The 230686-nt window shown below is 71.1% G+C and carries 184 protein-coding genes, 1 tRNA gene and 12 pseudogenes (1 of these 197 cut by a window edge); 91 read left to right on the top strand and 106 right to left on the bottom strand.

All coding sequences use genetic code 11. From position 1 onward, the window contains the following. Positions 1-329 precede the first annotated feature (329 nt). The 5 genes from xylB (at position 330) to OO67_RS24985 (ending at position 7518) form a co-directional block, all read left to right on the top strand. Positions 330-1817 (top strand): xylulokinase, encoded by a 1488-nt coding sequence (gene xylB / locus OO67_RS24965; RefSeq protein WP_033303632.1) that lies wholly within the window; start codon positions 330-332, stop codon positions 1815-1817. Between the two features lie 70 nt (positions 1818-1887). Next, complete coding sequence (locus OO67_RS24970; RefSeq protein WP_078598268.1) at positions 1888-3168, top strand: VWA domain-containing protein; 1281 nt, start codon at positions 1888-1890, stop codon at positions 3166-3168. After that, a complete protein-coding gene (locus OO67_RS24975) occupies positions 3168-4010 on the top strand; it encodes a hypothetical protein (protein ID WP_033303635.1) in 843 nt (280 codons plus the stop codon). Before OO67_RS24970 ends, OO67_RS24975 begins: the two co-directional genes overlap by 1 nt. 151 nt (positions 4011-4161) lie before the next feature. Further along, positions 4162-5529 carry a cytochrome P450 gene (locus OO67_RS24980; protein WP_033303637.1) on the top strand — a complete coding sequence of 456 codons (1368 nt, stop codon included), beginning with the start codon at positions 4162-4164 and terminating at the stop codon, positions 5527-5529. 96 nt (positions 5530-5625) lie between these two features. Further along, entirely contained in the window at positions 5626-7518 is a 1893-nt protein-coding gene (locus tag OO67_RS24985; protein ID WP_033303639.1) for an ABC transporter ATP-binding protein, read from the top strand. Positions 7519-7629: 111 nt separating this feature from the next. On the opposite strand, the gene OO67_RS24990 is transcribed toward OO67_RS24985, so the two are convergent. Further along, positions 7630-7998, bottom strand: coding sequence for a VOC family protein (locus OO67_RS24990; RefSeq protein WP_033303642.1), 369 nt, complete (start codon positions 7996-7998; stop codon positions 7630-7632). Between the two features lie 226 nt (positions 7999-8224). On the opposite strand from OO67_RS24990, the gene OO67_RS24995 reads away from it, so the two are divergent. From OO67_RS24995 to OO67_RS25005, 3 genes are all read left to right on the top strand, one after another. Next, positions 8225-8692, top strand: coding sequence for a DUF4334 domain-containing protein (locus OO67_RS24995; protein WP_033303644.1), 468 nt, complete (start codon positions 8225-8227; stop codon positions 8690-8692). 40 nt (positions 8693-8732) lie between these two features. Beyond that, positions 8733-9827 carry a zinc-binding dehydrogenase gene (locus OO67_RS25000; protein WP_033303646.1) on the top strand — a complete coding sequence of 365 codons (1095 nt, stop codon included), beginning with the start codon at positions 8733-8735 and terminating at the stop codon, positions 9825-9827. A gap of 414 nt (positions 9828-10241) precedes the next feature. Next, positions 10242-11438, top strand: coding sequence for a low temperature requirement protein A (locus OO67_RS25005; RefSeq protein ID WP_033303647.1), 1197 nt, complete (start codon positions 10242-10244; stop codon positions 11436-11438). On the opposite strand, the gene OO67_RS25010 is transcribed toward OO67_RS25005, so the two are convergent. The 11 genes from OO67_RS25010 to OO67_RS25060 form a co-directional block, all read right to left on the bottom strand. After that, the gene (locus OO67_RS25010; RefSeq protein WP_033303648.1) at positions 11431-12762 is read right to left on the bottom strand and encodes an FtsX-like permease family protein; all 1332 of its coding nucleotides are present in this window, start codon (positions 12760-12762) and stop codon (positions 11431-11433) included. The two genes, OO67_RS25005 and OO67_RS25010, sit on opposite strands and share 8 nt — an antisense overlap. Further along, on the bottom strand, positions 12752-13492 hold the full coding sequence (locus tag OO67_RS25015; protein WP_033303649.1) for an ABC transporter ATP-binding protein: 741 nt from the start codon (positions 13490-13492) through the stop codon (positions 12752-12754). Before OO67_RS25015 ends, OO67_RS25010 begins: the two co-directional genes overlap by 11 nt. Further along, positions 13489-14058 carry a PadR family transcriptional regulator gene (locus OO67_RS25020; protein ID WP_033303651.1) on the bottom strand — a complete coding sequence of 190 codons (570 nt, stop codon included), beginning with the start codon at positions 14056-14058 and terminating at the stop codon, positions 13489-13491. The genes OO67_RS25015 and OO67_RS25020 overlap by 4 nt, the downstream gene beginning before the upstream one ends. Before the next feature lie 166 nt (positions 14059-14224). Then, positions 14225-15208: an ABC transporter substrate-binding protein gene (locus tag OO67_RS25025; protein ID WP_033303653.1), complete on the bottom strand. Its 984-nt coding sequence runs from the start codon at positions 15206-15208 to the stop codon at positions 14225-14227. Position 15209: 1 nt separating this feature from the next. After that, positions 15210-17192, bottom strand: a complete 1983-nt coding sequence (locus OO67_RS25030; protein ID WP_033303654.1) for an ABC transporter permease — start codon at positions 17190-17192, stop codon at positions 15210-15212. Then, entirely contained in the window at positions 17192-18244 is a 1053-nt protein-coding gene (locus OO67_RS25035; protein ID WP_033303655.1) for a quaternary amine ABC transporter ATP-binding protein, read from the bottom strand. The genes OO67_RS25030 and OO67_RS25035 overlap by 1 nt, the downstream gene beginning before the upstream one ends. Continuing rightward, complete coding sequence (locus tag OO67_RS25040; protein WP_033303656.1) at positions 18241-19812, bottom strand: GMC family oxidoreductase; 1572 nt, start codon at positions 19810-19812, stop codon at positions 18241-18243. The genes OO67_RS25035 and OO67_RS25040 overlap by 4 nt, the downstream gene beginning before the upstream one ends. Positions 19813-19924: 112 nt before the next feature. After that, positions 19925-21472: an aldehyde dehydrogenase family protein gene (locus OO67_RS25045; protein WP_051709833.1), complete on the bottom strand. Its 1548-nt coding sequence runs from the start codon at positions 21470-21472 to the stop codon at positions 19925-19927. Between the two features lie 230 nt (positions 21473-21702). Further along, positions 21703-22149: an SEL1-like repeat protein gene (locus tag OO67_RS25050; RefSeq protein ID WP_033303657.1), complete on the bottom strand. Its 447-nt coding sequence runs from the start codon at positions 22147-22149 to the stop codon at positions 21703-21705. 165 nt (positions 22150-22314) lie between these two features. Next, on the bottom strand, positions 22315-24582 hold the full coding sequence (gene yicI, locus OO67_RS25055; protein ID WP_033303658.1) for an alpha-xylosidase: 2268 nt from the start codon (positions 24580-24582) through the stop codon (positions 22315-22317). Then, entirely contained in the window at positions 24579-27521 is a 2943-nt protein-coding gene (locus OO67_RS25060) for a glycoside hydrolase family 3 C-terminal domain-containing protein (RefSeq protein WP_033303659.1), read from the bottom strand. Before OO67_RS25060 ends, yicI begins: the two co-directional genes overlap by 4 nt. 412 nt (positions 27522-27933) lie before the next feature. On the opposite strand from OO67_RS25060, the gene OO67_RS25065 reads away from it, so the two are divergent. From OO67_RS25065 to OO67_RS25095, 7 genes are read left to right on the top strand one after another with little or no spacing between them, the layout of a single operon-like run. Continuing rightward, entirely contained in the window at positions 27934-29607 is a 1674-nt protein-coding gene (locus OO67_RS25065) for an extracellular solute-binding protein (protein WP_033303660.1), read from the top strand. Position 29608: 1 nt separating this feature from the next. Continuing rightward, positions 29609-30634 (top strand): ABC transporter permease, encoded by a 1026-nt coding sequence (locus tag OO67_RS25070; RefSeq protein ID WP_033303661.1) that lies wholly within the window; start codon positions 29609-29611, stop codon positions 30632-30634. A 17-nt stretch (positions 30635-30651) separates the two neighbouring features. After that, complete coding sequence (locus OO67_RS25075) at positions 30652-31575, top strand: carbohydrate ABC transporter permease (RefSeq protein WP_063746171.1); 924 nt, start codon at positions 30652-30654, stop codon at positions 31573-31575. A 55-nt stretch (positions 31576-31630) separates the two neighbouring features. Then, the gene (locus tag OO67_RS25080; RefSeq protein ID WP_033303664.1) at positions 31631-33865 is read left to right on the top strand and encodes a sialidase family protein; all 2235 of its coding nucleotides are present in this window, start codon (positions 31631-31633) and stop codon (positions 33863-33865) included. 15 nt (positions 33866-33880) lie between these two features. Beyond that, positions 33881-35857, top strand: coding sequence for a beta-galactosidase (locus OO67_RS25085; protein ID WP_033303665.1), 1977 nt, complete (start codon positions 33881-33883; stop codon positions 35855-35857). Further along, entirely contained in the window at positions 35854-38073 is a 2220-nt protein-coding gene (locus OO67_RS25090; RefSeq protein WP_033303667.1) for a glycosyl hydrolase family 95 catalytic domain-containing protein, read from the top strand. The genes OO67_RS25085 and OO67_RS25090 overlap by 4 nt, the downstream gene beginning before the upstream one ends. Before the next feature lie 33 nt (positions 38074-38106). Further along, entirely contained in the window at positions 38107-38814 is a 708-nt protein-coding gene (locus tag OO67_RS25095; protein WP_033303669.1) for a GH12 family glycosyl hydrolase domain-containing protein, read from the top strand. Positions 38815-38868: 54 nt separating this feature from the next. Here the strand turns inward: OO67_RS25095 and OO67_RS25100 are convergent, their stop codons facing one another. The 14 genes and pseudogenes from OO67_RS25100 to OO67_RS25165 all read right to left on the bottom strand — a co-directional run bounded on the left by OO67_RS25100 (position 38869) and on the right by OO67_RS25165 (position 58806). Beyond that, positions 38869-40650, bottom strand: coding sequence for an HEXXH motif domain-containing protein (locus OO67_RS25100; protein WP_033303671.1), 1782 nt, complete (start codon positions 40648-40650; stop codon positions 38869-38871). Between the two features lie 49 nt (positions 40651-40699). After that, on the bottom strand, positions 40700-40888 hold the full coding sequence (locus OO67_RS25105; protein ID WP_051709836.1) for a hypothetical protein: 189 nt from the start codon (positions 40886-40888) through the stop codon (positions 40700-40702). A gap of 101 nt (positions 40889-40989) precedes the next feature. After that, positions 40990-42075, bottom strand: a complete 1086-nt coding sequence (locus OO67_RS25110; RefSeq protein WP_033303675.1) for an effector-associated domain 2-containing protein — start codon at positions 42073-42075, stop codon at positions 40990-40992. Further along, positions 42072-43241, bottom strand: coding sequence for a serine/threonine-protein kinase (locus OO67_RS25115; protein WP_033303677.1), 1170 nt, complete (start codon positions 43239-43241; stop codon positions 42072-42074). Before OO67_RS25115 ends, OO67_RS25110 begins: the two co-directional genes overlap by 4 nt. 91 nt (positions 43242-43332) lie before the next feature. Beyond that, on the bottom strand, positions 43333-47661 hold the full coding sequence (gene fxsT, locus OO67_RS25120) for an FxSxx-COOH system tetratricopeptide repeat protein (protein WP_033303679.1): 4329 nt from the start codon (positions 47659-47661) through the stop codon (positions 43333-43335). After that, positions 47661-48713, bottom strand: a complete 1053-nt coding sequence (locus OO67_RS25125) for an AAA family ATPase (RefSeq protein ID WP_033303681.1) — start codon at positions 48711-48713, stop codon at positions 47661-47663. The genes fxsT and OO67_RS25125 overlap by 1 nt, the downstream gene beginning before the upstream one ends. After that, positions 48710-50191 (bottom strand): VMAP-C domain-containing protein, encoded by a 1482-nt coding sequence (locus OO67_RS25130; RefSeq protein ID WP_244300320.1) that lies wholly within the window; start codon positions 50189-50191, stop codon positions 48710-48712. The genes OO67_RS25125 and OO67_RS25130 overlap by 4 nt, the downstream gene beginning before the upstream one ends. 179 nt (positions 50192-50370) lie before the next feature. Continuing rightward, complete coding sequence (locus OO67_RS25135; RefSeq protein WP_033303683.1) at positions 50371-51378, bottom strand: LacI family DNA-binding transcriptional regulator; 1008 nt, start codon at positions 51376-51378, stop codon at positions 50371-50373. Positions 51379-51575: 197 nt separating this feature from the next. Beyond that, positions 51576-52556, bottom strand: a pseudogene (locus tag OO67_RS25140) (pectinesterase family protein); the annotation flags it as partial. 200 nt (positions 52557-52756) lie between these two features. Then, entirely contained in the window at positions 52757-53581 is an 825-nt protein-coding gene (locus tag OO67_RS25145) for an ATP-grasp domain-containing protein (RefSeq protein ID WP_033303685.1), read from the bottom strand. Positions 53582-53664: 83 nt separating this feature from the next. Next, positions 53665-55119 (bottom strand): family 43 glycosylhydrolase, encoded by a 1455-nt coding sequence (locus OO67_RS25150; protein ID WP_033303686.1) that lies wholly within the window; start codon positions 55117-55119, stop codon positions 53665-53667. Continuing rightward, complete coding sequence (locus tag OO67_RS25155; RefSeq protein WP_106972823.1) at positions 55101-56057, bottom strand: arabinan endo-1,5-alpha-L-arabinosidase; 957 nt, start codon at positions 56055-56057, stop codon at positions 55101-55103. Before OO67_RS25155 ends, OO67_RS25150 begins: the two co-directional genes overlap by 19 nt. A 239-nt stretch (positions 56058-56296) precedes the next feature. Then, positions 56297-57484, bottom strand: coding sequence for a cytochrome P450 family protein (locus tag OO67_RS25160; protein WP_244300327.1), 1188 nt, complete (start codon positions 57482-57484; stop codon positions 56297-56299). 32 nt (positions 57485-57516) lie between these two features. Beyond that, positions 57517-58806 carry a cytochrome P450 gene (locus OO67_RS25165; RefSeq protein ID WP_033303689.1) on the bottom strand — a complete coding sequence of 430 codons (1290 nt, stop codon included), beginning with the start codon at positions 58804-58806 and terminating at the stop codon, positions 57517-57519. 443 nt (positions 58807-59249) lie between these two features. On the opposite strand from OO67_RS25165, the gene OO67_RS35810 reads away from it, so the two are divergent. Next, positions 59250-61205, top strand: a complete 1956-nt coding sequence (locus OO67_RS35810) for a family 43 glycosylhydrolase (protein ID WP_157841732.1) — start codon at positions 59250-59252, stop codon at positions 61203-61205. Between the two features lie 115 nt (positions 61206-61320). Here the strand turns inward: OO67_RS35810 and OO67_RS25175 are convergent, their stop codons facing one another. After that, on the bottom strand, positions 61321-61950 hold the full coding sequence (locus OO67_RS25175; RefSeq protein WP_033303690.1) for a hypothetical protein: 630 nt from the start codon (positions 61948-61950) through the stop codon (positions 61321-61323). A 184-nt stretch (positions 61951-62134) separates the two neighbouring features. Here OO67_RS25175 and OO67_RS25180 point away from each other — a divergent pair, with 184 nt between their 5' ends. The 4 genes from OO67_RS25180 (at position 62135) to OO67_RS25195 (ending at position 66478) form a co-directional block, all read left to right on the top strand. Beyond that, positions 62135-62401 carry a hypothetical protein gene (locus OO67_RS25180; protein ID WP_033303691.1) on the top strand — a complete coding sequence of 89 codons (267 nt, stop codon included), beginning with the start codon at positions 62135-62137 and terminating at the stop codon, positions 62399-62401. 169 nt (positions 62402-62570) lie between these two features. Continuing rightward, complete coding sequence (locus tag OO67_RS25185; protein ID WP_033303693.1) at positions 62571-62987, top strand: hypothetical protein; 417 nt, start codon at positions 62571-62573, stop codon at positions 62985-62987. Further along, positions 62984-65908, top strand: coding sequence for an NACHT domain-containing protein (locus tag OO67_RS25190; RefSeq protein WP_033303694.1), 2925 nt, complete (start codon positions 62984-62986; stop codon positions 65906-65908). The genes OO67_RS25185 and OO67_RS25190 overlap by 4 nt, the downstream gene beginning before the upstream one ends. A gap of 126 nt (positions 65909-66034) precedes the next feature. After that, positions 66035-66478, top strand: a complete 444-nt coding sequence (locus OO67_RS25195; protein ID WP_157841733.1) for a HEAT repeat domain-containing protein — start codon at positions 66035-66037, stop codon at positions 66476-66478. Positions 66479-66523: 45 nt separating this feature from the next. Here OO67_RS25195 and OO67_RS25200 read toward each other — a convergent pair whose 3' ends face one another. After that, entirely contained in the window at positions 66524-66904 is a 381-nt protein-coding gene (locus OO67_RS25200; RefSeq protein ID WP_033303696.1) for a hypothetical protein, read from the bottom strand. Positions 66905-66972: 68 nt separating this feature from the next. Between OO67_RS25200 and OO67_RS40110 the strand changes: the two are divergent. From OO67_RS40110 to OO67_RS37120, 3 genes and pseudogenes are all read left to right on the top strand, one after another. After that, positions 66973-67062, top strand: a pseudogene (locus tag OO67_RS40110) (helix-turn-helix domain-containing protein); the annotation flags it as partial. Positions 67063-67177: 115 nt separating this feature from the next. Further along, a complete protein-coding gene (locus OO67_RS25205; RefSeq protein WP_244300321.1) occupies positions 67178-68434 on the top strand; it encodes an SMI1/KNR4 family protein in 1257 nt (418 codons plus the stop codon). A gap of 41 nt (positions 68435-68475) precedes the next feature. Next, positions 68476-68622, top strand: a pseudogene (locus tag OO67_RS37120) (IS5/IS1182 family transposase); the annotation flags it as partial. 150 nt (positions 68623-68772) lie between these two features. Here the strand turns inward: OO67_RS37120 and OO67_RS25210 are convergent. Beyond that, positions 68773-69543: a calcium-binding protein gene (locus OO67_RS25210; protein WP_033303697.1), complete on the bottom strand. Its 771-nt coding sequence runs from the start codon at positions 69541-69543 to the stop codon at positions 68773-68775. Between the two features lie 592 nt (positions 69544-70135). Here OO67_RS25210 and OO67_RS25215 point away from each other — a divergent pair. Next, complete coding sequence (locus OO67_RS25215) at positions 70136-70810, top strand: lytic polysaccharide monooxygenase auxiliary activity family 9 protein (protein WP_465269784.1); 675 nt, start codon at positions 70136-70138, stop codon at positions 70808-70810. A 601-nt stretch (positions 70811-71411) separates the two neighbouring features. Next, positions 71412-72323: an alpha/beta fold hydrolase gene (locus OO67_RS25220; RefSeq protein WP_051709842.1), complete on the top strand. Its 912-nt coding sequence runs from the start codon at positions 71412-71414 to the stop codon at positions 72321-72323. Positions 72324-72797: 474 nt separating this feature from the next. On the opposite strand, the gene OO67_RS25225 is transcribed toward OO67_RS25220, so the two are convergent. Beyond that, complete coding sequence (locus OO67_RS25225) at positions 72798-73361, bottom strand: hypothetical protein (protein WP_033303699.1); 564 nt, start codon at positions 73359-73361, stop codon at positions 72798-72800. A 183-nt stretch (positions 73362-73544) separates the two neighbouring features. Between OO67_RS25225 and OO67_RS25230 the strand changes: the two genes are divergently transcribed. Then, the gene (locus tag OO67_RS25230) at positions 73545-74201 is read left to right on the top strand and encodes a YceI family protein (RefSeq protein ID WP_033303700.1); all 657 of its coding nucleotides are present in this window, start codon (positions 73545-73547) and stop codon (positions 74199-74201) included. A gap of 3 nt (positions 74202-74204) precedes the next feature. Here OO67_RS25230 and OO67_RS25235 read toward each other — a convergent pair whose 3' ends face one another. Further along, complete coding sequence (locus tag OO67_RS25235; protein ID WP_033303701.1) at positions 74205-75053, bottom strand: GlxA family transcriptional regulator; 849 nt, start codon at positions 75051-75053, stop codon at positions 74205-74207. On the opposite strand from OO67_RS25235, the pseudogene OO67_RS37130 reads away from it, so the two are divergent. Further along, a pseudogene (locus tag OO67_RS37130) lies at positions 75049-75746 on the top strand (MFS transporter); the annotation flags it as partial. The gene OO67_RS25235 and the pseudogene OO67_RS37130 sit on opposite strands and share 5 nt — an antisense overlap. Before the next feature lie 262 nt (positions 75747-76008). Beyond that, entirely contained in the window at positions 76009-76809 is an 801-nt protein-coding gene (locus OO67_RS25245; protein WP_033303703.1) for an SAM-dependent methyltransferase, read from the top strand. 103 nt (positions 76810-76912) lie between these two features. Here OO67_RS25245 and OO67_RS25250 read toward each other — a convergent pair whose 3' ends face one another. Further along, positions 76913-77929, bottom strand: coding sequence for an alpha/beta fold hydrolase (locus OO67_RS25250; protein WP_033303949.1), 1017 nt, complete (start codon positions 77927-77929; stop codon positions 76913-76915). A gap of 258 nt (positions 77930-78187) precedes the next feature. Here OO67_RS25250 and OO67_RS38290 point away from each other — a divergent pair, with 258 nt between their 5' ends. Further along, complete coding sequence (locus tag OO67_RS38290) at positions 78188-79171, top strand: ankyrin repeat domain-containing protein (protein ID WP_167748676.1); 984 nt, start codon at positions 78188-78190, stop codon at positions 79169-79171. Between the two features lie 40 nt (positions 79172-79211). Here the strand turns inward: OO67_RS38290 and OO67_RS25260 are convergent, their stop codons facing one another. Then, a complete protein-coding gene (locus OO67_RS25260; RefSeq protein ID WP_033303705.1) occupies positions 79212-80039 on the bottom strand; it encodes an SAM-dependent methyltransferase in 828 nt (275 codons plus the stop codon). Between the two features lie 193 nt (positions 80040-80232). Here OO67_RS25260 and OO67_RS25265 point away from each other — a divergent pair, with 193 nt between their 5' ends. After that, positions 80233-80709 carry a hemerythrin domain-containing protein gene (locus tag OO67_RS25265; protein ID WP_033303706.1) on the top strand — a complete coding sequence of 159 codons (477 nt, stop codon included), beginning with the start codon at positions 80233-80235 and terminating at the stop codon, positions 80707-80709. 43 nt (positions 80710-80752) lie between these two features. On the opposite strand, the gene OO67_RS25270 is transcribed toward OO67_RS25265, so the two are convergent. Next, positions 80753-82243 carry a hypothetical protein gene (locus OO67_RS25270; protein ID WP_051709851.1) on the bottom strand — a complete coding sequence of 497 codons (1491 nt, stop codon included), beginning with the start codon at positions 82241-82243 and terminating at the stop codon, positions 80753-80755. Positions 82244-82489: 246 nt separating this feature from the next. Here OO67_RS25270 and OO67_RS25275 point away from each other — a divergent pair, with 246 nt between their 5' ends. Then, positions 82490-82969 carry a GtrA domain-containing protein gene (locus tag OO67_RS25275; RefSeq protein ID WP_033303707.1) on the top strand — a complete coding sequence of 160 codons (480 nt, stop codon included), beginning with the start codon at positions 82490-82492 and terminating at the stop codon, positions 82967-82969. 21 nt (positions 82970-82990) lie between these two features. Here OO67_RS25275 and OO67_RS25280 read toward each other — a convergent pair whose 3' ends face one another. Together OO67_RS25280 and OO67_RS25285 are read right to left on the bottom strand one after the other, a co-directional pair. Further along, positions 82991-83503, bottom strand: a complete 513-nt coding sequence (locus OO67_RS25280; protein WP_033303708.1) for an anthrone oxygenase family protein — start codon at positions 83501-83503, stop codon at positions 82991-82993. A 133-nt stretch (positions 83504-83636) separates the two neighbouring features. Continuing rightward, entirely contained in the window at positions 83637-87161 is a 3525-nt protein-coding gene (locus tag OO67_RS25285; RefSeq protein ID WP_033303709.1) for an AAA family ATPase, read from the bottom strand. A 415-nt stretch (positions 87162-87576) separates the two neighbouring features. Here OO67_RS25285 and OO67_RS25290 point away from each other — a divergent pair, with 415 nt between their 5' ends. Both OO67_RS25290 and OO67_RS25295 read left to right on the top strand, forming a co-directional pair. Further along, the gene (locus tag OO67_RS25290) at positions 87577-88455 is read left to right on the top strand and encodes a septum formation family protein (RefSeq protein WP_033303710.1); all 879 of its coding nucleotides are present in this window, start codon (positions 87577-87579) and stop codon (positions 88453-88455) included. A gap of 188 nt (positions 88456-88643) precedes the next feature. Then, entirely contained in the window at positions 88644-89444 is an 801-nt protein-coding gene (locus OO67_RS25295; protein WP_033303711.1) for an N-formylglutamate amidohydrolase, read from the top strand. Positions 89445-89450: 6 nt separating this feature from the next. On the opposite strand, the gene OO67_RS25300 is transcribed toward OO67_RS25295, so the two are convergent. The 6 genes from OO67_RS25300 to OO67_RS25325 form a co-directional block, all read right to left on the bottom strand. Next, the gene (locus tag OO67_RS25300) at positions 89451-89885 is read right to left on the bottom strand and encodes a VOC family protein (protein ID WP_033303713.1); all 435 of its coding nucleotides are present in this window, start codon (positions 89883-89885) and stop codon (positions 89451-89453) included. Between the two features lie 313 nt (positions 89886-90198). After that, positions 90199-90588: a D-ribose pyranase gene (rbsD, locus tag OO67_RS25305; protein ID WP_033303714.1), complete on the bottom strand. Its 390-nt coding sequence runs from the start codon at positions 90586-90588 to the stop codon at positions 90199-90201. After that, positions 90585-91514: a ribokinase gene (locus OO67_RS25310; RefSeq protein ID WP_033303953.1), complete on the bottom strand. Its 930-nt coding sequence runs from the start codon at positions 91512-91514 to the stop codon at positions 90585-90587. Before OO67_RS25310 ends, rbsD begins: the two co-directional genes overlap by 4 nt. A gap of 33 nt (positions 91515-91547) precedes the next feature. Further along, positions 91548-93512 carry an ABC transporter permease/substrate-binding protein gene (locus OO67_RS25315; RefSeq protein ID WP_033303716.1) on the bottom strand — a complete coding sequence of 655 codons (1965 nt, stop codon included), beginning with the start codon at positions 93510-93512 and terminating at the stop codon, positions 91548-91550. Further along, the gene (locus tag OO67_RS25320) at positions 93502-95076 is read right to left on the bottom strand and encodes a sugar ABC transporter ATP-binding protein (RefSeq protein ID WP_208861084.1); all 1575 of its coding nucleotides are present in this window, start codon (positions 95074-95076) and stop codon (positions 93502-93504) included. The genes OO67_RS25315 and OO67_RS25320 overlap by 11 nt, the downstream gene beginning before the upstream one ends. Further along, positions 95037-96053 (bottom strand): LacI family DNA-binding transcriptional regulator, encoded by a 1017-nt coding sequence (locus tag OO67_RS25325; RefSeq protein WP_033303718.1) that lies wholly within the window; start codon positions 96051-96053, stop codon positions 95037-95039. Before OO67_RS25325 ends, OO67_RS25320 begins: the two co-directional genes overlap by 40 nt. 725 nt (positions 96054-96778) lie before the next feature. On the opposite strand from OO67_RS25325, the gene OO67_RS25330 reads away from it, so the two are divergent. From OO67_RS25330 to OO67_RS25340, 3 genes are all read left to right on the top strand, one after another. Then, complete coding sequence (locus OO67_RS25330) at positions 96779-97219, top strand: hypothetical protein (RefSeq protein ID WP_033303719.1); 441 nt, start codon at positions 96779-96781, stop codon at positions 97217-97219. Between the two features lie 141 nt (positions 97220-97360). Continuing rightward, on the top strand, positions 97361-97951 hold the full coding sequence (locus OO67_RS25335; protein WP_033303720.1) for a carbonic anhydrase: 591 nt from the start codon (positions 97361-97363) through the stop codon (positions 97949-97951). Positions 97952-97959: 8 nt separating this feature from the next. Beyond that, complete coding sequence (locus OO67_RS25340; RefSeq protein WP_033303721.1) at positions 97960-99441, top strand: SulP family inorganic anion transporter; 1482 nt, start codon at positions 97960-97962, stop codon at positions 99439-99441. Positions 99442-99549: 108 nt separating this feature from the next. Here OO67_RS25340 and OO67_RS25345 read toward each other — a convergent pair. Next, positions 99550-99637: transfer RNA gene (locus tag OO67_RS25345), tRNA-Leu, on the bottom strand. 189 nt (positions 99638-99826) lie between these two features. On the opposite strand from OO67_RS25345, the gene OO67_RS25350 reads away from it, so the two are divergent. From OO67_RS25350 to OO67_RS37145, 10 genes and pseudogenes are all read left to right on the top strand, one after another. Then, positions 99827-101200, top strand: coding sequence for a DUF2254 domain-containing protein (locus tag OO67_RS25350; RefSeq protein ID WP_078598274.1), 1374 nt, complete (start codon positions 99827-99829; stop codon positions 101198-101200). A gap of 627 nt (positions 101201-101827) precedes the next feature. Beyond that, entirely contained in the window at positions 101828-103012 is a 1185-nt protein-coding gene (locus OO67_RS25355; RefSeq protein ID WP_033303723.1) for an ATP-binding protein, read from the top strand. Next, the gene (locus OO67_RS25360) at positions 103009-103854 is read left to right on the top strand and encodes a roadblock/LC7 domain-containing protein (protein WP_244300322.1); all 846 of its coding nucleotides are present in this window, start codon (positions 103009-103011) and stop codon (positions 103852-103854) included. Before OO67_RS25355 ends, OO67_RS25360 begins: the two co-directional genes overlap by 4 nt. Beyond that, positions 103847-104230, top strand: a complete 384-nt coding sequence (locus tag OO67_RS25365; protein WP_033303725.1) for a DUF742 domain-containing protein — start codon at positions 103847-103849, stop codon at positions 104228-104230. Before OO67_RS25360 ends, OO67_RS25365 begins: the two co-directional genes overlap by 8 nt. Before the next feature lie 3 nt (positions 104231-104233). Then, positions 104234-104794: a GTP-binding protein gene (locus tag OO67_RS25370; protein WP_033303727.1), complete on the top strand. Its 561-nt coding sequence runs from the start codon at positions 104234-104236 to the stop codon at positions 104792-104794. 12 nt (positions 104795-104806) lie between these two features. After that, positions 104807-106183 carry a cytochrome P450 family protein gene (locus OO67_RS25375; RefSeq protein WP_033303728.1) on the top strand — a complete coding sequence of 459 codons (1377 nt, stop codon included), beginning with the start codon at positions 104807-104809 and terminating at the stop codon, positions 106181-106183. Between the two features lie 92 nt (positions 106184-106275). Then, on the top strand, positions 106276-107523 hold the full coding sequence (locus OO67_RS25380) for a cytochrome P450 (protein ID WP_033303729.1): 1248 nt from the start codon (positions 106276-106278) through the stop codon (positions 107521-107523). After that, positions 107520-108293 carry an enoyl-CoA hydratase/isomerase family protein gene (locus OO67_RS25385; protein ID WP_033303730.1) on the top strand — a complete coding sequence of 258 codons (774 nt, stop codon included), beginning with the start codon at positions 107520-107522 and terminating at the stop codon, positions 108291-108293. The genes OO67_RS25380 and OO67_RS25385 overlap by 4 nt, the downstream gene beginning before the upstream one ends. Positions 108294-108487: 194 nt before the next feature. Then, a pseudogene (locus tag OO67_RS37140) lies at positions 108488-108886 on the top strand (acetate--CoA ligase family protein); the annotation flags it as partial. A 225-nt stretch (positions 108887-109111) separates the two neighbouring features. Further along, positions 109112-109296, top strand: a pseudogene (locus tag OO67_RS37145) (MFS transporter); the annotation flags it as partial. Between the two features lie 104 nt (positions 109297-109400). Here OO67_RS37145 and OO67_RS25395 read toward each other — a convergent pair. The 17 genes and pseudogenes from OO67_RS25395 to OO67_RS25470 form a co-directional block, all read right to left on the bottom strand. After that, positions 109401-110477: a sugar phosphate isomerase/epimerase family protein gene (locus OO67_RS25395; RefSeq protein ID WP_033303732.1), complete on the bottom strand. Its 1077-nt coding sequence runs from the start codon at positions 110475-110477 to the stop codon at positions 109401-109403. Between the two features lie 41 nt (positions 110478-110518). Then, positions 110519-111910, bottom strand: coding sequence for an alkaline phosphatase family protein (locus OO67_RS25400; RefSeq protein ID WP_033303733.1), 1392 nt, complete (start codon positions 111908-111910; stop codon positions 110519-110521). Further along, positions 111907-113082: a metabolite traffic protein EboE gene (gene eboE, locus OO67_RS25405; RefSeq protein ID WP_033303734.1), complete on the bottom strand. Its 1176-nt coding sequence runs from the start codon at positions 113080-113082 to the stop codon at positions 111907-111909. Before eboE ends, OO67_RS25400 begins: the two co-directional genes overlap by 4 nt. A 3-nt stretch (positions 113083-113085) precedes the next feature. After that, positions 113086-113934 (bottom strand): TatD family hydrolase, encoded by an 849-nt coding sequence (locus OO67_RS25410; RefSeq protein ID WP_033303735.1) that lies wholly within the window; start codon positions 113932-113934, stop codon positions 113086-113088. Further along, positions 113934-114563, bottom strand: coding sequence for an EboA domain-containing protein (locus OO67_RS25415; RefSeq protein WP_033303737.1), 630 nt, complete (start codon positions 114561-114563; stop codon positions 113934-113936). The genes OO67_RS25410 and OO67_RS25415 overlap by 1 nt, the downstream gene beginning before the upstream one ends. Next, complete coding sequence (locus OO67_RS25420; protein WP_033303738.1) at positions 114557-115420, bottom strand: sugar phosphate isomerase/epimerase family protein; 864 nt, start codon at positions 115418-115420, stop codon at positions 114557-114559. Before OO67_RS25420 ends, OO67_RS25415 begins: the two co-directional genes overlap by 7 nt. Continuing rightward, entirely contained in the window at positions 115417-116544 is a 1128-nt protein-coding gene (locus OO67_RS25425; protein WP_244300323.1) for an SCO3242 family prenyltransferase, read from the bottom strand. Before OO67_RS25425 ends, OO67_RS25420 begins: the two co-directional genes overlap by 4 nt. A gap of 23 nt (positions 116545-116567) precedes the next feature. Further along, the gene (locus OO67_RS40120; RefSeq protein WP_244300328.1) at positions 116568-117725 is read right to left on the bottom strand and encodes an inositol-3-phosphate synthase; all 1158 of its coding nucleotides are present in this window, start codon (positions 117723-117725) and stop codon (positions 116568-116570) included. 84 nt (positions 117726-117809) lie between these two features. Continuing rightward, a pseudogene (locus OO67_RS25430) lies at positions 117810-121355 on the bottom strand (ThuA domain-containing protein); the annotation flags it as partial. A gap of 325 nt (positions 121356-121680) precedes the next feature. After that, on the bottom strand, positions 121681-122685 hold the full coding sequence (locus OO67_RS25435) for a sugar phosphate isomerase/epimerase family protein (protein WP_033303742.1): 1005 nt from the start codon (positions 122683-122685) through the stop codon (positions 121681-121683). Positions 122686-122697: 12 nt separating this feature from the next. Continuing rightward, positions 122698-123918: a Gfo/Idh/MocA family protein gene (locus OO67_RS25440; RefSeq protein ID WP_033303744.1), complete on the bottom strand. Its 1221-nt coding sequence runs from the start codon at positions 123916-123918 to the stop codon at positions 122698-122700. A gap of 47 nt (positions 123919-123965) precedes the next feature. Continuing rightward, complete coding sequence (locus tag OO67_RS25445) at positions 123966-125003, bottom strand: substrate-binding domain-containing protein (protein ID WP_033303745.1); 1038 nt, start codon at positions 125001-125003, stop codon at positions 123966-123968. A gap of 70 nt (positions 125004-125073) precedes the next feature. Then, complete coding sequence (locus OO67_RS25450; RefSeq protein ID WP_033303747.1) at positions 125074-126126, bottom strand: ABC transporter permease; 1053 nt, start codon at positions 126124-126126, stop codon at positions 125074-125076. Further along, complete coding sequence (locus tag OO67_RS25455) at positions 126123-127646, bottom strand: sugar ABC transporter ATP-binding protein (RefSeq protein WP_078598278.1); 1524 nt, start codon at positions 127644-127646, stop codon at positions 126123-126125. Before OO67_RS25455 ends, OO67_RS25450 begins: the two co-directional genes overlap by 4 nt. A gap of 226 nt (positions 127647-127872) precedes the next feature. Beyond that, the gene (locus OO67_RS25460; protein WP_033303751.1) at positions 127873-129054 is read right to left on the bottom strand and encodes an ROK family transcriptional regulator; all 1182 of its coding nucleotides are present in this window, start codon (positions 129052-129054) and stop codon (positions 127873-127875) included. A gap of 406 nt (positions 129055-129460) precedes the next feature. Then, positions 129461-130138 carry a GntR family transcriptional regulator gene (locus tag OO67_RS25465; protein WP_078598280.1) on the bottom strand — a complete coding sequence of 226 codons (678 nt, stop codon included), beginning with the start codon at positions 130136-130138 and terminating at the stop codon, positions 129461-129463. A gap of 74 nt (positions 130139-130212) precedes the next feature. Further along, positions 130213-131163, bottom strand: a complete 951-nt coding sequence (locus OO67_RS25470; RefSeq protein WP_033303755.1) for a beta-ketoacyl-ACP synthase III — start codon at positions 131161-131163, stop codon at positions 130213-130215. 288 nt (positions 131164-131451) lie between these two features. Here OO67_RS25470 and OO67_RS37150 point away from each other — a divergent pair. Then, positions 131452-131816, top strand: a pseudogene (locus OO67_RS37150) (4Fe-4S binding protein); the annotation flags it as partial. A gap of 5 nt (positions 131817-131821) precedes the next feature. Further along, positions 131822-132670 (top strand): formate dehydrogenase accessory sulfurtransferase FdhD, encoded by an 849-nt coding sequence (fdhD, locus tag OO67_RS25480; protein WP_033303758.1) that lies wholly within the window; start codon positions 131822-131824, stop codon positions 132668-132670. A gap of 164 nt (positions 132671-132834) precedes the next feature. On the opposite strand, the gene OO67_RS25485 is transcribed toward fdhD, so the two are convergent. Continuing rightward, on the bottom strand, positions 132835-133044 hold the full coding sequence (locus OO67_RS25485; RefSeq protein WP_033303760.1) for a DUF397 domain-containing protein: 210 nt from the start codon (positions 133042-133044) through the stop codon (positions 132835-132837). Continuing rightward, complete coding sequence (locus tag OO67_RS25490; protein ID WP_033303762.1) at positions 133026-133868, bottom strand: helix-turn-helix domain-containing protein; 843 nt, start codon at positions 133866-133868, stop codon at positions 133026-133028. The genes OO67_RS25485 and OO67_RS25490 overlap by 19 nt, the downstream gene beginning before the upstream one ends. A 175-nt stretch (positions 133869-134043) precedes the next feature. On the opposite strand from OO67_RS25490, the gene OO67_RS25495 reads away from it, so the two are divergent. Beyond that, positions 134044-134352: a hypothetical protein gene (locus OO67_RS25495; RefSeq protein WP_033303764.1), complete on the top strand. Its 309-nt coding sequence runs from the start codon at positions 134044-134046 to the stop codon at positions 134350-134352. After that, positions 134349-135449, top strand: coding sequence for a DUF6461 domain-containing protein (locus OO67_RS40125; protein WP_382057018.1), 1101 nt, complete (start codon positions 134349-134351; stop codon positions 135447-135449). Before OO67_RS25495 ends, OO67_RS40125 begins: the two co-directional genes overlap by 4 nt. A 73-nt stretch (positions 135450-135522) precedes the next feature. Here the strand turns inward: OO67_RS40125 and OO67_RS25510 are convergent, their stop codons facing one another. Further along, complete coding sequence (locus OO67_RS25510; RefSeq protein WP_033303766.1) at positions 135523-136077, bottom strand: DinB family protein; 555 nt, start codon at positions 136075-136077, stop codon at positions 135523-135525. Positions 136078-136197: 120 nt separating this feature from the next. After that, positions 136198-137232, bottom strand: a complete 1035-nt coding sequence (locus OO67_RS25515; RefSeq protein WP_033303768.1) for a bile acid:sodium symporter family protein — start codon at positions 137230-137232, stop codon at positions 136198-136200. Positions 137233-137347: 115 nt separating this feature from the next. Between OO67_RS25515 and OO67_RS25520 the strand changes: the two genes are divergently transcribed. The 3 genes from OO67_RS25520 (at position 137348) to OO67_RS25530 (ending at position 141242) form a co-directional block, all read left to right on the top strand. Beyond that, a complete protein-coding gene (locus tag OO67_RS25520; protein ID WP_033303769.1) occupies positions 137348-138241 on the top strand; it encodes a LysR substrate-binding domain-containing protein in 894 nt (297 codons plus the stop codon). Between the two features lie 228 nt (positions 138242-138469). Beyond that, positions 138470-140269: an AMP-dependent synthetase/ligase gene (locus OO67_RS25525; RefSeq protein WP_033303770.1), complete on the top strand. Its 1800-nt coding sequence runs from the start codon at positions 138470-138472 to the stop codon at positions 140267-140269. Between the two features lie 136 nt (positions 140270-140405). Continuing rightward, a complete protein-coding gene (locus OO67_RS25530; RefSeq protein ID WP_033303771.1) occupies positions 140406-141242 on the top strand; it encodes an aldo/keto reductase in 837 nt (278 codons plus the stop codon). Between the two features lie 121 nt (positions 141243-141363). On the opposite strand, the gene OO67_RS25535 is transcribed toward OO67_RS25530, so the two are convergent. Next, positions 141364-142308: an AraC family transcriptional regulator gene (locus OO67_RS25535; protein ID WP_033303773.1), complete on the bottom strand. Its 945-nt coding sequence runs from the start codon at positions 142306-142308 to the stop codon at positions 141364-141366. A 142-nt stretch (positions 142309-142450) separates the two neighbouring features. On the opposite strand from OO67_RS25535, the gene OO67_RS25540 reads away from it, so the two are divergent. Beyond that, positions 142451-143317, top strand: a complete 867-nt coding sequence (locus tag OO67_RS25540; RefSeq protein WP_033303774.1) for a Rossmann-fold NAD(P)-binding domain-containing protein — start codon at positions 142451-142453, stop codon at positions 143315-143317. A 228-nt stretch (positions 143318-143545) separates the two neighbouring features. On the opposite strand, the gene OO67_RS25545 is transcribed toward OO67_RS25540, so the two are convergent. From OO67_RS25545 to ligA, 4 genes are all read right to left on the bottom strand, one after another. Next, the gene (locus OO67_RS25545) at positions 143546-143851 is read right to left on the bottom strand and encodes a 4a-hydroxytetrahydrobiopterin dehydratase (RefSeq protein ID WP_033303776.1); all 306 of its coding nucleotides are present in this window, start codon (positions 143849-143851) and stop codon (positions 143546-143548) included. 198 nt (positions 143852-144049) lie between these two features. Continuing rightward, positions 144050-146344 carry a protein translocase subunit SecD gene (secD, locus tag OO67_RS25550; protein WP_033303777.1) on the bottom strand — a complete coding sequence of 765 codons (2295 nt, stop codon included), beginning with the start codon at positions 146342-146344 and terminating at the stop codon, positions 144050-144052. 632 nt (positions 146345-146976) lie between these two features. Next, entirely contained in the window at positions 146977-147822 is an 846-nt protein-coding gene (locus OO67_RS25555) for a rod shape-determining protein (protein WP_033303779.1), read from the bottom strand. Positions 147823-147968: 146 nt separating this feature from the next. Then, entirely contained in the window at positions 147969-150065 is a 2097-nt protein-coding gene (gene ligA / locus OO67_RS25560; protein WP_033303962.1) for an NAD-dependent DNA ligase LigA, read from the bottom strand. A gap of 240 nt (positions 150066-150305) precedes the next feature. Here ligA and OO67_RS25565 point away from each other — a divergent pair, with 240 nt between their 5' ends. From OO67_RS25565 to OO67_RS25575, 3 genes are all read left to right on the top strand, one after another. Then, positions 150306-151241, top strand: a complete 936-nt coding sequence (locus tag OO67_RS25565) for a DUF1996 domain-containing protein (RefSeq protein ID WP_033303781.1) — start codon at positions 150306-150308, stop codon at positions 151239-151241. Between the two features lie 89 nt (positions 151242-151330). Next, the gene (locus OO67_RS25570) at positions 151331-151930 is read left to right on the top strand and encodes a DUF305 domain-containing protein (protein WP_033303782.1); all 600 of its coding nucleotides are present in this window, start codon (positions 151331-151333) and stop codon (positions 151928-151930) included. 28 nt (positions 151931-151958) lie between these two features. After that, positions 151959-153014, top strand: coding sequence for a LacI family DNA-binding transcriptional regulator (locus tag OO67_RS25575; RefSeq protein ID WP_033303784.1), 1056 nt, complete (start codon positions 151959-151961; stop codon positions 153012-153014). Between the two features lie 22 nt (positions 153015-153036). On the opposite strand, the gene OO67_RS25580 is transcribed toward OO67_RS25575, so the two are convergent. Both OO67_RS25580 and OO67_RS25585 read right to left on the bottom strand, forming a co-directional pair. Beyond that, on the bottom strand, positions 153037-155430 hold the full coding sequence (locus OO67_RS25580; RefSeq protein ID WP_033303786.1) for a phage holin family protein: 2394 nt from the start codon (positions 155428-155430) through the stop codon (positions 153037-153039). Between the two features lie 103 nt (positions 155431-155533). Further along, positions 155534-155950 carry a hypothetical protein gene (locus tag OO67_RS25585; protein WP_033303963.1) on the bottom strand — a complete coding sequence of 139 codons (417 nt, stop codon included), beginning with the start codon at positions 155948-155950 and terminating at the stop codon, positions 155534-155536. Between the two features lie 179 nt (positions 155951-156129). On the opposite strand from OO67_RS25585, the gene OO67_RS25590 reads away from it, so the two are divergent. Both OO67_RS25590 and OO67_RS25595 read left to right on the top strand, forming a co-directional pair. Continuing rightward, positions 156130-156906 carry an MBL fold metallo-hydrolase gene (locus OO67_RS25590; protein ID WP_033303789.1) on the top strand — a complete coding sequence of 259 codons (777 nt, stop codon included), beginning with the start codon at positions 156130-156132 and terminating at the stop codon, positions 156904-156906. Beyond that, positions 156903-157523, top strand: coding sequence for a DedA family protein (locus OO67_RS25595; protein ID WP_033303792.1), 621 nt, complete (start codon positions 156903-156905; stop codon positions 157521-157523). Before OO67_RS25590 ends, OO67_RS25595 begins: the two co-directional genes overlap by 4 nt. A 26-nt stretch (positions 157524-157549) precedes the next feature. Here the strand turns inward: OO67_RS25595 and OO67_RS25600 are convergent, their stop codons facing one another. The 4 genes from OO67_RS25600 to OO67_RS25615 form a co-directional block, all read right to left on the bottom strand. Next, the gene (locus OO67_RS25600; RefSeq protein WP_033303793.1) at positions 157550-158575 is read right to left on the bottom strand and encodes an MBL fold metallo-hydrolase; all 1026 of its coding nucleotides are present in this window, start codon (positions 158573-158575) and stop codon (positions 157550-157552) included. A 13-nt stretch (positions 158576-158588) separates the two neighbouring features. Then, a complete protein-coding gene (locus tag OO67_RS25605; protein WP_033303795.1) occupies positions 158589-159827 on the bottom strand; it encodes an aminotransferase class I/II-fold pyridoxal phosphate-dependent enzyme in 1239 nt (412 codons plus the stop codon). Positions 159828-159945: 118 nt separating this feature from the next. Beyond that, positions 159946-160794 carry an SMP-30/gluconolactonase/LRE family protein gene (locus tag OO67_RS25610; protein WP_033303796.1) on the bottom strand — a complete coding sequence of 283 codons (849 nt, stop codon included), beginning with the start codon at positions 160792-160794 and terminating at the stop codon, positions 159946-159948. Beyond that, a complete protein-coding gene (locus OO67_RS25615) occupies positions 160791-161564 on the bottom strand; it encodes an IclR family transcriptional regulator (protein WP_033303797.1) in 774 nt (257 codons plus the stop codon). Before OO67_RS25615 ends, OO67_RS25610 begins: the two co-directional genes overlap by 4 nt. A gap of 215 nt (positions 161565-161779) precedes the next feature. Between OO67_RS25615 and OO67_RS25620 the strand changes: the two genes are divergently transcribed. The 3 genes from OO67_RS25620 (at position 161780) to OO67_RS25630 (ending at position 164588) form a co-directional block, all read left to right on the top strand. Next, positions 161780-163273, top strand: a complete 1494-nt coding sequence (locus OO67_RS25620) for a bifunctional phosphatase PAP2/diacylglycerol kinase family protein (RefSeq protein WP_033303798.1) — start codon at positions 161780-161782, stop codon at positions 163271-163273. Between the two features lie 97 nt (positions 163274-163370). Beyond that, positions 163371-164180, top strand: a complete 810-nt coding sequence (locus tag OO67_RS25625) for a methyltransferase domain-containing protein (RefSeq protein ID WP_033303800.1) — start codon at positions 163371-163373, stop codon at positions 164178-164180. Positions 164181-164234: 54 nt separating this feature from the next. After that, the gene (locus OO67_RS25630; RefSeq protein WP_033303801.1) at positions 164235-164588 is read left to right on the top strand and encodes a VOC family protein; all 354 of its coding nucleotides are present in this window, start codon (positions 164235-164237) and stop codon (positions 164586-164588) included. Between the two features lie 81 nt (positions 164589-164669). Here the strand turns inward: OO67_RS25630 and OO67_RS25635 are convergent, their stop codons facing one another. From OO67_RS25635 to OO67_RS25645, 3 genes are all read right to left on the bottom strand, one after another. Beyond that, positions 164670-165587, bottom strand: a complete 918-nt coding sequence (locus OO67_RS25635) for an arginase family protein (protein WP_033303964.1) — start codon at positions 165585-165587, stop codon at positions 164670-164672. A gap of 146 nt (positions 165588-165733) precedes the next feature. After that, on the bottom strand, positions 165734-166774 hold the full coding sequence (locus OO67_RS25640) for an NAD-dependent epimerase/dehydratase family protein (protein ID WP_033303802.1): 1041 nt from the start codon (positions 166772-166774) through the stop codon (positions 165734-165736). 52 nt (positions 166775-166826) lie between these two features. Continuing rightward, on the bottom strand, positions 166827-168011 hold the full coding sequence (locus tag OO67_RS25645) for an alcohol dehydrogenase catalytic domain-containing protein (protein WP_033303803.1): 1185 nt from the start codon (positions 168009-168011) through the stop codon (positions 166827-166829). A gap of 298 nt (positions 168012-168309) precedes the next feature. Between OO67_RS25645 and OO67_RS25650 the strand changes: the two genes are divergently transcribed. Next, positions 168310-168765, top strand: a complete 456-nt coding sequence (locus tag OO67_RS25650; protein ID WP_033303805.1) for an SRPBCC family protein — start codon at positions 168310-168312, stop codon at positions 168763-168765. A 40-nt stretch (positions 168766-168805) separates the two neighbouring features. Here the strand turns inward: OO67_RS25650 and OO67_RS25655 are convergent, their stop codons facing one another. The 8 genes from OO67_RS25655 to OO67_RS25690 all read right to left on the bottom strand — a co-directional run bounded on the left by OO67_RS25655 (position 168806) and on the right by OO67_RS25690 (position 178640). Further along, the gene (locus OO67_RS25655) at positions 168806-169894 is read right to left on the bottom strand and encodes a glutamate--cysteine ligase 2 (RefSeq protein WP_033303806.1); all 1089 of its coding nucleotides are present in this window, start codon (positions 169892-169894) and stop codon (positions 168806-168808) included. A 130-nt stretch (positions 169895-170024) separates the two neighbouring features. Continuing rightward, a complete protein-coding gene (locus OO67_RS25660) occupies positions 170025-170258 on the bottom strand; it encodes a LapA family protein (protein WP_033303808.1) in 234 nt (77 codons plus the stop codon). Positions 170259-170374: 116 nt separating this feature from the next. Then, the gene (locus OO67_RS25665) at positions 170375-172150 is read right to left on the bottom strand and encodes a CocE/NonD family hydrolase (protein WP_033303809.1); all 1776 of its coding nucleotides are present in this window, start codon (positions 172148-172150) and stop codon (positions 170375-170377) included. A gap of 139 nt (positions 172151-172289) precedes the next feature. Beyond that, positions 172290-173234, bottom strand: coding sequence for a S66 peptidase family protein (locus OO67_RS25670; RefSeq protein WP_033303811.1), 945 nt, complete (start codon positions 173232-173234; stop codon positions 172290-172292). Then, positions 173231-175231, bottom strand: coding sequence for a S9 family peptidase (locus OO67_RS25675; protein ID WP_033303813.1), 2001 nt, complete (start codon positions 175229-175231; stop codon positions 173231-173233). The genes OO67_RS25670 and OO67_RS25675 overlap by 4 nt, the downstream gene beginning before the upstream one ends. A 39-nt stretch (positions 175232-175270) precedes the next feature. Beyond that, positions 175271-176611: a M20/M25/M40 family metallo-hydrolase gene (locus OO67_RS25680; protein ID WP_033303815.1), complete on the bottom strand. Its 1341-nt coding sequence runs from the start codon at positions 176609-176611 to the stop codon at positions 175271-175273. Beyond that, on the bottom strand, positions 176604-177437 hold the full coding sequence (locus OO67_RS25685; protein ID WP_033303818.1) for a M55 family metallopeptidase: 834 nt from the start codon (positions 177435-177437) through the stop codon (positions 176604-176606). The genes OO67_RS25680 and OO67_RS25685 overlap by 8 nt, the downstream gene beginning before the upstream one ends. 201 nt (positions 177438-177638) lie before the next feature. Further along, positions 177639-178640, bottom strand: a complete 1002-nt coding sequence (locus OO67_RS25690) for an aldo/keto reductase (protein ID WP_033303819.1) — start codon at positions 178638-178640, stop codon at positions 177639-177641. Positions 178641-178765: 125 nt separating this feature from the next. Between OO67_RS25690 and OO67_RS25695 the strand changes: the two genes are divergently transcribed. After that, positions 178766-179659 (top strand): LysR family transcriptional regulator, encoded by an 894-nt coding sequence (locus OO67_RS25695; RefSeq protein ID WP_033303820.1) that lies wholly within the window; start codon positions 178766-178768, stop codon positions 179657-179659. A gap of 24 nt (positions 179660-179683) precedes the next feature. On the opposite strand, the gene OO67_RS25700 is transcribed toward OO67_RS25695, so the two are convergent. Continuing rightward, positions 179684-180688, bottom strand: coding sequence for a chitinase (locus OO67_RS25700; RefSeq protein ID WP_033303821.1), 1005 nt, complete (start codon positions 180686-180688; stop codon positions 179684-179686). A 292-nt stretch (positions 180689-180980) separates the two neighbouring features. Here OO67_RS25700 and OO67_RS25705 point away from each other — a divergent pair, with 292 nt between their 5' ends. Genes OO67_RS25705 through OO67_RS25715 form a run of 3 tightly spaced genes read left to right on the top strand, consistent with a single transcriptional unit; the run spans position 180981 to position 184728 of the window. Then, the gene (locus OO67_RS25705) at positions 180981-181436 is read left to right on the top strand and encodes a hypothetical protein (RefSeq protein ID WP_033303822.1); all 456 of its coding nucleotides are present in this window, start codon (positions 180981-180983) and stop codon (positions 181434-181436) included. Beyond that, positions 181436-183655, top strand: a complete 2220-nt coding sequence (locus OO67_RS25710) for a bifunctional polysaccharide deacetylase/glycosyltransferase family 2 protein (protein ID WP_033303823.1) — start codon at positions 181436-181438, stop codon at positions 183653-183655. Before OO67_RS25705 ends, OO67_RS25710 begins: the two co-directional genes overlap by 1 nt. Then, on the top strand, positions 183655-184728 hold the full coding sequence (locus OO67_RS25715; protein ID WP_033303827.1) for an acyltransferase family protein: 1074 nt from the start codon (positions 183655-183657) through the stop codon (positions 184726-184728). The genes OO67_RS25710 and OO67_RS25715 overlap by 1 nt, the downstream gene beginning before the upstream one ends. Positions 184729-184784: 56 nt before the next feature. Here the strand turns inward: OO67_RS25715 and OO67_RS25720 are convergent, their stop codons facing one another. Together OO67_RS25720 and OO67_RS25725 are read right to left on the bottom strand one after the other, a co-directional pair. Further along, a complete protein-coding gene (locus tag OO67_RS25720) occupies positions 184785-187343 on the bottom strand; it encodes an MFS transporter (RefSeq protein ID WP_033303829.1) in 2559 nt (852 codons plus the stop codon). Positions 187344-187543: 200 nt separating this feature from the next. Continuing rightward, on the bottom strand, positions 187544-187987 hold the full coding sequence (locus OO67_RS25725) for an SRPBCC family protein (RefSeq protein ID WP_033303830.1): 444 nt from the start codon (positions 187985-187987) through the stop codon (positions 187544-187546). Between the two features lie 149 nt (positions 187988-188136). Between OO67_RS25725 and OO67_RS25730 the strand changes: the two genes are divergently transcribed. The 5 genes and pseudogenes from OO67_RS25730 to OO67_RS37175 form a co-directional block, all read left to right on the top strand. Beyond that, positions 188137-189180, top strand: a complete 1044-nt coding sequence (locus OO67_RS25730; protein ID WP_033303831.1) for an Rv2578c family radical SAM protein — start codon at positions 188137-188139, stop codon at positions 189178-189180. 126 nt (positions 189181-189306) lie between these two features. Then, positions 189307-190908 (top strand): alpha/beta hydrolase, encoded by a 1602-nt coding sequence (locus OO67_RS25735; protein WP_033303832.1) that lies wholly within the window; start codon positions 189307-189309, stop codon positions 190906-190908. A 356-nt stretch (positions 190909-191264) separates the two neighbouring features. After that, a pseudogene (locus tag OO67_RS40130) lies at positions 191265-191680 on the top strand (hypothetical protein); the annotation flags it as partial. Positions 191681-191961: 281 nt separating this feature from the next. Further along, a complete protein-coding gene (locus tag OO67_RS37170) occupies positions 191962-192174 on the top strand; it encodes a hypothetical protein (protein ID WP_078598282.1) in 213 nt (70 codons plus the stop codon). A 40-nt stretch (positions 192175-192214) separates the two neighbouring features. Next, a pseudogene (locus OO67_RS37175) lies at positions 192215-192502 on the top strand (transposase); the annotation flags it as partial. A gap of 123 nt (positions 192503-192625) precedes the next feature. Here OO67_RS37175 and sigJ read toward each other — a convergent pair. Genes sigJ through OO67_RS25750 form a run of 3 tightly spaced genes read right to left on the bottom strand, consistent with a single transcriptional unit; the run spans position 192626 to position 194797 of the window. After that, complete coding sequence (gene sigJ / locus OO67_RS25740; protein ID WP_033303833.1) at positions 192626-193558, bottom strand: RNA polymerase sigma factor SigJ; 933 nt, start codon at positions 193556-193558, stop codon at positions 192626-192628. Positions 193559-193565: 7 nt separating this feature from the next. After that, the gene (locus tag OO67_RS25745; RefSeq protein ID WP_244300324.1) at positions 193566-194375 is read right to left on the bottom strand and encodes an SDR family oxidoreductase; all 810 of its coding nucleotides are present in this window, start codon (positions 194373-194375) and stop codon (positions 193566-193568) included. Continuing rightward, positions 194372-194797 (bottom strand): hypothetical protein, encoded by a 426-nt coding sequence (locus OO67_RS25750; protein WP_033303835.1) that lies wholly within the window; start codon positions 194795-194797, stop codon positions 194372-194374. The genes OO67_RS25745 and OO67_RS25750 overlap by 4 nt, the downstream gene beginning before the upstream one ends. A 78-nt stretch (positions 194798-194875) precedes the next feature. Here OO67_RS25750 and OO67_RS40910 point away from each other — a divergent pair. After that, a pseudogene (locus OO67_RS40910) lies at positions 194876-195409 on the top strand (UvrD-helicase domain-containing protein); the annotation flags it as partial. Positions 195410-195487: 78 nt separating this feature from the next. On the opposite strand, the gene OO67_RS25760 reads toward OO67_RS40910, so the two are convergent. Then, the gene (locus OO67_RS25760; RefSeq protein ID WP_033303837.1) at positions 195488-196060 is read right to left on the bottom strand and encodes an adenylosuccinate lyase; all 573 of its coding nucleotides are present in this window, start codon (positions 196058-196060) and stop codon (positions 195488-195490) included. Between the two features lie 342 nt (positions 196061-196402). Between OO67_RS25760 and OO67_RS25765 the strand changes: the two genes are divergently transcribed. Together OO67_RS25765 and OO67_RS25770 are read left to right on the top strand one after the other, a co-directional pair. Then, complete coding sequence (locus OO67_RS25765; RefSeq protein ID WP_033303838.1) at positions 196403-198184, top strand: 3-hydroxyacyl-CoA dehydrogenase family protein; 1782 nt, start codon at positions 196403-196405, stop codon at positions 198182-198184. A gap of 121 nt (positions 198185-198305) precedes the next feature. Continuing rightward, positions 198306-199118: a TetR family transcriptional regulator gene (locus OO67_RS25770; protein WP_033303839.1), complete on the top strand. Its 813-nt coding sequence runs from the start codon at positions 198306-198308 to the stop codon at positions 199116-199118. A 19-nt stretch (positions 199119-199137) separates the two neighbouring features. Here the strand turns inward: OO67_RS25770 and OO67_RS25775 are convergent, their stop codons facing one another. Continuing rightward, complete coding sequence (locus OO67_RS25775; RefSeq protein WP_033303841.1) at positions 199138-199905, bottom strand: restriction endonuclease; 768 nt, start codon at positions 199903-199905, stop codon at positions 199138-199140. Between the two features lie 127 nt (positions 199906-200032). Here OO67_RS25775 and OO67_RS25780 point away from each other — a divergent pair, with 127 nt between their 5' ends. The 9 genes from OO67_RS25780 to OO67_RS25820 all read left to right on the top strand — a co-directional run bounded on the left by OO67_RS25780 (position 200033) and on the right by OO67_RS25820 (position 211297). Then, on the top strand, positions 200033-200824 hold the full coding sequence (locus tag OO67_RS25780; RefSeq protein ID WP_033303842.1) for a GNAT family N-acetyltransferase: 792 nt from the start codon (positions 200033-200035) through the stop codon (positions 200822-200824). 367 nt (positions 200825-201191) lie between these two features. Then, on the top strand, positions 201192-202529 hold the full coding sequence (gene ccrA, locus OO67_RS25785; RefSeq protein ID WP_033303844.1) for a crotonyl-CoA carboxylase/reductase: 1338 nt from the start codon (positions 201192-201194) through the stop codon (positions 202527-202529). An 8-nt stretch (positions 202530-202537) separates the two neighbouring features. Continuing rightward, the gene (locus OO67_RS25790) at positions 202538-204550 is read left to right on the top strand and encodes a protein meaA (protein ID WP_033303845.1); all 2013 of its coding nucleotides are present in this window, start codon (positions 202538-202540) and stop codon (positions 204548-204550) included. Continuing rightward, the gene (locus OO67_RS25795) at positions 204547-205572 is read left to right on the top strand and encodes an HpcH/HpaI aldolase/citrate lyase family protein (protein ID WP_382056983.1); all 1026 of its coding nucleotides are present in this window, start codon (positions 204547-204549) and stop codon (positions 205570-205572) included. The genes OO67_RS25790 and OO67_RS25795 overlap by 4 nt, the downstream gene beginning before the upstream one ends. A 2-nt stretch (positions 205573-205574) precedes the next feature. Further along, positions 205575-206102: a MaoC family dehydratase gene (locus OO67_RS25800; RefSeq protein ID WP_033303846.1), complete on the top strand. Its 528-nt coding sequence runs from the start codon at positions 205575-205577 to the stop codon at positions 206100-206102. A 2-nt stretch (positions 206103-206104) separates the two neighbouring features. After that, positions 206105-207310 carry an acyl-CoA dehydrogenase family protein gene (locus OO67_RS25805; RefSeq protein WP_033303847.1) on the top strand — a complete coding sequence of 402 codons (1206 nt, stop codon included), beginning with the start codon at positions 206105-206107 and terminating at the stop codon, positions 207308-207310. A 181-nt stretch (positions 207311-207491) separates the two neighbouring features. Further along, on the top strand, positions 207492-208139 hold the full coding sequence (locus OO67_RS25810) for a phosphatidylserine decarboxylase (protein ID WP_033303848.1): 648 nt from the start codon (positions 207492-207494) through the stop codon (positions 208137-208139). A gap of 22 nt (positions 208140-208161) precedes the next feature. Next, a complete protein-coding gene (pssA, locus tag OO67_RS25815; protein WP_033303850.1) occupies positions 208162-208980 on the top strand; it encodes a CDP-diacylglycerol--serine O-phosphatidyltransferase in 819 nt (272 codons plus the stop codon). A gap of 178 nt (positions 208981-209158) precedes the next feature. Then, on the top strand, positions 209159-211297 hold the full coding sequence (locus tag OO67_RS25820) for a SpoIIE family protein phosphatase (protein WP_033303852.1): 2139 nt from the start codon (positions 209159-209161) through the stop codon (positions 211295-211297). Positions 211298-211480: 183 nt separating this feature from the next. Here the strand turns inward: OO67_RS25820 and OO67_RS25825 are convergent, their stop codons facing one another. Continuing rightward, the gene (locus OO67_RS25825) at positions 211481-212839 is read right to left on the bottom strand and encodes a glycoside hydrolase family 5 protein (protein ID WP_033303854.1); all 1359 of its coding nucleotides are present in this window, start codon (positions 212837-212839) and stop codon (positions 211481-211483) included. Positions 212840-213121: 282 nt separating this feature from the next. Here OO67_RS25825 and OO67_RS25830 point away from each other — a divergent pair, with 282 nt between their 5' ends. After that, entirely contained in the window at positions 213122-215479 is a 2358-nt protein-coding gene (locus OO67_RS25830; protein WP_033303856.1) for a galactose-binding domain-containing protein, read from the top strand. Positions 215480-215534: 55 nt separating this feature from the next. Here the strand turns inward: OO67_RS25830 and OO67_RS25835 are convergent, their stop codons facing one another. Genes OO67_RS25835 through OO67_RS25855 form a run of 5 tightly spaced genes read right to left on the bottom strand, consistent with a single transcriptional unit; the run spans position 215535 to position 220359 of the window. Further along, entirely contained in the window at positions 215535-216788 is a 1254-nt protein-coding gene (locus OO67_RS25835; protein WP_033303857.1) for an ABC transporter substrate-binding protein, read from the bottom strand. Continuing rightward, positions 216785-217909, bottom strand: a complete 1125-nt coding sequence (locus tag OO67_RS25840) for a branched-chain amino acid ABC transporter permease (RefSeq protein ID WP_033303858.1) — start codon at positions 217907-217909, stop codon at positions 216785-216787. Before OO67_RS25840 ends, OO67_RS25835 begins: the two co-directional genes overlap by 4 nt. Further along, the gene (locus OO67_RS25845; RefSeq protein ID WP_033303859.1) at positions 217902-218792 is read right to left on the bottom strand and encodes a branched-chain amino acid ABC transporter permease; all 891 of its coding nucleotides are present in this window, start codon (positions 218790-218792) and stop codon (positions 217902-217904) included. Before OO67_RS25845 ends, OO67_RS25840 begins: the two co-directional genes overlap by 8 nt. Continuing rightward, a complete protein-coding gene (locus tag OO67_RS25850) occupies positions 218789-219565 on the bottom strand; it encodes an ABC transporter ATP-binding protein (RefSeq protein ID WP_078598299.1) in 777 nt (258 codons plus the stop codon). Before OO67_RS25850 ends, OO67_RS25845 begins: the two co-directional genes overlap by 4 nt. Beyond that, positions 219562-220359, bottom strand: coding sequence for an ABC transporter ATP-binding protein (locus OO67_RS25855; RefSeq protein WP_033303862.1), 798 nt, complete (start codon positions 220357-220359; stop codon positions 219562-219564). The genes OO67_RS25850 and OO67_RS25855 overlap by 4 nt, the downstream gene beginning before the upstream one ends. Positions 220360-220575: 216 nt before the next feature. On the opposite strand from OO67_RS25855, the gene OO67_RS25860 reads away from it, so the two are divergent. Continuing rightward, complete coding sequence (locus OO67_RS25860) at positions 220576-221298, top strand: helix-turn-helix domain-containing protein (RefSeq protein WP_033303864.1); 723 nt, start codon at positions 220576-220578, stop codon at positions 221296-221298. Between the two features lie 219 nt (positions 221299-221517). Here the strand turns inward: OO67_RS25860 and OO67_RS25865 are convergent, their stop codons facing one another. After that, positions 221518-222633 (bottom strand): glycerate kinase, encoded by a 1116-nt coding sequence (locus tag OO67_RS25865; protein ID WP_033303865.1) that lies wholly within the window; start codon positions 222631-222633, stop codon positions 221518-221520. Positions 222634-222764: 131 nt separating this feature from the next. Between OO67_RS25865 and OO67_RS25870 the strand changes: the two genes are divergently transcribed. Continuing rightward, positions 222765-223259: an NUDIX domain-containing protein gene (locus tag OO67_RS25870; protein ID WP_033303967.1), complete on the top strand. Its 495-nt coding sequence runs from the start codon at positions 222765-222767 to the stop codon at positions 223257-223259. 4 nt (positions 223260-223263) lie between these two features. On the opposite strand, the gene OO67_RS25875 is transcribed toward OO67_RS25870, so the two are convergent. Continuing rightward, on the bottom strand, positions 223264-223461 hold the full coding sequence (locus OO67_RS25875) for a type II toxin-antitoxin system VapB family antitoxin (protein WP_033303866.1): 198 nt from the start codon (positions 223459-223461) through the stop codon (positions 223264-223266). Positions 223462-223531: 70 nt separating this feature from the next. On the opposite strand from OO67_RS25875, the gene OO67_RS25880 reads away from it, so the two are divergent. Continuing rightward, positions 223532-224260: an SIR2 family NAD-dependent protein deacylase gene (locus OO67_RS25880; protein WP_033303868.1), complete on the top strand. Its 729-nt coding sequence runs from the start codon at positions 223532-223534 to the stop codon at positions 224258-224260. Between the two features lie 19 nt (positions 224261-224279). Here the strand turns inward: OO67_RS25880 and OO67_RS25885 are convergent, their stop codons facing one another. Together OO67_RS25885 and OO67_RS25890 are read right to left on the bottom strand one after the other, a co-directional pair. Continuing rightward, positions 224280-225170 (bottom strand): glycoside hydrolase family 16 protein, encoded by an 891-nt coding sequence (locus OO67_RS25885; protein ID WP_051709860.1) that lies wholly within the window; start codon positions 225168-225170, stop codon positions 224280-224282. Next, positions 225167-225577 carry a (2Fe-2S) ferredoxin domain-containing protein gene (locus OO67_RS25890; RefSeq protein ID WP_033303869.1) on the bottom strand — a complete coding sequence of 137 codons (411 nt, stop codon included), beginning with the start codon at positions 225575-225577 and terminating at the stop codon, positions 225167-225169. The genes OO67_RS25885 and OO67_RS25890 overlap by 4 nt, the downstream gene beginning before the upstream one ends. A gap of 317 nt (positions 225578-225894) precedes the next feature. Here OO67_RS25890 and OO67_RS25895 point away from each other — a divergent pair, with 317 nt between their 5' ends. Next, the gene (locus tag OO67_RS25895; protein ID WP_033303870.1) at positions 225895-226479 is read left to right on the top strand and encodes a TMEM165/GDT1 family protein; all 585 of its coding nucleotides are present in this window, start codon (positions 225895-225897) and stop codon (positions 226477-226479) included. 243 nt (positions 226480-226722) lie between these two features. Here OO67_RS25895 and OO67_RS25900 read toward each other — a convergent pair whose 3' ends face one another. Together OO67_RS25900 and OO67_RS25905 are read right to left on the bottom strand one after the other, a co-directional pair. Further along, positions 226723-227241, bottom strand: coding sequence for a methylated-DNA--[protein]-cysteine S-methyltransferase (locus tag OO67_RS25900; protein WP_033303871.1), 519 nt, complete (start codon positions 227239-227241; stop codon positions 226723-226725). Then, positions 227238-228731, bottom strand: coding sequence for an AlkA N-terminal domain-containing protein (locus tag OO67_RS25905; RefSeq protein ID WP_033303872.1), 1494 nt, complete (start codon positions 228729-228731; stop codon positions 227238-227240). The genes OO67_RS25900 and OO67_RS25905 overlap by 4 nt, the downstream gene beginning before the upstream one ends. A 435-nt stretch (positions 228732-229166) precedes the next feature. Here OO67_RS25905 and OO67_RS25910 point away from each other — a divergent pair, with 435 nt between their 5' ends. Continuing rightward, positions 229167-230390: a right-handed parallel beta-helix repeat-containing protein gene (locus OO67_RS25910; protein ID WP_033303873.1), complete on the top strand. Its 1224-nt coding sequence runs from the start codon at positions 229167-229169 to the stop codon at positions 230388-230390. A gap of 105 nt (positions 230391-230495) precedes the next feature. Beyond that, positions 230496-230686 (top strand): annotated as a pseudogene (locus OO67_RS25915) (ammonium transporter); its annotated part runs 423 nt beyond the window's last position; the annotation flags it as partial.

A 230686-nucleotide genomic window follows, 5' to 3' on the forward strand; every position in this document is an offset into this window, starting at 1 on the left:
CAGCGCGGGACGCGTCGCGTCACCGAACGGGTCGTTGCCACGCCAGCCCACGGTCCACAGACCGAAGGTGAACCTGTCCGCGGGAGTGGGAGTGAAGCGTTCCGTCATGGTGTGTCCGCCTTCGCCTGCCTGGGGTCCGGAGCCGTCGTCACTACCCCGGGCCTATTTGTTCACTGACCTGATTAATTATGCACGCGACACCGTGCGGACGTAACCCCCCGGAGGACGAAACGGGGGTGACCTCTGTTCCGCACGCCGTCGATCACGTAATTTGTTTGTCGCACTCCCAAAACCCGCACCACCGGAAACCGCACGAGAAGAGGTAGCCCATGCCGCCGCGTACCGTCGTCATCGGCGTGGACAGCTCCACCCAGTCCACCAAGGCTGCAGTCACCGACACCGAGACCGGTGAGCTGCTCGCCGTCGGCCGCGCCCCGCACGTCGTCACGGGCGAGGGCGGGGCACGCGAGACCGACCCCGAGGTCTGGTGGCGGGCGCTGTGCGACGCCGTCGCGGCCGGGCTCAAGGAGTCCGGGCTCTCCGCGTCCTCCGTCACCGGAATCGCCGTCGCAGGGCAGCAGCACGGCCTCGTGACCCTCGACGGGACCGGCCGCCCACTGCGCCCCGCGCTGCTGTGGAACGACACGCGCTCCGCGCCGCAGGCGGCCGCGCTCGTCGCCGAGCTGGGCGGCGCGGAGGCGTGGACCGCGCGCACCGGCACGGTGCCCGTCGCGTCCATGACCGCGACCAAGTGGCGGTGGCTGCGCGAGAACGACCCGGAGAACGCCGCGGCCACGGCCTCCGTGCGGCTGCCCCACGACTTCCTCACGGAGCGGCTCGCGGGTGTCGCGGCGACGGATCCGGGTGACGCGTCGGGGACCTGCTGGTACTCCACGGCCACGGGCGCGTACGACCCGGAGCTCCTGGACCTCCTCGGCCTGGACGTCTCCATGCTGCCGGAGGTCGCCGCCACGGGCGGGACCCGGATCGGTTCCCTGACCGAGGCCGCCGCCGAAGCGCTCGGCCTGCCGGCCGGGATCGCCGTCGCGGCCGGCACCGGGGACAACATGAGCGCCGCGGTGGGCCTCGGCCTGGGCGGCGCGGGGCTGCTGGACCACCCCGTCCTGAGCCTCGGCACCTCGGGCACGGTCTTCGCCGCTTCCCGGACCCGCCCGGCGTCCACGGCCCTCTCGGGGTTCGCCGCGGCCGACGGTACGTATCTCCCCCTGGCCTGCACCCTCAACTGCACCCTGGCCGTCGACAAGGTGGCCGGCCTGCTCGGCCTGCACCGCGACGACGCGACGCCCGGCGGCGAGGCCGTGCTCCTCCCGTACCTCGACGGCGAACGCACCCCGGATCTCCCCCGCTCCTCCGGACTTCTCACCGGGCTGCGGCACGACACCACACCGCAGCAACTGCTCGGCGCCGCGTACGAGGGGGCAGCCTTCACCGTGCTGCGGGCGCTCGACGAGCTGCTGCGGGCATGCGGCCTCGACCCGGCCGACCCCGAGGTCGCCGGCCGGCCGCTGCGGCTGATCGGTGGCGGCGCCCAGGGGCGCACCTGGGTGGAGACCGTGCGCCGGCTCTCCGGCCGTCCCCTGATCGTGCCGGGCAGCGGCGAACTGGTCGCGCTCGGCGCGGCCGCGCTGGCCGCTTCCGCGGCGGGTGGCGGCGATCCGGTCGCCATCGCGACCCGGTGGAACGCGAAGTCGGACACCACCGATGCCGAACTCCCGCCGGTGGAAAGGGACATGGAGACCTGGGAGCGGGTCGGTTCGGTGCTGGACACGGCTGCCGAGCCACTGCTCGGCGGATGAGGAAGAACCCGGGACCGCGTCCGTCGCACGCGTTTTGGGATTGACTGTGGATCTTCAATAAGATCCGGCGATGATCATAAGAAAACGGCTGACGGCCGGGGTGTGCGTCCTGCTCGCCACCCTGGCCGCCGGGCTCGGCACCGCCCTTCCGGCCGCCGCCGACGAACCCCCCACCGCCGCTTCACCCAAGGTCGAACTCGTCCTTGACGTCAGCGGTTCCATGCGTACCCGCGACATCGACGGCGAGTCCCGGATGTCAGCCGCCAAGCAGGCGTTCAACGACGTCCTGGACGCGGTGCCCGACGAGGTGGAGCTCGGCATCCGTACGCTCGGCGCCGACTATCCGGGGGACGACCGGAAGACCGGCTGCAAGGACACCGAGCAGCTCTACCCGGTCGGCCCGCTCGACCGCACCGAGGCCAAGACCGCCGTCGCCACCCTGGCGCCGACCGGCTGGACCCCGATCGGACCCGCCCTGCTCGGTGCCGCCGACGACCTCGAGGGCGGGGACGCCACCCGGCGGATCGTCCTGATCACCGACGGCGAGGACACCTGCGGCCCGCTCGACCCCTGCGAGGTCGCGCGCGACATCGCCGCCCGGGGGATCCACCTGGTCATCGACACGCTGGGCCTGGTACCGAACGCCAAGATCCGGCAGCAGCTGACCTGCATCGCCGAAGCCACCGGCGGCACGTACACGGCGGTCCAGCACACCGACGAACTCTCCGGCCGTGTCAAGCAGTTGGTCGACCGCGCCGCCGAGCCCGTCATCACCCCGGTGGCGACCGAGGGCGCGGGCAGCTGCTCCGCGGCCCCGGAGCTGAAGGCCGGGCTCTACACGGACCGGCAGGAGATCGGCAAGCACCGCTGGTACCGGGTGGATGTCCTGCCCGGGCAGGAGCTGCGCGCCTCGGTGAGCGTCTCGGCCGACCGCGCGGTGAACGACGACTACGGAGTCCTGCTGCGCGCCCTGACCACGCACGGCCGTGAGATCGTCCGGGGCTCCGAGTCCGGCACGGGGCGCACGGACGCCGTCTCCACCGGGCTGCGCTACCCAAGGTCCGGACAGGACACCCCCGACGACACCGACGTGAAGCCCGCCGCCGAGTCCGTGTGCCTCCAGCTCGCCAACTCCTTCTCGGCGCCCGCCTCCGTGAAGACGACGCCCGGCATGCCCGTCGAGCTGACCATCGACCTCGTGGACGCTCCCGACGAAGCCGCCGACGTCGCCGCGTTCGGTCTGGGCCGGGGCTGGTGGCTGCTGGGCGCGATGGTGCTGACCGGACTGGCCGCCGGCCTGCTGTCCGGCTGGATCTCACGCCGCCGCGTCGCCGTATGGAGGACCAACTGATGCGTATCACCCGCAGCAGCACCCTGAGGCGTGGATGCGTGGGCGCGCTGCTGGCAGCGGTCACGCTGCTCACGTCGGCGGGCACGGCCGTCGCCGACGACCCGTCCGCGAGCGCGAGCCCGGCGGACGGCGAGGCGGCCGGCCCGACGGAGGCGGGTACCACCTTCCGTACCGCCACGGAGATCCAGCAGGAGCAGACGGCCACCGCGGACGCGTCCACGGGTGACTACCTGTACTGGGTCTTCCCCGCCGACGCCGGACAGCGCCCCACCGTCCGCGCCAAGGTGAGCCTGCCGGAGAGCGCCACCCGGCACGGCGCCTCGACGTGGCAGGTCGACGTGTACGACGGTCTCCGCCGACGCCAGGCCTGTGTGTACGGCCACCAGACGAGGAAGGCGGCACCGGACGCGGACGCCGTCGAGCTGTCCTGCGTACTGCGCACCGTGCGCGCCTGGTCCGAGCCGTGGGCGTCGGACCCGCTGCCCGGCAGCTACTACGTACGCCTTACGGCGGTCCGTCCGGCCGAGGAGGACCTGGGTCTGCCGGTCCACGTCGAGACCGAGGTGACCTCGGCGGGCCGGGGCGGCGCCCACGACGTGGACGGCGCCCTCGCCGAACCCCTGGTACCGGGCGTGTCCGCCGTCTCGGCCCAGGACGAGGACCCGGCACAGGGAGGTACCTCGATCGGTGTCGAGCCCGAGGACGGCTGGTCCTCCGGCTGGTGGACCGACCGCTGGCTGTGGACCGTCGGTGGCGGCGTACTCGCCGCGCTCGCAGCGATGTCCGGCTACTCCCTGGCGCGCGGCAGCGGGCGTCCTTCCCGGGTGCCGCCGGGGGCCTGACGGCGTGACACCCGCACCGAGGGCCGCAGACCACCGTCTGCGGCCCCCGGGCTTGCCGGTGCCCGGCGCCGGCGACTTCCGCCCGAACCCGAACGACTGGTACTAGGCTCAGCAACTCACGTACCGCGTACGGCAGATGACGGGAGTTCCCATGTCCGCGGAAACCGGTTCGGCCCTCGACACCGAGCCGAGCGGCCACCGGCTCGTCCAGGGGCCCAGGGGCCTGCCCTTACTGGGGAGCCTGCCGCAGTTCGGCAAGGACCCCCTCGCCTTCTTCGAGCGCCTGCGCGGCTACGGGGACATGGTGCGCTGGCGCTTCGGCCGCAACGACTGCGTCTTCATCTCCGATCCCGAGCACATCGGCGAGCTGCTCACCGAGACGGAACGCACCTTCGACCAGCCGCTGCTGGGCATCGCCTTCCGTACGGTCATGGGCAACGGTGTCGTCGTCGCGCGCGGCACCGACTGGCGGCGCAAGCGGTCGCTCGTCCAGCCCTCCGTGCGACCCAGGCAGGTGAAGTCGTACGCCTCCACCATGACGGCGTGCGCGCTGGAGCTGGCGGGCACCTGGTCGGACGGCCGACGCGTGGACGTCAAGCGGGAGATGGCGGCCCTGACGCAGAAGATCGCCGTCCGCACCATCTTCGGGGTGGACACACCGGCCGACGCGGAGTCGATGGGCCGCGCCATGGACATCGCCCAGCAGGAGATCGGCAAGGAGTTCAGCGGGCTCGGCGCCGTCCTGCCCGACTGGGTGCCGACTCCCGGCCGGAGCAGGATCAGGAAGGCCGCCGCGGTGATCGACGCGGAGGTCGCACGTGTGGTGGCCCGCCATCGCGACGGGGACGGGGAGCGCCCCGACCTCCTGAGCCGGCTGCTCACCGCGGTGGACGAAACCGGGGCGCGCCTCTCCGACAAGGAGATCCGCGACGAGACGGTCACCCTCTACATCGGCGGCCACGAGACGACCAGTTCGACGCTGGTATGGGCCTGGTACCTGCTCTCCCGCACCCCGCACGCGCTGGCGGCACTCACCGAGGAGCTGGACCGGGTACTCGGCGACCGGGATCCGGGCATCGAGGACTACGCACAACTGCCCTACGCCCAGGCGGTGGTGAAGGAGACCCTCCGGCTGTACCCGACGATCTGGCTGGTCACCGGGATCGCCAAGGAGGGAGCCCGGATCGGTGGCGTCCCGATGCCGGAGGGCACACGGGTGTGGAGCAGCCAGTGGGTCACGCACCGGGACGGACGGTGGTTCACGGAACCCGAGGCGTTCCGCCCGGAACGCTGGGACGCGGAGGACGGGGACGAGATCCCCGAGTACGCCTGGTACCCGTTCGGCGGCGGCCCCCGGGTCTGTCTCGGTACGCGCTTCGCGATGGTCGAGTCGGTGCTGATCCTCGCCGTCCTGGCGCGCCGCTTCGAACTGGAGGTGGACCCGGGCACCATCAACCCCGTGCCGACGCTGACGCTGCAGCCGGACCGCGAGGTCATGGCGACCGTACGGGCGCGCTGAACGCACAAGCGGGTGACGCCGGCCGGGAACGCTTGACCTCAACGTTACTTGAGGTCCTAGCGTGCCATGCATACCGACCGACCCCGGAGGCACCGCATGGACATGGAAGTCACGGCGTGGCATTCACTGCACAGCTCGTTGAACGCACAGAAGGACCGCAGGCCGTTCTCCAGGGCCACGCTGCACCGCATCGCGGCGTTCGCCCGGCCGCACCGGGGCCGGATCGTCCGCTTCCTGCTCCTCAGTGTGGTCACCGCCCTGCTGGCGGTGGCCACACCGGTGCTGGCGGGGCGCGTGGTCGACGCGATCGTGCAGGACGAGCAGGCCGGAACGGTCACACGTCTCGCCCTGCTCATCGCCCTGATCGCCGTGGCGGAGGCGGGTCTCGGGCTCCTCGTCCGGTGGCTGTCCGCGACCCTGGGTGAGGGGCTGATCCTCGACCTGCGCACCGCCGTGTTCGACCACGTCCAGCGGATGCCTGTCGCCTTCTTCACCCGCACCAGGACCGGCGCTCTGGTCAGCAGGCTCAACAACGACGTGATCGGCGCCCAGCGGGCGTTCAGCAACACCCTCTCCGGCGTGGTCTCCAACGTCGTCACCCTGCTGCTGACCCTGGCCGTGATGCTCACGATCTCCTGGCAGATCACGCTGCTCGCCCTCGTCCTCCTGCCGGTGTTCGTCGTCCCCGCCCGCAGGATGGGCGCCCGGATGGCGGACCTCCAACGGGAGGCCGCCGGCCACAACGCCACCATGGGCACCCAGATGACCGAGCGATTCTCGGCGCCGGGCGCGACGCTCATCAAGCTCTTCGGGCGCCCGGCCGACGAGTCCGCCGAGTTCGCCGCCCGCGCGGGGCGGGTGCGTGACATCGGCATCCGTACGGCGATGCTGCAGTCCACCTTCATCACGGCGCTCACCCTGGTGTCGGCCCTGGCCCTCGCCCTGGTCTACGGGCTCGGCGGCTACTACGCGCTGCGCGGCAGCCTGGAGCCCGGGGCCGTCGTCGCCCTGGCCCTGCTGCTCACCCGGCTCTACGCACCGCTGACGGCGCTGGCGGGGGCACGGGTCGAGGTGATGAGCGCCCTGGTCAGCTTCGAACGGGTCTTCGAGATCCTCGACCTCCGGCCACTGATCGCCGAGAAGCCCGATGCCCGCCGGGTACCCGACGGTCCGGTGTCCGTGGAGTTCGACGGGGTCTCCTTCGGCTACCCCTCCGCCGAGAAGGTCTCCCTCGCCTCGCTCGAGGAGGTCGCCACGCTCGACACGGGGGGTGGCGAGCAGGTGCTGCACGATGTCTCGTTCACGGCGGAGCCCGGCAAGATGGTCGCACTGGTGGGGTCGTCCGGGGCCGGTAAGTCGACGATCGCGCAGTTGCTCCCCCGGCTGTACGACACCGATGCCGGCGCCGTGCGGCTGAACGGTGTCGACGTACGGGATCTGACGGCCGAGTCGATCCGGGAGACGCTCGGCATGGTCACACAGGACGGCCACCTCTTCCACGAGTCGGTGCGTGCCAATCTCCTGCTCGCCCGGCCGGAGGCCACCGAGGAGGAGATCTGGGACGCGCTGCGCCGCTCCCGTCTGGACGGCCTGGTGGCGTCACTGCCCGAAGGGCTGGACACGGTGGTCGGCGAGCGCGGCTACCGGCTGTCCGGCGGCGAACGCCAGCGGCTCACCATCGCACGGCTGCTGCTGGCCCGTCAGCGGGTGGTGATCCTGGACGAGGCGACCGCCCACCTCGACTCCACCTCGGAGGCCGCCGTCCAGGAAGCACTGGCCGAGGCCCTCGAGGGCCGTACGGCGGTCGTGATCGCCCACCGGCTGTCGACGGTGCGGGCCGCCGATCTGATCCTGGTGGTCGAGGCGGGCCGGGTCGTCGAACGGGGCACGCACGACGAGCTGCTGGCCGCCCGGGGGCGGTACGAGGAGCTGTACCGCACCCAGTTCGAGCGGCCGGGAGCGGAGGGGGCGGCCCGGTCCGCCCACTGAGGCCACAGCCGCCCTTGGAGGTCCCAGGCTCCCGCCCCACACCTGTGCGGGCTCCCGCCCCGACCTGTGCGGGGCGGGAGCCCGCAGCCCTGCGTCAGCCGTGGGGCCGTGTCAGGCGCCGACCGACGGCTGGTGGAGGCCGAAGGGGGGCCCCTGGTCGTCGTGGCACAGCTGGAAGCGGCCGAAGCGCGCGACCGTCTCCTCGTCGCCGCCGGCATCGCCCCCCTCGGTGACCGTGCCGCCCAGCTCGCGCACGAGCGTGACGGCCGCCTGCATGTCGTCGACCCGGAAGAAGACGTACGGCCCCGCTCCCGCATCCCCTCCATGCACTCCACCGGGGGTTTTGGACGTGCGGATCGCGTAGCCGCCGCCCTCCGACGGCCCGGGCTCGAAGGTCCAGCCGAACAGCCCCGCGTAGAAGGTCCGGGCCCGCTCGGGGTCGGCGACACCCAGCTCGAAGAACGAGACCTCTCCGGCCACGACGGCTCCCGTGTCCGTGGAAACACCGCTCCGTCCCACCCTGGGGCGGCCACCGGGCGGGGGCATCCGGTGCGGGGGCGGTGGCCGGTGCCCGGTCCGCCCGTGCGGGAGGTGTCCGGCGTCCCGGCCCACGACACCGGGCGAAGACTCCGGCCGGCCCTCTGGCCCTGAGCGCAACAGTGATACATACTACGGATGTTTGTTTCATTCGATGTGGAGGGAAACCATGGGCATCGACGAGGCACGAACCCTCTTCGCCGACCTGCGCGCCAAGGACTCCGCCGTCCCGTCCGAGGAACTCGACGCCGTCTGGGCCGCGTTGCCCGTCGTACGCGTCGAGGAGATCCTCGGGGAGTGGCGGGGCGGTGAGTTCGACACCGGGCATCCGCTCAACGGGATGCTGCAGAAGGCCGGCTGGTACGGCAAGACCTTCCTCTCGGCCGACGACGCGAAGCCGCTCATGATGCGCGGAGAGGACGGCCTGCTCTACAGCGACACCGAACTCGGCAAGGGCGAGGCGAGCCTGTGGACGGTCGAGTTCCGGGGCGAGTCGACGGCCACCATGGTCTACGACGGTCAACCGGTGTTCGACCACTTCAAGGCCGTCGACGACCGCACCCTCATGGGCATCATGAACCGCAAGGGCGTCGGCCCGGACGGACCCTTCTACTACTTCTTCCTCGACCGCGTCTGAGACAGATCGAGATGCCCGGCCGACAGGGACGGAGCTGGTCGTGAAAGCAGCAGTGGTGGACGCGGTGGGCGGCGGATTCGCCCTCCAGGACGTCGACATCGCCGAGCCCACGCGGCGCGAGGTCCTGGTGGAGGTGAGGGCGTCCGGCCTCTGCCACACCGACCTCACCCTCGCCACCCACGCCTTCGCCGGGTTCCCCCCGCCCATGGTCCTGGGCCACGAGATCGCCGGTGTCGTCGCCGCCGTAGGCCCGGACGCCCGCGCGTTCGGGGCCGGGGACCACGTCGTCGGCTGCCTCGTCCAGTGGTGCGGAAGCTGTCCGGCGTGTCTCGACGACAGGCCTTACCAGTGCGGCCGCCCGGAGACCACACTGCGCGACCCCGGGCGTGACGCGCCACGGCTCAGCCGCGCGGGACGGCCCCTCGCACAGGGCATGGGGCTGGGTGGCTTCGCCCAGCTGGCCCTCGTCCACGAGAACCAGCTGACCGCCGTCCCGCGCCGGATGCCCTTCGCCCCGGCCGCCCTGCTGGGGTGCGGCGTACTGACCGGTGCGGGATCCGTCCTCAACGGCGCGCGCGTCCGGGCGGGCGAGACCGTGGCCGTGATCGGCGCAGGGGGCGTCGGGCTGAACGCGGTCGGCGCGGCGAGGATCGCCGGGGCCTCCCGCGTCATCGCGGTCGACGTACAGGACGGCAGACTGCGGCGCGCCACCGCCTTCGGTGCGACGGATGTGGTCAACTCCGCCACCACGGACGCCGTCACGGCCGTCCGCGAGCTGACCGGCGGCGGAGTCCGGCACGCCTTCGACGTCGTCGGCGTGGCCGCGACCACCGAACAGGCACTGCGCATGACCGCCCTCGGGGGCGGCGTGTACGTCGTGGGTCTTGCGGGGAGCGGCGGAGACCTGAAGCTGTCGCTGCCCCGGCTGCTGCTGCAGCAGAAGAGCATCCAAGGGCTGATCATGGGATCGGGGAACCCACGGCGCGACATCCCCCGTTACGCGGACCTGTACCTGCGGGGGCACCTGGACCTCGACGCCCTCGTCTCCCGGAAGATCTCCCTGGGCGACATCGACACCGGTTACACCGCCCTCCGGGACCCCGATGTGGCACGGGTCGTCGTCACGTCCTTCTGAGCGTGCGTCCGGGCCCCGATGACTGTGAGGTCCGTCGGCTTCTCGTCGCGGGCGGGCGCGCTGACGGTCGATGGTTGCCGGATCGGACGCGGAGACCGGACCCGAAGGGCCCGGCACCGACCTCGCCGCCGCCCCGCTCCGGTGGAACAACGGCCGGAGCGCATGGCTCGGTGAGCGGCCTGAGGCGGCTCCAGCGTTTCGGCCTCGCCGTGCGCGCGAGACGCGGGATGTCCGCCCCGACCGTGCGGTGCGGCCTGTCCGCGTTGCGCGCCTTCGTGGGCCGCTCGTAAATTGACCCGTGTCCGTCGAGCCGACCGACCCGGCCGCGGCCTGCACAGTCGGTGTCGGCAGGCGCGGCCGCCTTCGGGACGGGCCGGGCCGGAACCCTCCTCCCACCGCTGAAACCGGGTACGCATGAGTCAGTCACAATCCGCCTTCGGCGCATGGCACCGGCCGATGGTCGCCCGTCCTGCCCATGAGCGGCACCGCACGGCGACAGCGCTCGAGCTGTTCTTCGACCTGTGCTTCGTCACCGCCGTCGCCCAGGCGTCGGCGGCCTTCGAGCACGAACTCGCCGAGGGACACATCGGGCACGGGGTCCTCGGCTACGCGATGGTGTTCTTCGCGATCTGGTGGGCCTGGATGAACTTCACCTGGTTCGCCTCCGCGTACGACACCGACGACGTCCCCTACCGGCTGCTGACGCTGGTCCAGATCGCCGGCGCGCTCGTCGTGGCCGCCGGCGCGGCCGAAGCCCTCCAGCAGGAGGACTTCACCGTCATCACCTGGGGCTACGTCATCATGAGGCTCGCCATGGTCACCCAATGGCTGCGCGCCGCCCGCTCCGACCCCGAACGCCGGCGCTCCTGTGTGCGCTACGCGGTCGGCATCCTGATCGTGCAGGTCGGCTGGGTCGCCCGGCTGGCCCTGCCGGAGGACTGGGGCCTGCCGACGTTCGCTGTCCTGGTCCTGGCCGAGATCGCCGTCCCCGCCTGGGCCGAGAGTGCCGCCATGACCACCTGGCACCCTCACCACATCGCCGAACGCTACGGCCTGTTCACCCTCATCGTGCTCGGCGAGACCATGACCGCGGCCACCGCGGCCGTCCGTACCGCCCTCGACGACGAGGCCGGGCTCGGCGACATCGCGACCCTGGTCGTCGGCGGCGTGCTGACCGTGTTCGCCCTGTGGTGGCTCTACTTCTCGCAGAACGCCCCGCAACGGCTCACCGGCCTCAAGGCGGCGCTCCTGTGGGGCTACGGCCACTACCTCGTCTTCGCCTCGGCTGCCGCGGTCGGCGCGGGACTCGCGGTCAACGTGGCCCACACCACCGGCCACGGTCACCTCTCCGACCACGCGGCCGCTGCGACGTTCACCGTCCCGGTGGCCGTCTTCATCACCCTGGTGTGGCTGCTGCACCACAGGACGGAGGAGCTGCGCAGCCGCAACGACCTGATCCACCCCGCGGCCGTCCTCGCCGTGCTGGCCGTGACGTTCACCCCGGCCCCGGTCCTCGCCACCGGTCTCCTGGCCGCCGCGCTCGTCGCCGCCACGCTCGTGGTGGCGGCGCGGGCGCGCGGCGGGACGGACCTCTCGAAGAGTTCTATGTGAACCGCAGTTCGGCCGGGTGGGCCACGCGCCGAAGAAGCGGCAGCGAGGTCGCCGCGGCCAGCAGGCAGGCCGCGTAGACCGCCACCGGGACGACCAGGGGCAGCAGGGGGACGGGTCCGCCCACGACGGTGGCGTACGCCAGGTACACCACCGTCCCTCCGGCGCCCGCGAGCAGGAGCGCGGGTGCCAGGGGGAGCGCGGTCTCCAGGAGCGCGGCCCGGGCCAGAACACGGTGCGGCACCCCGGCGGCGGCCTGCGCAGCAAGGCCCCTGCGGCGGGTCGCCAGTGACTCGGCGGTGCCGACGGCGAGGCCGCAGAGACTGATCGTCAGGGCGACGAGCACGGCGGCTCCGGCGAGGTCGATGCCGGTGGTGTAGAAGGCGAGGTCCACCGGACGGTAGCCGTTCGCCCCCAGCGCGGAGAGCAGTACGCCGCGGACCCCGAGGAAGCCCACTCCGACCACCGTGACCAGCAGCAGGGCGGCATGGGTACGGGCGGCCGCCCACGGGTCGTGCGCGAGGCGGCTCGCGGCGATGAGCACCGCCGGGCTCTTCGCATGAAGGGTGAGCCTGCGTCCGACGAACGCCGCGAACGCTCCTGCCGCCCAGATCGCGCCCGCCCCGGTGAGGAGCACCAGGCCCAGGACCAGCAGCGCGAACGGTGTGACCCCTTTGCCGCCCGGGAACAGAAGCAGCAGTCCCGCCACGGCGATCAGCGCGGCCGCGAGCACGACGCCGAGCGCTGCCCGGCGTCCCCGGTCCGGACCCGTTCTGCGGACATGGTCGAGCGGCGAAGCGACCACGTGCCGCAGTGCGAAGACGCTCACCGGCGCGGCGACCACCGGCACGGCGAGCACGACCGCCACGAAGGCCGCCCAGGCCACCGGGGGCGGGGTGTGTCCCGCCACGGCGAGGAGCACGGCGAACGCGGCGAAGCCGGCGGACGAGCCGGCCAGGCAGGCGAACGCGGACTCCACCGCGGCGAGTCTCCGCACCTGTGCGGGAGACGCCCCGGCGAGCCGCATCCCGGCCATCCGGCGATGACGGTGCACGGCGCCGATACGCGCGCACTGGCCGAGGAAGCCCAGCACCGGGACCAGCAGGAGCACGAGCGTGAGCACCACCCCCGCACGCTCGCCGGGCCGGTCGAGCAGCCCGTGGGCGTACGGGATGGAGACCTGCCCCCGCACGGCGGCGATCGTCGCCGCCGCGAGGGCGAATCCCGTGGCGAGCAGAGCGCCCAGGAGGGTGAGCGAGAATCTCCACCACTCGCGACGGTCGGAGCCCCGCGCGAGGATCCAGGCGATGCGGATGTCAGCCTTCACGGCGAGCCGCCTCCTGACCGAGGACGGCGGCCGGGCCCGAGTGGACGACGCCGTCCCGCAAGCCCACCTCGCGGTCCGCGTAGGCCGCGATCTGCGCGTCGTGGGTGATCAGCAGCACCGCCGTGCCCGCCTCCCGCGCGGTGTGCACCAGAGCGGTCATCACCTGTTCCCCGGCGAGGGTGTCCAGGGCCCCGGTCGGCTCGTCCGCGAAGACCGCCCTGGGCCCGGTGACCAAGGCGCGTGCCAGAGCGACCCGTTGGCTCTGGCCGCCGCTCATCCCACCTGGGCGCAGGTCGGCCTGCCCCCGGACACCGAAGCGCTCCAGCCACTCCCCCGCCGTCCGGTGAGCGTGACCGCGACGGGCCCCGGCGAGCAGCAGCGGCAGCGCCACGTTGTCGAGCGCGGTGAGCTCGGGGATCAACTGCCCGAACTGGAACACCACCCCGAAGTCGCGGCGCCGCAGCTCGCTGAGCCGCTGCTCGGGCAGCAGGCCGAGCTCCTCGCCCCCGTAGGTGACGGCACCCTCGTCGGGGCGGACGATGCCCGAAAGGCAGTGCAGCAGGGTGGACTTGCCGCTGCCGCTCGTACCGGTGACGGCCAGGATCTCACCCTCGTGGAGGTCCAGGGAAGCTCCCCGCAGCGCCTCCGTCCTTCCGTACGACTTCCGCAGACCGCGCGCCGAGATCAGCACGCCCGCCCCCGATAAGGGCTGTTCGGTCGGTGTGTTCATGATCCGTTGACCTCCGCGGTCAGGGTGTCGATGCGAGCGGTGGTAGTGGTCATCCACCGCACGTCGGCGTCGAGATGGGCCAGGGCGTAGTCGGCGGCGAGCACCGTGCTGAGATCGGCGCCCGGCGTGGTCTTGAGCGCGGTGAGTTCCCTCATCCGCTCCATGTGGGCGGCGCGCTGTGCCCTGAGATGCGCGGCCGCGTCCGGTTCCGGTCCGTCCTGGGCTCCGCCCGGACCCGCTGCCGCTACGAGGATCGAGACCACGACCTTGGCGAAGATCTCGTTCGTCACGAAGGGGGCGGGCGCGGTGATCTCCTGGGCCCACCGGCCCAGTTCGTGCGAACCCTCGGCCGTCGAGCGGTAGAGGGTGCGCTCCGGTCCACCGTCGGAGCCGGTGCCCTCGACCGCGGCCAGACCGTCACGCACGAGGCGTTGCAGCGTTGTGTAGACCTGCCCGTAGGCGAGCGGGCGTGCCTGCGGGAAACGTGCGTCGTACTGCCGCTTCAGTTCGTAGCCGTGGGAGGGACCGGCTGCGAGCAGGCCCAGAAGTACATGACGGGTACTCATGTGCACACTCTATACTCAGTACATGTACTGAGTGAATAGTTAGTCGCGGGTCGACCGGCTGCCGTCGCAGAGAACGCCGTCAGCCGCCGTCGCCGAGAAACGCCGTCAGCCGCCGTGGCGGGTGCCACGGCGGCTGACGGCGAGCCTGAGGGAACCTCCGGTCAGGTCACCGGGCCAGCCACTTCTTCCAGGTGTCCGGGTGCTTCTCGATCCAGCGGTCCGCCGCCTCGTCGGGGGACAGCCGTTCGGAGGCGATCAGTTCGGCGACCTCGTTCTGGTCCTTCTCCGACCACTTGAACTTCTTCAGGAAGGCCGCCGCGTCGCCGCCGCGCTTCGCGAAGTCCGCGTTGAGGTACTTCTGGAGCGGGGTCGTCGGATAGGCGCAGTCGATGTCCGCCGGGTCCTTGGCCGCGCAGGCTTCGGAGTACTCCGGGAGCTTCACCTCGACCATCGGTACCTCGTTGAACAGCCACTGCGGCTGGTACCAGTAGCTGAGGAAGGGCTTCTTCTCCTTGGCGAACTGCTGCATCTGGGTGATCTGCGCCGCCTCGGAGCCCGCGAAGACGACCTTGTAGTCCAGGTCCAGGTTCTTCACCAGCGCCTTGTCGTTGGTGACGTAGGACGGCGAACCGTCCATCAGCTGGCCCTTGTCACCGCTCTCCGGGGTACGCAGCTCGTCGGCGTACTTGTCGAGGTTCTTCCAGTCGGTGACGTCGGGGTGCTCGTCCGCCCAGTACTTGGGGACGAACCAGCCGATGTGACCCGTGACCCCGAGGTCGCCCCCCGGGACGATGGTCTTCTTGTCCTTGACGTACAGCTGCTCCTGGTCGGGGTGGCCCCAGTCTTCCAGGATGGCGTCCACCCGGCCCTGGCTGAGGGCGTCCCAGGCGGGTACCTCGTCCGTCTGGACGAGGTCGACGCGGTACCCGAGCTCGTCCGCCAGGATCTTCCGCGCGACGGCCACGTTGGCCTGCGCGCCGACCCAGGACTGGACGGAGAGGGTGACGGTCTTGATGTCGGCGGGGGCCGCGAACGGGGAGGCCTGCTTGGTCATGTCCGCCGCACCGCATCCGGTGACGGCCAGCAGCGCGCCGGCCGAGGCGACGGTCGCGGAGGCACGGAGGCGGGCGTGGGTACGGGTGCGAGCCATGTCAGCTCTCCTTCCGCTGACGACGGGCGGTGGGCTGGGTGACCCGGTCCAGCATCAGTCCGAGGCAGACGATGGCGGCACCCGCCACGAGACCGGTGGCCAGGTCGCCCTGGGCGAGGCCGAAGACGACTTCGTAGCCGAGTGCGCCGGAGCCGACGAGCCCGCCGATGATGACGACCGCGAGGACCAGGACGACGCCCTGGTTGACGGCCAGCAACAGCGCGGGCCTGGCCAGCGGGATCTGGACCTGGCGCAGTTGCTGGCCACTGGTGGCGCCGAGCGAGCGGGCGCACTCCATGGCGGCGGGGTCGACACCCCGCAGGCCCTGGGTCGTGATGCGTACGACGGCAGGCAGCGCGTAGACGACCGCTGCCGCGGCGGCGGGGGCCCGGCCCACGCCGAAGAGGGCGACGACCGGGATGAGGTAGACGAACTGCGGCATGGTCTGGAAGACGTCCAGGACGGGTCGCAGCAGCCGTTCGAGGCGACGGCTGCGCGCGGCGCCGACGGCGATGCCGAAGCCCAGGACGAGCGTGACGGCGACGGCGGCGACGACCTGGCTGAGCGTGTCCATCGACAGGTCCCAGACGCCGAGGACCCCGATGGCGGCCATGGCCAGCACGGCGGTGAGCGCGGTGCGCCAGGTCCCGATGGTCCACGCGAGGGCGGCGACGGTCAGCAGCACGGCCCACCAGGGCAGACCCTGCAGTCCGTCGCGCAGCGGGTTGAGGATCCAGCTGGTGAAGTGGGCGGCCCAGTCGGCGGTGCCTCCGATGACGGGGATGCCGGTGTAGAGGTGGTCGACCATCCAGTCCTTGGCGGTGTTGACCGGTTCCGCGATGCCCACGATGGCGTCCTCGGGCCAGATGCGGCCCCCGGTGAAGCGGCCCACGACGGCGACGGCCGCGGCGATCAGCGCGGCGAGCGCCCAGCCGCGCACCCCGCGCAGCGCGGCGGGACCGGTGGGCTCGGTGCCGGCCTTCCGGCCCGCTGCCTCGGTCGTACGGTCCAGGACGACGGCCAGCAGCACGATGGGGATGCCCGCGGCGAGCGCGGCGCCGACGTCGACGGAGGAGAGCGCCTGGTAGACGCGGTCGCCGAGACCGCCGGCGCCGATGACGGACGCGATGACGGCCATGGACAGCGCCATCATGATGGTCTGGTTGAGGCCGAGCAGCAGCTCCTTGCGGGCCAGCGGCAGCCGGGCGCTCAGCAGGCGCTGGCGGCCGGTCGCACCGAGCGAGGCGACGGCTTCCATGACGCCCGCGTCGGCTCCGCGCAGTCCGAGCGCGGTGAGCCGGGCCATCGGCGGGGCCGCGTAGACGACGGTCGCGAGGACCGCACCGGGCACCCCGATGCCGAAGACCAGCACCACGGGCAGCAGATAGGCGAAGGCGGGCAGCACCTGCATGGTGTCCAGGACGGGGCGCAGGACACGGAACGTACGGTCCGAGAGGCCGGCGGCGAGCCCGAGCAGCAGACCCAGCACCACGGAGGCGAGGACCGCGACCGTCATCAGGGCGAGGGTCTGCATGGTCGGCACCCACATGCCGAGCAGCCCGCAGACCAGGAAGGACAGTCCGGCGGTCAGGGCGAGGCGCCATCCGGCCGCCCGCCAGGCGACGAGCGCGGCGACGGCGGCGACCCCGGCCCAGCCGAGGGCGAGCAGTGCGAGGTAGACGCCACGCACCGAGAGGACGACCGCGTTGCTGATGTGGCCGAAGAAGTAGAGGAACAGCGGGTGGCTGTCGCGGTTGCCGATGATCCAGTCGTTGACCTCTCCGAGCGGCCCGCTCAGGTCGACGGTCAGGGCCCCGGGCCAGACCCCGCCGCCCCAGCGGGCCTGCGCGAAGGGCACGGCCACGGCGGCGATCACCAGCAGCAGCAGGAGCTTGCCGAGTGCGGGCCGGTCGCGCAGGGCTGCGAGCGGGCGGCTGCCCGGGGGCCCGGAGGCGGTACGGGTGGTGGCTTGGGCGGTGGCCATCAGACGGTCACCTCACGGGCTCCCGTACCCGCGACCACGTCCAGCAGGCACGCGTGGTCGACGACGCCGAGCAGCCTGCCGCCCTCCGTCACCCGGGCGACCGGCTCACCGGAGCGGGCGACGGCCTCGATGGCTTCGGAGACGGTTGCCCCCGGGCGGAGCGCCGGTCCGCTGTCGCCCTCACCGGCCGTCGGCGGACGCATGGCGGTGGCGACGGTGAGGACCTGTTCGCGCGGCACGTCGCGGACGAACTCGCGTACGTAGTCGTCGGCGGGCGAACCGACGATCTCCTCGGGGGTGCCGAGCTGGACGATGCCGCCGTCGCGCATCAGCGCGATGCGGGTGCCCAGGCGGAGCGCCTCGCTGAGGTCGTGGGTGATGAAGACCATGGTGCGGCCCTCCTCGCGGTGCAGCCGGACGACCTCGTCCTGCATCTCACGCCGGATCAGCGGGTCGAGCGCGCTGAACGGTTCGTCGAAGAGCAGGACGGACGGGTCGACGGCGAGTGCGCGGGCCAGGCCCACTCGCTGCTGCTGACCACCGGAGAGCTGGGCGGGCCGACGGTCCTCGAGGCCCGAGAGGCCGACCTTCTCCACCAGTTCGGCGGCCTTGGCGCGCCGTTCGGTCCTGCCGAGGCCCTGGATCTCCAGGCCGTAGGCGACGTTGTCGAGCACCGTGCGGTGCGGCAGCAGTCCGAAGTGCTGGAAGACCATCGCGGCGCGGTGGCGGCGCAGTTCGCGCAGCCGGGTGGTGTCCATGCCCAGCACGTCCTCGCCGTCGATGGCGAGGGTGCCGCTGGTGGGTTCGATGAGCCGGGTCAGACAGCGTACGAGTGTGGACTTGCCGGAGCCCGACAGGCCCATGACGACGAAGACCTCACCCTTCTCGACGTCGAAGGAGACGTCGCGCACGGCGGCGGTGCAGCCGGTGCGCTCGCGCAGTCCGGCGGGCGGCAGGTCGGCGAGTTCACTGCCGGGGACGCGGTCGGCCTTGGGGCCGAAGACCTTCCAGAGGTTACGGACGCTGAACACAGGGGTACCGGCTTCGCTCATCGGACATCGCCTCCGGTGGTCGGGGTCGCTCGGAGCAGCTCGGCGCACTTCTCGCCCACCATCAGGACGCCGATCATGGGGTTCACGGCGGGCATGGTCGGGAAGACGGACGCGTCGGCGATCCGGATGCCTTCGAGGCCCTGGATGCGGAGCTGGGGGTCGACGACGGCCGCCGGGTCGCCCGGGGCGCCCATCCGGCAGGTCCCTGCCGGGTGGTAGACGGTGTGCGCGACCTTGCGTGCGTACTCGCTGATGTCCTCGTCGGACGTGACCTCGGGCCCGGGACACACCTCGCGCTTGAGCCAGTGGGCCAGCGGTTCGGTCTTCGCGATCTCGCGGGCGAGCTTGATGCCGTCGACCAGCGTGCGGCCGTCGTAGTCGTCCTCGTCGGTGAAGTAGCGGAAGTCCAGGGCCGGCTTGACCTCGGGGTCGGCGCTGGTGAGGTACAACCGGCCGCGGCTGCGCGGCTTGGGGATGTTCGGGGTCATCGACACGCCGTGCTCGGGCTTCTCGTAGCCGAGGCGCTCCGGGTTGTCGGTGAAGGGGATCTGGTAGAAGTGGAACATCAGGTCGGGGCCCCGGGACCCGGGGTCCCTGCGCACGAAGAGGCCCGCGTCGGAGTCCATCGCGGAGTTCTCCGGGATGGGTCCGTCGGTCTCCCAGACGATGACCGACTCGGGGTGGTCGAGCAGGTTCTCACCCACGCCCGGTGCGTCGTGGACGACGGGGATGCCGAGTGCGGTGAGGTCCTTCGCCGGTCCGACGCCGGAGTGCATCAGCAGCCTCGGGGTGTCCACCGCGCCCGCGCAGACGATCACTTCACGGGCGGCGCGCAGGAGCGTCTCCTCGCCGTCCTTGGTGCGTACGTGCACACCGGTCGCCCGGTTGCCGTCGAACTCCAGCCGGTACGCCCATGTCTCCAGCATGATCGAGAGGTTGGGGCGGTCGCCGGCCTCGATGTGCGGGTGGAGATAGGCGACGGACGCGGAGGAACGCTTGTTGTTCTCCGGGTGGTAGGCCAGGTCGAAGAAGCCGGCGCCTTCGTGGAACGGCTTCTTGTTGAAGCTGTCCACGCGCGGAACCCCGGCCGCCGCCTGTGCGGCCTCGACGAAGTCGCGTGCGATGGCGTTCCGGTCCTTCTCGTCGACGGGCACGATGTTGTTGCGCAACCGGTCGAAGTAGGGGTCCATGGCGGTGGCGTGCCAGCCGTCGGCTCCGGCTTCGGCCCACTCGTCCCAGTCGCCGGGCAGCGGCTTGAAGCTGATCAGTGTGTTGTGCGAGGAACAGCCGCCGAGGACGCGGGCGCGGCTGTGCCGGATGTGGGAGTTGCCGCGTGGCTGTTCGGTGGTGGGGTAGTCGTAGTCGAGGTCGCCGCCGAGGAGACCGAGCCAGCGGCGGAGGGTGAGGACGTCCTCGCGGTCGATGTCGGTGGGGCCGCCCTCGATGACGGTGACGGTGACGTCGGGGTCCTCCGTGAGGCGGGAGGCGATGACCGAGCCGGCCGTACCGCCTCCGACGATCACGTAGTCGACGGGTTCGGGGCGTGCGGTGCTGGGGGACGGGGGCATCGGTTGCTCCTTCTGCAAGGTGCTGGCGTGTGCGTGGTGCTGCGAAGAGCCGGACGGGGAGGGCCGATTGCGCTCAGCCGGCGAACCGGCGGACGGGCAGGGCCGTTCGGACTCAGCCGGCGAACCAGCGCTGCGGGCGCGGGTTGAGGTTCTGGTAGATGTGCTTGGACTCGCGGTACTCGGCGAGCCCGGTGGGGCCGAGTTCGCGTCCGGTGCCGGACTTGCCGAAGCCGCCCCACTCGGCCTGCGGGAGGTAGGGGTGGTAGTCGTTGATCCAGACGGTTCCGTGGCGCAGCCGGCCGGCGACGCGCCGGGCGCGGCCGGCGTCGGTGGTCCAGACGGCGCCCGCGAGACCGTACTCCGTGTCGTTGGCCAGGGTGACGGCCTCTTCCTCGGTACGGAAGGTTTCGACGGTGAGGATCGGTCCGAAGGTCTCCTCCCGGACCACCTTCATCTCCCGGTTGCAGCCGTCCAGGACGGTGGGCCGGTAGAAGTAGCCGCCGGCGGGCCGGACGCCGGAAGGCTCGGGGCGGGCACCGCCGGAGCGGACGACCGCGCCCTCCTCGCGGGCCGACGCCACGTACGCCTCGACCTTGGCGAGCTGCTGGGCGGAGACGAGCGGGCCGCATTCGACACCCTCGACGGTGCCGCGGCCGAGCCGGATCGCATCGGCGCGGCGGGCGAGTTCGGTGACGAAACGGTCGCGGACGGACTCCTCGATGATGAGGCGGGCTCCGGCGGAGCAGACCTGGCCGCTGTGGAAGAACGCGGCGTTCAGTGCCTGGTCGACGGTGGTGTCGAAGGCTTCGTCGGTGGCGCACGCGTCGGCGAAGACGACGTTGGGGTTCTTGCCGCCGAGCTCCAGGGCGACCTTCTTGACCGTGGGCGCTGCGGCCTGGGCGACCTTGGTGCCGCTGGCGAGGCCGCCGGTGAACGAGACCAGGTCGACGTCCGGGTGTTCGGAGAGCCGTGCGCCCACGGGGTCGCCCGCACCGGTGACGAGGTTGGCGGCGCCGTCGGGCAGTCCGGCCTCGGCGAGCAGCCGTATCAGGTGGACGGTGGAGAGCGGGGTGACCTCGCTGGGCTTGAGCACGAAGGTGTTGCCCGCGGCGAGGGCCGGGGCGATCTTCCAGCTGGCCTGGAGCAGCGGGTAGTTCCACGGTGCGATGAGGGCGCAGACGCCGACCGGCTCGTGCACGACGACACTGTGGACGTCGGGGTCGCCCGCGTCGACGACCCGGCCGCCGCTCTCGTTCATGACCAGGTCCGCGAAGTAGCGGAAGGCGTTGGTGACGTCGTCGACGTCGACGCGGCCCTCCTCCAGGGTCTTTCCGGTGTCGCGGCTCTCGGTGATCGCGATCTCCTCGCGGTCCCGCTGGAGGAGCGCGGCGACCCGGCGCAGCAGTTCGGCGCGTTCGGCGACGGGCTTGTGCGGCCAGGGGCCGTCGTCGAAGGCACGGCGTGCGGCGGCCACGGCGGCGTCGGTGTCCTCGGTGCCGCCCTCGGCGACGAGGGCCAGGACGGTGGCGTCGGCGGGGTCGAGGATCTCCCGCGTGGCTCCGGAGACGGCGGGGAGCCATGTGCCGTCGATGTGGACGGTATCGAGCGCCGCCGTGGCGGGGGCCTCCGCGTGGGGAGCCGACGTAGGGGTAGCCGACATGTGGGGGTCTGCCTTCCGTGCCTGGGCTGCACCGCACCGGAGGGGCGCGGAGCACTGTTCCGTACCGGCGGACCACGGGTTCGGCACACCGGCAGCCTGGACACCTCTCCGACCCGACGGAATGTATGCCGAACGCCTCACTGCCAGTGACATGTCTCACTACGTGAAGGGCCTGGAGCGAGGAACGAGCGGAGCAGCGGGCGGGATCACCACTCAGGACACCCGGGCCGCTACAGGGGGTTACTGCCGTCCATGTTGAGTGCGTGTCCGGGGCGGAAGAACCGCTTGGCGGAGAAGTGCCCGCGCTCGGCAGCCATCCGGAACCACGGCTCCGACGCCTGGAGGCCGTCGCGATGCTCGACCAGGCGCCCCATCTCCCACATGGACTCGACGTCACCGACGTCGACACCCCTGCGCAGGAGACGTTCCGCCTCGTCGTAGTCGTCGCGGAGCTTCGCCACCATCGCCAGGCTCCGCAGGGCGCGCGCATCACCGGCCGCCGCTGCGGCCGACAGGAGCTCGGGAGTTCCGTACTTCCTGCGGTGCAGGGTCCGGCGTATGAGCAGCAGGATGCCCAACGCCCATACGAACCAGCTCAGTTCGGTGATCACTCCGCGATCGGATGCCACTCCGACGATGCTCAGCACCGCAGCCGCGAACAGCAGGAAGCCAGCCATACCGATCCCCCTCCGTGCCGGTAGGGGCAGAGTAGAGGACCGGGGGACCGCCTGCCCGAGGATTCGGACACGCGTGCAGGGGACACCCTGCGGGGCGCGCACGGAACAGCCCGCCGTGCACCCCCGGGCGGGGTGGACTGCGGGCTGCCGGACGGCGTGCGGGGCTCAGGCGACCGTGACCGTCCCCGCCCCCTCCCCCGCCGCGCCGGTGTCCTCCACGCTCACCCGGTACGGCCGGGCGGAGCCCTCGGCCGTGACCCGCACGCCGGAGCCCTCCCGGGTGATGCGGAACGTCGCCGCGACGGCCCCGGTCACATCCGGGACGGTGACGATCCGCTCGCCCGCGTGGGCGCCGAAGACGCGCAGGGTGAGGCCGTCCAGCCAGTCACCGTCCGGGCGCTGGTCGTCTTCGCCCCACGGCAGCACGGCGCCGTCCCTGACCAGCAGCGGCAGGCTGTCGAAGCCGTGCGTCTCGTGCCGCCAGGCGGGGCCGGTGACGCGCTCGCCGGTGAGCAGTGAGGTCCAGGTGCCCTCGGGGACGTAGTACTCGACCTCGCCGTCCTCGGTGAAGACCGGCGCGACCAGCAGGTCCGGGCCGAGCATGTACTGCCGGTCCAGGGTGCGGGAGGCGGGGTCGCCGGGGAACTCCGCCAGCATGGGCCGCATCATCGGGATGCCCGTACGGTGCGCCTCGGTGGCCACTCCGTAGAGGTAGGGCATGAGCCGGTGCTTGAGCAGGGTGAACTTCCGTGCCACGTCGACGGCTTCCTCGCCGAACTCCCACGGCACCCGGTAGGAGACGTTGCCGTGGAGCCGGCTGTGCGAGGACAGCAGGCCGAAGGCCAGCCAGCGCTTGAAGACCGCCGGGTCGGGGGTGCCCTCGAAGCCGCCGATGTCGTGGCTCCAGAAGCCGAAACCGGACAGGCTCAGCGACAGCCCGCCGCGCAGGGACTCGGCCATGGCGGTGAAGGAGGCGAAGCAGTCACCGCCCCAGTGCACCGGGTACTGCTGTCCGCCCGCCGTCGCCGACCGGGCGAAGAGCACCGCCTCTCCCGCCCCGCGCTCCTTCTCCAGGAGTTCGAAGACGGTGCGGTTGTAGATCTGCGCGTAGTAGTTGTGCATGCGCTCCGGGTCGGAGCCGTCGTGCCAGACGACGTCCGTGGGGATGCGCTCGCCGAAGTCCGTCTTGAAGCAGTCGACGCCCTGGTCGAGCAGGAGACGCAGCTTGTCGTCGTACCAGGCGCGGGCGGCCGGGTTGGTGAAGTCGACGAGCGCCATCCCCGGCTGCCACAGGTCCCACTGCCAGATGTCACCGTTGGGACGTCGCACCAGGTAGCCGTGTTCGGCGCCCTCCGCGAACAGGGCCGACTTCTGCGCGATGTAGGGGTTGATCCACATGCTGATGCGCAGTCCGCGCTCCTTGAGGCGGGCCAGCATCCCCTCCGGGTCGGGGAAGACCTCGGGGTCCCAGAGGAAGTCCGACCACTGGTACTCGCGCATCCAGAAGCAGTCGAAGTGGAAGACGCTGAGCGGGATTCCGCGCTCCGCCATGCCGTCGACGAAGGAGGTGACGGTCTCCTCGTCGTAGGACGTGCAGAAGGACGTGGTCAGCCAGAGGCCGAACGACCAGGCCGGCGGCAGCGCGGGTCTGCCGGTCAGGGCCGTGTAACGGGACAGGACGTCCTTCGGCGTCGGGCCTGCGACGACGTAGTACTCCAGCGACTGGTCCTCGACGCTGAACTGCACCTGGCCCACCGACTCCGATCCGACCTCGAAGGAGACCTTGCCGGGGTGGTTGACGAAGACGCCGTAGCCGCGCGAGGACAGGTAGAACGGGATGTTCTTGTAGGCCAGTTCACTGCTGGTGCCGCCGTCGGCCTGCCAGATGTCGACGGTCTGCCCGTTCTTGACGAACGGGGTGAAGCGCTCACCGAGCCCGTAGACGTTCTCGCCGACGTCCAGGCCCAGTTGGGAGATCATGTGGTGCGTGCCGTCGGGCGCGGTCGCGAACGCCGTGCCCTTCGGGTCCACCCCGGTGAGGCGCCTGCCCTCGGCATCGAGGAAGCTGATGCCCCAGGGCCCGTCGCCGTCCATACGCAACGTCAGTGGTCCACTGGTGAGTTCCGTGGCCGTACCGTCCCGGCGGGTGCGGGCCGCGGGTGCCGTGGTGTCGTCCGGCAGGAGCGTGAAGTCCGGCCCCCGCCGGGCCTTGCCCGCGTGATGGGTGGTGCGTACGCCGATGACGCCCTCGGCAGGGGAGAAGCACTCCACCGTGATCAGCGGGGTGTTGAGCGTGTCGCCGCGCGCCGCGACACGCTTCACCGCGGCGTAGGCGGTGAACCGGTCGGCATCGACGCGCAGGTCACGGATCTCGGTCGCGTACGAGGCTCGGACGCCCTCGCGCATGAGCCAGAAGCCGTCGGTGAACTTCATGCGGTCTCCTTCTTGGCGGGAACGACGTCCACACGGGCGAGGCGCACGGCCCCCTTGAGGCCGATACCCAGGTCGTGCACCCCCCGGAGGTCCAGCGCGGCCTCGAAGGTGCGGTAGGCGTACGGTCCGCCGGTCTCCGGGATCTGGAGCGCCAGGCTGTGGCCGCCCACGCTCACGGCGATGCTTCCCTCCCCCGAGGCCAGGAACGTCAGTCCGGACACACCCTCACCGAAGTCGCACGCCCTGTAGACGAGACTCCCCTCCCTGTCGGTGGACGCGGGCGCCACGGCGTCACCCTCCGTCTTCGTACGGTCGAGGATCTCCGTGTCCTTCTGCCGGTCGTAGTCGACGGCCTCCAGACCGTGTGCCGCCATCGGGCGGGGGCCCTGTGCCTCCCCGTCGACGACCGCTGTCGCGGTGAGCCGTATGTCGGCGCTCGACGCGCCCGCGAGGATCTCGTACGCGCCCGGCTCGACGGCCCACCGGCCGTGCGCCACGCTCCAGTGCCCCAACTCCTCCACGGGTACGTCGAATTCGATGCGCTCCGCCGCACCGGGCGCGAGGTGCAGTCGGCGGTGGGCGACCAGCTTGCGCCGCGGCAGGTCCAGGGGATCGCCGAGGCCCGGGAGCCGGCGCCCCAGGCCCTCGGGGGCGGGTCCGTCCGTCTCCGCGGGTCCGGCCGCGCGGACATAGAGCTGCGCCACCTCGTCGGCGGCGAGTCCGCCGTCGTTGGTGACGGTCAGCGACACGCGCAGCCGCTCGCCGTCCACCTCCGTGCGCAGGGCCGAGTACGTGAAGTCGGCGTAACCGAGGCCGTGGCCGAACGGGAAGAGGGGCGTGCCGTCGAAGTAGAGGTACGTCTGCCGGGAGCCGATGACGTCGTAGTCGAGCAGGCCGGGCAGATCGTCGTCACTCGCGTACCAGGTCTGCGGGAGCCGGCCGGCCGGGGACACGTCGCCGGCGAGGACGCGGGCGAGCGCGGTGCCCGCGGCCTGGCCCCCGTGCGCCGTCCAGAGCAGGGCCGGCAGCCCGTCCGCCGCGTCGCCGACCGCGTAGGGGTAGGCGGAGGCCAGGACGAGGACCGTACGGGGGTTGGCGGCGTGCGCGGCGCGCCACAGCCGGTCCTGCTGGGCCGGGAGGGCGAGGGTCGTACGGTCCTCGGTCTCACGGCCGTTGATGTGGGGGTCGTTGCCCGCCACGACGACGACGGTGTCGGCGGCCGCGGCGACGCGGGCCACCGCGTCGGCGCCGTGCTCGACGGTCTCCCGTTCGAAGACCGTGGCGTCGTCCCGGGAAAGCTTCTCGCCCGCTTCGGCAACCTTCGCGCCGTCGGCGGCGACAGACACGTACCCACCGGTCCCGATGTGCAGAAGGCGGTGCCCGCCGTCGTGCCCCTCCACCGCTTCCAGGCGGAACGTCTCCTGGACGACCCAGCCGCCCGGCTCGTCCGCCGACGCCCTGACGTATCCGTCGTCGGCGACGGAGAGGTACAGCCCCTCGTCGGTACGCAGGGTGAGGACGCCGTCGCCCCAGTCGACGAGGGCCAGTTCGGTCGCCTCGTCGCCGCAGATCAGCGGGGGCAGGTCGGTGCGGCCGGCGAGGAGGGCCGGGTCGAGGGCGCCTTCCGCGCCGCGCGCCTCCCCTTCCGTCACCCCGTCGGCGGCGGGTACGTGGAGCCAGCCGTCGGAGCTCTTCAGCCTGATCCGGTCCACGCCCTCCGCGAAGAGGACGTTCTCGGCGCCGTACCGTTCGCGGATTCCGTCGAGCGGTGTCGAGCGGTGCATGAGCGTGCCGCTGTACCAGTCGAGCTTGCAGGCGTCCGCCAGCAGGCCGACCACCGCGACGGTCCGGCCCTGCTTCGGCTCCAGGGGCAGCAGGCCGTCGTTGCCGAGCAGGACCACTGCCTGCTCGGCGGCCTCCAGGGCGAGGGCCCGGTGCTCCTCGGTGTCCAGGTCGTCGACACGCGCGTACGGATCGAGCTCCGGGTCGAACTCCCCCAGCGCGAATCGCATGGCGAGCAGACGGCGGACCGCCGTGTCGATGTCGCTCTCGTCGATGAGCCCCTTCGCGAGCGCGTCGCGGATGCGTCCCGTCATGACCGTGGAGTCCGTGCCGTGGTCGGTGAAGCTGTCGACACCCGCCTTCAGGGAGGCCGCGGTGGCCTCCTCGTGGGTGTCGAAGTAGTGCTCGGAGTCGACCAGGTTCGAGGGGGCGCCCGCGTCGGAGCAGACGACCAGCGGCTGGTCGGTCCAGCGGCGCAGGTGCTGCCCCAGGAGCGGGGAGACGTGGTTCGGGCGGCCGTTGACCAGGTTGTAGGCGGGCATGACGCCGGCCACCGCCCCCGCCCGCACCGCGTCGCGGAAGGCCCGCAGGTCGTACTCGTGCAGGACGCGCGGGCGGACCGAGGAGGAGGCGGTGTCGCGGTCGGTCTCGTTGTTGTGCGCGAGCCAGTGCTTGAGCACGGGAGCGGTGCGCCAGTAGTGGGGGTCGTCCCCGCGCAGTCCCCGGGTGTACGCGACGGCGATGGCGGAGGTGAGGGCCGGGTCCTCGGAGTACCCCTCCTCGCCGCGGCCCCACAGCGGGTGGCGGAGCAGGTTCACGGTCGGTGCCCAGACGTTGAGCCCGACGCGGTCGTCCTGGGCGCGCTTGGCCCGCACCTCGTTGCCGACGGCCTCGCCGATCCGGCGGACCAGGTCGTCGTTCCAGGTGGCGCCGAGGCCGACGGCCTGCGGGAAGACGGTGGCAGGCCCCATCCAGGCGACCCCGTGCAGGGCCTCCTGTCCGGTACGGAACGGGCCGAGCCCCAGACGCTCCACCGCCGGGGCGAACTGGTGCAGCATCGCGATCCGCTCGTCGAGCGTGAGCCGTCCGAGCAGATCGTCGGTGCGCCGGGAGAAGGACAGCTGCGGGTCGCGGAAGGGAAGCGGATGGTCCGTCACGTGCGGGTCCCCTTGGAGAGGTGGGAGGTTTTCCGGTCTGCGGGCGCCGAGTCGTCCTTCGGCGCGAGGAGAAGATCTTTCGAAGCGCTTCGATGCTCTGCGGCCAACCCCGCAGGTGTCAAGGGCACGACCGCCCCAAAGAGGCTCTTCCGGGCACATCGGTGCGTCATCACGCCGGGAAACGGTTCGGAAACAGGTCGGAGGAATATCGAAACGAACTCTTGTGCGGCCGACACCCTTCACTTAACCTCGCTGCAACATCGAAGCGCTTCGACGAGGCAGCCCGTTGACCGCTTCAGCTCAGCCGGTGCAGTACCGACCGGCTCGGCCGGTAACGCCCCTACCTCAGACACAGGGCCGAGCGGCAGTCGCCGCCGCGGGCCGTCCTGTTGCACCACGAAGGGTTGACGCAATGACGCCGAACTCCCCCTCCGCTCCCAGCCGGAGACGATTCCTCGCCTCCTCCGTGGTTGTCGCGGCAGCCGTGGGCGGCGGGATGCCGCTCCTCGCCGCCTGTGGCGGCGGTTCCGGTGGCTCGAAGAACGAGGGAACCACCACGGGTCAGAAGCTGAAGGACATCCTTCCGGCCTATGTGCCCTCGAAGGCCGTCACCCCTGACATCCCCAGCAAGAACGGCTCCGCCGACGGTTTCACCACGGCTCTCCCCGCCGACAAGCTGGCGGTGTCGGTGCCGAAGAAGCTGGGCAAGGGCAGCGAGATCAGCATCATGGCGCCGCTCTGGGGCACCTCGCCCGGCGAGGGCAACGCCTACTGGACCGCGATGGACACGGCCGCCGGCGTCAAGGTGAAGTGGCAGAACCAGGACGGCAACGTCTACGGGCAGAAGCTCGGCGCGGTGCTCGCCTCCAGCGCCATCCCGGACGCCGTCGTCGTCCCGGGATGGGAGCTCCAGGGCAAGATCCCCAGCGCGATCGCGAACAAGTTCGCCGACCTCGGCCCCTACCTGTCGGGTGACAAGGTCAAGGCCTACCCCAACCTGGCGGCCATTCCCACCGGCGCCTGGCAGCGCGGCATCTTCGCCGGACAGCTGCGCGGGATTCCCATGCCCGCCGAGGCCACGCCCAACATCACCCCCTTCTACCGCGCCGACATCTTCGAGGAGAAGGGGTACGAGGTCCCGACCACCACGCAGGAGTTCTACGACCTCTGCAAGGAGATCAACGCGCCCAGGAGCAAGGTGTGGGCGTGCAGCGACATGACGTGGTCGGCGTTCGTCTTCTTCGGGGTGCTGCCGGAGAAGCCCTACTACTGGCAGCTGGTCGACGGCAAGCTGGTGAACCGCTACGAGACCCAGGAGTACCTCGAGGCGCTGGAGTGGTCGCGCTCGCTGTACTCGGCCGGCTTCGTGCACCCGGACGCCAAGGCGGAGACGGGCGACATGCGCACCACCTTCTCCTCGGGCAACGTCATGATGTACAACGCGGACATCTCGGACTGGTACGCGGCGACCGCCGTACAGCGGCTGGACAAGCCGGAGTTCCGGATGGGGGCGATGGACTTCTTCGCCCACGACGGCGGTGACCCCGTCATCTACGAGGCCTCCCCCTCCAACATCTGGTGCTTCGCCAGCAAGAAGGCCGACAAGAAGGTCATCGAGGACCTCCTCGCGCTGGCCAACTTCACCGCCGCTCCGTACGGGAGCAAGGAGCAGCGTCTGCGGGCGTACGGCCTGGAGGGCACCCACCACACCCTGAAGGACGGGGTGCTCGTCAAGAACGAGAAGGGCAACAACGAGGTCTTCGCCACCTACGAGTACATCGCGACCTCCAAGCCGTACCGCGCCTACCCGGACTACCCGGACGTCGCGAAGGGCGTCATCGAGTGGCAGCAGCGCCAGGGCGCGCACCTGAGGAAGCCGCTGTTCCACGGCATGCAGATCCAGGAGCCCACCCGGTACACCGAGCTCAACGCTCAGTTCGAGGCCCTGGAGAAGGACATCGTGCGCGGCCGCAAGAAGGTCGGCGACATGCAGCAGCAGGTCTCGGACTGGAAGACCAAGGGCGGCGACAAGCTTCGCGACTGGTACAAGAAGCTGCTCGACGAGACCGGTGAGTCGGCTTCCTGACATGTCTCTGAGCACAGATGACCGGCGCGCGCAGGGCTCCCCTGCGTCGCCGCCGGCCGAGAAGGAGGGGGCGGCCCGCGGGCCGGCCCCGGTCGGTGCGAAGGTGCCCCTGCGGCACCGGCTGCGCCGTGACCGGACGCTGTTGCTGATGACCCTGCCGGCGATGCTGCTGCTGCTGGTCTTCGCCTACGTCCCCCTGGTGGGCAACGTGGTCGCCTTCCAGGACTACGACCCCTATATCGCGGACAACGCCTTCCAGGCGATTCTGCAGAGCCCCTGGGTCGGCCTCGAGTGGTTCCAGCAGATGGTGAACGACCGGCTGTTCTGGTCGGCGCTGGGCAATACGCTCACGATCTTCCTGTTGCAGCTGACGCTGTTCTTCCCGGTGCCGATCCTGCTCGCGCTGTTCATCAATAGTTTCGTGCGGCCCCGGGTCCGGGCGGTGGCGCAGGCGATCCTCTACCTGCCGCACTTCTTCTCCTGGGTCCTGGTCATCACGGTCTTCCAGCAGATGTTCGGCGGCGCGGGGCTCATCGCGCAGACGCTGCGGGAGAACGGCTACGAGGGCTTCGACCTCATGACGAACCCCGGTCTGTTCAAGTTCCTGATCACCTTCGAGATGATCTGGAAGGACGCCGGCTGGGGTGTCATCGTCTTCCTCGCCGCCCTGGCCTCGGTCAGCCCGGAGCTCTACGAGGCGAGCGCGATGGACGGTGCGAACCGCTGGCGCCGCATGTGGCACGTCACACTGCCCGCCCTCCGCCCGGTCGTGGCCCTGCTGCTGGTCCTCCAGGTGGGCAACGCGCTCACCGTGGGCTTCGAGCAGATCCTGCTCCAGCGCACGGCCGTCGGGCCGGGTGCCTCCGAGGTCCTCGATACCTACGTGTGGAACGTGGGCATCACCAACGGCGGCTTCAGCTATGCGGCGGCCGTCGGGATCGTCAAGGGAATCTTCGGTCTGCTGCTGGTCCTCGGGGCCAACAAGGTCGCCCATCTCATGGGTGAGCAGGGGGTGTACAAGAAGTGAGCGGCCTGCTCTACCGAATGACCGGCGTGGCCGGGATCAAGCCCGGCACGCGTGGCCGGCTGCGGCCGGTGTGGGAGGAGGATCCCACGAAGGCGGGGCTCGCCTCCAAGGGTGTGGTCCTGGTCCTGGCCTGTCTGGCCGTGCTCTTCCCGCTCTGGGTCGTGGTCGTCACCAGCCTCTCCTCGGTGCGGACCATCACCGACGCGGGCGGACTGGTGGTGATCCCGCGCGGCATCACGTTCGTCGCCTACCAGGAACTCCTCGGCGGCGGCCAGGTCACCCGGGCCGCGGTGATCAGCATCTGCGTGACCGTGGTCGGGACGCTCTTCAGCATGGCCGTGTCGATCATGTGCGCCTACGGCCTGTCCCGGCCGGGATCCGTGCTCCACCGTCCGCTGCTGCTGTTCATGCTCGCCACGATGTTCTTCGGGGCGGGCCTGATCCCCACCTACCTGGTGGTCCAGGGGCTCGGCCTCACCGACTCCTACCTGGCGCTGATCCTCCCGAGCGCGCTGAACGTCTTCAACATCCTGGTCCTGCGTGCCTTCTTCATGAGTACGGCCCAGGAGCTGGTCGAGAGCGCCCGCATCGACGGGGCGGGCGACTTCCGCATCCTGTGGCAGATCATCATGCCGCTGTCCCGTGCGGTCATCGCGGTGATCACGCTCTTCTACGCGGTCGGTTACTGGAGTGCCTGGTTCAACGCGTCGATCTACATCAGCGACCCGGAGATGATGCCGCTCCAGAACGTGATGAACCAGCTGGTCCTCAAGCAGGAGCGTCCCACCGGCCTGACACAGGTCATCAACACGGGCCAGCTCTCACTGCTCGCCATCCAGATGGCGGTCATGGTGCTGGCGCTGATCCCGGTCGCGTTCCTCTCGCCCTTCGTCCAGAAGCACTTCAAGGAAGGCATGCTCACCGGCGCCGTCAAGGGCTGATCACCGCCTGCCGCACCACACTCACCCGTCACACCCCCACCGGAGGGTCTTCGTCATGCGCGCTTCGTCCGTCCCGCAGCCAGAACCCGCCCCGCGTCCCCGGCGCCGGACCGTCCTGGCCGGTGCGGCCGTGGTCGCGGCCTCGGCCTCCGTGCTGCCGGCCGCGGGCACGGCCTCGGCCGCCCGGCGGCCCGCGAAGACCCAGCCGCACCACTGGCGCACCGCGGCGATCGGCGGGACGGGCTTCGTGACGGGCATCCTGTTCCATCCGGCCGTGCGGGGTCTCGCCTACGCCCGCACGGACATCGGGGGCGCCTACCGCTGGGACGACCGCAGGTCCCGGTGGACGGCACTCACCGACCACATCGGCTGGGACGACTGGAATCTGCTGGGCGTCGAGGCGATGGCCGTCGACCCGGCTCACCCGGACCGGCTGTACCTGGCTCTCGGGACGTACGCACAGGCGTGGGCGTCCCCGGGTGCGGTGCTCCGGTCCGACGACCGCGGCACGACCTGGAAGCGTTCGGATCTCACCGTCCGTCTCGGCGCCAACGAGGACGGCCGGGGCTGCGGCGAACGGCTCCTGGTCGATCCGCGCGACAGCGGGACGCTCTGGCTCGGGACGCGCCACGACGGGCTGCTGCGCTCCACGGACCGCGGGGCCACCTGGGCCGCCGACACCTCGTTCCCCGCCGCGGCATCGGCGAGCGGCCAGGGCGTCACCCTCCTGGTGGCGGCCGGACGGACGGTGTACGCGGGCTGGGGGGACGGCGGCACGGCCCTCTACCGTACGAACACCTCGGGCGGCTGGGAGGCCGTCCCCGGACAGCCGTCCGGAGCGGCGACGAAGGTTCCGGTCCGTGCGGCGTACGACGCGGGCACGCGTGCGCTCTACGTGAGTTACGCCGACGGCCCGGGCCCCAACAACCAGGCCGACGGGTCGGTGCACCGCCTCGACACGGTGACGGGGGCCTGGACCGACGTGACACCGGTGGCCCCGGGGGCCGGGGACGCGTTCGGGTACGGCGGGGTGGCCGTGGACGCGGCCCGCCCGGGGACGGTCGTCGTCTCCACGAACAACCGCTGGGGCCCGGTGGACACCCTGTTCCGCTCCACCGACGGCGGGGCGACCTGGACCTCGCTCAAGGACACGGCGGTGCTCGACGTCTCGGAGACCCCGTATCTGAAGTGGGGTGGCGAGCCGAAGTTCGGCTGGTGGATCCAGGCCGTGGCCGTGGACCCGTACGACTCGCGGCACCTCTTGTACGGCACCGGCGCGACGATCTTCGGCACGCGCGACCTGGTGCACTGGGCCCCGGAGATCCGAGGTCTCGAGGAGTCGGCGGTGCGACAGCTGATCGCCCCTCCCTCCGGGGCCCGGCTGCTCAGCGGTCTCGGGGACATCGGGGTCATGCGCCACGACTCCCTGACCGCGTCCCCGTCGCGCGGCATGGCGTCGAACCCGGTGTTCGGCACGGCGACCGGACTCGCCCTTGCCACGCTGAAGCCGTCGTACGTCGTGCGGACGGGCTGGCCGTCGGGCTCCGACTCGGCAGGCGCCTGCTCCCACGACGGCGGGGCGAGCTGGCAGCCGTTCGCGTCCCAGCCGGCGATCGCCCCTACGGCCCCCGGTCCGGTGGCGGTCTCCGCCGACGGGGCGACGCTGCTGTGGTCGTTCATCCACTGGGACGGCACGAAGTACGCGGCTCACCGTTCCACGGACGGGGGCGCGACGTGGGCGGAGGTGACCACGTTCCCGAAGGGCGGCACACCGGTCTCCGACCCGCTCGATCCGAGGCGCTTCTACGTGTACGACACGGACACGGGGGCGGTCTTCCTCTCCACGGACAAGGGCGCGACCTTCACCGAGGGCGCGACGGGGCTCCCTTCGGGGGACGTCCAGTTCCGTATAGCCGCGGCTCCCGGGCGCTCCGGAGACCTGTGGCTCTCCGCCAAGGACAACGGTCTCCTGCGCTCGAAGGACGGTGGCCTCACGTTCACGCCGGTGGCCGGCTGCCAGGCCTCGCACGCCCTCGGCTTCGGCAAGGCCGCCCCACGGAAGGGACGGCCGGGCTACCCGGCGATCTTCCAGACCGGGCGGGTCACTGCGACGTACGACGGCGTGGCCGTGCTCCGCTCGGACGACGCGGGCGCGACCTGGGTCCGTATCAATGACGACGCCCACCGGTGGGGGTGGACCGGCGAGGCCATCACCGGCGACCCCCGTGTCCACGGCCGTGTCTATCTGGGCACCAACGGCCGCGGCATCCAGTACGCAGACCCCCAGTAGAGGAACGAGACGTCCATGCCGTCCCTGCACGACGCCACCCGTGGCCGCATCCTCTTCGGCGGCGACTACAACCCCGAGCAGTGGCCCGAGGAGGTGTGGGCCGACGACGTCCGGCTGATGAGGGCGGCCGGGGTCAACTCCGTGACCGTCGGCGTCTTCTCCTGGGCGACGATCGAACCACGCCCAGGGGCACGGGAGTTCGGCTGGCTGGACCGGCTACTGGACCTCGTGCACGCCAACGGCATCGGCGTCGTCCTCGCCACCCCGACGTCCTCACCGCCCCCGTGGATGGGGGCCCTGCACCCGGAGACACTGCCGCGCACGGAGGACGGCGCCGTCGTCAACTACGGCTCCCGGCAGCACTTCTGCCCGAGCTCACCGGTGTACCGACGCTATGCGGCGGCCCTCACGGAGGACCTCGCGGCACGGTACGCCGGCCATCCCGCGCTGACCGTGTGGCACATCAACAACGAGTACTGCACGCACTGCTGGTGCGACGAGACCGGCGCCCACTTCCGACGCTGGCTGGCCTCCCGGTACACCACCCTGGAGGCGCTGAACGAGGCCTGGGGCACGGCGTTCTGGAGCCAGCGCTACGACACCTGGGCGGAGATCCTGCCGCCGCGCAAGGCGCAGTACATACGGAATCCGGCGCAGGAGCTGGACTTCAAGCGGTTCACCTCCGACGCCCTGATGGAGTGTTACACCGCCGAGCGGGACATCGTGGCCCGGCACACCCCGCACATCCCGGTGACGACCAACTTCATGCCGCTGTGGTCGGGCCAGGACGCCTGGGCCTGGGCCGAGCAGGAGGACATCGTCTCCGTCGACGTCTACCCGGACCCGACGGACCCGCGGGGCGGACAGTACAACGCGATGCTCGCCGACATGACCCGCTCGCAGGCCCGCGGGCCGTGGATGGTGATGGAACAGGCGGCCGGGTCGGTCAACTGGCGTGGCGTCAACCATCCCAAGCCGGCCGGCCTCAACCGGCTCTGGTCGCTCCAGTCGGTGGCAAGGGGCGCGGACGCACTCTGCTACTTCCAGTGGCGGCAGTCCCGGCAGGGGGCGGAGAAGTTCCACTCCGGGATGCTGAGCCACGCAGGTGAGAGCGGACGCACGTTCGGGGAGGTCAAGCGCATCGGAGCCGAACTCGCGCTGATCGGCGCCGAGGTGAGCGGCACCGGGGTCCCGGCCGAGGTCGCCGTGCTGCACGACTGGGACGCCTGGTGGTCGAGCACCCAGGAGGGCAGGCCGTCCTCCCTCGTGTCGTACACGGAACTGGTACAGGCCTGGCACCGGGGGTTGTGGGACAGCGGGATCGGCATGGAGTTCGCCCGCCCGGAGGCGGAGCTGAGCGCGTACCGGATGGTGCTCGTTCCTCAGCTCCAGCTCCTCGGCGACGCGGCGATCGACAACCTCGTCGCGTACGTGCGAGGCGGCGGCACCCTCGTGTGCGGGTTCTTCACCGGAGTCGCGGACGTCGACGACCGGATCAGGCCGGGTGGCATGGACGGCAGGCTGCGTGAGCTGTTCGGTATCCGTACGGTGCACGAGTGGTGGCCGCTGGACGCGGACGCGACGGTGGAGTGCGACGGTTTCCGGGGCACGCTGTGGTCGGAGGAGCTGGAACCCGACGGCAGCGCGGAGACGGTGGCCGCCTACCGCGAGGGCGAGCTGGACGGCCTTCCCGCGGTGCTCCGCAAGGGCGGCGCGTGGTACGTCTCGACGCTGCCCGAGCCCGAGTCGCTGCGGGACCTGCTCGGCCGGGCGGCGGCCGGGGCCGGCGTACGCCCCGTGCTGGAGGGGCTGCCCTCCGGGGTCGAGGCGGTGCGGCGCGGCGAGCTGCTCTTCCTGCTGAACCACGGCCGGGCACCGGCCGGGGTGAAACTGCCGGGCCGGCACCTCGACCTGCTCACGGGGGCCGAGGCCGACGGCGGTGTGGAGCTGGACCGCTACGGCGTCGCCGTGCTCAGAGACGTCTCGGCATGATCGACGGCACGTGGGAGCCCTGTCCGGCCACCCGCTGGGAGGACGCGTTCCTCAGCGGGAACGGCCGTCACGGGGCGATGGTGTACGGCGACCCGGCCGACGACCAGGTGATCGTCAACCACCACTCCCTGGTGCGGCCCAACGGCAGCGAGGACCTGCGCCCGCCGGAACTCGCCGACCGGCTCCACCGCCTCCAGGACGCGCTCCTCTCCGGGGACACGACGGCCGCGGAGGACTTCGGCGCCGGCCGACCGCTGGTGTGGGTGCAGCCCTTCCACCCGGCGTTCCGGACGTGCGTGCGCCGCACACGGGGGCTGCACGAGGCGGTCGCCGGATACCGGCGCGAGGTCGACTTCGCGACGGGCGAGGTGACCGCGTCGTACGAGGCCTGGAACAGCGGCGTCTTCGTGTCGCGGGCCGACGACGTGATCGTGCAGCACGTCACGGACCCCGGACTGACCGCGGACATCGTCCTGGACCCCTCGCTGCCCGGTGCCCCCGCGCGGCTGGCGGTCGGCCGCTCCACGGTCCTGACCCCGGACGGCGCGCACCTGGCTCTGCGGGTGGGCTATCCGGGCAGCGGGCTCGGGTACACGGGTGTCACCGCGGCGCGGGTGGACGGCGGACGCGTCTCGGTGGCCGGCGAGGGCATCCGGATCGAGGGGGCGCGGAGCCTCACCCTGACGACCCGGGTCGTCAGGGGGGCCGACCGCCCGGACCTCGGGGAGCTGTGGGCCGCTCTGCCGCGCGAGGACTACGCCACGCTGCTGGAGCGCCACCGGCCGCCGCACCGGACCGCGTACGGGCGTGCCTCCTTCACGCTGCGGGACGCTGCACCGGAGCGGGAGCTGTCCGGCAGCGAACTGCTGCGTACGCCGGAGTCCCCCGCGCTCCTGGAGCGGCTCTTCGCGGCGGGCCGCTACCACCTGCTGTCCTCCTCGGGGGCGCTGCCGCCCCGGCTGACCGGTCTGTGGACCGGAGACTGGGACACCGCCTGGTCCGGCGCCTTCACCACCAACGCCAACCTCAACCTCCAGATCGCCTCCGCCGCCGCGGCCGCACTCCCGGAGGTCACCGAGGCCCATGCGGCCCTGGTCCACGGGCAGTTGTCAGACTGGCAGGACAACGCCCGGGCGCTCTTCGGGGCGCGGGGCATCGTCGCCCCGTCACACACGGACGGCGCTTCGGGTCACACCCGGCACTTCCAGCGCGCCTACCCGTTGCATCTGTGGACGGCCGGGGCGGACTGGCTGCTGCAGCCGCTCCTGGAACACGCCGAGGTCACGACGGGCACCCCGGACGCCGCTCTGACCGGCGCTCTCGTCGAAGCGGCGCTGTTCTACGAGGACTTCCTCAGCCGTGAGGACCCGGACGGCAACCTTGCGGTCGTGCCCTCGTACTCCCCCGAGAACCGGCCGGCCAACGCGAGCTGGGGGACGGTGAACGCGACGATGGACATCGCCGCGGCCCGCCACGCCCTGACGACGGCTGCCGGGCACGCCCCCGGGCACCCGTCCGCCGGACTCTGGCGGTCACTCGCGGCCCGGCTCCCGGCGTACCTGGTGAACGAGGACGGTGCGCTCGCCGAGTGGGCGTGGCCGGGCCTGCGGGAGACGTACGACCACCGCCACCTGAGCCACCTCTATCCGGTGTGGCCGCTGGACGCGATCAACCCGTACGACACCCCGGAACTGGCCGCGGCCGCGCACCGCGCCCTGGAGCTGCGCGGCTCGGAGAACGACTCCGCCCACGGGCATCTGCACCACGCCCTGATCGCCGCCCGGCTGCGGGACCCCTCCAGGGTGTCGGCGGCGCTGGACGCGGTGCTGGGCGGTGACTTCTTCCACGACTCGCTGATGAGCGCGCACTACCCGTCCCGGAACGTCTACAACGCGGACGCGGCCCACACCCTGCCCGCCGCCGTGATCGAGTCGCTCGTCCAGTCGGCACCCGGCCGCCTGGTTCTGCTGCCCGCCGTCCCGGCGGCGTACCGGGCCGGTGAACTCCGCGGTGTGCGCACGCGGTTCGGAGCACACCTCGACCTGAGATGGTCGGAGGAAGGTGCCACCGCCGTGCTGCGCCCCACCCGCGACGCCCGGGTCGATCTGCGTACGGGCGACGGGCTCACCCTCACCGAGACCTCCGCCGGAAACCCCGCGGCTCCGCTGGAGCTGACGGCCGGCGTGGACCGCGTCCTCACCCTGGGGGCGCGGTAGCAGTCCTCCATCCCCACATGGAAGGAACACCCCATGGCACGATCCACCCTGACCCGGCTGCTGCTGGCCCCGGCCGCAGCCGTGGCCGCGCTGATCGGCTTCGCGGCGGCCCCCGCCCACGCCGCGATCTGGACCTCGTCGGAGCAGTGGGGCAACTACACCACGTCCGACAACTACATCCTCTACAACAACATCTGGGGCTCCGGAGCGGGCACCCAGTCCATCTGGGCCAACTCGTCGAGCAACTGGGGCGTGACGGCGAACCACCCGAACACCGGTGGGATCAAGTCCTACCCGAACGCCAAGAAGATCGTCAACAAGCCGATCACGTCGCTCTCGTCGCTGACCAGCGGCTACAACGTGACCGTCCCGTCGTCAGGCGCGTACAACACCTCGTACGACATCTGGGACACGGACTACGACTACGAGGTGATGCTCTGGGTGAACCACAACGGTGCGGTCGGCCCGCTCGGCACCTCCCAGGGAACGGTCACCCTCGGCGGGCACACCTGGGCCGTCTACAAGGGTGACAACGGCGCCAACGAGGTCTTCTCCTTCCTGCGGACCTCGGACTCGTCCGCGGGCACCGTGAACATCCTGCCGATCCTGAAGTGGATCAAGGACACCAAGGGCTGGTGGGGCGACGAGACCATCGGTGACGTCCAGTTCGGCTACGAGATCACGTCCTCCGCCGGCGGGCTGAACTTCACGACCAACGGGTTCAACGTCTCGTCGAGCTGATCCCGGCGGACGCCGGGCCGGGGGGACGCGCCGGCCCGGCGTCCGTGCGCCGTGTCAGCGGGCCTCCCCGAGCGCCGCGGGGCCGCCCGCCAGCCAGTGGGCGGTCTGCGTCCAGCGGTCGGGTGAGGTCGTCCCCAGCAGCGCCGCGAACCGTTCGGGACGGGCCAGCAGCCGCCGGTCGCCCGGGTACAGAGCCGCGTGCGCCAGCAGCCAGCCGGCCAGTGCGTGCGGGTCGCGCGCACCGGTGCCGCGCAGTTGCGCGGTGTACGCCGCACGTGCCGCTTCCGTGTCCCCCGCGACCAGCAGTTCGTCGGCCGTCGGCGGCCGGCCCGACTCGAACCCGCCGAGCCGGTAGAGCCGGGCGCGGTCGTCCTGCCAGTGCCCACGCCCCGGATCCGGGGCGACGAGCGGCTCACCACCCGGCACGGGGGCGGACCCGGAGCGCAACGCCTTGACGAGGGTGTCCTTGTCGCCCTCGGAGCAGCGCAGGTTGCGCAGCCGCCACTCCACCCGGTGGCTGACCGCCGACGCTCGCGCCCTGGCCACGGTCCCGGCTGCCAGCGGCTCCCTCAGCCAGCCGTCGACGGTCTCGGAAAGCCGGGTCACGAGCCGCAGTCCGGGTTCGGTGAGCCGGGCACGGGTCGCCAGGGTGCGCAGGACCAGCCGGGTCTGGAGCCGACGCAGCGCGAAGAGGAACGGCGCGCGTCCGGCCGGGTCCGCCTCGGTGTCTCCGATCCGCTCCCGCCAGAAACCGGTGACGCCGACGAAGGCGTACGCACCGTGGAGGAGCCCGGGCAGATGGCGCGGATCGGCACGCCAGGGCGCGTAGTGACGCTCGGACCGGTCGTCGTCGAGGAGCGGGAAGAGGTGGAGCAGGGCGCCGAGCTTGCTGTGCTGGAACTCGTGGACCAGGGTCTCCGCGAGAGCGAGGCCGTCCGGGGGCCGGGCGATCACCATGGAGGCGAAGGCGTCGCCGGTGGAGGCGCTGAGCCCCTCGGCCGGTACGGGGAGCCCTGTGGCGCTGTCCCTGGCGTGCCAGGGCACGATGCGGCTGATCTCCCCGGGCCGCAGGCTGCCGGGACCGGTACCCCCTCGGCGCAGGATGGCCACGGCGTCGTCGAACAGCGACTGCCAGGCCCGTACTTCTCCGGGGGCGAGGCGGGCCGGGGCTATCGGCTCGTCCAGGTCGCGGTAGGGGTCGAGGTCGTCGAGCTGAACGGCGGGTGCGCCGGGACCGGTGTCGAGCCTGTGCACCGGCAGCCACTGCCCGGACTCCGGCTCGGTGAGCGGGCGTACGACGATGTCGGGCCCGCGCCCGGTGCGGACGGTGAGGGTTCCGTCGGCCACCACGACGGACACGGGGAGGTGGTCGTCCTCGTCCTGGCCGGGCAACCGGACCAGCCCCAGCGCGGGCAGGCTGACGGTCCCTCCCCGGGCGGGCAGGAGGAGTTCGGCGGCCGTCCCCGCGTGGACGGCCGCCGCCGCGGCCACGGCGGCGATCTGTCCGGCGTCGGCCCACAGCGGCGGCCCGGAGGCCGTCCCGTGCAGCCTCCGAAGTGTGTGGGCGAGCCAGCTGCCGACCTGAGGGGTCAGCAGCAGCGCCTCGACCGGCTCCGGGGCCCGGGCGGCGGCCGCCTCCAGCGTGGGCCAGACCGTCCGGGCGTCCAGAGGGCCGAGGATGCCGGGGTCCGCGTCGAGGAGGTCGAAGAGCTCGCGCAGGAGCAGGAGGCGGCGCGTGCGTTCACCCCGGACCAGGAACGCGACGGCTTCGGGCGAACCGCCGCCCGCGGCGATCTCGTCGAACAGCGGTCCTGACATGCGGATCGGTGCGAACACATCGCTCCCTGTCGTGGACGGATCCATCGCGGTGGCCTGTGGGGCCTCACTACTCGGCCCGCCCGGGCTCACCGTTTCCCATCGCGTTGGTGCGCGCGCGCCGCAGCTCGTCGAGCAGCCGCGCCGCCCCTCTCGGGGCGGGCAGACGCCTCAGGTCGGCAACGCCAACGGAGGTCAGGTCCATCAGGTCGGACTCGATGTGATCGGGTGTGTTGTCGGCGGGCACCGGCTGGTACAAGGCGCGCTCCCCCTTCGCGAGCGGTGGCACAGGATGCCACCGTTTACTCCATCATGACGACTGAGACCCCTTCCCGAAACCCGTGTGATCACGCCAGCCGATCACATTCCGGGCCGGGACTCCGCCATGAAGTCCTGTACCGAGGACTTGAGTTCGGAGCCTCGGTCGGCGTCGTCGTCGAGCAGTGTCACCGCGGCGTACAGCTTCCACAGCCCGTCCGGCCGCGCCCTGAGGGTGCGTACGATCCCGATCACATCCGTGCGCGGCATGGGGTGCCTCGGCATCCGTGCGACGACGGCGGAGGGGAGTTCGTTGACCAGGGTCTGCCGTTCGTCGCGGTCGTTCATCAGCGGATACGCCATCAGGGCCTCGATGAGCCGGCCCAGCGGCGGCACGGCGGGAGGCGGTGGGTCCGACTGCTCGACGTGCGCGTGTCCTGGCCGCTCCAGCCGGAAGTCGAAGGTCTGCCGGACGTGGCCGGCTGCCCTGAGCGCGTCCATCCGCGCCCGCACGGCCTCGAAGAGGGGCGGGGGGTCCGGTACCGGCTCGTCGGGGAGAACGCTCAGCACGATGTCCGAGAACACGCCGAGCCTGCGGTCCGGATCGTTGGCCGCCCGCTGCCCACGGCCTGCGGCGAACATCAGGATCTGCTCGTGCGCGGCGATCCGTCCCCCGGCGGGCAGACGCTCCGTGGGCGGCGGCTGCGGGAAGCGGTGCATCTCGTCGAAGGTGCGGCACGCGTCGACCATCCACATCTGCACGCCCAGGCCGGGAGTCACGTCGCTCCTGAGGCGGGCGAGTGCGGATTCGACATGGATGTTGCGCCGGTCGCTCAGGGTGGCGTCGGCCGTGTAGAGCCGGGTGTTGTCGTCCGTGTCCAGCACGCCGTGGCCGCCCCACCACACCCACAGCGCTTCCTCCCTCCGGTCAGGGAGGTCGGTGATGAAGGCGCGCCTCAGCGATTCGTGGTCGGCCGGGCGGAACGGGACGTCGGGAAGGCTGCCGGGCAGCGGTGCGAGGTGGAGCTGGATGTGGGTGTCGGGCACTCCACGGGCCAGCAGCCAGTCGCGGAAGCGGAGGGCGTCCCGGGCCGGGCCCGGCAGGTCCCAGCCCGGCCCGGCCACGTACTGCTCGATGCCGACGACGAGGGCGAAGACACGGTCCGGAGGGACGGGGCGGCGGGTCACGGCAGCCGCTCCCCGATCGCGCGGTAGACGGCGGGATCGGTCCAGTAGGCGCTGTGCGCCACGGGGAAGGGCTGCCGGCTGTCGGTGACGACGTCCTGGGCCCGGCCGGGGAAGAGCGGTTCGGCGGCGTACCCGAGGAGGTCGCGGCGATCGTAGAGATTCAGCCACGGCGGTACGTGGTCAGGCAGCGGGCCCGGGTGCGCGAGCATGGGCAGCGCGCCCGTCTCGTAAAGGAAGGGGCCCTGCGAGCCGACGGTTATGAGGAGCTCGGCTCCCGGCACCGGGGCGGTGATGAGGGTGTCGAGCGAGATGATGCCGCCGAGGCTGTGTCCGAGCAGCACGACGGGGGGCTCCAGCGTCGCCACCAGCTCCCGAAGGCCGTCTCTCATGTCCTCGCCCCTGGCAAGGTATTTGAGGATGTCGCCGGCGGCCGGGTGCGCGGCATCCGTGAGCGCGCGGCGGCGCCGTACGGCGTAGTGGGAGCCGAGGCGTACGAGCGGCCGTCCCGCCATCCGGAGCAGGGGGCCACGGCCGGTGCCCGCCGGGGCGCCACCCAGGCGTTCCGCCAGCGCGGCGACGGCCGCGTCCCTGCCGTCGCCCCCGATCTGCACGGGGCTGTCAGCCGCGATGTCCGCAGCGACGACCGTCGCGGTCAGGGCCCTGGCCAGCACCGCCGCAAGAGTTTCCGGGTCCAGGGCTTCGGCGGCGGGGCCGAGGAGGGGACTGCGCGCGAGCTCGGCCGCCGCCTCCCGAATCCTCGGGGCGAGCGGGCCCGCTGCTCCGGTCACGCCCCGGGCCGCGATGTCCAGGAGGACCGCCCTGGGGCGTTCGTCCGGGAAGGCCGCTCCGGGCGGCGTCGCGCGCCCGGCCACTCCGGCCGCCGCCGTCGCCAGCTCGGCCGAGGGATCGCGGTACAGCCGGGCCCACTCCTCCGCGTCGTCGCCCTCGACCGGGTCTCCGGCGCTTCTGCCGGTTCCGGCGCCAGGTGCGGCCGGGATGCTGGCACCGTCGGCGGCGAGCCTCGCCCCGTACGGCCCGCCCCAGTCGTACGCGACGAGGCGCGCGCCCGGAGCGGTCTCGGCCAGCCCCGACGTGATCCGCGCGACGAGCCCGCCCAGGTGCGGTTCACGCACACCTGTGCCGTGAGTGAAGACCACCGTGGTCATGCGTCCGCCCCCCGTTGCCTCTTCGCCGCGGTCCCGCCCGCCGCCAGGGGTGGGGCGGGCGAGGCCGGCGGTCTGCCGGTCGTCGTCGGCGTCACATCGGCAGCGGCGTGATGTCGCATTCGATGCGCTGGTGGAGCCTGGCCGAGGTGTGCCAGGGGTGATTCGCCCCGAGCAGCCGCGAAAGCCCTTGCACGGCCACGTGGTTGAGCCGGTCGGCCTCCTCCGACTCGCCGAGGCCGCGCCGGTCGAGCGCCAGATTGGCCGTGCAGGCGAGTGTCAGTGGGTGCTCGGCCCCGGCGGTGTCGGTGAGCTTGGGGAGCAGGTCCGAGTCGACCGCCATGGCACGGGCGAAGTCCAGCCGGGCGTAATGGTCGTTGGCCCGGCACATCGCTGCGGTCAGCGTGCTGATGTGCTTCGCCCCGAGGGCGTTCTCCAGCTTCTCGAGCGCCTGGACGTCCAGCGTCTCCGCCCGGTCCGTGTCGCCCTGGGCCCGCAGTGTGGCGGCGAGGTTCACCTTGGCGAACTGGGTGTAGGGATGGTGGTCGCCGAGCACCTTGCGGTAGGCGGACAGCGTCTGCTCTCCCAGTTCCCGGGAGCCGACGAGGTCGCCGTCGAGACGGCGTTCGACCATGGCGTGGTTCGCCGCACAGAGCGCATCGGCGTTGTTCAGCCCGTAGCGGCTGGTGAAGCGCTCCAGGGTCTGCTCGGCGAGGGAGGACGCTCCCTCGACCACACCGGCCCTGCGTCGGCACACCGCGAGATTCAGGGCTGCGCGAATGGTCGCCGCATTCGTCTCACCGAAATGGGCGACGTAGGGCAGGTAATTGGACTCCTGAAGCGCGCGCGCACCCAGGTAGTCGCCGGCCTCACGCAGATCGATGGCCAGCCCGTTCAGCGTGTTGAGCGTCAGCCCGTTCACCGGCCCGTAGAGCAGTTCCCGCTGGCGCGCGGTCTCCTCGTCGATCTCCCGCGCGAGGTCGAAATCGCCGTTCAGCCGCAGAGTCACACCGTAGTCGTGCGCGGCACTAAGCGTCGTGGGGTCCTCCGGTCCGAACAGATCGCTCGCCCGGGTGAACGCCTCCTCGGCCAGTTCACGCGCCTTCCCGAACTCGCCCTGGTGCCGCAGCGCCCCCGCCATCTGCCACATGGAGTCGACGAGTTCCTCGTCCGGGATGTCCGCGCCGCGCGAGATCGCCAGCGCGCGCTCGTTGTGCACGACGCCCTCCGCGGGGCGCCCGAGCAGCCGCAGGTAGAAGCCGAGGAGCTTGGTGATCCTGATGACGTGCAGGTCCTCGTCACCGGACTGTTCACGCCATGCGGTCCATGCCAGCCGGGCCTGGGCGGCGCCCGATTCGTGTGCTCCCCAGTAGTAGAGGAAGAAGACCATGTCGTAGACGAGGTCGCGGACCCATCCGTCGGAGCTCTTCACCGCACCGGACGCGATCACATGCGGGAGGATGGCCTGGTAGGCGGGCCACTGGTCCGGGGACGCGGGTGCTCCCGGCTTCGCCGTCGTCAGCAGCAGGTGGGCCGCCCGCGTCATCCGGTCGCGTTCCTCGGGATCCATCCTGGCCACGATCACGTTCTGCATGAGCCGGTGCATCTGCAGGGTGGCGGTCTTGTGGTCCAGCCTCACCAGCGACAGCTTGCTGAGGTCCCGGGTGGCACGGGCGAGGAGCAGCGGGTCGCGCAGGACCGGGTCGAGCTCGGGTGTGACCTCGATGTTGCGGCCGCCCCTGAAGAGGTTGAGCGGGATGGGTTCCGGCGCCATGCAGGCGCAGATCTCCAGGAGTTGGCGCGCTGCCGGGTTGTCGTGCGAGAGGCGCCCGAGGGAGATGTCCCAGACGGCCGCGACCGGCAGCGGATAGTCGGGCGAAGGGTCGAGCTCGAGGATCTCGGGCCGGCGTTCGTCCAGCAGGGCGAGGTATTCGTTCACCGGCATCCCGGTGGCGGCGTGCCAGGCACCCGCCTGCTCGACCGCGAGGGGCAGGTCGCCCAGGGCGGCGGCGAGCCGGTCCGCGTCCCCGGAGGTGAGGCCGCGGGCGCGGCGCTGCAGGAGTGCGATGCTCTCCTCCCGGTCGAACACGTCGACGCTGAGGGGGGTGGCGACCCGTTCCCACTCACGGTTGCGCGAGGTGACGATGATCTTCCCGGGCCCGCCGTTGGGGAAGTAGGAGCGTACGGCCTCGATGTCCTCGGCGTTGTCGAAGACCAGCAGCCAGTTGTCGAACGGCTTGCCCGTACGGAGGGCCTCACGCACGGCGGGCACCGCGGCGTTGGCCTGCGGACCCACCTCCAGGCCGAGGCTGCGGGCGAGGTCGGCGAGAGCGCCGAGGATCAGGTTCTCCTGCTCGGCGGGGATCCACCAGATGACGTTGAACTCGCCGCTGTGGCGGTACACGTACTCCACGGCGATCTGGGACTTCCCGACACCGCCCATGCCGTGCAGCGCGTGCGGGAGGACGGCTGCTGTCTCGTCCTCACGCAACTGCTGTTCCACCGCCGCCAGAAGACTTTCCCGCCCGGTGAAGTTCGGGTTCTTCGGTGGCACGTTGCCCATGATCTTCGGCTGGCCGGTACGGACGAACCGGAGCTCGGACGCCGGGGCAGGCGTGCGCTCGTCGACCCGATCCTGCTCGGTGTCTACGGGTGGTGTCGTCGGCGACACAGGTCCTCCTGGTGGAACCGTCGATTGCGACGGGGAAGCGGGGCCGTTCTCATTCACATCAGATGCCTCTTTATCATCATTCGGCGCCCCCACCGACGCTCCCGCGCCGTGCAGCAGCTCGCCGTTGAGCCGCGCCGCACGCCGCCGGTACGGCATCCCTCCGAGCGCGCGGAGTACGGCCAGCTCGATGCGCAGCCACGCCGGTCCGCCCCCGCCGTCCGGAAGGGCCGCCTGCGCCGGGTCGCGCAGCGCGGCGCGCAGCCGGATGCCCTGCGCCCGGCTGGCCCGCGCCTCGGCCAGCAGGCCCACGGCACGCGCGAGTTGGGTGCGGTTACCGGTGGCCAGCAAGGCCTCCCGGATGCCGTCGGCGAAGTCGGGCCCGCCCTCGCCGTCCCGCTCCCAGTCGATGAGGCCGCCCATCATCACCTCGGCCAGGTGCTCGGGGCGGGACGCGGGGAAGGCGCGGGCGCGCAGCTCCTCGATCACGTCGAAACGCAAGGGGGCCACCGCCAGCAGGACCGCGAGGTGCCGTGCGAGCGGGCTGGCCAGCGAGAAGAACCTGCGCACGGCGTCCGCCGCCGCACGGGGCCCGTCGACCCTGGGTGCCCGCAGTCCGGGAGCGGACACCCCCTTGGCCATCGCCCCGGCCAGGACCACGGGCAGCGTCCGCCGCACACCGCGTTCGCCGGTGACCAGATCCGCCCAGGCACCGAACGAGCCGGGGCGCAGACTGAGGACCGGTACGGCCACGGATCCGTCACCCTTGTCGGGAAGGACGTGCGCGTGCTCGGGCACTCCGTGCGGTGGGTGGCAGAGGAAGTGGCGGTTCAGCGCTCCGAATCCGGCGGCGTCGAGCCGTGCCCGGAAGGGGTACACGGAGGAGCGGTGGCGCAGGTACTGCGGCAGCAGGTGGACGAGTGCCGTCGGCCCGGCCGCGGAGAGCCGCCCCATCAGTTCGTCGGCGCCGCTTCCGGCCCAGCCGGGTGCCAGTCCGTCGGTCACGACGAGGAACAGCCGTGTCCCCCTGCCGTCCAGGAGTTCGGCGGGATCGGCCCGCCGGTTGCCGGGCCAGCGCAGCTCGGGCGGTGCCGCACCGGCCAGCGAGACACCGACCGTACGGACGTCCCGGAAGGCGCCGCTGCGCACCGCCTCGTCCGTCAGCCGGCGTACGTCGCTGTCCCAGACGGGCATGGTGGGCGCCCTGTCCACGAGCAGCATCAGGTCGAAGGCGCGCTCCTGGACCGGATCGAGGTAGGGGATCCACAGTCCGTCGATCACACCGTTCTCGGCGGTGCGAGCCTCGTCGAGCCGGCTTTCGTGGCGCGACGGCACACGCCGGCCCAGACCTCGCAGGGCCTTGGCCAGAGGCAGTGGCAGAACGCGCCGCGCAGGACGTGCCGGGTCCGGCAGTGCCGTATCGGGGCGGCCGTGGCGCATGGGGAGAGCGTCGAGCAGTTCCACGTCCCGTGGATCGACATCGGGGTGGCTCGCGGCCGGCACCGTCTCCTGCGCGCCCTGCTCGAACGCCGGAGCCCCGACCTCGGGAAGGACGTCCTCCGCGTGGTCGGGTAAGGGTGCGGCGGCCGGGCCCGTCCCATCCTCCGCTTCGCGACCCGCCCGGTGCCAGGCCGCCGCGAGCCAGACCGCGTCGGCGAGGTCCTGCCAGCTCGCCTCGCCGTCGGTTTCGTGGAGGTCGCCGTCGCTCCGCGCGGGCGTCGTGTCCGGGGCGCGTTCCCGTGGCGAGCCGTTCATCAGCGGCCTTTCGAGAGGTCGCGGAGAAGCATCTCGATGAGCTTACGCCCGTCGCTGTCGGCCCGGAAACCGTGCGCCGTGGTGAGTTGCACGGCGTTCAGCAACTGATCGACGGACTGGGTCCCACCGCCGTCCAGGCGCCTGACGAAGTCGTCGACGAGGTCCTCGACGCCTTCGGGGCGCCGGCCCAGGTGACTGACGACGATGGAGACGAGGTGGTCGCGGGTGGGCGGGCGCATCTCCAGCGGCAGACAGCGGCGCCGGAAGGCGGCCGGGAACTCGCGTTCACCGTTGCTCGTGATCACGACGACGGGGAACTCCGCGCATTCGACCCGGCCCGCCTCGATGACGGCCCGGCCCTGGGGATCGTCCGTGAAGACGGATACCTCCGCCACACCGGCCCGCACCAGTTCCGGGATCTCGTAACTGCCGTTCTCCAGGACGTGGAGCAGGTCGTTGGGCAGGTCGATGTCGCTCTTGTCCAACTCGTCGACGAGCAGCACCCTGGGGCGTCCGTAGGCGAGCAGGGCCGTGCCCAGCGGGCCGAGGGTCACGAAGTCCCCCAGGGCGGGGGCGGCTCCGCCGCAGCTCTCCGCATCGGCCGTGCCGCCGGCACGCCAGGCGGCGATGGCCTGGGCCCGCCCGATGGCGTCGTACTCGTACAGCCCGCCGCGCAGTGTGGTGCGGCTGACGATGCTCCACGGCAGCACCCTTCCGAGGCCCATCTCCTGAGCGATCAGATACGCCAGGGTGGACTTGCCGACTCCGGGCGGTCCGGTGATCAGCAAGGGGCGGCGCAGCAGGAGTGCGGCGTTCACCGCGTTGATCTCCTCCTCGCGCAGCTGCGGGCCCTCCTGCACGGTGCCGAGCCGGCGCAGCGCCGACTGCGCGTCGTCGGGAGGGTCCTGCTGCAGCGGGCTTCCGGCGAACACCCGCCAGGGCGGCGGCTGCGGCAGCTCGGGCGGGCTGCCGGAGGGGGGCTGCCCCGTTGCGTGGAACACCCTCCAGGAGGGTGGCGTGACGGACTGCGCTGCCGAGACCTGCTCGGTCATGCTGTCAACTCCTCGCAGTCGACCAGGCGGTACGGGTCGTCCCAGAAGAACGCCATGTACTTACCCACGGAAAGGCTGTCACGCCTCAAGTCCTCAGCCTCCTGGCGGATCTGACTTACTTTCGACGGTAGTTGCGCCGGCGGGTGGGCGAGCAGGAGGGTCAGCACCTGGCCGGACAGATCCGGGCTGTCCGGCCGGCGGTCCCAGGCCGCCAGGCCGACGCCCTGCTCGATGGCGATGCTGAGCGCGTCCATACCGTGGCCGGGCAGGGCGGGAACATCGAGTATGACCGCGGTGAGGTTCGGGTCCCCGACAAGTCTGGCATGCCAGCGTTCCAGACGGTCGCCTTGTTGCCCGTGCCATCGATGGGCCTCCGCCACGCCGGCCTTCTTCAGCTGCGTCCACCGGGCCCGCCACCGGCCGTGCTCCCGTGTGTCACGGGCCCTCATGCGCTCGAGACTCCGCAGATGCACATGGTAGTGAAGAGCGATCGGTGTCGGGATACGGGACCGCGTACCCAGTCTGATGCCCGCCATGTCGTGATTGAGGAATTGGAGAGGGAGGACGAACTCGATCTGCACCGGAGGATCGCTCTCGCCCTCCGAGACATCCGCCCAGCGTGACGCGCCCTGACTGATCGCCCGTTCGACCGCACCGGCCAGCGTGTCGAGACTCGTGCGTTCGATGTCTCCCGCCACGGGCTCCCAGTAACCCGGCGCGGCATTGACCCAATGACGTACGTAGACATCAGCCGAACTGTCGTCGGCGGGCTCCACCATCACGACGAGACAACGTGACACATACGGGTCGGCCGGCGGCCGGGCCGCGATCGCGCGCCTCCGCTCCTCCAGCGCCCGCACGACGTCCGGGCCGGCCTCACGGGCCCACTCGTCCGACCAGTTCCTGAGCTCCTCGCGCGGCGCCGACCGGGCCAGGGACGCGGTGGCCTCGACGAACACCAGCGCCGGAGGCAGTCCGTCGGCCTGGGTGTTCACCGTGCGCAAGTGGTCGAAGAGTTCGACAGGGGTCCGGCCGTACGGTAGGTCGGGCCCGAGCTCGTGGTTCAGCAGCGTGTGCAGGCGGGCCTCGTCGACGCGCCACACCTCGCCGAGCAGTCTGTGGGCCTCCCGCACGGCGCCGGGGCCGAACTCCTCCTCGTCCGGCCGGGCGGCCTCGATGATCCACGTCAGCTGGACCACGCACTCCTGGCCCCCGAGTGCGCGCACGGCGGATTTCAGCGCTTCGAGGCCCTTCTCGTACGCCAGCAGAACCCGGAGGAAGGACAGCATGTCGGCCCGCGGGTTCTGGCGTCGGTAGACGATCTCCGCACCGACCTGCTCCGCGGCGAAGTCGATCAACTGGCCGCACTGGTCGCGGTCGGTCACGAAGTCCTGCACACACAGGAAGTCGACCAGCACGACGATGAGCCGCGCCCTGGCATCGCCCGGCTCATCCGCTCCGGACAGCCCGTTCCCCACCACCGACCACCCCCGTCGAGCCGGTACCACCTTCATGACAGATCGCGAAGCTATCACGCCGGATCTTCAGCAACCAGGCTCGTTCCAGGCCTCGTTGACCACCTGTGACACGCGTACCCGCACTCGTGGCATGTTCCGCGAAGCACTCCACCCGAACGAGTGAGTGTGCCCGTGGACACTCAGGCCGGAGCCGGTCCCGTGCTCGCGCGCACCGTCAGGACGGGCTCCAGCAGTTCCACCTCGTCGGTACCCCGGCCGGCGAGCTTGGCAACCACCTGTTCCACCGCGCGGCGCCCCATCTCCTGTGCCGGGATGGCCACGGAGGTGAGCCGCACCGAGGCCTGCGTGGCCACCTGCTCGGGGCAGACGGCGACGACGGACACGTCCTCCGGCACCGCCCGCCCCTGCTGCTGGAGCAGGTTGAGCAGAGGCTCGACCGCGGCCTCGTTCTGGACGATGAATCCGGTCGTTCCGGGCCGTTCGTCGAAGATGCGGCCCAGCGTGCCGGCCATGGCGGCGTACCCGCCCTCGCAGGGACGGTGCAGGATCCGCATCCCTGCCTCCTGCGCCTTCGCCCGTACGCCGTCCACGGTCCGTTCGGCGAAGCCGGTGTGCCGCTCGTAGACGGCGGGCGCCTCGCCGATCACCGCCACCTCGCGGTGTCCGAGACCGGCGAGGTGGTCCACGCAGAGCGCACCGGTCGCCTCGAAGTCGAGGTCCACACAGGTCAGCCCGCTGGTGTCGGCCGGCAGGCCGATCAGGACGGCTGTCCGGCCCGAGTCACGGAGCAGCGGCAGCCGCTCGTCGTGCAGTTCGACGTCCATCAGGATCATCGCGTCCGCCAGAGAACTCCCCGCGATCCGCCGGACGGCCGCCGGCCCCTCCTCGCCGGTGAGCAGGAGGACGTCGTAGCCGTGCGTACGGGCGCTCGTCGCGACGGCGATGGCGATCTCCATCATCACGGGCACGTACATGTCCGTGCGCAGGGGCACCATCAGCGCGATGATGTTGGACCTGCTGCTGGCGAGGGCACGGGCACCGGCGTTGGGGTGGTAGCCCAGCTGCTGGATACTGTGTTCGACCCGTTCCCGGGTGGAGGCGGAGATCGACCGCTTGCCGCTGAGGACGTAGCTCACCGTGCTCGCGGACACTCCGGCGTGCTGGGCGACCTCGGCAAGCGTGACCATTCGGTTTCTCCCCTACAGATGGTTACCGCAAGGGAGAGCGGGTGAAGCGCTTCGACAGCGCCTTGCTGTGCTCCCCTTCGCACTCTGACATGCACAGACACCGTGGAGCCTAGACTCGCTCACAACCACTGTCCATAGGGGAGTCGAAGCGCTTCGACCAACCGTCACCGCATCGGTTCACTGCCGCACACCGTGACTCAGGACGCCGAAGGTGTCCACCCTGCCAGCCAGTCGGCGGTCTCCTGCCCGGTGGCCTGGGTGTCGGTGAGCTGCGGCCGGCTGCTGCTCGCCGGGCCGGATCCGGGTCCCGTGTTCCTGTACTCGGCGAAGCGGTCGTCCTTCCAGGAGAAGCCGCTCATGTCCGTCCAGGGCGCGGACTTGACCGCCGCGCCGAGTGTCGTGTCGCGGAAGGTGGCCATCGGGTCGAGCGCGGCGTCACCGCCCGCGTGCCACGGCCGGCCGAGGTGGAAGGACGACGCCGACACGTCACCGTTGACGGTGGACCCGGTGATCAGGAAACCCTTGCGGTCGGCGGCCGTGCTGGGTGCGGCGATGTATCCGGCGGAGCTGCCGTCCCACCGCTTCTTCAGCGTGATGACCGATCTGTCGATCACCGCGGTGGCGCGTCCGAAGATGAAGTCGACGTTGCCGACGACGTAGGAGTTGGTCATGTAGACGCGGCCGAGCGTCGCCTTGGAGGCGGTGTCGAGCAGCAGGGTGTCCTGGTCACCGGTGACGATCACGGAGTCGAGGAAGACCTTGTCCGCGGCGGTCCGCAGGGCCACCGCCTGGAGCCCGCTCATGTTCTGGTTGGCGGCCTCGTCGAAGTCGTTGGAGATCGTGAGGTTGCGGGCCTGGAAGCCGTTCGCCTCGGCCGCGACGGTCGCACTGCCGCTGGTGCCGTAGGTGCCCGAACCGTCGGGTTTCCGGGTGCCGGAGGCGTTGTCGTAGACGATGACGGTGTCCTTGCGGCTGGGGCCGCTGCCCTGGAGGGTGACGTTCTGCTTGGTCGAGGGGATCTTCACCAGCTCGCGGTAGGTGCCGGGCTCGATGGAGACGACGACGCGTGCGGTGTTGCCCGCGGGGATCGCGTCGACCGCCGCCTGCACGGTGGTGTACTGCCCGCTGCCGTCCCTGGCGACGGTGAGGGTGGTCGCCGCCTCGGCGCCGGAAGCCGCCCCCGACGTCCAGACCGATGCGACGGCCAGGAGCGCCGCCGCGCCGGCCGTCATCGCTCTGCGGGGTCCCGGGTGGAGAGCGGTGCGCCGTCGTGGAATGGCTGCCATGGCGTGATCCGTTCGTCGGGAAGGGGTGGGGTTCCGGGCAGTAGTCGCCGCGGCCACGGCAAAGGTTGCCGGGCCCGGTGTCACACGCCCGGCTACGGCGCCGAGGTTGCCGGGCCCCGCTGCCACGCCCGCCGGAAAGGCGCGTCCCGCGCCCGGACGCCGGCACAGGGGCCCGCCGCGCGGAGCACCACGTCGAGGGCGCGGGCGGGGTCGGCGGCGTACAGGTTGCTGAACCACGCCATGTTGGCCTCGACCACCGCCCACCGCCCCTCCCCCGCGTCGCTCTCCGCGCGCATCAGCCCGACGTCGAGCACCACCCCGCTGGGCAGGGATCCCGCGCACACCTCGGCCAGACGTCCGGCGAACGCGCGTACCGCGGGCTCGTCCGCATGGCCGGCCAGCGGCGCCACGTCCAGCCGGCCGAAACAGGCGTACTGCGAGCCGGTCCGTATCTCCCCGTCCAGCAGATGGAGACGGAACTCCCGTACCCAGGTGACGACTTCGCTGATCTGTACGAGTGGGTCCTCCTGAGGGCCCGCGGGGACCCGCAGGCCGGCGCCGTCCGCGTACACGGCGGCCGGGAAGCTCTTGTCGGTAGGAGGCTTCGCGAAGAGCGGGCCCGGTGTGCTGCGGGCCTCGCTGAGCGGGACGCGGCGGACGCGACGGCCGGTGAACGCGTACGGCAGGGCGTCGAGCCAGCCGTCGTCCGGTTCGAGGAGCGCGATGCCGAGGGGTCCGGCGGCCGAGGCCCCGAAGAGCGGGCCCCCGTAGTAGTGCGCCCGGGCGCCCTCCGGCGGCCGGGCCGGCAGACCGTGGCGCGGCAGGACGGTGACGTCCATGCCGCGCTCCCGCGCCGCACCGGCGAGCAGCGTCGCCGTGGTGGAGCGGTGCGGGGCGAGGGCGAGGAGATCAGCCATGCCGCCGCAGCTTACGGGCGCCGGGCCCGCGAGCTGCGGCGGGCCTCAGGAGACCGGGACGGCCTCCCGAGGCGTGCACGACCTCAGGAGACAGGTACGAGCTTGAACTGCTGGCAGTGGTTGTTCAGCCACGACCACTGACGTACGTCGGCGCCGTCGGCCGCGGAGCAGTCCGCCACGTCGGCGACCTTCCCGGTGGCCTGGTTGACGATGCGCACCCAGCCCCCGGCCTCGGTGGTGACGAAGCGGAAGCGCTGGCAGGTGTTGTCGAGCCACGACCACTGACGGAGGTCGGCGCCGTCGGCCGTCGAGCAGTCCGCCGTGTCGAGCACCTTGCCCGTCGCGACGTTCACCAGTCTGCTCGTGTCGTCTCCCCGGTCGTCGACACGCCATCGCTGCTTCGTGCTGCCGTCGCACGTCCACTGCCGGACATCGGCCCCGTCGGCGGTCGACGCGCCGCTCACGTCGAGGCACTTCCCCGTGGCCCGGCTGACCACGGTGTACGCCGTGGGGGTCGCCGCCGTCTCACCGGAGGGCCCGGGCAGTGCCGTACCGAGGGCGACGGGCGTGCCCAGGTCGGGGGTGCCGTCGGAGTTCCAGCCGAACTTCTGCGCACGCGCCGTACGCCCGTTGTCGCAGCCGTCGGACGCCGAGTCGTTGGCGTGGTAGACGATCCAGCTCTCCGTGCCGTCGGGCGAGGTGAAGAAGCCGTTGTGCCCCGGCCCGTAGACCCCGGCGGCGTTGTTCCGCTGGAAGACCGGGGTGGACTTCTTCGTCCAGGAGGACGCGGAGAGCGGGTTGGATCCGGTCAGGGTGAGCTGCCCCAGCTTGTAGTCGGGTGTCCAGCAGCCGCTGGCGGAGTAGACGATGAACGTCTTCCCGCCCCGTTGGAGCACCTCGGCCCCCTCGTTGACCGTGCCGCCGGATTTCTCCCAGTCGTAGGTGGGCCTCGAGATCGTCGAGAACGAGCCGCTGAGCGTGTACGGGTTCGACATCGGGGCGATGACGAGGTTCTGCGTACCGCCGCCGCTCGCGCTGCCCAGCAGGTACATGGACCCGTTGACGGTGAGCACGCTCGGATCCAGCATCCAGGTGCTGCCCAGCTGGTTCTTGTACGTGTAGGGGCCCATCGGGTCCGGCCCCGCGCTCTGCAGCACGTGCACGCGCTGCGTGGGGTTGTAGTCGGTGATGTTCTGGCCGGCCACGTAGTACAGGTACCAGCGGCCGCCCGAGTAGTGCAGTTCGGGTGCCCAGATGTTGCAGCAGCGCGAGGCGGCGTCGCCCTGCCACACCTGCACGCCGGGCGCGGTGGAGAGTCCTGCCAGCGTCGGCGACTTCCGTATGGTGATGACGTCGGTCCAGCTCGTCGACACCAGGTGGTAGTTGCCGTCGTGGTAGGAGATCCAGGGGTCGGCGCCCTTCTGGGCCTTGACCGGGTTGGTGTACGGACGGCCCTCGGCCGCCGACGCGGACGTCGGCTGCCCCAGGGCCAGCGCCAGCAGCAGGGCGCTCAGCAGGGTCAGTAGGCGACGGGCCATCCGCTGCTCCAGTTCAGTAGGTTGACGCCGAGCTTCGGGGTGCCGTTGTCCTGGCCGTCGTAGTAGTGGTAGACGAGCAGGTCGCCGTCGGAGTCCGCCAGGATCGACTGGCCGCCGGGGCCGATGTAGCGGCCGTGCGACTCCATGACGGGCGTGCCGCCGTTGCTGAGCATGCTGACGCCGTTGCGGTCCTTGTACGGCCCGGTGACGCTGGTCGCCCTGCCCACCTTGATCTTGTACGTCGAGCTGGTGCCGGCGCAGCAGGTGTCGTACGAGGCGAAGAGGTAGTAGTAGCCGTTGCGCTTCACGATGGAGGGTGCCTCGACCGCCTTGGTGCCGGTGGGGCGGGAGGCGAGCGAGCGGCGGGTGGTGTCCCCGGCGTACTGCTTCCCGGTCGACGGGTCGATCCGGATCATCTTGATCCCGGTCCACCAGGAGCCGAAGGACAGCCACCACTTGCCGTCGTCGTCCACGAACAGGTTGGGGTCGATGGCGTTGTAGTCGCTCGACGTGCTCGACGTGTGGACGATGCCGTAGTCGCTCCAGCTGCCGGCCTGTCCGGTGGTGGAGGCCGCCAGGCCGATGGCCGACTTGTTCGAGCCGAAGGACGAGACGGCGTAGTACATCAGGTACTTGCCACCGCGGTACGAGATGTCCGGGGCCCAGGGGTCGGAGGCCGAGGAGTAGTTCTTCCACCAGCTGGGTTTGGTGGTGAAGGCGTTCCCGGAGCGTCCGAAGGCCGTGCGGTCGGTGGAGGTGCGGAGCTGGAGACCCTCACCGGTCGAGTAGAGCAGGTACTGGCCGGACGAGCTGCGGACCATGCTGGGGTCGTGCACGACGATGTCGCCGTTCACGACACCCGGGTTGGGGTAGGCGGACGCGCTGCCCGGCACGAGGGCCAGCAGGAACGCGGCGGGGAGTACGGCGAGGGTTCTCATCGGAGTGCGGCTCACGAGGGTCCTCCTTGAAGGTCGGGGATGGGGAGTGCATCCCGCAGTCGCCACCGGCTCCGCATCGGTTGCCGAGCGCCGCCCACTTTCACCGAAAGACCGGACGTCGTCCGGGATACCGAACGACCCTGTCTCATGAGGGAGTTACGGAAGACCGGGCACACAGGGCCTCGACGAGGATGTGTGCCCGGTCGCAGAGAGCTCCTCCGGCCCCGGGCTGCCGGTCCTCAGCCGTGGAGCAGCACGGGGAAGGCCTCCATGTCGTTCTGCGTCATGACCGGCAGCTTGCGGATCTCGTCGTCGGCGATCGCGAGTCTCAGGTCGGGGAACCGACCGAACAGCGCGGGCAGCGCGATGCCGGCCTCGACCCGGGACAGCGCGGCACCGGGGCAGATGTGGGGCCCGTGGCCGAAGGTCATGTGCCGTATCGGCGTCGGCCGGGTGACGTCGAAGGCGTCGGCGTCGTCCCCGTGCTGGGTGACATCGCGGCCGATGGCCCGGTAGGAGATCACCACGCCCTCCCCCTGGGCTATGACCTGGTCGCCGACCTGGATGTCCTCGGTGGCGAAGCGCATCAGCAGGTGCGTGGTGGGCGTGTCCCAGCGCAGGGTCTCCTCGATCACGGCCTCCCACGGGACCTCTCCGTCCAGCACCTTGCGCAGCTGGTCGGGGTGGGCGAGCAGCGCGCGTACGGCGTTGAGGATCAGCCCGATGGTGGTCTCGTGCCCCGCGGCCACCATCGCCTTCAGGTTGCCGATGACCTCCTCCTCCGTGAGCGGCTCCCCGCCCTCCTCGGCGAGGATCAGCGCACTGGTGAGGTCGTCGGTGGGGTGCGCGGTCTTCTCCCGCACCAGTTCGGCGTAGAAGACGTCCAGTTCGGCCAGCAGCGCCAGCCGGTCCTCCTGGGGGGTGAGCATCGAGAAGAAGGCCTTGTACTGCCGGGTCAGCATGGGGTGCAGCGCTTCGTCCACTCCCATCAGCAGCCCGACCACCCGCATCGGGAGGGGCTGGGCGAACACGGCCTTGAGGTCGACGACCCCGTCCTCGCCCTGTTCCGCGAGCGCGTCCAGCAGTCCCTCGGTGAACTTCTCGATCTCCGGGCGGATCGCCTCCAGCCGGCGGGGGGTGAGGGCCTGCGAGGTCTTCGTCCGCAGCCGGCGGTGCTCCTCTCCGTCCACGGTGAACATGGAACGTCCGGCGTCGATCATGCCGATGAGCGGCCAGGCGTGGGTGACCTCCCCGCTCTGCCAGAGACCCCAGGCGCCCAGGTCCTTCACCAGACGTGTGTCCAGGAGGAGTTGGCGGGCCTCGGCATGCCGGGTGACGGTCCAGGCGGGGACCCCGAGGAGATCGATGCGCGCGAGCGGGGCGGAAGCCCGCAGCTGTTCGGTCTCACCGTCGAGGTCCTGGACCATGGGGTCGATGACCACGGTCGCGTGCGGGCAGTTCACAGCAGGTCTCCTGTCGTCTGTACGGGAGCGAACCGGACGGGCAGCGCGTTCATCCCCCGCAGGAAGGCGGACGGCCGACGGACGAGGTCCCTGGCGGGGACGGCGAGCGCGAGATCGGGCAGCCGGTCGAGAATGACCTCGATCGCGGTACGGGCGATGGTCTCCGCGATCTCCTGCGCCGGGAAGGGGCAGCGGTACTCCCCGTGGCTGAACGCCAGATGGGCTCCGTTGACCGCTCGGTGCCCCGCGCCGCCGGACACCGCCCCCTGGCGTATCAGCGGGTCGGTGTTGGCCGCCCCGAGGCCGAGCAGCAGCATGTCCCCGGCGCGGACGGTCCGTCCGCCCAGCTGCGTGTCGCGGACCGCCCAGCGGCCGGCGAGGATCTGGGTCGGGCTCTCCTCCCAGAGGACCTCGTTCATCGCGTCGCCCACACTGCGGTGCCCGCCGGCGAGGGAGTCCGCGAACTGGTCCTCGGTGAGCATCAGCCGCAGGGAGTTGCTGATCCAGTCGGCGGTGGTGAGGTGCCCGGCCGCGGTGATGGCCATCAGGTCGAGGGCGTACTCCTCGTCCGTGAAGGGCTGGGGATCGGCGAGCATCCGGGAGGTGATGTCGTCACCGGGGTTCGCGCGCTTGGCCGCCACCAGCCGCTGCATGTGCTCACCGAACCTGCCGTACGCCTCCTGGGCGCCGGGTCCCCCGTCGGCCAGGTCCTTCAGGACCCGGGCGATGTCCGTCCCCTCCGCGTCGGGGAAGCCGACGAGGCGGGCCAGGACGAGCACGGGCAGCGGCTCGGCGAAGTCGGCGACGAGGTCCGCGGTCCCCCGGGCGCAGATGCCGTCGACGAGCCGGTCGGCCAGCTGCTCGCAGTGCTCCCGGATCTCGAAGGGGTCCGCGGCCTCGAGCGCGGGCACCACCAGCTCGGAGTGGCGCCTGTGTTCGGCGCCCGCGGTGAAGTAGATGGACGGCATGGGCCGTCCCACCATCGGGAGCAGCGGCCAGTCCTCGGGTATGTGCTCCCACTGGTTCCACAGCCCGACGTCCCTCGGGAAGAGCTCGCCGTCGCTGGTGACCTGGTGGAGCTCGCGGTATCCGACGACCAGCCAGGCGGGGAAGCCGCCGGGGAGCTCGACGGGCACCACGGGCCCGTAGGAGTTGCGCATGGTCCGGTACAGGGCCTGCGGATCGGTGTGGAAGTCGGGCCCGCTGAGCGGCACGGGGGTGGTCGCGCGGTGCGCGGGGCAGCCGCCGCCCGGGGCGGAGGCAGCGGATAAGAAGGGGCTCGTCATCGTACGGACTCCTGGGAAACGGCTTCGCGCGTTGCGGCCATACGATCAACGCGGCACCACTATAGGGAGGTTGGGTGAAGCTTTGGGCACTGTTCGGGCCGCGGTAGCCGCCGGCCCTTCACGGCGGACCGCCGGGCGCGGGATGTTGCCGGGGCCCCGGTCGGAGGTTTCCGCGTGGCCGCCGTACCGCGCCCCCGCCGGCTCCCGCGGAACGCCGGATGCGGTGAGAGCGGGGTGGACAGAGGGCAGCACCCGTGTTCTCATGCTGCACGTCGCAGAATTTCCAACGTCGTACAACTCCCCGCCCACCCCCCTGGGACCGCGCTGGACTCGCACGCACCGCATCGCTCCGACGGCAGCCCGCCCCTCCGGTACGTACGCGCCCCGCCTTGCCACGCACCTCGCCCGACAACGTTGTCGCATACGAGAAAGGCCCCGTCATCATGGTGCGCACCATCCGCAAGCTCTCCCTCGTCGCCCTGGCCGCCGCCCTGCTGGCAGGCGTCGCGCCCGCCCCCGCGGGAGCCGATGACCCGGCAGCCGCCCGGGCGACCGCCGTACCGGTCCAGAGCACGGCCGAGGCGGGGAACCCGCTGGTCGAGGGCTGGTACGCCGATCCGGATGTCGAGGTCTACGACGACCGCTTCTGGATCTTCCCCACGACGTCCCGCAGGTACAGCGAACAGACCTTCATGGACGCGTTCTCCTCGACGGACATGGTGACGTGGACCAAGCACTCCAAGGTGCTGGACATCGCCGACGTCTCGTGGGCCAAGTACGCGCTCTGGGCCCCCGCTCCGGTCTTCCGCGACGGCAGGTACTACCTCTACTTCGCGGCCAACGACATCCAGAGCAACTCCGAGCACGGCGGGATCGGCGTCGCCGTCGCCGACCGCCCGGAGGGCCCGTACAAGGACGCCATCGGCGGCCCGCTCATCTCCCAGTTCCACAACGGCGCCCAGCCGATCGACCAGGACGTCTTCATCGACGACGACGGCCAGGCCTACATGTACTACGGCGGATGGGGCCACGCGAACGTCGTCAAGCTCAACCCGGACATGACCAGCCTCGGCACCTTCCCCGACGGGTCGACCTACAAGGAGATCACCCCGGAGAACTACACCGAGGGCTCCTTCATGTTCAAGCGCGGGGGCACGTACTACATGATGTGGTCCAAGGGCGGCTGGACCGGCCCGGACTACTCGGTGTCGTACGCCATGTCGGACTCCCCCACCGGCCCGTTCAAGAAGATCGACAGGGTGCTGGCGCAGGACCCGGCCGTCGCCCGCGGCTCCGGGCACAACTCCGTCGTCAACGTGCCGGGCACCGACATCTGGTACATCGTCTACCACCGCCGCCCGCTGAGCGAGACCGACGGCAACCACCGGGCCCTGGCCTACGACCGGATCCACTTCAACGAGGACGGCACGATCCGGCCGGTCACCATGAAGGTCAAGGACAACTTCGACGACGGCAACGCGGTCGGCTGGCGCACGTACGGCGGCGCCGACTGGATTCCCGAGCGCGAAGCGTACTCCGCCGCATCCTCCTCCAGTGGTCTCTCGCTCCAGGACACCAACTTCTCGGACCTGATCTACGAGGCCGACGTGACCCTGCGCCACGGCCGAAGCCAATCGGGCCTCGCCTTCCGTGTCTCGCGACCGGGCACCGGTACCGAGGGCTTCCACGGTTACTACGCCGACCTCACCGCCAAGGGCCTGGTCCTCGGCAAGGCGACGGGCGACGAGCGGACACCGCTGGCGACTGCGCGGCTGGCGGGGGCGGTCGGCAAGACCCACCGGGTGAGGATCGAGGCCGTGGGGTCGTCCCTCAAGGTCTACGTCGACGACATGGCCAAGCCGAAGATCAGCACGACGGACACGGCCTTCGCTTCCGGGTCCAACGGCCTGCACGCCGCTGCGGTGCCGCCGAAGGCCGGCACCGCAGCGGTGCCGGGCAAGCCGCTCGCCCGCTTCGACAACGTCTCGATCCGCTCCAACGTGTTCGGCTTCGAGGCGTCCGACGCCCCGAACCGGTTCATCCGGCATGCGTGGAGCCGTGGCCGGGTCGACCCCGATGTCACGCCGTACGCCGACATGCAGTGGAAGGTCGTCCCCGGCCTGGCGGACCCGTCGGCCGTGTCACTGGAGTCGGTCAACTTCCCCGGAACCTTCCTGCGGCAGCGGGACGGAGAGGTGCGGATCGACACGCGGACGGATGACGCCGGCTTCCGCGCCGACGCCACATGGCGACGCGTACCCGGACTCTCCGACCGGACCCTGGCGTCGTTCGAGTCCTACAGCACACCCGGCAGCTACCTGCGGCACCGGGACGCGTTGCTGTACAGCGAGCGTGTCAGCGCTGCGGACCGGCCGGACGCGACCTTCAGGCCCTGGTGAGACGGTGACCTGAGGACCGGGTGAGCTGGTGACCGGGTGACGGTGAGCTGGTGAGACGGTCCGACCGGGCGATCCCCGGCCGGACCCACCTTCCGATGTCCGGCGCATCCGCCGGTCAGGCCGTGAGGAACCCGCGGGCCGCCGCCGCACCGGCTTCCGCGTCCCAGCCGACGGAGGGGCCGACGGCCGCCACCATTGCGGCGTCGACCTCGCCGTCGGCGTCGATCAGCGCGTCGATCTCCTCGAACGCGGGCCGGCCCCCCTCGGAGTCAGGCATACGCCGGACCGTGGCGAGGATCTTCCCCCGGGTCAGAGCTGTGGCGAGCACGGGCAGCCCCACACTCGTGAACCCGTCCTCGGTCTCGTAATCGGCGCGGTACCAGGCCTTGCCGTCGAACCCGTACACGAAGCCGAGGAAGAGCTCCGCTTCCCGGACCCTGCGGACGGGCGGCTCCCACCACTCGGGCGCGCCGGCCAGCAGGTCCGTCTCCTTCTCCTCGAAGAAGTCGGACGCCTCGGCGTAGAAGGTCTCGGAGTCGTTCCGGTCCTGCCCGAGCAACACCGCGCGTCCCTCGTCGAGGTGGTGCAGATCGGCCCAGCTGCCGTGCCCGTCGTCGTAGTGCCAGAGCGGCCAGAGCGCACGGCACCGCTCGCCGTGCCCGGAGGCGGCCTGCACGGCGGCGAGGGCCGCCCATCGCCCTCGCAACGCCATCGGATCGGGAAGGTCGAGCTGCACCAGGGCCACGGCCGGCTCCTCACGGTGGTGGAGTGACGGGTAGGCCCTTCTGGTGCCCGTAAAACGGGGTTCGTCACGCACCGTGGAGATCCCGGCAGGAAGGTGTACAGGCCATCCTCACGAAGCTTTGACCGCACCGCGGTCGGCCGGTGATTCGACGTCTCAAAGCCCACACACGGGGTACAGAGGGAGCATGGCTTTCGTGAAGCGTGTTGCTCTTGCTCCTCGTGCGGTGCGGCAGCTGCGGCGCGTCCGCTCGGTGTACGTGGCGGGGATGCTGTTGTCGGCCTTCGTCCTGCTCTCCTACGACGACTCGGCGGCGGGCGGCCGGCAGACGGTGATCGCGGGCGTCTTCCTCGCGGTGTTCGCGGCGCTCCTCACCCTGACCGCGGTGCAGTTGTGGCGGCACGGGCGGACGAAGCACTGCAGCACGGCGAAGAAGCTCACGCGGCTCGTGTGAACCACTGCCGCTCCAGGCGGACTTCGACCAATTCCCTGGTCAACGGCTCAGAAATCACCGGTCGCGCCGGCTGACCGGCCCTGACGCGGAAGAGCGTGACAGCAAGGCCCCAAGTGGGGCCGCAAACCCCTACATTGGTCCTCGGATCACTATCCGTGGGGGGTGGGGGATGGACCCGATCGTACTTGCGGCGGGAACCGCCTTGGTGAGCGCCATGGCGACGGATGCCTGGCTGCAGTCGAAGGCCGCGACGGTGGCGATGTGGCGCCGCGTGCGTCCGGATCACACGGACGACGTGGGCGCCGAGCTGGACGCCCTGCGCGGCCAGGTGCTCGCCGCACGTGATGCGGAGGACGAGGAGACCGAGCAGGCGCTGGCCGGTGTCTGGCGCATGCGCTTCCAGCAGGCCCTCGCCGACACCCCCGGACTCGCCGCCGAACTGCGGCTGTTGCTGGACGATCACCTTGGCCCCGCACTGTCCCGGACGGAACAGACCCGGGGCGCGTCGGTCGTCATGAATGCGGAAGCCCGCGACAACTCCCGCGTCTACCTGTCGGGCAGGGACCAGCACATCAACGGAGCATGAACGTCCCGGCGGGAGAGCCCATCCCCCATCAGGAAGCCCACGCTCACGACAGCTCTCAGATCCACATGGCGGGCAGGGATCAGTACATCTACCACTCCTCGGCCGGGACCCACCACGGGCAGGTGCCCGTCCCGGGGGCGGGCCGCGCTCTCGCGCGGATGCTCGCACCGTTCTGCGTGCTCGTCGCAGGCGTCACTCTGGTGTGGGTGGCATACGACGCCGACGGCTGGATCCGGGGACCGTTACTGCTCGCGGGCCTCGTGGTCGTCGTACTCACGAGCCTGCGGCTGCGGCCCGCTGTCCGGCGTTGGCGCCTGGTGCGGACCGGGCAGAACCCGGAGCTCGCACGCCTCCATGACCGACAGCTCGAAGGAGTCGCCGAACAACTCGCACGCGAACTCGAGGTGTCCTGGAATCACGAGATGAAGCTCCGCAGGCTCCAGCATCCCACGCCACTGCCGGTGCGCTGGGTCAACGCGGAGGAGTACGGGGATCACTGGACGAACATCCGCACGGACGACGGGCGGGATGCGCCGCTGGATCTCTCGGGCAGCAGCGCTCTCCACGAGGTCTATTCCAGAATCCCTTCCGGTCGGCTCCTCATTCTCGGCCCAGCCGGGGCGGGCAAATCCGTACTCGCACTGCGCTTCGCTCTCGACCGCCTCGGTGCGCGGGGGCCCGGCGGCCGGGTCCCCGTACTCCTCCCCATGGCCTCGTGGGACCCTGCGACGCAGGACCTGGAGTCCTGGGCGGCCCGGCGCCTTGCGGCCGACCACCCGGCACTCGCCGGGCGGGCGGTGTCGGGCGGGACCGTCGGCGCCGAACTCCTCAGGGCGGGTCGGCTCCTACCCGTGCTGGACGGCTTCGACGAGATGAGCACGCAGACCCGGCACCATGCACTGCGAAGACTTCGCGCCTCGCTCGGCGAGGCGGACCCCTTCCTGCTCACCAGCAGGGCCGACGAATACGAGGCCGCCGTCAGGCAGGCAGACATCGTGCTGCCCGCGACGGCGGCGGTCCGGGTGGAACCACTGAGCGTGCAGGAGTCGGTGGACTATCTGCACCGCACGACCCGGAAGCTGGTGGCCGGCGGCGCCGTGGCCACCAAGTGGGACCCTGTGTTCACCCGGCTGCGCGAGCACCCGGGTGACCCGCAGGTGCTGAGGCTGCGGGACGTGCTGGCGACCCCACTGATGACGGGTCTGGCCCGCATCACCTACAGCGAGACCTCCCGCGATCCCGCGGAGCTTCTGGACCACCGCCGCTTTCCCAGCCGAGCCGCGATCGAGGACCACCTGCTGGGACAGCTCGTCCCAGCGGTCACCGGTCATCCGGAGCGGACCTCGAGATGGTTGATGTTCCTGGCGCGGCACCTCACTTCTCTTGGGACCCAGGACCTGGAGTGGTGGCGGCTCAGCCAGGCCGGTCCGAGAGCGGCCCGGGCGGCGGGGGCCCTGCTGGCGTTGGGTGCCGCAACCGCGCTGCTCGGGTGGCGGCTCGACGCGCAGACATCCTGGTTCGGCATTGCCATGCCTGTCTGGGTCCCGTTCGGTGTGCTCTGTCTGGTATCGGTCGCCGATGTGGCCTTCAATGCCCGGGAACCCCTGCCGCAGTACGTCCCGCGCACCGAGCCGGGGCGGATGGTCCGGCCCGCGCTCGCCGTCGTGGCAGTGGTCTGTGGAGGGCTGCTCTATTCATGGCTCATGCAGTACACGCTGTTCTTGGTGATCGCCTGCGTTGCCTCCGTGTCCTTCTCCGTCGGTCACCACATCGTGCTCCGGAAGAGAGGTCGGCTCGAGGAGACCGGCCGGCCGACGGTGGAGGAGCCTCCTGGGGATCTCCGCCACAGCCCCGGCGATGCCGCCGCTCGCGGCCCGGAGCGGACGCTGCGGGAGGACCGACTGGCCACACTGGTGACGCTGGGGTTCATCAATGTGCTGAGGGGAGGTTCGGCGGTCTGGCGGGCGGCCGTGCTTCTGGTCTTCGGAGCGTTCGCACCGGATTTGAGTCTCATCGACATCCGACCGGGCACCGGGGCCGTCACCACAGTCGTCACGGTCGGTGCTGTCGTCGTGCTCGGAGCATCGTCGTCCGCGTGGTGTGGCTTCGGTGCGTCCAGAGCGTGGCTGTGGGGTGCGGGGAAGCTTCCGTGGAACGTGCTCGGCCTCCTCGGAGAGGCCCACCGCGTCGGTGTGCTGCGCCAGTCCGGCGCCGTCTACCAGTTCCGGCACTCCCGGCTCCAGGAAAGGCTGGCCGCGCAGGCCGGGGAGCCCGCCCCGGCTCGGGTGCCGGCGAGCAGTTCGCAGACCGAGGGACTCCGGCTGCTCAGGGGCATGCTTTCCAGCCTCGTTCTCACTGTCGGGTCGATCGCGATGGGCGTGGACATGTTTCTACTGAAGGCGGAGCCCGGGCCGTACGAAGCCGTCGCCCCCGTATGTGACCTGGTCGACCGCCAGACCCTGGAGAGGGTCGTGCCGGACCCCCGGGGGGAGCCGTCCGAGGAGCACGACGAGGAGCACTACTTCGGCCCCGTCAGAAAGTACTGTTCCTGGAACGCCGGCACGGCGTCTGCCGGAGACCCCGTCGTGGTGATCTTTGTGGACCTGCTCGAACCCACGCGTACGCTGACTGCAGTCGAACACGCGGACAGGTGGTTCGGCAACGGACTCCCCGTCGGACCGAAAGTCTCCCAATACACCGTAGACCTTGGCGCAGTGGGCGACGAGGCCGTCACCGCCGTGGGGTACAGCGAGGATCGGCCGACGGTCGCTACGAGCGTCCGGTTGGACAACCTGCTGGTGACCGTCACGTACGAGGTGGACTTGAATTGGGGCGATACGAAGGGCTACGCCCGCAGCACGGGGATTACGCAGGACCTGGCCCGCACCGTCGTCCGGAACATCTCCGATGCGCACCCGTGACCGAGGGTCGCACCGTACGGGGCTCGACGTCGTGGTGGACGGAGTCCCGACCCCGTCCGCGGTCGGAAGCTTCCGCGCACGACACGGGACGGGTGGGCCGTGGACGCATGTCAGAGGCTGACAGCATTGGTCGAATCGGCCTGGGTGGAGCTGGCAAGCTCCGGTGTCAGGCCCCGGGACCACTGCCTCGACGTTGTCAACGATGTCCTGGAAACGAGCCGTCTGACGCAGAACGACGCTGAGCGGGCGGTCGAACGCCTCGTCACTTTTGCGCTCTCCGATGAGGGCTACCCAGTGAGAGAGTCCGCGCTGCACGCAGTCGGCACCGCCTCCACCTACTACGAACTCCCCTACCGCGTGGTTGAGCCGCTCGCTGCTGGGGTGGACGGCTTCGAACCCTTGCTCCTCACCTACGTCCTGGCCATTCTCGGCTGCACGCACGATCAGGCGGCACTGCCGATCGTCGAACGCTTCCTCCATCACCACCATCCCGAGGTGCGCAGGGAAGCGGCGGATGCCGTGACGGAACTGAGCTGGCACCGAGAGTCCGCCCAGGACGAGACGGCTTAGCTCTGTGGGTTCAGGAACTGAGCCGTCCAAGCACCCGCACCAGCCTCAGAGACCGCCCAGCTCGGCCGCGAGGTCCGGATCGCGCATACCGGGGAAGGCGTAACCCTCGGTCTCGTCCCACGGAACGTCGAGGTCATCCATGTGAACGTGCCACTCCGCTCCCGGCAGCACACGGCGCAACTCGCTGACCGAGCCCAGCACATGGTCGAGCACCGGTAGCACCTTGCCGGGGTCGAACGGCATCTTCGTGGACCCGGCAACGACCTCGTCCGGCCGGCTGCCCTCACTGTCGTACAGGGAGAGGCTTTCCTGGTCCTCGTACGGAAAGGACGCCCTGTGGGCGGCAACGACGCGCTCGACAGCGGCCGTCTCGGCATCCGTCAGCGGCGCAGCCCGGCTCGCACAGTAGTAAAGGGAGACGCTCATACCCTGAGCGTACTGAGGGGGTGTGACAGAGCCGCCCGGCACGGCCTGCCCTGTGGTGGGATGGTGCCGTGAGCCGCACCGTGGAAGAGACCAACCGCCGCATGCTCCGGGCACGGGACGCGATGGACCGTGCGTACGCGCAACCACTGGATGTGCCCACGAACTCCTCCGGCCGCCCCCTACGCTTCAGCTGCGACGAGCACGGCCGCATCACCTCAGGACCGACACCCACGGAAACCGCTTCATGTCAGTGGCTGACTCTAGGGTCGGCCTATGACAGCAGACCTGGTCCATGCCTCATGGACTCGCATCGACGCGTGGTTGCGCGAGCACGCGCCCCGTACTTTCGCCACGCTTCGGCCGCCCGCCGGGGCCGAGGAGATCGCGGCAGCGCAAGAGGAACTGGGTGTCACCTTTCCTCCGGACCTGGTCGCTTCACTCCTCCGACACAACGGGGCGCTGGAGGGACCTGAGGCTTTCCGGTTCAGCACGGGCGACCGGCTGCTCGGAGTGAGCGGGATCCTCGGGGACACCGGGTTCATGCGTGGCTTTGACCAAGGCCTCGACGGGGAGGCCGAGGGCTACAGGCTTCGCAGCTACGTAAAGTTCGGTTCCTATGACGTGACGTCGGACGGTCTCCTGGTGGATTGCCGTACTGGGCGGGACTCCTTCGGTGCGATCGGGCGGTTCTTCGACGAGACCGGCACCAGTTTCGGACAGGCCGACTCGCTGGGTGGGTATCTGGCCGAATTGGCCGGCAAGCTTGAGCGTGGCAAGGACGGTGGTGTCGTCACGTTCAACGGCCGGCTGTTCTGGGAGGGGCCCATTGCTCCCCGGCCGGAGTGCAGTGCCGACGATCCCCTTCCCGCGCCGGATGAGGAGCTGCCGGAGCTGGACCTGTCCCACAGCCCCAACGACCTCTTCCACGCGAGCTACCTGGACGGGCACGAGGAACTCGGTGCACTGATCGCGATCCTGCCGTACGAGCAGGTGGTTGAGGCCGCGCGGAAGCAGTTGCGCAGACTGGCGGTCGAATCCGGTCTGAACAAGTACCCGGAGGTCAAGTCAGCCCTGGACGCGTGGGAGTGCGGTGGGGCTCCACCGCGGCCGGACCAGACCGGGCCGCTCGCTTTGCGACTCCGGGCGGTGCTCGTACAGGCCAACACCGGCCGAGACGTCACTCTCAGGTGGGCCGCGGAGAAGACAGCCCTCGGGATCTGGGGGTCCCCCTACAGGTCCGTGTGCGAGAGCGCGGAAATCCGCAGTCATTTCACTGTCGACTGGCGTGCGGATCTCCATGCGGACCTGGGCGATCCTCCGCTGCCGCCGATACCTGACGAGCGCTTCTGGGGGGGCTCTGCGCAACCCCGCCATCGACTCCAGTTGGTACGCAGCTCAGTACATCCAAGATCAGGACTGACCCGGGGGGCGGTTCCGCGCGAGCGCTTCATGTGGTGGGTATCGCAGATGAAGCGCTCAGTCACGGTGACGGATCGTGAAGCGCAACGAGCGAGGTCCTCGGGCTGTTGATCGAGATGTCTTAGTCTCAATCCTGCTGCTCGGAGGACTCGTTGATCGTCCATCCTGCCGCACCCGGCCTGCCGCATGCACTCGTGGAGTGGGTCACCATGCGGATCGTGCCCCGTGAGGGCAACCGCCGCTGCAAGCTCCGCCCGTCTCAACGCGCGATGGTTGCCATGGTGTACCTGCGCGAGCACCTGCGACAAGGCCGTGGAACGGCTCAGGGCGGTCGGCATTCGTGCCGTGCGACTCCGGGGCGATACACCTGACGGCCCGGACAGCGTGCGGGTCGGCACCCGCGACGCCGATCGCGCCGCGGGCCGGGACCTTCGGGCATGGAGGCGCACTTACGGGAGGACGACGTCACGGCCGGGTCCGCCTTCGAGGGTGTCCTTTCCGGTGCCACCGCAGACGAGGTCGTCGCCGCCTTCGCCGTCCAGTGTGTCGTTGCCGGGGCCGCCGAGGATGACGTCGCGGCCGTCCCCGCCCATGGCGTGGTCGTCGCCGGGGCCGGCGTGCACGGTGTCGTCACCGCCGTAGCCCTCGATCATGTCATCGCCCCGGCCTCCCCACATCTGCTGGTTGCCGCTGTCACCCATCAGGTGGTCCGTACCGTCGCCGCCGTGCAGGGCGGCGGGTCCCATGACCATGTCGTTCCCCGCGCCGCCCAGCACCATGTGTGCTGTGTGGGCGTGCAGTTCGTCGTCGCCGGGGCCGCCGCTCACGGTGCCGATTCCGGGAGTGAAGGCGGCGATCGTGTCGTTGCCGTCGCTGAGGGAGACGTCGATCCTGTCGGGCCGGGGGCTGTCGGCGGGCAGTTCGCAGACGACGGAGGTGGTGTCCTCGGCTCTGGAGTACGCACAGTGGTCGCCCGGTTCGAGCGGGACCACGTCGCTGAAGCCGATCCGCCGGATCCCGTCGCTGGTGTACATGGAGAATATGTTGAGGTTGTTGGTCTGCCCTGCGGCGGCGGCGAAGACGATCGACTGAGTTGCCCAGTCGGCTCCGACGCGGGCCTTCGCCTCGGTGGCGGTGGCGGCGACTGCCGGGCCGACGGCGAGGCCGGCGGTGAACAGGGTCACGGCGACCGCGCCGACGGCGGCTCGGTTTCGGTTCATGAGACCTCATCTCGGTGGAGTGACGTGGACCGACCTGCTTGGCGTGGTGCTGCCGCGGACCGGGCGGACCGGGCGTGAAGGCAGTCTCCCCTGCTGGTCCGGATCCGCAAGACCGCGAGTTGCCTCCATGGCCTGACCGACGGTCCACCGGGACGTGTTCCGGCACCTGGTCCGGGAGCGACCTGGAGCTGCGGCGGCCCAGGTGAGCCGGAGCGCGCCGAGGCTGATCTGCGGTGCCGGTGGCTTCCCTCGCTACGGCATCCCTGCTCCCGCACCGTCGGTTCAGATCCGAGGAGTACGCACGTTCCCGCTGCGTGCCGTCGGCCGCGTTCCAACTGGGCAGCCTCACGCCGGGGCCAGGTCCCGTTGCCATGCTGTGAACACCCCTCCCTGGCATCGCCCCGCACACCGGCCCAGGCCGCATCCTCGCGTTCCGGTCCCAGGACCGGTTCTGGCTGCCGGCTCAGGACGAATTGCCTGCTCGTCGGCGCCCTTGTAACCAACTGCGTTTGTTTCATTGACAATTCACCCAGAAGTCATACCGTTGGGAGCGCTCCCACAACAGCCTTGCCAACTGGAAGGAGTTCCCCCCATGCGCAAACAGAGCCCGTTGACCGGGCGTTCGCGGTCGCCCCTCCGTCGGCCCCTCCAGGCGCTCGTCATGCTGTTCGTCATGCTTGCCGGTGCACTGACCTGGTCGGCCCCCGCCCAGGCTCACGGCACCATCGTCGGCCCCGCCTCCCGTGCGTACCAGTGCTGGAAGACGTGGGGCAGCAACCACACGAACCCGGCCATGCAGACCGAAGACCCCATGTGCTGGCAGGCCTTCCAGGCCAACCCCGACACCATGTGGAACTGGATGAGCGCGCTCCGCGACGGCCTCGGTGGCCAGTTCCAGGCGCGGACCCCCGATGGGACTCTCTGCAGCAACAACCTCTCGAGGAACGCCAGCCTGAACAAGCCCGGGCAGTGGAAGACCACCACCATCGGTAACAACTTCTCGGTCCACCTGTACGACCAGGCGTCCCACGGTGCCGACTACTTCAAGGTCTACGTGAGCAAGCAGGGCTTCAACCCCAAGACCCAGACCCTGGGCTGGGGCAACCTCGACTTCATCACGCAGACCGGCCGCTTCGCCCCGGCGCAGGACATCACCTTCCCGGTCCAGACCTCCGGTTACACCGGACACCACACCCTGTTCGTGATCTGGCAGGCCTCGCACCTCGACCAGGCCTACATGTGGTGCAGCGACGTGAACTTCGGCTGAGCCGGGGAGCGCCGCACACAGCACCGGCCTCTGCCAGGGGCCGGTAACCCACCGCCCGACCGACCGAGCTCCGTCGGGGCAGGGGACCCATCTGGTCACCCTGCCCCGACGGGGCTTCCCGCGCTCCCAGCCCTGTGACCGGAAAACCTTGCCGGGCCACTCGTTGTGCTGGATGTCAGGACGGCGTGTGACAGGGGCGGGCATGGCGTCACCGGTGAGAGTTCGCCGGTCGACCGAGCAGGAGGGGCGGAAGCCGCAGCGGATCGCTCGGCGGGGAACACCGGTCAGGTGCGGCCCCGGCGGGCGATGACACTGCCGGCCTCATCCGGCGGCAGCCCGGTCCCGGCGACGCCTCGGGGCATCCCGGAACTCTTGCGGGCACGCCTCGCCACACCTGGACCGAGACCACCGTGCCGGCAAGGGGTGACCCCGACCGTGCCGGAGTCGACGCACCGACCGACACGCACACGCCTCGACCAGCACACCACTTCCGCCGCGAGGACCTCCCCTGCGGGCGGCGTCTACGCTAGAGTGGAAACGAGACGAACCGTCTCGCCTCGCCTTGTCACTCACTCGGCCCGTTCCTCACAGGAGAAGCACCATGTACCACTTCATCGACGCCGCACCGGGCGTGCGCCTGTGGGCGGAGGAGCGGGGCTCCGCCACCGCTCCTCCCCTGCTGCTCGTCATGGGCGCACAGACCTCCGGCCTGGGCTGGCCTGACGAGCTGGTGGACGCGCTCGCCGAGCACCACCGGGTGATCCGCTACGACCATCGAGACACCGGCCGTTCCACCTGGGCGTTCGACCAACAGCCGTACGCCGTCACCGACCTCGCCGAGGACGCGATCACCGTCCTGGACGGCCTCGGCGTCGACCGCGCCCACGTCGTGGGCATGTCCCTCGGCGGAATGCTCACCCAGCTGCTCGTCGCCGACCACCCGGACCGCCTGCTGAGCGCGACCCTCATCGGTACGTCCGCGCTCAGCACCACTCCGTACGTGCGGCCGGACGGCACGCACGTCCCGCCCGAGGAGCTCCCCGGCATCGCTCCCCACGTGCTGGAGATCTGGGCCCGGCCGGCCGAGGAGCGCGGCCCGGAGGGTGAACTCGACGCTCGCGTCGCACACTGGCGGGCACTGGCCGGCGATCAGCTCCCCTTCGACGCGGAGGGTGCACGCGCGCTGGAGCGGAAGATCATCGAGCACACCGGCCACCACGCCTCCAGCACCGCGCACGGCCGTGCCGACACCTCCGGCATGCTGCGCACCGAGGAACTGGCGAAAACCGAGGTGCCCACCCTCGTGATCTCGGCCCCGGCCGAACCGGTCTTCCCTCCCCCGCACCCGCAGCATCTCGCCCAGGTGATCCGCGGGGCGCGCACGGTCGAGATCCCCGGCATGGGGCACGCGCTCCCCCGGGAAGTCCTCGCCCCGCTGACCGCCGCGATCCTCGACCACACCAGCGTCCTTGACGCGCCGCAGGACGATGACGCAGTCCGTGGCCGTCGATGACGGCCCGACAGTGGCCACCCGACGGCACGGACCACAACGCGGCCCCACCCTCATCGCGTCACTCCGTCTTCCCGGTCCGCCCGCGTTGACCGACGAACGCGAGCAGGCCCGCGAAGCCACACCGGCAGCAGGAAATCCGGCTGCGGCAGGACCGCGCGGTAGACCCGGCAGGCGCCGGTTCGGGGGGAACGCTCGTAGCAACGAGGGCGGTGGGCTCCGTGTACGGCAGTCGATGGCCCCGAGGCCGACGCCGGCCACGCCCGCGGGCAGGCATCAGCGAACGCAGGGGTGTGCGACTGCCGATGTGGCACGACTCGTCACCGACAGCGGACCGTTCACCGGTGCAGTCGGCACCGGTGCGCGACCACACCGGCGGAACTCGCGGCCGGCAATCCCCCCTGTCGGTGACCGGGGATGCGGCTGCCCGCCTCCAGCCCTGATCAGGCGTCACCAGTGCGTACGTCCACGAGGACCTCAGTCGACCGTGAACCCCCAGAAGATGCCGACCTCAGTCGCAGAGACCGCTATGACACCGCAGTCGAACACGTGGCCGCTGAAACCCTCATAGGCACCCCCGTGATCGAACATATCGGCATGCGGGTTCTCCCTCGCCGCCGAAACATTGGTGAAGAACAGGGCATCACTTCCGAATCTACCCGACAACACTGCCGCGTGAGCGATCAGTTCGGCCTCCTGCTCGGCGAATCCCGGTATGCCTTCGAGGTGGGACCACTCGCTCTGGAGCGTGACCATGACCTGTTCGGCGCCCCTCCTCGACACGGGGAAAGCCGAGTCGAAGTCGCCCGGTGTGACGGCGATGAACGGATTCTCCGGACCGGCCCCATACCTCTGTCCTCCGGGTGCCGTGGCCGAATTCAGCCACTTGCGTGGGTCATCGGACTTCAGCTGCATCGCATCGAGAGCGTCAAGTCGCCAGTCATCGCGTCGCCGCGCGCCCACTGCCGCGACCATGCCTTCCCCGAAAAGGGCTCTCAGCGACCGGTTCCATGACGCCTGGTCAGTACCGGCCACGGCCATCACCCGACTCCTCCAGGACGCGCACCGCAGGTTCCCTCCGAGCCGTCACAGATCTCGTCCTGCCCACCCTCGGCTACCGCCCACTTCGCCAGCACGTCACTTTGTGAAGGTCCGACCATGAATGTTCGGGTTCCTTGATCAGCTCTTGCGAGTGCCACTTACCTCAGCGTAACTAACTGTTTCATGAACCTCTTCAGCCGCAACTCCTTGCTCCGTCGTCCGGAGCCCCGCACGGAGGAGCCAACCGCCGCCCCGACGGCCGACGGTGCTGCAGTTCAGCTCGATCCCCGCCTCGCGGCTCTCAGTGGGGAGTGGATGATCGACCCCGCGCACAGCAGGATCGGTTTCTCGGTGCGGCACGCCATGGTGACGACGGTGCGTGGCGCGTTCCTGGAGTACGAAAGCCGTCTCTGGTTCGACGGGCGCGACCCCGCGCGTTCCCGGGCCGAGATCTCGCTGTCCACCGCGAGCGTCGACACCGGCGTGGAGCAGCGCGACGCGCACCTGACCGGCCGCGACTTCCTGGACGCCAGGAGGCACCCGCGCATGGGCTTCGTGAGCACTGCCGTGCAGCTCATCGGCAAGGACGTCTACCGCATGACCGGCGACCTCACCATCCGGGGCATCACCCACCCCGTCGTCCTGGACCTCACGTACATCGGTTACGTCACCGACCCGTTCGGCTACGAGCGCGTGGGGTTCGACGGGACCACCACGATCAACCGTTCCGACTGGGGGCTGACGTACAACGCCCGCCTGGCCGAGGGCGGCGCGATGGTGAGCGAGCGGCTCCGCCTCCAGTTCGACATCGCGGCCATCCGCACCCCCTCCGCCGGCTGACCCTCATAGGCCGACCGGGCCGGACGAGGCGGACGAGCCGGAAGCGGCACCCCTGAACGTGCGGCGGTAGGCGCGTGGCGACACCCCCAGCGCGGCGTGGAAGTGCTGCCGCAGCGCGGTGCCGGTCCCGAAGCCGGCGTCGGTGGCGATCCGGTCCACCGGCAGATCGGTCCTCTCAAGCAACTGCCGCGCACGGTCGACACGTTGCTGGGTGAGCCACTGCATGGGCGTGAGTCCGGCTTCCTGCTGGAAACGCCGGTTGAACGTACGTACGCTCATCGACGCCCGGTCGGCCAGCTCGTCCAGTCGCAGGGGCCGTCCGAGGTGCTCCAGGGCGTACTCCCGGGCCGGCCCCGTCGAGCACTGCTCGGGTGGGGTGACCGGGCGTTCGATGTACTGGGCCTGACCGCCCTCCCGGTGTGGCGGTACGACGGTCCCGCGGGCGACCTTGTTGGCGACCTCCGCACCGTGATCCGTGCGGATCATGTGGAGGCACAGATCGATACCCGAGGCCACCCCGGCCGAGGTGAGGACCCCGGCGTCGTCGGTGTACAGCACGCCGGCGTCCACCTCGATCTCCGGGTACAGCGCCCGGAACTCCTCGCACGACTTCCAGTGCGTCGTGGCCCGCCGTCCCGTCAGCAGCCCCGCCGCCGCCAGGACGAACGAGCCCGTGCAGATGGACGCCATCCGTGCTCCCGGTCGGACACGGGCCAGCGCCCTGGCCACGTCGGCGCTGATCCGTCCGCGTTCCTGCGGTTCGTAGTCCTCCTGGGCGGCCGGCACGAAGACGGTGTCCGCGCTCTCCAGTGCCTCAGGGCCGAGGGGCACGTTGACGGTGAAGTCGGGCATGCTCGTCGGCCTGGGGCACCGGATCCGTGGCCACGGCCTTCGGTGCCACGGTCACCCAGCGCTGGTTCGTACGGCGGCGCGGTCCGGTCACCGGTGTACTCGCCTCCGGCAGCGTCTTCGGGCAGATGGTCTTCCTCCCGGCTCTCTCCTGGGTCGTGGACCGGCACGGCTGGCGCCCTTCCCTCGTCACCCTCGCGCTCGCGGCGTGCGCCACCGTGCCGTTGATGTGGCTCGTGCTGCGGGACCACCCCGCTCGTCGCGTCAGGATGGGCCACGGACCGCCACGATCCACGACGGCTGCTCGCGCTCTTCTTCGCCCTGCGCGGCCTGCTCCTGGTGTTCCTGCCCCTGCTGATGAGCGCGACGGTGCAACCGTCGATGATCGCCTTCGTCGTCGTCTTCGGCCTGCTCGATCTCGCGACCGTCCCGCCGGTCATCGCGCTGTGCCGTGAGTTCCACCCGGACGCCGGAGCCGTGGCCTTCGGCTGGGTCAGCGCCGCCCACCAGGCCGGCGCCGCCCTGGCCGCGTACGGAGGGGGAGCAGCCCGCGACGCCTTCGGCACGTACACCCCCGTCTGGATGGCGCTCGGCGCCCTGTGCGCCGGGGCGGCGCTGCTGTCGCTGCTCGTCCGGCGCACGGCACCGGCCGACCGAGCCACCGGGCCGTGCCCGACCGCCGTTGACCGCCGGTGATTCCGCGAGCGCGTCCGCGAAGTCCCGCGCGAACTTGGCGAGGGCGGTCCAGCGCAGGTCGATCCCGAGGTGTTCGGACACCGTACGCACATGAGCGCAGCGCGGCAGGCCGCCGCAGCGGGGCGGCACATCTGCCGGTCAGTCAGCAGGCGCCCCCACGCCTGACTTGCGGCGCGGCCGGTCACTCCCCTTCGTCAGGCGGGGGGTACCGTGACCGAACACGAGTCCGACCTGGCCTCTCGGCCGCACGAGGTGACGAACGATGAACGAACACGCGCTGCCCACGTCCCATCCCACGCACGCGCACCCCGCCCGGGTCTACAACGTCTGGCTGGGTGGCAAGGACCACTACCAGGTGGACCAGGAGGCAGCCGAGCTCGCCGCGGAGGCGAACCCGACCATCGTGCCGTCCGTCCGCGCCAACCGGGCCTTCCTGGGCCGCTCCGTACGTCACCTCGCGGCCTCCGGGATCCGGCAGTTCCTGGACATCGGTACGGGCATCCCCGCGGCTGAGAACACGCACGAAGTGGCCCAGCGGGCCGCTCCGGAGTCCCGTGTCGTGTACGTCGACAACGACCCGATCGTGCTCACCCACGCCCGGGCACTGCTGGTCAGTGGCCCCGAGGGGCAGACGGACTACGTACAGGCCGACGCGCGGGACGTGGACACGATTCTCGACGCGGCCTCCCGCACCCTTGATCTGAACCGGCCGGTCGGCCTGATGCTGGTCGCGATCCTCCAGTACGTCAAGGACTCCGAGGACCCGTGGGACATCACCCGCCGTCTGCTGGACCGCCTCGCTCCGGGCAGTTACCTCGTCCTGTCCCACCCGGCCGCCGACGTCACCGCTCCCGAGGTGGCCGAATCCATGCGGATCTACAACGAGCGCGCCGCCGGCCACGCCTCCGCCACCCCGCGCACCCGGAAGGATGTGGAACGCTTCTGCGAAGGCCTGGAGATCCTGGAACCGGGTGTCGTCACCCTGACCCGCTGGCGTCCCGGCCCCTCCGACACGCCGGACGACACCCTGCCCATGTGGTGCGCCGTCGCCCACAAGGCCTGACGACTGCTCTCCCGCCCCGCGTCCCCGGCTCGCACGTCCGGTGACGGCCGTCACGCGCGGGGTGGGGCCCGCTCCGCACCGGCCCAGGGGACCGCGTGCGCCCTCAGGTGGCGCTGCGCTCGCTCGCCTCCCGCAGATCGCGGTCCACCGCGCGGTCGAACGCGGGGTCCGGCGCCCCCTCCGTGCTGCCCGGGCGGCCGGCACGCATAAGTTCGCGCCAGCGTTCCTGACTCCAGTCGGCAGGGGCCGTGGTGCGCATGAAGTCCTCCACGAGGGCGTGGAAGCGGGCCGGGTCGGTGTGGAAGGGGAAGTGGCCGGCGCCCTCGAAGATCTCCAGGCGGCTCCCGGGCATGGCCGCGTGGGCGCCGTAGGCGTGGTGCACGGGTACGACGCCGTCCCGTGAGCCCCACAGCAGGAGCGTGGGCATGCCCTGGGCCAGGTAGCAGCGGTCCAGCATCGTGACGACCTGGCCGCGCCGGTCGACCACCGCTCTGAGCGTGCTGATGAAGGCACTGCGCGACGTGCTGTCGGGGAGGGCGTCCACGAGGTCGAGCAGTTCACCCGCGTCCTGCCCTAGGTCGGTGTCGAGCAGCTTGATCAGCCGGGTGAAGAGTCCGACCTGGCCGCGCATGCCGGGCAGCCGCAGCGTGGACAGCATCAGGTCGGCGCCCGGGAGGGACACCGCTCGCAGGACGGGGTTGACCTCCCGCCCCACGCCCCCCGCGCTGACCAGGATGAGCCGGTCGGTGTGTTCGGGGTACTGGTAGGCGAACTGCATGGCGACGCCCCCGCCGAGCGAGTGGCCGACCAGGGTGGCACGTTCGATGCCCAGGACGCCCAGGAGGTCCCGGACGCCGTTGGCGTAGGCGGCCACCGAGTAGTCGGCCCGGGGCTTGTCCGAGGCTCCGTGGCCGAGCAGGTCGGGTGCGATCACGGTGTGACGGCGGGCCAGCCCGGGGATCACCTCCGCCCAGGTCGCGGAGGAGTCGCCGATTCCGTGGACGAGCAGGATGGCGGGCCCCTCCCCCTCGACCCTGAACGCACGGCGGTAGCCGTGGATCACGTGATGGGACAGTCCCGCGCCGTGCTCGGCCCGTCGTCCGCGTGCTGGTCCGGCCACGGCGCCGCCTCCGTCCTGCTGCTCCGACGATTCCTGAGCGAGGGTAGGGAACTCCCGCGCCGGGCGGATTACCGGGACGTTGCAGGCGGTGCCCGGGTGCGATCCGGGGTGGCCGTGCGCTGCCTCGGCATTCGTCACACGCACGCGGCATTCGTACCGGCAGACGCGCCCTGTCCGGCACGAGTCGGCATCGCGCCGGCAAGGAGCCGCCAGGACGTTCCGGTGATGCTGTCAGTGCCGTGTGCGAGGCTCGCGGACATGGATACGAAGAGCTGGCATCTTCAGGACTGGGATGATCCGGCCGGCATCGAGGCACGGCTCGCGGGCGGCGAGTCCGCGACTGCTCCATGGGGGTCGGAGCACAGCTGGACCACGCCTTTACATCTGGCGGCCGAGCGCGGAAACGCCGGGGCGGTAGCGGTGATGCTCACCCACACGCGGCAGGTCGACGTGCCGGACTCACGAGGGCTCACACCCCTGTGGCACGCAGTCGCAGCCCTGCGCGGTGAGAGCGTGCGGCTCCTGCTCGACGCGGGAGCCGATCCGTGGCGGCCCTGCGTGGACGGGTGGACGCCCGGCCGGCTGGCGCTGACGACAGAGCTGGCGCCTCTCCTGGCCGGAACGCCGGGAGCGGAGCCGCTGACAGCGGTGGCACGGGCGGAGCAGGCACGGGCCGACCGGCTCATCGCTGTCTTCTCGGCAGAGCCGATCCGGACCGAAGGGTTGCACGTGACCTTCGCCGACGTGGTCGATGAGGACGAGGCCATCCGCCGGATCGGCGCCGATCCGGCGGCCTGCCCCGTACTGCGACAGGATCCGGACACGGACCAGCGTTCACTGTTCGACGCGGTCGGCCTGTACGCGGTGGGTGTCACGGGTACGGCGTACGGCTGCATCGTCAGCCAGCCCTTCTCGCTGGAGCTGGACCAGGACGAACTCTCCCGCAGGCTCTCCCCGGCCACCGCCTACAGCCTCAACTTCAACCCCAAGGGTGGCGTGTCCGGGACCCTCTACCGCGACGGCGATCTGATACGGCATGAGGAGATAGGCCCCGGGACGCCTTCCCCCGGTGCGCCGCCGGAGCACTGGCTCTACCGCTTCTGGCAGCAACCCGGTGCTTCCTTCTCCCACGACGCCAACCTGCTGGCGTACGCCTGCGCGATGGGAGGCATCCGTAAGGCCGGTCCACGGGACGGCTGGGCACTCAGCAGTGGACCACGCCGCATCGCGCGGTGCCGGTGAGCCGGTGAGCAGTTGATCCCGGCCCCCGGGCGCACACTCCCTACGCCTTGTAACCGGCTCCGCCGAAGGCGTCCACATCGGCGGGAACGGTCGCGCTCTCCGCGTCGGGGTGCCACTCACTGAGCCGTACGAAACCGGGCTCGACCCACTGGAGGCCGTCGAACAGCGTGGCGATCTGCTCCGGTTCACGCACGTAGTACGGCACGGCGCCGCTCTCGATGTAGGCCTTCTCGGCGGCGATCATCCCCTCGCTGGTGCGCGTGCCGTCGTACACCACCAGGTGACTGCCCGACGGCAGCCCGGCCATGAGCCGGCCCACGACGTCCCGGGCCTGGTCGAAGTCGTCGGCGTGGCCGAGGATGCCGAGGAGCATCAGGGCGACGGGCCGGTCGAAGTCGAGCGTCTTCGCAGCCTGGGCGAGTACGGTCTCGGGGCGGTAGAGGTCGGCGTGGACGTAGTCCGTCACCCCCTCGGGCGTGCTGGTGAGCAGGGCTCGCGCGTGGGCGAGGACCAGCGGGTCGTTGTCCACGTACACGATGCGTGCGTCGGGGGCGAGGCTCTGGGCCACCTGATGTGTGTTGTCCGCGGTCGGCAGTCCGGTGCCTATGTCGAGGAACTGCCGGATTCCCCGCTCCTCCACCAGATGACGCACCGAGCGCCGAAGGAACTGCCGCCCTGCCACGGCGACATCGACCAGCCCGGGGAAGAGGGTCCTGATCTGGTCCCCGATCTCCCGGTCGACCTCGTAGTTGTCCTTGCCGCCCACGAAGTAGTTCCAGAAGCGGGCGGAGTGAGGCCGGGTGGTGTCGATCCGCTCCGACACCGGGACCGCAGCCGGGCTGACGGACGGCTGCTGCTGGTCACTCATGGACGCCTCCGGGCGCGACGGGTGCCGGCGAGGGGGACCGCCGTGAAGCCAACCTACCCAACGGATCAGCGAGTTGCCGAAGGGGTGTCCCGCGTGGCCCCCGTCGTCGCTCGGCGGCAGCGGACCGGATGTCCGACTACGTCGCATTCGGCCCGTCTGCCCCATGAATCGCTGATCCGGTTACGGTGGCCGCATGTGCCACTACTGCGGCTGCCGCGAAATTCCTCTGATCAAGGAGTTCATCGCTGAGCACGAGTCCGTCACGGACACCGCGGGGGACGCCCTGCGCGCCCTGGACCACGACGATCCGGGACGTGCCGGGGAGCTCGTGGCCCGGATGAGGCGGGAGCTCCTCGCCCACTGGCAGGGCGAGGAGGACGGGCTCTTCGCCGTGATGGGCGGCGACGCGGAGTACGCCGCCTACATCGACGCCCTGGTGCGGGAGCACCGCGAACTCGCCTCGTTCCTGGATCGGGTCGATCTGCGCCGCGCCGAGGACGTCGTACAGCTGCGGGAAGCGGTCGACGAGCTGCACCGGCACATCGCCAAGGAGGAGGACGGCCTGTTCCCGGCCTCCCTCACCGCACTTTCCGGGGACGAGTGGGACCGCTCGATGGCGGCGTGGCGGGCGGCGCATCCAGGCGCGCCCGGAGAGCTCGGGCGCTCGTGATCCCGGCCTGCCTCGCAGCCGGGCGCCCCCGTCGGCCCGCGCGTCAGGAATGCAGAAGATAGGTCCGGTAGGTCCCGGGGCCCCGGCCTGCCGGCAGGGGAACCGCCCGCGAGCCGCCTGTGACCAGGGGTGGTGCGTCGCCCTCGGCCACGAGGACGGCTGTCGGCACACGGCGCGCGAGGGCGCGGAGGGCTTCGGGGGTGATACTCGCGTCGTGCCCTCGGGTCTGGCGTGAGGAGCAGCCGGCGTAGTAGGCGATCGGCACGGCATGGTCACCGCTGACGACGCACGGAGCGCGCACCCCCAGCCGGTTCAGCGCGTCCGCGACAGCGGCGAACTCCGCGCTCGTGGAGTGGCTGGTGCGGACCACATGGCTGAGCACGGAGAGCTGGACGGCGAGATGAGCCGCCAGAGCCAGCGTCAGCGCGGCACGACCCGCCCGGGCACGGGCCCGCCACGCCCGGGCGAAGAGGTGCACCACGTGTTCGGCGACCGGCACTGCGAGCAACGCGTAGGCGGGGAGCAGGAAGCGGGGCGCGGCGTACTCGACGAGGAACAGATACGGGACAGCCATCGAGACCCCGGTCGCCGTCGCCACCAGTGCCGCGTCACCTCGGCCGGCGCGTCGGGCCACCGCGATGCCGCCGGCGGTGAGGAGGGGCAGCGCCACCCACCACGCCGCGGTGACCGGGCTCTCCCAGGCGATCTCGCAGGGGCGGCACAGGGTACGGCCGGCGAGCGCCCGCACGTGGTCGTCGACGGCGAAGTTCCACCCGAGCCCGCCCTGGATCTCGCCGGCCCGGTGAAGCCGGGCACGGAGGCCCCCGTATCGGGCGTACGCCTCGGCGGCCCAGGGAAGGCAGCCCGCCACCAGTCCGCCGGCGAGCGCGGCGCAGAGGCCCGGCAGACGTCGGCCGGGCACCAGGACGACCGCGAGGGCCAGCGGCAGCGCGAGCCAGAACCCGTCGGCCGGCCGCATCAGGGCGACCAGCGCCACGGCCGTCCCCGCACCGAGCGTCTCGGCGGGACCTGTGGCACCGCGCATCGCCCTCACGACCCAGCCTGCCGCGGCCAGGGCGCCCAGGGCGCACCACAGGTTGGGCATCGCCGCCGGGCCGTAGAACAGGGTCGGCCACAGGCCGGCGAACAGCGCGCCCGCACCGACGAGGACGGGTGTGGGCAGCACCTTCCGCCAGATCCGGAGGGCCACGAGCAACGCGGCGGCGGACAGCAGGGCGAGGTAGATCCGCAGCGCGGTGGTGGACGTGGTGAGCGCCGCGGCAGGAGCGACGAGGTAGGAGATGCCGCGGGCGCGTGGGGCGCTGAAGAAGGCCGGAGGGGCGTTGCCTCCGACCTGGCTCACGTAGACCGTCTCGTCCCAGGCGAGTCCTGAACCCGGTACGACGAGAGTCAGTTGGACGGCGGCGAAGATCCCGGCGACCGCCGCCAGCCACGGCAGCTGACCTGGTGTGCCCCGGTCCGGCCGGGTGACCGGGGCCTTTTGCGCCGGACGCAGTGGCGGGCATTCGTACACGACCGATCCTCTCCTCACCGGGGCCGCGGGACAGCGGGCACGGCCCTGGTCAACGAGGAACGAACGCGAGGAGTCACGCGGGCGGGCGGGACGCCGGTACCGGTGCGTGCCGGATCCCCCAGGTCCTTCTGGGGGATGTCCCCGACAGAAGTAGGGGCCCGGCTGCTTCGCTCGGGGGACGCGCCCTCCCCGGGGCGTGGTGTGGAATCGGAGCATCGTTTCCACACACCTCCCGGAGGCTCCCCCGTGACCGCCCAAGCGCACGTGCCGACGAAGCGCACCGCCCATCCGCTCGTCGCGGCCTTCGTGCGCTTCGTCGTCTGCGGGGGTGGGGTCGGCCTGGCGGCCGGCGGTGCCCTGGTGCTGCTCGGCGAGCGGATGCCTCTCGTCCTCGCCAACGCCGTGGTCACCGTCGTCTCCACGGTGATCGCGACGGAACTGCACAGCCGCATCTCCTTCCGGAGCGAACGCAGGGGCTGGCGGATCCATCTGCAGTCCGGGCTCACGGTGGCGGTGAGCTACGCGTTCACCACCGGCGCTCTCCTCACGTTGCACGCCGTACAGTCCGCCCCCTCCGCTTGGGTCGAGCAGGCCGTGTACCTGTCGGCGTCCGCTGTGGCCGGGGTCGGACGGTTCGCCTTGCTGCGGGTGGTGGTCTTCGCCTCGCCCCCGGCGCCGTCGAAGTCCTCTGCCCTGACCAGGCCGGCGGTCGTCATCGCGGCCTGATCACAGGGCAGTGGTACTCCCCTACGAGCTCAACTCACCTGCGGCCCGGCCGTGGAGGTGGAGCGCCCAGAGCAGTGCGCCGAGGGACGCGGTGTGGAGGACGGCACGGACGGTGTTCCATCGGGCCCAGCTGTTCTCGAACGCGGCCCGCGCGTCCCGCAGTCGGTCGGGGGTCGAATCGAGCGGCACCTTGTCAAGAGCGTCGTTGAGCGGGACGTTCTGTGTTCCGGTGACGAGGAACGCCGCCCCGTAGAGCACCAGCGCCGCGATGATCCACGGCAGGGCCCCCGGGCTGTGCCCCTTCGCGGCGAGGACCGTGGCGAGCACCAGCAACGGCAGAGGCAGCAGGAACGGTGTGAGGAACCAGCCGTTGATGATGGCCCGGTTGATGTGCTGCATGCTCTGGACGAAGCCCCGGTCGTCGGCGCGGGACAGGCCCGGCATGACGGCGTACGCGAACGCGCAGAACAGCCCGGCCATCAGAGCGGCTCCCGCGGTGGAGGCGAGGAGGGTCGCGGTCTGCAGTGTTCTCATATGTGCTCCCATGCCGGCGCTGCGGCCCGGTCGGCGAACTGGACGACGACCCGACGAGGGTAGACCTCCACCGGGTGTCCGGCGGGCCCTTTTCCGCGACCGGTGCCGGAACACCCGGTCGCGGAGAAGGGGTTCACGCCTGGCCCGCGCCCAGGGCCGTCTCCGCGTCCCTGCCGGCCCAGCCGTGCCCGGTGCGCCACAGGACGTGGACGCCGAAGACGTCGTGGATGGTGGCGGCCGACCAGTCCTCGGCCGGGGGCGTCGCCAGGACGAGGCAGAGACGGTCCGCGGGCTTGGGCAGGGTGTGGTTGATCTCGTGGAGACGGGCCGCTCCCGAGCGGAGGTCGGCGTACGTGGACAGACCCGCACCGAGCACCTCGTAGAGAAGGTGCCCCTGCGCCGTGGTGCACTCGACGTCGACGACCCGGGAGGGCGGCGAAGGCTGCCGGTCGGCGCGCAGCAGAGCGGCCATGAGCTCGAACCGCACGGCCTCATGCGTCTTGCAGGTCCGCTCCTCGGCGGCCGACGCCTCGAGCATGCGGAGGAGGTCCGCGCGCGGGTCCGTCTTCTCCGGCGCGCCGGGCTCGGTGGCGTTACTGGTCACGGGTTCGGCTTCCTTCTGATCGGGCTGCTCGGACGCTTCGCGTGCGCCGGGCGGAGCGGGCGGCGTGGACGGGGCTACGGACGGTGAGAGCTCGGGGGCGGCGGGGCGGTCGTGCTCGGGCTCCGGTGCGGCACCGTCTCCGGCGCCGGTACGGCGCTCGATGGTGCGCCGCGCCTCGGCCAGGTCAGCCGCCCAGCCGCTGCGCTCCAGCGCGGCCCGGAACCGGGCCAGGTCCGGTGCGCCGGAGGCCACCGCGCGGTTGGCGTCGGCCGCCAGGTCCCGAAGGGCGCCCAGCCGGGACCGGTCCGGGGATCCGAGTACGCGCCAGACGTCCAGCCAGTCCTGCTGGTCCAGGCGCAGGCAGCGGTTGGCCATGCCCTTGAGTTCCGAGAGCCGGGCGCGGGTGTCGTCCGGGACGTGCCCGGCGGCCAGTTCCCCGACGACGCCCAGGGCCTCCGCGTACCGCCGGGCCATGGTGGACGAGATCGGCCGGCGACCGCGTTCGTCCACGGTGACGAAGCTGACGCTGGAGGCGTGGCGCAGGACCCAGGCGTTCAGTTCCGTCCCCGCGGCAGGGGGCGTCGAACCGTGGCGTACGGCCATGAGCAGCGGGCGGTCCGTGGCGGGCGAGAGCGCCTCGACCCGGTAGTTGCCGCCGGTGGTGTGGCCGATCACCCGGACCCGGATGTCGGTGCCGATCTCCGGGATGTGTCCCTCCGCGACCGGAACCGCCGCGGTGCCGTGGCCCTTCACCGGCTGCTGGGGAGCCTCGGCCGCCGGGGCGAGGACAGCCGGCGCGAGGGCAGCCGGGAGCGGCGCGGTGTGCAGGACGGTCAGGGTCTGTGTGCTGCGGGTCAGCGCGATGTAGAGCTGACGCAGACCGGAGGGGCCCCGGTCGGCGATGGTCGCGGGCTCCACGACGAGGACGTGGTCGTACTCCATGCCCTTGGCCTGGCCGGCTGCCAGGACGGAGACCGCTTCGCGTTCCTGCGCGGTGATGCCGTCGGCCTCGTCCAGATGGCGGCCGATCTCGTCGAGCCAGCCCGAGTCGTCGGGAACGATGACGGCGACGGACCGCAGGGTGCGCCCGTCGCTGCTGCCGACCAGACGGACGGCGTGCGCGACGGTGTCACCGAGCAGCTTCCACGGCTCGGTCGCGAGGGTGCGGACGGCGTCCGGGCCGGCCTCGCGCACGGCTTGCGGGTAGGGCAGCGTGGGTGCCACCGCACGGGCCAGGGGGGCGACGAACTCCATGATCTCGGCGGGGACACGGTAGCTCGTCGTGAGCTCCGCGACCCGCCAGTCCCCGTGGTCGGACAGGAGCGCGCCCAGCCGGTCCCACGCGGTGTACGGGTGCGGGCCGGTGGCCTGGGCCAGGTCGCCGAGGACGGTCATCGAGCCGCCCCGTGCGACGCGGCGGCGGAGCGCCCGCGCCTGCATGGGCGTCAGGTCCTGGGCCTCGTCGGCGACGATGTGGCCGTAGCGCAGGGGTGTCTCACCCGTGATGAGGTGGCGGAGTTCCTCGAGGCAGACACGGTCGTCCAGGGTCCAGGGGTCGTCCTCCGCCTTGTCGGCCCTGGGCCGCAGGAGTGCGGCCCGCTCGTCCTCGTCCAGGACGCCGTCCGCGCAGGCGTGCAGGAGTTCAGCCGAGTCGTAGAGGCTGCGCAGGCTCTCCCGGGCGCCGGGCGAGGGCCAGACACGGTCGAGGAGCCTCTCCACCTGGCGGTTGCGTTCCAGGCTGCGGCGGATGGTGCCGTCCGCCCCACGGCGCGGGGCGAGTGCGGCGAGTTCTCGCAGCAAACGGTCGACCAGCAGACTCCGGAAGCGGTCACGCCGCTCGCGGTACGCCCCCTCGCCTCCGCGGACGTCCTCGATGAGGGCGTGGATCTCCGAGCGGGGCACGCGCAGGGTCGTGCTGCCCGCGGCGACCGTGAACGCCGGCTCGTCGCCTGCGAAGGAGGGCGCGGCGAGGAGCCCGTCGAGGGCGGCGGGACGGCACTCCTGCTCGACGCGGTTCCGCAGGACGGCCGCCATCCGCTCGTCGGACTTCACGAGCCGGGCCCGGGGTGTGTCGCTTCCGAGGACGTCGCCGTCCCAGAGGCGTGACAGCTGGACGGCGTTGACGTCGCGGGTACCGAGGGTCGGCAGGACCTGGCCGACGTAGTCGAGGAACCGCTGGTGCGGCCCGATGACGAGGATGTCCTGGGCCTTGAAGTGGTCGTTGTTGACGAGCCAGGTCACACGGTGGAGGCCGACGGCGGACTTGCCCGTGCCCGGGCCCCCCTGCACGACGAGGATGTCGGAGGGGGAGCCCGTGACCAGGTCGATCTGGTCACGGCGGATCGTCTCGACGATGTCGCGCATGCGTCCCCTGCGGGAACGCTGCAGTTCCCGCAGCAGGAAGTCGTCGGGCTGGAGGGGATCGCGGCGCCGGAGCAGGGCGGGATCGGCGGGAGTGTACGGCCGTGGCCCCTTCCCCGGCGGGACGGACTGCGGACGGCCCGGCTCCGGACCGGCGCCGGCCGTGGCGGGCTGCGCCGTGATCGTGTCGTCGCCGGCGGGCCGGGGTTCGGGAACCGCTTCCAGGACGGGGATGCCGGGGGCGGGTGCCGCGGACGTGATCTCGTCGAAGTAGTCCTCGACGATGGACTGCGCGCAGCGCAGTCGGCGGCGCAGGACGACGTCGCCGGGCGCGTCCGGCCGCGCCTCGAACCATGTGGTGGCCAGCGGGCTGGTCCACAGCACGACGACGGTGTCGCGGGTCCGGACGTCGGAGACTGCACGCCGTCCCACGTACCAGGGCCGGGGCGCTTCGCCCGGGCCCTCAGGCACGTCGACACGGGCGATCACCAGGGACTCGTCCCCCAGACCTGCGTACGCCTCGGCTCTCCTGTCGGCGTCGAGCCGGTTGGCGATGCCGTCCTTGCCGGTCGCCGAGGCGCCGGCTGCCGCCGTCCCGGTCATCTCGGCGAGGCGCGCGGTGTAGCAGTCGTAGGCCCGGTCCACGGCCTGCTGCTCACCGGCGATGACCTGGCCGCGCGTGATGGTGTTCATGTGCTGTCCCCCTCCCTGGCGGCGTCCGGCGGAACGCCGCTCGGGGTGTACGTACGAGCCCCGCCGAATAACTATCAGAGTTTGCCCGGTCACCGTGAGTTGGGGTCCGGGGCTCCGGCCGGACCTCGCCGTCTCCCCGCCGGCCACGGGGCCGGATCACGCGTGAAGGGGCCCTCCACCCAGGAGGCCGACCCTGCCCGCCGGCCCCCGCCGCAGGCGCGTTCAAGCATCTCAGCCATTGACTGAGTTCACAAGAGAACGGCTGGCCCGGCGTCCGGATTCCGTTCGGAGGGCCGGTGTCGGCCGGTGGGCCACCGGGCTCCACCAGGTGATCACCTGCGCACAGTCCGGTCACACTTATGCCATACGATGCGCACACCTGTTCACAGCTCTTCCGTTTGAGGATGCTCTCGTCATGTTCTTCGGTGTCACATCCCGTTCAGCCCGCGGCATATCCGCCGCGGTAGCCCTCCTCGCGATCGGTGCGGTGGGCTGCGCCGACGCCATCGACAGCGCCAAGGCCGGTGCCAAGAAGGCGGTCCGCCAGCGGTCGGTCTTCTCCCTCACCCCGGGCGACTGCTACAACCCGAACAAGGCGGTGAGCGAGAGCGAGGAGTTCAGCGTCGAGGTGGTGCCGTGCGAAGAGGCGCACAAGGGCCAGGTCGTCGGCGAGTTCGCCATCGAGGGCGAGTCGGCGTACCCCGGTGACAGCGGGGCTTCGAAGATCGCCGACGAGCGGTGCCCGACGGAGTCGCAGAAGTTCATCTCCGACACCTGGGCGGTGCCCGAGGGCGTCGACCTCTTCTACTACTACCCCACCAGCGAGAGCTGGGAGACCGGCGACCGCGCGGTGAGCTGCACGTACGCCAAGGAATCGGGCACGTTCTCCGGTTCGCTCGAGGACAAGTCCCTGAACACCGACCAGACCACGTACCTGAAGGGTGCGAACGCCGTCTACGAGGCGCTGTGGAGCAGCCAGCCCGAGGCGGACCAGATCGAGGACGACCTGCCGGGCTACAAGAAGCAGGCCAAAGCCGTTGCCTCCGCGCTGAACACCCACGTGGCGGCGCTGAAGGCCGTGGAGCAGCCGGAGACCGTCAAGCTCCGCACGCAGTTGGAGGAGACCGCCGAGGCGTGGAAGGACGCCGCCTCGGCCGGTAACACGGACGATTTCTACGTCGCCTACGACCTCGCCTTCACCGGCATCGACCCGCACAAGACGGTCGCGGCCCGTAAGGAGCTGAAGCTCGCCACCACCATCCCGGCCGACGACGCCGAGGTCTGGGCGAGCTGAGCCCGTCCGCGCGGGCCGACGCGCCGACCACGGCGGGCCGGCCCGCGCTCGGTAGTGTGCGCGGCAGGCCGTCCGGCCCGACCCCCGCGAGGACGGGGCGCCCGGGCGGTCCGAGCCGCGGCCGGTCGGAGCACCGGGCCGCCGGCCGCGCTTCCCGCCCACCCCACCTCCCGTGCAAGGACCGGCCTTTGAGCTCCGCCCCTCCCCCTTTCCAGCTCGTGCCCGGTGCCGTCGGATCGCCGGTGCTGCTGCACGTCCCGCACTCCGCCCGGACCGTCCCGGAGCACGTGCGTCACGGCATCGTGCTCGACGACGAGGCGCTGGAAGCCGAACTCGACCACATCACGGACTCCCACACGGCCGATCTGGCCGCCCGGGCCTCCGAGGCGTGCGGGGTGACCCCCTGGCGCTTCGTCAACGGACTGTCACGGCTGGTCGTCGACCCCGAGCGGTTCCCCGACGACCGGGAGGAGATGCTGGCCGCGGGCATGGGCGCGGTCTACACACGTACCACCCACCGGGAGCGGCTCCGCCCGCCCGGTGCGGATGCGGAGCCGCTGCTCGACCGTTACTTCCACCCGTACGCCCGGGCGATGACCGCGGCAGTCGACGACCGGCTCACCGCCACGGGACGGGCCGTCGTCATCGACGTCCACTCCTACCCGGCCACCGCACTCCCGTACGAACTGCACGGCGCCGGTCCGCGCCCGCCGGTGTGTCTGGGCACCGACGGCTTTCACACCCCGCCCGGTCTTCTGGCCCGGGCGGAGGCGGCGTTCTCCGGGTTCGGCGGCACGGGGCTGAACAGCCCCTTCCCCGGTACGTACGTTCCGCTGAAGCACTACGGGACGGACCGCCGTGTCACAGCCCTGATGATCGAGATCCGGCGCGACCTCTACATGACCGAGCCGGGCGGCCCCGCCGGACCGGGGCTCGAAGCGCTGGCTTCGGCCCTGGCCACGCTGGTGGACGGACTCATGGACGCATGACGGCGGCTACCTGGGCCGGGCGTAGGGCCGGGTCATGATTTCCATGTTGTGACCGTCCGGGTCCTTGAAGTAGGCCCCGCGCCCGCCGAAGAGGCGGTTGATCCGCCCGGGCTCGGAGTGGTTCGGATCGGCGTAGTAGGTGACGTCCAGCATCTGGAGCCGGGCGATCATGGTGTCGAACTGCGCGTCGGGGACGAGGAAGGCGTAGTGCTGTGACTGCACCGGCTCGTCCCGGAGTTCGTAGTAGTCGAGGGTCACGCCGTTGCCCAGATCGACGGGCAGGAAAGGCCCGAACGGGGAACCGACCTCGAGGCCCAGAACCGCGGCGATGAACTCGGCCGACAGGCTGCGGTCCCTGGCGTATACGGCGTGATGGTCCAACTGGACGACGTCGACACCCTGCTGGGCTGTGTGCGGGTCCTGCTGCTGAGTGTGGGACATGTACGTGTACGTCTCCGTGTCGTGGATTCCGCTGGGTGGGGCGCCTCGTACGGGCGCGGGCGGGAGTACACGACAGGGTGGCGGGGCTCGCGCCCGCCACGCGCTCATGCAGGCGCCGGGCGCCTCTCTCGTACTTGGCCCACGGCCGACCCGGCAGTCACGGGAGCGATCCTAACAAGCCTCGCGTCCGCCCCCCCGGCCCAGAGGCGTACGCGAGGCCGCGAGCGGCGCACGCACGACGGCATCGCTCACCGGTGCGGCTGTCCCGGCCGACTGGACCACCGGCGTGGTCCGTCGGCACTCGGGGGCGGTGTCAGAAGAAGACCCCGCACCTCAGCAGCACGTTCGCGTAGGGCCGGGCCTCCCCGGTCCGCACCACGAGGCGGGCGGACGCCGTGCGCGCCTTCAGCTCTTCGTGCGGCACGTGCGTCAGGTCCGGGAGTCGGGCGGCCAGGAGGCGGGCGGCTTCCGGGTTGGCCTCCCGTATCTCCTCGGCCGCCGTCGCCCCCTCCACGACCAGCTCGTCCAGCAGGCCGTCAAGGACCTCGGCGAACGACGGGACGCCCGCCCGGAAAGCGAGGTCGACCACGCGGGGTCCCGCCGGGATGGGCATGCCCACATCGCAGATCAGGACGCCGTCGCCGTGGCCGAGTCCGGCCACGGCACCCGCGAGGTGGCGGTTGAGGATTCCTGACTTCTTCACAGTGCCGAGACCTCTTCCGCGGTCGGGAAGGACGCCTGTGCGCCCTGCTTGGTGACGGCTGCCGCACCCACCCGCACGGCGAACGCGGCTGCCTCGGTGAGTTCCTCGCCCAGGCCGAGCCGCCAGGCCAGCGCGGCGGTGAACGCGTCGCCCGCGCCCGTGGTGTCGACCGCGTCGACCTGAGGGCTCGGCACCCGTACGGGGTCGCCGGCGCGGGTGTCGGCGACCAGTGCCCCTTCCGCGCCCAGAGTGATCACCACCGAACGCGGGCCCAGGGCGGTGAGCCCCCGCGCCCAGGACTCCGGGGTGCCGCCCGCGCTCCCCCCGAGGATGTAGCGCGCCTCGTGCTCGTTGACCACCAGCGGGTCGCAGGCGGCCAGCACCTCGGCGGGGAGCGGCGCGGGCGGTGAGGGGTTGAGGACCAGACGCGCGCCCGGGCCGAGGGCGCGGGCCGTCTCCGCGACGGTGTCCAGCGGGATCTCCAGCTGCACGGAGACGACCCTGGCCGACGCGAACAGGGGGGCCGCCGCCCGGATGTCCTCGGGGGTGAGCCGGGCGTTGGCGCCCGGGGAGACGACGATGCTGTTGTCACCCGAGGGGTCGACGGTGATGAGGGCGACACCGGTGGGCGCCCCGCCGGCGAGGACTCCGCCGGTGTCGACGCCCGCCTCCTGCTGCGAGGCGCGCAGCAGCCGCCCGTGGGCGTCGTCACCGACCCGGGCCAGCAGCGCCGTCCGGGCGCCGAGGCGGGCGGCGGCGACCGCCTGGTTGGCGCCCTTCCCGCCGGGGTGGACGACGAGGTCGGAGCCGAGCACCGTCTCCCCCGGTCCGGGGCGCCGGTCCACGCCGACGACCAGGTCGGCGTTGGCGGAGCCGACGACCAGGAGGTCGTACCGGGAGGCCGCGGAGTCCTCGTTCTCGTACATCTGGGCAGTACCTTCCGTGATCAGGAGGAGCAATCAGGAGAAGTCGGCGACGTTCTGCCGGGTGACGACCTTGACCGGCACCTTCACCAGGCTGTCGACCTTCTCGCCGTCGGCCGCCCGGACCGCGTTCTGTACGGCGATCCTGCCCAGTTCCGCGGGCTGCTGGGCCACGGACGCGTACAGGGTGCCCGCCTCGACCGCCGTCAGGCCGTCGGGGGTGCCGTCGAAGCCGACGACGGAGACGGACTTCCCTGCCTTGCTGCCCAGCGCCTTCACGGCGCCGAGGGCCATCTCGTCGTTCTCGGCGAAGACACCTGTGATGCCGGGGTGGGACTGGAGCAGGTTGGTCATGACGTCCAGGCCCTTGGTCCGGTCGAAGTCGGCCGGCTGGGTGGCCACGATCTTGATGCCGGGGTACGCCTTGATGCCTTCGGCGAAGCCCGCACCTCGTTCACGGCTGGCGGAGGTGCCGGCGGTGCCCTGCAGGACGATGATGCTGCCCTTGCCGCCGAGCCGGTCGGCGAGTGTCTTCGCGGCGAGCTCTCCGCCGGCCACGTTGTCGGACGCGACGAGCGTCGCGGTCTCGGCCTTGTTGACACCGCGGTCGGCGGCGACCACCGGGATGTCCGCCTTGTTCGCGCCGCGGACGCCGGGGCCGACCGCGTCGGAGTCCACCGGGTTGACGATGACGGAGTCCACCCCGGAACTGGTGAAGTTCTCCAGTTGGTTGGCCTGCTGCGAGGCGTCGTTCTGGGCGTCGGTGACGGTGAGGTCGATCCCGGCCTTCTCCGCCTCCTCCTGCGCGCCTTCCTTCATCTGGACGAAGAACGGGTTGTTCAGGGTGGAGAGCGACATGCCGACCTTGGTGGTGGTGCCGGAGGATCCGGACTTGAAGAAGGTCACGGCGGCGATGACGGCGGCCAGGCAGACCACCGCGATGCCGACCTGCATCGCACCCTTGCGGCCCTTTCCGGGGCCTCCGGGCGCGGCGGAGGCACCGCCTGCGGACGCGGCACCGCTTCCGGCCTTGCGGCGCAGCGTGTCCAGCAGCACCGCGAGGGCGATGACGACGCCGATGACGACCTGCTGCCAGAAGGCGGACACGGACAGGAGGTTGAGGCCGTTGCGCAGCACGGCGAGGATGAGAGCGCCGATCAGGGTGCCGGATGCCTTGCCGACACCGCCCGCGAGGCTGGCGCCGCCGATGACGACCGCGGCGATCGCGTCGAGTTCGTATCCCTGTGCCGCCTGCGGCTGCGCGGAGACCAGCCGGGAGGCGAGGACGATGCCCGCGACCGCGGCGAAGAGGCCGGAGAGGGCGTAGATGACGAGCTTCTGCCTCTTGACGCGCAGTCCGGAGAGCCGGGCGGCCTCCTCGTTGCCTCCGATGGCGTACATGGAGCGGCCGATGTAGGTGCGGCCGAGCACGAGTGCCGCTATCAGGCCCATCGCGATCATCACGAGGACCGGGACGGGCAGCCAGCCGCCGAGCGTGTCACCGAGCACGGAGACGGAGTCGGGGAAGGGGATCGGCCTGCCCTGCGAGATGACGAGGGAGAGGCCGCGGGCCACCGACAGCATGGCGAGCGTCGCGATGAACGAGGGCAGCTTGCCGTACGCGACGAGCGCGCCGCTGACGAAGCCGCAGGCGATACCGGTGGCGACGGCGAGAATGACCGCGAGCCAGACCGGGACGCCTTCGGAGGTCGCCGTCCAGGCCAGCACGGTCGCGGAGAGCGCCGCGACCGACCCCACGGAGAGGTCGATGCCCGCCGAGACGATGACGAAGGTGACGCCGAACGCGAGGATCGCGGTCACCGCGGCCTGGACACCGACGTTCAGCAGGTTCTGGGTGGTGAGGAAGTCGCCGGAGAGCAGCGACATCGCCACCAGGAGGACGACCAGCGCACTGAGGGCGCCGTTGTCGAGCAGGAGGCGGCGGAGGGTGTGTCCGGCGCCGCCCGCGCCCGCCTTGCTCGGATGCGTGTCAGTGGCCACGGGGGCTCTCCTCTGCGTTCTCTGCGTTCTCTGTCACGGGGGTGGCGCTGACGGCGAGTGCCATCACGGCGTCCTGGGTGGCTTCGTGGGCGGGGAGTTCTCCGGCGATGCGGCCCTGGGCCATGACGAGGACCCGGTCGCTCATGCCGAGGACCTCCGGCAGATCACTGGAGATCATCAGGACGGCGTGTCCGGAGGCGGTCAGTTCGTTGATGAGCTGGTAGATCTCGACCTTGGCTCCGACGTCGATCCCGCGCGTCGGTTCGTCGAGGATCAGCACCCGGGTGTCGGCCAGGAGCCACTTGCCGATGACGACCTTCTGCTGGTTGCCGCCGGACAGCGTGCGGACGTGCTGGCCGAGGCCCGCCATCCGTACGCCGAGCTGTTCGGCGATGCGGGCGGCGGCGGTGCGCTGCCCCTTGACGTCGACGAGTCCGGCGCGGGTCGCCGAACGCAGGGTCACCAGGCCGAGGTTCTCCTGCACCGAGGCGTCGAGCACGAGGCCCTGGCCCTTGCGGTCCTCGGGGACCAGACCGATGCCCGCGCCCATGGCGGCGGTCACGTCGTGCTTGCCCAGCCGTTCGCCGAGTACGTCGACGGTGCCGGCGTCGTAGGGGTCGGCACCGAAGACGGCGCGGGCCACTTCCGTGCGGCCCGCTCCGACGAGCCCGGCCAGGCCGACGACCTCACCGGCCTTCACGTCGAAGCTGATGTCGTGGAACACCCCGTTGCGGGTGAGGCCGCGGACGGAGAGCAACGGCGCTCCCGTCTCCGGGCGTTCGCGCGGGTACTGCTGCTCGATGCTGCGTCCCACCATGAGCTGGACGAGTTCCGCCTCCGGGGTCGAGGCCGGTACCTGGTCGATGCTGCGGCCGTCACGCAGGACGGTGACACGGTCGCCGAGTGCCGCGATCTCGTCGAGGTGGTGGGTGATGAAGACGATGCCGACGCCGTCGGCGCGCAGCTGCCGCACGATGGCGAACAGCTTGTCGACCTCCTCGGACGTGAGGACGGCGGTCGGTTCGTCCATGATCAGGACGCGTGCGTCGAGGCTGAGCGCCTTCGCGATCTCGACCATCTGCAGTCGGGCGATGCCCAGTTCACGGACCCTGACCCTGGGTGAGACGTGCAGGCCGACACGGCGCAGGAGCACCTCCGCGTCAGCCTCCATGCGCCGCCGGTCGATCATGCCGAAGCGGCGCGGCTGGCGCCCGAGGAAGATGTTCTCGGCGACCGTCAGATCGGGTACCAGGTTGAACTCCTGGTAGATGGTGGCGATCCCGAGCTTCTCGGCGTCCTGCGCGCCGTGGATGCGCACCTCCTGGCCGCCGGCGAAGATCCGGCCGCGGTCCGGGCGGTAGGCGCCGGAGAGCATCTTGATGAGGGTGCTCTTGCCCGCGCCGTTCTCACCGAGCAGGACGTGAACCTCGCCGCTGCGGAGGTCGAAGTCGACGCTGTCCAGGGCGACGACACCGGGGAAGGTCTTGCGTACGCCTTCGATGCGCAGCAACTCGACTGATTCGCTCACTCGTTGCTCCCGGGGGTGGAGGTGCGCTCGCCGCATGAGCTGCGTACGACGAGGCCGGCGGGCAGGGTGACGGACTGCGGGGGGCGGCCCTCGACGATGTCGACCAGGGCACGCACGGCGGCGCGGCCGAGTTCGCCCGTCGGCTGGGAGATCGCCGTGATCGGCGGACCGGTGTGGACGAACCAGGGGATGTCGTCGAAGGCCGCGATACCGATGTCCTCGGGGACCCGCAGTCCGCGCGCACGGATGGCGTCCAGGGCGCCGAGTGCCATGAGGTTGTCGGCGGCGAACACGATCTCGGGCGGATCCGGGAGCGACAGGAAGTGCTCGGTGGCGCGCCGGCCGCTGTCCGCCTGGAAGTCGCCCTGTCCGATGTAGGCGTCGGGCAAGGCGAGTCCGTGTGCCCTCATCGCCTCCCGGAAGGCCTCGACACGTTCGTTGCCCGTGGTGGTGGCCGCCGGGCCGGCGATGATGGCGAGCCTGCGGTGTCCCAGCGCGTACAGATGGGCGACCAGCTCCTGGATGGCGCGGTGGCCGTCCGCCCGTACGACGGGGATGTCCACTCCGGGGATCCAGCGGTCGACGAAGACCATGGGCGTGCCGGCACGTGCGACGTCCAGCAGCAAGGGTGACTCGCCGTCGGCGGGTGAGACCAGGAGTCCGTCGATCCTGCGGTCCAGGAGCGTGCGGACGTGGTGGTCCTGCTGCTCCGGCCGCTCGTCGGCGTTGCCGATGATCACGCTGTAGCCGAGCGCGCGGGCCTCCTCCTCGACGGAACGGGCCAGTGCGGTGAAGTACGGGTTGAGTACGTCACTGATGACGAGCCCGAGCGTGCGGGTCTGGTCGGTGCGCAGCGAGCGGGCCACGGCGTTGGGCCGGTAGCCGAGGGCTTCGACGGCGGCGTGGACGCGCCTGCGTGCGTCCGGGCTGACGGAGGGATGGCTGTTGAGGACGCGGGAGACCGTGGCGACAGACACTCCTGCCTGGGCCGCGACATCCTTGATGCTCGCCATTTCCGGACCACCTCCTTGTGGTTTCCGTGCGCCTCGAAACCAGCGGAACAAGCCGTGGAATCGATTACACGAGAGATTGGAATCGATTACACGGCCGAAAACAAGCCCCCTCCCCCGGTCCGAGACCCGATCGTGACACGGACACCCTCGCGGCCGCGCCAGGAGCCGGAGCGCCCGCCCGGAACCGGGACGACGGGACTCGGGGGGCGGCCGCTCCTCCCGGGCACCCACCCATTTCCACTGTGGCCGAAAAGACAGCCCGGGGAACCGTTAATGGTGTCCGGAAATAGCCGTCCGGCTATTAGCCTTCGACGACCGGCGACCCTGGATGCACCCGAGCGGCTCACACCGCGAAGATGCGCCCCATAACGAAAACGTCCACCCCTTGGACCACTCCTCCATGACCGGCTGCATACACCTGTGCATTTCAGCCACGTCTATTCGGACAGGCCTACGGGAGAGCAGAGGTGCGACTGTGCACGCAGGCTCGCACCTCGTGTGACCTGGCCATTCTTGCGCCACTCGGACAGCCCTCCGGTGCGCCCGCCGACACGGGGCGGAAGGCGGGGCAGTGGATGCCTTTCCCGGTGAGAGTTTTTTTGCACAGATGATTTCACTCTTCCGCTCCTCGACTTTCACACTCTTCACACGAGGTTAACCTGGCAGGAATTTCCCCCTGTTAACGTCCTTTCCACGAGCAGGCGAAGTGCGGCAGGGGGTGCGAAGTGCGAGGTGTCACGGCCCGGATCGTGTTCTCGATCCTGACCGCGATCCTGTTGGCCGTGCAATTTCCGGTCTCCGCCGAGCCCTTCGCATCCGCCCCCGGTACCCAGGCGCTCTCCCCCGGCACCCAGGCGCTCTCCGCCGACTCTCCGACGACCTACGCGGCCGATCTCAGGGGCCAGGGAGCGACACAGGCCGGGCAGCTCTACAGCCCGTGCGGTCCCCCGGCACAGGAGGGGGACCCGAACGGCCTGCTGCGCACCCGCGACCGGCACCGCGCGGCGGCCCAGTCCACCCCCGAGCCCCCCTCGCGGTGCCTGATGACGGGGGACACCCCCTGCCCGGCCCCTGCCGCAGCCCTCGTCGCGCCGGCCGGCCCGCACCGCACGTCGAGACCATCGGCCTCGCACTCCCCTGCCGTACTCCAGGTGTTCCGCTGCTGAGCCGGTCCGCTGCACGTGGACCCCGCCGCACGCTCCGCACCGCCATGAACCGCGACGTGCGGTCGCGCAGCCGTGCCCGCCCACACCCCTGTTCTCGTACGTACACGCGCCCTCAGCTGCGCGCCAGGAGGAACAACTGTCATGCAACCCCTCATCGATCACGCCCGATCCTTCCGCCAGCGGTCCACGGAGCGTCCTGAGGAGTTCGCCCGTCTGGCCCAAGGCCAGTCCCCGCAGGTCCTGTTCATCACCTGCTCCGACTCCCGGGTCGTACCGGCCCTCATCACCGGGGCCCGTCCCGGTCAGCTCTTCGAACTGCGGACCGCAGGCAACATCGTCCCCCCGTACGCCTCACCGCAGCCCACGAGCGAGGCGGCCACCGTCGAGTACGCGGTGGACGTGCTCGGGGTCACGGACATCGTCGTCTGCGGCCACTCGCACTGCGGTGCCGTCGGCGCTCTGGTGCGCGGCGACGACCTGACCGCGGTGCCCGCGGTGCGCGACTGGCTCGCGCACTCGACTCCCCGCCCCGAAGGAGCGGTGGAGGACCCGTCCGTGGCCGAAGGCGTGAAGAACCACGTGCTGACCCAGTTGCTGAGGCTGCGCTCCTATCCGTGCGTGGAGAGGGGCCTGGACGAGGGGCACCTGCGCCTGCACGGCTGGTTCTACGAGGTACACACGGGAGCCGTGCTGGCGCACGACTCGTCCTCCGACACCTTCCAGACGCTGTGAGGGCCGGTATGGACCGCCGATTCCCCCACCTCCGGCAGGACTTCACCGCATCGATCGTCGTCTTCCTCGTCGCCCTGCCCCTGTGCGTGGGTGTCGCCGTGGCATCCGGAGTGCCGGCGGAGCTGGGACTGATCACCGGCATCGTGGGCGGCCTCGTCACGGGCCTCATGCGCGGCAGCAGCCTTCAGGTGTCAGGGCCGGCCGCCGGTCTGACCGTGCTGGTCTTCGAAGCCGTGCAGACCTTCGGGCTCGCCGCGCTCGGAGTGATCGTGCTGGCAGCCGGGCTGCTTCAGCTCGCCATGGGGGCCCTGAAGCTGGGGCGCTGGTTCCGGGCCATCTCGGTCTCGGTCGTCGAGGGCATGCTCGCCGGCATCGGGTTCGTACTCATCGCGGGCCAGCTCTACGCGGCGGCAGGCCTGGAAGCCCCGGCGTCCGGCCTGGACAAACTGGCCGGGCTCCCCGGCGCCCTGGCCGAGGCGGTCGTCAGCACGGAGGCGCTCACGTCGCTCGCGGTCGGCGCCGGCACCATCGTGGTGATGGTGCTCTGGAAGCACATGCCCGAGCGGGTGAGGGCGGTCCCGGGCGCTCTCGCCGCGGTCGCACTGGCCACGCTCACCTCCCTCGGGTTCAGCCTGCCGGTCGCCGAAGTCGAGGTGCAGGGCCTGCTCGACGCCGTCCAGCTGCCCGGATCCGAATCGTTCGCCGGGATCGCGGGCCTGAGTGTGGTCGGGACCATTCTGGCCTTCACCCTGATCGCGTCCGCCGAGAGCCTGTTCAGCGCGGCTGCCGTGGACCGGCTCCACGACGGGCCCCGCACGCAGTACGACAAGGAGCTGATGGCGCAGGGGACCGGAAACGCCGTGTGCGGGCTGCTGGGGGCGCTGCCGATGACCGCGGTCATCGTACGCAGCTCCGCCAACGTCCAGGCGGGAGCGAAGACCAAGGCGTCCCGGGTACTGCACGGCGTGTGGCTGCTGCTCTTCGCGGCGCTGCTTCCGTCGGCCCTCGCGCTCATCCCGCTGCCGGCCCTGGCCGGGATTCTCCTCCACGCGGGCTGGAAACTGATCCCGCTGCGCGCCATCGTGACGCTGTGGCGCGGGCACCGGGGCGAGGCGCTCATCCTGGTGGCGACGGCCGTGGCCATCGTCACGGTGAACATGTTCGAGGGCGTGCTGATCGGCCTGGCCCTCTCCGTGGTCAAGACGGCCTGGGACGCCTCGCACATCAGCCTGGACGTCATCGACAAGGGAGCGGGCCCCGTCCAGGCGTACCTGTCGGGGAACGCGACCTTCCTGAAGCTCCCGAAGATTCTCGACAGCCTGGAGGATTTGCCCCAGGACCGACCCGTCCAACTGGATCTCTCCGGTCTCCACCACCTGGACCATGCCTGCCGCACGGCGCTGGAGAACTGGGCGGCACGGCACAGCTCTCCCGGCACGGATCCCGTGCAACTGACCGAACCGGTCATGGCGAAGGCCACCTCCGGCTGACGCCGTGGAAGCCCCGGCCGCGGTCCGCCTGCGGCCGGGGCTTCCGCCGCCGGACTGCCCGACACGGCCCCGTAACGCAGAAGAACCCCACCGAAGTGGGGTTCCCGCTGGTGTCCGAGGGGGGACTTGAACCCCCACGCCCGATAAAGGGCACTAGCACCTCAAGCTAGCGCGTCTGCCATTCCGCCACCCGGACAAGGTGTCTGTCGTCCCGGGGTGTTCCCCGTGGCGACAAAGAAAACAATACCAGGGGTTCGAGGTGCCTCTCACCTGCGTTTCCGGTGGTCAGTGCGGTGCGGGCACGCTCAGGACACCGCGGGGCCGACGCGCGTACTTTCTGTGGCGTGCCCTGTACACAGCGTGCTGTCGGGCTACCTTCGCGGGCATGAGAGGCAAGAGCGGCCCGAGTGGCACCAGTGGCCCTGGTGGCATCAGCGGCCCGAGTGGCACCAGTGCGCACCCTCCCCGCCCACCCCGCGCCCTGACCTCGCTGAGGGAGCGGCTCCGCGACACCTTCTGGCTCGCGCCGGCCGCCGGCCTCGTGGGGGCCTTCGTGCTGTGGCTGGTCCTCTCCGAGCTGGACACCAGGATCGTCGCGCATCTGCAGAAGGAGGGAGCGTACGAGGAGCTCCGCGATCTCCTCACGTTCGCCGCGGACGCCCGGACGATCGTCACGACGGTCAGCGCGGCGATGATGACCTTCATCGGGGTGGTGTTCAGCATCTCGCTGGTGGCCGTGCAGATGGCGAGCGGGCAGCTCACCCCGCGCGTCGTCCGGATCTTCGTACGGAGCAGGATCAGCAAGCTGACGCTCACGGTGTTCCTCGCGACCTTCGCGTTCTCGCTCCTCGCGCTGACCTCGTACGAGGGCGGGCCGCAGCCGGATCCCCGTCGGGTGATGTCGGCGCCCTTCCTGCAGAGCCTGCTGACGCTCGGCCTGGTCGGTCTGAGCCTGCTCCTGTTCGTCGCGTACGTCTCGTCCACCCTGCGGCTCATGCAGGTCGGACCCGTCCTGGACCACATCACCCGTGAGGCACTCCGCGCCCTCGCACGGCAGCCGGCCGGGGCGGCGGACGGCCCGCCGCTCGGACCCGGCACCGCGCACGTCGTGCACCGGGAGGAGGCGGGGGTGGTGCGGGATGTGGCGGTGGCCCGGCTGGTACGGGCCGCACGACGGCGCGGCGTCGTGTTGCGGCTGGTGCCTCGGATCGGGGACTTCGTGGTACCGGGCACGCCGGTGCTCGCTGTGCACGGCGGGGCCGCGCCGACCCGGTACGCCCTGCGGCACACGGTCTCGGTCGGGGTCGAGCGGGCCCTGCACCAGGATCCGGCGTTCGGCTTGCGGCAGTTGTCGGACATCGCGCTGCGTGCCCTGTCGTCCTCCGTGAACGACCCGACCACCGCGGTGCAGTGCCTGGACCGCATCGTGCAGTTCCTCGCCGTCGCCGTACGTATGCCACTCGCGCCGCTGCACCACCGGGACCGCCGGGGCGCCGTACGGCTCGTCCAGGTGGTACCGGGGTGGACGGATCTCGTGGATCTCGCGTTCGAGGAGATCCGGTGGTGCGCGGCCGCGAGCCCGCAGGTCACCAGACGGTTGCTGGCAGGACTCGACGATCTGCTGCTGCTCGCCCCCGAGGAGAGGCGGGAACCGCTGCTCAGGCACCGTGCGCTCCTGGTGGAAGCGGTGGAGCGCACGGTGCCCGAGGCGGCCGCGCGGGCGTTCGCACTGCATCCCGACCGTCAGGGGATCGGCTGACCGGCGGGACCGGCCGGCAGCGGCGTCGGCCCCGTCAGTCAGTCCGGCGGGGTCCCGGCGGGACGACAGCCGGCGCGGGAGGAGACCCCTCCCGGGCCGGCTGACTCCGCGGCGGGCGATGGCCCGCTGCCGGCGGTCGTCGCGATCTCAGGGGGCGGACCCGACACAAGCCGCGCGTGGGTTCCCCGCCCCATGTGTCCGGTCCCGCCCGCACGGCGTTCACACCTCTGCCGTGACATGTCGGGGAACAGATCATGAACGGGAGGGCCCGGGGCCCGGCGGCTGACGACGGGGCCGTGCCGGGGTGGTGGCCATGACGTGCAGGACACCTGCCTGTTCCGGCCCGGGCAGACGACGAATCAGGCCGGGACAGGGGGAATACGTTGCTCAACACGGCTCTTTCAGGGCGGTGTTGCGACGCACACTGCCGGACTCCCCGCCTCCGGTGGGCGCGCGGCCCGGTGATAGCATCCCGGCATCTGTGATCTTGATCCACTGGATTGGGATACTGATTTGCGATCGGCGGCCTGCTCTCCACGTAACAGCGGCCTGGCAGCCCCGAGGGGCTGTGTCGCGGTCTGCGGGAGGTATGTCCGTCGCCGTCCGCCTGCGCCTGGAAGGGTTTCCATGAAGCAAGACGCACTCGTGTGGTGCATGGTTGCGGTGACGGCGATAGCCGTTGCCGCCGTCGTTGCACTTGCCGCCCGTAACAGAGCCCTGGGGGCGAAGAAACAGCAGTCCGAGGCCGAGCTCAGGCGCCAGCTGCACACATCCGACAGTCACCTCCACCTCTCCCGCGCCGAACTGCAGCGTTTCAGGAGCGAACAGGACGGGACGCTCCGGGAGGCCAAGGAAGCGGCGGAGGAGAACACCAAGGCGGTTCTCAAGGGCGCGGCCAGCTTCCTGCAGAGTCTGGCGGCGGAGCAGACGACGCTCCTGGACGGCGTCCAGCGCAAGTACGGCGGCCACGCCGTACTCAGCGATCTGCTCGAGGTGAACCACGCAAACGCGCAGATGGCCCGTAAGGCGCAGGGCATCGCGGTCATGTGCGGTGCCCCGCTCGGCCGCCGCAACAGGCCCGCCAGCGTCTACGACGTGGTGCGCAGCGCCCAGGGGCAGATCCGCAACTTCCACCGGGTCTCCGTCATGCAGCAGACCGCCCTCGCACTGAAGGCGTCCGCCGTGGCGCCCGTAGCACTCGCGGTGGCCGAACTCCTTGACAACGCTGCCAGCTTCTCCCAGCAGGACGCACCGATCGAGGTGACGTTCCAGCGGGCCCAGAACAATCTGTGCATCGTCATCGACGACGCCGGTGTCGGTATGAACGACGAGGACCGCCAGCGGGCGACCGAGCTGCTGTCCGGGGATGTCGTCCCCCGCCTCTCCCAGCTCGGCAACCAGCCCAAGTTCGGCTTCCCTGTGATCGGCCTGATCGCTCGTCAGTACGGCTTCAGGGTCGATGTCACCGGGGTCTCCCGGTACGGCGGCGTCCGGGCCGTCGTCCTGCTGCCCGAGGAGCTGTGGACCATGGAGGAGACGCCGCCCGCCCAGGAGGCGCCTGTGAGCAGCATTCTGCGTGCGGAAGGCCGGTCGCAGAGCGGGACCGCGCGCACGACGCACGGCCTGCCGAAGCGCGGAGCGCGCCAGGCGCCCGTCGCGAGCGTGCCGGGTCAGGTGGCCACGCCGCCCGAGACACCGGCGCCGGAGAGGACCGGCCGTTCCTCCGGACGCAGCCTGGGGGCTTTCCAGCGCGGCACGCTCTCAGGCCGCAATCTCGACACCACGTCGCCCGAAGGGTCCGAAGACGCATGACCACAGACCTGTCGTGGATGCTCGAGGACATCGTGCAGAACGTGCCCCGTGCACGGCACGCCGTCCTGTTGTCCGCGGACGGCCTTCCCCGTGGGTCCACGGAGGGCCTGGCCGAGAAGGAGGTGCGCACCATCTCCGCCGCCATGGCCGGGATGCAGTCGCTCAGCCGCGCCACGGCCCATTTTGCCGGACCGGAGACGGACCGGCAGTGGAGTCAGACGATCATCGAGTTCTCCCACGGATGGAGCTTTCTGATCGGAGCGGGGCAAGGTGCCTACCTCGCTGCTGCCGCCGCCCCCGACGTGGACATGCAGCAGATCTCCTTCCGCATGCACCGCCTCGTCGCCCGGCTGGGAAACAACCTCACCTCGCCCCCCAGGGTCAACACCGAGGACGACGCCGGTACGCGGAACACCGGGGCGGCCCGGCGCGGAGGCTCGGGTGATTCGGGCTTCGTGCTCGCCGATCTCGACCAGGTGATCGCCGATGTGCGCGGTGCCCGTCACGCCGTGCTGCTGGGCGCCGACGGGCTTCCCCGCGGGGCGACCAGCGGGCTGAACAGAGACATGGCGGACACGATATCCGCGGCTATGACGGGCATTCACGCCTACAGCAGGGTCACGTCGCAGTTCGCGGGCGTCCAGGAGGACGCCGCGTGGCGGCAGACGGTCATCGAGTTCCAGCACGGCTGGATCTTCCTGATATCGGCGGGTACCGGGGCCTTCCTCGCCGCCGCCGCCGAGCACGACTGTGACATCGAGGAGTTCACCACCCGCCTGCACGAAGTGATCCCGAAGCTGACGCCATCGGCAGCACGCGGAGAGGGGGTGGCGCATGCCTGACGGGCCCGATCACGAGCTGGAGCTGACGTCGCCGTTAGTCCCCCTCTTCGTCATCACCAACGGACGCGCCCTGCCCCCGGACCACGAGTACGAGCACACCACACTCGTCATGGCGGCGCAGGACGCAGCGGCCTCGGCACGCACGCTCTCGCCCGAAGCCGGCCAGGTCGTGGCCCTGGTCACCGAGGGCTTCCTGTCCGTCGCCGAGGTGGCCGGCCACACGCACCTGCCGCTGGGCATCGTGCGCATCCTCCTGGCGCAGTTGGAGGAGGACAACCTCATCCTCGTGAGGAGGCCGATACCTCGCGCCGAGCGTGTCGACAGAGAACTGGTCAGCGCCGTGCTCGAAGGCCTGAAGAATCGATTCGGAGCGTAACGCGTGTACCTGGATCCAGACGTTTCCCACGCGGTGAAGATCCTCATAGTCGGGCACTTCGGAGTCGGTAAGACCACGTGCATCGGCAGTCTCTCCGAGATCGAGCCGCTGCGGACCGAAGAGGAGATCACCGAGGCCAGTGAGGGATTCGACGACCTGTCGGGCACACCTCACAAGAAGACCACCACCGTGGCCATGGACTTCGGCCGCCTCACCCTCAGCGACTCGCTGGTCCTCTACCTCTTCGGAACGCCCGGGCAGGAACGTTTCAAGGAAATGTGGGAGGAACTGTCGCGGGGCGCTCTGGGAGCGCTGGTCCTCGTGGACCCCGAGCGCCTGCACGAGTCCTTCCCCGTCCTCGACCTGGTCGAGAGCTTCGGCCTGACGTACGCCATCGGCGTCAACCACTTCGAGGGGACGACGGAATATCCGCTCGACGAAGTCCGCGAGGCGTTGAACCTGACCGCTGACACGCCCGTCGCCAGGTGCGACGTCCGCGACGAAAGAACCTCGGCGCAGGCCCTCATCACCCTCGTCGAACATCTCATGTCCCAACTGGGCTAGGAGCACCGCACCATGCAGCAGCCGCTTGACCCGCAGGAGATACCTCCCGGGTGCCCCGCGCACCAGAACGTCCGGCTGTACGGCCCCTCGTTCGGAGCCGACCCCGACGGCCACTACGCACATCTGCGCTCGTTCGGCATGAGCGCACCCGTCGACATCGCCCCGGATGTGGAGGTCGAGCTGGTCACCAGCTACGACGCGGCCCTCTACGTCCTGCAGAACCCCGCGTCCTTCGTCCGGGACTCCCGCCGCTGGAAGGCGCTGAACGAAGGCCGCGTCCCGGCCGACAGCCCGGCCCTGCCGATGATGAGCTACCGCCCCAACGCCCTGTTCAGCGACGGTGCCGCCCATGCCCGGCTGCGCCAGGCGGTCACCGACAGCCTCGCCACGATCAACGAGCTCCAGCTCGTGAGGCAGACACAGCAGTCCGCCGACTACCTGATCAGCCGCTTCGGTTCCGAGCCCCGCGGCCACGCGGAGCTGATGGCGGAGTACGCCCAGCCGCTGCCGCTGCTGGTCTTCAGCGACCTCTTCGGCTGTCCCCCGGAGATCGGTGACCGGGTGATCGCTGGCATCAGCGGCATCTTCGAGGGGACCCCGGGCGCCGACGAGGTGCTGGGCGGCGCACTCACCGAGCTGATCGCACTCAAACGGCGCCGCCCCGCCGACGACCTGACGACACGCCTGATGGAGCACCAGGCCCAGTTGAGCGACGAGGAGGTGCTGCACCAGCTCGTTACCCTCCTCTCCGGAGGCACCGCTCCTCTCACCGCCACGATCGGCAGCAGCAGCGCGCTGTACCTGGGTGAGGAATGGCAGTCCGGGCTACCGGTCGAGGACGCGGTCGCGCAGAGCCTCTGGAACTACGCTCCGATCGCCAACTACGCGGCTCACTACCCGGTCGTTGACGTCGAACTGGGTGGCAGGGTCCTGCGGGCCGACAACCCCGTGCTGATCTCCTTCGCAGCGGCCAACACCGATCCCAAACTGACCGAGCACCGCCGGCAGCTCAGTGCCAAGGCCCATCTCGCCTTCGGTGCGGGCCCGCACGCGTGCCCCGCCAAGGACCCGGCGTTCATGATCGCGGTCACCGCGGTCGAGACCCTGCTCAACCGACTGCCGGACATCGAGATGCGCGTTCCGTTCAGGACCCTCTCCTGGGTGCCGAGTCCGTGGAGCCGCTCGCTGGTGACCCTCCCTGTCCGCTTCAGCCCGCAGGCCGCGCCGTCGGCCGCCCCCAGCCCAGCGCAGACGGGCGCCGCGTCCCAGCAGGGCGCACCCGCAGGGCAGCCCTCCGGATCTCACGGTTCCCAGCCGCAGGGCGCCGCTGCGCCGCAGCACAAGGGGGGTCTCTTCAGCCGATTCCTGGCATGGACGAGAGGGGAGTGATTTTTGTTACCCCCTGATGCCCCTGTGTTATTGGATGCTTCAACGATCTTGTGGGTATGCATGGCGGCTGGTTCTAGAAAGGAGCCACCATCATGGGAGTCACCACAACTCCGTCGTCCGACCGCAGGGCGTCCGCTTCCCTCTTCTCTCGGCTGAGGACGGCAGGGGGGCAGGCCGACCCCTTCCCGATATACGAGGAGCTGCGGTCGAGGGGCGAGGTCAGTCCGGCTCCGTGGGGTGGCTCGCTCGTGACGAGCTTCGCCGTCTGCGATCAGGTACTTCGCAGCCGCGACTGGCTGGAACCCGACAAGCGCTGGCGCGAGCGGCAGGGGTCGGGCACGCGCTGGAACGCCTCCTCCTCGCAGGAGATGAGCAACACGCTGGCCGCGCTCAACCCTCCCGACCACACGCGGGCCCGCCGGGCGGCGGGCTCGTTCGACCGGGCCGCGGTGCAACGGATCGGCCGGTCGGTGAGCCGGACGGCCGATCAGCTCCTCGACAGCCTGGCGGAGCGGTTGCGGGAGGGGGAGGCGGACTTCGCGGCGCTCGTCGGCGAGGAGTTGCCGGTCGCCGCCATCGGCGACTGGCTCGGGCTGCCCGCTGCCGACTGGACCCGTCTGCGGGAGCTGACGCACGACCAGGTCTTCACCCAGGAACTGCTTCCGTCGGCGAGCCAGCTGGCAGCGTCGGACGCGGCCACGGCCGAACTGCGTGTCTACTTCATGGACCTGGTGAAGGACCGGCGCGCCCGGCCCGGTGAGGATCCGGTGTCGCGCTGGATAGCGTCCTGGGACTCCATGGAACCCGACCGCGACAAGGCCGACGAAGCCGTCTACTTCCTGGTTCTGTTCGTCCTCCTTGCCGCCCTGGAAACCACCGCCACCCTGCTGACGACCATGACGCTCCTCCTCGTCGAGCACCCGGCGCGCTGGAACCTGGTCGCGGACAGCCCCGACATGGTCCCCGCGTTCGTGGAGGAGACACTGCGCTACGACCCGCCCACCCACGTCATCAGCAGGGTCGCCGCCGCGGACCGCGTCCTGGGCGGAATGGAGATACGCAAGGACGAGATGGTGCACCTCATGGTGGGGGCCGCCCATCGGGACCCGGCGAAACACAAGGATCCCGACGTGTTCGACCCCCTGCGCCCGCCCGCCCACCTCGCCTTCAGCGGCGGGATCCACTACTGTCTCGGGGCGCCGCTGGCCCGGCTGGAGGCCCAGACCCTCCTCCGTCAGCTCGTCCGTCGTCTACCCCGTCTCACTCTCGTACGCCGCCCGACGATGGCCCCCAGGGTCGCGTTCCGGCGCCCTCTGAACCTGGACGTCGCTCTCGCATGAACGAAACCGCCGGTACGCTCACCAGCTCCTCCCGCAAGGCGATACGCGTCGAGGAGGACGGCCCCGTACTCCATGTCCGGCTCAACCCCTGGGGCCAGGAGGACACCCTCGACAGCGCCGTCCTCGACGATCTCCGCCTCCTGCTCGACGACCTGCACGACCGCCCTGACGTCCGCATCCTGACCCTCTCGTCCATGGGCACGGACTTCTGCCTCGGAGCCGACCGCAACGAGTACCAGGCGGCGCTCACCGCGGATCCCACCGGTTCCGCGCTGCGACGCATCGCGGACAAGGCCCAGCGGCTGTGTCAGGCCCTGGAGAACACCCACGCCGTCACCATCGCCAGGCTGCACGGCCGGGTGGTCGGTGCCGGTCTGGCGCTCGCCTCGTTCTGCGACCTGCGCGTGGGCGCGGACACCTGCCGATTCCGCATGCCCGAGGTCGGCATCGGACTTCCCCCTGCCTGGGGAGGGGCGATGGGCCGCCTCGTCTCCGAGGCCGGCGCCGCCAGGATCCGCGAACTCATGCTGACCTGCGACGTGTTCGACGCCGACACCGCTCACCGGCTCGGTCTCCTCCACAGAACCGCCCCGCTCGACCGGCTGGACGAGGCTGTCAACGCCTGGACGAGACCCCTCGCCCGGCGCTCCCCCGAAGCCCTCGTACTGACCAAGCGCATGCTGGCAGGCTACGCGCGGGCGGACCGAACGGCGGACACCTCCCTGCTCGACTCCCACCTGCTGACCGCCCACGTCGACCAGCACCGATGACGGGCTCGTCCGCCCATCTCACCGCCCTGGCCCTGGCTGCCACGGGCCGTGGCGGTCACGGCGGAGGCCAGAAGGAGCGTGCGGCTACGGCATGAGGTGGTGGTGCGGGAAGTTGCCCGGCAGCCTCTCCTCCGCGGGACCGTCGGTCACGGCCCGGACGAGCGGTTCCCGCGCCAGGAAGCCCTGAAGCCTCCGAAGGACTCAGGGGGTTCATCCCGCCGTTCGGCGCGGCCGGCAACCCGATCGACATCACGGGCGGTGAGCCACCGTCGACGTACGAGGCGACGATCCGGCTCGGGATGGAGGATCCGCGGATCCACGCTCTGGTTCTGGGCTACTGGCACACGATCGTCACTCCGCCGACGGTCTTCGCGGAGCTGACCGCCCGGGTCGTGGAGGAGTTCCGGGCCCGTGGGATCGAGAAGCCCGTGGTGGCCTCGCCGGCGGGTGAGACGGAGGTCGAGGAGGCATGCGCCTACCTGTTCGAGCGGGGTGTCGTCGCCTAGCCCTGCACCACGGAGCGGCCGGTCGCGGTGCTCGGCGCGAAGTACCGGTGGGCCAGGGCCGCAGGACTGCTGGGCGGTGACCGATGACTTGATGACGACGGCTCGAACCACGGGGTCTGCGGCGGACCGCTCAGCGGCAGGCCCCGGTGCGAAGTGAGAACGGGCAGGGGGCGCCGGCCAGACTTCTTCCACGCAAGGGTTCGATCTACATGGCGACGACCGACTTCTCGACTTCCGTCCCCTACAGGGGAGGGCACGGACGAAAGCGGCCGGACCTACCGGCTTGGCGAGAACGACATCGACATCGACATCGCGGGCATGGTGTACGCCACCTGCGTCAGCAGTACCCGGAGCGCAGGGGCGGCAAGGCGGGCTTCGTCAACGGCGGTTTCGCCTACGGTTCGGTGCCGTTCGTCCTCATCTTCACCGGGTTCATGGACATCACCAACGTCACGTGGGTCATGGCCTCGGTGGGCGTCTTCCTCGCCGCCCTCTTGAAGGCGGGCCCGGCCCCGATACGGGAGACCGACTGATCGCGCACCGCGGCACACGTGTGGGGCCCGGTTCCTGGAACCGGGCCCCACGCGCGTGACCTCAGGCCTCAGTCCCCGCAGCGGCCCTGGCGGAGCGAGTGCAGGTGCTCGCTGGACTTGCGGGCGAAGGCGAGGGATTCGACCGGGTTGTCGTGCTCGGTCTGCCAGTGGTGGTAGGTGCGGCCTCGGTGCGTGCGTGCCGTGACCCGGCTCAGGAAGTTCTTGTAGTCGATGTCCCCGTCGCCGACGTCCGTCATCCGGTAGCCGTCGCGGACGGAGTCGTCACGCGTGCCGTCCTTGACGTGGAAGAGGGGGTAGCGGTCGGGCTGCTTGAGCACGTAGTCGATGGGGTTGAAGGGCGCGGGGGTGCCGTCCACCCGCTTGCCGAAGCGGAACTGGGCGCAGAACGCCCAGTAGATGTCCATCTCGAGGTAGACCAGGTCGGGGTCGGTCTCGGCGAGCAGGACGTCGTAGAGGCGCACCTTCGGCTTGTCGGTGGCGAAGGAGAACTCCTCCGCGTGGTTGTGCTGGTAGAACTTCATACCGCGCTTGCGGGCGGCTGCACCGTAGGTGTTGAAGTCCTCTGCGGCCCGCTTCCAGCCGTCCACCGTGGAGCCGTAGCGGAAGGGCCCGGAGGCCGTGCCGATGTGCTTGAGGCCGAGGGCCTCCGCCTCGTCGAGGACCTTGGTGAGGTTCTGCGCGAAGGAGTAGGCGCCGGGGTTGTTGTCGTCGTAGTAGTTGACGTGGCTGCCGATGGGGTTGAGGCCGTGGTCCTTGGCCAGCCTCTTCAGCTGGGCGAGTGTGATGGCGCCGGCCGAGCCCTGGGTGTATCCCGCGAACTCGATCTCGTCGTAACCGTACTTCTCGAGCTCGGCGAAGACCGGGGCGAACCCGAGGGTGGAGACCTTGTCGCGGAGGCTGTAGAGCTGGATGCCGAGACGGCCGGGAGGCAGCACCGCACGGCCCTTGCCGTGGCCGTGTCCGTGTCCGTGGCCGTGTCCGTGGCCGTGTCCGCTGTGCGGGCCCGCCGCCTGGGCGGTGGCGCCACTGAGGAGGGTCGCGGCGGTGGCTCCCGCGGCGACGCCCAGGACGTTACGGCGGCTGAGTCTGCGCGCGAGCTCGGGGTCCTTCGGGGTGCGGCTCATGATCACGAATCTCCCTGTGAACGTGCGGACGGGGCGGATTGTCAGTGCAGTCCTGCAAGCTGGAGCAGTAGGGACTTCACTTCGGTGGCCTGGACACGGCCGGTGAAGGCGTGGGGGGTGGAGCAGAGGATGAGCGGACCTTCGTCGTCGCTCGTGGGCAGGCGGCCATGGCTGCCGCGGATAGGTGAGGGGTCCAGGGGGACGACCGCCATGCGGTAGCGCATCCCCAGTTTCTTGCGGGCGACCGCTGAGACGGCCTTGACCCGGACATAGGGGTCCTGGGGGTCCATGAAGAGCTCCACGGGGTCGTAGCCCGGTTTGCGGTGGATCTCGACGAGCTGCGCGAAGTCGGGGGCGCGGTCGTCGTCGAGCCAGTAGTAGTACGTGAACCAGGCGTCCTTCTCCGCGACGGCGACGAGCTCGCCGGAGCGGGGATGGTCCAGGTGGTGGGCCTTCTTGCCCTCGTCGTCGAGGAGCTGCTCGATGCCGGGCAGGTCCGCGAGGACCTCCCGCGTCGCTTCGAGGTCCTCGGGCCTGCGTACGTAGACGTGGGCGAGCTGGTGGTCGGCGACCGCGAAGGCACGGGAGGCCATCGGGTCGAGGTACTCCATGCCGTCCTGGGTGTGGACCTCCAGCAGGCCCGCGCGGCGCAGGGCACGGTTGATGTCGACCGGCCGGTCGACGCGGGTGATGCCGTACTCGGAGAGGGCGACGACCGTCCGGCCGCCTGCCCTGGCGTCGTCGAGCAGGGGAGCCACGGCGCGGTCGAGATCGGCCGCGGCCCGGTGGGAGCGGGGGTCGTCGGGGCCGTAGCGCTGGAGGTCGTAGTCGAGGTGCGGGAGGTAACAGAGGGCGAGGTCGGGGGTGCGGGTGGCGAGGATGTGACGTGTGGCGTCGATGATCCACTGCGAGGAGACGAGGTCCGCGCCGGGGCCCCAGAAATGGAAGAGGGGGAAGGTGCCGAGCTTCTCGGTGAGTTCGTCGTGCAGCGCGGGGGGCCTGGTGTAGCAGTCGGGTTCCTTGCGGCCGTCGGCGTAGTACACGGGGCGGGGGGTGACGGTCCAGTCGGTGTCCGCGCCCATCGCGTACCACCAGCAGATGTTGGCGACGGTGTAGCCGGGGTGGGCGCGTCGGGCGGCGTCCCAGAGCTTGTCCCCCTCGACGAGCCCGTTGTGCTGGCGCCACAGGAGGACGTCGCCCAGCTCTCGGAAGTACCAGCCGTTGGCGACGATGCCGTGTTCGGCGGGGGTGGTGCCGGTGAGGAACGTCGACTGGGCCGCGCAGGTGACGGCGGGCAGGACGGTGGAGAGGGGTGCCTGCGCGCCGGTCCCCGCCATGGCCCGCAGGTTCGGCATGTGCTGGAGCAGCTGAGGGGTGAGGCCGACGACGTCGAGGACGAGGAGTGGGGTGGGGCGCGTGCCGGGGACGCTCAAGGGAGCTCCTTCAGTCCGAGGTCGACGAGGAGGTCACGGGCGAGGGTGAGTTCGGCGGCGATGCCGTCGGCGAGCTGGGTGCGGGTACGAGGCCGCAGCTCGGCGGGGAGCGCCTGCCAGGTGTACGTCTCGACCTCCAGGTGCCGGGTGAGGGGCGCGGGTCCGCCGACGAGCCGGGACAGTACGGACCGGAGTACCGGGAGGGTCGAGGTGAGCGGAGGCGCGGGGGGTGCGTGGAGCGGGACGTGGAAGTGGGAGCGCCAGGGTGTGCTGTCGGGGAGCACACCGCCGGACACCGCCTCGTCGAGGTCGTCCGTGCCGCGAAGCCCCGAGGCGGTGAGCGTGCGTGTCTGGTGCAGGAAGCGGGGCTCGGTGAAGGCGCCCAGCGCGGCGCGCACTTCGGGCAGGTGCGGGTGTTCGGCGTGCAGCGCCGCGGAGAGCTGGGCCTTGACGACGGGGACCCCGGCCGTGTGCAGGGCGTCGAGCGCGGTGTCCGGGTCCTCGAAGGAGGTGGCGAGGTGGCAGGTGTCGACGCAGATGCCGATGCGGTCGTGTCCCACGGCGGTGAGCGGGCCGATGGCGTCGGCGGTCGTCTCCACGGTGCAGCCCGGTTCGGGTTCCAGGCCGATCCTGATGGCCTTGCCGGTCAGCTCGGCAAGGGCGTCGAGCCGCTGCGCGAGTGTGGTGAGTGCTTTCCGCGCCGTGCCGGCTGCCGTGGGGTCCTCGGCGAACGGGGTACGCCAGGCGATGGGCAGGGTCGAGATGGTGCCGTCGGTGACGTCGTCGGGGAGCAGACCGGCGAGCAGCCGGGCCAGGTCGGTGGTGTGGGCGAGCCGCTCGGGATCGGTCCAGTCCGGTGTGTACACACGGTACTTGACCTCCTTGGCCCCGAAGCCCTCGTACGGGAAGCCGTTGAGGGTGACCACTTCCAGGCCGCGGTGGTCGAGCTCGGCGCGCAGCGAGCGCAGCGCGGCCGGGTCGTTGATCAGGGCGCCGGCGGCGTCCCTGGCGAGCCACAGACCGATGCCGAGCCGGTCCCGGCCGAGCCGTCTGCGTACGGGTTCGCAGTGGTCGCGCAGCTGGGCACGGACTCCTTCGAGGGTCTCGGCGGGGTGCACGTTCGTGCAGTACGCGAGGTGGACGGTGGAGCCGTCGGGGTGGCGGAAGCGCATCGTTCACTCCCCGCCGCGGAGGATGGAGTTGCCCTCGTGGAGGGTGCCTGGGGCCGCGATGTCGAGCTGGAGCCGTCCGCTCTGTCCGTAGAAGGCGACGGGGTTGCGCCAGAGGACCTTGTCGACGTCGTCCTCGTCGAATCCGGCCTTCAGCATCGTGTCGGCCACTTTGCGGGTCTTCAGGGGGTCGCTCTTTCCCCAGTCGGCGGCCGAGTTGACGAGGATCCTGTCGGTGCCGTAGCCCCGCAGAACCGTGATCATGCGGACCTCGTCCATCTTGGTGTCCGGGTATATGGAGAATCCGGCCCAGCAGCCGCTGTCGAGGGCGTCCTTCACGGTCGTCTCGTTGAGGTGGTCGAGCAGGACCAGCTCGGGGGCGAGGCCGGATTCGCGGACGACGTCGATGGTGCGGTGCAGACCGGCCAGCTTGTCGCGGTGCGGTGTGTGGACGAGCGCGGGAAGACCGTGCGCGGCGGCGAGTTGCAGCTGGGTGGCGAACGCGGTGTCCTCGGCGGGGGTCATCGAGTCGTAGCCGATCTCGCCGACGGCGACGACGGAGTCCTTGACGAGGTAGCGGGGCAGGGCGTCCAGGACGGGGGCGCAGCGGGGGTCGTTCGCCTCCTTGGGGTTCAGGGCGATCGTGCAGTGGTGGGCGATGCCGTACTGGGACGCGCGGAAGGGTTCCCAGCCGAGGAGGGCGTCGAAGTAGTCGAAGAAGCTGGCGGGCGAGGTCCGGGGCTGGCCGAGCCAGAAGGAGGGTTCGACGAGGGCGCGGACCCCGGCGTCGTACATCGCCTGGTAGTCGTCCGTGGTGCGGGAGCTCATGTGGATGTGGGGGTCGAAGATCCTCATCAGGACTCCTCCGTGGAGGTGGGGGCGGGGGCCGGGGCCGTGAGGTCGAGGACGGTCCGCAGACCGGCGGGCACGGCTCGCCCCGCCGCGGTGCGTTCGGCTGCGAAGTCGCTCAGCATGCGGGCGAGTTCGGCGTCGTCGCGGGCCCGTTCACCGAGTCGGTCCAGGGCCTCGACCGGGACCTCCGTGAAGAGGCACTTGAGGACGGCGTGCCGCCAGCCGTGCGCGTCGAGGTGGGCCGCGCCGTACGGGCCGACAGCCGCGGCGACCAGCCGGGTGTCGTTGGTGCGCAGGGCGTCCTCGACCAGTGGAAGTGCGGTGGCGCCGAGGTCGAGCCGGTGCAGGGTGAGAAGGACGGCGCGGCGTTCGGCGGCGGTGCCCTGCTCATAGAGCCTGGTCACGGCGGGCAGCCCCGCACGGGCTTCGACGAGCAGCAGCGCCCGTACGGAATCGGCGTTCTCGAGTCCGCAGTGCCTTCCCGCCGATGCGAAGCGCAGCTCCCAGGGCGGGTTGCCGCTGTCCGCGCCGGGGTGTGCCGCGGCGTGCGCGGCCTCGGCGAGCGCTTCGTCGAGCCAGGCCCTGGCCGCCCCCCTGAGCCGGTCGTCCAGTTCTTCGCGGCTGATCAGCACGGTGCGGCTCCGTCGGTCGTCCCGGTGGCCCGGCGCAGGAAGTCGATGGACGTGCGGGCGAGTTCGGGACCCGCGTGCGAGTGCCGGGGCAGTTCGACGACGGTGAGGCCGGCGTACCCGCTGGAGGCGAGCGCTTCGAGCACCGGCGGGAAGTCGATCTCGCCGTCACCGAACGGCAGGTGTTCGTGGATCCCGCGTCGCATGTCCTCGATCTGGACGTGCCGCAGCCAGGGGGCGGCCTCCTTCACGCAGTCGACGGGCGAGGCGGGCTCCAGGCACTGGCAGTGGCCTATGTCGAGGGTGAGGCCGAGAGGGCCCGGGTCACCGAGGAGGGTGCGCAGGTGGTGGAAGTCGGCGAGCGTGGCGAGGAGGTGGCCGGGTTCCGGTTCGACGGCGAGGGGGATGCCGGCGCGGTCGGAGGCCTCCAGTACGGGGGCGAGGGCGCCGGTGAGCCGCTGCCACGCGGTCTCCGTGGTGGTCTCCGGCGGGGTGATGCCGCTGAAGCAGTGCACGGCGTGGGCTCCGAGGTCGGCGGCCACGTCGACGGCCCGGACCAGGAGTGCGGCGCGGGCCGCGCGGGCGTCCGGGTCGGGGTCGAGGAGGGAGGGGCCGTGCTTGCGCCTCGGGTCGAGGACGTAGCGCGCGCCGGTCTCGACGGTGACGCCCAGGCCCAGTCCGGTGAGTCTGCGGGCCACCTGCCGGGTGCGGGCGGCGAGGTCGGGGGCCATCGGGTCCAGGTGCATGTGGTCGAGGGTCAGTCCGACCCCGTCGTAGCCGAGGTCGGCGAGGAGGCCGAGGGCGTCGTCCAGCCTGAGGTCGGTCAGTCCGTTGGTGCCGTAGCCGAGGCGGAGGGTCATGTGGCGCTCACCTTCCGGGCGAGCGCGCGGGCGAGGGGCACGAGCCCCATCACCGCGAGCCCGTCGACGGGGGCCCCGGCCCTGGCCGTCAGCGCGGCCTGCAGGGGGATCATCGCCCTGATACCGCCTCCGACGGCGCGCTGGGTGAGGGGCGGGGAGGGGTTGAGGGCCGCGTGGAGGAGGGGGACGGCCGAGGTGTGGAGGTAGGCGGCGGTGAACGCGGGAAGCAGCAGCCGTACGGCGGGAGCGCGGTAGGGCTCCCCCGTCCCCGGCCGGACGCGCAGGAGCGCGGCGCCGATTCCGGCGACACCGGCCAGTGCCGCCATCGGCGCGGCGGTCGACCCGCCCTGCACCTCGTGCCGGGAGACGGCGGTCACGGCGTAGGTGTGGGCACCGAGCGCGAGCGCCGCGGGGAGCGCGGCGGACGGGGCGGGCGCGGTGGCGGACCGGGCGGGCGAGGCGGACGGGGCGGGCGAGGCGGACGGGGCGGGCGCGGTGGCGGACCGGGTGGGCGCGGTGGCGGACCGGGTGGGCGAGGCCGCCCCTCCCCTGCCGGGCTGTGCCGACATCGTTGCCACCGTCGCGGTCGCGCCGAGCATCAGGTCCAAGGTGCGGGCCGTGGCCATGGCGGCCGGTCCCAGCTGGGTGTGCTTGAGGCGCAGGTCGTAGGCCCAGACGGTGGCCGCCAGTCCGGATGCCACCGCCAGCGCCGGGCGGCCCGCGCGGGAGGCCAGGGCCAGGCCCGCCCCCGTCAGGACGGCCGCTGCGGCCAGGGCGGCCCCCGGGGTGACACGGCCCGAGGGGATCGGGCGGTGCGGGCGGTCGACGGCGTCCTCCTCCCGGTCGGCCCAGTCGTTGAGTGCCATGCCCGCCTCGTAGAGGCACAGCGACGCGCCGACCGCGAGTGCCGTGCCCCGGCCGGGCCGACGGCCCGCGGCGGCCGCGCCGGCGAGCGCGTCGCCCGGCACGGTGACCAGCGCGGACACGCGCAGCAGCTCGGCCCAGGCACGGAGGCGCGCGCGGGTCGCGGGCCTGTCCGGTGCGGGCGCAGTCCCGCCCGCACCGGACAGGCTGTAGGGGGGCGCCGCCGGGCGGGCGCCGAGCAGCCGCGGGGAGCCGATCACCGCCGCGAGCAACCGCAGCGGCCTCACCGTGCGGCCCGCAGGCGCGCGGCGAAGGCCAGCAGGGCCGCGTACTGTTCGGGGAGCGCGGCGGGGCCGCCGTCCGGGTCCTTGAAGTAGAAGCCGAGTTCGGGCCGTGGTCCCGTCATGCCCCTCTCGTGGGCACGGGCCAGCAGCCTGGCCAGGTCCAGGATCAGCGGTGCGGCGAGAGCGGAGTCGCAGCCCTGCCAGATCGTCTGGAGGATCATCCGCGAGCCGAGGAATCCGTCGAAGGCTATGTGGTCCCAAGCCGTCTTCCAGTCCCCCATCGCAGGTACGTCGTCGATGTGGACCTCGCCCTCCGGGGCCGCCCCGAGCGTGTCGGCGAGTACGCGTTCCTTGCCCGCGTTCTTGGCCGCCGCCGCTGCCGGGTCGGCCAGCGCCGCCCCGTCCCCGCCGCCCAGCAGGTTCGTGCCCGACCAGGCCCGCACCGGCAGCGCGCGCTGGACGAACATCGGTGCGAGCACGGAGCGGAGCAGTGTCTGACCCGTCTTGCCGTCGCGTCCTGCGTGGGGAAGTCCGCAGGATTCGACGGTCTCCCGGAGGTGCGGGCTGTGCATCCCTGTGGAGGGGGTGAAGTTGACGTACGGACAGCCGGCGCGGAGCGCTGCCGCCGCGTAGAGGGAGCTGGCGGGCAGTCGGGAGTCGTCCTCGCCGGGGGCGGGTTCGGTGGACGCGACGTTGATGACGACCGTACGGGCCAGTCCGTGACGACGGGCGAAGCCCTCGATGTCGGCTGCGAAGGCGGCGACGAGCTCCTGATCGGTGCGGGTGTCGCCGGGGAGCGGCCCGCCGGGCCGTATCTCCGCGTCGGCTGCGGTGAGTTCCGCCTCGACGGCCGAGGGCAGCCCGTAGGGGAGCACTCCTCCCGCCGCGAGGGCCTCCGCCCGCTTGGGCAGGGGACAGTCGAGGGTGTCGTGGCCGCCGAAGACGAGGGTGGTCAGCGGCGGCAGCCCGCTGTCGGCGAAGGGTGGTGTCTCGGTGACCATGCCGGTCGGCGGGTGGAGCCCTGCCGCGATGGCCGCGCACCCCGCGGTGGCGGTGGTGGCGACGGAGCCGCGTGCTCCGATGAACCAGACTCCGGTACGAACGGCATGTGCGGTCACTGGCTGCCTCCCTGGGGGGATGAAGAGGGGGTGGTGCACGGCGGGGGGGGGGGGGGGAAGCCCCCCCCCCCCCCCCCGGGGGGGGGGGGGGGCGCCCCCCCCCCCCCCCCCCCCCCCCCCCCCCCCCTGGACCTTGATCTCGTAGCTGTTCCACTGCCCGGGCGGCCGCAGAACCCGGTCACGCGCCTTGATGTCGGCGGACTTGAAGGTGTAGACGGCGCCGGTCGTGCGGTCCGCCGCGTCGGTGGCGTCGATCTGGACCTCGTAGCCCTTGTTCACCGCGGACCACGGGTCGTCCGACTCGGGGAAGCCGACGAAGACACCTGAGTTGTCGTCACCCGCCATCTTCCAGTCGAGCTTCAGCGAGTACGCCTTCAGCTCCTTGGCCTGGTAGGTCAGCAGGCCCATGCCGCCCTCGGAGCGCAGCTCACCGTCGGCCACGGCGAACTTCCCGGGGCCGGCCTGCTTCCAGCCCTCGAGCGTCTTGCCGTTGAAGATCGACCGGTAGCCGGTGTCCGGCTTGCAGTTGGCCTTCACCTGCCCGGAGGCGTAGCGCAGACCGCCCAGCAGGTGCTGGCGGAAGGCGGGTTCGGCGTAGGACTCCTTGGTGTGGCCGAGGCCGGTGTAGAAGGAGCGTCCGCCCTGGTACGCCTGGCACCAGGCGATCGGGTGGTCGCCCTTCATGGTGCCGCCGGTGTACGTGGTCTCGTCCAGCGTGGCGAGGACCTGGGCCTTGTCCCGCGGGTTGGTGCGGTAGTTGTACCACTCGTCGGTACGGTCCCAGGCCTCGTCCAGGTGCGCGGTCGCCGGGTGGTCGTGGTTCTCCACGCGGACGGTCGCGGGCTGGATCTGCGGGTGCGAGTCGAAGTAGGCCCCGACGAGTCCGCCGTAGAACTCCCAGTCGTACTCGGTGTCGGCCGCGGCGTGCACACCCATGTAACCGCCGCCGGTGGACACGAAGTTCTCGAACGCCTTCTTCTGTTCGGCGTTCAGGATGTCGCCGGTCGTGGACAGGAAGACGACGGCGTCGTAGCGCGCCAGGTTACTGGTCGTGAACTGGCCGGCCTCCTCGGTGGAGTCGACCGTGATGTTGGTGTCCTTGCCCAGTTCCTTCAGCGCGGTGATCCCTGCGGGGATCGAGTCGTGCCGGAAGCCGCCGGTCTTGGAGAAGACGAGGACGCGCTTCGCGGTCCGGTCGACCGGGCTGTTCGAGAGCTCGAAGTCGTCCACGTCGTACAGGGCTCCCGCTCCGCCCTTGAAGACCAGGAAGAGTTCCGTGGCCTTCTTCGGGGCACCGCGCAGCGGCACGTCGATGTCCTGGAAGGTGTCCCAGCTGCCGGTCACCGGGACGGGCGCGGAGCCGAGGATCTTGCCGGTGGGCGATCCGGCCCGCACTTCGAGGAAGCCTCCCGCTCCCGCCGAGGAGGTGCGGGCGGTGAGCTTGGTGGAGCCGTCGAGGATGTAGGGGGTGAAGGAGATCCAGTCGTCGTTGTCGATGTCGCCGACGGTCCTGCCACCGTGGGCGGTGGTCTTGCTCGGCGTGGTGACGCCGGAGGAGTCGTCGAAGTGCTCGGCCTGACGGTGGCGCGGCTGGAGCTTCGCCCCGTCACGGCCGGTCAGTGCGGCCTGTCCGCCGCCGCCACCGTCGGTGTAGGACGCCGAGATCCCGCCGTAGATGTTGGCGTTCGGGTCGTGTCCGCCCTCCATGGCGGTCTTGATGGTGCCCTCGCAGCCGTGCTCGGTGGTGATGTCGTGGCCGTGGCTGTCATGGCCCAGGGTGAACTTGACCTCGACCTTGGTGCAGTCGATGGTGCCGTCCTCCGGGTCGGTGACGGTCACCTTGAACGGCACCTCGTCACCGAACTCGAACAGCTGTCCGTCGGACGGGAACTGCATGTCGACCACGGGCGCGGTGTTGCCCACGGTCACGTGCACGCTCGCCGAACCGGTGCGGCCCGTCGGGTCCTCGGCGGTCACGGTGGCGACGTAGGTGCCGTTCTTCTTGTACGTGTACGTGGGGTTGGCGGCCGTGGACGTACCGCCGTCCCCGAAGTCCCAGGCGTACGTCAGGGCGTCGCCGTCACCGTCGGCCGTCCCGGCCGAGGAGAACTTCACCTTGAGCGGGGCGACGCCGGACGTCTTGTTCGAGGAGGCCTCGGCGATGGGTGAGCGTCCGCCCGTGGCGTTCTCGATGCGGTACAGCGCCGAGTGCTCGTCGCCTCCGAACCAGGAGAGGCCGTAGTCGAGGACGTACAGCGCGCCGTCGGGCCCGAACGCCATGTCCATCACCTGGGTCCCGGTCCACGGGATGTCGTCGATGGACTGGACGGCACCGTCGGCGTCCTGCTCGACGCGCTTGATCCACTGCCGGCCGAACTCTCCGGCGAAGAAGTCGCCGTCGTACTCCTCGGGGAACTTCACCGGCGAGTCGAGATCGGCGTCGTAGCGGTAGACGGGCCCGCCCATGGGGGACTCGGAACCGGTGCCGAACTCGGGTACGGACGCACCGTCGTACGGGATCCAGGCGGCCTCGGACGGCGGCAGGTCGACCAGGCCGGTGTTGTGCCGCGACTCGTTCTTCGGGGCGGCGCAGTCGAAGGCCGGCCCGGAGGTCTTGGTCGCGAAGTCGTAGTCGCGGTACGGGTCGTTGGCCCCGGTGCAGTACGGCCAGCCGAAGTTTCCGGGCTTCGTCACCCGGGCGAACTCCACCTGTCCGGCAGGCCCGCGGTTCGGGTCCGCCGCGCCGGCGTCCGGGCCGTAGTCCCCCACGTAGAGGATGCCGGTCGCCTTGTCGACGCTGAAGCGGAACGGGTTGCGGAAGCCCATCGCGTAGATCTCGGGACGGGTCTTCTCCGTGCCGGGCTCGAAGAGGTTGCCCTCGGGCACGGTGTACGAGCCGTCGTCGGCGACCTTGATCCGCAGGACCTTGCCACGCAGGTCGTTGGTGTTGCCGGAGGTGCGGCGGGCGTCGAACGCCGGGTTCCGGTCGGGCCGGTCGTCGAGCGGGGAGAATCCGTCCGAGGAGAACGGATTGGAGTCGTCACCCGTCGAGAGGTAGAGGTTGCCGGCCGCGTCGAAGTCGATGTCTCCGCCGACGTGGCAGCACATGCCGCGCGTGGCGGGGATGTCGAGGACCTTCTTCTCGCTGGCGTTGTCGAGGGTGCCGTCCTCGTTGAGCACGAAGCGGGAGAGCCGGTTCACACCGTCGAACTTCGCGAAGTCGGCAGCGGTGCCGTTCTCCGGGGCATCGCCGGCGGGCGTGTCCAGCGGGGGCGCGTAGTAGAGGTAGATCGCCCGGTTCTCCGCGAAGCCCGGGTCGATCCCGACCCCTTGGAGGCCTTCCTCGTCGTGCGAGTAGACGGGGATGGTGCCGGAGACCCGCGTGTTGCCGGCACTGTCGGTGATCCGCAGCTCGCCGCCCCGCGAGGTGTGCAGCACGCTGCGGTCGGGGAGCACCGCCAGCGAGATGGGTTCGCCGGTCTCGGCCGCACCCTTGGCGAGGGTGACCTGCTGGAAGTCCTCGGCGGCGTCCTGGGCGGCCGTGGCTGCCTTGACGTCGGCGGTGGCGGCGGGCGAGGAGCCCAGCGTGAGGGTTGCGGCGGCGAGAAGTCCGCCGGTGAAGAGGGCGAGTGTCTTTCGGGCGCGGAGCCGTCTGCTGCTTCTGTGCACGTGCGTCCTCCGGAGTGTGCCGGTTGTTCGGGCGGGTGCGTTCTGCCGTTCCGCGCGGGGACTGCCGCGCTCGTCAACGGGGTTGTGGGGCCCCGGTGACGCGAGTCATGTCGTGTACACGTATGGGACGGTAGCTGTGTTCGTCCGGTACGGAAAGCCCTTGCGCAGGTGCTGAGTTGAACTTTTACCCATGGGTGGACAAAGGGGCGTACGGGCAGGCGGGACCGCCCCGGGGCGCCTGCCCTGCGGGGTTGTTCCCCTGTCGCCGTCCCAGGGCCGGGGGCTCCGCCCCGGGGGCGGGGCCCCCGGGGCCCGGGGGCCCTGACTAGTCGGCCCCTCCGAACGCCGCGTCGAACGACGCGCTCGGCGGGTCGAAGTCGAACCGCTTCAGCGAGGCCAGCGCCTCGGGCGCCCCGGTCAGCCGGTCCATGCCCGCGTCCTCCCACTCCACGGAGACCGGCCCCTGGTAACCGATGGACCGCAGCATCCGGAAGACGTCCTCCCACGGCACGTCTCCGTGCCCCGCCGAGACGAAGTCCCAGCCACGCCGTGGATCGCCCCACGGCAGATGGGAGCCGAGGCGTCCGTTGCGGCCGTCGAGACGTTTCCGGGCCTCCTTGCAGTCCACGTGGTAGATGCGGTCCCGGAAGTCGTACAGGAAACCGACCGGGTCGAGGTCCTGCCACACGAAGTGGCTCGGGTCGAAGTTCAGCCCGAAAGCGGGCCGGTGGCCCACGGCCTCCAGGGCCCGGTGCGTGGTCCAGTAGTCGTACGCGATCTCGCTCGGGTGGACCTCGTGGGCGAAGCGCACACCCTCGGCGTCGAAGACGTCCAGGATCGGGTTCCACCGCTCGGCGAAGTCCTCGTAGCCCCGCTCGATCATGTGCGGCGGGACCGGCGGGAACATGGCGACCAGGTGCCAGATCGACGACCCGGTGAAGCCGATGACCGTGTCGACCCCGAAGGCGGCCGCCGCGCGGGCGGTGTTCTTGATCTCCTCGGCCGCCCTCCGGCGTACGCCTTCGGGCTCCCCGTCCCCCCAGATCCGTGCGGGCAGGATGCCCTGGTGGCGCTCGTCGATCGGGCTGTCGCAGACGGCCTGGCCGACCAGGTGGTTGGAGACCGCCCAGCACTTCAGACCGTACTTGTCGAGCAGCTGACGCCGGCCGTCGAGGTAGCCGGGATCCGACAGGGCCTTGTCGACCTCGAAGTGGTCGCCCCAGCAGGCGAGTTCGAGCCCGTCGTAGCCGAAGTCCCGGGCCAGCCGGCAGACCTCCTCCAGGGGCAGGTCGGCCCACTGGCCGGTGAAGAGGGTGAAGGGACGGGGCATGCGCGTAACCTCCTAGAGGAGAACCGGGGTGTGTACGGAGTTCTTGGCGGCGCTCTCCTCGACAGCGGCGAGGACCCGCTGCACCTGGAGCCCGTCGGCGAACGAGGGGACGGGAGGGCGCCCTTCGACGATCGTGCGCACCACGTCACGGGCCTGGTGGACGAAGGTGTGCTCGTACCCCAGTCCGTGGCCCGGCGGCCACCACGCCTCCAGATAGGGGTGCTGGGGTTCGGTGACGAGGATCCGGCGGAAACCCGCGCTGGTGGCGGGTTCGGTGTGGTCGTGGAAGGAGAGTTCGTTGAGCCGTTCCAGGTCGAAGGCGATCGAGCCCAGCTCTCCGTTGATCTCCAGCCGCAGGGCGTTCTTGCGGCCCGCCGCCATCCTGGTCGCCTCGAAGGAGGCGAGCGCCCCCGATGCCAGCCGCCCGGTGAACAGGGTCGCGTCGTCGACGGTGACCACCCCCCGTGCGGTACCGTCCGCGGCACCCGAGAGTCCGGCGGCAGCTCCGGCGAGCACGGGCCTCTCGCGTACGAAGGTCTCGCTCACCGCCGACACCCCGACCAGTGGCTCCCCGGCGAGGTACTGGGCGAGGTCGACGATGTGTGCCCCGAGGTCACCCAGCGCGCCGGATCCCGCACGTTCACGCTCGAGCCGCCAGGTGAGCGGCGATTCGGGGTCGACGAGCCAGTCCTGGAGATAGGTGGCCCGCACGTGCCGCAGGGCCCCCAGCCTCCCCTCCTCGATCAGCGTGCGGGCGTAGGTGAGGGCCGGCACCTTGCGGTAGTTGAAGCCCACGATCGCCACCTGCCCGCGTGCGGCAGCCCGCTCCGCGGCCTCCACCATGGCCTCCGCCTCGGCGACCGTGTTGGCGAGCGGCTTCTCGCACAACACGTGCTTGCCCGCCTCCAGAGCGGCGATGGCGATCTCCGCATGGCTGTCGCCGGGGGTGCAGATGTCGACCAGCTGCACGTCGTCCCTGGCGATCAGGGCACGCCAGTCGGTCTCCGCCGCAGCCCACCCGTGGCGGGCCGCGGCGGCCTCGACGGCCGTACGGTCGCGTCCGCAGATCGCGGCGAGAGCGGGTCTCACCGGCAGGTCGAAGACGTGTCCCGCGGTGCGCCACCCCTGGGAGTGGGCGGCGCCCATGAACGCGTATCCGACCATGCCGACGCCGAGCGTCGCCGTCGGCGGCGGTGCCTCGGTCACCTGCTCCGTTTCTTCCCTACGGGCCATGCGGGCTTCCTCCTCGTCGGTGGTTCGGTGGCGGCGGCGGTGCTGGATCAGCTGAAGCCCGTCGGCAGGTACTGGTCGATGTTCTCCTTCGTCACCACGGCCGAGTAGAGGGTCAGCGAGGTCGGGATCTCCATCTCCGAGAGACCGGAGATGCCCTTGCTCTGGCCGAGGGCGCGCGCCAGGTCGATCGCGGAGGCGGCCATCGTGGGCGGGTAGAGCACGGTGGCCTTCAGCACGCTGTTGTCGGCCTTGATGGCATCCATGGCGGACTTGGCGCCCGCTCCGCCGACCATGATGAACTCGTCGCGGCCGGCCTGCTGGATGGCCCGCAGCGCGCCGACGCCCTGGTCGTCGTCGTGGTTCCACAGGGCGTCGAACTGCTTCTGCGCCTGGAGGAGCTGCGCCATCTTCGCCTGGCCCGACTCCACGGTGAAGTCGGCGGCCTGACGGGCCACCAGCTCGATGTTGGAGTAGTTCTTCAGCGCGTCGGCGAAGCCCTGGCTGCGCTGCTTGGTGAGTTCCAGGTTGTCGATGCCGGCGAGCTCGACGACCTTGGCGCCGGCCTTGTCCTTGAGCTGCTCACCGATGTAGTGCCCGGCGTTGAGGCCCATGCCGTAGTTGTCACCGCCGACCCAGCAGCGGTAGGCCTGCGGTGAGGCGAAGATGCGGTCCAGGTTGACGACCGGGATACCGGCCTTCATGGCTTCCAGGCCGACCTGGGTGAGCGCCTTGCCGTCGGCGGGGAGGACGACGAGCACGTCGACCTTCTTGTTGATGAGGGTCTTGACCTGGCCGATCTGGGCGGCGGTGTCGTTGGAGCCCTCGGTGATCTCCAGGGTCACCTCGGAGTACTTCTCGGCCCGCGACTTGGCCTGCACGTTGATGGCGTTGAGCCATCCGTGGTCGGCCTGGGGCCCCGCGAAGCCGATGGTGACGGGCGTGCCCGGCTTGTCGTCGGCGGCGGGCTGGTTGTTCTGCGCGGTCGCCTTCTCCTTGGGCTCGTTGCTGGTACAAGCGGTGAGGAAGGCTCCCGCGGAGACGGCCGCGGTGCCGAAGAGCAGTCCTCTGCGGCTGGTTTCTGGCATGGCTGTCGAACCCTTCATCCGATGTCGTGCATGACGGAACTGCGGGTGGGCCGGCGGTGAAGCGGAGGGGTCAGGTCTCGCCGTTGCGGAGCGTGCGGCGCTGGACCAGGACGGCGGCGACGATGATGGCGCCCTTGGCGATCTGCTGGACGTCGCTCTGCAGGTTGTTCAGCGCGAAGATGTTGGTGATCGTGGTGAAGATGAGGACCCCGAGCACGGAGCCGACGATGGTGCCCCGGCCCCCGCTCAGGAGGGTGCCTCCGATGATCGCGGCGGCGATGGCGTCGAGTTCGTACAGATTGCCGTTGGTGTTCTGGCCGGAGCCCGACAGGATGATCAGCATGAAGGCGGCGATGCCGCAGCACAGCCCGGAGAGCAGGTAGAGGTAGAGCCGCTGGCGTCGTACGTCGATGCCGGCGAGCCTGGCCGCCTCCGCGTTGCCGCCGATGGCGACCGTGCGCCGTCCGAACGTCGTCCTGTTCAGGATCAGCCAGCCGACGACGGTGACCGCGGCGAAGACCAGGACCAGGGGCGGGATGCCCAGCACGTAGGCGTCGGGCAGGCCCAGGTCGAGGACCGACTGGACGGTGACGATCTGTGTCTTGCCGTCGGTGATCTGCAGGGCCAGCCCGCGGGCCGAGGCGAGCATGGCAAGCGTGGCGATGAAGGGGACCAGACGCCCGTAGGCGATGAGGACGCCGTTGACGAGCCCGGCGGCGAGTCCGACGATCACGGCGGTGAAGAGGATGCCCGCGAAGCCGAAGTCCTGGGTGGCGAGCGTGGTCGCCCAGACCGAGGCGAGGGCCACCATCGCGCCGACCGACAGGTCGATGCCGCCGCCGATGATGACCAGGGTCACGCCGACGGTGACGACGCCGATGACGGAGGACTGCGTCAGGATCAGCTGGAGGTTCCCGGTGTCCAGGAACGCGTCGGGTTCGGTGAGGCCACCGACGAGTGCCAGCACGGCCAGTACGCCGAGCAACGACAGGTTACGGACGTCGATGCGCAGGCCGAGTGCGCGCGGGCGACCGCCCGGCTTCGAGGGCGGCGCGGGGGCGGGGCCGGACACGGTCCCCTTCTCCGGCCCGTGGTGCTGCGCCGACGGTGCGGGCTGTGTCATGACGTCGGGCTCCCTTCCATGACGAGGTCGAGGACACGGTGCTCGTCGAGCTCCCTGGCGTCGGCCGTGTGCACGACACGGCCCTCCCGGAGGACCAGCACCCGGTCGGCGAGGCCCAGCACTTCGGGCACTTCGCTGGAGACGAGCAGAACGGCGAGGCCTTCGTCGGCCAGCCGGCGGATCACGGCGTAGAGCTCGGCGCGGGCGCCGACGTCGACGCCGCGGGTGGGTTCGTCGAGCAGCAGGACCCGGCATCCCCGCAGCAGCCAGCGGGCCAGGACCGCCTTCTGCTGGTTGCCGCCGGAGAGGGTGCGGACAGCTGCGTCGGGGTTGTCGGGCCGCAGGGAGAGTTCGCGGGTCGCGGTCCTGGCGGCCTCTCGCTCGGTGCCCCGGTCGATCCAGCCGGCGCGGGCGAAGCGGGACAGGGAGGAGACCGACACGTTGCGGGTGACCGATTCCGTCAACAGCAGTGCCTGCGCCTTGCGTTCCTCCGGTGCCAGGCCGATTCCGGCGGCCACGGCGGCCCGGACGCTGCCGGGGCGCAAGGGTGTGCCGCCGACGAGGACGCGGCCCGCGGTCGGCTTGCGGGCACCGTAGACGGTCTCCAGGATCTCGGAGCGTCCCGAGCCGACGAGTCCGGCCAGGCCGACGATCTCACCGGGCCTCAGCTCCAGGTCGACGGGTTCGAACTCGCCCTTGCGGCACAGTCCTTCGACCTTCAGCACGGGTTCGGCCGCGGAGCGGCCCCCGGGGACGGGCCGCTCCGGGAAGACGTACTCGACGTTGCGGCCGGTCATCATGGCAACGATGTCGCGCGTGGGGGTGGACTTGGCGGGGAGGCCGACGGCGACGGCCCTGCCGTCCTTGAGCACGGTCACCCGGTCGCCGATGCGGCGGATCTCCTCCAGCCGGTGCGAGATGTAGACGACGGCCACCCCGTCGGCGGTGAGCCCGTCGACGATGCGGAAGAGGTTGTCGACCTCGTCGGGGTCCAGCGCCGCGGACGGCTCGTCCATGACGATGAGCCGTACGTCGTGGGAGAGCGCCCGGGCCATGGAGACGATCTGCTGGTGGGCGGCGGAGAGGTCGCCGACCAGGCGCGCCGGGTCTATCTCCGGGTGCCCGAGGCGTTTCAGGAGAGCGGCGGCCCCGGTGCGGGCCTCCCGGGTCCGGACGACGAAGCCCGCGCTGGTCGGTTCGTGTCCGAGGAAGACGTTCTCCGCGACCGACAAACCCTCCACCAGGTCGAGTTCCTGGTAGATGGTGGCGATTCCCAGGCGCATCGCCGTGATCGGCGAGGAGAGCTGGACCGGTTCGCCGCACCAGGTGATGGCGCCGCCGTCGGGCTGGTGGGCTCCGGCCAGCACCTTGATGAGGGTGGACTTGCCGGCGCCGTTCTGGCCGAGGAGGCAGTGCACTTCACCGGCGAGCACCTCCAGGTCCACGCCGTCGAGGGCGCGTACACCGGGGAACGACTTGGTGATGCCGGACATCGTGAGCAGGGGTGGTTCTGGTGCCATGACGGATCCCCTCGGCGAACGAGGTCTCCCCTGCTCGGGCGAGGCCGAGAGCTCGGGGTAGGCCGGTGAGCGGGCAGGGCGCAGTGCCGGCGGTGCCGTACTGCGGACGGAACTGCTGGGTGGTGGTGCTGTGCTCGTGCTGTGCGGTCCTGCGGGCGGAGCTCGGAACAGGCTGCTTACGGATGGAGCTGCGGTACGCGTGCCGTACGGCGCGCCGGCCCTGGCATCAGGCCGGCGAGAACAGGTGGTCGCTGATGAGCCTGGCCGCACCGGTGACTCCGGCGACGGGCCCCAGCTCACCGAGGACGATGGGGAGGTTGCCCGTGGCCAGCGGCAGGGACTGCCGGTAGACCTGGGTGCGGACGCTGGCCAGCAGGTTGTGGCCGAGCCCGGTCACCCCGCCGCCGATCACGACGAGGCCCGGGTTGAAGAAGCTGACGAGTCCGGCGATGACCTGACCGACCCTGTTACCGCCCTCGCGGATCAGGTCCAGAGCCGTGGGGTCACCGGCCGCCGCGGCGGCGGCCACATCGATGGCCGAGAGCTTCCCGGCGCCGTCCAGCCGCGCCGCCAGCTCGGCGGACCGGCCGGTGCGGGCCGCGTCCTCGGCGTCACGGGCGAGGGCCGCGCCGCTGAAGTGTGCTTCAAGGCAACCCCGGTTGCCGCAGGCGCAGGCCCGCCCGTCCGGTTCCACCTGGATGTGGCCGATGTCTCCGGCGCTGCCCGTCGTACCGCGGTAGACCTCTCCGCCCACCACGATGCCGCAGCCGATACCCGTGCCGATCTTGACGCAGAGGAAGTCGCCCACGGAACGGGCGACGCCCGCGTGCTGCTCCCCCAGCGCCATCAGGTTCACGTCGTTGTCGACCATGACGGGGCAGCCCAGTTCCTGGCTGAGCGCCTCACGGACCGGGAAACCGTCCCAGCCGGGCATGATCGGCGGCGCGACCGGTACGCCCTCGGGGAAGCGGACGGGTCCCGGCACGCCGATGCCGGCGCCGTCGAAGCCTTCGGCGAGCCCGGAGGCCCGGAGCTTGGCCGCCATCGTGAGCACCTGCTCGAAGACCGCGACGGGCCCCTCCCGCACGTCCATCGGATGGTTGAGGTGGCCGAGGACCTCCAACTCGGCGTTGGTCACGGCCACATCGATGGACGTGGCACCGATGTCGACGCCCAGGAAGCGCAGCCCGGGGGCGAGCCGGATGTTGTGGGAACGGCGGCCACCGCGGGACGCGGCGAGTCCGTCGGCCACGACGAGGCCGGTCTCCAGCAGCCGGTCCACCTCGACTGCGAGCTTCGAGCGCGAGAGGTCGACCTGATCACCCAGCTGCGCACGGGAGTTGGGCCCTCCGTCACGCAACAGCCGGAGCAGTCGTGCCTGGTGCGTGTTCGCGGGTCGTGCCGTCATGCGTCTCACGCGTCCCTCCCCGCCACATCGGCCAGTCCGTCGGGCTTTCGAGGGGAACGTAGCAGCGGTTTACCGGAGTGGGAAGAAGTTGCGCACGAATCAGCTCCAACTTTCTCCACACTCAGGACAAAGATGCGCCTCGAGGGCGGCCGCACCGGTTCAGCGGTCACCCTCCACGTCGCCCGCGAAGGCCCGTGCCGCCGCCTGGCGAGTCGCCGCCTCGCGGACGGCACCTCGCGGGCAGCACCTCGCGCAGGGTGAGGAGTCCGGGTGCCCCGGCGCGGGCGAGCGGCGGCTGTCCCGCTCCCGCACCCTCCCTTCGAGGCGCCTGACGTCAGGACGCCTTGACCAGGCGGGCACGGAAAAGGCCGGGGCGCATTCGGCCCCGGCCTTGCCCGAACGAGGATCAGGCCTGTTCGCGCCGGTGATACGTCTGTCGGGTGTGCTCGGTGTGCGCCCGCATGACCTCGGTCGCCCGCTGTTCGTCCCGGGAGGCGATCGCCGCGATCAGCTCCCGGTGCTCGATCCAGGAGCGGGTGCCGCGCTGGCGGGCCACCGGTGTGTAGTACCAGCGGACCCGGCGGTCCACCTGGGCGGCGAGCTCGGACAGGACGACGTTACCGGCCAGCTCCATGACCTTGGCGTGGAACGCGGCGTTCGTGGCGACGGCGAGGTCCACGTCGTCGGCGGCGACGGCCCGCTCACCCTGCGAACACAGCTCCTCCAGCGCCTCGATGCCCGGCCGCCCGGCGTTGGCGGCGGCCAGCCGGGCGGCCTCGGCCTCCAGCAGGGTGCGGACCGAGAGCAGCTGGTCCGCCTCCTCCTCGGTGGGTTCGTGGACGAACGCACCCTGCGCGGGGCGCAGGTCGACCCAGCCCTCGGTGTTGAGCCGCTGGAGGGCCTCACGCACCGGCTGCCGCGATACCCCCAGGTGCCCGGCCAGCTCACTCTCCACCAGGTGCTGGCCGGGACGGAGGGCGCGCGTGGTGATCAGCTCCAGGAGCGCCTCGTAGACGCGCTCGCGCAACGGCCCCGGCCTCTCCAGCTTCGGCACCGTTCCTTGCGGCAGTCCTGCGGACAACATCGCGGTCCCCCTCCGGGCGCCGGGCAATTGCTTATCGTCTACAGTCTACCGAGCACAATGCCACGCCGGGGGCCTCAGGGGCAGCGGATCACCTGACCCGCGTACGAAAGATTCCCACCGAAACCGAAGAGCAGGGCCGGCGCACCGCTCTCGACCTCGCCGCGCTCCACCAGTTTGGACAGGGCCATGGGGATCGACGCGGCCGAGGTGTTGCCGGAATCCACCACGTCCCGGGCGATGACCGCGTTGACCGCGCCGATCTTCCGGGCGACGGGCTCGATGATCCTCAGGTTGGCCTGGTGCAGCACCACCGCGGCGAGGTCCTCGGGCGCGACCCCCGCCCGTTCACAGACCTTGCGGGCGATCGGCGGCAGCTGCGTGGTGGCCCATCGGTAGACGGACTGCCCCTCCTGCGCGAACCGCGGCGGCGTGCCCTCGATCCGTACGGCGTTGCCCATCCCGGGCACGGAACCCCACAGGACGGGACCGATCCCGGGCCTGTCACCGGCGTCGGGGTCTGCGGTGACGACCGCGGCACCCGCCCCGTCGCCCATGAGGACGCAGGTGGACCGGTCCGTCCAGTCGACGATGTCACCCATCTTGTCGGCGCCGATGACGAGCACCCGCGTGGCGGCCCCCGCCCGGACGGCGTGGTCGGCGGTGGCGAGCGCGTGGGTGAATCCGGAGCACACCACGTTGATGTCCATCACGGCCGGTGAGCTCATGCCCAGTCGCGCGGCGACCCGGGCGGACATGCTCGGCGAGCGGTCGATGGCCGTGGAGGTGGCGACGAGGACCATGTCGATGTCCGCGGGCTGCAGTCCGGCCGACGCCAGCGCCTTGGCCGCGGCGTGCGCGGCCAGCTCGTCCACAGGTTCGTCGGGGCCGCCCACGTGCCGGGTCCTGATGCCGACCCGACTGGTGATCCACTCGTCGCTGGTGTCGACCATGGCCGCCAGGTCGTCGTTGGTGAGGACCTTGGCAGGCTGATAGTGGCCGAGCGCCACGACACGTGAGCCGGTCATGTACGGGTTCCCCTCGCTACGTCTGGCAGGACTGTCCAGTCTTGGTTGCTACCGATCGGTACAAGGGCACGTAACCCCACAGGAATACGGGCCCGACCTTGGAGCGTCTCGAACAGCTCCTTGGGAACTCTCGAGGCCACTCCGACGGCACCACCGGAATCGCGACGGACAAGACACCCGCTGTCACACGTATTGCCCCCGGCTCGAACGAATACTGTAGACAATATTCTGTCGGGGTGACAGCCTCGCTCGGTCCTCTCACCGAACGCGAAAGTCGCAGTGGTCGGAGAGGCGAAGCCGGAACGCTTCGGCGCGGACGCCGCCCGGATGAACGAGCAGTGGGAAATCGACCACGATCTGTACGTCCGCGAACGACAAGTGCATCCTCTGCTACAAGTGCGTCGCGGTGTGCCCGACCGGTGCGCTTTCGTTCAGCACGGAACGGCATGCGGGCGGCAGGGACGTGGGACGAGCACGCGCAGACGCAGACCACGACCGTCTGTGCCTACTGCGGCGTGGGCTGCAACGTGACCCCGCACGTGCCGGACAACGAGATCGTCAAGGTCACCTCGCCGCACGACAACCCGGTCACCCATGGCAACCTCTGTATCAAGGGCCGATTCGGCTTCCAACACGTACAGAATCGGGATTGACGGCTATGGGACGGGTCACCGAGCGTCGCCGCACCATCCGCATCCGGGACGGGGTGGTCACGACCCGCCCCGACACCCTCGTCGCGGAGGAGCCCCTGGAGATCCGGCTGAACGGCAAGCCGCTCGCCATCACGATGCGCACGCCGGGCGACGACTTCGCGCTGGCGGCGGGGTTCCTGGTGAGCGAGGGGGTGATCGGCGAGGGTTCCGAGGTGCAGTCGATCGTGTACTGCGCCGGGGCGACGGCCGACGGTGTGAACACGTACAACGTGGTGGACGTGCAGCTCGCGCCCGGCGTCGTGGTCCCCGACATCACGCTGGAGCGCAACGTCTACACCACGTCCTCCTGCGGTCTGTGCGGCAAGGCGAGCCTCGACGCGGTCCGCACCACGACCCGCCACCCCGTCGCCGACAATCCCCCGGTCCGGGTGACGCCCGCGCTGCTCTCGGCCCTCCCCGACCGGCTGCGCGAGGCACAGCGGGTGTTCGACCGGACCGGGGGCCTGCACGCGGCGGCGCTGTTCTCGCCGGAGGGTGAGCTGCTGGACATCCGTGAGGACGTCGGCCGTCACAACGCGGTCGACAAGCTCGTGGGGCGCGCCCTCACGGACGACCGGCTCCCGCTCTCGCAGGCGATCCTGCTGGTGTCGGGGCGGGCGTCCTTCGAACTGGTGCAGAAGGCGGTGATGGCGGGGATCCCGATGCTGGCGGCGGTCTCGGCCCCGTCGTCGCTGGCCGTGGACCTCGCGGCCGAGAGCGGACTGACGCTCGTCGGCTTCCTGCGGGGGCAGTCCATGAACGTGTACGCGGGTGACCACCGCATCGCCCTCGAGGCGGCGGTGGGCCAGGGCTGAGGCCCGCCCGCTGCACGGGGCAGGGGTCCGGCCGACGGGGAGCGCCCCCTGCGCCGGCCGGGCCTATGCTGCGCGCAGCCTTGTGCAGGTCCGCACGGACGGGGACGCCGGTGGCCCCGTTGACCGGTCACTGGTCAACGGGGCCACCTCATGCAACCGCTGCCTCAGGTACTCAGGACGTCGTCCTTCACGGCCGAGACGAACGACGACCAGCCGTCCGCCGCGAACGTGAGCGCGGGGCCGCGTGAGTTCTTGCTGTCACGCACCGGGACGACATCAGCGAAGTCGTCGGAAACCTCTACGCATTGGCCGCCATCAGAGTTGCTGTAACTGCTCTTTCGCCAAGCAGCCGCACTCAGGTCGATGGATCGCACGGAATTTCCTCCAACAAGCGCGAGATGTGCTTACGCGACTCACCCGGGGACAGCGCCAAGTCGCGCACCGAATCGTACATTTGCTGAAGCTCTTCAACCTGCCGAGATTCCTCGATCAGGGTGCCGTGGCTGGCACTTTCCACGTACGCCACCGTACGCCCCTGGGCGACGCGTAGGAACATCACATCGGTACTCGACAAACTGTGCGCACCAGCACTGTGAGGCAGCACCTGCACGACCGTCTGCGCCGTGTCGGCCACCTCCAGCAGATGCTTCAGTTGCTCCCGCCACGCACTCGACTCCCGAAGCGGGGTGCAGAGCACCGTCTCGGACAGGATCGAGCGGAAGTGCGCCGCCCCTTTCCCCTCAAGCAGATCGCGCCGAGTCAGGCGAGCTTTCACCTGCACATCAATCTCCTCGCCGCTGAGCCGCCCCGCTGCGAGGACTTCCCGTGCGTAGGCCTCTGTCTGCAACACCCCCGGCAGTACCCCCACCGCGAAGTGCCACAGACTCGTCGCCTCCGACTCCAGCGCCATGTACCGCCGGTAGCGCTCCTTGAACTGCGAATGGTCACTGATCGCCAGCTCCCACATGGCCAGCAGCAACCCCGGCGTCCCGTAGTACTGGTCCAGCGCCTGCACCACCTCCGGCCCGCCGACCGTCTCGCCCTTCTCCATCTTCCCGAACAACGACCAGTCCCAGCCCAGCCGTTCGCCGAGCTGTCGCAGGCTTTCGCCGCGCTCGGTACGCAGGTGCCGCAGCTCCTCCGCGAACCGTGCACGTGGTTCCCTGCTGCGGCCCGTAACCGCTCGCCTCGTCGGCATCGTGTCCTCCGTGGAACGTGTGGAACGTGCGGGACCCGCCGGAGAAGCACACCTTGCCCTCGGTGTGTCGGGCCCCTGACCGGGCCACCCTCGCAGTGACTCCCTCACGCACCGTAGCCACAGGCGTGTGGTCAGGCAGAGGAATCCGCGAAAGCACAACCGAAGGAAGACACCTATGACGCCGCCGTCGCAGAAGCCGTCCCACCCCCGCAGGACGCCCCAGGCCAACGCTCCCGCCCCTCAGGCAGAACACCCGGCCACGGCCAGGATCCAGGAGGCCGTCGACGCGCGGGACGCCCTCGCCGCCGCACTGAGCGGCGCCGGTATCCAACTGCCCATGATGGATGTGCGTACCCCGTGGCCGGACACGGAGGGCGACGACAGCGCGCGGCCTGCCCGCTACGCCCTCGTACACCTCGGCGTCTGCTCCGCTCCCGTGGCGCTCGCCCTCGCCGCAGTGATCAGGAACGGAACGGCCAGGTGACGGATGACGGTGCCCCCTGGGTGGGGACAGCCGTGTACGACGACGGGAGCGGCCGGGTGGGCCTGGTGATGGGCCACGACGGCCCGCACCTCCAGCTCCGCCCGCTCGGCGGTGGCCGCGAGTGGGACGCGGAGCCGTCCCGCCTCCGGCCGCTCGGCCCGGCCGAGTTGCTGAGCGCCCGCGTCGCCGAGGCCAACGCCCGCAGCCGGACCGGCCTCGGACTCGCCGGCATACGGGGCGCCCCGCACACCGGCGATGACGCCAGGACCTCCCGCTCGAATCAGGACCAGGTGTCAGTGGTACGTGAAAATGTTCCGGCCATGCGTCCTTCTGCTTCCGAGTACTCGTGGTTCGAGCACAACGAGCTGCGTTCCATGTACTGCATGACCTACATCAAGGGGCAGACACCGAAAGAGTTTCTGGCCCGGCTGGGCGTCACTCCGTACCCCGACCAGGAAGGGCTGAGGGGTCTGTCCTCGACGCACTGGACCGATCCCCTGGACGTGGACGACCACTGGCAGTTCATCGGCGCCACGCAGGTGCTTGGCCACGACGGCCCATGGACCCTCGCCGTCGAGCTCAACGGCTGGATCGGTGAGTCCGGCGAGTACATGGAGCCGGCCTCGAAATCGACACGAGCTCTCTCCCACTACCAGAACGCCAGCGGAAGAACATCCTTCAGCTGGTGGGAGGACGGTGAGCTCCGGACGAGGTTCGAACGGCCTCGTAAACGCCACGGCAGCACTCCGGACGACCTCGTCGAGGCCATGCGGCGTGTCGGTTTTGATCTCGGTCCTCAGGGCGAGGACCCGGGCCGGCCGGGCATGCTCGCTCTCGCCGAGGAACTCAGCGGTGTACGGGTCACGGCCGAGCTGCTGGCCGGCTCCTCCTACACCTGCGGGTATTTCGGCCAGCTGCCCGCTGTGTACCGCACGGGCGGCAAGGAGCCTTCGCCGAGGCCGGACATGAAGCTCCACCCTGTCGGCGACGGAGCCCTGGCAGACGGCGAGACACCACAGGTACGGAGGCGCAAGGGCCCGGGACGAGGGCTTGGACCTCTGCTCCGGCCGCCTACGAACACTGGTCAGGAACCGTAGGTCCGCGCTTCATCGCTTCGTTCGGATCACTGCGCGGACCAGTACACCTCGCACCGCAAGGTCCGCGCTCGCGTCAGGCGCGCCTTCGCCCGGACGAGATCTGCGACTTCGAGGCCGCCCGGATCAGCTGCAGCTGCCCGATCTCAGCGACGTTCTTCATCAGCTCGGCGTTCAGCCAGGCGATCATGTGCCCGACGGTGTTGTCCGGCGGGGTCTGCCACGGGAGTGTGGAAGCGGCGTCCAGATCGCCGTCGGTGAGTTCGTCGAGGACCGCCACCCACTGGGTGCGCAGATCCTGTAGCCAGGCGACGGCCGCCGGGCCGTTGCCCGGCCAGGTGACGTCGGTACGCTCACGGGGCGTACGTCCCTGCGCGTGATCGATGGCAGTGCTCCACCACCAGCCGACATGCCAGCTCACCCAGCCGATGGTGGGAACGGGAACGGGGTCGGGCTCGGTATCGGCCCAGTCCGGCAGCCAGTTCCCCGCGGCGTCCGGGCGCACCGTCCAGGTCAGGTCAGTGGGCTCCCACAGGAAGTCCTCGGGCGCGAGCCGCTCCAAGTGGTACGTGAACAGTGACCAGGTCATGTCGAACTGCCAGCGCAGTAGTTCACGGCGGGGATTGTCCATCGTTCGATCCTCGCATGCTGCCGGGCGGCGCACCGGACGCAAGGCGTTCGTCTCATGAACTCGCACGTGCAGAGGCCACGCAGCAGCCGCCGCTCATCGGGCCCGAGCCGCGCCGCCGGGTCAGTTCAGCGCCTCTGCCGGAGCAGGCCTGGCCGGGGCTGCCTCCGGCAGCGGGTCGCGGGAGCGGCGCTTGGCGATCACCGCGCAGACCATCAGCTGCATCTGGTGGAAGAGCATCAGGGGCAGCACCGCGAGGCCGGCGTGCGCACCGAACAGGACGCTGGCCATCGGCAGCCCGGCCGCCAGGCTCTTCTTCGACCCGGCGAACTGGATGGCGATCCGGTCCTCCCGCCCGAAGCCCAGCCGCTTGGCCCCGTACCAGCTCACCGTGAGCATGACGGCCAGCAGCACCGCCTCGGCGGCGAGCAGCGCACCGAGCCTGAGCGGGGTGACCTGGTTCCAGATCCCGGCCACCATGCCCTCGCTGAAGGCCGTGTAGACGACGAGCAGGATCGAGCCTCGGTCGACGTAGCCCAGCACCTTGCGGTGGCGTCCGATGAAACCTCCGACCCAGCGGCGCAGCAGCTGCCCCGCGAGGAAGGGGGCCAGCAGCTGGAGGCCGATCCTCAGCAGGGAGTCCGCGGAGAAGCCGCCCCCGCTCCCGCCGAGCAGCGCGGCGGCCAGCAGTGGCGTCAGCAGGATCCCGGCGATGCTGGAGAAGGAGCCGGCACAGATGGCGGCCGGCACGTTGCCGCGGGCCATCGAGGTGAAGGCGATCGACGACTGGATGGTCGAGGGCACCAGACACAGGAAGAGGAACCCGTCCTGGAGCTGCGGGGTCAGCACATGCGGGACCAGTCCGTGGCTGGCGAGCCCGAGCAGCGGGAAGACCATGAAGGTGCAGGCCAGGACGGTGAGGTGGAGTCGCCAGTGCTTCAGGCCGTCGAGTGCCTCGGCGGTCGAGAGACGCGCTCCGTAGAGGAAGAACAACAGCGCCACCGCTCCGGTCGACGCCCCGCCCGCCACCTCGGCTCCGGTCCCGGACACCGGTAGCAGCGCAGCGAGTACCACCGTGCCGATCAGCGCCAGGATGTAGGGGTCGACCGGCAGCCATGACGGCAGTGCGGGGATACGGCGGCTGGTGCGGCGGCTCATGTGCTCCGTGCTCTCTCGGCGGGGTCGGGCCCTGCCCATCGTGCCCCCGGGCACCGCGATCGGGAATCCGGTACACCGCACTGACTGTCATCACGATTCGCGATAGCCTCGTTCCATGTACGACCCGGTCCAGCTCCGCACCTTCCTGGCAGTCGCCCAGACCCTGAGCTTCACCCAGGCGGCCCGCCGGCTCGGCGTCCGGCAGTCCACGGTGAGCCAGCACGTCCGGCGGCTGGAGTCCGCGGCCGGCAGGCAGCTGTTCAGCCGGGACACGCACCGGGTCGACCTCACCCAGGACGGCGAGGCGATGCTGGGCTTCGCCCGGACGATCCTGCAGGCCAACGAGCGGGCGGCGGCGTTCTTCACGGGCACGCGGCTGCGCGGACGACTGCGCTTCGGGGCCTCCGAGGACTTCGTCCTGACCCGGCTTCCGGAGATTCTGGAGTCCTTCAGGCGGGAGCACCCGGAAGTCGAACTGGAGCTGACGGTGGAGCTTTCCGGCGCGCTGCACCGGCAGCTCGCGGCGGGCCGGCTCGACCTGGTGCTGGCGAAGCGCCGCGCCGGGGACACCCACGGCGAGCTGGTCTGGCAGGACACCCTGACGTGGATCGGCGCTCCTCAGCTGCGGATCGACCCGGAGCGCCCGCTCCCGCTGATCGCCTTCCCGCCTCCCGGCATCACCAGAGCGCGCGCCCTGGAGGTGCTGGAGGAACACGGCAGGTCATGGCGTTTCGCGTGTACGAGTGCGAGCCTGAGCGCACTCGTCGCGGCGGCCCGCGCGGGCCTGGGGGTGATGGCACACACCCGGGGGCTCATCCCGCCCGGCCTCGTGCCGGTGCCGTCGAGGGCAGGGCTGCCGGAGCTCGGGGATGTGGATTTCGTGCTCCTGCACGGGCGCCGCAGAGACACCGCGCAGGAGGCGGCGGACGCCCTCGCGGCGGCGATCCTCGCGGGCGGCGACCGTCTGCACCGCGGTCCGGTCGTGCCGTCGCACCCGGAACCCGCGTAAGTGCCGCGTACAGATTCGGTGGAGATTCCCGCTCCAGCTACTTACTCCGCGGTCAGAAGTCCGCCCGGGCATGGCCCATCTGGCCCGATTTCTACGGTCGGACCGTCCAGATGCCATGTTTTCCGGAGACTTCGGACCCTCCCGCGGCTTCGAGGGGTGAGGTAGCGTCGCGGCGCCGTGCGGAGCGCCACAAGGAGCAGGTCATTGCGCGAGTTCACTGTCCCACCCATGGCCGCTGCCCCTCAAGTCGGCGGTCTTGCCGACACCGTCTTCGACCACGCGGAGGACGACCCCCACCGGATCGCCCTCGGCCGCAAGGACGCGGAAGGGCGATGGCACGACGTGTCCGCCGCCACGTTCCGCGACGAGGTGCTCGCTCTCGCCAAGGGACTGATCGCGCACGGCATCAGGTTCGGCGACCGGGTCGCCCTGATGTCCCGTACGCGCTACGAGTGGACCCTTTTCGACTTCGCCCTCTGGACGGTGGGCGCTCAGTCCGTGCCGGTCTATCCGACGTCGTCGGCCGATCAGGTCCTGTGGATGCTGCACGACGCCGAGGTGGCGGCCGTCATGGTCGAGCACGAGGACCACGCGATGACGATCGGTTCGGTGATCGACCGGCTGCCGAATCTGCACCGGCTGTGGCAGCTGGACGCCGACGCGGTGACCGAGCTGGTCGAGGCCGGGGCCCTGATCGACGACGAGGTCGTGCACCGGCACCGTCGCGCGGTGACACCCGACTCGGTGGCGACCGTGATCTACACGTCGGGCACGACGGGGCGCCCCAAGGGCTGTGTGATCACCCACGCGAGCTTCATGTTCGAGGCCGACACCATGGTCGGCCGCTGGCATCCGGTGTTCCTCTCCAAGCCCGGCGAGGAGGCGGCGACGCTGCTCTTCCTGCCCCTCGCCCATGTCTTCGGCCGCATGGTGGAGATCGCGGCCCTGCGCGGCCGGGTCAAGCTGGGGCACCAGCCGGAGCTGTCCGCGAAGGCTCTGATGCCGGACCTGGTGACGTTCCGGCCCACCTTCATCTTGGCGGTGCCGTACATCTTCGAGAAGGTCTTCAACGGTGCGCGGCGCAAGGCGGAGGCGGAGGGCCGCCTCGGGGCGTTCGACAAGGCCGTCGATGTCGCGGTGAAGTACGCCGAGGCACTGGAGGAGCGCGCCTTCGGGACCGGCCCCGGGCCGTCCGCCGGACTGCGGATGCAGCACCAGTTCTTCGACAAGGTGGTCTACCGCAAGGTCCGGGAGGCGATGGGCGGCAGGGTGCGGCACGCCATGTCGGGCGGCTCCGGCATGGACAGGCAGCTCGGGCTCTTCTTCGCGGGTGCGGGCGTCGCGGTCTACGAGGGCTACGGCCTCACCGAGACGACCGCCGCGGCCACCGCCAATCCGCCCGAGCGCACCCGCTACGGCACCGTCGGCCAGCCGATCCCCGGATCGGCGGTGCACATCGCCCGGGACGGCGAGATCTGGGTGCACGGCGCCAACGTGTTCTCCGGATACCTGGGCGACCCCAAGGCCACGGACTCCGTACTGCACGACGGATGGCTGGCCACCGGCGACCTCGGCGCGCTCGACGAGGACGGTTACCTGACCATCACCGGGCGCAAGAAGGAGATCCTGGTGACCTCCGGGGGCAAGAGCGTGGCCCCGACCGGGCTGGAGGAGCGGGTGCGCGCGCATCCGCTGGTCGCGCAGTGCATCGTCGTCGGCAACGACCGGCCCTACATCGCGGCGCTGGTCACCGTCGACCAGGAGGCGGTGGAGCACTGGCTCGCCATGCAGGGGCGTACGCCGATGCGCGCCGCGGACCTGGTGCGCGACCCCGATCTGGAGATGGAGGTGCGCCGGGCTGTGGTGGCCGCGAACACAGCGGTCTCACAGGCGGAGTCCATCCGCACCTTCCGTATCCTGGCTCACCAGTTCACCGAGGAGCACGGTCTGCTCACCCCGTCTCTCAAGCTGAAGCGGAAGGCCATCGAGACGGCGTACGCGGCCGAGGTGGACGCCCTGTACCGGTGAGCAGCGCCGACCTGTATTGACGGTGTGTCAGTGGAACATTCTTCCGGTTCACCGGATCCGGGCAGGTGGGAATGGTTAGGCTTCCGTGTTCGTTCTCCCCGGGAGTACCAACCGACAACGTAAGGATCGACTGCTCGTGAGCCAGGTCCCCACCATCACGCTCAACAACGGCCTCGAGATGCCGCAGCTCGGCTTCGGTGTCTGGCAGGTGCCGGACGACGAGGCCACCACGGCCGTGACCACGGCCCTGGAGGCCGGGTACCGGAGCATCGACACCGCCGCGATCTACGGGAACGAGGCGGGCACGGGAAAGGCCGTCGCCGCCTCCGGTCTGGCCCGTGAGGAACTGTTCGTCACCACCAAGCTGTGGAACACCGAGCAGGGATACGACTCGACGCTCCGCGCCTTCGACGCGTCGCTGGACAAGCTGGGTCTGGACTACGTCGATCTGTATCTGATCCACTGGCCGGTGCCGGCCAAGGACGCCTACGTCGACACGTACAAGGCCTTCGAGCGGATCCTCGCCGACGGCCGCGCCAAGGCCATCGGTGTCTCCAACTTCCAGCCGGAGCACCTGGAGCGCCTGCTGGGCGAGACCTCCGTCGTCCCCGCGGTCAACCAGATCGAGCTGCACCCGCAGCTGCAGCAGGCCGAGTCCCGCGCCTTCCACGCCGAGCACGGCATCGTCACCGAAGCCTGGTCGCCGCTGGGATCGGGCAAGGGCCTCCTGGAGGTCCCGACGGTGGTCGCCGTCGCGCACAAGCACGGCCGTACCCCGGCCCAGGCGGTGCTCCGCTGGCACCTTCAGACCGGCCACGTGGTGATCCCCAAGTCCGTGACGCCGTCACGGATCGCGGAGAACATCGACGTCTTCGACTTCGAGCTGGACGCCGACGACCTGGCCGCCTTCGCCGCGCTCGACGAGGGCAAGCGCCTGGGCTCCGACCCCGCCGAATTCAACCTCGGGGCCTGACCCGTCACGCCCCACGGCGTCCCACCGCTGTACGCGGTGGGGCGCCGGTGTTGCCGCGCCGCCGTCGACACCGGGTCAGGCGATACGGGCCCGGCGCCGTCCCGGCGCGCGGTGCGCCGTTTCAGCGGGTGGGTCTCCCCCGACGGTACTCCTGCGGGCTGAGGCTCCGGACACGCTTGAAGGCCGCGCTGAAGGCGAACGTCCCCCCGTAGCCCACCTGGCGGGCGACGGCCTCCACCGTGGCGTCCGTCTCCCGGAGCAGGTCAGCGGCCAGAGCGAGACGCCATCCGGTCAGGTAGGCCATCGGCGGCTCCCCCACCAGCTCGGTGAACCTACGGGCGAGCCCTGCCCGGGACACCCCCGTGTCCGCGGCCAGCGAGGCGACCGTCCAGGGGCGGGCCGGGCTGTTCTGCAGCAGCCTGAGCGCCTTCCCCACGACCGGGTCGCCCATCGCCCGGTACCAGGCGGGCGCCTCGGCGTCCGGCCTCGCGAACCAGGCACGGAGCACCGCGATGAGGAGCAGGTCGAGCAGCCGGTCCAGGACGACGTTCTGGGCCGGCTCGTCCTGGGAGATCTCGGCGTCGAGCAGGGCCAGCAGCGGCGAGCTCCGGGCGTCCGAGGGGAGCGCGAGCACCGGCGGCAGCGCGTCCAGCAGACGCCGGCTGATCTCCCCGTCGAGCAGATAGGTCCCGACCAGCACGGTGGCGGCGCCGTCCGCCGCGTTGCCCCAGGTGCGCACCCCCAGCCGCATCGACTCGGCCAAGGGCTCCCCGTGCAGCGTGGTGCAGACCCCGTCCGGCCCGATACGCGCCTGCGCGACGGTCCCCTGCCGGTCGGCGACGGTGTACGGAGCGGGGCCTCGGACGACCGCGACGTCTCCGGGGCGCATGTGGACGGGCTCCGCCCCGTCCGGCGGCAGGATCCACGCCTCACCGCGCGTCACGGACATCAGGCAGAGCGGAGCCCTGTCCTCGATCCGGACCGACCACGGGGGTTCCATCACCATCCGCAGCAGGAAGGCACCCCTCGCCCGTGGTCCGTCCAGCAGTCCGGCCAGTGCGTCCATGCACTCAGCGTAGGCCGCCAAGGCCCCCGGCGGCCTCGTCCGTCCGGTCCCTCCGTGGCGGAGCACCCGCCGTGGACGTACGCGTATGGAGTTGAGCGTGTGGAGGATTCCACCGGCCGTGCTCTCCCGCGAGCCTTGAGGCATGACGACGAACAGGCAACAGACGAACACGGACCGTTCGGAGCGGAACACCGTGCTGGTGACGAGCGGCACGGGCAAGACCGGCCGCCGCGTGGTGGAGCGGCTCCTGGCGCTGGGGGCGGAAGTCCGGTCGGGCTCGCGCGCCGGCAGTGTCCCCTTCGACTGGGAGGACGAGTCGGGCTGGGAACCAGCACTGCGGGGTGCGGACAAGGCGTACGTCGCGTACTACCCGGATCTCGCCGCGCCCGGCGCGCCGAAGGCGATGGCCGCTTTCGGACGGATCGCGGCCGGCAGCGGGGTGCGCGGGCTGGTCCTGCTCTCCGGACGGGGCGAACCGCAGGCGGTGGTGGCCGAGGACGCCCTGCGCGAAGCGGCGGCGGGAGTCGAGCTCACGGTCCTCCGGTCGTCCTTCTTCTCGCAGAACTTCAGCGAGGGCGCACTGCTCGACGGTGTGCTCAAGGGTGAGCTGGTCTTTCCGGCAGGTTCCACCGCCGAGCCGTTCGTGGACGCGGACGACCTGGCCGACGTGGCCGTGGCCGCACTCACCGGCGATGTTCCGGCGGGGGGTGTCCACGAACTGACGGGCCCCCGGCTGCTGACCTTCGACGAGGTCGCCGCGGAGCTGACCGGTGCGACGGGGAACGAGGTCCGCTACGTGCCGGCGACCGGGCCGGAGTACGCGGCGGTGCTGGAGTCGTACGGTGTGCCGGCGTCTGAGGCGGACTTCCTGGCGGAGCTGTTCGTCATGTTGCTGGACGGGCACAACGCGGTGACGACTGACGGGGTGAAGCGCGTCCTGGGGCGGGAACCACGTGACTTCACCGCGTTCGCGAGGCGTGCGGCCGGGGACGGCGCCTGGTCCCGCTGAGAGACGGAGCCCGCATCAGGTGTGGGCAGGCCTGTCGCGCACCCGGAAGGCCACCGGCGGGGGCGGGGCGCGGGCCATGAGGGTCCGGGCAGCTCGGCGGGTTCCTCCGCCGGACGGCCCGCCCCGCTCGGCACAGGCGCGGCGGTGCGGTGCGGCGGCAGCTGAGCGAGCCGGCTTGCCGCACAACCTCGCTTCTGTCCGGCGCCGCGATCTCCTGGGCGGTCGTGGCTACTCGGCGCCGTGCCCGGCCGCGATCGCCTCGACGCGCGCGGCCAGCGTGAGGTCCTTCCGCGTGACGGCACCACCCGCGTCATGCGTGTGGACGGCGAGTGCCACGGTGTTGTATCCCAGCGTCAGATCCGAGTGGTGGTTCAGCTCCTCCTGGATCCGGGCGACGTGGACGGTCAGCCCGGCGGCGGCGAAGTGGGAAGGAAGCCGGTAGGTACGGGTGATCCGGTCGCCCTCGAGCTGCCAGCCGGGCAGCTCGCGGAGACCGGCCTCGATGTCGTGGGCGGACAGCGGTTCAGCGGGCATATCGGCGACTCCTGGGCCTTCTTTGCGGTCAGCGGTGCCCGCGACGTTACGGCCCGGGCGCGTCAGCTGTCTCGACGACACGGCCAGGGCCGCCACCGGCCGTGCCGCTTCATGCCCTGCCGGGTGGCCGGCGGTCGTTCCGGCCGTACGTGCCGGGCAGGGCCGCACGCGCCCTGCCCGGCACGTCGTGTGTCCGCGTTACACGCGGGCCCCGTTGTCGGCGGGATCCCGGCGCGTCCGCCCGGCCGCGGCCCTGCGCCCCGTCGCCCGCTTGCGGGCCGGCGGCGGGGCCTTGCTGCTCCTCTCCAGGAGGAGCGCCCCCGGAACGGCGGTCATCACCGAGGAGTAGGTCCCCACGCAGATGCCGATGAGGAGGGCGAGCGCGAAGTCCGCGAGCGAGTCGCCGCCCAGGACGGCGAGGGCGACCAGGATGAACAGGGCGCCCATCCCCGTGTTGACGGTCCGCGGAACGGTCTGCAGGACGGCACGGTTGGCCACGTCGGCGACCGGAGTGCGCCGGTTCCGGGCCCACAGCTCCCGGACCCGGTCGAAGACCACCACGGAGTCGTTGACGGAGTAGCCGATGACGGTCAGCAGGGCGGCCAGGAAGATGCCGTCGACGGGGCGTCCGAGCCAGGCGAAGGCGCCGACCAGGATGATGACGTCGTGCACCAGAGCCCCGACCGAGGCCACGGCGAACGTCCAGCGGAACCGGGCGGCGAGATAGGCGAGTTGCACGAAGACGGCCACCCCCAGGGCGATGAGCGCGTTGCGCCGCAGCTCGTCGCCGAGGCTGGGGCCGATCAGTTCGTCGCGCACCTTGGTGGCCCCGCCCCCCTCCTCGGACAAGGCGGCCCGCAAGGCGTGTTCCCCGTCGTTGTCCATCTTCCCGGTGCGTACGGAGAGGTCGCGCTCGCCCGCGGTGGTGACCTCGGCATCGGTGAAGCCCGCGGCTGCGATCGTCTCGCGGGCGGTCTCGACGTCGACGGGACGGCTGGTGGAGTACTCCACGAGGCGCCCGCCGGTGAACTCGACACCGAGATCGACGCCGCGCACGAGGATGCCCGTCACGGCGACGAGAACGAGTGCGGTGGACGTCAGCAGCCAGCGGCGCGGTGACCTGAACAGCTGTGGGTCGCGTTCGTTCAGCCAGGTACGGACGCGGCCCGGCCGTGCGATGCCGTTGACGCCCCGGTAGTCGCTGACGAACCGGGACCCCGCCGCGATCTCCGTGAGCGCGCGGGCGATGACGAGCGCGGAGAACATCGAGACCAGGACGCCGATGCCGAGCGTGACACCGAAGCCCTTGACCGGCCCCGAGCCGAGGAAGAAGAGGAGGGCTGCGGCGATCAGTGTGGTGACGTTGGAGTCGGCCACGGCACTCCAGGCGTTACGGAATCCGGCGGTCAGGGCGGAGCGCAGGGAACCGTTCCGCCGCCCCGCGTACTCCTCGCGGGCCCGTTCGAAGACAAGGACGTTGGCATCGACCGCCATTCCGACGGCAAGGACGAAGCCCGCGAGACCCGGCAGGGTCAGGGTGACCCCCAGGGCGACGAGAGCCGCGTAGGAGAGGACGCCGTACGCGGCCAGAGCCATGGCGGCGAGAGCGCCGAAGAGCCGGTACACGAAGGTGATGAAGAGTGCGGTGGCCGCTGCGCCGATGAGCGCCGCGCGGGCGCTGGCGTCGATGGCGGCGGCACCGAGCGTCGGACCGACGGTCCGCTGTTCGACGATCTCGACCGGCACGGGGAGGGCGCCGCCCTTGATGAGCAGAGCGAGATCGCGTGCCTCGTCGGCGCTGAAGGAGCCGGTGATCTGCGTGGAGCCGGAAGGCAGTCCCACCTTGCAGCCGACCGAGGGATCGACCTGCGGCGAGGAGATGACCTTCTCGTCCAGGACGATCGCGACACGGCGCCGTTCGTCGCCGGCCGGATGGCAGGCGGCGTCGCCGGTGAGCCGCTTCCACTCCTGGCCCGCGTCCTTGTGGAAGTCGAGCGAGACCGACCATCCCGTGCCCTGCTGGGCGTCGAAGGCCGCGGTCGCGTCCTTGACCCCGGCGCCGGAGAGCCTCACCGGGCCGAGGTCCAGGGAACCGCCCTGTTCGTCGGGGAGCGTCGTCTGCTCGCCCGTCTCGCCGGTTCCGGTCCCCCGGACCTCGTGGAAGCTGAGCTGGGCCGTCTTGCCGATGACCTCGGCGGCCTGGCGCGGGTCCTGCACATCGGGCAGTTCGACGATGATCCGGTCCTCGCCCGAGCGGGTCAGGGACGGTTCGGACACGCCGAGGGAGTCGATGCGCTGCCGCAGTACCTCCAGGGTCCGGTCGGTGCTCTCCCGGTCCGCCTTGGCGGTGCCGGAGTCCTTGGCCTGCAGCACCATCCGGGTGCCGCCCTGAAGGTCGAGGCCGAGTCTGGGCGACATGGTCAGCGTGATGAACACGGAGACGAGCAGAACGGCGGCAGCCAGAACCGCTCGCACCGTGGTGGCGCGAGTCATGGGAATCCCCTCGAGTGGGCGTCGTCCGCCCAGGCCTCAGAGGGGAGGGCGGGTCGACAGGTCTGTGGAACAGGACCGGCGAAGGACCGGCTGACCGGTCGTCGCCCCCGGAGGACCCCGCACACCGGGCAGCGCCGCACGGCCCCGTGCGGCCACCGGGCCGGCTCCCGCTGCCCCCGGTGCGACGCCCTGAGGCAGGGTCAGGGCCTGTGGGCGCGGGGGGAGGGCACCGTGGCCGGGCGGAGGGACGTGGTGCGGGGCGTGCGGACGGTCGGCGCCCGCGAGCGGCCCCGGTACGGGGACGGCCTCTGTCCGCCATGCGGGGACGGGCGGGGCGGTCGCCCGGGGCCCGGAGACATGCGCGGAGGCAGGGACGGCCGGGGCGGCGCTGCCGGCACGGTGCGCGGCGGCATGGACGGCCGGGGTGGCGCTGTCGTGCGTGGCGGCCGGGTCTCGTGCGGTCAGCGCGGATGCGGCTGCCGTGGGTGCGGCGCCCGCTGCAGCGGGCGGGGCGCCGAGCAGTGTCAGGACCGCGAGGAGCAGTGCGGCGACGATGTGCCGCGCCCGGTGCGGCGGTGTGCCGTGCGGCCCCCGCGGGGGCGCGTTCCCGCGGGGCGCCCCCGGAAGGGGGTTCACCTCAGCCGGACCGGGCGGGCGGGATCCGGATCCGCACCGGCGGACCCAAGGAGGGATTCCAGGACCAGCGCGGCGCCCCGTACGACCGTGGTCGAAGGGTCGCGGGCGATGGACACCGGTGCACCGAGGCAGCCGGCGATCCGGTCGGTGACCTCACCGTGGAGGGCACCGCCGCCGGTGAGCACGGGCCCCCGGCGCAGCGCTCCGCGAACGGCGCCGTGCTGGTCCTCACGCCACATGGACGTGATCATATCGAGGACGTTCCGGGCGAGCTCGGCGGGCATCGACCCCGGTTCGAGATCGGTGAGCCCCGCATCGGTCTGGCGGGCGTCCACGACCGTGCCGTCGACGAGCAGGGCGACCTCGGTCAGCTCGGCGCCCATGTCGACGACCAGCACGGGACCGCCGTCCGGTGGTCCCGCGCACGCGGCCGCGGCACTGGCACTGTTGAGAACCACGGCACCTGACACACCCAGAGCGGCGAGGAGCTCCCTCGCCTGTGCACGGTGTTCCCGGCCGGCCAGCACTGGATGACTGAGCACGATCACGCTGTCCTGCCGTCGGGCACCCAGGGCGGCGTCGGCGAGGCGCTCCAGCAGCCCGGCGCAGGACTCCGCGTCGATGATGCGCCCCCGCCGGACCGGCCGACGGGCGTGTTCGTCCCAGCCGCCCGGTCCACCGGTGACGAGGCCCTGCCCCGGGACCCAGGCACGGGCCCCGGAGCTGCCCAGGTCGACGGCCAGTCCTCTGAGGGGACCGGCCCGATGGACGTCACCAACATGCGCGTCCGGCCGCCGGAGGACCGGCCGGCGGCGTCGCCGTCCGTCACGCGAAGAACGCATCGGTCCTCACCCTCGGGTCCGCCGCCCTCAGTCGCCGGACTCACCGACCCGCTGATAGCGAGGCATGATCGAGCCCTCACTATGCAATACAAGGGAAAGAAACGCCACTCTCTTGACAAATCCAAGGTTCGAGGCGGTGTGCGCTCTCACATATCCAGGGCCAGACAGCTCTCGACCAGCTCGGCGAACTCCTCGGGCGCGGCTATCCGGACGCCCAGTTCCTCGGCCTTGGTCCGCTTGGATCCGGCCTTCTCACCGGCGACGAGCAGGCTCGTGCGCTTGGAGACACTGGACGAGGACTTCCCTCCGGCCCGCTCGATCAGCTCGTTCATCTGGTTGCGCGAGAGCTCTGCCAGGACCCCGGTCATGGCGCCGGTCACCACGACCGTCATGCCGGCGAGCGGCAGCCCCGCCGCCTCCCGGCCGTCCGCGCCGCCCTCCTGCGCGGCTCCCGGCTCCGGCGGAGGGGTCGCACCGGGCTCCGTCATGTTGACTCCCGCGGCCACCAGCTTGCCGATGAGCGGAGCCAGCTCCTCCAGCTCCGTGACGACCGCCGCCGCCTTCTCCTTGCCGATGCCGTCCACCTGCTGCAACACCTCGGCGTCGGCGGCCACGATGCGGTCCATCGAGGCGAAGTGGCGGGCGATCCGGCGGGACATGGAGCGGCCCGTGCCGCGTACGCCGAGAGCACAGAAGACGCGGGACAGCGGGCGGGTCCTGGCCGTCTCGATGGCCGCGAGCAGGTTGTCGGTGGAGGTCTCCCCCATCCGCTCCAGGGCGAGCAGCCGGTCCCGCTCCAGCGTGAAGAGATCCGCGAAGTCCTGGACGAGGCCCGCGTCGACGAGCTGGACGACCCGGGTGGCGCCGAGCCCTTCGATGTCGAGCTGATCACGGCCGGCCGCGTAGGAGATGGAGGCGACCAGGCGACAGTCACGGCCTCGGGTGCAGCGCCAGCGCTGCTCGCTCATGTCGATCTCCGAGCCGCACTGTGGGCAGACCCCGGGGAATTCGACCGGCTTCTCCTCCCCCGTCCGCAGATGCGCGACCGGCGCCTCGATACGGGGGATGATGTCGCCCGCCTTGTAGACCATCACATGGTCGCCCAGGCGCAGATCCCGCCGGGTGATGTCGGCGGGGTTGTGCAGCGTGGCGTAGCTGACGGTGGATCCGTCGATCTCGACGGGCTCCAGCACCGCGCGCGGCGCGATGATGCCGGTCCTGCCGACGTTCCATTCGACGCCGAGCAGCCGGGTGACCTTCTCCACGGCCGGGAGCTTGTAGGCGATGGCCCAGCGCGGTGCCCGCGTACCGGACCCCGCGTCGCGCTGGTCGGCGGCCAGGTCCGCCTTGATCACGATGCCGTCGATGCCGAACGGCAGCGAGGCGCGCAGGGCCGCGATGTCCTCGACCCCTGCCTGTACCTCCTCGACCGAGGTGACGGTGCGCGGAGCGACCGCGGTGTCCGCCGCCGTGTGCACGCCGAGGCCGGCGACGTACTCCAGGACCTCGCTGTGCGGAAGTGCGTCCAGAGTGGCCGCCAGGTCACCGGAATCGGGCAGTGCGAGCGCGCCGTACGCGAAGAAGGTCATCTCCACCCGGTACGGACGGTCCTTGGCCCTCAAGGTGCCCGCGGCACCGTTGCGCGGATTGGCGAAAGGGGCGGCGCCGTGCTCCGTACGCACCGCGTTGGCCTGCTCGAACTGCTCGTTGGTCATGAGGATCTCGCCGCGCACCTCGAGGGTGACGGGAGCAGCGAGCCGCTCCGGCAGGCCGAGCACCGTACCGATCGCGTGCGACACGTCCTCGCCGGCCGTCCCGTCGCCACGGGTGATCATCCGGTCGAGCCGGCCCTGCCGGTAGCGGACGGCGACGGCCAGTCCGTCGAGTTTGGGCTCCACGCTCCAGGCGGCGACGGGCCGGCCTATCCGGCGCTCCACGGACGCGGTCCAGGTGACGAACTGCTCGGCGGAGAAGACGTTGTCCAGCGAGAGCATCGGGACGGTGTGCGGCACGTCCCCCGAGACCGCGCCTCCCGCGACCTTTCCGGTCGGCGAGGCGTCCAGGACCTCCTGGGGGTGCTCCTCCTCGTAGGCTGCGATCCCGCGCACGAGCCGGTCGTACGCGTCGTCGTCGAGCACGCTCTCATCTGCGGCGTAGTACGCGGCGGCGGCACGCTTCGCCTCTTCCACGGCAGCCGCGTAGGCGGCGGTGTCGGCGAGCACGCCGGCTGGGTTCGTCGTCATGACCACCATCCTGCCGCCCACCACTGACAACGCTCCCCGCCCGCCGTTCGGAACCATCCGCGAGAGAGCGCTCCTTCACCACGTACACCTCCAACTGCGCGCAAAAGAAGAAGAGTTGCCACACGCCCACACCTATTGACATGTCTACATCACGCTTCTACGTTGCCCGAGAGAGAGCGCTCTCTCACCTGACCGGACACCCGGTCGGGAGGAACCCCACTTCCTCGGAACAGGAGTGCCGTGCTCTTCCTCGACAGACGTACGACCGGCCCCCGCGGACGCAGAGCCCTGACGCGGTGGCGTTACCGGATCGCCGGACTGGCCGCCGCCGCACTGGCCGCGTCCCTCATCCAGGCCAACGCGGGCAACGCGGCCGCTGACCGCTCCACGCGCCCCGAGCCGAAGGCGGCCGCCGACGTGGTCCGGGTCGCCGAGTTCCTCGCCGAGTGCCCCTACACGCACCGGGCGCCCGACGACCCGATCGTGCTGCCCAACCTGCCCGGCGCCTCGCACATGCACAGCTTCTTCGGCAACGACTCCACCAACGCCCATTCCGACCTGGCCTCGCTGGAGAGGGCCGGAACCAGTTGCTCACCGACGACCGACCTGTCCTCGTACTGGGTGCCCACGCTGTACGACGGCGACAAGGCGGTGGAGCCGACCGGCACCACCTTCTACTACCTCGGCGAAGGGGTGCGGGACGACATCATCCGCACGATCAAGCCGCTCCCCCGCGGTCTGCGGATCGTCGCGGGCAACGCCAAGGCGGCCGGCCCCGGTGACAACACCATCTCCCGTTGGTCCTGCCTTCACCACGGCGAGGTCAACCCGTCCCACGACTTCGTCAACTGCCCGGCGGGCTCGATGATGGAGAGCTACCTGGACTTCCCTCAGTGCTGGAACGGCAGGGACCTCGACTCGGCCGACCACAAGAGCCACATGGCGTACCCGGTGGCCGGCGCCTGCCCCTCGACCCATCCGGTCCCCGTACCCAAACTGCGCCAGGTCCTGCGCTATCCGGTCAACGGCGACCCTGCCCGCTTCCGGCTGGCCTCGGGGCGCGGCTACACGATGCACGGCGACTTCTTCAACGTGTGGCCCGAGGCGGAGATGGCGCAACGGGTGCGGGACTGCATCAACGCCATCATCAAGTGCGGTGCGGACGGCACGCCCTGACGGCTGACGTCTCGTCACCCGCACATCCACCGGCGCCTGCCCGGGTCTCCGCGGCCCGGGCAGGCCCCCCTCGCAAGGACATCCTGCCGATGACGGCCCGTCGCACCGCAGCACTGCTGCTCCTGCTCACCGTCCTGACGTCGTGCGCCGAAGGAGGGCCACGGGCGACGGAAGCCGCTCCCACGCCGTCCCGCACGCCGACGGCCCCCGTCACGGATCTGACGGATTCCGCCTGGCTCCAGCTGATGATCCCGATGAACGAGCAGGCCGTGATCCTGCTGGAACTCGCGGCGGAGAAGGCCACCGGCCCCCGCCTGCGGTCCTGGGCGAAGGGTCTGCGTGACGCCCAGGCCCTCGAACTCACGACGCTGCGCAAGCTGCGGGACCGGATGGGGCTGCCGGACACCGACGTGCACAAGGGCCACGACATGCCCGGCATGGTGACGGCCGAGGACCTCGAAGACGCCCGTACGGCCGAGGGGGCCGCCTTCGACCGGCTGGTGGTGACGCGGATACTCGACCACCTGCGCCAGTCGGAGCGGGTCTCGCGCTCCCAGACGGCGGCGGGCAGCCGGGCGGACGCGAAGGCGCGGGCGCGGGCGCTCGTCACCGCACGCGGGGAACAGCTGGCCGTCCTGACGGCGTTGTATCCGGGCAAGGCCGCTGACGTGCCGGAACCCTTCGCGTGACGCTCGGATCACCCGGTATAAAGACTCCATGACTGCCGACGTTTCGCCGCCCGTACGCCCCGCCACCTTGGAGGACGTGGCCGCGGTGGCGGGCGTCTCCCGGGCCACCGTGTCCCGTGTGATCAACGGTGCGACCACGGTGGACCCGGCACTGCGGCGGGTCGTGGAGAAGGCGGTGGCCACCACGGGCTACGTACCCAATCGGGCCGCGCGTTCGCTGGTGACCAGGCGGACGGATTCCATCGCGCTGGTGGTGTCGGAGCGTGAACGGCGCCCGGTGTCCGAGCCGTTCATCGGCCGGATGTTCTCCGACCCGCACTTCGGGCGCGTGGTCGCCGGACTGCTGGAGGTACTGCGGCCCGCCGGCATCCAGATGGTGCTGATGCTCGCCGACGACGAGGCCTCCCGCAACCAGCTCCTGTCGTATCTGCGCCAGGGGCATGTGGACGGGGTGGTGCTGATCTCCTCCCACGCAGACGACCCGCTGCCCGGCCTGCTCCATGACACCCGGCTGCCCGCCGTACTGGCGGGCCGCCCCCGTCGGCCCTCGCCGCTCACCTATGTCGAGGCGGACCAGCGCGCCGGGGCCCAGATGGCGGCCGACCATCTCGCCGCCCTGGGGCGACGGCGCGTCGGAACGGTCGCGGGCCCGCAGGACACTCCTGCGGGGCAGGTACGTCTGACCGGCTTCGTGGACGCGCTGGAGCAGCACGGCATCGGGGACGTGGTGACCGCGGAGGGGGACTTCACCCATGCGGGCGGGGCTTCGGCGATGCGGCAGCTGCTGCGGGAACGGCCGGACCTGGACGCGGTGTTCATCGCCTCGGACCTGATGGCGCTGGGGGCGCTGCCCGTGCTGCAGCGGGCGGGCAGGGAGGTGCCCGGAGATGTGGCGGTGGTGGGTTTCGACGACAGCAACGCGGCGTTGGCCTGCGATCCCCCGCTGACGACCGTGCGTCAGCCGGTGGAGGAGATGGCGGCCGAGATGGCCCGGCTCCTCCTGAAGCAGATCGGCAAACCGGGCGACGGCCCCGCACCGTCCGTGGTCTTCCATCCGACGCTGGTCCGGCGCGAATCCGCCTGACACCGAGGTCCTCCGGGCCGTTTCATCCGCGAGCGCCGGGTACTGCGTCGTCGGGCCCCGGTACGGCGGGGAAGGGCTCGACCGCACGGACGGGACCCCCGGTCCGGCCCGCGTCATCGGCGCCGACGGGGCCGTCGGCACGGTCGGGAGTGCCGGCGCCCGCCGGGACATCGGAGCGTGCGGGGGCGGGGACATCGGAGCGTGTACCCGCCGGGACTTCGGAGCGTGCGGGGGCGGGGACATCCGCGCCCGCCTGCCCGCCCGGGAACGGTTCGTCCACCCGTACCGCCCCGGCGAAGCCCTCCTGCCGCAGCGGCACCTGTGGGCCGGAGAGCTCTCTCAGCCAGCGGGCCAGCACCCGGTGCACGGCCTCCGCCCCCACCGGACCGGCCGGAGGCACCCCCACCGGAACGGCCGGGGACTCTCCCCGGGGGGTGTCCGCCGCCACTGCGTCGAGGGGATCCGTCAGCGTGCGCGGCCACAGCAGGAACGGCCGCGACTGTTCGCCGCCGAGCCCGCCGTGCGAGCCGATCTGCTCCTCGAAGGCGTGCACGCGACCGGTCTCGGGGTCGTACATCGAGTTGACCATGACATCCGCGACATGCGGGAATCCGTCGGTCCGCCGCACGGCGTCCGCCGCGCCGGCCCCGAACACGGCGATCGGCCCTTCCCCGTCCTTCAGCTCCGCCACCGGGATCTCCGCCCCGCCGCGGCCGAGCACCACCGACCCGTGCTTCTGGCTGCGTACGAGCAGGAAGCCGATTCCCGGATGGGCGGCGAGCGTGCTGAGCAGCGCGGGATAGCGGCGGTCGAGCTGCTCGCGCGAGGCCCTGCCCTCTATGTCCGGGAACGACAGCAGCCCGAGGTTTCCTGAGGCGAGCACGACCGGGTCGGAGGACTTGGCGGGGTGCTCCGCCTCCTGCTCCCCGGCGACCGGCCTGTGCAGGGCGATGCGTACCGCGTCGCGAGCCTCCGACGCGCTGCGGGTGCGCTGCGCCCGCCGGGGTACCGGCAGCCCGCAGCCGGCCCGCACGAGGTCCTTCAGCGTGAGGCCGTACCGCCCGGCGAAGGTCTCACCCGGGCTCTGACCGTGGTCGGACAGCAGCACGATCCGGTAGTCGCGCGGCGTGTGGTCCGCGATCTTCATGATGAGGCCCAGGGAGCGGTCGAGCCGTGCGAGGACCTTCTCCGCGTCCCTGCTGTGCGGCCCCGAGTGGTGGGCCACCTCGTCGTAGGCGACCAGGTCGGCGTAGACCGCCGTGCGTCCTGCGAACATGTCGCCGATCACCGCGGCGACCACCACATCGCGTTCCACGACGGTCGCGAACGCCCTGATGAAGGGGTACAGCCCGCCCCGGCCGACCCGGGGCGACTCCTTCCGCGCCCGTGCCCGGACGGACTGGCCGATCTCACGCACCACCTCCGCGACGAAGGACAGGGCTGTGCGGACGGCGTTGGCCGGGTCGGAGAAGTAGGCGAAGTAGCCGGCGCGTGAGCGGCGTCCCTTGCCGAGTCTGGCGGCCATCGACAGGACCAGGGCGAGCTGGTCCGCGCCGCCGCTGAAGAGGTTGCCCCGGCTCGCGCCGTCGACGGTGAGCAGGCCGCCGTCATGGGTGCGGGCGATGGCCCTGCGCTGGAGTTCGAGGGCGCTCGCCGGTCTGCTGGAGACCATGACGGTGCCGGTCTCCTTCTCGAACCAGCGGAAGGCCGGCACGTCGAAGTTGGTTCCGTGCAGGATGCCGAGCTGGCTGGCGCCGGTCTGGCTGGACCAGTCGGTGGTCCACGGAGTGAGACGGTGGCCCGCCTCGTCGGCGAGCAGACCGGCCACGGTCGGCATGAGTCCGTCGGCCGCCGCCTTCTCGAGGACGTCGTGGCCGACACCGTCGAGCTGGACGAAGACGATTCCGGGCGGGCCGGCGCGCCCCCGGTCCGCGCTCAGCGGCGTACCGCTGCGTCTGCGGCGCCGGTCGGCGAGGCGGGAGAGTCTGCGCCGGTAGGCGTCGTCGTCGCGCACCGCGAGGGCGGTGGAGGTCGCGGAGGCGACGGCGGACATGACGGCCGCCACGACGACGGCGGTCTCGGGGTTCGCGTCGCCGCGCCCGTCCGGGATGAGACGCAGGGCGATCAGCAGCAACGAGCCGTTGAGGAAGAAGACCAGGGCGCCCAGCACCAGCGCGGGCACGATGAGCAGCGCTCTGACGAGCACGGGCCACACCAGGGCGGAGAGCAGGCCGAACGCCCCGGCACCCCAGGCCGCGGTGAAGGCGGTCCTCGTGACGGTGTCGCCGTCGTCGGCCTGGAGCTGGAAGTCGGGCAGGATCCCCGCCATTGCCAGCATGGTGAGGCTGGAGACGGCCCACACCGAGATCACGCGTATGAGGGTTCCCCCCGCCGTACGCCATCGCCCGTCACTCACGCCGTTCCACCTCACGTCCGGGCCCGGTGTTCGTCATGGGCCCGCACCAAGCCTGTCACAGCCCTTCCAGGCGCTTTCCCGGCCCCCGGGCCCTCTCCGGGAATCAGCAGCCGTCGTACCCCGCGGTGGGCATGGAGAGCCGGCGGTGGACGCTTGCCTTGGTGCGCGCGGTGTAGACGGGCTCCTCCAGGCCGGCGAACTCCAGCCGTGCACCCCGCCGCTCGCACTCCGCCTCGAAGTCCGCCACCGAGACGAGCGCCCGCGCGAGCACCCGGTCGTTGGGCGCCACGAACAGCTCGACCTGCCCGTCCTCGGCGCCGGCCCACAGGGCACGGTGATCGGGGCGGAGCCCGTAGACGCGGAGCTGGCGGGTGACGACGTACCCCTGCGCGGCGGCCCAGCGGGCGCACATGGCGTGCTGGCTGCGGGTGTCGACGAGGAACGGGTCGCCGTCGAGCTCTTCCAGCGGTGTGAGACTGGCGATGGCCGCCACCCGTACGTCTTCGTTGACGTCGCCCATGAACGGATCCCCCCGCACTCGGATGCTGGCCCCGACCCTACCCCTGCCGGCCCCCTCCGTGACAGTCCGTAACCGTGCCGGTACGGGCGTGGGGGCGCACTGCGGCGTGGGAGGGGCGCGGAGCGCCTACCCTCGTACGCGTACGGGGTCGACGGGGGCATTGACGAGGAGGCGGGGCGGTGGAGGTCACCTGGTGGGGTCATGCCACCTGCACGATCGAGGACACCGGGGTCCGGGTGCTGACCGACCCGCTGTTCGCGCGGCGCTTCGCGCATCTGCGACGCCGCCGGGGTGACGTCCCACCGCCGGAGGCAGCGGTCGCCGACGCCGTCCTGATCTCCCACCTGCACTCCGACCACCTGCATCTCCCCTCCCTGGCCCGGCTCGCCCCCGGCAGCCTGCTGATCGTGCCCCGGGGCAGCCTCAGGGCAGTCCCGGGGCTCCGGCTGCTGCGGCGGGCGCGCGGGCTGCGGATCGCCGAAGTCACCCCCGGGGACGTGGTGCGGGTCGGCGAGGTCCTGATCCGCGCGGTTCCCGCCCTGCACGACGGCCGTCGACTGCCGCTCGGGCCGCACCGGGTCCCCGCCCTCGGGTACGTCGTCGAAGGGGAGGCCCGCACCTACTTCGCCGGGGACACCGGGCTGTTCGACGACATGGCCGATGCGGTGGGGCCGGTGGAGGTGGCGCTCCTGCCGGTCGGCGGCTGGGGGCCGAATCTGGGCCCCCACCATCTGGACGCGGCACGCGCCGCGCAGGTGCTGACGCTGCTGAAGCCGCAGTCCGCGGTGCCGGTCCACTACGGCACGTACTGGCCGATCGGGATGGACGGGGTCCGGCCGCACGAGTTCCACGCGCCGGGCGACGAATTCGTGCGGCACGCGGCGCGGGTGGCACCGGAAGTGGCGGTGCACCGGCTGGGGCACGGCGAGCATGTGAGGCCGGAGGCCCGTAGGTGATAGAGGAAGTACTGCGGCAGCTGCCGACGGAGTCGACGCAGCAGGCCGTTGCCTACCCGTCGTTGTTCCTGCTCGTGGCTCTGGGGTCACTGGTGCCGGTGGTGCCGACGGGAGTGCTGGTGAGTTCGGTGGCCGTGGTGACGTTGCACCAGACGTCACCGTTCGCCCTGCTCATCGTGTTCGCCGTGGCGTCGGGCGCTGCGTTCCTCGGGGACATATGCCTGTACTGGCTCGGAAAGCGCGGGGTGGCGTCCAGTCACGGTTCGAAGTGGCTGGAGGCGATCACCAGCCGGGCCGCTCCGGAGCGGCTCGCGCAGGCGCAGGAGAAGCTGGACGAGCACGGCACGGTGGTGCTGGTGCTGTCCCGCCTGGTGCCTGCGGGGCGCATACCCGTGATGCTGGCCTGTCTGCTCGGCCGGATGCCGCTGCGGCAGTTCGCCCGGGGTGATGTGCCCGCGTGTCTGGCCTGGGCGGCGACGTACCAGCTGATCGGGATCCTGGGCGGTTCGCTGTTCCACGAGCCGTGGGAAGGCGTGCTCGCGGCGGTCGCGCTGACGCTGCTCGTCAGTGGGACGCCCGCGCTCTGGCGGCGGCTGCGGGCCTGTGTGGCCGGCTGAGAGGCCGGTGGTCCGGCCGGACACGGTCAGGCTTCCAGGACGCGGGAGCCGCCGACCGGCAGGTCCCAGAGGTCGGCGCGCGGGAGTCCGGCCCGCTGCCAGGCCGTACGGAGCCGGGTCAGCGGTTCGAGCACCGGCTCGGCGGAGAGCAGGAACGTCGCCCAGTGCATGGGGGCCATCGCGCGGGCACCGAGTTCCTCGTACGCCTGCACGGCCTCTTCGGGGTCGGTGTGCACGTCCGAGAGCCACCACCGCGGTTCGTACGCCCCGATCGGCAGCATGGCCAGGTCCAGGCCCGGATAGCGGCGGCCGATCTCCTTGAACCAGTGGCCGTAACCGGTGTCCCCGGCGAAGTAGAGCTGCCGTCCCCCCGCGTCACCGATCACCCAGCCGCCCCACAGGGACCGGCAGGTGTCCAGGAGGGTGCGCTTGGACCAGTGGTGGGAGGGCACGAAGTCGAACCGGACCCCGCCCAGTTCCACCGACTCCCACCAGTCGAGCTCGGTGACGCAGGTGAAGCGGCGGCGCCGGCACCAGCGGCCGAGGCCGGCGGGGACGAGGAGCGGGGTGTCCCTGGGGAGCCTGCGGAGGGTGGGGGCGTCGAGGTGGTCGTAGTGGTTGTGGCTGATCAGGACGGCGTCGATGGCCGGCAGTTCCTCCCAGCGGACGCCGACCGGGGTGATCCGGGCCGGGGTGCCCAGGATGCGCCGGGACCAGACCGGGTCGGTGAGGACGGTGAGACCTCCGATGCGGACGACCCAGCTGGCATGTCCGGCCCAGGTGACGGCGGTCGTCCCGGGGCCGGCGGCGGGCAGCGGCCGGGGGGCGTACGGCAGCCGGTGGATGCCCCGGAGCCCCTCGGCGTTGGGGCGCAGGGCGCGCTCCCTGGCCAGACGAGTCATGCCCCTGACACCCGGGAGCGGCGCGGTGAGCCGGTCGGCGAAGCTGCGGGGCCAGGTCCGGTGCTCACCCAGGCGGCGCGGAGCGGCGACGGGACGGCCTGTGGGCGCGCGGCCGGGTCCGGCGAACGGACGCTCGGTCTGTTCCGTCATCGAGAGGCTCCTGTCATCGGAGTTCATCGAGGGCTGCTGCGAAAATGCTCAGCGCTCGGGCCACATGGGGCAATTCCAAGGGCTCCACCGCAGTGAGGGACTCCATCTGCTGCTCCGGGGTTGAGCCGAGCAGCGGGCCGGTGCTCAGTCGAACCCTCAGTGCTCCCAGCTCGTCCCCGAACCGGTGCCCGCCGGGAGCGGGGGCGCCGAGACGGTGCGTCAGGTACTCCTCCAGTTCCATGGAGTCGGTGACGCCCCGGGCCGCCAGCCGGGTGCGCAGCGGGCCGAGGTCGGCGTAGAGGTGGCGGCCGGCCTGCGGCGGCCTGGCCAGGGCGCCGACGGTGAGCACCGCGCGGTGTGCGGCGGAGGCGATGTGGGCCTGGAGGTGCGCCGCCTGCCGGATCCGGACCCTGACGGCCTCGGGTTCCCCCAGTGCGTGGGCGGCGGCCCTGGCGACCGGCTCCGCGACGAGGGCGCCGAGCGCGGTCAGGATGTCGAGGACCCTGGCGCGGCGCGCGGCGGCACGCCCGGTGGCCGGAAAGCGTGCCACGGCTACCGGCCAGGCTGACGGCGTGAGGGATCCCGCCAGGTCGGACAGGACGGTCACGTCGTCGGGGCACATCTCGGCGGGGCTGAGCAGGACGGTCTCGTGCGGCCGGTGCAGGGTGTCGCGCCAGGTCTCGTCGCTGACGATGTGGAGCCCTTCGGAGACCGCCGCCTCGCACGCCTCACGGACCAGTTCCGGCGGGGCGAGGGTCGCGGTCGGGTCGTCGGCCACGGAGATGAGGAGCAGCCGGGGTCTGCCGCCCTCGGCGCGCACCCTGCGTACGGTCTCCAGGAGGGCGTACGGGTCGGGGATGCCGCCGCACTCGGCCGGCGTGGGCACGTGATAGGCGGGCCGGCCGAGCAGGCGTGCCTGCGGCATCCAGGTGGCGGGGCACGGCCTCGGCATGAGCACGTCGCCGCCGTGGGCCGCGATCAACGCGAGCAGCAGCGGCTGGGGCCCCGGGGCCGCGGCGATGCCCTCGGGGCCGCCGTGCAGACTCCGCCGGTCCCAGTAGGCAGCGGCCGCCTCCCGCAGGATCGTTCCGCCTCCGGGCGGCTCGGGACGGGTGCGCGCGGCCGAGGCGGCGAGTACGCCGGCGAGCTCCGGCAGCACGGGGAGACCGGGGTCGGGGGCGGGCGGCCCGTACCGGACCGGACCGTGGTCCTCCCCGAGGGGGCGGGGCGGCTTCCGTTCGCTCCAGTGCATCCCGGGGCCTCCCTCCGCCTGCGTCGCCCTCAGGGCCCTTTATACGGAGGTTCCCCGGGGTCCGCCCGCGCACGGGCTCCGGACGCCGGCAGAAATACGCTCTTCGGCCCGTGCCCGCTCACCCGGCGAACGGGGTCCCCGGCAGCCCCTGTCCCGCGTCGGGCAGCACGAGCAGGGAGCCCGACAGAGGGTGCGGCGCCTCCAGACCCGTCCGCGCGGTGGACACGTACAGGTCGCGCAGACCGGGACCGCCGAACGCGCACGCCGTGGGACGCGGGACCGGCAGCTCCACGACCCGGTCCAGCCGGCCGTCGGGGGTGTGGCGCCGGATCGCCGAACCGTCCCAGAGGGCGACCCACACACAGCCGTCGGCGTCCACGGTCAGCCCGTCGGGCCACCCGGAACCGCTCTCGACGGCGGCGAAGGGGCGCCGGTTCAGGACGCGCTCCCCGTCCACGTCGAAGACGTCGATACGCCGGGTGGGGGTGTCGGTGTAGTACATGAGCCGGCCGTCGGGGCTCCATCCGGTGCCGTTGCTGACCGTGACCGTGTCCAGGACGCGGCTCACCGTGCCGTCCGGCGCGATCCGGGACAGGGTGCCTCCGCCCTCGGCCTCGTCGTAGCGCATGGTGCCCGCCCAGAGCGCGCCGTCCGGCGCCACGGCCGCGTCGTTGCCACGCCGCCCGGGAGCCGGATCGTGGACCAGCCACGAGAAGGAACCGTCGGCGTCGTACAGTCCCGCTCCGTCCCGCAGGACGACCACCAGGCCGCCTCCCGCCCGCGGCTTGGCCGCCCCGACGTGCTGGCCGGTGGCCATGACCGTACGTCGGCCGGTCGACGGCTCGTAGGTGTGGACACGGGCGGAGAGGATGTCGACCCAGATCAGCCGCCCCGCCGCGTGGTCCCAGGTGGGTCCTTCACCCAGCTCGGCCTGCTCCCGCACGGCCACCTCCAGGGCCGCCCTCATGCCTGGGGCCGGTGGTGTCCGAGCCGGCCCGACAGCGCGTCCGCGCCGCCGGCCGCGAGCTGCGCGAGTTCCGCCTCGCGCTCCTCGCTCCAGCGGATCATCGGCACGGAGATGGAGAGCGCGGCGACGACCCGTCCGGACCGGTCGCGGACGGGAGCGGCCACACAGCTCACATCCGGGTTCGACTCCCGGTGCTCCACCGCTATGCCCCGCTTGCGGACGACGGCGAGGGCTGCCCGCAGCTCCGCCGCGTCGGTGAGGCTGTTGTCGGTCATGGCGATGAGCTCGCGCCCGTCGAGGCGGGCGTCGAGCTCCGCCTCCGGGAGCGCGGCGAGCAGCAGCTTGCCGACGGAGGTGCAGTGCGCGGGCAGCTTGCGGCCGGCGGCGGAGACCATGCGGACGGCGTGCGTGGAGTCCACCTTGGCGATGTAGATGACCTCGGTGTCCTCCAGGATCGCGACGTGGACCGTCTCGCCGCAGGTCTCGGCGACCTCCCGGGCCACCTGCTGGCCCTCGGCCGCGAGGTCGAGCTGCTCGGCGTAGCGGCTGCCGAGCTGGTACGAGCGCACGCCGAGCCGGTAGCGGCCCGGCTGTTCCGGGACCGTGACCAGGTAGGACCGTGCGGCGAGCGTGGTGAGCAGTTCGTGGACGGTGGTCCGCGGCAGTTGGAGCTTGCGGGTGACCTCGGGCGCGGAAAGGGTCCCCTCCCCCTGGAGGAAGAGCTCGAGAACATCCAGCGCCCTGGTCACCGCGGGGACGAGTCGCCCCATGATTGCCCGCCAATCTCGTTCGACACTCCGGCCAATGACCGGAATCACGAACGCAGGCTAGCCGCAGGAAACTTGTCCCGGCAACGCCCTCGGCCCGGCGGAACGGGCCGGGAAGGGGCAATTCCCTGCAATCCGCCCGATTCGATCAGGATTCCGCCGAGCTCGCTGTGCGCGCCTCCTGGTTCACCGCCCGGTCGCAGGGTATTCGCTGTCCCATGTCGACGAACAGCTTCCCCTCCCCCGGCCAGTGGCGGGCCCGGTTCCACCAGCGAGATCTTGCCGCGTTCCAGCGCGTGGCACAGAGACACTGGCCCGGTGCCGACGCCGTCCTGCCCCGGCTGAGCCGCAGCGCCAACCACGGGCTGCTGTGGTTCGGAGCCGCCGCGGGCATGGCGGCGCTGGGCTCCAGCGCACGGTCCCGCAGGGCGGCACTGCGCGGGGTCGCCTCGCTGGCCGTCGCCTCCGCCGCGATCAACACCGTGGGCAAGCAGGCGGTGCGCCGGGAGCGCCCGATACTGGACCTGGTCCCCGTGATGAGGCAGCTGAAGAGGCAGCCCTTCACGACGTCCTTCCCCTCGGGGCACGCCGCGTCCGCGGCGGCCTTCGCGACGGGCGTCGCCCTGGAGTCCAAGAGCTGGGGCGCTGTCGTCGCCCCGGTGGCGGCGGCCGTGGCCGCCTCCCGCGTCTACACGGGGGTCCACTATCCGAGCGATGTGGTGGCCGGCGCGGCGCTCGGCGTAGGAGCCGCGTTCGCACTGCGGGGCGTCGTACCGACCCGCGGACAGCTGCCCGCCCCCGGGCGGCCGCCGGCCGAGGCCCCCGCACTGCCCGCCGGACAGGACCTGGTGGTGGTGGTCAACCGGGAGTCCGGCTCCGCTACCGCGGCCGCCGCAGTGATCCGTGACGCGCTGCCGCTCGCGGAGACGGTGGAGTGCGCACCCTCCGATCTGCCGGGGTGCCTGGAGAAGGCGGCGCGGGAGGGCAAGGCCCTGGGCGTCTGCGGGGGCGACGGGACCGTCAACATGGCGGCGGCCGTCGCGGCGACCCACGGCCTCCCGCTCGCCGTGTTCCCCGGCGGAACCCTCAACCACTTCGCCTACGACCTCGGGATCGAGACCGTGCACGACACGGTGACGGCGCTCACCTCGGGGGACGCCGTCCGGGTCGACCTGGGCCGCTTCCGGCCCGGCCCGAAGGGGCCGGACGGGGCGCACGGCTACTTCCTCAACGCCTTCAGCCTGGGTGTGTATCCGGAGCTCGTGCGGACCCGGGAGCACTGGGCGCCGAGGATCGGCGGCTGGCCCGCGGGAGTGCTCGCGGCTTTCGAGGCCCTGCGCGGCTCACGCCCCCTCACCGCCGAACTCCAGGGCAGGCAGAGGCCGTTGTGGCTGCTCTTCGTGGGCAACGGACTCTTCCGGCGGGTGGGCCCCGCTCCGGGCCGCCGGCACAACCTGGCGGACGGCCTGCTGGACGTACGCGTGGTGCACGGCGGCCGCACCCCCGGCCTCCGGTTGCTCGCCGCCGCGATCGCCGGGCCCCTGAGCCGCTCGCCCGTCCACGCGGCCGTACGGCGCCGCAAGGTGCGGCTCGCCGGGCTCACGCCGGGGACGCCCTACGCCTACGACGGCGAAGTCGCGCACTCCGGGACCGACTTGCTGATCGACAAGCTTCCCGAGGCACTGACGGTGTACTGCCCGATGCCCTTGTAACCAGACCGCATCATGAGACGCCCATCTCAGGATCCGACATGGCGGCGTACCGTGGCTCCATCGCCTGCGACTGAGGTCCGAGGGAGGACGTACGGCCATGCCGAAGGGAACAGCCGTCTACACACACGGCCACCACGAGTCGGTACTGCGCTCGCACCGATGGCGGACCGCCGCCAACTCGGCGGCGTACCTGATCGCCGAACTCCGCCCCGGCCAGGCGGTTCTGGACGTGGGCTGCGGGCCGGGCACCATCACCGCCGACATCGCGGCGCTGGTGGCGCCCGGCCGTGTGACCGCGGTGGACACGAACCGCGACGTACTGGACCGCGCGGCGGAAACCGCCGCCGGACGCGGCCTGGAGAACGTGGAGTTCACCACCGCGGATGTCCACTCCCTGGACTTCCCCGACGACTCCTTCGACGTGGTCCACGCCCATCAGGTCCTCCAGCACGTGGGTGACCCGGTCCGGGCACTGCGCGAGATGCGGCGTGTCTGCCGCCCCGGCGGCGTCGTCGCGGCCCGCGACAGCGACTACGCGGCCATGACCTGGTACCCCGAGGTGCCCGGGATGCGGGAGTGGCAGGAGCTGTACGGCCGGGTGGCCCGCGCCAACGGCGGCGAGCCCGACGCCGGCCGCCGTCTGCTGTCCTGGGCCCGGCAGGCCGGCTTCACCGACATCACCCCGACGGCGGCCGCCTGGTGTTTCGCCACCCCGGAGAACCGCGCCTGGTGGAGCGGCCTGTGGGCGGACCGTACGACCGCGTCGGTGTACGCGCGGCTGGCGGTGGACGGTGGCCACGCGAGTGCCGGACAGCTGACGGCGATCGCGGATGCCTGGCGCGCGTGGGGCGAGGAGCCCGACGCGTGGTTCATGGTGCCCCACGGCGAGGTGCTCTGCCGGGCATGACCGCGGGGCGGGGAACCGTCACATCCGGCGTGATCGGCAACTACCCTCGTGGGCATGGAAATCCTGGGAACCACGCTGCGTATCTGCGTCGACGACCTGGAGGCCTCGGTGGCCTTCTACGAGGGCCTGACCGGCACACCGGCACTGCGCTTCGAGCGCGGCGGGGTCTCGGTGGCCGCGATCGGGTGTTTTCTGCTGATGAGCGGCCCAGAGGCGGAACTGGAGGTGCTGCGCAAGGTCTCGGCGACCATCGCGGTCAAGGACGTCGACGAGGCTCACGCGGCCTTGAACCGGGTGGGCGCGAAGGTCGTCGCGGGCCCGGTGCCCACCCCGGCCGGCCGCAATCTGATCGCCCTGCACCCCGACGGTTCGGTCTTCGAGTACGTCGACCGGAACGTGCCCGCCTGACGGTGTTCAGCCGATGACCGCCGCCGGGGCGTGGCACCGTCGGCCGGTTCCCGCGCCGCCGCCGGCGCGCGCCCCGGACGGTCAACGGCCCTGCGCGTCGGGCCCCGACTCGGTGAAGGCGTCCACGACCAGGTCGGTGAGCAGCGCGCCGGCCGTGCCGTCGGGGTCCAGATCCGGGTCGTAGATGGTGATGTTGAGCCCCACGCAGCGGGGTGACCTGACGAGTGTGCGCAGCAGCGTGGCGAGTTCGCCGGGGAAGAGACCGCCGTCGTCCGGGCTGTCGACGGCCGGCATCACGCTCGGGTCGAGTACGTCGGCATCGAGGTGGACCCAGAAGCCGTCGAGGACGGGGACCTCCAGGGACTGGACGACTCCGCGGGCGATCTCGGCGGGCCCCCACTCCCTGATCTCCCCCACCGTCGCGTTGGAGATCTTCAACGCGGTCATCTCGGCACGGTCCTCGTCGTCATCACGCATGCCGAAGAGCCGGACGTCCTCGTCCTTGAGATAGGGCCCCAGCCCTTCCAGATCGGTGAGATCGGCCTGCCCGCGTCCGGTGGAGAGGGCCAGCTCCTCGCCGCCCGCCGCGCCGATCCGGTCGCTGTTGCCCGGGTGCCGGAAGTCCGCCGAGCCGTCGATCGCGGCGAGCCCGTAACGGCCGATGCGGCGCAGGGCCAGGGTGGCGCCGAGCTGGATCGAACAGTCACCGCCGAGGACGACGGGGAATTCGCCCGCCCTGACGTGCTCCTCGATACGGTCGGCGAGCGTGCGGGTGTACCGCGCGATGGCTGCGGCGTTGAAGACCCCGTCGCCTTCCTGCCAGTCACCGCGGTCGTAGCGGGGCGGTACGACGACACCGCCTTCGCGCGCCCCGAGCCGCTGCACGATCCGCTGTTCCCGGAGTGCGCCCGCCAGTTTGTAGCAGCCGGGTACGGTGCCAGGCGCGGGGGGCCGCAGCCCGAGGTTCGAGGGGGCGTCGAGGACCACACGTGTGCGCATGCGGACCATACTTGCCGCCGGGCGGACGGATGTCTCCCCGATCGGCCGATCATCCGTTCGGCCTGCCGGCCCGGACGGCTTCCGCCGCGGCAGGTCCGGCTCCTTCCGACGGGCCCTCCGGGCGGGCCGCGCTCATCCCCACGCGCTCATCCCCACGTCCGGCCGGCCAGCGGAGCGGTGTCCTCTCCCTCCCCGCGGGAGACGCCGTGGAGGAAGGCGCGCAGTGCCTCTGCCGCGGAGTACGCGGGCCGCCAGCCCAGCTCTTCGCGGGCCCGGTCGCTGTTCATGACGGGGAGCCGCAGCACGGCGTCGAACAGGTGCGGGGAGGCGGGCACGGCGCGCGTCCGCCACGCGGCGGCCAGAGCTCCCCGCACCAGCGCAGCCGGGGCGCGCACGACACGGGCGTCGAGCAGTTCGCCGAGCTGCCGGGCGTCGGTCACGGAGTCCGCGGCCAGGTTGAAGGCGCCCCGGACGTCGTTGACGACCGCGAGCCGGTAGGCCTCGGCCGCGTCGTCCGTGTGCAGCACCTGGAAGCGCAGCCCCTCGAGGTCGGGGACGAACGGCAGCAGGTCGGAGCGGATCAGCACGCCCGGCAGGTAGCGGCCGCCGAAGATCCGGCGCTGTTCGCTGGCGGCCGTCCTCTTGAACAGGAACCCGGGGCGCATGCGCACCACCCTGGTCTGCGGGTTCCGCAGCTCGAAGGTGTCGAGGACCCGTTCGAGATAGGCCTTCTCGCGGCAGTACGCCGCATCCGGCCACCCGTGGGTGGGCCACTGCTCGTCCACCCCCGGTTCCCGCTTCGGCCCCGGCGAGTAGGCGCCCACCGACGAGGCGTGGACGAGGACGGGGACGCCCGCGTCCCGAACCGCGCCGAAGACCCGCAGCGAGCCCTCCACATTGCTCCGCCAGGTGACGACGGGGTCGTGCGTGGGCTGGAAGCGCCAGGCGAGGTGGATCACGGCGTCGGCGCCGGCCAGGTGCTCCCGCAGCCGCCGCGGACTGTCGCCGTGCTCGAGATCGACCGTGCCCCACTCCACGCCCGGCACGGTGAGACCCGGCCGCCGTCGCGCCAGGCCGAGGACCGAGGCGACGGAGGGATCCTTCACCAGTGCCCGGACGACACTGGTCCCGACGTTCCCGGTGGCGCCGGTGACCACCACGCGCCGGCCCCGGGGTGCGTTCGTCATCGCTCCTCCTGTTCCCCGCACCGGACCACGGCCCGGCGGGACACGGGGACGGTCACGGCATGAGCAGGGTCTTCACCATGCCGTCGGCCTTCTTCTGGAACGTCTCGTACGCCTTCGGTCCTTCGGCCAGCGGCAGGTGATGGGTGGCGAAGCCGTCCACACCGAGCGGATCGTCGTCGACGAGCAACGGCAGGATGGCCGGCACCCAGTTCCTGACGTTGGCCTGCCCCATCCGCAGCTGGATCTGCTTGTCGAACATCTTGAGCAGCGGCAGTGGGTCCACAGCACCGCCGTAGACACCGGAGACGGACACCGTGCCGCCCCGGCGCACCAGGTCGACGGCGGCGAGCAGAGCGCTCAGGCGGTCGATGCCCGCACGCTCCATGAGGACGCGCGCGGCCGGATCGGGGAGCATGCCCACGGCCCACTGCCCCGCCCTGGCCACGGGCGCCCCGTGCGCCTCCATTCCGACGGCGTCGATGACCGCGTCGGTGCCGCGCCCGACGGTGAGGTCGCGCACCGCGTCCGGCAGGTTCTTGCCGTACTCGCGCAGGTCCAGAGTCCGGATGCCTCGCGCGGTGGCCCGCTGCAGGCGGTCGGACACCAGGTCCACTCCGATGACCAGCCCCGCACCGCGGTGCAGGGCGATCCGCGCGGCCATGTCCCCGATCGGTCCGAGCCCCAGGACCGTCAGGCTGCCGCCGGGGGGCACGGCCGCGTACTCGACCGCCTGCCAGGCGGTCGGCAGGACGTCCGACATGTAGACGAAGCGGTCGTCGGGGGGCCCGTCGGGGACCTTCACCGGCAGGGTGTTGCCGAAGGGGACGCGCAGCAGTTCGGCCTGTCCGCCGGGCACCTGCCCGTAGAGCTTGGTGTATCCGAACAGTGCGGCGCCGCTCCCGTACTCCCGGACCTGGGTGGTCTCGCACTGTGACTGGAGCCCCTGATCGCACATGAAGCAGTCGCCGCAGGAGACGTTGAACGGGACCACGACGCGGTCGCCGGGTCTGACGGCGGTCACCTCGCGGCCGGTCTCCTCCACGATGCCCATCGGCTCGTGGCCCAGGATGTCACCCGGCGTGAGGTAGGGGCCCAGCACCTCGTACAGATGCAGGTCCGATCCGCAGATACCGCTCGATGTGACCCTGACGATGATGTCCGTCGGGTGCTGGATGACCGGGTCGGGGACCGTCTCCACACGGACATCCCGCCGTCCATGCCAGGTCAGTGCACGCATGCGCCCACTCCTCGCTCGTCCGGATGGGTTCGTTCGCCGCCATGTTCTCCTCCATCCGTTCTACCGCGCGTCCGCTCCCGCGGTGAACCGGACTTCCAGCGGATTACCGGCCGCCGGGAACAGCGGGGCGCTGCGACTGCCCGTAGGACGGCCGGCGTCCCGTTAGGCCGATCGGGTGATCCCCGGGAAGTCCCGCCCGGGCTCGCGTCCGACGTGCGGCTCCGGCCGTGCCGCGTAGCATGGCTGGTGACTTCGCCGCCCTTCCCACCCGTCCTGATGTCCGTGCGTGGAGGCGTCCATGGCCATTCGCCACCAGCTGATCAATCACCCGCCCTCGGCCCTGTGGTCCGTGCTGGAGCAACCCGTTCTGTACGGGAAATGGGTCGTGGGGACGCAGGACTCACGCCTCCTGGAAGGGCAGTGGCCCGAGGTCGGCGCCTCGATCGAGTACACCGTGCGCCTCGGCCCGAAGGAGCTCCAGGGCCGCACCACCGTGCGGCGCCTGGAGCGTCCGGGCGGGCTCGAACTGGAGGCCTACAGCGGGCTCCTGGGCACGGCGCGCATCGCGTTCGACATCCGTCCCTGGGGCGACGGGACCCTCGTCCTGCTCGACGAGCACCCGCTGCAGGGGCTCGGCGGCATCCTCCACAACGTCGCCCTCGACGCGGTGCTCCAGATCCGGCACCGCGCCATGCTGGGGCGGCTGGCCGAGGTGGTCGACGCGCAGGTGGCGGACCGACGTCCTGCCGGGTGACCGGTCGCCGCCGTCCGCGCCGGCGGACGGTGGCCGCGAGTCACCCGCGTGTCCTGGCCGCGCACTCCGTCACGACGGTCCGGAGACTGTCCGAACCCTCGAGCAGTTCCCGCTGGGCCCGGGCCCCGGTCCCGCGGGTCAGCACGGCCCGCAGCGCCTTGTCCGCCGGCCCGATGTCCTCGCTGTCCTCCAGCGCGTCGCCCACATGGGCGAGGAGGGCCTGGGCTACGTCGGCAGCCGGCTCGGGGCGCATGGTGAGCGGATGGAGCAGCTGCCCCTCCATACCCGACCGGGCCGCCTGCCAGGCAGCCATACGCAGCACGGTCACCGGGACCGGGTCCGGCGGGTCGCCGGCCCGCCATGCGCGCGCCGCCGTCTCGACCAGGCCGCGGGCGAGCGTGGCGAGCAGCACGGTGTCCGCCGGATCCAGGCACACGTCCGCGACTCTGAACTCCACCGTGGGGTAGCGGTGCGAGAGCCGTGCGTCGAAGTAGATCATCCCCTCGTCGCGCAGGACTCCCGTGCCGACCAGCGCCCGGACCTGCTCGTGGTAGCGCTCCGCGGAGCCGAACAGGTCCACCGGACCCGCCGATGGCCAGCGGCCCCACACCCTGCTCCGGTAGCTGTCGTACGAGGTGTCCTGGCCCTGCCAGAAGGGGGAGTTCGCGCTCAGCGCCAGCAGGACCGGGAGCCAGGGCCGTACCCGGTCGAGCACGGCTACGCCCTCTTCGTCCGACTCCACCGACACGTGCACGTGGCAACCGCAGGTCAGCTGCTCCTGCGCGGTCAGACCGAACCGCTGCGCCAGCCATCGGTACCGTTCGTCCCCTCCGATGGAGGGGCTGACCGGCATCGGGGAGGTCGCCAGGGCCGCCACGGCGGCCCCCGCCTCAGCCGCGCTGTGTGCCGCCTCCGCCCGCCAGCGACGGATCTCCTCCGCCAGGTCCTCCATCCTGCCGCGCGGCTCCGTGGCGAACTCCAGCTGCTGGTCGTGCAGTTCGGACTCGAAGACGGAATCGCCCTCCGCGCGGCGTTCCGCCAGAGCCAGCACCGCAGTGGACAGTGCCCGGGGGTCTCCGCTCTCCGCGTCGACGAGCAGGAGCTCTTCTTCGACACCGACTGTCCGCACTTTCGTATCCTCTCTGCCGCCCGCCGTCCGGTTCGCCCGTAGCGGGTCTTGACCCGCGCATACCCCCGGCGGCACCTTTCAGGCTGCCGCGCCGGAGACCGGGTGGGCAAGAGGAGGATGAGGCCGCCCCCTACCGGGCGGCCCGCCTGCGGAACAGGTAGGCCCCGCAGAGCCCGCCTGCCAGGAAGACCCCCAGCAGCGCGGCCCAGAGGGGCATCGTGACCTTGGGGATGATCACGCGGATGGTGACCTCGGCGGTGTTCACGCAGATGAAGACGATCGTCAGCACCGCCAGGAGGGTGACGACGATCCGGGCGGGGCTGAACGGGCCCGCACTACCGCTGGATGCGTCCTTGGGGCTCATGAGCGGCCCTTTCGCTGGGGTCCTGGGGTCCGGGGACCGGGAACGGCGGTTCCCGGACCCCAGGATGCCTTCGTCCGGGGGCCGGGGACCGGCGAGCGCGGCCGGACGAGTGACCGTCAGCCGATCACGGGGAGCTCCAGGACACCGGTGTCCTGCGGGGCACTGACCACGGTGACCGGCTTGATGCCCCGGTTGCCGAAGTACGCCGTGTCGCTCCCGGCGATCACGAACCGCAACCGGTGACCGGCCTCGTAGCGGTGGACGATGCCGGGCAGCTCGACGGTGAAGGGGCGGGTGACATCCGGGACGCGTACCGGAGCGACGAGGCGGTTCACCAGCTTCTGGGTCCCGTCGGGTGCCACGTCGTACACCTTGGCGAACAGCACCAGCTTGTCCGCCGCGTCGCCGCTGCCCTGCACCCGTTCCGTCTTCGGGGAGACCACCTTCAGAGTGGCCTTCGGCGCCCCGACGACGTCCACCGGCCCGGTAAGCGGGGCACTGGTCCAGCCGAGGTAGGTTCCCTCGGTGTCGTACGGGGCCGGGTCGGGCAGCCCGGTCAGTCCGGCCAGGGAGCTCTCGGAGTGGCTGGTCGGCAGGAGCCAGTTGGTGTACTGGCGGCTGCCGCGGGTGACCTCGGAGCGGCTGTCCACGAGAGCGCCGTCGCCGGAGAGGTACATCGTCCGGGACAGGCCCGGCACCGCTGCCGCGGTGCCGTAGCCGCTCTCCCAGTCGCGGTAGTAGGCGAACTCGGGTCCGGTGGAGGCACCTTCGTCATGGTGGAGGTAGCGGTCGAACCAGGCGAGGACGCGCTGCCCGACGTAACTGGTCTCCAGATTGCCCGTGCCGAGATCGAGCTCGCCGGGCCCCGAGCCGCCGCTGTGGCCCCAGGCCTGCCAGATCATCTGCGTCGTCGTGCCCTGGGCCTCGAGTGCCCGGTAGGTGGCTGTGGCCTCGTTGAGGTTGAACAGGCTGTCGGCCTGGCCCTGGACGAGCAGCGTGGGCGCGGTGACGCCGGTCAGGTAGGAGGCCGGTGACACGCTCCGTGCGTACGTCAGCATCTCCTCGGTCGCGGCGGCGGGATAGCGGCCGGAGTTCAGCAGCCGGATGGTGTCGCACGCCTTCGCGGCGAAGTGCAGACAGCCGAGGCTGCCGAAGCGCGACGGGTCGAGGCTCGGGACCAGCAGGGGCTGGCCCTCGCCCATCAGGTAGAAGCCGTTGGTCCACTGCCACTTGAAGACGCCGGGCGTGTCGGAGGAGACGCCCCGGGACGCTCCGGTGGCGTTGGGGGCGAGCGAGTACGCCAGGTCGTTCCAGGTGATCAGCGGGACGAGTGCGTCGACGCGGTGGTCGGCGGAGGCGGTGGCGAGCTGGATGGCCCCGCCGTACGAACCGCCGATCATGCCGACCACCGGGTCCCCCGGTGCGTCCGAGGTGACGTAGTCGGCCTTGGTGCCGTCGTCGGCCGCGCGTGTACCGGCGAGGAAGTCGACCAGGCCGGAGGCCGCCTCGCCGTCGATCGCGGGGTCGTCGAGAGTGATGAGACAGCCGGACCCGCCGAAACCCAGGCCCGAGTAGACGAGACTCACGTAGCCGCGTCCGGCGAAGGACCTGCCGATGACGTCGGTGGAGCCGTCGCTCTTGCTGCCGCCGAATCCGTTGGTGGCGAGGACGGCCGGGGCCGGGTGCCGCGCGTCGACACCGGCAGGCCGGTAGAGATCGGCGTCCACGGTGCAGGACCGGTCACCGGCCTCCACGGTGAACTCCAGTGAGGTGACGGTGTATCCGTCGGCCGCGGACGCCGAAGGGGCTCCGGTCAGTGCGAGCGGGGCGATGAGTGCCGCCCCGGCGAGCAAGGTGAGAGGACGGCGGAATCCGGGCACAGCACGCAACACATGGGCCTCCACACCGAGGACACATTACCGGCCGGTAAGTACCGGGCCAGGCCCATGTTGTGACACACGTCATAGCGATGTCAACGTAAGGGAGCGGGTTCTCCAGGTCACCCCGCCCCGCGCCCGCCGCTCCCGGGGCTCAGACCAGCGCGGGCACCTGGGCGGTGAGCGTGCACCGTCCTCCGCCTGACGGCGCGTCGAGCACCGCGGGCACACCGAGCGGAACGGTCAGCGCCGTGGGGCCGTGACCGAAGCCCAGCTCCTCGACCACCGGAATACCGAGACCTCCGAGCCGGTCCGCGAGCACGGCCCGTACCCCTTCGTACGGCCCGCAGGCTTCCCACGACCCGCAGACCACACCGGTCGCCCCGTCGAAGGCGCCGATGCGCAGCAGCCGGGTGAGGATGCCGTCGAGCCGGTACGGCTCCTCCCCCGTGTCCTCGAGCACGAGCAGCCCACCCAGGGCGGAGGCCCGTGCGCGCGGGGTGCCCGCGTCCGCGGCGAGCAGGCTGGCACAGCCGCCGTAGGTGATCCCCCGGGCCGTGCCTGGGACCAGCGCCGCGGCGGCGTCCAGGCCCAGGGTCTGCACCGACTCGGGCTCGAACAGGGTGGATCGCAGGGCCTCCTGCGTGGCAGCGTCCTTCAGGAAGACATCGGTGGCGATCATAGGGCCGTGCAGCGTCGAGAATCCGGCCCGGAGGGAGAACGCCTCGTGCAGCACGGTTATGTCGCTGTAGCCGACGAAGACCTTGGGTCCGGCCGCCCGCATCGCGGGCCAGTCCAGGAGATCGACCATGCGGTGCGCGCCGTAGCCTCCCCGGGCACACAGCACGGCGTCCACCGACGGGTCGCACCAGGCTTCCTGGAGGTCACGGGCACGGTTCTCGTCCGTACCGGCCAGGTGGCCGAGTCGCGGGTGCGTGTCGAGTGCGTGGGGGGCGACGACGGGGTCGAGGTCCCATCCGCGCAGGATCTCGAGGCCGCGTTCCATCCGTTCGGCGGGCACGGGGCCGCTGGGGGCGACGACAGCGACCCGGGCTCCGGGCCGCAGCCGGGGCGGACGGGCGAGAGGCTCCAGGGTCACTTCTTCAGCTCCAGCCGGGGCACGTCGGGGCGGTCGATGCCGAACGTCTGCGCGTACAGGGAGAGTTCGGCCTCCAGCGCGCGCCTCACCGTGTCGGCACGACGGAAGCCATGACCCTCACCCTCGAAGGTGAGGTAGGCGTGCGGGACCCCGCGTCCGTCGGTCGCGGCGAGGAACCGCTCGCACTGGACGGGCGGGCAGATCGGGTCGTCGAGTCCCTGCAGCAGGAGGAACGGCGCGGTGAGCCCTTCCGTCCGGTTGACGGGCGACCGCTCCCGGTAGCGCTCGGGAACCTCGGCGTACGGGCCCACGAGCGATTCCAGGTACTGCGATTCGAAGTCGTGCGTCTCACCGGTCGCCCAGCCCTCCAGATCCAGGATCGGGTAGCTGATCGCTCCGCAGGCGTACACATCCGTCCCTGTGAGGGACGCGGCGGCGGTCCAGCCCCCCGCGCTCCCGCCCCGGATGGCCAGCCGGTCGCGGTCGGCCGAGCCCTCCTCGGCCAGCCCCAGCGCGACGGCCGCACAGTCCTCCACGTCGACGACGCCCCACTGTCCGCGGAGCCGTTCGCGGTAGGCGCGGCCGTAACCGGTCGAGCCGCCGTAGTCGACCTCGGCGACGCCGATGCCCCGGGAGGTGAAGTAGGCGATCTCCAGGTCGAGCACGAGCGGGGCGCGGCCGGTGGGGCCGCCGTGCGCCCAGATGACGTAGGGCGGCAGCTCACCGTCGGGCCCGGTGCGGCCGGGGTGGCGCGGAGGGTACACATGGGCGTGGATCTCGCGGCCGCCGGGTCCGGTGAAGGTCCGGATCAGCGGCTCGGGGCAGTAGGCGGGGTCGACGGCGTCCTGGTGGGGCGCCCCGATGGTCCGGGTGTGCCCCGTGGCCGTGTCCAGCTCCACCACCTCGTAGGAGGTGTGGGGGCTCGCGGCGATACCGATGACCCTGGTGTCCTGCACGGCGAGCGTCTCGGCCCACGCGGTCCAGGGGCCCACGGCGTCGACGAGGTCGCCGGTCTCCGGGTCGAGCACACCGAGCGCGGTGGTGCCCCGGCCGTGGATGACCGCGATCAGGCCGTTGTCCATGAGCCGGAACCAGCAGAGGCCGATCTTCCACAACGGCCCGCCGAACTCCTCGCTCCGGCCGGTGCAGAGCCGGCTCGTGGGAACCACCGCGCCGGCGACCGCGTCGGGCCTGATCCGCTGGAGCTCCCACCAGCCCCCGACGTCCGACACGAAGAGCAGTGAGCCGTCCCGGTCCCACTCCACCTGGACGACCGACTCGTCGATGTCGCCGACGAGGGGCCGGGCACCGGTGAAAGTGCCGTCGCCGGTCACCTCGGCCGTCATCACGACGGTGCCGTCCCACGGCATCCGCGGATGGTCCCACGTGATCCAGGCGACGCGGCTGCCGTCGTGCGACAGTCTGGGCCCGGTGACGAACCGGTTCCGGTCGTCGGTGAGTTCGCGCACGGCGCCGCGGTCGTCTGCGGCCGACCCGTCCAGCGGGACCGCGGCGATCACCCGTCGCACATCGGTGGGCGATTCACCGGTGAACTCCTCCAGCACGCACCACACCTCGTCCCGTTCGAGGCGCAGCTGGGGGTCCACCCAGCGCAGTCCGCCGCCGGCCTCCGACACGGGGGTGAGCGGCCACGGCTCCCCGGGGCCGTCCGGCGCGTAGGCGTACAGCCGCTGGTCGGGGAAGTGCACGAAGACGACCAGGGGCCCGCCCTCGTCGCGCGCCGCACCGGCCCACGGCACCCCGCCGTACTCGATGACACGGCTGCGGGGGTTCCACGGCTCGGGCAGCACGCAGTGGGTGGCGCCGTCGGGCATGCGGCGGACGAGAGCACGGCGGCCCCCCTCGGCCGGGCGCGGTTCCGTCCACCACACCTCGTCACCGACGGTGCCGACGAATTCCGGCCGGCCGTCGTGCGAGGCGGTGAGCGCCGCGTCGATCGGTGACGGCCATGTGCCGTACGCCGCTGTGGACACCATGGTCGGTTCCCCCCTCTTCGGTCAGGCGGTGCGGTTTCGTCAGGCGGTGCGCAGGAAGTGGTCCAGGACCCGGACGCCGAAGTGCAGGGCGTCGACGGGGACCCGCTCGTCGACGCCGTGGAACAGCGCCTGGTAGTCGAAGCCCGCGGGCAGCTTCAGCGGGGAGTAGCCGTAGCCGGTGATGCCGAGGCGGGAGAACTGCTTGGCATCCGTGCCGCCCGACATGCAGTAGGGAACGACATGCGCGTCCGGGTCGAACATCTCGATCGCCGCGCGCATCTTCGCGTAGGTCGGCGAGTCGACCGGGGCTTCGAGTGCCACCTCACGGTGGTCGAACTCCCAGTCGACGCCGGGGCCGGTCAGACGGTCCAGGGTCTCGCGGAACTCCTGCTCCCCGCCGGGCACCATGCGTCCGTCGATCCGGGCGGTCGCGTGTCCGGGGATCACGTTGACCTTGTAACCGGCGTCCAGCATCGTCGGGTTGGCGCTGTTGCGCACGGTCGGCTCGATCAGGGCGGCGGCCGGGCCGAGCTTGCCGAGGATCTCGTCCACGTCGAATCCGGGGCTGTCGGGGTCGATGTCGATGTGGTGGAGTGCGGCGATCTCGGTGAGCGCGGCCCGCACCGTCGGGGTGAGCCTCACCGGCCACTCGTACGCGCCGATCCGGGCGACGGCGGCGGCGAGCCTGCTGACGGCGTTGGCCCTGTTGACCTTGGAGCCGTGGCCGGCCTTGCCCTCGGCGGTCAGCTTCAGCCATCCGGTCCCGCGTTCGCCCGCGGCGACGGGGTAGAGCGACATGCCCGGCCCAGCGTGGAAGGTGAAGGCCCCGGACTCGCTGATGCCCTCCGTGCAGCCCTCGAAGAGCCCGGGGTGCCGGTCCGCGAGGAAACCCGCGCCGTCGTGCGCGCTGGCCTCCTCGTCTGCCGTGTAGGCGATGACGATGTCGCGGCGCGGGCGTACGCCCGCACGCGCCCAGGCCCGGACGACGGCGAGGACCATCGCGTCCATGTTCTTCATGTCGATGGCACCGCGGCCCCACACGACGCCGTCGCGGACCTCCCCGGAGAACGGGTGCACGGACCAGTCGGCGGCCACGGCGGGCACGACGTCGAGGTGACCGTGCACGAGGAGGGCCTCGGCGGAGGGGTCGGTCCCCTCGATCCGTGCGACGACGTTCGTCCGTCCGGGCGTGCGCTCCAGGAGGGCGGGCTCCAGTCCGGCGGCGGCCAGCCGCTCGGCGACGTACTCGGCGGCCGGGCGTTCCCGGCAGGTGCCGTCGCCGTGGTTGGTCGTGTCGATCCGGATCAGCTCGGAGGTGAACGTCACCGATTCCTCGAGCGCGCGCTCGTCGACCGGTCCGGGGTTGCTCGCCTCAGCCATACTGTTCCTCCACGGCGGCCGACACGATCGTCGTCACCGCCTTGAACGTGCGAATACCTTCGTACATCGTCCCGCTGGTGTAGGCGACGCGCCGCTCGCCGCTCGTCGCCACGCCGGGTACGACGGTCGCGGCGGCGGCGAGATGCTCGGCGTCGAACTCCAGCTCCACCGTGTACGAACCGCTCGTCACGGGTGCGTGGCGCACGGCGAGTGCCGTCGCCCCGGCCGCCGCCGCCCGGATGTCCGCGGCGGTCCGGGTGGGGGTGCGGCACACGGCGGCGTACCGCGAGACATGGTCCTTGACCGCGACCGTACGCGCCTCTGGGGCGTAGCCGCCTGCGTCCTTGCAGGTCAGGTCGTCGCCGGTGACCAGGATGACGGGGACGCCGTACTCCGCCGCGACATGGGCGTTCAGCAGGCCCTCACTGGCACGGACCCCGTTCAGCCAGACCCCGGTGATGGAGTTGGCGAGGTAGGTGTGGGCGAGCACGCCCTCCGTGCCGGCGCCCGTGTGATAGCCGACGAACGCCACCGCGTCGACGTCACCGTGCTGGATGCCCTCCACCATGGAGAGGGACTTGTGCTTGCCGGTGAGCATCTGGACGCGCTCGTCGAGCCGTTCCAGGAGCAGATTGCGCATGCTCCAGTGGGCCTCGTTGACGAGCACCTCGTCGGCGCCCCCGTCGAAGAAGCCGAGGGCCGCGGCGTTCACGTCGGAGGTGAAGAGCGAACGGCACCGCTCCCACTGCGGGGTGCCGGGCAGCACGTCGGCCGGCCAGGTCACTCCGGTGGCGCCCTCCATGTCGGCGCTGACGAGGATCTTCACGTACGCGGTCCTGTCGCTGGTCGGTCGCTCCCCGTGCCGTCCCCGGGAAGAGGATCTTCGTGCCGCATCACGGTACGCGCCGGGACAGCGCCGGACCAGAGCTCCGGTGATCTGTCACTGGTCCAGTCCGGTGAAGCCGTCCGCCACCCGGGTGCCGGACGGCGGACGGCACCCGGGTGGCCGGCGGCCACGGCCTGAGGGTCAGGCGCGGCCGGTGCCCTCGACCAGCTCGGCGATCCGGGCGAGTTCGTCCTCGCCGAACTCCAGGCCCCGCACGGCCTCGACGCTGTTCTCCAGCTGGGCGACACTGCTCGCGCCCACGACGGCCGAGGTGACCCGGCCGCCGCGCAGGACCCAGGCGAGCGCCATCTGGGCGAGGGACTGTCCGCGCTCCCGCGCCAGGTCGTTCAGCGCGCCCAGCCGGCTCACCAGGTCGGGGGTGACGGCCTCGGCCGAGAGGAACGGGCTGGTTCCCGCCGCACGAGACCCCTCCGGGATGCCGTGCAGATAGCGGTCGGAGAGGATGCCCTGCTCCAGCGGGGAGTACGCGATGGAACCGGTACCCAGCTCGTCCAGGACGTCCAGCAGCCCGTCCTCGACCCAGCGGTCCAGCATGGAGTAGCGCGGCTGGTGGATGAGGAGGGGGGTGCCCAGGCCGTTCAGGATGCGGGCGGCCTCGCGGGTCTGCTCGGCGGAGTAGTTGGAGACGCCGGCGTACAGCGCCTTGCCCTGGCGCACCGCCGTGTCGAGAGCGCCCATCGTCTCCTCGAGCGGGGTGTCGGGGTCGAAGCGGTGGGAGTAGAAGATGTCGACGTAGTCGAGGCCGAGCCGGGTCAGGCTCTGGTCCAGCGAGGAGCGCAGGTTCTTGCGGGACCCCCACTCCCCGTACGGGCCCTCCCACATGTGGTAGCCCGCCTTCGTGGAGATCACGATCTCGTCCCTGAGACCGGCGAAGTCCGTCTTCAGGGCGCGGCCCATGGCGATCTCGGCGGAGCCGGGCGGCGGGCCGTAGTTGTTGGCGAGGTCGAAGTGGGTGATACCGAGGTCGAAGGCCCTGCGCAGGATCTCGCCCTGGCTCTCGGGGGTCCGGTCGCCTCCGAAGTTGTGCCAGAGCCCGAGCGAGAGGGCGGGGAGCAGCAGACCGCTGCGCCCGGTGCGCCGGTAGGGCATGGCGGTGTAGCGGTCGGCGGACGGAAGATACATGTCGGGCACTCCACGGGACACGGCGTAGCGCGCCAGGTCTGGTGCGCGCCCTCAAGACTGGCGGAGAACGATCCAGCGGTCCAACAGGAGATTCCGCTGGGATTCATCGCCTAGATTGCTCAATCATGGAACTGCGTCAGCTGGAGCACTTCGTCGCCGTCGCCGAGGAGCAGCACTTCACCCGGGCGGCCGAGCGGCTGGCCGTTTCCCAGTCCGGGCTGTCGGCGTCCGTCCGGGCTCTGGAGCACGAGCTGAGGACACCGCTGTTCAGCCGTACGACACGCACGGTCCGGCTCACCGAGGCGGGGGCGGCCCTCCTGGTGGAGGCGGAACGCACACTGGCGGGCGCCAGGGCCGCCCGGGACGCCGTCGACGCCGTACGAGGGCTGCTGCGCGGCACGCTGACGCTGGGAGTCGAACAGTGCGTGGCCGGAGTCAGCACGGCGCGGCTGCTCGCCGCCTTCCACCGGGAACATCCGCACATGGAGATCAGGCTCCGGCAGGAGGGCACGTCCAGCCTGCTGGAGGGGGTGGCCGGCGGCCGGCTGGACCTGGCGTTCGCGGCGACCGTCAGTCCGCCGGAGTGGCGGGGCGAACTCGTGCCGCTGGCACGGGAACCCATGGTCGTGCTGTGCTCCCCCGGCCACCGGCTCGCCCGGGAGGGCACACGGGTGGCGTGGGGAGAGCTGCACGGCGAGTCGTTCATCGACTTCCACCCGGACTGGGGGCCGAGGCGCGCGGCGGACGAGGCGTTCGCCACCGCGGGGGCCCGCCGCACGGTGGCGCTGGAGGTCAACGACGTGCACAGCCTGCTGGAGCTGGTGCACGAGGGCCTCGGGGTCGCGGTCGTTCCGCACCACTTCTCCCGTAAACCGGAGGCACGGGACCTCGTGGTGGTGGAGCTCGACGGAGCGCACCGGCCGGTCTACGAGAGCGTCGTGGTCCTCCCTCCGGCCCGAGCCATGAGCCCCGGCGCGAAGGCGCTGATGACCCTGGTCAGGGAAGCTCCTCTGCGCTGAACCGGACCGGTCGTCAGGCCGCCCTCAGCCGCTCAGCGCTTCGGCGAACGCGCCCGCCTCCTGGTCGACTCCGCTGCAGGTGTCCGACGCCGTCTTCGTCTCCTCGTCCGGGGCGCACGCCTGATCGCGGAAGGCCGCCCACAGGGAGAGCGCGCCGACTCCCTGACGCGTGGCGAAGGAGCGCAGGGACGTGGCGTCGTCGAGGGTGAACGTCTCGCCCTCGACGTCGTTGACCCCGATCATCACGGTGATGTGCAGCGCCTTCCACGCCGCGTCCCGCGACAGCCCGAGCACGTCCACGAGCTGGTCGTGGGCCGCGGCGGCGGCCTGCTCCGCGTAGTCGCCCATGTCGCCGTCGTGGGAGGTGCTGTAGTTCATCGCCATGATGTTGACCGCCGAGACGTCGACCCCCTGCTCCGCCGCGTCCTCGACGACGGCGAGCCCGGTGTCCTCGAGCCCGTCGGGCATGACGGGCAGCGTGTAGGTGACGTCGAGGTCGCGCCTCTCCTGCAGCAGGGCGAGCGCCTCGTTGCGCCGTGTGACGGAGGCGGTGTCCGTGAGCGCGTCACCCTCGATGTCGAAGTCGGCCTTCGTGGCGCCGACCGCGTCGAGCACCTCCGCGTAGGCGTCGGCCAGTTCCTCCGCGCTGTCGCACGCCAGCGCCGCCTCGGTGCCCGCGGCGCCGCCGAAGGAGACCCGGATGTCCGCCCCGGTCCCGGTGAGCGCGTCGGCACGGGCCGCCACCGCGTCACTGGTCGCCGCCGTGGTGCCGCCCCAGAGAGGCGTGCAGTCCGATGTGCCGGACGTGACGAAAGCCAGGTTGTACGTGCCGGGGGACCCCGCGCCGTCGGTGTCGGCGGCGGTCGTGGCGCTCACGTACGGGGTGTAGTGGGTCTGCCCGGCCGCGGGCGGCGGCGGTGCGGAACCCTTCGCCTGATCGGCCACGCCGCCCGTCGAGCAGGCCGAACAGGCGAGGCTCAGCGCGATCAGCCCTGCGAGGGCTGAGGAAACCCGTGTGCGCCTTTGCATGACGTATGTGCACCTGCTCTCGGAAGGTCGCCCGGAACGACAGCCGGTGCTGCCGGGGCACCACGAACCTCTCACAGCACGGGGCCGCCCGAAGCCACAGCAAACTCATGGGAAGGGACTCGGAGCGGCCACGGAAGCGGCCAACTCCCCTGGCGGTGCGGGCCCGAACGGCGTGGGGCAGGCGTACCGTGCCCGGCGCACTCTCAGTGGCCCGACAGGTTCGGGCCCGTTTCACAGCGGACGGCCAGGAAAGCTCCAGAGTTCGCACAAGAAGCTTCGCCACCATGCGCACATGCAATCCGACCCCGTCATCGAGAAAGCCCCGGCGCCACGCGGTCGGCGCCGGGCACACGCCGGCCCGGCCCGCTCGGCCGAGCGCCGCCGTTCGGCCGGACAGCCCCAGGAGGGGCCCGTCTTCGTGGACAGTTCCGGGCGCCGGGCCAGGCTGCTGCGCCGCGCCGGCATGCTGCTGGGCACCGTCTGTGTGGGTTACGCCGCCGTGCTGGGCCTCGCCTTCATGGGAGGTGTCTCCCTCACCCCCTCCCAGCTGCTGCCCTTCGACGGCGCACCGGCCGCGGAGGCCGGCCCGGGTGGCCGGACGCAGCCCGGGTACGGCCCGCCGCCGGGTGGCACCGCACCGCCGAGCGGCGCGCCGACGCCGCCGTCGCCGTCAGGCGGGGCGACACCGTCCGGCCCGGCGGCGGCATCGGACTCGGCATCGGCATCGGACTCGGGCGGGGCGAACTGATGGCCGCTTCGCGCCGTAGGCACGCCACGCCGGGCAGGATCGGCCGCGTAGGGCGTCAGGCAGTCCCCCGGCCCCGCGTGATCATGGCTCTGCTGCTGTTGCTGGGGCTCGTCTGCATGATGCTGCTGGACGGCTATCTGCGCGCCGAGGTCGGTAACGACCAGCGGGTGCGCTCCGACGCCTCCGCGGACACGGTGCCCGGCGATGTGCTGGAGGGCGGGCCCATCCTGAGCTTCCCCGGCGGCACCGCCCGCACCCGGTCCGTGCCGGACAGGACCATCGTGCTGACCTTCGACGACGGACCCGATCCCGAGTGGAGCGGGAAGGTGATGGACGTCCTCGCCGAGAACGACGTACCGGGCACCTTCTTCCTCGTCGGCTCGATGATCTCGCGCTATCCGGACGTCGTCCGCAGGATGGTCGAGGAAGGGAACGAGGTCGGGGTCCACACCTTCACCCACGTGGACCTCTCCTACCAGAGCGAGGCCCGTGTGAAGCGGGAGATCGCCCAGACACAGCTCGCCCTGGCCGGTGCGGCCGGTATCACGACGACACTGTTCCGTGCCCCGTACTCGTCGAAGACGGAGGCGATCGACGACTACAGCTGGCCCGTCTACAAGCGCCTCGGCGCGATGGGCTACACCAGCGTGTTCATCGACACCGACAGCGAGGACTGGCAGCAGCCGGGCGTCTCCAAGATCGTCGAGTGGGCTACGCCGAAGGACGACGAAGGCGCCTCCGTGCTCTTCCACGACGCCGGCGGCGACCGTTCCGAGACGCTGGCCGCGCTGCCGAAGTACATCGCGAAGATGAAGGCGAAGGGTTACACCTTCACCACCGTCAGCGGCGCGCAGCAGCAGGACGCGGCCGCGGACGGGGCGGCAGGGGCAGCACATCCGGGCCCCGCGCAGGGCGACCCCGAACAGGCCTCCCATCGCCCGGCGGACACCGCCGGGCGATGGGAGGGCCGCGCCCTGCTCGCCGCCGTCGCCGTCGCGGAGTGGACGGTGCCGGGGCTGGCCGTGGTGCTGGCGGTCGTGGGGGCCGCGGTCCTGGGCCGCTTCGGCATGATGCTCCTGCTCGCCCGGCGCCATCACCGGCGACGGAACCGGCGCGGATTCTCCTGGGGCCCCGAGGTGACCGGACCGGTCAGTGTCATCGTCCCCGCGTACAACGAGAAGGAGTGCATCGCCGGTACGCTCAACTCCCTTGCCGCGAGCACCCATCCGATCGAGATCGTGGTCGTCGACGACGGCTCCACGGACGGCACCGCGGAGATCGCCGAATCGCTCGGCCTGCCCGATGTGAGGGTGATCCGGCAGGAGAACGCCGGCAAGGCGGCGGCCCTCAACAACGGTGTGCGGCAGGCGCGTCACGACATCGTCGTGATGATGGACGGGGACACCGTCTTCGAGCCCGACGCGGTGCACCAGCTCGTCCAGCCGTTCGCCGACCCCGGAATCGGTGCCGTCGCGGGCAACGCGAAGGTCGGCAACCGGTCCACGATGATCGGCGCCTGGCAGCACATCGAGTACGTGATGGGCTTCAACCTGGACCGCAGGATGTACGACCTGCTGCGCTGCATGCCCACCATCCCCGGCGCCATCGGGGCATTCCGCCGCCGGGCTGTTCTGGAGGCCGGCGGGATGAGCGAGGACACACTGGCCGAGGACACCGACATCACCATCGCGCTCCATCGCGCGGGCTGGCGTGTCGTCTACGCCGAGCACGCCCGCGCCTGGACCGAAGCCCCCGCGTCACTGGGCCAGTTGTGGCGTCAGCGCTACCGCTGGAGCTACGGCACCATGCAGGCGCTCTGGAAGCACCGCCGGTCCGTCACCGACCGGGGGCCCTCCGGGCGCTTCGGCCGGGTCGGCATGCCGCTCGTCGTCCTCTTCCAGATCGTCACCCCCGTCTTCGCGCCGCTCATCGACGTCTTCACCGTCTACGCGATGGTCTTCGTGGACTTCCGCGCCTCTCTGCTCGCCTGGCTGGCCGTCCTCGCCGTGCAGCTCTTCTGTGCGGCGTACGCCTTCCGTCTCGACCGGGAGAAGTACCGGTATCTGCTGATGCTGCCCCTCCAGCAGCTCGCGTACCGGCAGTTGATGTACCTCGTGCTGATCCACTCCTGCGTCACGGCGGCGACCGGCGGGCGGCTGCGCTGGCAGAAGCTGAAGCGCACCGGTGAGGTGGGCGCGCCTCACGTGGGGGCCTCGTAGTGGCGGGTTCGCACCGCAGGACGGCGCCCGCGCCCGCCCCTGCTGCCGGCGCGGGCACCGGCCGCGACCGGTCCTTCGATGTGCTGCGGGCGGTGGCGCTCGTCCGGGTGGTGACGTACCACACCTTCGAGTGGCCCTGGCTGGGGTTCGTCTTCCCGTCCATGGGCGTGATGTTCGCGCTCGCCGGATCGCTCATGGCCCGCTCCCTCGAACGGCCGGCTTCGAGGGTCATCCGCAGCAGGCTGCGGAGGCTGCTGGTCCCGGTGTGGCTGTTCGGCCTGGTACTCGGCGTCGCGATGCTGCTGCACGGCTGGGTTCCGGGGCCGGACGTGCTGCTCTGGGTGCTGCCGGTCGGTGATCCGCCCGGTGACGCGTGGGGCGAGCAGGCGTGGGCGGTGCTCTGGTACCTGCGCGCTTATCTGTGGTTCGTGCTGCTCTCGCCCCTGCTGCTGCGTCTCTTCAGGCTTTCCCCGCTCCCCGTGCTCGCCCTGTCCCTGGTGCCGGTGGTGGTGCTGGAGACGGTGTCCGGGGTGCCGGACGGCCGGCTGGGCGGCGCGATCGGTGACGCGTCGGTGTTCCTGTTCTGCTGGCTGCTGGGCTTCGCGCACCGGGACGGTGTGCTCGACCGGCTGCGCGGCCCGGGGACGGTGGCCGTCGCCGTGCCGCTGATGGCGGCGGGTGCCTGGTGGGCGGCAGGGCATCCGGTGGAGGGTTCGTTCGACCTGGACGACATCCCGCTCGCCCAGGCGCTGTGGTCGGCGGGTTTCGTACTGGTTCTGCTCCGTTTCCGGCCCCGCTTCGACGGACTCGTCCGCCATCCGGTGGCCGACCGGGTCGTCAGGGTGTTCAACGCCCGTGCGGTGACGGTCTATCTCTGGCACGAGGTGGCGCTGATGGCCGCGGTGCCTCTGATCGATTCGCTGTGGGAGGTGCCGGCGCTGGAGCGGCACCTGCCGCTGGACAGCCCGTGGGTGCAGTTCGGGGTCGCCTGGGTGCTGATCGCGGCCGCGGTGGTGTGCTTCGGCTGGGTCGAGGACGTGGCGGCGGGACGGAAGCCCCGTCTCCTGCCGTGAAGGGGCGCGGGGGTTGTGCGGGAGGCCCGCGTGTCACCCCGCGCCCCCTGCCGCCCTCAGTCCTCGTGTCCCAGCTGGAGATCGCGTTCGGTCCTTCCCCCTCCGGGGAGTTGGAGCACGGTGGCGACCGGCGGGTAGCCGGCGGCGATCACGGTGTACTCACCCGTCGACAGGTCCACGAACCGGAACGCCCCGTCGGAACCGGTGGTGAGGGTGGCGACCACGTTGCCCGCCGCGTCCAGCAGCGTCACCCTGGCGTCCTCGACGGCCCGTCCTCCCGGGGCGCGTACGGTCCCGCGCAGCACGGCGCCGCCCGCCAGCTCGATGTCCTGTCTGGTCTCCCGGGCGGCCTGCACGCTGACCGGGAGGGCGGCGGGGCGGAAGGCCGGGGCACTGGCCGCCAGGGTGTACTCACCGGCCACCAGCTCGCTGATGACATAGGCGCCTTCACGCCCGGTGCGGGTGGTCGCGACGACTTCTCCCCGTACGTCGGTGAGCGTGACCGCCGCGTCGCGGACGGGGGCGCCGTCGGGGGTGACCACCGCGCCGGCGAGCCGCCCCGCCCCTCCCAGGACCACATCGAGTTCCACCGGCCGGTCGCCGACCGTGACGCTGACGGCCTGCGGCTGGTGCCCGCCGGCGGCGGCGATCAGCACGTAGGAACCGGCTCCGGGCGCGCTCAGCGCGTACCGCCCGTCTTCACCGCTCGCTCCCCGTCCGACCTGCCGGCCCTGTACGTCGACGAGGGTCAGGGCGGCCCGCCCCACGCTCGTACCGTCGGGATGCTGCACACGTCCGCGCACCGGGGCCCCGGAGAGAGGACCGGGCTGCGATGGCCCGGGGTCGGTGCGGGCCGCGGGGACCGTGGAGTGCGCCACGGCCGGGTCGGGGGCCGTCTGCGGGATGGGGTGGGACACCAGCGGTCTCTCCTTGAGGAAGAAGGCGAGGAACAGGCCGAGCAGGAGCACCGGCACCAGGTAGAGGAAGATCCGCGGCATCGCGTCGGCGTACGCCTGGATGTAGGCGTCGCGCAGCGCGGGCTCCATGGAGTGGACCAGCTGCGGGGTGATCGACTCCGGGTCGGGCAGGTCGGCACCGGCGGGGAGCCGCACCCCGAGCGCGTCGGAGAGCCGTCCCGCGAACAGGGTGCCGAAGATGGCGGCGCCGACACTGCCGCCGATCTGCCGGAAGTAGTTGTGGGCGCTGGTGGCGGTGCCGAGGTCCGACGGGCGTACGGAGTTCTGCACGGCCAGCACCAGGATGGACATGACGAGTCCGATCCCGATGCCCAGTACGGCCTGACAGAGGCCGTACTCCAGCGCCGAGGTGCCGGTGTCGAGGAGGGAGAGCAGCCACATGCCGGCCGCCGAGACGGCTCCGCCCACCAGCGGGTAGACGCGGTAGCGGCCGGTGCGCGAGACCAGCTGTCCTGAGACCACGGAGGCGACGACGATGCCTCCCATCATGGGCAGCATCAACAGCCCTGACTCGGTGGCGGAGACGCCCTCGACCATCTGGAGGTAGGTCGGCAGATAGCTGGCGGCACCGAAGAGCGCGACCCCGACGACCGCGCCCACCAGCGAGGTGACGTTGAAGACCGAGTCGCGGAACAGACGCAGCGGGATGATGGGTTCGGCGGCCCGGTGCTCGACGACGAGGAACAGCAGGGTCGTTCCGGCAGCGCCCGCGGCGAGTCCCAGAACGGTCCGCGAACCCCAGGCGTACTCCGTACCGCCCCAGCTGGTGAGCAGCACCAGACAGGTGGACGCGGCGGCCAGCAGCAGCGCCCCCAGCACGTCGAGGCGGGGGCGGACGGCCGGCTTGGGCAGCTTCAGGACGAGCGCGATGACGGCGAGGGTGACCAGGCCGAACGGCACGTTGATGTAGAAACACCAGCGCCAGGAGGCGTGGTCGGTGAAGAAGCCGCCGAGGAGCGGTCCGGCCACGGAGGCGAGCCCGAAGACGGCACCGATGAGGCCCATGTAGCGGCCCCGCTCCCTGGCCGGGACGATGTCGGCGATGATCGCCTGGACGCCGATCATCAGTCCGCCGCCGCCGATGCCCTGGACGGCCCGGAAGGCGATGAGTTCGTCCATGGTGCGCGACCAGCCGGCGAGGGCGGACCCGATGACGAAGACGATGATCGCGAACTGGAAGACGCCCTTGCGGCCGAAGAGGTCGCCGAGCTTCCCGTAGAGCGGCAGGCCGATCGTGGAGGCGAGCAGATAGGCGGTGACCGCCCAGGACATCTTGTCCAGGCCGTGGAGCTCGCCGACGATCTTCGGCAGGGCGGTGGCGACGATCATCTGGTCGAGCGCCGCGAGCAGCAGGGTGAGCATCAGCCCGAGGAAGACGAGCCGGACCCTGCGGGGGCTGATCTCGTCCGGCGGTGCGGCGGGTCCCGAAACGGACGGCGGCGGGGGTGACTGCGACCCCACCAGGGTGCGGGGCCCCTCCGCGGTGCCGGGCTCCTCCGCGGTGCCGGGCTCCTCCGCGGTGCGGGGCCCCTCCGCGGTGCCGGGCTCCTCCGCCGTGCCGGACTCCGCCCGGGTCCCGGGCTGCCCGTGCTCCGTGCCTCCCGGCTCGTCCTTCACCAGAGTGATCCCACCCACCATGTGGCGCTCCCCTCGTCGCAGCTGCGCCGCCCATTTCTCGCATCAGGCGGCAAGGCGGGGCAAACGCGACCGGGCGCACACGCGGCGCACACAACGGGCTTATGCGCCGGTGGGAGGCACTGCGGCGCACAACCGGCCACACCGGAAAACCACTCGTTCCGGTGAGGCCGGCCGTAGCGCCAACAGCATGGAGAGCAGGGCTACTTCTCGACCTCGGTGGCGAGGTTCTGCAGCAGTTCGTCGTAGATCCGGCCGAGCCCCTTGGGCGCGAAGGTCCTCTCGAAGAAGCCGCCGATGCCGCCGGCACCGTTCCACACGGTCGAGACGACGGCCTTGGACTTCCCCTCGCCCGCCGGGGTGACGGTCCAGGTGGTGACCATCGTGGAGTTGCGGTCCTTCTCGATCAGCTGCCCGTCGGTGGGCTCGGTGACCTCGAGCAGGCAGTCGCGGACCCGCTTGCTGGTGGCCTGGAGCTTCCAGTGGACGAGGGTGCCCTCACCGTCTCCGCCCTCACGCACCTCGTACTCACTGAAGTGCCCGGTCAGCACCTTGCCCCGGACCTCCTTGTAGTCGGCCAGCGCATCGAACACCGTCTCTGCGTCCGCCGCGATGATCCGCTCTGTCGTGGCCTCGACCTGCGCCATGCCTGCTCCTCCAGCACTCGGTTGTTCGGGGTGCTGCTGAGCCAACCACCTCGGGTACGACCCCTCAAAATCGGGCCCCGCTCCCCCGCCTCGCACGATCAAGGGAACATGTGTTCTATTCTCTGCGCAGTGCTACCGAGGAGACGTTCATGCGCTGGGACAATCTGGCAGAAAACACCACAAAGGAAGGGAACAGCGCGCTCTTCGCCGCGGACGCGGTGACGACACGCACCTTCGACACCCCCGAATTCAAGGGGATCACCTTCCACGAGATCCGGGCCCGCTCGATCGTGAACCGGGTGCCCGGGGCCTCCCGCATGCCGTTCGAATGGACCGTCAACCCGTACAGGGGCTGCTCCCACGCCTGCGTCTACTGCTTCGCCCGCAAGACCCACAGCTATCTGGATCTCGACACCGGTCTCGGTTTCGACTCCCAGATCGTCGTCAAGGTCAACGCCGCCGAACTGCTGAGCCGTCACCTGGCCTCCCGCCAGTGGCACGGCCAGCACATCGCGATGGGGACGAACGTCGACTGCTACCAGAGGGCCGAAGGCCGCTACCGGCTGATGCCCGGCGTCATCGCGGCCCTGCGCGATCACGCGAACCCCTTCTCCATCCTCACGAAGGGCACCCTGATACTGCGCGATCTCGACCTGCTGCGCCAGGCCTCCGAGGTCACCGAGGTCGGCGTGTCCGTGTCCGTCGGATTCACCGACCCCGGCCTGTGGCGCACGGTCGAGCCGGGCACCCCCTCCCCGGAGCGCCGTCTGGACGTCGTCCGCGCCATGGCGGACAACGGGATCGGCTGCGGAGTCCTGATGGCTCCGGTCATCCCCTTCCTCGGCGACCACCCCGATCAGCTGCGCGCGACGGTCCGCGCCATCGCCGCCGCCGGCGCGACCTCGGTCACACCGCTCGTCCTGCACCTGCGGCCCGGCGCCCGTGAGTGGTTCATGCGGTGGCTCGCACACCACCACCCGCACCTGGTGCGGCGGTACGAACGGATGTACGCGGACGGGGCGTACGCGCCGACCTGGTACCAACGGGGCATCACCCGCCGGGTGCACGAACTGGCGGCCGAGTTCGGCATCGGGCCCGCCGACCGGGGCCTCGCCCGTCGGACCGTCCGCGAATCCCCGACGGCCGTCACGGACGGCCACGCGCCCGGCCCCACCCAGCTGACCCTGCTCTGACCGCGGCGGTCTCCCTGCCCGAACGGGTCAACTCTCGGCGACACGCGTCCTTCCCCCGCCGGATCCGGGAAGCATGCGGCGGGGGCTGTGCCACCCACAGCCGCGTTCCCCGACTCGGGAGGCCACATGACGAAACGTGCAGGAATCATTGTCGCCGTCGGCGCCGCGGTCGCGGGTCTGGTGACCGCCGCACCGTCGACCGCGTCCGCACCGTCCACCACGCTCACCGAGGGGACGAGGCCGGCTCCGCGCGCCGCCGCGCCGCTGAAGTGGACCGGCTGCGGGACCAAGTCGTACCCGGCTCTGCAGTGCTCGAAGGTCCTCTCGCCGCTCGACCATGAGAACCCGTCGGGCAGACAGGTCACCCTCGCCCTCTCCCGGATTCCGCACACCGCGAAGACCTCGCAGGGCCCTCTGCTGGTCAACCCCGGCGGCCCCGGCGGCAGCGGGCTCTCCATGGCGGGCTTCGTGGCGGCCTCGCTGCCCGGGAAGCTCGCCGCGCAGTACGACGTGATCGGGTTCGACCCGCGCGGGGTCGGGAAGAGCACCCCCGCCCTCGACTGCGTACCGAAGTACTTCGCGCCGGTGCGCCCCGACACCGTGCCGGACTCCTACGAGGCGGAGAGGACCGCGCGCGACCGGGCCGCCTCCTTCGCCGCCGCCTGCGGTGAGAAGCACGGCGACCTGCTGCCGTACATGGACACCGTCAGTGCCGCGAAGGACCTCGACGTCATCCGCCGGGCCCTCGGCGCACCCCAGGTCAGCTACTTCGGATACTCCTACGGCACCTACCTGGGCGCGGTCTACGCGAAGCTGTTCCCCGAGCGCGTGCGCCGCCTGGTGCTGGACTCGGTCGTCGACCCCGACGGCGTCTGGTACGAGGACAACCTGGGACAGGACCACGCGTTCGACGCCCGCCACAAGGCGTTCGCGGCGTGGGTCGCGAAGAACCACGCCACGTACGGGCTCGGCAGCGACCCGGCCGAGGTCGAAGCCGCCTGGTACCGGATGCGCGACGCGGTGAAGGAGCAGCCCGCGGCCGGCAAGGTAGGGCCGGGCGAGCTCGAGGACACCTTCATGCCGGGCGGCTACTACAACGGCTACTGGCCACGCCTCGCCGAAGCGTTCGCGGCGTACGTGAACGACAAGGACCAGAAGGCGCTCGCCAGGGCGTACGAGGACTTCGCGGCCGTCGACCGGAGCGGTGACAACGGGTACTCCGTCTACGCGGCCGTGCAGTGCCGCGACGCCGCCTGGCCCCGGACCTGGAACACCTGGCGCAACGACACCTGGCAGGCACACCGCAAGGCGCCCTTCATGTCATGGAACAACACCTGGTACAACGCTCCCTGCGCCACCTGGCCGGTGGAGCCGCTGGAGCCCGTGCGGGTCACCAACGGCAAGATCCCGCCCGCGCTGATCCTCCAGGCCACCGATGACGCCGCCACACCGTACGAGGGCGGGGTCACCATGAGCCGCAGGCTGAAGGGTTCCGGCCTCGTCGTCGAGCAGGGCGGCGGCAACCACGGCATCACACTGAGCGGCAACGACTGCCTGGACGCACACCTGGTGGACTACCTCACCGACGGCACCGTGCCCACCGGCGGCGGCAGTGGCGCGGACGCGGTCTGCGACGCACTGCCGGAGCCCAAGCCCGCCCCGGCCACGAAGGCGGGCGCGAACACGAAGGGCAGCACACTGCACGGCCTGCTCGGCTTCCGCGGCTGAGGACGCGAGGGCACCGCGCCCGGGGGCGTACGCCAGGAGGGGCCGTGTGACCACCCCACCCACTCCCGCGTACGCCCCCGGCGTGCGTGTTCGCGGCATGGCGCTCGGCGACTGCGCGGCCGTGGCGGACATCCGGGTGCGCGGATGGCGGACCCCGCGTACGCCGGCATGGTTCCGCAGTCGTCTCTGGACGCGATGGACGTCGACCGGGACGCCGAGCTCCGGCGCACATACCTCACGGCGGACGACGGACCGGTGAATCCGGTGGCCGAGGCTCCTGACGCCACGGTGACCGGCTGGGCCTGCTACGGCCCCTGCCGCGACGAAAGCGCGCGCGGCCCGGGAGCGGGGAGCTGTTTTCCGGCGTCGATGACCAGGGAGGCGCGTTCCGCGCCACCTCGAACTCGCTGCCCTGGCCCTTGCGCTGACGCGACGGGTCATCGTCCTGCAAGCCGTCGAGCATGCCCAGAACGACCCTGGCAACCTGTTCGACGGCTTCACCCGCGTACTCAGGCGCGGCCAACAGCGCCTCGAAGAAAGGGAGTCGGGCATCGCCGATGCCCTGGTGCGCCTGTCGGCGCTGGAGCTGTCCCGCCCGAACGGTTCGCGGCCCGTCCTCACGCCTGGTGAAGTGGATCGTCTGATGCGCGCGGCCCACCGGATTCACCAGCTGGGCGATGGCATCACGGTGGCCAGCCGCGCGACAGACGTGGCGATCCCCATCGCCCGCGGCAAGGACGGCTCGGTGGTCGTGTTCCCTGCGCTGCCCGCGGAGGCACGGCCTGCGGGACTGTCACGCTTCCGGGATGACTTCTACCCCTGTCCGGCCAGAGGGGTGGGCCGATCACACGGTGGCCTCACGACGCAGCTTCACCTGGCCGGAGCCGCGCACGTCTCATCTCCTGCCGACGCCCCACGGCGCTCGTCCGATTGTGACAGCTCGCCCCGCCCCCACCCCGTTGCATCGTGGCAAGCGCGTGGCTCCGGGTCCGCGGAGGCATCTCACCACCTCCGCTGCGACGACGGTCGACCGTCCGGCATAGGGTCACGCGCATGTGGGCGGAAGTAGATTTGATCGACTGGGCAGCACTGAGGCACAACTACGGGTCCGCCGCAGACGTGCCCGGACTGTTGCGCCGGTGCGCGGGGCCTGATCCGGAGGATGCGGAGCGTCTTCCGCAGGACGGCCGGACCGACATCGCCGCCGTCCTCCGCCACACCGGCCGCGACTGCCTCCGGCCCCTACGAACCCTCGGCCTCACGTGACGAACCCGGACAGATCCCGATCACGCAACGCCCCTGACGGGAGAGCGCGCGGGAGGAGTTCACGCCGTTCCTCCGCTTCGACACCGAGATCCGCCGCATCGTCTGCACGACGAACGCAATCGAGTCCGTGAACGCGCGGATCAGACGGGCGGTGAGAGCCCGCGGTCACCTCCCGCACGCACAGGCCGCCTTGAAGTGCGTCTACATGGCGATAATGTCGCTGGGCCCGACCGGCAAGGGCCGGGCCCGCTGGACCATGCGCTGGAAGACAGCCTTGAACGCCTTCGGCACCACCTTCGACGGCCGGCTCCCCGCAGCACGTCCGTAACCCTCGACAACCGAGTTACACCGCTCGACAGACCCCCGCGTCGTGAGACCGTGCGAGCCCCTGGCGTCGCCTGTACCTGCCAGGGGCTCGGGCCGGCATCAGCAGGCGGTGTGGCTCTGGTCGTCAGCCAGTCTCGTCGTCGGTCCAGGCGTGCAGCTTGTCCGGGTTGACCACCATCCACAGGTTGGATATCAGGCCGTCGTGCACGTCCAGGGCGAGGACGACGACGGTGGTGCCGGCGATGCGGACCGTCACACCGGGGGCGCCGTTGACGTCCTCCTCGACGAGTTCCACCCCGGGTTCCTTACGCATGAGGCCGAGGAGGAGGCGGGCCACCTTGTCCCGGCCGACGACCGGGCGCAGGGCCGCGCGCACCTTGCCGCCGCCGTCGCTGAGCGACGCGACGTCGGGGTCGAGGAGGTCGATGAGGGTGTCGAGGTCGCCGGTCTCGCAGGCGTTGCGGAACGCGGTGACGACCTGCCGGTGTTCCTCTGCCGTACTGCTGCCAGGCCGTTGGCCGGCAATACGCCGTCGGGCGGACGCGGCGAGCTGTCGGCAGGCCGCAGGGGTGCGGCCCACCGTCTCGGCGATCTCGGCGAACGGCACGCCGAAGACGTCGTGGAGGACGAAGGCGACACGTTCCGCCGGAGTGATCGAGTCCAGGACCACGAGCATCCCCATGCTCACCGACTCGTCGAGGGTGATGCGGTCGGCGGGATCGGCGCCGCCTTCGTGGCCCGTGCTCGTCCACAGGGTGGTGTGCCGGACGGGCTCCGGCAGCCATTCACCGGTGTAGCACTCCCGGCGGACCCGCGCCGACGCAAGGTGGTCGAGGCAGATCCGTGAGGCGACCCGGGTCAGCCAAGCCAGCGGTGCGTCGATCCCCTGCTGCCCCTCCTCGGACAGGGTGTACCAGCGGGCGTACGTCTCCTGGACCACGTCCTCGGCGTCCTGCACCGAGCCGAGCATCCGGTAGCCGAGGTTGAGCAGCCGACGGCGCTCGGCCTGGAGGGCGCCGAGGGGAGTGTCCTGGGCCGATTCGGAGGGCGTGGACACGGCGTCTTCATCCCTCCTGGACAGCGTGCTGGGCGAGCCATGCCTCGAAGGTCTGGCTACCCCGCGGCCCTTGTCCGACAGGCAGCAGACCGTCGCCCGCCATGGCCGTGCCCGCGGCGCCGGGCATCTTCACCGGCAGCAGCAGACGCCGCTGGTGCCGGGCCCGCAGCAGTCGGCGCACCATGTCGACGACCTGCTCGACCTGCGGTCCGGCGAGCTCGGGGGCCATGCCCTGGGCCGGGGCCATTGCGAGCCGCACGAGCTGCTGGGCCACCTCACGGGCCGCGACCGACCGGGTCCGCATCCGGGGCACCACTGCCAGTGGCCCTGGCACCCGGTCGAGGGTCTGCTCCGCGAACTCGTGGAATTGGGTGGCGCGCAGCACCGTCCATGGCGTCCGCCCGCTCTTCACCACGTCCTCCTGGCGCAGTTTCCCCTGGTAGTAGCCGAGGCCGACCTGGTCGATGCCGACGATCGACAGCACGACGTGGTGGCCCACCCCGGCTCGCTCACCGGCGTCCAGGAGGTTGCGGCCGACGCTGTCGAAGAACGCGATGGCCTTCTTGCCGCTCGTAGTCGTCACATTGCTCACGTCGACGACCACCTCCACGCCCGCCATGGCCGCGTCGAGTCCGGCGCCTGTCACAAGGTTTACGCCCTGCGACCGGGCCAGCACCACCGGCTCCTGCCCGGTCGCTGCCAGTTCCTCGACCACATACCGGCCGACCAGCCCGGTCCCGCCCGCCACTGCCACCCGCATACCGGACCTCTCCTTCACGCTCATGTCGCCGTCGTTGCTGTTGTCGCCGAACGTCATCGAGTGTCGTTCGGCCGTCCGGGGAGGACCGGCACCAGGAGCGGAGCCGCCAGTAGCACCAGCGCGGCCAGGAATATGACGTTGAGCACCTGGTCACGCGTGTTGTACATGGCGAGGTGCTGTACGTGGTAGATGAAGTGCAGCACGTTGAAGACCAGCCACACCGCGCCCGTCGTCTGGACCAGCCGGGTGTTTCGCACGGAGCTCAGCGTGATGAGCGTCAGCATGGCCAACGCCAGGAACATGGCCCCGGCGTCCTTGGAGAGGTGCTCGTTGTAGGGGCCCAGCTGGGGCAGCCAGCTGAGTCCGAGACCGGGGAAGTTCGCATACCAGCTTGTCGGGGCGAAGTAGGCCCAGAGCCCTGTGTACAGGCCGACCGCGGCCAGGAGGCCGAGACTTGCGTAACGGAGTTTCGTGTTCATACCTCTATGACGAGACAGCGCCCTGAGATGTGAGACGGGTTGTCACCCGATTGCGTCGGGGAATTGGTCTTCGCAGGAAAGTACGACGACCTCGACGGCAACGAGGAGACCTTCGCCGGATACTGGTCGGTCCTGCGGCGGAGTGCCCGACCTGCACGGGCGCACGGACTGGGGGCCGACCGGGAGGCCGTCGCCATGCTGATCGACAGCTGGGACGACATCCCGCACGAGCTGATCGTGATGTGCGTGCCGACGAATCCAGATGGCGAGCGGAACGGCGACCACTCTGGCGGAGCACGGAATCCGGGCCGTGGAGATCGGCACCGACGGTCCACGTGGTGACGGCGGCGTACACATCGGCACGGTGTTCCGCTTCAAGGGTCTCGAGTACCAGCGCATGGTCGTCGCCGGAGTCAGCGACGGGCTGATCCCCAGGGACGGCGTGAACCGGAGGCGTGGCACCGATCCGATCCGGTCCGCTACCGGCGCGAGGTCCCGCAAGCACGCTCACCGCTGTTCGTCGCCACTACGCGGGCCCGCGACAGCCTGGACATCTTCTGGCACGGCACACCGAGCCCGTTCCGGGCGCCGCTGGTGGCCGCCGGACGGTGAGGGGTCCCGGGCCACCGCGGCCTCCTTTCGGCACGGCGGATGCTGCCGTGAGCCGCTCCTCCAGGACCGTGCGCGCCCTCAGCCCGCCGTCAGCCGGCGAAGCGCCTCCTCCGCCGCCGTGCCGAGACGGGGGTGCGGCAGGGCTGCCTCCAGGACCGGGCGGGCGCGGACGTCCCCCAGGCTCCCAAGCCCCTCGACGCAGGCGAGCGCGACCCGCCAGTGCGGGTCGCCGGGGACCAGCAGCCTGTGCAGCGTACTGACCAGGGCGGGTACGGACTGGGGCGCCCGCAGGGCCGTCAGCAGCCGTACCGGGTGCAGGGCGTACGCCGTCCGCAGGCTGTTGGTGGCGAGCGCGGCCGCCGCACCGGGTGTGCGGGGGTCGCCCAGGAGCAGGAGCGCGTGAGCGGCCGACACGCAGCGCTCGGGATCGCGGTGGTTGAGGAGGAGGACCAGCGCCTCGAAGGCGCGGCGGTCGCCTCGGCAACCAAGCCGGAACGCCGCGATCTCGCGGGCCCACAGCGGGCGTTCGCGCTCCACGAGGGCCCTGGCCAGCTCTTCGTCGTCCTCGGTGGCGAGCAGCCGGTGAAAGACCTCCGGCTGCTCGGCCTCCAGCACGAGCCGGTCCGTCAGCGAGCGGAACTCCTCATCCATGACGCTGAGTTTAGAGGTGTCGACGCACTGTGTCCGATGAACTGTGTGCCAGTGCACAGTCCGACAGGGCTGGCGCGCTCGTTACTCGCCGGTTAATCTCAAGTGAGCGGGACACACACCCGCCGGCTCCGGTGGCCTGGTGACGCAGCCACCCGGGGTGCTTGTCGGTTCGGCAGTTCGAGAGACGCGGCTCGGGACAGAGCCCGTCACCTTTCCCCGGGTGCAGTGCGCACCTGGGACCGTGCACCACGACACGCGATTTCCGCACGCCGGGCGCCGGCTGGTTCCGGCCATGCCCGCCGCCGTGCTCCTCTCAGTCGTCACTCACCCTGGAGTCCCGTGATGGACACCCCGCTCACCACCATTGCCGTCGTCGGTCTCGGCACCATGGGCACCGGCATCGCCGAGGTCCTGGCCCGTGCGGGCCGCGAGGTCATCGGCATCGACATCAGCGAGGCCGCCGCCCGCCAGGCGGTCGCCTCGCTGGAGGCCTCCACCGCACGCTCCGTGCGCCGTGAGCGGATCACGGAGCAGGAGCGGCGCGCCATCCTCACCCGCTTCCGTACGTTCTCCGATCTCCAGGCCGCCGCGGACGCGGAACTGGTCATCGAGGTCGTGCCGGAGACCTACGAGATCAAGCAGCAGGTCTTCCGGGAGCTCGACGCGGTGGTCTCCCCCGCCGCGATCCTCGCGACGGGCACGAACGCCCTGTCCGTGACCCGGCTGGCCGCCGAGTCGCAGCACCCCGAGCGGGTCCTCGGCCTGCACTTCTTCAATCCGGCGCCGGTGATGAAGCTCGTCGAGGTGGTCTCCTCCGTGCTGACCGCACCGCCCGCCGTGGAGAGCGTCACCAGGCTCGCCCGCGAGCTGGGCAAGGAGCCGGTCGCGGTCGGCGACCGGCCGGGTTTCGTCGCGGACGGCCTGCTGTTCGGCTATCTCAACCAGGCCGCAGCCATGTACGAGGCGAACTACGCCTCCCGCGAGGACATCGACGCCGCCATGAAGCTGGGCTGCGGGCTGCCGATGGGCCCCCTCGCGCTGCTGGACCTGATCGGCATCGACACGGCCCGCACGGTCCTGGAGGCCATGTACTCCGCGTCCCACGACCGGCTGCACGCCCCTGCCCCGGTGCTCGGGCAGCTCAGCGAAGCGGGCCTGACAGGCCGCAAGGCGGGCCGCGGCTTCTACACGTACGACTCGCCCGGCGGCCAGGACGTGGTGCCGGACGCGCTGACGCCGACGGACAGCGCGGGCGCGGTCGCCGGGCGCGAGGTGTCGTCGGTGGGCGTGGCCGGCTCGGGGACGATGGCCTCGGGCATCGCCGAGGTCTTCGCGAAGGCCGGGTACGCCGTGGTCCTCGCGGCGCGCAGCCAGGAGAAGGCGGACACGGCCAAGGCGCGGATCGCCAAGTCCCTGGGGCGGTCCGTGTCCAAGGGGCGGCTCACGGAGGAAGCGCGGGACGAGACGCTCGCCCGGATCACCCCTGCGGGTTCGCTGGACTCCTTCGCCGGCGTCGATCTCGCGGTCGAGGCGGTCGCCGAGGACCTGGAGGTCAAGCGGCAGCTCTTCCAGACCCTGGACAAGGTCTGCAAGCCGGGCGCGGTGCTCGCGACGACCACCTCGTCGCTGCCGGTCGTGGCGATCGCCCGGGTCACCTCGCGCCCCGAGGACGTCGTGGGGATGCACTTCTTCAACCCCGCGCCCGCGATGAAGCTGGTCGAGGTGGTCCGCACCGTGCTGACCGCCGACGACGTGCACGCCACGGTCCGCGAGGTCTGCGTGAAGGTGCGCAAGCACCCGGTCGACTGCGGTGACCGGGCAGGCTTCATCGTGAACGCGCTGCTCTTCCCCTACCTCAACAACGCGATCAAGATGGTCGAGGAGCACTACGCGACGCTCGACGACATCGACGCGGCGATGAAGCTCGGCGGCGGCTACCCGATGGGGCCCTTCGAGCTCCTGGACGTCGTCGGGCTGGACGTCTCGCTCGCCATCGAGAAGGTCCTGCACGGCGAGTTCCGCGACCCGGGCCTCGCTCCGGCGCCCCTGCTCGAGCATCTGGTGGCCGCGGGCTGCCTCGGCCGCAAGACGGGGCGCGGTTTCCGCGAGTATGCCCGCCGCTGAGGGTCCGGCGCCCGGCGCCGGGCCTTCCGGGCCCGGTGCCAGGTGGGGCGGGTTGCTGGGGCCCTCGGGCGACCCGCCCCCACAGGCGCGCTCCCCCGCACCGATGGGTTACGTTCACCTCATGTCCCAACCCGCCAAGTCCCCCCGTTCCTCCGCCGCGACGGACGCCCCGGAAAGTACCGCGGGCACCCGGGCCGCCGCCCAGCGGCTCAAGATGCGCCGCGAACTGGCCGCCGCGGCGATGGAACTCTTCTCCACGAAGGGGTACGAGGCAACGACGGTCGACGAGATCGCCGGGGCCGCCGGCGTCGCCCGGCGCACGTTCTTCCGCCACTTCCGTTCCAAGGAAGAGGCCATCTTCCCGGACCACGACGACACCCTCGTCAGGGCCGAGGCCGTCCTCAACGCCGCCCCCGCGCACGAGCACCCGCTCGACACCGTGTGCCGCGGCATCAAGGAGGTCATGAAGATGTACGCGGCGAAGCCCGCGGTCTCCGTCGCGCGGTACAGGCTGACCCGCGAGGTACCCACCCTCCGGGAGGCCGAGATCGCCTCGGTGGCCCGCTACGAGCGGCTGTTCACGCGCTACCTCCTGGGCCATTTCGACGAACGCGACCACCATGTGGGCAATGACGACCCGCTGCTCGCCGAGGTCGCCGCGTCCGCCGTGGTGACCGCGCACAACCATGTGCTGCGGCGCTGGCTGCGCGCGGACGGCCAGGGTGACGTGGAGTCGCAGCTCGATCACGCGTTCGCGATCGTGCGGGAGACCTTCGGCACGGGGATCGGAGCGGGGCGGACCGCGGGCGAACCCGGGAGGACACCTGCGGCCTCGGTGTCCGGGGACGGCGAGGTGCTGGTCGCCGTGGCCCGTACCGACGCTCCGCTCGACGAGGTCATGCGCACGATTCAGCAGGCGCTGAAGGAGCACTGAGTCCGGCCCCCGGCCGGACTCATCCCTCCGCGGGCTGGACGGCCGCTCCCGCGTACCACGGCGGCGCCGCGGCGCCCTCGCTCCACGCGGTGAGCTCGTCGAGGCCGACACAGACGATGCCGCACTGCTCGGCGTAGTCGAGTGCCGGTTCGGTGAATTCGCCGGTGGTGACGACGACGGCCACCTCGGCCTCGTGCACCGCGTAACAGGTGCCGCCGAAGCGCTGGAGGTCCTGCGAGCCGACCTTGTTGTCACTCGTGTACCTCTTGCACTGCACGACCAGACGGCGCCCGTCCGGCGTGGTGGCGAGCACGTCCGCGCCCAGGTCACCGGCGCCTCCGACGACCTCGACGTCCGGACAGCCGTCCCGACGGCAGAGACCGGCCACCGCCTCCTCGAAGTCGTACGGGTCCATGGCCGCGTAGTCGACCGGCCGGGCCTGCTCGGGGACGGCGGCGACGGGGACGGGGGCCGCCTCGGCTGCCGAGGCCTCCTCCAGGGCGGCGTCCACCACCTCGTACGCGGTCTCGACGGCTGCCGCGGCGGCCCTGGCCGCCGCCCTGCGGCTGCGACGCCTGCGCAGAAGCGCCACAGCCCCGGCCACCAGCACCACGACCGAGGCGACGGCGATCGCCGGGTGCCGTCCGGCGCTCTCCAGGACCGTGCGTGCCGCCAGTCCGGCGCCGCAGACCAGGAGAGCGAGGAGGACGAAGCCGAGGGCCGTCCTCCGGACGTCGAACTCGGGCCTGTGGCCCTCCCGGACGCCCCTGCGCATCTGTATGCCCATCAGGTACCCACCCCTGTCCGTCACGTCGACATCAAGATCACTTCCGTGTGCCCCGCGGCCGCCGGTTGACGCACCGGTCCGGAGAACCCGGTGGTCAGGCCCGGGGTCGACGTGCTCGGATGCGTGGATGGAACCTGACGGGATACTGGCCCTCTTCGACCGCGAGATGCGTGAGCACGCCCGCCCCGAGGGCCCCGGCACACACGTCGAACGCGTGGGTGACGTCGTACGGCAGACCGGCGGCGCCGATGACTGGAACGGCGTCGTGTGGACGGCCCCGGACCTCTCGCCCGGCCGTGCGGAGTCGGAGATCGCGGCTCAGGTGGAGCACTACACCGCCCGAGGCCTCGGCGAGTTCGAGTGGAAGCTGTACGCACACGACGGCCCCGCCTGTCTGGGCGGGCTCCTCACCGCGGCCGGATTCGAGCCGGAGCCGCCGGAGACCCTGCTGGTGGCACCGGTGGCGGGCCGGCCCATGCCGGTGGAGCTCCCCGAGGGCGTCCGGCTGCGGCAGGTGACGGACGCGGCCGGGGTGGAGCTGATGGTCCGGGCCCACGAGCTGGCCTTCGGCACCGACGGTTCGAGACTGCGCCACCGGGCCCTGGCCCGGCTCTCCGACGCCCCGGACACGTTCGTCGCGGTGGTGGCCATGGCGGGTGACGAACCGGTGAGCTCGGCCCGGATGGAGATGCACCCCGGCACCGGCTTCGCCGGGCTGTGGGGAGGCGGGACCGCGGCACCCTGGCGGGGCAGGGGGATCTACCGCTCCCTGATCGCCCACAGGGCCCGCATCGCCGCCAGCCTCGGCTACCGCTATCTCCAGGCCGACGCGACGGACCGGTCCGCCCCGATCCTGCGGCGGCTCGGCTTCACGGCGCTCAGCACGACGACGCCGTACGTGTACCGCACCGCGCCGTAGCACCCACAAAAGGGGAGGCAACGCGACATACCCACCCATGATGTTGCTCATGCGTGCCTACGAGATGACAAGTGAGAGAAATTGTTGGCACTGGGTGCCTTGTCAGCTGTCACGCAGTGCCATACGTTGAAGGAGTCCGGGCGGCCGGCGTGCAGAGACCTCTCGTACGCCGGCTGTCCCCGCAGACCACGTGTCCGCGCGCCCGGGCGCCTGCGTCACAGGCAAACCCTTCTGCTCCACCGAGCAGGCCCGAAGCACCACCCGCCGAACCGACGGCACACCTCCACACCGCACCGCTCCCCTGACCACAGGGGTCCTCCGAGCGTTTCCCTCGACGCCGGAGACCCGATCTGCCGGAGGCAACACCGTGAAGGAAATCCTGGACGCGATCCAATCGCAGGACAGCACAGCCGCGGACTTCGCAGCGCTGTCCATCCCCGAGTCGTACCGCGCGGTGACCGTGCACAAGGACGAGGCCGAGATGTTCTCCGGCGTCGCCAGCCGCGACAAGGACCCCCGCAAGTCCCTCCACATCGAGGACGTGCCGGTGCCCGAGCTCGGCCCGGGCGAGGCCCTGGTGGCGGTCATGGCCAGCTCGGTCAACTACAACTCCGTGTGGACGTCGATCTTCGAGCCCGTCTCGACCTTCGGCTTCCTGGAGCGGTACGGCAAGCTCAGCGACCTCAGCAAGCGCCACGACCTCCCGTACCACGTCATCGGCTCCGACCTGGCGGGCGTCGTCCTGCGCACCGGGCCCGGCGTCAACGCCTGGAACCCGGGCGACGAGGTCGTCGCGCACTGCCTGTCCGTCGAGCTCGAGTCGAGTGACGGCCACAACGACACGATGCTCGACCCCGAGCAGCGCATCTGGGGCTTCGAGACCAACTTCGGCGGCCTGGCGGAGATCGCCCTGGTCAAGTCGAACCAGCTGATGCCGAAGCCGAAGCACCTCAGCTGGGAGGAGGCCGCGTCCCCGGGCCTGGTCAACTCCACCGCGTACCGCCAGCTCGTCTCGCGCAACGGCGCCGGCATGAAGCAGGGCGACAACGTGCTGATCTGGGGTGCGAGCGGCGGACTCGGTTCGTACGCCACACAGTTCGCGCTGGCCGGCGGCGCCAACCCGATCTGCGTCGTCTCCAGCGACCAGAAGGCGGAGATCTGCCGGAAGATGGGCGCGAGCGCGATCATCGACCGCAACGCCGAGGGCTACAAGTTCTGGAAGGACGAGCACAACCAGGACCCGCGCGAGTGGAAGCGCTTCGGCAAGCGCATCCGTGAGCTGACCGGCGGCGAGGACGTGGACATCGTCTTCGAGCACCCGGGACGTGAGACCTTCGGCGCGAGCGTGTACGTGACCCGGAAGGGCGGCACCATCGTGACCTGCGCCTCGACCTCGGGCTACAACCACGAGTACGACAACCGCTACCTGTGGATGTCGCTGAAGCGGATCATCGGCTCGCACTTCGCCAACTACCGCGAGGCGTGGGAGGCGAACCGGCTGATCGCCAAGGGGAAGATCCACCCGACACTCTCCAAGGTCTACTCCCTGGAGGACACCGGCCAGGCCGCCTACGACGTGCACCGCAACCTCCACCAAGGCAAGGTCGGCGTCCTCGCGCTGGCGCCCCGCGAGGGCCTGGGCGTGCGTGACACGGAACTCCGCGAACAGCACATCGACGCCATCAACCGCTTCCGCAACGTCTGAGGTCGACGATGACCGAACGTCAGAAGGACCGTCCGTGGCTCATGCGGACGTACGCCGGTCACTCGACCGCCGAGGCGTCCAACGAGCTCTACCGGCGCAACCTCGCCAAGGGCCAGACGGGTCTCTCGGTCGCCTTCGACCTGCCCACGCAGACCGGCTACGACCCCGACCACGTCCTCGCCCGCGGTGAGGTGGGCCGGGTCGGGGTGCCCGTCTCGCACCTCGGTGACATGCGGCGGCTGTTCCAGGACATCCCCCTGGAGCAGATGAACACCTCGATGACGATCAACGCCACCGCGATGTGGCTGCTGGCCCTGTACCAGGTGGTCGCGGAGGAACAGGGCGCGGACCCCGACAGGCTCCAGGGCACGACGCAGAACGACATCGTGAAGGAGTACCTGTCGCGGGGGACGCACGTCTTCCCGCCGGGCCCCTCGCTGCGGCTGACGACCGACATGATCACGTACACGGTCAACCGCATCCCGAAGTGGAACCCGATCAACATCTGCAGTTACCACCTGCAGGAGGCGGGAGCCACTCCGGTACAGGAGATCGCGTACGCCATGTCGACGGCCATAGCGGTGCTCGACGCGGTGCGGGACTCCGGCCAGGTTCCCGAGGAGCGGTTCGGCGACGTCGTCGCCCGCATCTCCTTCTTCGTGAACGCGGGCGTCCGCTTCATCGAGGAGATGTGCAAGATGCGCGCCTTCGGCCGCATCTGGGACCAGGTCACGCGCGAGCGGTACGGCATCACGAACCCCAGGCAGCGGCGCTTCCGCTACGGCGTGCAGGTCAACTCCCTGGGGCTGACCGAGGCCCAGCCGGAGAACAACGTCCAGCGCATCGTGCTGGAGATGCTGGCCGTCACCCTCTCCAAGGACGCCCGCGCCCGCGCCGTGCAGCTGCCCGCCTGGAACGAGGCTCTCGGACTGCCGCGCCCCTGGGACCAGCAGTGGTCGCTCCGCATCCAGCAGGTGCTGGCGCACGAGAGCGATCTGCTGGAGTACGAGGACATCTTCGCCGGTTCGCATGTCATCGAGGCCAAGGTCGACGAGCTGGTCACCGAGTCGCTGGCCGAGATCGACCGGATCCAGCAGATGGGCGGCGCGATGGCCGCCGTGGAGTCCGGCTACCTCAAGTCGGAGCTCGTCTCCTCGCACGCCGTCCGGCGGGCCCGGATCGAGGGCGGCGAGGAGAAGATCGTCGGGGTCAACATCTACGAGACGACCGAGCCCAGCCCGCTGACCGCCGACCTGGACGCGGCGATCATGACGGTGGACCCCGAGAACGAGGCCCGGGTCGTCGCCGCGCTGCACGAGTGGCGTGACAACCGCGACGAGGCCCGGGCCACCGAGGCGCTCACGGCCCTGAAGAAGGCCGCGGCGGGAACCGCGAACATGATGGAGGCGACCGTCGAGTGCGCTCGGGCCGGCGTCACCACAGGTGAGTGGTCCTGGGCCCTGCGCGACGTGTTCGGCGAGTTCCGGGCCCCGACGGGCGTCTCGTCGGCGCCCGTGGCCGTCACCGCGGAGGCGGGGACGCCGCTCGCCCTGGTCCGCGAGAAGGTCTCCCGCACCGCCGACGACCTCGGCGTCGGCCGACTGCGCCTGCTGGTCGGCAAACCGGGCCTCGACGGGCACTCCAACGGCGCGGAGCAGATCGCCGTACGTGCCAGGGACGCCGGTTTCGAGGTGGTCTACCAGGGGATCAGGCTGACGCCCGAGCAGATCACGGACGCCGCACTGGCCGAGGACGTGCACTGCGTCGGCCTGTCCATCCTGTCCGGCTCGCACGCCGAGCTGGTGCCGGACGTGCTGAACCGGCTGCGCGAGGCCGGTGCGCCGGACATCCCGGTCATCGCGGGCGGCATCATTCCACCGGCCGACGCGAACGCCCTCATCGCGGCCGGCGTCGCCGCCGTCTTCACGCCCAAGGACTTCGGCATCACGGAAATCATCGGCCGTATCGTCGACGAGATCCGGAAAGCGAACAAGCTCGAACCTCTGGAGGTCCCCGCATGACCACGCCCAGCCCGTCGCCCGCCGCCACCCCGATCTCGGGCGGCTCCGCCGCGCGCCACTCCGCCCCCGTGAACCGTCTGCGTCCGCGGCGTTCCTGTCTGGCGGTGCCGGGCTCCAACCCGCGGTTCCTGGAGAAGGCCCAGGGACTGCCGGCCGACCAGGTCTTCCTTGATCTGGAGGACGCCTGCGCGCCGCTCGCCAAGGAGGGCGCCCGGCACCACATCGTCGACGCACTCAACAACGGCGACTGGACCGGCAAGACCCGGGTCGTCCGGGTGAACGACTGGACGACGCACTGGACCTACCGCGACGTCATCACGGTCGTCGAGGGCGCTGGCCCGAACCTCGACTGCATCATGCTGCCGAAGGTCCAGGACGCCCAGCAGGTCGTCGCCCTGGACCTGCTGCTGACCCAGATCGAGAAGACGATGGGCTTCGAGGTCGGGAAGATCGGCATCGAGGCGCAGATCGAGAACGCCAAGGGCCTGGTGAACATCGACGACATCGCCGCCGCCTCTCCGCGCCTGGAGACCCTGATCTTCGGCCCTGCCGACTTCATGGCTTCCATCAACATGAAGACCCTGGTCGTCGGCCAGCAGCCGCCCGGCTACCCGGCGGACGCCTACCACTACATCCTGATGCGCATCCTGATGGCGGCCCGCACGCACGACCTCCAGGCCATCGACGGCCCGTTCCTCCAGATCCGCGACGTGGACGCGTACCGCGAGGTCGCGGGCCGTGCGGCGGCGCTGGGCTTCGACGGCAAGTGGGTGCTGCACCCCGGTCAGGTCGACGCGGCGAACGAGGTGTTCTCGCCCTCGCAGGAGGACTACGACCACGCCGAGCTCATCCTCGACGCCTACGACTGGTGCACCTCGGAGGAGGGCGGCAAGAAGGGCTCGGCGATGCTCGGCGACGAGATGATCGACGAGGCCAGCCGCAAGATGGCCCTGGTCATCGCGGGCAAGGGCCGCGCGGCCGGCATGCAGCGCACCTCCAAGTTCGAAGCGCCGGAGGCCTGACCATGCAGTTCGGACGCACATACGAGGAGTTCGAGGTCGGTGCTGTCTACAAGCACTGGCCCGGAAAGACGGTCACCGAATACGACGACCACCTCTTCTGCCTGCTGACCATGAATCATCACCCGCTGCACATGGACAGCAACTACGCCGAGAAGACGACGGATTTCGGAAAGAACGTTGTCGTAGGCAACTACATTTACTCGTTGCTGCTCGGCATGTCGGTGCCGGACGTCTCCGGAAAGGCGATCGCCAATCTGGAGGTGGAATCCCTGAAGCACGTGGCGCCGACTTTTCACGGCGACACGATCTACGGCGAGACGACCGTGCTCGACAAGACGCCGTCGAGGTCCAGGAGCGACCGCGGCATCGTCTACGTGGAGACAAAGGGCTACAAGCAGGACGGCACGCTGGTATGCGTGTTCCGCCGCAAGGTGATGGTCCCCACCGAGACGTACATCAAGGAGCGGGGCGGCGAGCAGCCCGGCCGCCCGGAGCCGATCCAGCCGCCGAGCAAGAACGTGGAGAAGTAGCCATGAGCCGACTCGCGCAGACCGCCGGTCTGACGGATGTCCAGCAGGAAATCCTCTCCACGGTCCGGGATTTCGTCGACAAGGAGATCATTCCTGTCGCGACCCAGCTGGAGCACCGCGACGAGTATCCGACGGAAATCGTCGAAGGGCTCAAAGAACTCGGCCTGTTCGGGCTGATGATTCCGGAGGAGTACGGCGGTCTGGGCGAGTCGCTCCTCACCTACGCGCTGTGCGTCGAGGAGATCGCCCGGGGCTGGATGAGCGTGTCGGGCATCATCAACACGCACTTCATCGTCGCCTACATGCTCAAGCAGCACGGCACGCAGGAGCAGAAGGACACGTTCCTGCCGCGGATGGCGCTGGGCGAGGTGCGGGGCGCGTTCTCGATGTCCGAGCCGGCTCTCGGCTCCGACGTCTCCGCGATCTCGTCCAAGGGTGTGAGGGACGGCGACGAGTACGTTCTCAACGGTCAGAAGATGTGGCTGACGAACGGCGGCACGTCCACCCTGGTCGCCGTTCTGTGCCGGAGTGACGAAGGACACCCCGAGGGAACCGCTCCGCACAAGTCGATGACGACCTTCCTGGTGGAGAAGGAGGCGGGCTTCGGCGAGGTCCGCCCCGGTCTCACCATCCCGGGGAAGATCGACAAGATGGGTTACAAGGGCGTCGACACGACCGAACTCATCATGGACGGACTGCGCATTCCGGCCAATCGTGTGCTGGGTGGCACCACCGGCCGGGGTTTTTACCAAATGATGGACGGCGTCGAGGTCGGACGGGTGAATGTCGCCGCACGTGGTTGCGGGGTCGCGCAGCGTGCGTTCGAGCTGGGCGTCTCGTACGCCCAGCAGCGCCAGACCTTCGGAAAACCGATCGCCCAGCACCAGGCGATCCAGTTCAAACTGGCTGAAATGGCCACCAAGGTCGAAGCGGCGCATGCGATGATGGTGAATGCAGCACGCAAGAAGGACTCCGGGGAGCGGAACGACCTGGAGGCAGGGATGGCGAAGTACCTCGCCTCCGAGTACTGCAAGGAAGTCGTCGAGGACGCCTTCCGTATCCACGGCGGTTACGGCTTCTCCAAGGAGTACGAGATCGAGCGCCTCTACCGTGAGGCACCGATGCTGCTGATCGGTGAAGGTACCGCCGAGATCCAGAAAATGATCATCGGTCGCCGGCTGCTCGAAGAGTACCGGTTCCAGGGCTGAATGTCCGATTCGAGGTGATTTGGTGGCGAAGAACATCACACCCGGTCACTCCTGTCCGGAGCCTTTCAGCTGTCCGACTCGGCTGCTGGCTTGCCCAGTTGCCGCTCGCACCCGATAGCATCGCCGGAAAGCCGCCGTCCCCCCGTTGCCAGCGCGGCATCATCCGCTACGAAGGTCATCCATGCCCGACAGTCAGAACTCTGCACCACGCGGCGGGGTCCGCCTTGCGCGCGGAGCTTCGCCGTGGCTCCTCCCGACCGTCGCCACCGCGGCGCTCAGCATCGCCCGGGCCCGCCGGTCCGGACGCTGGGCCGCTGTGGCCGTGCCCACCACCGCGCTCGCGGCGGGCATGCTGTGGTTCTTCCGCGACCCCGAGCGCGAGATCACCCAGGGCCGCGTCATCTCGCCGGCCGACGGCGTGGTGCAGAGCATCATGCCGTGGAAGGACGGGCGCACCCGCGTCGCGATCTTCATGAGCCCGCTGAATGTTCACGTCAACCGGGCGCCCCTGTCCGGCACCGTGACCTCGGTCGAGCACATCCCGGGTGGCTTCGTCCCGGCGTTCAACAAGGAGAGCGAGAACAACGAGCGCGTTGTCTGGCACTTCGACACCGAGCTCGGCGACATCGAGATGGTGCAGATCGCGGGAGCGGTCGCCCGTCGCATCGTCCCCTACATCCCGCAGGGTACGAAGGTGGAGCAGGGCGAACGCATCGGCCTGATCCGCTTCGGATCGCGCGTGGACATCTACCTTCCGGAAGGTGTCGATGTCGCGGTCGAGGTAGGCCAGGCCACCACCGCGGGGGTGACTCGAATTGACCGTAGTTGATCCTGAGACGCAGGCCGGCTGGGTGCCGGAGGCCGACGAGGAGGACGACACCGAGGACATGCCGCTCTCCATGCGGCTGTCGATAGCGGACACGCTCACCCTCGGTAACGCCACGTGCGGCTTCATGGCGGTGTACTTCACCACCACGGGGATCCTCATCCCGCACCTCACGGGCAGCGACGAGACGGGCATGGCCAGGCACTCCGCGGCGACCGCGGTGATCCTCATGCTCATGGCCGCCGTGTTCGACCTGTTCGACGGGCTCGTGGCGCGCAAGCTGCGCTCCTCCCCGATGGGTGCGGAGCTGGACAACCTCTCCGACCTGATCAGCTTCGGCCTCGCACCGGCGTACTTCGTCCTGGTGTACGGCATGGTCGCGGACGACGCACACCAGAGGGTGTCGGCGCTCGCGGCGATCGTGGTGCTGCTGGCGGTGGTGCTCAGGCTTGCGCGCTTCTCGTGCGTGACCTTGAAGGACGGCATGTTCCAGGGCATGCCGAGCCCCTTCGGAGCGCTCACGGTCGTCTCGATCGTGCTCCTGGAGCTGCCCTTCGTGCCGACGCTGCTCGCGATCATCGGAGTGGCGTGGCTGATGGTCAGCCGGGTCGAGTACCCGAAGCCGCGGGGTGTCCTCGCGGTGGCGATGCTCAGCTGGATCGTGGCCGCGATGGGCCTCCTCGCCGCCTGGGCGTTCGACGCGCCCGGCGGCCAGCTGCTCCTGCAGACCGGCTGCGCGCTGCAGGTCGTCCTGGGGGCGGTGATCCCGCTCTTCGCCACGGCACGGCGGGTGAACACCTTCCGCGACAACCGGCGCGAAGCCCGGGCGGCGCAGCTCCCGTAGCCACGCCGACGCGACTCCACGAGGGCCCGGATGCTTCCCGCATCCGGGCCCTCGGTGCGTGCGGTGGCCGTCGGCTCGACGCACGGTGCGCGCCGGGCGCACCGGCAGGGCGCCGGGCGCACACCGCTGCTGCCGTCAGCGGGTGCGCAGCCGCCTCTCCCGGGGGACGCTTGAGAACGTGCAGGATCTTCCCGTCGCCTCTGTCGCCGGCACAGGTTCGGGCACGGAGCTGCTGGACAGCGCCGTCGCCCACGTCGTGCAGGAGACAGGCGCGTCCGTGGCGATGTTGTACCTGCTGCCGCCGGAGGACACCACCCTGCACCTGGCCGTGCTCGCGGGGGTGCCCAGCCAGCTGGCCACCCCGTGGGCCCGGGTCCCGCTGTCCGCCCCGGTACCGGTGGCCGACGCCGTGCGTCTGCGGTGCCTGATCTGGCTCGGCAGCCAGGAGGAGCTTGCGCGCCGCTACCCGCGCCCGGCACTCGTCCTGCCGTACCAGTTCGCTCTGGGTGCCGCCCCGATCCATACCGGCGGCACGGCCCGGGGCGGGCTCACTCTGCTGTGGCCCGGTTCGCACCCGTCGCAGCTGCCGCCCGACGAGCGTGAGGCCGTCGTCAGGGGCTGCCACGGCATCGGGATGCTCCTGCAGCAGGCCGAGAGCAGCGGTTACCCGATCGTGCCCGGCGCCCAGCCACGGGTACTGCCCCCGCCGAAGCCGGCCACCCCCGACCCCGTGGAGGCCACGGCCATCGCGGAGTTCGTCCGGCGGCTGCCCGGCGGGAGCTGCTCGCTGGCGATCGACGGGACGGTCGTCTTCCTCAACGACGCCGCCGCGGCCCTTCTGGGAACCCGGGCCGAGGACGTGATGGGGACGCTGCCCTGGGTTTCTCTCCCCTGGATGAACAACCCGGCGGTGGAGGACCACTACCGGGCCGCCGTCATCGGCCGTCAGCAGACGTCCTTCACGGTGCTGCGGCCACCGGACCGGTGGCTGTCCTTCCATCTGTTCCCGAACGCCACCGGCATCAGTGTCCGGATCGTGCCCACCGTACGGCCCGGGCCCCGCGACGTCCCCGCCCCCGCGCTGCCCACCACCGCCGCCGTTCCCAGCCGTGCCACCGCTCTCTACCACCTGATGCATCTTGCGGCGTCGCTCACCGAGGCGGTCGGCACCGCGGACGTCATCGAGCTGGCCGGCGACCAGCTGATGTCGGCCTTCCGGATACAGACACTCGTGGTCATGACGTCGGTGGAGGGGCGCCTGCGGGTCGAGGGCGGCAGAGGCAGCCATCCGGCGCTCATGGACCGCTTCGACGGCGCCCCCCTGGTGTCGGCCACACCCGCCGCGCACGTGCTGACGACAGGCATTCCCGACTTCTACCCCACCTTCGGCGATCTGGAGCGGGCCTACCCTTCGGCGGGCCTGCGCGACGCCGTGGCCGCCTGCGCGTTCCTGCCGCTGATCGTCTCCGGGCGTCCGGTCGGCTCACTGGTCCTCGCCTACGACAGGCCGCACTCCTTCGAGCCCGAGGAGCGCGCCCTGCTGACGTCGATCGCGGGGCTGCTCGCCCAGGCCCTGGACCGCGCCCGCCTCTACGACACCAAGGACAGGCTCGCGCACAGCCTGCAGGCCCATCTCCTGCCCCAGAGGCTGCCCGCGATCGCCGGTCTGGACGTGGCGGCCCGCTACCTCCCGTCGACCCGCGGCATGGGCATCGGCGGGGACTTCTACGACCTGATCCGGCTCGACGAGACCACGGCCGCCGCGGCCATCGGCGACGTGCAGGGCCACAACGAGAACGCCGCCGCGCTCATGGGACAGGTCCGTACCGCGGTGCACGCCTCCGCGGGGGCCCCGCCGGACGAGGTCCTGGCCCGCACCAACCGGCTGCTCACCGACCTCGACCCCGGCCTGTTCACGAGCTGCCTCTACGTGCACCTCGACCTCGCCGGACACAGCGCCTGCCTGGCCACCGCGGGCCATCCCGGGCCGCTGATGCGACAGCCCGACGGACAGACCGACGTCCTCGAGCTGCCGCCCGGCCTCCTGCTCGGCATCGACCCCGCCTCCCGCTACCCGACGACGCACATCGACATGCCTCCCGGTGCGGCGCTCGCCCTGTACACCGACGGGCTCGTGGAGGCGCCGGGCGTGGACTTCGACGACGCCACCGCCGAACTGGCCGCGCATTTCGCCCTGGCCCTGGACCAGGACATGGAGTCGGTCGCCGACACCCTCGTGCGGTACGCGAATCGGGCCACGCCCGGCACCGACGACATCGCGCTGCTGCTGATCAACGCCCTCCGGCCGGACGGCTGACGACGGCCGACGTGCGGTCCCGGGCGGATTACGGCCGGGCACCTGCGGAGACTCTGCCGCAGGTGCCGGGGATGTGGAGCCCTGAGGTGCCGAGGCGGTGGGGTTCATCGGCACCCCAGGACGTCGCGGGGGTCGTGCGGGGGGGGGCGGGGCGGGCGTGGTGCCGCGGGCACGGGGCGGACTTCAGCTGCCGTAGAGGTCGCCCAGGCTGATGCCGGTGGTGCCGGCAGCGCCGCCGAGCCTGACCTCGTGGTCGAGGCTGACGAACTTGCCGCCCGACTGCCAGAGGGCGGGCTTGAGCAGGGCGTACTTCGCCTCGTCCCAGGTCGCCCAGTCGTAGCCCAGCAGGCCGCCCGTGTCACCGGAGTTGGGGTTGATGCACCAGAAGGTCTGGTGGATGCCGTTCTCCACGATCACATCGCGCAGGGCGGTCATCCATTTCTGGTTCGGGCCGTTGTCGAGGTGACCGCCCCATTCACCGATGAACAGCGGTGCGGTGCCGTCCTTGTGCAGGTAGAGCCAGTTGGGGTCCCAGACGTCGCGCTCCAGCGTGGTGCGGCTCCACTCGCCCTGGAACCAGGGCTGCTGGTGCACCAGAGGTCCGTAGTCGTGCGGGGAGTAGACCAGCTGGTCCTGCTGGGCTCCGAGATCGACCGGGTGGTCCTTCGCCCCGCGCAGGTTTCCGCCCCACCACATGCCGTGGTAGTCGGCCGCCGAGGTGGACGACCAGTTCGCGCCGTCTTTGGGGTAGATCTCGATGCCCTCGCACATGACGAGGACCTTGGGGTTGACCGCGAGGATGCGCTTGCCGGCGGTCTCGCAGGTGTGCTTGAAGTTGTCCTGGTCGGTGGAGCCGTCCCACTTGGCCCGGGGGCTGTCGGACTGCTTGCCGTGCGGCTCGTTCTTGACGTCCATCGCCACGAGCGTGTCGTCCGCCTTGTAGCGGGCGGTCACCCACTCCCAGGCGGAGTAGAACTGCTCGGTGGTGATGGCGCCCTTCCACCACACGGGGTGCACGTGGCCGGAGTTGTCGGCCTCCGCGCTGTGCACGTCGAGCATCACCTTGATGCCGTACTTCTCCGCCACGCCGAGGAACGCGTCGAAGACACCCAGGGTCGTCTTCCCCTGGAGCTCCGGGTTGGCCCAGGTGTTGACCGCGCTGGAGACCGCCGCCTGACCGTTCTTCCACTCCAGGAGGAGCTGGGTCGAGATGGGAACGCGGACGATGTTGATGCCGCGCTCCGCCATCTGCCGTGTGATCGTGTCCAGGTTCGCGGACCACAGCCCATGGAAGACGCGCTCGGTGGCGTTGAAGCCGAACCAGTTGGCGCCCGTCAGCCAGACCTGGTTGCCCTGCTCGTCGACGATCCGGTTGCCCTCGGTGTGCAGCCAGTCCGTGCCGGTGCCGGCAGCGGGCAGGGCCGCCTCACCGGCCTGTGCCGACTGCGCGGCGACCGGGCCGGACAGTGTCATCAGCAGTGCGGTCGCGGTCACGGCGGCGCCGAGCGCCGCAGCCAGCCGTTTTCTCGTCCATGGCTTCATCCGTTGTCGCCTTTCATGGGGGTGGGACGGGCAGCGTGGATGGGAGCGCTCCCATTCCCTTGCCCACATGAAGCCAGCACGACCGATCGACTGTCAATGGACATGACAATCTTCATTTCTTGAAGGCAGGCCCCCTCCCCCACCGCCCGGTATTCCCACGTCGAGTCACTTATTTGAGCGATGTAGACGAAATCTTGCGCAACACCGTGGACTTCTTTACCTGTGTGCTCCTAGCCTGTGGGGCGTCCGAAGAGCCCCTCGAGCCGCAAGGACGACCCACACGTGACCCCACCACTCCCTGGCCCACGTCTGCTCGGACGCTCCCTGTCCGCCTCCCTCGCACTCGCACTCGCCGCCGCGGGCACCGCGGCGGCGGTGGTCCTGGCCGGCGCTCCCCCCGCCCAGGCCGCCGCGGTCCCCGCACCGTCACCCGTCGGGATATCCGGCCGGGGCGCCACCGTCCCGTTCAAGGAACAGGAAGCCGAGTACGCCGCCACCAACGGCTCGCTGATCGGCCCCGACCGCCTGTACGGCTCGCTGCCGTCCGAGGCGTCGGGCCGGCAGGCCGTCACGCTCGACGCCACGGGTGAGTACGTCGAGTTCACGCTCACCGCTCCCGCGAACGCCATGACCTTCCGCTACTCGCTGCCGGACGACGCGGCCGGGACGGGCCGGGACGCCTCCCTCGACCTGCGGGTCGGCGGCTCCTCGCTCAAGAGCGTGCCGGTGACGTCGAAGTACAGCTGGTACTACGGGGGTTACCCCTTCAACAACAACCCGGGCGACACCGATCCGCATCACTTCTACGACGAGACCCGGACCATGTTCGGATCCACCCTCGCCGCCGGTACGAAGGTCCGGCTCCAGGTGACCTCCACGGCCGCGTCACCGTCGTTCACCATCGATCTCGCGGACTTCGAGCAGGTGGGCGCGCCGGTCGGCAAGCCTTCCGGGGCGCTGGACGTCGTGAGCGACTTCGGTGCCGACCCGACCGGTGGCACCGACTCCACCGCGAAGATCCAGGCCGCTGTCGATGCCGGCCGCTCCCAGGGAAAGGAGGTGTACATCCCGCGGGGCACGTTCCAGGTCCGCGACCACATCGTCGTCGACAAGGTGACCCTGCGCGGCGCGGGTCCCTGGTACAGCGTGCTGACGGGACGTCACCCCACCGACCGGAGCAAGGCGGTCGGGGTCTACGGGAAGTACGCGGCACAGGGCGGCAGCAGCAACGTCACCCTCAGGGACTTCGCCATCATCGGCGACATCCGTGAGCGGGTGGACAACGACCAGGTCAACGCCATCGGCGGGGCCATGTCCGACTCCGTGGTCGACAACGTCTGGATGCAGCACACCAAGTGCGGCGCCTGGATGGACGGCCCGATGAACAACTTCACCATCAGGAACAGCCGGATCCTCGACCAGACCGCGGACGGGGTGAACTTCCACTACGGCGTCACGAACTCCACGGTGACCAACACCTTCGTCCGCAACACCGGCGACGACGGTCTGGCCATGTGGGCGGAGAACGTCCCGAACGTGAAGAACAAGTTCACGTTCAACACGGTGATCCTTCCGATCCTCGCCAACAACATCGTCACATACGGCGGCAAGGACATCACGATCTCCGACAACGTCATGTCGGACACCGTCACCAACGGCGGCGGACTGCACATCGCCAACCGCTATCCGGGAGTCAACTCGGGCCAGGGAACGGCCGTCTCGGGAACCCACACCGCAGCGCGCAACACCCTGATCCGGACCGGGAACAACGACTTCAACTGGCGCTTCGGCGTCGGCGCGATCTGGTTCAGCGGTCTCAACGAACCGATCAGCAACGCGACGATCAACATCACAGACAGCAAGATCCTGGACAGTTCCTACGCCGCGATCCATCTGATCGAAGGGGCGAGCAACGGACTGCACTTCGACAACATCAAGATCGACGGCGCGGGCACGTACGCACTGCAGATCCAGGCCCCGGGCACGGCCTCCTTCGACAAGGTCGTCGCGACGAACATCGCCCAGTCCAACCCGGTCCACAACTGCGTCGGCAGTGGCTTCCGGATCACGCAGGGCACCGGCAACTCGGGCTGGTACGCGAACCCGCCCGCCTGCACGGGTGTCTGGCCCGACCCGGTGTGGACCAACGGAGGGGTCCCCGGTGGCGGCGGACCCACGGACCCGACCGATCCCCCGGACCCGACGGACCCGCCCGAGGAGACGGGCAACCTGGCACAAGGGCGCCCGGTCACGGAGACGAGCCACGCCGATGTGTACGGCGCCGGCAACGCGGTGGACGGCAACGCCGACAGCTACTGGGAGAGCCGTAACAACGCCTTCCCGCAGTCCGTCACCGTGGACCTCGGTGCCGCCAAGGCGGTCGAGCGGCTGGTGCTGAAGCTGCCTCCGGCCGCCGCCTGGGCGACGCGCACCCAGACGATCGGTGTGACGGGCAGCACCGACAACTCCGCCTACAGCACGCTGAAGGCGCCGGCGGGCTACACCTTCAGCCCGTCGGGCGGTAACACCGCGACGGTGACGCTCACCGGGGCACCCGTCCGGTATCTGCGCCTCACGTTCACCGCGAACACCGGCTGGCCCGCGGGTCAGCTGTCCGAACTGGAGGCCTACACCCACTGACCGCACACGGACGGGCCCGGCCTGCGCGGCCGGGCCCGTCGCTGTGCGGGGAGGGTCAGGGCTTGAGCGTGAAGGACTCGGCGGCCGGGGCAACCTCGGCCGGGCGGACCACCTTGAGGCCGCCGGGGGTCTTGGCGTCCGGCTTCATGACGACGGTCTCCCGGGTGGAGGGCGCCGCCGGGTCGGTGAAGTCGTGCGAGATCCCGAAGTCGGCGCCGAAGTCCTTGATGGTGAGCAGGGCCTTGCCGACACCCTCACGGGTCAGGTCCTTCGACTCGCAGGCCTTCTTCAGTGCCTCGCCGAAGACGGTCGCGGCGTTGTATCCGGCGATGACGCCGTTGTCGAGGCCGTCCTTCGGGTACTTGGCTCCGTAGGCCTTGGAGAGCTTCGCCGGGCCTGCCGCCGCGTCACCGATGGGCAGGGTGGAGGAGCCGATGTAGTAGTCCTTCTGCAGGGCGGCGCCCGCCTGGGTCGCCAGGAGCTGCGGGGCGTACGCCGAGTTGTTGCCCACGACCGGGACGTCGAAGCCCGTGGCCGCGGCGACGCCGACCAGGGAGGCCGCCTGACGCGGACCCGCGCTCACGACGACCGCCTTCACGCCGGCCTGCTTGAGCGCGGAGACCTGGGCGGTCATGTCGTTGTCGGTCGGCTTGATCTTCTGCTCCACGACGGTGAGGCCGGCTTCCTGAGCCGCGTGCTTCGAGCCGGCCAGGGCGTTCTCGCCGTAGTCGCCCTCGAAGTACACATGGCCGATCTTGTCGCCCTTGGCGATGCGCTTCTCGTCGAGCAGGAAGTCGATCAGGTTGATCGTCTCGACGTCGTAGGTGGCGCCGATGACTCGGACGTACTCGGATCCGACGAGGTTCGCCGACCATGCCTGGGGCAGCACGATCCCCTTGTCCTGCCCGTCGATGCGCGACTCGACGGCGGAGACGAACGGGGAGCCGATGAACTGGGTGAAGCCCAGCACGTCCGGTTCCAGCTCGGTGTAGGCGCCGATCGCCTTCTGCGGGTCGTATCCGTGGTCACGGACGGTCAGTTCGATCTGCCGGTCGCAGATGCCGCCGGCCTTGTTGGTCTCCTCCACCCAGAGCTGCTGGGCCTGGGTGACGCTCTTGCCCAGCGAGGCGTACACCCCGGTCATGTCGGTCAGGGCACCGAGGGTGATCTTCGAGTCGGTGACGCCCTCCCCGGTCTTCACACCGTTCTTGTCCGCGGCGCCGTCGTCGGACGACTTCGCCTTCTCGCTGCATCCCGCGAGGGTGAGGGTGAGAGCCGCGACAACGGCTCCGACAACACGTAGCTTCATTTCTTCTTCTCCCCTGGAGTCTTCAGACGCGCAATGCCGCCGGGCAGGAACAGGACGACCGCGACGACCGCGGCGCCGTACAGATAGCGGGACGCCTCGCCCGGTGCGATGCCGCCCGTACCAGGGGCGGACACCAGGGGGAGGGAGTCGCTGTAGTGGGTGAGCACCTGCGGGAGCAGCGACACGAACGCGGCGCCGATGACGGCCCCCGCGACGCTGCCCAGCCCGCCGATGACGATCATGGCGAGGTATTCGAGGGACAGGATCATGCCGAAGTACTCGGGCACGGTCCGCTGGAAGACCAGCGCGAGCAGGACGCCCGCGAGGCCCGCGTACATCGAGGACAGGACGAAGACACCGGCCCTGTACCTGGCCACCGGCACGCCCATGACGCCGGCGGCGATCCGGTGGTCCCGGATGGCGTTGAGGGCCCGGCCGGGCCTGCCGCGCAGCACCCCGCGGGCGAAGAGCCCGCTGGCGAGCAGGGCGGCCAGTCCCAGGTACCAGAGCTTCTCGGACGACTGGAAGGGCACGGCGGCGACGACCACCTCGGCGTCGTCGAACGTGAACCCGAAGAGCGAGAGGGGCGGCACCGGGCGGCCGTTGAAGCCGCCGGTGAGCGAGCCCGCGTTGAACAGCACGTGCTGGCCGATGAAGATCAGCGCGAGCGTGGCGATACCGAGGTAGGCGCCGCTCAGCCGCCCCGCGATGGGGCTGAAGAGTCCGCCCGCCGCGCCCGCCAGGAGCACGGCCAGGACGGCCGCGAGCCAGGTGGGCAGGCCGAGGCCGGTGAGGGCGTGCCCGTTCTCCGTGCTGCTCTCCCCGCCGAGGATGCAGTAGCCGTACGCGCCCACCGCGAGGAAGAAGGCGTGCCCCATGGAGAGCTGGCCGGTGGAACCCGTGAGCAGGTTGAGCCCGATCGCCCCGATCGCGGCGGCCATCGCGAAGAGTCCGGCCTGGAGCCAGAAACGGTCGAGGTAGAACGGGAAGAGGAGGAGCAGGACCGATCCGGCGAGCCAGAGGTACGGGGCGGGCCGGCGCAGCCGGTCGGTGAACGACGTCCCGGTGGCGGTGGCCCCGGCAGGGGCCGGTGCGACGGCGTCCTTGGTGGCTTCAGACACGGGACAGCTCCTTCGTGCCGAAGAGTCCCGCCGGCCGGATGAGCAGGACGACCACCATCACCAGATAGGGCGCGAGATCACCGATGCCGCGTCCGAGGAAGGAGAGGTCGCCCTGGTAGCCGGTGGCGAGTGACTCGGTGACTCCGACGACGAGCCCTCCGACGAGCGCCCCGGTCGTCGAGTCGAGGCCTCCGAGGATCGCGGCGGGGAACGCCTTGAGCGCGGCGAGTGAGGTGGCCCGTTCCAGGCCGGGGGTCGGGAACACGGTGAGGAAGAGCGCGGCGACGGCGGCGAGTGCTCCGGCGACCGCCCAGGCGGAGAGGGAGACCCTGCCGAGCCGGATGCCCATCAGCGCGGCCGTCTGCGGGTTCTCGGCCGCTGCCCGCATGGAGACGCCCCACGAGGTGAAGCGGAAGGCGAGCAGGAACACCGTGATGAGCAGCCCCGCGACGAGGAACGCCGCGATGCGGGTCTCGGCCAGGGTGACGCCTCCGATGGTGACGACGTCGTCGCCCCACGGGTCGCCCAGCGACATGACGTCCGTCCCCATGCGCCGGACGAGTTCGGTGGTGAGGAGGATGTCGACGCCGATGGTGACGATGGCCAGGACGCTCTGGTCGCTCCCCCGGTAGCGGCGCATCACGAAGAACTCGACCGCCGAACCGACGACGGCCGCGCCCGCGATCCCGACGCCGAGCGCCGGCCAGAAGCCGATGTCGTCGTGGAGCACGGCGGTGACGTAGCCGCCGGCCAGGAGCAGCGAGGCGTGGGCGAAGTTGACGACCTCGGTCGCCTTGAAGATGACGACGAAGCCCAGGGCGATCAGTGCGTAGACCGAGCCGATGGAGAGGCCGCCGAGTAGGAGTTCGATGAAGGTGGTCATTCCTGTGCCCCCAGGTAGGCCTGCACGACGGCCGGGTCGTTCTGCACCTCGGCGGGCGTGCCACCCGCGATCCTGCGTCCGAAGTCGAGTACGGTCACGGCGTCCGCGAGCCGCATCACCACCCCCATGTCGTGTTCGACCATGACGATCGAGATGCCGAGGCTGTCGCGCACACCGGCGACGACGGCCGCGGTGCGCCGGCGCTCGTCGGCGGTCATGCCCGCGATGGGCTCGTCCAGGAGGAGGACCTTCGGCTCCATGCACAGGGCGCGGCCGAGCTCGACGAGCTTCTGCTTCCCGTACGGGAGGGCACCTGCGGGGAAGTCGAGTTCCTTCTCCAGGCCGATGAACCCGGCGATCTCACGCACCCGTTCGAGATGCCGGTGGGCCTCGCGGGTCGCGGAGGGCAGTCTCAGGCCCGAGGCCACGAAGCCGGCGCGGGTGAGCCGGTGCCGGCCGAGCAGGAGGCTTTCGGCGACGGTGGCGTGCGGTGGCAGGGCCAGGTTCTGGAAGGTGCGGGCCACTCCGAGGTCGGCGATCCTGTGCGGGGCCAGACCGGTGAGCTCGGTGTCACCCAGGTGCACGCTGCCCGAGGTGGCGCGGTAGACGCCGGAGAGCACGTTGAAAGTGGTGGACTTGCCCGCGCCGTTGGGGCCGATGACGGCGTGCACACTGCCCGGCTCGACGGTGAAGGACACCGCGTCGAGGGCGGTGAGCCCGGCGAAGCGTACGGTCACGTCGCGCACGGCGAGGGGGGCCGGGGCGGTCGTCACGCGGACCACCTGCTCAGGGTGCGGGTGACGCCTTCCGCCTGGGCCGCGTCCTCGGCTGCCGTCTCGTCGACGACACCGAGATAGCGGCGGCGTACCTCGTCGGACGCGGCGAGCTCGTCGGCCGGGCCGTCGAGGGCGACCTCGCCGACGTCCAGGACGTACGCCGTGGAGGCGAGCCGCAGCGCGATGGCCGCGTTCTGCTCGACGAGCATGACGGAGGTGCCGCCCGCGTTGATCTCCTGGACCGTCTCGGCGATCTTCGCCGCCATCAGCGGGGCGAGGCCGAGGGACGGCTCGTCCAGCAGCAGCAGCCTGGGGGCGGCCATCAGGGCCCGGCCCATCGCCAGCATCTGCTGCTCACCGCCGGACAGCAGACCGGCCCTCTGGTGGGCGCGCTGGGCGAGCACCGGGAACAGTTCGTGTACGCGGTGGAGGGCGGCGGCCGCTGCCTTGCGCCCGCCGCGTGCTCCGAGTGCGCCCGCCCGCAGGTTGTCCGCCACCGTCATCCGGGCGAAAACCTGCCGCCCCTCCGGCACCTGGATCACTCCCGCCGCCACCACCTGGGCGGGGCGGAGCCCGTCCAGGGGACGGCCGTCGAAGCGGATGGTGCCCGTGCCCGTGCCGCGGTGGAAGCCGAGGGTCCGCGATACGGCCCGCAGCAGCGTGGTCTTGCCGGCGCCGTTGCCACCGAGTACCGCGGTGATCGCGCCGGCCGGCACGTCGACGGAGACGTCGCGCAGTGCCCGTACCGGGCCGTAGCCCACGGACAGTTCGCGGATCTCGAGCGTTGCCATGCGTCCTCCTCCTTCCGACTGGTCGTTGTGGTGCCACAGACCAGCAGCGGGCACGGCGCGCGTCCACGGCCCCGGGCGCAATCGCTGCGGGCGACCAGTCTTCGAACGGCCCGGTTGTGCGCGTGCACAGAGGGAGGTGACGCGCCCTCGTCCCCGGCACGGCCGGTGGCATCCTCACCAGCCATGAGCGGCTCGGCTGCGGGACGGAGCGAAGACATGCGGCGGCGCAGTGACGAGCGGGGCCGGGCACTGCTCGACGCCCTGCTGGAGGGCCGGCCGGACCCGGGTCTCGCGGCGCGCGCGGCGAGCGGTCTCGACCTGCCGGAGCAGGGCCGTTACGCGGTGGCCGTGCTGCGGGCGGGCGGGGGCGGGCCTGCGGCCGTGGCGATGGAGGCGGAGGGGCTGCGCTTCTTCCGGCGGGAGCGGGCGGATCGCGAGGTCGTCGTCGTCGCCCTGGGTGACCGGGATCAGGCGGCGCTCACCGCACTCCTGGTGCGGTGCTGTCAGGGCCCCGGCGGAATCGGCCCGGTGTCCGACGGCCTGGCGGGGCTGGGGGCGGCCCGCCGGCTGGCCGAGGTGGCCCTGCTGACGTGTCCGCCCGGCACGACGGAGATCGTGCGGCTGGAGGAACGGCTGCCGGCTGCGCTGCTGGTGAGCCAGCCCGAACTGGCGGCCCGGCTGGTCACGGATGTCTTCGGCCCGCTGCTGGCGCTGGCCCCGGCGGACCGGGCGCTGCTGGTGCGGACGCTCGAGGCGTGGCTGGAGTGCGGTGGGTCGGCGGGGCGGGCGGCGGGGCGGCTGTACTGCCACCGCAACACCGTCCTCAACCGCTTGCGGCGGCTGGAGCGGCTGACGTCGCGGTCGCTGTCACGGCCGCGCGAACTGATCGAGATGATGCTGGCGCTGGACGCCTTCAGGATGACGGCGCCGCAGCTGTGAGGGGTGCCGCGCGGCCCTGCGGAGCCGGACGAGCGCCGCGGCCGTAAAGGGGTGCGGACGAGCGCCCGCGGCCGTGAAGGGGCGCGGACGAACGCCGCGGCCGTGAAGGGGCGCGGACGAACGCCGCAGCCGTGAAGGGGCGCGGACGAACGCCGCAGCCGTGAAGGGGAGGCCCGCCGGGCGGAGAAGCCCGGCCGGCGTCCCCCTCGTGACGGCGCGTCAGGACAGGAAGTCGCGGGCGATCGCCTCGGCCGCGCGTTCCAGCAGTGGGCCGGCCTGTGCCATGCAGACGGCCGGGTCCGGCTCCAGGTCCGTCAGGGCGTAGGCCCGGCGGATGCCCGCCTTGCCCAGTGCCTCCGGCGGCAGGGCGAGGCGCCCGCATACGGCGACGGCCTCCACACCGGCCGCGCGCGCCGCCGCGGCGACGCCTGCCGGAGCCTTGCCGTGCAGGGTCTGCTCGTCGAGCGAGCCCTCGCCGGTGACGACGAGCGTCGCCCGGGCCAGCGCGGGAGCGAAGCCCAGGACGTCGAGCATGACCTCGATGCCGGGCCGGAAGCGTGCGCCCAGGGCGACCAGTGCTCCGTAGCCGATGCCTCCGGCGGCGCCGGCTCCGGGCAGCTCGGCGGTCTCGGGGCCCAGCACGGACGCGTAGTGGACGAGTGCCGCGTCGAGGACGGCGATGTCGTCCTCGGTGGCGCCCTTCTGCCGCCCGTAGACCTCGGGGGCGCCCTTCGGTCCGGTCAGCGGATTGTCCACGTCGCTGGCGAGGATCAGGTCGACGTCCGCGATCCGGGGGTCCAGTCCCGACAGGTCGGCCTCGGCCAGCTCGGCGAGTGCGCCGCCGCCGGGGCCGACGGGCTTGCCGTCACCGTCCAGGAAGCGTGCCCCGAGCGCGGCGAGCATGCCCGCGCCGCCGTCCGTCGTGGCGCTGCCGCCGACGCCGAAGACGATCGTCCGTGCGCCCGCGTCGAGCGCGGCCGCCAGCAGCTCACCGGAGCCGTACGTGGTCGCCGTGAGCGGGGCGAACTCCCCTGCGGGCAGGTGCTGGAGGCCCGAGGCCTCCGCCATCTCCACCACGGCGGTGGTGTCGCGCACGGCGTACGCCGCCGTGACCGGGGTCCCCAGCGGCCCGGTCACCCGCGCCTCACGGCGCTCGAATCCGGCGGCCACCGCCGCCGCGACCGTACCGTCGCCGCCGTCCGCGACGGGCAGGGCCTCCACTCGCACGCCGGGCACGACGCGCCGCAGCCCGGCCGTCACCCGCTCCGCGACCTGTACGGCCGTCAGGGAGCCCTTGAACTTGTCCGCCGCCACGAGCACGTGGGGGGTCTCCATCACTGCTCCGTCCGTCACCTTGTATCCCTTTGCTTTCGAACAGGCAGTCGCGCCGCCCCGACCTTATCCGGACCACCCCTGATCTGCCCATGGCTGTCCGAAACCACGTGGCCGGCCCCTACGCTGCCTCTGTGACCACCTCTGACTACGCCACCTACATCGCCGGCCTCCCCCGCGTACTGGCCGGGGCAGCCACTCTCTTCAGGGACGAGCGGGGACGGGTCCTGCTCGTCGAGCCGAACTACCGGGACGGCTGGGCGCTGCCCGGGGGCACCATCGAGTCGGGTGACGGCGAGAGCCCCCGGCAGGCCGCCCGCCGTGAGACGGCGGAGGAGATCGGCCTCGACATCGCGCCGGGCAGGCTGCTCGCGGTCGACTGGGCGCGCGGCCCCGGCCGCCCGCCGATCGTCGCCTACGTCTACGACGGCGGCGTGCTGGACCAGGAGCACTTCGACGCGATCCGGATCCAGGACGACGAGCTGCTCTCCTGGCGCCTGGTGGACCGGGCCGACCTCGCCGGCCATCTGCTCGGCTCCCTCGGGACGCGTGTCGGCGCGGCGCTGGAGGTGCTGGACTCCGGGGCGGGTGCCGTGGAGCTGGAGGACGGCATGCCGGTCGTGGGGTGAGGGGTCAGCCCTGGTCCTGCGGCCTGGCGTCGGCCTCCCTCCGCGCGTCGTCCTGCGCGGCGGCCCGCGCCTCGGTGCGGTGGCCGCGTGCGATGTAGTCGCGCACGACGAGTTCGACGGCGTCCTGTGGATTGCCGACGCCCGCGAGCACCATGACCTCCACGACGAGTTCCGCGTCCAGACTGACGTTGACCTTGGCCATGCCCCGGACCCTAAGGGGCGCCGGCGAAAATGTCATCGCCGCCGGACCGGACCGTCCGTAGGCTCGGGCCATGACTCTCGTCGCGATCCTCAGCGGCGCCGGGATCTCCACGGACTCCGGCATTCCCGACTACCGCGGGCCCCAGGGCCTCTGGCGGAAGGACCCGGAGGCGGAGAAGCTCGTCACGTACGACTTCTACATGGCTGATCCGGCGATCCGGCGCCGCTCCTGGCAGATGCGGCGCACCAGCGCGGCATGGGGTGCCGAGCCGAACGCCGCCCATCGTGCGGTGGTCGCGCTCGAGCGGTCGGGCACCGCGGTCCGGGTGATCACACAGAACGTCGACGGACTGCACCAGCTGGCGGGGCTGTCCGCCCGCAAGGTCGTGGAGCTCCACGGGACCGCACGCGAGGTGGTCTGCACCCGGTGCCACGCCCGGTCGGCGATGGCGGACGCACTGGCCCGTGTCGAAGCCGGCGAGGCGGACCCGCCCTGCACGGACTGCGGCGGGATCCTGAAACCTGCGACGGTGATGTTCGGGGAGCGCCTGGATCCACAGGTGCTGGCCGAGGCGATGGCGATCACCAAGGCGAGCCAGGTGTTCATCGCCGTGGGAACGACACTCCAGGTGCAGCCCGCGGCCTCGCTGGCGGGGATCGCGGTGGAGCACGGAGCCCGGCTCGTCGTGGTGAACGCCGAGCCGACCCCCTACGACGACCTGGCCGAGGAGACCGTCCGCGAACCCATCGGGACGGCGCTGCCCACGTTGCTGGAGGAGCTTTCCGCGGACCGGGGATGAGGTGTCCTCCGGCGGACCGTCAAGCGCGGCCCTCGCCGTAGAAGCGCACGTAGTCGACCGTCATCGGCGCGGGGGACGGCGTCGACGTGTCGGGAGGGCCGGGCCAGTCGCCTCCGACAGCGACGTTGAGCAGCAGGTGCATGTCCTGCTCGAAGACCCAGTCGCTTGGTGCGGGCAACTCGGACGGAGTCAACGTGAAGTACGGCTCTCCGTCGACGGACCAGGTGATGCGGCGCGGTTGCTTGTCGACGGCGTAGGTGTGGAACGCCTGTGACGCGTCCGCCTCGAGGGTGGTGGAGCTGCCGATTCCGTTCTCGTTGAAGTAGGTCGGCCCGTGTGCGGTGCCGTACACCGTTCGCGGTTCTCCACCGACCACCTCACAGATGTCGATCTCACCCTGTCCGGGCCATTCGGCCGCGCTGTCGCCCAGCATCCAGATCGCCGGCAGCAGCCCCGTACCGGTGGGCATCTTCGCGCGGATCTCCACGCGTCCGCGGGTGAGCGCGACCTTTCCCTCGGTGGTCAGGCGGGCCGACGTCCAGGTGCAGAACTCCTGCGTGTAGCAGGGCAGCTCGGACCCGGCGGGGGCGGGGCGGGCCGAGATCACGAGGTGACCCGCGCCGTCGAGTGAGGAGTTGGCGGCGTCGTCCGTGTAGTACTGCAGCTCGTTGTTGCCCCACCCCTCGGCGTCCCTGTTTCCGGTCTCGGTGGTCCAGGACCCTTCCGACGGGCGGGTGGCCGCAGCTCCGTCGAACTCGGCCTGCCAGAACGGCCTCTCTCCGGCCGGGAGAGAGTCCGTGTGCGCCGGGGCAGGCCCGCACCCGCTCAGCAGTCCGGCCAGCCCCAGCACCAGTGCCAGGCCGGGACGTCGGTGCGTCGCACCGCTCCTGCCGTGTGTCCGGGTCTTCAAGACCCCTCGCCCTCCAGTCCTGCCCGGATCCGGCGGGACGGGCTGAACGCGTACAGGTCCAGGATCTCCGGTGCGTCCGCGAGGCCGGGTCCGCCGTCCGCGGCCCACGCGGCGATGTCGGCGACGGCGTGCGGATCGTTGACCAGCCCGAGCCAGACGGGGCGGCCGCCCGCGCGCCGGCCCTCGGCCGAGGGCTGGACGACCATGACGTTGCCGTGCTCGCAGGCGTCCAGGCACTCCACCGCGCGCACGGTAGCTGCCCCGTCCAGGGACCTGCGCAGTTCCGCGAGCTGGTTGGCGTGGTCCACGCCGGGGATCTTCGGGGTGCCGCAGCAGCAGCCCCGGCAGACGCTCACCGTGGGGCGGGACGGCCCGGCTCCGGCGGCCTTGCGCGGTCGGCGGCTCATGCGGGGGCGCTCCCGGGGACGGCGTGGCTGATCATCGTGCGACTGTACCGAGCCGCTCCCCCGCGTCTCGGGTGGGGTATCGTTGACGGCTGCGAAGGGGAGTAGCCCCGCAAACCGGTCGTCGACACACTGGAGCCCCCGGGTTCCCGGTGGCCGGGCTCGTAGATCGTTACGGGTGGGCGAGACCTTCGGTCAGGTATGACACGCCCGCGCCCTGCGGGTGCTGCGGTCATGCCGGGCCGAGTGGTCCTCCGAAACAGCCCGAGTGGCGCTTCGCGGAAGGCCCGGGGCCCGGCTCTCACAGAAAGCCACCCGGAATGCATCTCGACCCCCTGGCGATCCTCACCGCCTTCGGGCTGATCTTCCTCGCGGAGCTCCCCGACAAGACGATGTTCGCCTCGCTGGCCATGGGCACACGCATGCGCCCGCTCTACGTCTGGTTCGGCACGTCGTCCGCCTTCGTCGTGCACGTCGCCATCGCGGTCGGGGCGGGCGGGCTGATCGGTCTGCTGCCCGACTGGATCGTCAAGCTGGTCTCGGCCGCGCTCTTCGCCTTCGGCGCCTTCATGCTGCTGCGCAGCGGGGGCGGCGACGACGACGAGGACGAGGAGATCAAGACCGTCACGGGCTTCTGGCCGGTCTACTCGACCGCCTTCATGGCGGTGTTCATCAGCGAGTGGGGCGACCTGACCCAGATCACCACCGCGAACCTGGCCGCGAGCAACGGCGCGTGGTCCACGGCGATCGGGGCGGCCGCCGCCCTCATGTCGGTGTCGGCGCTGGCGCTCCTGGCGGGGCGGTTCATCGCCAAGCGGGTGCCGCTGAAGACGGTGCAGCGCATCGGCGGTGTGTGCATGCTCGGTCTGGCGATCTGGTCGGTCGTCGAGATCTTCACGGGCTGAGCAGGCCTGCCGGCCGGGGCCGGGGCTGCCGGCCGGCCGGGGCGCGGGTGGCCGGGGCTGCCGGCCGGCCGGGGCGCGGGTGGCCGGGGCTGCCGGCCGGCCGGGGCACGGGTGGCCGGGGCCAAGGGCTGCCGGGGCGCGGGTGGCCGGGGCCAAGGGCTGCCGGGGCGCGGCCGGCCGGGGCGCAGGTGGCCGTGATGACCGGGTGCCACCCGGATGCCCGGGTCCGGTCCGGCCGCCCGGTCAGAACAGAACCGGCGCCTCGCCCTCCGCACCCCGTTCGAAAGCGAGCAGTTGCTGCTTGCGGTCCAGCCCGCCGCCGTACCCCGTCAGGCTCCCCGAGGCTCCGATCACGCGGTGACAGGGAACGATGATCCCGATGGGGTTCTTGCCGTTGGCGAGGCCCACCGCGCGGGAGGCGCCGGGCTTGCCGAGACGGCCGGCCAGTTCGCCGTAGGAGCGGGTCTCGCCGTACGGGATCCGTACGAGTTCGGCCCATACGCCGCGCTGGAAGGGAGTGCCTTCCAGGCGCAGCGGGAGGTCGAACTCCGTCAGCTCACCCGCGAAGTAGGCGTTCAGCTGACGGGCGGCCTCACCGAAGGGCCGCAGGTCGGGTGCGCCGAAGGTCTCCTCGGGCGGGCGGTGTCGCTGCCCGGTCATGTACAGACCGGACAGCACGCCGTCGGTCGCGACCAGGGTGAGCGCCCCGTACGGGCTGTCGATGACCGTGTGCTGCCTGGTCACCGTAGGTGTGGTGGTCATCGTTCTTCCTCACGCCCCTGGACGGGCAGATGGTTGATCGGGTGGTCGTGAACGGTCCACAGGTACTGCACGGCGTACGCGCGCCAGGGGCGCCACCGCGCGGCACGTGCGGTGAGGGCCGCGGGGGTCGCCGGGAGGCCGAGCTGTCCGGCAGCCCTGCGGATGCCGAGGTCGGTGGGGAGGAAGGCGTCCGGGTCCCCGAGGGCGCGCATGGCGATGACCTCAACCGTCCAGGGCCCGAAACCCGGGAGTGCGGCCAGGTCGGCACGGGCCTCCTCCCAGTCGGTCCCCTCCCCCAGGCTCAGGGATCCGTCGGCGAGGGCGGCGACGAGGGTGGTGAGCGTGGCGCGGCGGCTGCGGGGCAGAGCGAGCGCCTCGGGGTCGAGATCCGCCAGCGCCTCGGGGGCCGGGAAAAGATGGGTCAGCCCGCCCTCGGGGTCTTCCACCGGCACCCCGTGTGCGCGGACCAGACGGGCCGCGTGGGTGCGGGCGGCGGCCGTGGAGACCTGCTGTCCGAGCACCGCGCGTACGGCGAACTCCGCGCCGTCGACGGTGCGTGGCACCCGGCGTCCCGGAGACGTGTCGACCAACGGGGCGAGCAGGGGATCCGAGCGCAGCTGGTCGTCCACGGCGACCGGGTCGGCATCCAGGTCGAGGAGTCTGCGGCATCGGCTGATGGCCTGGGTGAGGTCGCGGGGGTCGGTGAGGGAGAGCCGGCAGTCGATGTGGCCGGGCCGCGGGGACAGCGCCACGATGCCGTGCCCGTGCGGGAGGGTGAGTGTGCGGCGGTAGGCGCCGTCTCGCCATTCCTCGACGCCGGGGACGGCGGTCGCGGCGAGGTGCCCGAAGAGGTTGCCGGGGCTGAGCGGTGCGCGGTAGGGCAGCCGTAGGGCTATCACCCCGGCGGGCCCCGGCTCGGGGCGCCCCCGCGCCGCGCGGACCCGCAGTTCACCCGGGGCGAGCGCGAAGACCTCACGCACGGTGTCGTTGAACGTACGGATCGACGAGAACCCGGCGGCGAACGCGATCTCGGCCATGGGAAGTCCGGTGGTCTCGATGAGCACCCGCGCGGTCTGGGCGCGCTGGGACCGGGCCAGCGCGAGCGGTCCCGCGCCGAGCTCGGCGAGGAGCTGCCGCTCGACCTGCCTGGCGGAGTAACCGAGCCGGGCGGCGAGCCCCGGTACGCCTTCCCTGTCGACGACCCCGTCCTGGATGAGACGCATCGCCCGGGCGACGGAGTCCGCCCGGGCGTTCCACTCGGGGGAGCCGGGGCTCGTGTCGGGCCGGCACCGCTTGCAGGCCCGGAATCCGGCCTGCTGACACGCGGCGGCGCTGGGGTAGAAGGTCATGTTCCGGACCTTCGGCGCCACGACCGGGCAGCTGGGACGGCAGTAGATCCGGGTGGTGAGGACCGCGGTGAAGAACCATCCGTCGAAGCGGGCGTCCTTCGACCGTACGGCTCGCACGCAGCGCTCGGTGTCGGTGTGCATGGTCCAAGCATCGGGCACGGAGGGCCGGGCGGCTGGCGGAAATCCGACATCGACCTCACCGGGACCTCCGTCGCGGTGCGGGGCGGCGACGGCCTCTCCCGGAGACCACGACGGGGCGGATGCCCGATCGCGTTCAGGTGACTGAACTTCACCCACGTACACAAGCATTGACGCGGTCACGACAGCCGTTTACGGTCGAAGAAAGCGCTTGCCCCCCCACCCAGCGTGGTGTCGGCCGCACCGTCCGTTCAGCTGCGCGGACAGATCGCTGTCGCCGCACCCCCGAGCCGCGACAGGAAGGGCCGCTCCCCCATGCGCCCGCCCGGCCTCACCTCCGGCCGAACCCGTGCCGGCCCGGGGCCCACCCCGGAGTCACCGGAATCGCCGCCCCGGCTCACGCCGGCCGGTCCAACCTCCCCCACCTGGAGACGAACGATGCAGAAGAACAAGCGCGTCATCGCGTGCATCGGCCTGCTGGCCGGTTCACTCGTCGCACTGTCCGGCCCCATGGCGCAGGCCACGTCCGCCCCCGCCGGCGCCACCGGTGCGGTCGGCGCACCCGCCGTGCCGGCCGCCGACGCCCTCCACGTGGCGCCGGACGGCAGCGACGACGCGGCCGGTACGGAGTCGGACCCGACGACGCTCCCCTCGGCGATCAGCCGCGTCACCTCGGGCGGGACGATCTACCTGCGGGGCGGGACCTACGCGTACGCGGAGACGGTCACGATCCCGCCGGGCAACGACGGCACCTCCGGCGCCCGCACCACGCTCGCCGCCTATCCGGACGAGACCCCGGTCCTGAACTTCGCGGCCATGAGCGAGGACCCGGCCAACCGCGGGCTCGCCGTGAACGGCACGTACTGGCACATCGACGGCATCGTCGTCGAGCACGCCGGTGACAACGGGATCTTCGTCGGCGGCAGCGACAACGTCATCGAACACGTCGTGACGCGCTTCAACCACGACACGGGCCTGCAGATCTCGCGGATCGCCTCCGACACCCCCGGCGACGAGTGGCCTGCGAACAACCTCATCCTCAGCTCCGAGTCGCACGACAACGCCGACTCCGACGGCGAGGACGCCGACGGCTTCGCCTCGAAGCTCACCTCGGGCCCCGGCAACGTCTTCCGCCACACCGTCGCCCACAACAACATCGACGACGGCTGGGATCTCTACACCAAGTCGGAGACGGGCCCCATCGGCCCGGTGACCATCGAGGACTCCCTCGCCTACGAGAACGGCACCCTCTCCGACGGAACGGTGAACTCCGACGGCGACCGCAACGGCTACAAGCTCGGCGGCGACGGCATCGAGGTCGACCACCTCGTCCGGCGCAACATCGCCTACGACAACGGCAAACACGGCTTCACCTACAACAGCAACCCCGGCTCGATGACGGTGTCGGACAACGTCAGCATCGACAACGCCGAGCGCAACTTCTCTTTCGACAAGGGCACTTCGGTCTTCCGCGACAACGTCTCGTGCCGGAGTGACGACGGTTCCAACGACAAGACCGTGGGCGACGCCGACGGCTCCAACCAGTTCTGGAAGGGCTCGAACGGTTCCGCCTGCTCCGCTTACTCCGGTGCGATGGACTGGTCGTTCGCCACGGACGGCTCCCTCGTCGTGACCTTCGGCGGCAACAAGGTGACGCCGTAGCCCCGGCCGTAGCCGCCTCCGCCGGGCCGTCCACCTGATCCGGGCGGCCCGGCGGAGGCCTTCGCCCCGTCCGCGGTGAGGTTTCGGTCACCTTCACGCAATGACAACGGCGGCTCGGCGCTGGGCGCCAACGGCCTGGCAGCCGCCTCGGTCCTCAACACCCTGGTCGCCGGATGCACCGGCCTTCTCGGCCGGCTCTTCGTCGAGCAGAGGCGCGACGGCCACCCGACCACCTTCGGCGCGGCGTCCGGCGTGGTCGCCGGCCTGGTGGCGATCACGCCCGCGTGCGGGACCGT

Source organism: Streptomyces atroolivaceus, assembly GCF_000717025.1.
GTDB lineage: Bacteria > Actinomycetota > Actinomycetes > Streptomycetales > Streptomycetaceae > Streptomyces > Streptomyces atroolivaceus.

Excerpts from the sequence above, each read along its gene's own strand:
- xylB (WP_033303632.1), top strand. The coding sequence starts at position 330 with ATGCCGCCGCGTACCGTCGTCATCGGCGTGGACAGCTCCACCCAGTCC.
- OO67_RS24970 (WP_078598268.1), top strand. The coding sequence starts at position 1,888 with ATGATCATAAGAAAACGGCTGACGGCCGGGGTGTGCGTCCTGCTCGCC.
- OO67_RS24975 (WP_033303635.1), top strand. The coding sequence starts at position 3,168 with ATGCGTATCACCCGCAGCAGCACCCTGAGGCGTGGATGCGTGGGCGCG.
- OO67_RS24980 (WP_033303637.1), top strand. The coding sequence starts at position 4,162 with ATGTCCGCGGAAACCGGTTCGGCCCTCGACACCGAGCCGAGCGGCCAC.
- OO67_RS24985 (WP_033303639.1), top strand. The coding sequence starts at position 5,626 with ATGGACATGGAAGTCACGGCGTGGCATTCACTGCACAGCTCGTTGAAC.
- OO67_RS24995 (WP_033303644.1), top strand. The coding sequence starts at position 8,225 with ATGGGCATCGACGAGGCACGAACCCTCTTCGCCGACCTGCGCGCCAAG.
- OO67_RS25005 (WP_033303647.1), top strand. The coding sequence starts at position 10,242 with ATGAGTCAGTCACAATCCGCCTTCGGCGCATGGCACCGGCCGATGGTC.
- OO67_RS25015 (WP_033303649.1), bottom strand. The coding sequence starts at position 13,492 with ATGAACACACCGACCGAACAGCCCTTATCGGGGGCGGGCGTGCTGATC.
- OO67_RS25020 (WP_033303651.1), bottom strand. The coding sequence starts at position 14,058 with ATGAGTACCCGTCATGTACTTCTGGGCCTGCTCGCAGCCGGTCCCTCC.
- OO67_RS25025 (WP_033303653.1), bottom strand. The coding sequence starts at position 15,208 with ATGGCTCGCACCCGTACCCACGCCCGCCTCCGTGCCTCCGCGACCGTC.
- OO67_RS25030 (WP_033303654.1), bottom strand. The coding sequence starts at position 17,192 with ATGGCCACCGCCCAAGCCACCACCCGTACCGCCTCCGGGCCCCCGGGC.
- OO67_RS25035 (WP_033303655.1), bottom strand. The coding sequence starts at position 18,244 with ATGAGCGAAGCCGGTACCCCTGTGTTCAGCGTCCGTAACCTCTGGAAG.
- OO67_RS25040 (WP_033303656.1), bottom strand. The coding sequence starts at position 19,812 with ATGCCCCCGTCCCCCAGCACCGCACGCCCCGAACCCGTCGACTACGTG.
- OO67_RS25045 (WP_051709833.1), bottom strand. The coding sequence starts at position 21,472 with ATGTCGGCTACCCCTACGTCGGCTCCCCACGCGGAGGCCCCCGCCACG.
- OO67_RS25050 (WP_033303657.1), bottom strand. The coding sequence starts at position 22,149 with ATGGCTGGCTTCCTGCTGTTCGCGGCTGCGGTGCTGAGCATCGTCGGA.
- yicI (WP_033303658.1), bottom strand. The coding sequence starts at position 24,582 with ATGAAGTTCACCGACGGCTTCTGGCTCATGCGCGAGGGCGTCCGAGCC.
- OO67_RS25065 (WP_033303660.1), top strand. The coding sequence starts at position 27,934 with ATGACGCCGAACTCCCCCTCCGCTCCCAGCCGGAGACGATTCCTCGCC.
- OO67_RS25070 (WP_033303661.1), top strand. The coding sequence starts at position 29,609 with ATGTCTCTGAGCACAGATGACCGGCGCGCGCAGGGCTCCCCTGCGTCG.
- OO67_RS25075 (WP_063746171.1), top strand. The coding sequence starts at position 30,652 with ATGACCGGCGTGGCCGGGATCAAGCCCGGCACGCGTGGCCGGCTGCGG.
- OO67_RS25080 (WP_033303664.1), top strand. The coding sequence starts at position 31,631 with ATGCGCGCTTCGTCCGTCCCGCAGCCAGAACCCGCCCCGCGTCCCCGG.
- OO67_RS25085 (WP_033303665.1), top strand. The coding sequence starts at position 33,881 with ATGCCGTCCCTGCACGACGCCACCCGTGGCCGCATCCTCTTCGGCGGC.
- OO67_RS25090 (WP_033303667.1), top strand. The coding sequence starts at position 35,854 with ATGATCGACGGCACGTGGGAGCCCTGTCCGGCCACCCGCTGGGAGGAC.
- OO67_RS25095 (WP_033303669.1), top strand. The coding sequence starts at position 38,107 with ATGGCACGATCCACCCTGACCCGGCTGCTGCTGGCCCCGGCCGCAGCC.
- OO67_RS25115 (WP_033303677.1), bottom strand. The coding sequence starts at position 43,241 with ATGACCACGGTGGTCTTCACTCACGGCACAGGTGTGCGTGAACCGCAC.
- fxsT (WP_033303679.1), bottom strand. The coding sequence starts at position 47,661 with ATGAACGGCTCGCCACGGGAACGCGCCCCGGACACGACGCCCGCGCGG.
- OO67_RS25125 (WP_033303681.1), bottom strand. The coding sequence starts at position 48,713 with ATGACCGAGCAGGTCTCGGCAGCGCAGTCCGTCACGCCACCCTCCTGG.
- OO67_RS25135 (WP_033303683.1), bottom strand. The coding sequence starts at position 51,378 with ATGGTCACGCTTGCCGAGGTCGCCCAGCACGCCGGAGTGTCCGCGAGC.
- OO67_RS25145 (WP_033303685.1), bottom strand. The coding sequence starts at position 53,581 with ATGGCTGATCTCCTCGCCCTCGCCCCGCACCGCTCCACCACGGCGACG.
- OO67_RS25150 (WP_033303686.1), bottom strand. The coding sequence starts at position 55,119 with ATGGCCCGTCGCCTACTGACCCTGCTGAGCGCCCTGCTGCTGGCGCTG.
- OO67_RS25155 (WP_106972823.1), bottom strand. The coding sequence starts at position 56,057 with ATGAGAACCCTCGCCGTACTCCCCGCCGCGTTCCTGCTGGCCCTCGTG.
- OO67_RS25160 (WP_244300327.1), bottom strand. The coding sequence starts at position 57,484 with ATGGTCCAGGACCTCGACGGTGAGACCGAACAGCTGCGGGCTTCCGCC.
- OO67_RS25165 (WP_033303689.1), bottom strand. The coding sequence starts at position 58,806 with ATGACGAGCCCCTTCTTATCCGCTGCCTCCGCCCCGGGCGGCGGCTGC.
- OO67_RS35810 (WP_157841732.1), top strand. The coding sequence starts at position 59,250 with ATGGTGCGCACCATCCGCAAGCTCTCCCTCGTCGCCCTGGCCGCCGCC.
- OO67_RS25180 (WP_033303691.1), top strand. The coding sequence starts at position 62,135 with ATGGCTTTCGTGAAGCGTGTTGCTCTTGCTCCTCGTGCGGTGCGGCAG.
- OO67_RS25185 (WP_033303693.1), top strand. The coding sequence starts at position 62,571 with ATGGACCCGATCGTACTTGCGGCGGGAACCGCCTTGGTGAGCGCCATG.
- OO67_RS25190 (WP_033303694.1), top strand. The coding sequence starts at position 62,984 with ATGAACGTCCCGGCGGGAGAGCCCATCCCCCATCAGGAAGCCCACGCT.
- OO67_RS25200 (WP_033303696.1), bottom strand. The coding sequence starts at position 66,904 with ATGAGCGTCTCCCTTTACTACTGTGCGAGCCGGGCTGCGCCGCTGACG.
- OO67_RS25205 (WP_244300321.1), top strand. The coding sequence starts at position 67,178 with ATGACAGCAGACCTGGTCCATGCCTCATGGACTCGCATCGACGCGTGG.
- OO67_RS25210 (WP_033303697.1), bottom strand. The coding sequence starts at position 69,543 with ATGAACCGAAACCGAGCCGCCGTCGGCGCGGTCGCCGTGACCCTGTTC.
- OO67_RS25215 (WP_465269784.1), top strand. The coding sequence starts at position 70,136 with ATGCGCAAACAGAGCCCGTTGACCGGGCGTTCGCGGTCGCCCCTCCGT.
- OO67_RS25220 (WP_051709842.1), top strand. The coding sequence starts at position 71,412 with ATGTACCACTTCATCGACGCCGCACCGGGCGTGCGCCTGTGGGCGGAG.
- OO67_RS25225 (WP_033303699.1), bottom strand. The coding sequence starts at position 73,361 with ATGGCCGTGGCCGGTACTGACCAGGCGTCATGGAACCGGTCGCTGAGA.
- OO67_RS25230 (WP_033303700.1), top strand. The coding sequence starts at position 73,545 with ATGAACCTCTTCAGCCGCAACTCCTTGCTCCGTCGTCCGGAGCCCCGC.
- OO67_RS25235 (WP_033303701.1), bottom strand. The coding sequence starts at position 75,053 with ATGCCCGACTTCACCGTCAACGTGCCCCTCGGCCCTGAGGCACTGGAG.
- OO67_RS25245 (WP_033303703.1), top strand. The coding sequence starts at position 76,009 with ATGAACGAACACGCGCTGCCCACGTCCCATCCCACGCACGCGCACCCC.
- OO67_RS38290 (WP_167748676.1), top strand. The coding sequence starts at position 78,188 with ATGGATACGAAGAGCTGGCATCTTCAGGACTGGGATGATCCGGCCGGC.
- OO67_RS25260 (WP_033303705.1), bottom strand. The coding sequence starts at position 80,039 with ATGAGTGACCAGCAGCAGCCGTCCGTCAGCCCGGCTGCGGTCCCGGTG.
- OO67_RS25265 (WP_033303706.1), top strand. The coding sequence starts at position 80,233 with ATGTGCCACTACTGCGGCTGCCGCGAAATTCCTCTGATCAAGGAGTTC.
- OO67_RS25280 (WP_033303708.1), bottom strand. The coding sequence starts at position 83,503 with ATGAGAACACTGCAGACCGCGACCCTCCTCGCCTCCACCGCGGGAGCC.
- OO67_RS25285 (WP_033303709.1), bottom strand. The coding sequence starts at position 87,161 with ATGAACACCATCACGCGCGGCCAGGTCATCGCCGGTGAGCAGCAGGCC.
- OO67_RS25290 (WP_033303710.1), top strand. The coding sequence starts at position 87,577 with ATGTTCTTCGGTGTCACATCCCGTTCAGCCCGCGGCATATCCGCCGCG.
- OO67_RS25300 (WP_033303713.1), bottom strand. The coding sequence starts at position 89,885 with ATGTCCCACACTCAGCAGCAGGACCCGCACACAGCCCAGCAGGGTGTC.
- OO67_RS25310 (WP_033303953.1), bottom strand. The coding sequence starts at position 91,514 with ATGTACGAGAACGAGGACTCCGCGGCCTCCCGGTACGACCTCCTGGTC.
- OO67_RS25320 (WP_208861084.1), bottom strand. The coding sequence starts at position 95,076 with ATGCGGCGAGCGCACCTCCACCCCCGGGAGCAACGAGTGAGCGAATCA.
- OO67_RS25325 (WP_033303718.1), bottom strand. The coding sequence starts at position 96,053 with ATGGCGAGCATCAAGGATGTCGCGGCCCAGGCAGGAGTGTCTGTCGCC.
- OO67_RS25335 (WP_033303720.1), top strand. The coding sequence starts at position 97,361 with ATGCAACCCCTCATCGATCACGCCCGATCCTTCCGCCAGCGGTCCACG.
- OO67_RS25340 (WP_033303721.1), top strand. The coding sequence starts at position 97,960 with ATGGACCGCCGATTCCCCCACCTCCGGCAGGACTTCACCGCATCGATC.
- OO67_RS25350 (WP_078598274.1), top strand. The coding sequence starts at position 99,827 with ATGAGAGGCAAGAGCGGCCCGAGTGGCACCAGTGGCCCTGGTGGCATC.
- OO67_RS25355 (WP_033303723.1), top strand. The coding sequence starts at position 101,828 with ATGAAGCAAGACGCACTCGTGTGGTGCATGGTTGCGGTGACGGCGATA.
- OO67_RS25360 (WP_244300322.1), top strand. The coding sequence starts at position 103,009 with ATGACCACAGACCTGTCGTGGATGCTCGAGGACATCGTGCAGAACGTG.
- OO67_RS25365 (WP_033303725.1), top strand. The coding sequence starts at position 103,847 with ATGCCTGACGGGCCCGATCACGAGCTGGAGCTGACGTCGCCGTTAGTC.
- OO67_RS25375 (WP_033303728.1), top strand. The coding sequence starts at position 104,807 with ATGCAGCAGCCGCTTGACCCGCAGGAGATACCTCCCGGGTGCCCCGCG.
- OO67_RS25380 (WP_033303729.1), top strand. The coding sequence starts at position 106,276 with ATGGGAGTCACCACAACTCCGTCGTCCGACCGCAGGGCGTCCGCTTCC.
- OO67_RS25385 (WP_033303730.1), top strand. The coding sequence starts at position 107,520 with ATGAACGAAACCGCCGGTACGCTCACCAGCTCCTCCCGCAAGGCGATA.
- OO67_RS25395 (WP_033303732.1), bottom strand. The coding sequence starts at position 110,477 with ATGAGCCGCACCCCGAAGGACCCCGAGCTCGCGCGCAGACTCAGCCGC.
- eboE (WP_033303734.1), bottom strand. The coding sequence starts at position 113,082 with ATGCGCTTCCGCCACCCCGACGGCTCCACCGTCCACCTCGCGTACTGC.
- OO67_RS25410 (WP_033303735.1), bottom strand. The coding sequence starts at position 113,934 with ATGAGGATCTTCGACCCCCACATCCACATGAGCTCCCGCACCACGGAC.
- OO67_RS25420 (WP_033303738.1), bottom strand. The coding sequence starts at position 115,420 with ATGACCCTCCGCCTCGGCTACGGCACCAACGGACTGACCGACCTCAGG.
- OO67_RS25435 (WP_033303742.1), bottom strand. The coding sequence starts at position 122,685 with ATGCCCCGTCCCTTCACCCTCTTCACCGGCCAGTGGGCCGACCTGCCC.
- OO67_RS25440 (WP_033303744.1), bottom strand. The coding sequence starts at position 123,918 with ATGGCCCGTAGGGAAGAAACGGAGCAGGTGACCGAGGCACCGCCGCCG.
- OO67_RS25445 (WP_033303745.1), bottom strand. The coding sequence starts at position 125,003 with ATGCCAGAAACCAGCCGCAGAGGACTGCTCTTCGGCACCGCGGCCGTC.
- OO67_RS25450 (WP_033303747.1), bottom strand. The coding sequence starts at position 126,126 with ATGACACAGCCCGCACCGTCGGCGCAGCACCACGGGCCGGAGAAGGGG.
- OO67_RS25455 (WP_078598278.1), bottom strand. The coding sequence starts at position 127,646 with ATGGCACCAGAACCACCCCTGCTCACGATGTCCGGCATCACCAAGTCG.
- OO67_RS25460 (WP_033303751.1), bottom strand. The coding sequence starts at position 129,054 with ATGACGGCACGACCCGCGAACACGCACCAGGCACGACTGCTCCGGCTG.
- OO67_RS25465 (WP_078598280.1), bottom strand. The coding sequence starts at position 130,138 with ATGTTGTCCGCAGGACTGCCGCAAGGAACGGTGCCGAAGCTGGAGAGG.
- OO67_RS25470 (WP_033303755.1), bottom strand. The coding sequence starts at position 131,163 with ATGACCGGCTCACGTGTCGTGGCGCTCGGCCACTATCAGCCTGCCAAG.
- fdhD (WP_033303758.1), top strand. The coding sequence starts at position 131,822 with ATGGGACGGGTCACCGAGCGTCGCCGCACCATCCGCATCCGGGACGGG.
- OO67_RS25490 (WP_033303762.1), bottom strand. The coding sequence starts at position 133,868 with ATGCCGACGAGGCGAGCGGTTACGGGCCGCAGCAGGGAACCACGTGCA.
- OO67_RS25495 (WP_033303764.1), top strand. The coding sequence starts at position 134,044 with ATGACGCCGCCGTCGCAGAAGCCGTCCCACCCCCGCAGGACGCCCCAG.
- OO67_RS25510 (WP_033303766.1), bottom strand. The coding sequence starts at position 136,077 with ATGGACAATCCCCGCCGTGAACTACTGCGCTGGCAGTTCGACATGACC.
- OO67_RS25515 (WP_033303768.1), bottom strand. The coding sequence starts at position 137,232 with ATGAGCCGCCGCACCAGCCGCCGTATCCCCGCACTGCCGTCATGGCTG.
- OO67_RS25520 (WP_033303769.1), top strand. The coding sequence starts at position 137,348 with ATGTACGACCCGGTCCAGCTCCGCACCTTCCTGGCAGTCGCCCAGACC.
- OO67_RS25525 (WP_033303770.1), top strand. The coding sequence starts at position 138,470 with ATGGCCGCTGCCCCTCAAGTCGGCGGTCTTGCCGACACCGTCTTCGAC.
- OO67_RS25535 (WP_033303773.1), bottom strand. The coding sequence starts at position 142,308 with ATGGACGCACTGGCCGGACTGCTGGACGGACCACGGGCGAGGGGTGCC.
- OO67_RS25540 (WP_033303774.1), top strand. The coding sequence starts at position 142,451 with ATGACGACGAACAGGCAACAGACGAACACGGACCGTTCGGAGCGGAAC.
- OO67_RS25545 (WP_033303776.1), bottom strand. The coding sequence starts at position 143,851 with ATGCCCGCTGAACCGCTGTCCGCCCACGACATCGAGGCCGGTCTCCGC.
- secD (WP_033303777.1), bottom strand. The coding sequence starts at position 146,344 with ATGACTCGCGCCACCACGGTGCGAGCGGTTCTGGCTGCCGCCGTTCTG.
- OO67_RS25555 (WP_033303779.1), bottom strand. The coding sequence starts at position 147,822 with ATGCGTTCTTCGCGTGACGGACGGCGACGCCGCCGGCCGGTCCTCCGG.
- ligA (WP_033303962.1), bottom strand. The coding sequence starts at position 150,065 with ATGACGACGAACCCAGCCGGCGTGCTCGCCGACACCGCCGCCTACGCG.
- OO67_RS25570 (WP_033303782.1), top strand. The coding sequence starts at position 151,331 with ATGACGGCCCGTCGCACCGCAGCACTGCTGCTCCTGCTCACCGTCCTG.
- OO67_RS25575 (WP_033303784.1), top strand. The coding sequence starts at position 151,959 with ATGACTGCCGACGTTTCGCCGCCCGTACGCCCCGCCACCTTGGAGGAC.
- OO67_RS25585 (WP_033303963.1), bottom strand. The coding sequence starts at position 155,950 with ATGGGCGACGTCAACGAAGACGTACGGGTGGCGGCCATCGCCAGTCTC.
- OO67_RS25600 (WP_033303793.1), bottom strand. The coding sequence starts at position 158,575 with ATGACGGAACAGACCGAGCGTCCGTTCGCCGGACCCGGCCGCGCGCCC.
- OO67_RS25605 (WP_033303795.1), bottom strand. The coding sequence starts at position 159,827 with ATGCACTGGAGCGAACGGAAGCCGCCCCGCCCCCTCGGGGAGGACCAC.
- OO67_RS25610 (WP_033303796.1), bottom strand. The coding sequence starts at position 160,794 with ATGAGGGCGGCCCTGGAGGTGGCCGTGCGGGAGCAGGCCGAGCTGGGT.
- OO67_RS25615 (WP_033303797.1), bottom strand. The coding sequence starts at position 161,564 with ATGGGGCGACTCGTCCCCGCGGTGACCAGGGCGCTGGATGTTCTCGAG.
- OO67_RS25620 (WP_033303798.1), top strand. The coding sequence starts at position 161,780 with ATGTCGACGAACAGCTTCCCCTCCCCCGGCCAGTGGCGGGCCCGGTTC.
- OO67_RS25625 (WP_033303800.1), top strand. The coding sequence starts at position 163,371 with ATGCCGAAGGGAACAGCCGTCTACACACACGGCCACCACGAGTCGGTA.
- OO67_RS25630 (WP_033303801.1), top strand. The coding sequence starts at position 164,235 with ATGGAAATCCTGGGAACCACGCTGCGTATCTGCGTCGACGACCTGGAG.
- OO67_RS25635 (WP_033303964.1), bottom strand. The coding sequence starts at position 165,587 with ATGCGCACACGTGTGGTCCTCGACGCCCCCTCGAACCTCGGGCTGCGG.
- OO67_RS25640 (WP_033303802.1), bottom strand. The coding sequence starts at position 166,774 with ATGACGAACGCACCCCGGGGCCGGCGCGTGGTGGTCACCGGCGCCACC.
- OO67_RS25645 (WP_033303803.1), bottom strand. The coding sequence starts at position 168,011 with ATGCGTGCACTGACCTGGCATGGACGGCGGGATGTCCGTGTGGAGACG.
- OO67_RS25650 (WP_033303805.1), top strand. The coding sequence starts at position 168,310 with ATGGCCATTCGCCACCAGCTGATCAATCACCCGCCCTCGGCCCTGTGG.
- OO67_RS25660 (WP_033303808.1), bottom strand. The coding sequence starts at position 170,258 with ATGAGCCCCAAGGACGCATCCAGCGGTAGTGCGGGCCCGTTCAGCCCC.
- OO67_RS25675 (WP_033303813.1), bottom strand. The coding sequence starts at position 175,231 with ATGGTGTCCACAGCGGCGTACGGCACATGGCCGTCACCGATCGACGCG.
- OO67_RS25680 (WP_033303815.1), bottom strand. The coding sequence starts at position 176,611 with ATGGCTGAGGCGAGCAACCCCGGACCGGTCGACGAGCGCGCGCTCGAG.
- OO67_RS25690 (WP_033303819.1), bottom strand. The coding sequence starts at position 178,640 with ATGTATCTTCCGTCCGCCGACCGCTACACCGCCATGCCCTACCGGCGC.
- OO67_RS25695 (WP_033303820.1), top strand. The coding sequence starts at position 178,766 with ATGGAACTGCGTCAGCTGGAGCACTTCGTCGCCGTCGCCGAGGAGCAG.
- OO67_RS25700 (WP_033303821.1), bottom strand. The coding sequence starts at position 180,688 with ATGCAAAGGCGCACACGGGTTTCCTCAGCCCTCGCAGGGCTGATCGCG.
- OO67_RS25705 (WP_033303822.1), top strand. The coding sequence starts at position 180,981 with ATGCAATCCGACCCCGTCATCGAGAAAGCCCCGGCGCCACGCGGTCGG.
- OO67_RS25710 (WP_033303823.1), top strand. The coding sequence starts at position 181,436 with ATGGCCGCTTCGCGCCGTAGGCACGCCACGCCGGGCAGGATCGGCCGC.
- OO67_RS25720 (WP_033303829.1), bottom strand. The coding sequence starts at position 187,343 with ATGGTGGGTGGGATCACTCTGGTGAAGGACGAGCCGGGAGGCACGGAG.
- OO67_RS25725 (WP_033303830.1), bottom strand. The coding sequence starts at position 187,987 with ATGGCGCAGGTCGAGGCCACGACAGAGCGGATCATCGCGGCGGACGCA.
- OO67_RS25730 (WP_033303831.1), top strand. The coding sequence starts at position 188,137 with ATGCGCTGGGACAATCTGGCAGAAAACACCACAAAGGAAGGGAACAGC.
- OO67_RS25735 (WP_033303832.1), top strand. The coding sequence starts at position 189,307 with ATGACGAAACGTGCAGGAATCATTGTCGCCGTCGGCGCCGCGGTCGCG.
- OO67_RS37170 (WP_078598282.1), top strand. The coding sequence starts at position 191,962 with ATGTGGGCGGAAGTAGATTTGATCGACTGGGCAGCACTGAGGCACAAC.
- OO67_RS25745 (WP_244300324.1), bottom strand. The coding sequence starts at position 194,375 with ATGACGTTCGGCGACAACAGCAACGACGGCGACATGAGCGTGAAGGAG.
- OO67_RS25750 (WP_033303835.1), bottom strand. The coding sequence starts at position 194,797 with ATGAACACGAAACTCCGTTACGCAAGTCTCGGCCTCCTGGCCGCGGTC.
- OO67_RS25760 (WP_033303837.1), bottom strand. The coding sequence starts at position 196,060 with ATGGATGAGGAGTTCCGCTCGCTGACGGACCGGCTCGTGCTGGAGGCC.
- OO67_RS25765 (WP_033303838.1), top strand. The coding sequence starts at position 196,403 with ATGGACACCCCGCTCACCACCATTGCCGTCGTCGGTCTCGGCACCATG.
- OO67_RS25770 (WP_033303839.1), top strand. The coding sequence starts at position 198,306 with ATGTCCCAACCCGCCAAGTCCCCCCGTTCCTCCGCCGCGACGGACGCC.
- OO67_RS25775 (WP_033303841.1), bottom strand. The coding sequence starts at position 199,905 with ATGGGCATACAGATGCGCAGGGGCGTCCGGGAGGGCCACAGGCCCGAG.
- OO67_RS25780 (WP_033303842.1), top strand. The coding sequence starts at position 200,033 with ATGGAACCTGACGGGATACTGGCCCTCTTCGACCGCGAGATGCGTGAG.
- OO67_RS25790 (WP_033303845.1), top strand. The coding sequence starts at position 202,538 with ATGACCGAACGTCAGAAGGACCGTCCGTGGCTCATGCGGACGTACGCC.
- OO67_RS25795 (WP_382056983.1), top strand. The coding sequence starts at position 204,547 with ATGACCACGCCCAGCCCGTCGCCCGCCGCCACCCCGATCTCGGGCGGC.
- OO67_RS25800 (WP_033303846.1), top strand. The coding sequence starts at position 205,575 with ATGCAGTTCGGACGCACATACGAGGAGTTCGAGGTCGGTGCTGTCTAC.
- OO67_RS25805 (WP_033303847.1), top strand. The coding sequence starts at position 206,105 with ATGAGCCGACTCGCGCAGACCGCCGGTCTGACGGATGTCCAGCAGGAA.
- OO67_RS25810 (WP_033303848.1), top strand. The coding sequence starts at position 207,492 with ATGCCCGACAGTCAGAACTCTGCACCACGCGGCGGGGTCCGCCTTGCG.
- OO67_RS25825 (WP_033303854.1), bottom strand. The coding sequence starts at position 212,839 with ATGAAGCCATGGACGAGAAAACGGCTGGCTGCGGCGCTCGGCGCCGCC.
- OO67_RS25835 (WP_033303857.1), bottom strand. The coding sequence starts at position 216,788 with ATGAAGCTACGTGTTGTCGGAGCCGTTGTCGCGGCTCTCACCCTCACC.
- OO67_RS25845 (WP_033303859.1), bottom strand. The coding sequence starts at position 218,792 with ATGACCACCTTCATCGAACTCCTACTCGGCGGCCTCTCCATCGGCTCG.
- OO67_RS25855 (WP_033303862.1), bottom strand. The coding sequence starts at position 220,359 with ATGGCAACGCTCGAGATCCGCGAACTGTCCGTGGGCTACGGCCCGGTA.
- OO67_RS25860 (WP_033303864.1), top strand. The coding sequence starts at position 220,576 with ATGCGGCGGCGCAGTGACGAGCGGGGCCGGGCACTGCTCGACGCCCTG.
- OO67_RS25865 (WP_033303865.1), bottom strand. The coding sequence starts at position 222,633 with ATGGAGACCCCCCACGTGCTCGTGGCGGCGGACAAGTTCAAGGGCTCC.
- OO67_RS25875 (WP_033303866.1), bottom strand. The coding sequence starts at position 223,461 with ATGGCCAAGGTCAACGTCAGTCTGGACGCGGAACTCGTCGTGGAGGTC.
- OO67_RS25880 (WP_033303868.1), top strand. The coding sequence starts at position 223,532 with ATGACTCTCGTCGCGATCCTCAGCGGCGCCGGGATCTCCACGGACTCC.
- OO67_RS25890 (WP_033303869.1), bottom strand. The coding sequence starts at position 225,577 with ATGAGCCGCCGACCGCGCAAGGCCGCCGGAGCCGGGCCGTCCCGCCCC.
- OO67_RS25895 (WP_033303870.1), top strand. The coding sequence starts at position 225,895 with ATGCATCTCGACCCCCTGGCGATCCTCACCGCCTTCGGGCTGATCTTC.
- OO67_RS25900 (WP_033303871.1), bottom strand. The coding sequence starts at position 227,241 with ATGACCACCACACCTACGGTGACCAGGCAGCACACGGTCATCGACAGC.
- OO67_RS25905 (WP_033303872.1), bottom strand. The coding sequence starts at position 228,731 with ATGCACACCGACACCGAGCGCTGCGTGCGAGCCGTACGGTCGAAGGAC.
- OO67_RS25910 (WP_033303873.1), top strand. The coding sequence starts at position 229,167 with ATGCAGAAGAACAAGCGCGTCATCGCGTGCATCGGCCTGCTGGCCGGT.